Here is a 230,686-nt window from a genome sequence, read left to right as displayed (position 1 = left end):
TCGGCGACGGTGGTGGCGGAGTCGAGGGCGAACCACGGCACGGTGGGGGGCAGCCCGTCGCGGTGGGCGGTGACGGTGAGGCCGAGGGCGGCGCCGCTGTCGGCGAGCATGTATTCGACGCGGTCGCGGGGGTAGCTCGGGTCGACGGGCACGAAGGCGGCGCCGGTCTTGGTCACGGCCCACAGCGCGGTCACGGAGTCGAGGCTGCGGGGCAGGCCGAGGGCGACGACGGTCTCGGGGCCGACGCCGTAGTCGACGAGCATCCGGGCGAGGCGGCTCGAGTGGGCGTCGAGATCGCGGTAGGTGGCGCGGCGGGGCCCGTCGACGACGGCGAGGGCGTCGGGATCGACGGCGACGGCGTCGGCGAGGATCTGTGGCCACAGCCGGGTGCCGAGGGTGTGCGGGCCGTGCGCGGGGACCAGGGCGCGGGTCTCGTCGGCGGTGACGAGGTCGAGGTCGCCGACGGGGGTGTCGGGGGCGCCGGTGACGGCGTCGAGGAGGCGGACGAACCGGTCGGCGACGGCGGCGACGGTGTCGGCGTCGAACAGGTCGGTGGCGTAGACGAGGGCGGCGTCGAAGCCGGTGGGGGCGCCGGTGTCGTCGTGGTTCTCGCCGAGCAACAGTTCGAGGTCGAAGTTGGCCACCGTCGGATCCAGGGGCAGGCCGGTGACGGTCAGGTGCGGCAGTTCCAGGCGGGGGCGTTCGGTGTTCTGGAATTCGAGGGAGACCTGGAACAGCGGCGCGTGGGCGGTGGAGCGGGCGGGGTCGACGGCGTCGACGACCTGTTCGAAGGGGACGTCGGCGTGGGCGAAGGCGTCGAGGTCGGTGGTGGTGACGTCGGTGAGCAGGTCGGTGTAGGTGATCTGCCCGGGGACGCGGGTGCGCAGCACGAGGGTGTTGACGAACATGCCGACGACGTCGTCGAGGGCACGGTGCCCGCGGCCGGCGATGGGGGTGCCCACGGCGATGTCGTCGCTGCCGGAGAGCCGGGCCAGCAGCACCGCGAGGGCGGCGTGGACGGCCATGAACACGGTGGTGCCGTGGGCGTGGGCGAGGCGGGTCAGGCGGTCGTGCAGGGCGGCGTCGATCGGGAAGCGGACGACGTCGCCGCGGAAGGACCGTTGCGCGGGCCGCGGCCGGTCGGTGGGGAGGGTGAGGACCTCGGGCAGGCCGGCGAGGGTGGTGCGCCAGTAGTCGAGCTGGGTGGCGGCGAGGGAGCCGGGGGCGTCGGCGTCGCCGAGGCGGCCGAGCTGCCAGAGCGTGTAGTCGGCGTACTGCACCTCGAGCGGCGCCCAGGCGGGGGCGTCGCCGCGGGTGCGGGCTTGGTAGGCGGTCATCAGGTCGCGGGCCAGGGGGGCGGTGGAGAAGCCGTCGGCGGCGATGTGGTGGACGACGAGGACGGCGAGATGGTCGTCGCGGCCGAGGGTGTACACCCGCGCCCGTAGCGGCACATCGACGGTGACGTCGAATCCGGTGGCGGCGAACTCTCCGGCGGCGGTGACGACGGTGTCCTCGGTGGCGGGCACGACGTCGACGGTGAGGCCGACGTCGTCGGCGTCGAGGATCCGCTGCACGGGCCCGGTGGGGCCGGCCGGGTAGATGGTACGCAGGCTCTCGTGCCGGGCCAGGACGTCGCGGACGGCGGTGTCGAGCGCGGCGACGGACAGATGGCCGGTCAGCCGGATCGCGAGCGGGATGTTGTAGGCCGGGGAGCTGGTGTCGAACTGGTTGACGAACCACATGCGCTGCTGGGCCGGGGACAGCGGGATGCGGTCGGGACGCGGGCGCCGGGCCGGTCCGGTGCCGATGGCGGGTTCGGCGCCCGGGGTTTCGGCGAGGCGGGCGGCGAGGGCGCGGACGGTGGGGGCCTCGAACAGGGCCCGCACCCCGAGGTCGACCCCGAGGGCGGCGCCGAGGCGGGAGGCGGCGCGGGTCGCGACGAGGGAGTTGCCGCCGATGTCGAAGAAGCTGTCGGTGACCGAGACCCGGTCGACGCCGAGGACGTCGGCGAACACCCCGGCGACGGCGGTTTCGAGTGCGTCGGCGGGTGGGACGTAGTCGCCGCTGCCGCCGGACAGGTCCGGTGCGGGCAGGGCGCGGCGGTCGAGCTTGCCGACCGGGGTGAGGGGGATCTCGTCGAGGACGACGACCGCGGCGGGCACCATGTGCGCCGGCAGCCGGTCGCCGACGTGCGCGCGCAGGGCGTCGGCGTCGATGTCGTGTCCGGGGGTGGGCAGGACGTAGGCGACGAGCACGGTCTCCCCCGACGGGGCGGTGTGGCCGAGGGTCGCGGCGAATGCGACGCCCGGGTGGCTGCACAGCGCGGCGTCGATCTCGCCGAGTTCGATGCGGAAGCCGCGGACCTTGACCTGGAAGTCGGAGCGGCCGACGTATTCGAGTTCGAGGGCGTCGGTCCAGCGCACCACGTCGCCGGTGCGGTACAGCCGCTCCCCCGGCGCCCCGAACGGATCCGCGACGAACCGGCCGGCCGTCAGGTCGGGGCGGGCGTGGTAGCCGCGGGCCAGGCCGAGGCCGCCGAGGTACAGCTCGCCCGCGACGCCGGCGGGCACGGGGCGCAGGGCGGCGTCGAGGACGAGGGCGCGGACGCCGCGCAGCGGGCCGCCGAGCGTGATGGGGCCGGCGACGGTCATCGGGGCGCTGATGGCGGCCATGATCGTGGTTTCGGTGGGGCCGTAGGCGTTGACCAGGCGCCGGCCGGGCGCCCAGGTGTCGCGCAGTTCCGACGGCCATGCCTCGCCGCCGACGGCGAGCTCGGCGAAGGCGTCGAGGTTGTCGGGGGGCAGGGAGGCCAGGGCGGCGGGGGTGATGAAGCCGTGGGTGACGCCGTGCGCGCGTAGGACGCGGGCGAGTTCGTCGCCGCCGTACACGGTGGGCGGTACGACCGCCAGGGTGGCACCGGAACCGAACGCGAGCAGGTATTCGAAGATCGAGGCGTCGAAGCTCGGCGAGGAGAAGTGCATGACGGTCGCGCCGGGGCCGGCGCCGAACCGGCTGCGCTGGTCGAGGGCGAAGTTCTCGAGGCTGCGGTGGGTGGTCACCACGCCCTTCGGGCGGCCGGTGGAGCCGGAGGTGTAGATGAGGTAGGCGGGGTGGTCCAGGCGCAGCGGGCTGCGGCGGTCGGCGTCGCCGATCGGGTCGGTCGAGGCGTCGTCGAGCCGGGCGGCGAAGGCGTCGGTGTCGACGGTGAGCCAGCGGGCGGTGTCCGGCAGCGTGTCGCGGTGCGCGGCGGTGGTCACGCCGAGGGTGGCGCCGCTGTCGGCGAGCATGAAGGCGATGCGGTCGGTGGGATAGTTCGGGTCGACGGGCACGAATGCGGCGCCGGTCTTGGTGACCGCCCACATCGCGGCCACCGAGTGCAACGATCGCGAAATCCCCAGGGCCACGAAGGTTTCCGGACCCACGCCGAGGTCGAGCAGGACGCGGGCGGCGCGGGTGGACCATTCGTCGAGCCGGCGGTAGGTCCACCGGGCGGCGCCGTCGACGATCGCGACGGCGTCCGGATGGGCGGCGGCGGTCGCGGTGAACAGCTCCGGCAGGGTGCGGGTGGTGCCGCCGGCGGGACCGCGGACCGGGGCGAGGACGGCGCGTTCGTCGTCGAGGAGCACGTCGACGGCCGCGGCCGGGGCGTCGAGATCGGTGGCCAGGGTGGTCAGGGCCCGCTCGATGCGGCGGGCGACGGTCTCGACGGCCGGGCGGTCGAACACCTCGGGCAGGTACTTCAGCCGCAGGTGCAGGGTCGCGGTGTCGCCGGTGCCGGCCGGGTGCGCGACGATGCTCAGCGGGTAGTGCGCGGCGTCGTGGCCGCTGATGCCGGCCACCCGCATCCCGGCGATGTCGGTGTCCTCGGTCAGCCCGGCCCGGTCCACCGGGTAGGACTCGAACACGGTGAGGGTGTCGAAGCCGGCGGCGGCGCCGACGCGGCGTTCGATGGCGCTCAGACCGATGTGGTGGTGGTCGAGCATGGCCGCCTGCTCGGCCTGCACCCGGTCGAGCAGGGCGCCGAGGGTCTCGGCGGGCCGCACGGTGACCCGGACGGGGACGGTGTTGATGAACAGCCCGACCATCGACTCGATGCCGGCGACCTGTGGGGGCCGGCCGGAGACGGTGGCGCCGAAGACGACGTCGTGGCGGCCGGTCAGCGCGCCGAGCACGAGCGCCCACGCGGTCTGCACCACGGTGTTGACGGTCACGCCGCGGTCGGTGGCGACGGCGTCGAGGCGCGCGGCGAGACCGGACGGCAGGTCCAGGTCGAGGTCCTGCGAGACCGCGGCGGTGCGGCCGGGGCGGTGCGCGGGGGCGAGCAGGGTGGGCTCGTCGAGACCGGCGAGGGTGTGGGCCCAGGCGTCCGCGGCGGTGTCGGGGTCCTGCCCGGCCAGCCACTGCAGATAGTCGCCGTAGCTGCGGGGCCGGTCGAGGGCGGCGGTGTCGCCGTCGGTGGCGTACAGCAGCAGCAGGTCCTTGACCAGCAGCGGCGTGGACCAGCCGTCGAGCAGGATGTGGTGATTGGTCAGGGCCAGCCGGTACCGGTCGGCGGCGACCCGGACGAGGGTGGCGCGCAGCAGCGGGGCGACGGCGGTGTCGAATCGGGTGCGGCGGTCCTCGTCGAGCAGGCGCGCCGCCTGACGGTCCGGATCGTCGAGGCCGGTCAGGTCCAGCACCGTCCAGGGCAGTTCGACGCGGGCGGGGACGACCTGGACGAAGCCGCCGGAGCCGTCGTCGGCGAACGCGGCCCGCAGGTTGGGGTGCCGGTCGAGCAGCAGCTGCGCGGCGCGGCGCAGCCGGTCCGGGTCGACGGTGCCGTGCAGGTCGAGGACGAGTTGCACGACGTAGGCGTCGGCGGACTGCGCGGAAAGCAGGGCGTGGAACAGCAACCCGGCCTGCAGCGGGGCGACGGGCCACACGGTGGCCAGGCCGGTGTCGTGCCCGGCCGCCCGGTAGTGGCGTTCGAGGCGGTCGAGGGTGGGCTGGTCGAGGGCGACGAGGGGCACGTCGGACGGGGTCAGGCCGCCGGCGTGCGGGTCGCGGGCATGCCGGGCCAGGGCGGCGGCCGCGGCCGCCCACCGGTCGGTGAGGGCGGCGACGTCGGCGTCGGCGAGCAGGTGCTGCGGGTAGGAGAAGGTGGCGCGCAGCACCGGCCCGTCGGGGGTGGGCACGGTGACGGCGTTGATGTCGACGGCGGCGGCGGCCGGCATGTCCGGGCTCTGGGCGCCGCCGCGGTCGAAGGCGTCCACCGGCAGCCACGGGGTGTCCGCTTCGGTGAGGGCCGGGGTGAGGCGGCCGAGGTAGTTGAAGCTGATCTGCGGGGCGGGGCGGGTCCGCAGCCGGACGGCGGTGCCGGCGTTGAGGTAGCGCAGCAGGCCGAACCCGAGGCCGTGGTCGGGGACGGCGGCGAGCTGTTCCTTCACGGCCTTGATCGCGGCACCGGCGGCGTCGCCGCCGCGCAGCGCGTCCGGCAGGTCGACACCGCTCAGGTCGAGCCGGACCGGATGGATGGTGGTGAACCAGCCGACGGTGTGGGACAGGTCCGCGCCCGGGGCGACGGCGGTCTCCCGGCCGTGTCCCTCGAGGCCGACCAGCACGTCGTCCACGTCGGTGCCGTGGTCGCGGCGCCAGGCGGTGACCGCCAGTGCCAGGGCGGTGAGCAGGCCGTCGTTGACGGTGCCGTGGAAGGCGCCGGGCACCGCGGTCAGCAGCGCGGCGGTGACGTCGGCGGGCAGGTCGGTGGAGACGGTGCGGACCGTGGCGTTGGTGTCGACGACCGGGTCGAGGGGACGGTCCCCGAGCAGCGGGTCGTCACCGTCGAGGATCGCGGTCCAGCGGTCGAGTTCGGCGACGCGGTCGGACCGGTGCGCGGCCTCGACGAGGGCGTGCGCCCAGCGCCGCACGGAGGTGCCGGCGGGGGGCTCCTCGACCGCGGTGCCGTGGAGGGCGGCGGCCCACGCGGCCGCGAGGTCGGGAACGAGGATGCGCCAGGACACGCCGTCGACGGCGAGGTGGTGTACGACCAGCAGCAGACGCCCGGAGCCGGCGGCGGCGTCGAACCACACCGCCTGCAGCAGGATTCCGGCGGCGGTGTCGAGCCGGTCGGCGGCGGCGTCGAGTTCGGCGGCGGCGAGGGCGAAGAAGTCGTCGGTGTCGGCGGCGGTGGTGACGGGGACGCGGTGGATGAGCGTGTCGGCGGTGACCGCGCCGGGACCGCGGACCTGCAGGCCGACCCCGGCGGGGTCGTCCACGTCGGGGACGAGGCGGGCGCGGAGCATGTCGTGCCGGTCCAGCACCGTCTGCAGCGTGGCCGCGAGGGTGACGCGGTCCAGGCCGGCGGGCAGCCGCAGCAGCGCGGCCTGGGAGTAGCGGTCGATGCTGCCGCCGCGTTCGAGCATCCACCGCACGATCGGGGTCAGGGGCACGGGGCCGACGCCGCGGCCGGGCAGTTCGGCGAGGACGGCCGGGCCGCCGCCGAGGGTGGCGACGGCGGCGAGCGCGGCGGGGGTCTTGCGTTCGAACACATCCCGAGGGGTCAGCTCGATCCCGGCGGCCCGGGCGCGCGAGACCAGCTGGATGGACATGATGCTGTCGCCGCCGAGCGCGAAGAACGAGTCGTCCACTCCGACCGTCTCGAGGCCGAGGACCTGCGCGAACAGCTCGACGAGCTGCTTTTCGAGGTGGCCGGCGGGGGCACGGGTCTCGGTGGCCAGCGCCCCGAAGTCGGGGTCGGGCAGGGCCTTGCGGTCGAGCTTGCCGGTGGCCGTGACCGGCAGGGTGTCGAGGACGACGAGGGTGGCCGGGACCATGTAGGCGGCGAGGTCACCGGCGACCCGGTTCAGCGTGGCGGCCACATCCACGGTCGCGGCGGTCTCCGGAACCACGTACCCGACGAGGCGGTCGGCGGCGCGGTCGTCGCGGTGGAGCACCACGACGGCGCGGGCGACTCCGGGGCAGCGCAGCAGCGCCGCCTCCACCTCCCCCAGCTCGATGCGGAAACCGTGCAGCTGCACCTGGAAGTCGCTGCGGCCGACGTATTCGAGCCGGCCGTCGCGGCGCCGGCGGGCGAGGTCGCCGGTGCGGTACAGGCGGGCGCCGGGCCCGCCGAACGGGTCGGCGACGAAGCGCGCGGCGGTCAGGGCGGGGCGGCCGAGATAGCCGCGGGCGGCCTGCCCGCCGGAGACGTACATCTCGCCGATCACGCCGGCCGGCACCGGGTGCAGCCGCCGGTCGAGGACGTGCACCGTCAGGCCGGGAATGGCGTCGCCGATGACGCTGGCCGAGGCGGTCGCGGCGAACTGCCGGTCCAGCGGCTGCAAGGTCACGTGCACGGTGGTCTCGGTGATGCCGTACATGTTCACCAGCACCGGCGCGGTGTCCGGGTGGCGGCGGTACCAGCGTTCGAGCTGGGCGAGGTCGAGGGCTTCGCCGCCGAAGACGACGTAGCGCAGCGACAGGGTGTGCTCGCCGGCGGCGCGGTCGGCCTCGATCAGCTGGTAGAACGCGGTGGGTGTCTGGTTGAGCACGGTGACGTGCTCGCGGCGCAGCAGGTCGAGGAATGCCTCCGGGGAGCGGGCGGTGTGGTGGTCGACGACGACGAGGCGGCCGCCGTAGGCGAGTGCGCCCCACAGTTCCCACACCGAGAAGTCGAAGGCGTACGAGTGGAACATGGTCCACACGTCGTGCTCGTCGAATCCGAACCTGTCGTGGGTTTCGGCGAGGAGGGTGACGACGTTGCGGTGCGGGACGACGACGCCCTTGGGGCGGCCGGTCGAGCCGGAGGTGTAGATGACGTAGGCGGTGTGGTCGGGGTGCAGCACACCGAGCCGGTCGGCGTCGGTGAGCGGGCCGTCGGGCAGTTCCGCGAGCCGGGCGGCGGTGTCCTGGGTGTCGAGCAGCAGCACCGGGGCGTCCCCCGCGGGCAGGGTGGCGGCGTCGGCGCCGGTGGTGACGATGCAGACCGGCCGGGCGTCGGCGAAGAGGAACGCGAGCCGTTCCGGCGGGTAGGACACGTCGACGGGCAGGTATCCGGCGCCGGTCTCGAGGACGGCGAGCAGCGTGACGATCAGGTCGGTCGAGCGGGGCACGGCGACGGCGACGAGCCGGTCGGGTCCGGCGCCGTGCGTGATCAGGGCGCGGGCGAGGCGACGGGCCCGCGCGGCGAGTTCGCGGTAGGTCAGCGCCGGGGTGGCCGGGTCGGTGGGGGCGGTGATCGCGACGGTGTCGGGTGCTGCGGCGACGGACCGCGCGAAGAGGGCGGGGAGGGTCTCGGCGTGCCGGTCGGGGTCGGGGCGTCGCGCGGCGGCGGGCCGTTCGGCGGGGTCGAGCAGGTCGAGGTCGCCGACGGGTCGGGCGGGGTCGGCGGTGACGGCGGTGAGGACCCGCAGGAACCGGTCGGCGAACGCGGTGACGGTGTCGGCGTCGAACAGGTCGGTGGCGTAGGTGAAGGCCCCGGTCATGCCGGCGGGGTCGGTGCCGGCGGCCGGGTTCTCCCCCATGGTCAGCTGCAGGTCGAACTTGGCGACGGGGGCGTCGGCGTCGAGGGCGTCGACGGTCAGGTCGGGCAGGGCGAGGTGGGCGCGTTCGTTGTTCTGGAATTCGAGGACCACCTGCACGAGCGGGGCGTGGTCGGTGGCGCGGGTGGGGGCGAGGGCGTCGACGAGCTTCTCGAAGGGCAGGTCGGCGTGCCCGAAGGCGGCGAGGTCGACCTCGCGGGTACGTTCGAGGTGATCGGCGAACGGCAGGCCGGGGGCGACGGGGGTGCGCAGCACCAGGGTGTTGACGAACATGCCGACCAGATCGTCGAGGGCACGGTGCCCGCGGCCGGCGATGGGGGTGCCCACGGCGATGTCGTCGCTGCCCGAGAGCCGGGCCAGCAGCACCGCGAGGGCGGCGTGCACGGCCATGAACACGGTGGCGCCGTGGGCGGCTGCGAGGTCGGCGAGCCGGCGGTGCAGCTCGGGCTCGACGTCGAAGCGGACGGTGGCGCCGCGGAACGACTGGTGCGGCGGGCGGGGTCGGTCGGTGGGCAGGGGCAGGATCTCGGGCAGGTCGGCCAGGGCGGTGCGCCAGAACTCGAGCTGCCGGGCGGCGAGCGAATCCGGGTCGGCCGGATCGCCGAGGACCTGCCGCTGCCACAGCGCGTAGTCGGCGTACTGCACCGGCAGCGGCGCCCACGCCGGCTCCTGTCCCCGGGTGCGGGCGGCGTACGCGGTCATCAGATCCCGGGCCAGCGGCGCCATCGACGCCCCGTCCGCCGCGATGTGATGCACCACGAACACCAGCACGTGCTCCCCGTCGCCGAGCGCGAACAACCGCGCCCGCACCGGCACCTGCACCGCCACGTCGAACCCGGCCGTGACCTCGGCGGCCAGACGCTGCGGCAGCTCCTCGGCGGACACTGGGACCGGATCGAGGTCGGGGGTGGCCTGGGCGGGGTCGGTGACCAGCTGCACCGGGCCGGTGTTCTCGTTCGGGTACCAGGTGCGCAGGGTTTCGTGGCGGGTGATCAGGTCGTGCACGGCGGCGGTGAGCGCCGCCCGGTCGAGGCGGCCGGTCAGCCGGATCGCCATCGGGATGTTGTAGGCCGGCGAGGCGGTGTCGAACTGGTTGACGAACCACATCCGCTGCTGGGGTGGGGACAGCGGGATCCGGTCGGGGCGCGGGCCCGCGGTGAGGGGGACGCGGGTGCCACCGGCGTGGTCGTCGAGGATGCGGGCGGCGAGGGTCCGCACGGTCGGGGCCTCGAACAGCACCCGCACGCCGGCGTCGGTGCCGAGGGCGGCGTTGATGCGGGCGACGACACGGGTGGCGATCAGCGAGTTGCCGCCGAGGTCGAAGAAGCTGTCGTCGACGGAAACCTTCTCGTGGCCGAGGGCCTCGGCGACGATGTCGGCGAGGGTGGCCTCGGTGTCGGTGGCCGGGGCGCGGTATTCGCCGGTGGCCGACAGGTCGGGTACCGGCAGGGCGCGGCGGTCGAGCTTGCCGACCGGGGTGAGCGGGATCTCGTCGAGGACGACGATCGCGGCGGGCACCATGTGCGCCGGCAGCTGCCCGGCGACGTGCCCCCGCAGCGCGGCGGCATCGACGTGGTGGCCGGTCTCCGGCAGGACGTAGGCGACCAGGGCGGTGTCGCCGGACGGGGCGGTGTGCCCGATCGTCACCGCGAAGGCGACGTCCTCGTGGGCGGCGAGGGCGGTGTCGATCTCGCCGAGTTCGATGCGGAAGCCGCGGACCTTGACCTGGAAGTCGGAGCGGCCGAGGTATTCCACGGTGCCGTCGGTGCGCCAGCGCACCACGTCGCCGGTGCGGTACATCCGCTCCCCCGGCGCCCCGAACGGGTCGGCGACGAACCGGGCCGCGGTGAGGTCGGGTCGGCGGTGGTAGCCGCGGGCCAGGCCGGCGCCGGCGATGTAGAGCTCGCCGGCGACCCCGATGGGGACGGGCCGCAGCCGTTCGTCGAGGACGACCTCGTGGAAGCCGATGGCGGGGCCACCGACGGTGACGGTGGTGTCCGGGCGCATGTCGGGGCTGACGCTGGTCTCGATGGTGGCCTCGGACGGACCGTAGCCGTTGTACATGTGGCGGCCCGGCGCCCAGCGGTCGACCAGTTCCGGCGGGCAGGCCTCCCCGGCGACGACGAGCACGCGCAGCTCGTCGAGGCCCGCGGGATCGAGCGACGCGAGGGCGGTGGGGGTGACGAACGCGTGGGTGATGCGTTCCTCGCGCAGGATGCGGGCGAGTTCCTCGCCGCCGTACACGCTGGGCGGCACGATGACGAGGGTGGCGCCGGCGCAGAACGCCTTGGTCAGCTCGAAGAGGGACGCGTCGAAGCTCGGCGACGCCAGGTGCGAGACGCGGGCCCGATGGGTGATCGAGAAGTGTTCGCGCACTTCGGCGTTGAGGTTGGTCAGGCCGCGGTGGGTGACGACGACGCCCTTCGGGCGGCCGGTCGAGCCGGAGGTGTAGATCAGGTATGCCGGATGGTCGTACCGTAGCGGGGTGCGGCGGTCGTCGTCGGTGACCGGGGCGGGCGAGACGTCGTCGAGGCGGCGGCGCAGGCCGGGGTCGTCGAGCAGCAGCCACGACACCGCGTCCGCGGGCCACACGTCGCGGTGGGCGGTGGTGGTCAGGCCGAGGGTGGCCCGGCAGTCGTCGAGCATGTAGGCGATCCGCTCGGGCGGGTAGCCGGGGTCGACGGGGACGAACGCCGCCCCGGACTTGGTCACCGCCCACACCGCCGCGACCGACTCGATTGAACGCGAAATTCCCAGGGCCACGAAGGATTCCGGTCCGACCCCGTGGCTCGTGAGGACGCGGGCGAGCCGGTTGGACCAGGCGTCGAGCTCACCGTAGGTGACGGTGCGGCCTTCGAAGGACAGGGCGACCGCCTCCGGCACGATCGCCGCCACCGACGACAGCAGTTCGGGCCACAGCTGCGGGGAGACCGCGGGCCGGCCCCGCGCCGGGGCCAGGGTGGCGAGCTCACGCGGGGTGACGATCTCCACGTCCCCCACCGTCACGGACGCATCCGCGGTGACCGCGTCGAGGATCCGCACGAACCGGTCCGCGAACGAGGCGACCGTGTCCGCGTCGAACAGGTCGGTGGCGTAGGTGAACGCCGCCCGCACGCCGGATCCGCCGCCGGGCCGCTCGGCGATCGACAGCTGCAGGTCGAACGGCGACAGGCCGGGATCGAGGTCGAGTACCCGCGCCGTCGCCCCCGGCAGCGCGATCTCGGGGCGCTCGATGTCCTGGAACTCGAGCAGCACCTGGAACAGCGGGGGGTAGGACGTCGACCGGGGCGGGTCGAGGGCCTCGACGAGCCGCTCGAACGGGACGTCGGCCTGGCCGAACGCCGCCAGGTCCGCCGAACGGACCCGCCGCAACAGCGAGTCGAACCGTTCGCGTTCGTCCACCCGGGCCCGCAGCACCACGGTGTTGACGAACATGCCGACCAGATCGTCGAGGGCGCGGTCACCGCGCCCGGCGACGGGGGTCCCGACCACGATGTCGTCGCTGGTGGACAGCCGGGCCAGCAGCACCGCCAGCGCCGCATGCACGACCATGAACAACGACGCGTCGTGCTCGCGGGCCAGCGCGAGCATGCCGCGGTGGGTGTCGGCGTCGATCTCGAACGCCACGCGGGCACCGCGCCCGGACTGCTGCACCGGGCGGGGCCGGTCCCACGGCAGCTCGAGCAGTTCCGGCGCCCCGGCCAGCGCGTCGTGCCAGAACGCGAGCTGCCGGGCGGCGGTGGAGGCGGGATCGGACTCGTCGCCCAGCACGGTGTGCTGCCACAGCGTGTAGTCGGCGTACTGCACCGGCAGCGGCGACCGGTCGGGGGTGTGACCACCGGCGCGGGCGGCGTACGCGGTCATCAGATCCCGACCCAGCGGTCCCATCGAGAACCCGTCGGCGGCGATGTGGTGCACGACCAGGACCAGCACGTGGTCGGTGTCGGCGAGGGTGAGCAGCCGGATCCGCACCGGCACCTCGGTGGCGACGTCGAACCCGGCGCCGACGATCCGGTCGATGTGCGCGGGCACCGTGTCCTCGGTCTCGACGCGGGTGACGGTGAAGTCGGGCTGCGCCACCGCGACCGGCAGCACGACCTGGATCGGGCCGTCGTCGGTGAGCGGGTAGCGGGTGCGCAGCGTCTCGTGGCGCGCGGCGACGTCGGCGGCAGCGGCCCGCAGCGCCGCGAGGTCCAGCTCCCCGGTCAGACGCAGCGCGACGGCGATGTTGTAGGCCGGGGAGGTCGTGTCGAACTGGTTGATGAACCACATGCGCTGCTGGGCCGGCGACAGCGGGATCGTGGGGGGCCGGGTCGCGGCGGCGGTCAGCGCGGGCCGCGCCGCGGCATCGCGGTCGCGGAGCCGCTCGGCCAGGGCGGCGACGGTGGGCGCGTCGAACAGATCACGCACGCCCACGTCGGTGCCGGTCGCCGCGGCGATCCGCGCGGCCAGCCGCATGGCCAGCAGCGAGTTGCCGCCCAGATCCAGGAAGCTGTCGTGCACGCCGAGACGCTCCACCCCGAGCAGGCCGGCGAAGACCTCGGCCAGGACCTGCTCGACCGGGGTGCGCGGCGCGACGTGCTCCGCCGCCCGCACGGCCGTGAGGTCCGGGGCGGGCAGTGCCTTGCGGTCGAGCTTGCCGTTGGGGTTGAGCGGGAACCGGTCGAGGACGACGACGTGGGCGGGCACCATGTAGCCGGGCAGCCGGGCCGCGGCGGCCCCGAGCAGGGCCGCGGTATCGAATGCGCGGCTCGCCGCGGTATCGGATGCACGGCTCGCCGCGGTATCGCTGTTCCGGCCGGGTTCGGGCACGACGTACGCGACGAGCACCCCGTCGGAGCCGTCGGCGGCGCCGGCGGGGTGCCGGTGCACCACGACCGCGGCCTGCGCGACGGCCGGGTCGGCGCGCAACGCCTGCTCGATCTCACCGAGCTCGATCCGCAGCCCCCGGAGCTTGACTTGGAAATCGGTGCGGCCCAGGTAGATCAGATTGCCGTCGCGGCGCCAGGACACGAGGTCGCCGGTGCGGTACATGCGGGTGCCGGACGGACCGAACGGATCGGCGACGAACCGGTCGGCGGTCAGGTCGCCGCGCCCGACATAGCCGCGGGCGAGCTGGATACCGGACAGGTACAGCTCCCCCACGGCGCCGACGGGAACCGGGTGCAGCCGCGCATCGAGGACATGGACGCGGGTGTTCCACACCGGGGCGCCGATCGGCACGACGTCGACGTCGTCGTCGGTGCAGGCCCAGAACGTGACGTCGACGGCGGCCTCGGTGGGCCCGTACAGGTTGTGCAGGTCCGCCGTGGGGAACGCGGCGTGGGCGGCGGCGACCGTGGCCGGGGGCAGCGCCTCGCCGCTGCAGAACAGCAACCGCAGCGACGTGCAGCGGGCCGGGTCGGTGGCGGCGACGAACACCGCGAGCATGGACGGCACGAAGTGCGCCACGGTGACGTGCTGCTGCTCGACGACGGCGGTGAGGTAGGCGGGATCGCGGTGCCCGTCGGGTGCGGCGACGACGAGGCGCGCCCCGGTCTGCAGCGGCCAGAAGAACTCCCACACCGACACGTCGAACGTGAACGGTGTCTTCTGCAGGACGGTGTCCTCGGCGGTGAGCGGGTAGGCGTGCTGCATCCACCGCAACCGGTTGACGATCGCGGCGTGAGCGACCGCGACACCCTTGGGCCGGCCGGTGGAGCCGGAGGTGTACAGCACGTAGGCGAGGTGGTCCCCCGTCAGCGGGGCGGCGCGCTCCTCCGGGGCGACGGGGGCGTCGGAGGCGCCGGTCCGGTCGAGGCGATCGACCTCGAGAATCGGGGCCGGGGTGGGCAGCGCCGTCCGGTCGGCGGCGGTGGTGAGCACGCACACCGGACGGGCGTTGCCCAGAACGTATTCGAGCCGGTCGGTGGGGTGGTCGGGGTCGAGCGGCAGGTAGGCGCCGCCGGCCTTGATCACCGCGTACATCCCGACGAGCAGCTCGATCGAGCGGCGCATCGCGAGCCCGACGAGGCGGTCCGGGCCGACGCCCTCGGCGATCAGCCGCCGGGCGAGCCGGTTGGTGCGGGCATCGAACTCGGCGTAGGTCAGGGCCTCGTCGCCGAAGACGACGGCGACGGCGTCGGGGGTGCGGGCGGCCTGCCGGGCGAACAGGTCGGCGAGGGTGTGCGGGCCGCGGGGGGCGTCGGTGGCGTTCCAGCGCCGCAGGATCAGCTCGCGTTCGCCCGGCTCGAGCAGGTCGAGGTCGCCGACGGGCACATGCGGGGTGGTGGTCACGGCGGTGAGCAGCCGCACGAAGCGGTCGGCGAGGGCGGTGACGGTGCCGGCGTCGAACAGGTCGGTCGCGTAGGACAGGGCGCCGGTGAGGGCGGCGGGGGCGCCGTCGTCGCCGGGGACCTCGGCCAGCATCAGGTGCAGGTCGAATTTGGTGGTGCCGGTGTCGATTTCGGAGACGTCGACGGTCAGGTCGGGCAGCCGCAAGTGGGCGGACTCGGTGTTCTGGAAGGCCAGCATCACCTGGAACAGGGGCGCGTAGGCCTCGGATCGGTGGTCGGTGACGGCGTCGACGAGGGCGTCGAACGGCAGGTCGGCGTGGGCGAGGGCGTCGACGTCGCCGTCGCGGATGCGGGTCAGGTGCTCGGCGAAGGTGTGCTGTGCGGTGACGGGGGTGCGCAGGACGACGGTGTTGACGAACATGCCGACCAGATCGTCGAGGGCGCGGTCGCCGCGACCGGAGACCGGGGTGCCGACGGTGACGTCGTCGCTGCCCGAGAGCCGGGCCAGCAGCACCGCCAGGGCCGCGTGCACCGTGATGAACGGGGTGGCGCCGTGCGTGCGGGCCAGGTCGCCGACCGCCCGGTACAGTTCGGCGCCGACCTCGAAGCGGACGGTGGCGCCGCGGAACGACTGCTGCGGCGGGCGGGGCCGGTCGGTGGGCAACGCCAGCACTTCCGGTGCGCCGGAAAGGGTTTCGCGCCAGTACCGCAGCTGGGCGGCGGCGAGCGAATCCGGGTCGGCCGGATCGCCGAGGACCTGCCGCTGCCACAGCGCGTAGTCGGCGTACTGCACCTCCAGGGGCGTCCAGTCGGGGGCGCGGCCGCCGGTGCGGGCGGCGTACGCGGTCATCAGATCCCGGGCCAGCGGCGCCATCGACGCCCCGTCCGCCGCGATGTGATGCACCACGAACACCAGCACGTGCTCCCCGTCGCCGAGCGCGAACAACCGCGCCCGCACCGGCACCTGCACCGCCACGTCGAACCCCGCCGTGACCTCGGCGGCCAGACGCTGCGGCAGCTCCTCGGCGGCGACGGTCGTCGCGGTGAGATCGAGGCGCACCTGCTCGACCGGGCGGATCCGCTGGACGGGACCGTCGGCCGTGGCCGGGAACTCGGTGCGCAGCGCCTCGTGGCGGGCGAGCACATCGGTGACGGCGGTGGCGAGCGCGTCCCGGTCGAGCCGGCCGCGCAGCCGGATCGCCATCGGGATGTTGTAGGCCGGCGAGGCGGTGTCGAGCTGGTTGACGAACCACATCCGCTGCTGGGCCGCGGAGACCGGCAGCACCCCCGGACGGGGCCCGGCGACCAGCGGCACCCGGGTGCCCGTGCCGACGTCGGCGGTGAGGGCGGCGAGGGTCCGCACCGTGGGGGCCTCGAACAGTGCCCGGACCCCCAGGTCGGTGCCGAGGGCGGCGTTGATGCGGGCGACGACACGGGTGGCGATCAGCGAGTTTCCGCCGAGGTCGAAGAAGCTGTCGTCGAGACCGACGCGGTCGACGCCGAGGAGCTCGGCGAACACCTGCGCCACCGTCCTCTCGGCGTCGGTGGACGGCGCGACGTAGGTGGTGCCGTCCGCCGCGAACACGGGCACGGGCAGGGCGCGGCGGTCGAGCTTGCCGACCGGGGTGAGTGGGATCTCGTCGAGGACGACGATCGCCGTGGGCACCATGTGCGCCGGCAGGCTCCGCGACAGGTGCGCGGTGAGGGTGGCGGGTTCGGCGGTGCGCCCGGTCGCGGGCAGCACGTAGGACACCAGCACGGTGTCGCCGGACGGGGCGGTGTGCCCGATCGTCACCGCGAACGTGACGTCCTCGTGGGCGGTCAGAACCGCGTCGATCTCGCCGAGTTCGATGCGGAAGCCGCGGACCTTGACCTGGAAGTCGGACCGGCCGAGGTATTCGAGGGCGCCGTCGCGCCGCCAGCGCACCACGTCGCCGGTGCGGTACATCCGCTCCCCCGGCGCCCCGAACGGGTCGGCGACGAACCGGCCGGCGCTGAGCCCGGGCTTGCCGCGGTAGCCGCGGGTGATACCCGGGCCGGCAATGTACAGCTCGCCGGCGACGCCGATCGGCACCGGCCGCAGCCGGGAGTCCAGGACGACCTCGTGCGTGCCGCGCACGGGGGTGCCGATCGGGATCGTGGGGGCCGGCGCGAGCGGACCGCAGATGTTGACGACGATCGTGCACTCGGTCGGGCCGTACGCGTTGAACATCCGCCGGCCCCGGGACCAGCGGGCGACGAGTTCGGGCGGGCACGCGTCGCCGGCGACGGTGACCGACTCGGCGGCGACGCCCTCCGGATCGACGGAGGCCAGCGCCGCGGGGGTGGAGAAGGCGTGGGTGATGCGCTGCTCGCGGAAGAAGCGGGCCAGTTCCTCGCCGCCGTAGATCGTCGGGGGCACCACGACGAGGGTGGCGCCGATCGCGAACGCGGTCATGTACTCGTACACCGAGGCGTCGAAGCTCGGCGACGAGAAGTGCGAGACCCGCGAGTGCGGGGTGGGGCTGTGCCGGCCGTGCAGTTCGGCGCACAGGTTCGCCAGCCCGCGGTGCGGCACCACCACGCCCTTCGGGCGGCCGGTGGACCCGGAGGTGTAGATCAGGTAGGCAGGATGGTCGAAATGCAGCGCGCCGTGACGGTCGAGGTCCGACAGCGGCCCGTCGGAGACCGAGTCCAGCGCCGCGACGAACTCCGCGTCGTCGAGCACCAGCCACGGCACGTCGGCGGGCAAGCCGTCGCGGTGGGCGGTGGTGGTCACGCCGAGGACGGCCCCGGAGTCGGCGAGCATGTACTCGATCCGCTCGGCCGGGTAGGCGGGGTCGACCGGCATGTACGCGGCGCCGGACTTGGCCACTGCCCAGATCGCGGCCACGGATTCGAGGGACCGGGCGATGCCGAGGGCAACGAACGTCTCCGGGCCGGCGCCGGCGTCGATCAGCACCCGGGCGACCCGGTTGGACCAGGCGTCGAGCTCCCCATACGTCATCGTGCGGCCCTCGAATTCCAGGGCCGTCGCGTCGGGGACGTGTGCGGCCACGGAGGCGAGGATCTCGGGCCACAGCTGTGGGGACGAGCCGGGCAGTCCGCGGACCGGGCTCAGCTCCGCGGCTTCGTCGGGGAAGACGATGTCGACGTCCCCGATCGGTGCCGTCGGGTCGGCGGTGACGGCGTCGAGGATCCGCAGCAAACGTTCGCAGAACGATCGTGCCGTATCGGCGTCGAAGAGGTCGGCGGCGTACGTACACCTCAGGCGGGTGCCCTCGGGGCCGGTCGCGGTGTGCACCGCGACTTCGGCGTGTGCGAGCCCGCCGCCTTCGGCGGGCTCGCCGCTGTCGAGCAGCACCGGCAGGGTCGGCACGTGCTGCCCGTCGAAGGTCCGGGCGAGCCGGTCCGCCGGCACGTCGGCGTGGGCGGTCGCGGCGGCGTGTATCACCGTGACCCGGCCGAGGAGCGCGGCGAACGGCTCGCTCTCGTCGAGCTGCACCCGCAGCGGCAGCGCCCCGGCGGGGCCGGGGACGCCGACGAGAGTGTCGGTGCCGGCGGTGAGCCGGCCGACGAGCACCGCGACGGCGGCGTGCAGTAGTTCGGTGGAGGTGGCGCCGTGACGCCGGGCGAGCTCGGTGACCCGGTCCCCGAGCGCGGCGGGGACCGGCACCTCGAGGTGGGCGGCGGTGGGGGCGCGCGGGCCGGTGCGGCGGCGGTCGGCAGGCAGCTCGAGGTGCTCGGGCGCCCCGGCCAGGGCGGCACGCCAGAACCGCTCGACGTCGGCATCGCGCCGCAGGCGCTCGGCGACGGCGGCGGTCGCGCGGTGGATGCGGGCGACCGGCGTGTCCGGGTCGGCCCGCAGGAACTCGGCGAGCAGTTCGACGAAGCTGCCGTGGTGTGCGCGCAGCTCGTCCGGCTCGTACTGGTTGGGGTTGCCGCGGAAGTCGAGGAACGTCCGCGCGGGGGTGCCGCTCTGGTAGATGTTGACCAGCAGGTCGTCGACCGGACCCGAGGTCATGATGTGGAACTCGCCGCGGACCGGGCCTAGGGTGATCTCCTGCCGGAAGAGCATCACGTTGATCATCGGTCCGCCGTAGCTGTGGGCCCGGCCGGCGGTGCCGGTCTCGCGGCGGAGGTCCTCGAGGCTGAACCGCTGGTGGCGCAGCGCACCGGTCAGTTCCAGCTGGGCCCGCTGCACCAGGTCGGCGCGGGTGTCGTCGTCCTCGAGACGGATGTGCAGCGGTGCGGTGTTGACGAGCATGCCGCCGGAGCGTTTCGCCGCCGCGGTGGTGCGCGCGAACACCGGCAGATTGAGCATCACGTCGGCGCGGCCGGTCAGCCGGGAGAGATAGCACGCGGCCGCCGCGACCACCGTCGCGGCGGCCGAGGATCCGCTCGTGGCATCGGCGTCGGTCAACCGGGCGACCAGGTCGTCGGGCAGGGTGACACTCTCGAGGGTGCTGCGCGCGGCGGTCGGCACCGCCCGCCGCGCCAGGGTCGATCCGTCCTCGAGTCCGGCGACCCGCCCGATCCAGTAGTCCCGGTCGCTCGCGTACCGGTTCGAACCGCGGTAGTCGAGATCCGACTGGTAGAGGTCGCGCAGGTCGGCGGCGGTGGGTGGCTCGGGGACGCGGTCCTCGTGGGCCGCCGAGTACAGCGCGGCGATTCGGTTGACCATCGTCATGGCACCGAAGCCGTCGAGGGCGACGTGGTGGATCCGGCTGTACCACAGGTGCCGTCGCTCACCGATCCGCAGGATCGTCATGTTCACCAGCGAGTCGTCGGCCAGATCGACCGGGGTGGCGTAGTCGGTGTTCATCCACTGCTGCGCCGTGGCCATCGGATCGGGCGCATCGGAGAAGTCCAGCAGCGGGATGTCGCTGAGGTCGAGGTCGGGATCGACGTACTGGTACGGCTCACCGTCGACCTCGACGACCCGCAGGTACGGCGACTGGAACTCGCGAGCGGCCTCGTGCGCGGCCTCGCGCAGCAGATCCAGATCGAGGTCCCCGGGCAGGTCGACGTACTGGGCGATGCAGACGGGCACCTCGGGTGCCAGCTGTTGTGCGAACCAGATCGAGCGCTGGGCAGAGGACAACGGGAAGGCCCCGGGCGGAATGTGCAGCCGCTCTTGCAACGAACTCCCCTTCACGAAAGTGATTCCAGTGATGTCCTGGCACCCCCCGGCACCGTGCAGGAAAACCCCTCGGTCGGATCGACGTGGCTGTAGCTCTTTCCCCTTCGATCGTCCGCGCCCTCGAATATGTGACAGGAGCGCTCCCTCAAGCTAGACCACCGCGACGACGTCTCGGCCCGAAACCGGACCGAAAAATCGACCCCTCGGGCCGCATCGATCCCGAGTCGAGACCGGAGGGGGGACCTGTCGCGGCGCTCGCGGCGAATCGACGAGGATTTGTTACCGTTCGATCGCGATCCGGTCACCGGATGCGCTCGAATCACAGTTTCGGTAACCGCTTTTCGAACCGGACCCCGGAAACGCCCCGCGGCGGCCCCCGCCCCCCTATTGTCGAGCCGACCACGCCGTCGCCCGTGCCCGCCCCATCCTCGAGGAGCTCTGGATGCAGCAGCGTCGATGGACCGTTCGTTCGCTCACCGCCGCGGCAGCCGCGGCTGTCGCCGTGGCCGCGCCCGCCCACGCCGTCGCGGAGCCGGCACCCCCGGGATTGCCGCCGGATGCGCTGCGGGCGGCGGCCGCCGCGGATTCCCCCGAGGCGCTGCGGGCGGTGGAGTCCCTGCTCGACGCGGCCCGCACCCCGGCGTTGTTCGAGCCGCCGCCGCGCAACACGCCGCAGCCGTTCATGCAGCCCGCCCCCACGTTCGGGCTCGGCTGCGGCGGCGGCTTCACCCCGTACGCGATGACCACCGGCTGGGCCCAGCCCGGCCCCAACGCGGTGCCGCCCGTGCAGATCGGGCAGTTGAAGATCTTCGTCTCCCCCACGATCCCCACCCTGCCGGCGCGGGCCGACCTGAAGTTCGTGTGGCTGAACATGGAGAACTTCCGCGGCGGCGTGGCCACCCTCGACGACACCGTCGGCGGGGTGCCGCAGTTGTCGAAGACCCTCGACACCGGCACCGGGCCGGTGCTGTCGGCACTGTTCGGTTCCGTGCAGTACGTCGACGGCACCTTCTGCCAGGTGGTGTACACGATGGGGGCGTTCTTCGCCTGAGGCCGCCGCCGGCTCGGCGGAGCCCGGTTCAGCGGAGCCGCTCGGCGGCGCGAGCCAGGCGCACCAGGTCGGCGCACAGCGGCGCCAGCTCCTCCGGACCTGCGCCCTCGCCCACCGCGGTCGCGACGTCCTCGGCCGCGCACCGCACCTCGAAGGCGCGGTCGGCGACCGCGCTCGCCTCGTCGGCGGTCAGGACCACCGCGTCCTCCGGCAGGCCCGCCTCCCGGGCGAGGGTGCGGTGCTCGTAGGCCCGCTGGCGGCACGAGCGGCGGCAATAGCGGCGGCGGCGCCCGAGCGGGGCGTCGGCGACCGGCCGGCCGCACCAGAGGCAGTTCTCCGGTTTACGGGTACGTCCGGTCATGGCCGCAAACCTTACCGGCCCGCGGCGCCGGAGCGGCCGGGGCAGCCCGGTAGAATGACCCGCGCCCACGGCCCCGGGGCGGTCGGGAACCGATTCGACCGCGCGGGCGTTGACAAGAGTGGTCGGCATCCGCCGATGTCGACCGCACTGTGGACGCTCGCTTCCCTCGGAGGCGAGCGCACCGGGCGGAGCACACAAGAGAGGACACCACCATGGCAGATCGTGTACTGCGAGGCAGCCGGCTCGGGGCGGTGAGCTACGAGACCGACCGTGACCACGATCTGGCGCCGCGGCGGATCGCCCGCTACCGCTGTGACAACGGCGAGGAGTTCGACGTTCCGTTCGCCGACGACGCGGAGATCCCCGGCACCTGGATCTGCAAGAACGGCCTGGAAGGCTCCCTGGTCGAGGGCGCGGCACCGGAGACCAAGAAGGTCAAGCCGCCGCGCACCCACTGGGACATGCTGCTCGAGCGCCGCTCCATCGACGAGCTCGACGAACTGCTCAAGGAGCGCCTCGAACTGCTCAAGACCAAGCGGCGCGGCGCCTGACCCGCCCCCACCGGCACCTCACGATGCCGCCCCCGGGATCCGTCCCGGGGGCGGCATCGCGTATCACGGGCCCCAGGGGTCGGCCGTGTTGCGCGCACGGCACAAAAAGATCAAACGCCGACAGCGCCTTCGCGCGCGTGTCATCATGATCGAACACCGGCCGGATTCTCGGACCGGCGACCTCGGACGACGCGAAACGGAATGACCCACTGGGGTTTCGGGACGTGGTACAGGGGGCGAGAAGCAATGGACAACAGCAACGACCGCAGGGCCGGCGGCACCGCCGAATCCACGCCGGACCGCCTGCTCGACGGGCTGCGCACCGAACTCGACCGCGTCGATGCCCGGCTCCTCGACGACGTCCGGGACCGGCTGCGGATCTGCGCCCGCATCGCGCACCTGAAACAGCGGCACGCCATCCCGATGCTGCAGCCGGGGCGGATGCAGGTCGTGCACGACCGCGCGGAGACCTACGCGCACCGCAACGCCATGTCGCCCGAGTTCCTGCACTCGTTGTACGCGCTGCTCATCGCGGAGGCGTGCCGGGTCGAGGACCTCATCATCGACGGCACCGGCTCGGCGTCGGCCGAGCTGCGCGAGACCCGGACCTGAGGCCGGTCATGGCCGCGCCGCCGCCCGCCGGTTCGATCCGCACCCTGCTGATCGACAACTACGACTCGTTCACCTACAACCTCTACAGCCTGCTTGCGGAGGTCAACGGTGTTGCGCCCACGGTCGTCAGCAACGACACCCCGTGGGAGTGCCTGGACCTGGACCGGTTCGACAACGTCGTCGTCTCCCCCGGGCCGGGGCGGCCCGACCGGGCCCGCGACTTCGGGATCAGCTCCCACGCCCTGCTCGACTCCGGTCTGCCGGTGCTCGGGGTGTGCCTGGGCCACCAGGGCCTGTGCAACCTGTTCGGCAGCGACGTGGTGCGCGCCCCGCAACCGGTGCACGGACGGCTCTCGCGGATCCGGCACACCGGCACCGGGTTGTTCGCCGGCATTCCCTCGCCGTTCGCGGCGGTGAGATACCACTCGCTGGTCGTCGACCGGGTGCCCGACGAGCTCGAGGCCGTCGCCTGGACCGAGGACGGGCTGCTCATGGGGGTCGCCCACCGGACCCGTCCGCTGTGGGGGGTGCAGTTCCACCCCGAATCGATCTGCACCGAGTACGGCCGCGAACTGCTGGCGAACTTCCGCGACGCGACCCCGGCCCGGCCCCACCCACCGGAGCCGGCCCTACCGCCCGCGCCGACGGCCCCGCCCCCGGCGCTGGTGCTCGAGAGCCGCCGGATCGCACACAACCCGGACCCGCAGCGGGTGTTCGAAGCGTTGTTCGCCGAGGGCCCACACAGCTTCTGGCTGGACGGCAGTGCCGCCACCGAGCCGAACTCGCGGTTCTCCATCCTCGGGGACGGATCGGGACCACGCGCCGAGTTCGTCACCTACAGCGTCGCCGAGACCCTGGTGCGCGAACAGCGGGCCGGGGAACCGGTCGCCGAGTTCCACACCACCTTCTTCGACCACGTCGACCGTCGCCTCGCCGAGCGCACGGTCTCCCGGCGGGACGACCTGCCGTTCGCGTTCGCTCTCGGGTACGTGGGCTACCTGGGGTACGAGCTCAAGGCCGACACCGGCGGCCAGCTGGTGCACACGTCCCCCATCGCGGACGCGGCGATGGTGTTCGCCGACCGCGCGGTCGTGCTCGACCACGAGGCGCGCTGCTGCTATCTGCTGGCGCTGAGCGAGCGGACCGGTGAGCCGGCCACGACCGCGTGGTTCGACGAGACCGCCGCGGTGCTCGAGTCCCTGCCGGAGTCCGCCACGGCGCCGGCCACGGCGCCGCTGGTGCGGGCGGAGCAGGATCCGCAGGTGCGGTTGCGGCACGAGCCGCAGCGGTACCTCGAGCTGATCGCCCAGTCGATCGCCGAGATCCGCAGCGGCGAGACGTACGAGGTGTGCCTGACCAATGCGGCGACCGTGGAGCGCAGCGTGGATCCGCTGCGTACCTACGAGACGCTGCGGGAACTCAGCCCGACCCCGTACAGCGCCCTGCTGCGGTTCCCGGAGGTGTCGGTGCTCAGCGCCTCGCCGGAGAGGTTCCTGCGGATCGGCCCGGACCGGGTGGTCGAGTCGAAGCCGATCAAGGGAACCCGGCCGCGCGGCACCACCGAGGACGCGGACCGGGCGTTGCGGCAGAGCCTGCTCGACAGCGAGAAGGACCGGTCGGAGAACCTGATGATCGTCGACCTGGTGCGCAACGACCTCTCGCGGGTGTGCGTACCCGGCTCGGTGCACGTGCCGAAGCTGTTCGACGTCGAGACGTACGCGGCCGTGCACCAACTGGTCTCCACGGTCCGGGGCACGTTGCGCCCGGATGCGACCGCGGTGGACTGCGTGCGGGCCGCGTTCCCGGGCGGGTCGATGACCGGGGCTCCGAAGCTGCGCACCATGGAGATCATCGACAAGCTCGAGGACGGCCCCCGCGGCGTGTATTCGGGGGCGCTGGGATATCTGTCCCCGACGGGGGCGGCGGATCTGTCGATCGTCATCCGCACCATGGTCGCCACCGAGCACGAGGTGGGGTTCGGAATCGGCGGCGCCATCGTCGCGTTGTCGGATCCGGCGGACGAGCTCGAGGAGACGATGGTCAAGGCGGTGGCGATGCGCCGCACCCTGTCGGTGAACGAGCCGCCCGAGGACGGCCCCCGCGCGTGAACGCCGCGGCCGGTCCCGTGGTCGTCGCCGGCGGTGCCGGCGCGGTCGGCCGGATGCTGGTCGAGGCGTTCCGTCGCGACGGCACCGCCGTGGTGGTGATCGACCCGGCCGCCGGCGACGACCCGGCCGCGCTGCGCGGCGATGTCACCGCCCCCACGGCGGCGATGCGGGACGCGGTCCGGGTCGCTCCGGCAGTGGTGCTGGCCCTGCCCGAGACCACCGCACTCGCCGCCGCCGCCCCGCTCGGTGCGCTGCTGTCGCCGGCCGCGGTGCTCGTCGAGACGCTGTCGGTGAAGTCGGCGTGGGCGCGGGCCGTGCGCGAGCCGGGGTGGTCCGCGCAGTGCGTGGGGCTGAACCCGATGTTCGCGCCGGCGCTGGGCATGGCCGGCCGGCCGGTGGCGGTGGTCGAGCACCGGCCCGGCCCGGCGGTCGAGTCGCTGGTCGGGGCGCTGGGCCGGTGGGGTGCGCAGGTGGTGCGGCTGACGGCGGACGAGCACGACCGGGTCGCGGCGGCCACCCAGGCCGCCACCCACGCGGCCGTCCTGGCGTTCGGGCTGGCGCTGGGCCGGCTCGACGTGTCCCCGTCGGTGGCGGGGGCGACCGCACCGCCGCCGCACGTGCTGCTGCGGGCGCTGCTCGCGCGGATCACCGCCGGCGCGCCCGAGGTGTATCTCGACGTGCAGGCCGGCAATCCGCACGCGGCCGCCGCCCGGGCGGCGCTGCGCGCCTCCCTCGACGAACTCGACGCAGTGGTCGGCGCCGGTTCGGTGGCCGGGTTCGCGGACCTGCTGGCCCGGGCCGGAACGCCGCTGGGCGCGGACGCCGACCGGTATCGGGAGCTGTGTGCGGGACTGTTCGCGGAGCTGACGCACGAGGAAACGGAGAGCCGCCATGGCCGAGCCTGATCTGTCCGGGGCGCGGGGCCCGCTGCTCGCGCCCGCGCTGCCCGACCACGATCCGCACGACGTCGTCGAGAGCGCCGTCGTGCGGGGCCTGGCGCGGTCATGGGGGCGGCGCGCCACGGTCAAGAAGCGCGAACCCGATCTCGACGAGCTGTTCGATCCGACCCGGCTGGACTTCCCGGACGAACTCGTGCCGTTCCACACCCACCCCGCGTACCGTGCCCTGGACGAGGAGCGCCGGGCCCGGCTGCGGGGCTGGGGGTGGATCGCGTACAACAAGAACGTCATGGACATCGAGCAGTACGTGGTCAACCCCGGCTTCGCGCTGATCACGACGGACTTCTTCGAGGTCGGACCCTCGGACACCGTCACCGCGGGGGTGCTGCAGGCGATGGTCGACGAGCAGTACCACACCCTGATGCATCTCAACGCGAGCGCGGTGATCCGCCGGCGTCGCGGCTGGCGGATGCCCGAGTCGGCGCTGCCGCCGTGCCGGACCGTGCGCGAGCACCGCGCCGCCGTCGACGCGGCGCCGGATCCGCGGGCGCAGGCCCTGATCCGGCTGGCGTTCACCACCGTCGCGGAGACCTCCATCAGCGCGTTTCTCGGGTTGATGACCGAGGACGAGGATCTGCAGCCGGTCAACCGCACGACGGTGGCCCTGCACCGGCGCGACGAGCTCAGCCACGCCTCCCTCGCGGCCGAGCTGCTGAAGATGGTGTTCACCGATCTCGGGCCCGGCGACCGGGCGCAGCTGGTCGAGGCCCTGGCGGCGGGCATCGAGGCCTTCACCGGCAGCGATCTGGGAACCTGGGCGGCGATCGTGGAGGCGGAGCGCGTTCCGGGCGGGCGGGAGATGCTCGCGGACACCGCGGCGGCGCCGCATCCGCGGCGGGTGGTGCAGGACTGCAGCGCGATCCGCCGGTTGTGCGCCGACCTGGGTGTCGCCGACGATCTGTCCGTCACCTGGTAGAACGACCGAAACCGAACGAACGATTCGAACGTTCGCAAAGATGACCCATTCGTGACCTCCGAACGTTTGTTTCGAACGTTCGGAGGTGTTCGCCCTGGTAACCTGCGGTCGTGAGCGATGCAGCCTCGTCGGGCGGCACACCGATCGGGGAGACCCCGGCGTCGGGCGGCCGCCGCAAGCAGTACGCCAACAGCGCCGAACGTGCGCGCGCCTGGCGCGAGCGTCAACGCCGGACCTCCGCCCCCGCCGGTGCCGCCCCCTCCCCGGATCCGGCGCCGCCCCCGGCGGTACCGGATCCGGGGCCGCCCCCGGCGGTACCGGATCCGGGGCCACCGGAGGCCGCGGCGGCCCGGATCGGCGCCGTGCCGGCAGCCCCCCGGGCGGCGGGGACGGGGGCGGTGGACTTCGAGGCGGCACGGCTGCGCACCGAACGCGACGAGGCGCTGCGGGCCGCGGCCGAGGCCTGGCAGCGCGTCGCCGAACTCGAGGCGGATCTGGCGATGGTGCGCGCCGAACTGGCCGACGAGCGGGCCACCCAGCTGCGCGAGGCGCGCGCGCACATCGCCGAGCTGCAGGTGCAGGTCGCCGAGCTGCGGCGCGAACGCGATCGTCGCACCGCGGACCCGGCCTGACGAACGTTCGACGGTCCTGCTCGGTGCCGAACGATCGATTGCCCTAGTACCTCTTCTTCGAACGTTCGGCGCCGCCGGGTCCGGGACTTCCGGCCCTGTCGGGACCTCGTCGAGAGGAGTCGAATGGAGTCGGAACGACCTCCCCATCGATCCGACTCCCAGAGAGGAGCAGACATGTCCACTGTGCCAGCGCGCCGTCCCCGTTCGGTGTTCCCGGACCTGTCCGAGTTCTTCGACGCCTTCCCCTTCACCGGCCTGCGTCCCGCCCTCGGCGGCAACCTCATCCGCGTCGAGGACCGCGTCGAGAACGGCCGGTACGTCCTGCGGGCCGAACTGCCCGGGCTCGACCCCGAGAAGGACATCAACGTCTCGATCAACGCCGGGCAGCTCGAGATCACGGCCGAACGCACCGAGGAGAAGTCCGAGGGTGGACGCTCGGAGTTCCACTACGGCTCGTTCCGCCGTTCGGTGACCCTGCCCCCGGGTGCGAAGGACGACGACGTCGAGGCGTCCTACACCAAGGGCATCCTGACCGTGTCGATCGGTCTCGCCGAGCAGCAGGAGGCCGGGAAGAAGATCGAGGTCAAGAACGTCGAATGAGCCCCGGCACCCGGGAGGGGTGCACGCCCGTCGGCGTCCACCCCTCCCCCCGGCCGCTGCTCAGCGGCGCAGCAGACCGCGCAGCTTCGTCCACCGGTTGCGCACACCCCACACGGTGACCTTGATCAGGGCCTCCTGCACGATGCTGCCGCTCATCTTCGACTCGCCGATGATCCGCTCGGTGAAGGTGATCGGCACCTCGGCGACGGTGAACCCGGCCTGCACGGCCCGCCAGGCGAGGTCGACCTGGAAACAGTAGCCGTGCGAGGCGACCGCGGCGAGATCGAGCTTCTCGAGCACCTCGCGGCGGTAGGCGCGGTAGCCGCCGGTGATGTCGTGGATCCTCACCCCCAGCGCGAGCCGCGAGTAGATGTTGCCGCCGCGGGAGAGCACCTCCCGGTGCCACGGCCAGTTCACGACCGTGCCGCCGGGCACGTACCGTGAGCCCAGCACCAGGTCGGCGCCCGCGTCGATCCGCTCGAGCAGCAGGTGCAGTTGCTCGGGGGCGTGGCTGCCGTCGGCGTCCATCTCCACCAGCACGGTGTAGCCGCGCTCGAGTCCCCAACGGAACCCGGCGATGTACGCGGCGCCGAGACCGTTCTTCTCCGTGCGGTGCATCACGTGGATGCGGCCCTCGCTCGCGGTGGCGAGACGATCGGCCACGTCCCCGGTGCCGTCCGGGCTGCCGTCGTCGACGATCAGCACGTGCGTGTGCGGCAGCGCGGCGTGCAACCGGCCGACGATCAGGCCGATGTTGTCGCGTTCGTTGTACGTCGGAATGATCACCAGGGTCCGGGCGCTCGGCGCACTGTCGTTCCCGGCCGGCGTCGCCGCTGCCATCGAAGGTCCTTCCTGTCGAACCGGCCGTGGACCGGTCATCTCGCGGTGCCGGCTGCGGCCGGCACGGTGGTGCCCCGCCCGCGCGAGCGCACCAGCGCCACGCCGACGGCGGCGACGGCACCGACGCAGAGCACGAGCTCCGGAATCGGTCCGAGCCGAGTAGCCAGCGTAGCCGTCGTGCGCAGCGGCACCTGCGCCACCAGCACCTCGGGCACGAACAGGGCGCTGCGCTCGGTGACCGTACCGTCCGCCGCGACCATCGCGCTGACCCCGCTCGTGGCGGCCACCACCACGGCACGGCCGTGCTCGACGGCCCGCACCCGGGACATCGCCAGCTGCTGGTAGGTCATCTCCGTGTCGCCGAAGGTGGCGTTGTTGGTGGGCACGGCCAGCAGCTGCGCGCCGGCGCGCACCGAGTCCCGCAGCGCCCGGTCGAACGCCACCTCGTAGCAGGTGGCCACGCCGATCGGGATGCCGGCGGCGTGGACGGTGCCGTCGCCGTCGCCGGGTACGAAGTGCCCGGCCCGATCGGCGTAGTCGGAGAACAACCGGAAGAACGAGCGGTACGGCAGGTACTCGCCGAACGGCTGGATGATGCGTTTGTCGTGCCGCTCCCCCGGCCCGCCGGCCGCGTCCCACACGATCACCGAGTTGGTGGTGGTGCCGTCCCCGTTGACCAGCACGGCGCCCACCAGGATCGGGGCGCCGACCGCGGCCGCCGCGGCGCCGATGTCGGCGGCCGCGTCGCGGTTGCGCAGCGGGTCGATGTCGGAGGCGTTCTCCGGCCAGATCACCACGTCCGGGCGCGGCGCGGTGCCGGCCCGGACCCGGTCTGCCAGCTCCAGGGTGCGGGCCACGTGGTTGTTCAGCACGGCCTTGCGCTGGGCGTTGAAGTCCAGTCCCAGCCGCGGCACGCTGCCCTGGATCGCGGCGACGGTGACGATGCGTTCGCCCGACTCGGGGGCGGGCAGCGCCGGCCAGGTCGCCAGCGCGAGCAGCGGCGCGGCGACGGTCACCGCGGCGGCCCGCAGCAGCGGTGACCGCTCCCGGTGCCCGCGGGCGTAGCGCAGGCCGACGCGGCCGCACGCCCACAGGCCGGTGCCGGTCAGCGCCACGGCGAACGACACCAGCGGCGCCCCGCCGACCGCGGCGAGACCGACCAGCGGCCCGTCCGGCTGCCCGAACGCGAGCCGGCCCCAGGGGAAGCCGCCGAAGGGCACGCTCGCCCTCAGGTATTCGGTCAGGCTCCAGCCGGCCGCGATCCACACCGGGGCACCGGGCAGGGCACGCACTTGCACCGCGATCACCCCGAACAGGCCGACGAACACGGATTCGGCGGCCGCGAGCGCCAGCCACGGCAGCGGGCCGACGTACTCGCCGATCCACGGCAGCAGCGGCACGAAGAACCCCAGGCCGGCGAGGTAGCCGTAGCCGAAGCCGGCACGGCGGCGCCGCGTCGGCGCCGCCAGGATCGTGGTGAGCAGCGCGATGCCCAGCGGCGCGAGGAACCACAGCGGACGCGGCGGGAAACTCGTGAACAACAGCAACCCCGCCGCGACGGCGGCGACGCTGCGGGCCACCACCGGCCGGGCGGCGGCGCGCGGCCCGATCACCGTGCGTACACGACGCGGCCGCGGTGCACGCTGCGCAGCAGCACCGGGTCGGGCGTGCCCGGCTCGAGGTCCGGCAGCGGCGCCACCCGCGACCGCGGGTCGGTCGACCAGCGCTGCACGCTGTCCTTCGGGGCGCTGACCACGAGCTCGTCCGCCTCCCAGATCGCGTACGACGCGGGCGCGCCGGGGTCGAGGGTGCCGGCGACTCCGTCGCGCACCCCGCCGGCGCGCCACGCCCCGCGGGTCGCGGCGGCGAACGCGGCGCGGGGGGAGATTCCGCTGCCCGGGGTGCGGTGGTGCACGGCGGCGCGCAGCATCGGCCACGGCCGGGCCGCGGTGACCGGTGCATCGGAGCCGAAGGCGAGCGACATGCCGGTCGCGGCGAGCGGTGCGAACGGGTTGAGCCCGGCGGCGCGGTCGGCGCCGAGGCGGGTGGCGTACAGCCCGTCCGGCCCGCCCCACAGCGCGTCGAAGGCCGGTTGCATGCTGGCGATCACACCCCAGCCGCCGAGCCGGGCGGTCTGCTCGGCGGTGACCATCTCGAGGTGTTCGAGCCGGTGCCCGCGGGCCGCGACGGCCGGGCCGCCGAGCTCGGCGACGACGGCCGCGAACGCCTGCACCGCGGCGTCGACGGCGGCGTCGCCGATGACGTGGAAGCCGGCCTGGATGCCGGCTTCGGTGCAGGCCCGCAGGTGCGCGGCCATCTGCTCGACGGTGAGGTAGGCGGTGCCGCAGCAGTCGGGGCGGTCGGTGTAGGGCGCGGCGAGCCACGCGGTGTGCGACCCGAGGGCGCCGTCGACGAACAGGTCGCCGCCGAGGGCGTGGCCGCCGGTCGCGGCGAGGAGCGCGCGGGCCTGGTTGGCGGTGGTGACGGCCTCGCCCCAGTAGCCGCGGACCTGCACGGCGTGGTCGGTGGCGAGCAGTTCGGCGAAGTCGTCGCGGCCGGCGATGTCCGGGCCGCCGCACTCGTGGACGGCGACGATGCCGTGTGCCGCGTAGTCGTCGAGGGCGGCGGCGCGGGCGCGGGCCCGCTGGGCGGGGGTGAGCAGGGCGCGGGCGGCGGCGCGGACGGTGTGGTGCGCGGCCGCGGTGAGCGGACGCTGCGGGTGGTAGCCGTCGAGTCCGACGAGGTCGGTGGCGGCGCGCAGCGCGGTGGAGGCGGCCGCGGAGTGGGCGTCGACGCGGGTGAGGTAGACGGCGCGGCCCGGGGCGGCGGCGTCGAGGTCGTCGGTCGTCGGTGCGGTGGGGTCGGGCCAGCGGGTCTCGTCCCATCCGTGGCCCCAGACGACGGCGTCGGCGTGCCGGGCGGCGTGGTCGCGCAGCCGGTGCAGCGCGTCCTCGCGGGAGGGGGTGCCGGACAGGTCGAGGCCGGTCAGGGCCAGGCCGTGCGCGGTGACGTGGACGTGGGTGTCGACGAACGCGGGTGCGACGAACGCGCCGTCGAGGTCGACGGTCTCGGCGTCCGGGTGCAGGGCGCGGCCGGGCCGGTCCTCCCCCACCCACACGACCTGCCCGTCGGTGACGGCCATCGAGGTGGCGTCGGGGGCGCTGGCGCTGTAGATGCGGCCGCCGACGAGAAGCTGGGTGCGGGGGGCTGGGGAACTCACGGCTACCCAGTGTGCCCCGTCAGGGCAGGTGCGGGCGCTGCGGGGGGTCGACGATCTCCCCCTCGAGCACGGTGCCCGCGCCGGGTGTCGCGGCGCCGAGGCGCGGGGTGCCGACGACGGTGTGCTCGACGACCTCGCCGTCGACGACCACGAGCCGTTCGCCGCGGAATCCGCCGCCGCGGGCGGCGGCCGCGGCCACCTTGCGGGCGGCGACGGCCCGGACGGCGGGCCGCAGCAGGGCCCGGGTCGGGGGCAGCAGCAGCAGAATTCCGGCGGCGCTGGTGACCGGGCCGGGCACGAGGACGAGGGCGGCACCGACACCGATCAGGGCGCCGTCCGTGAGGGCACGGTCGGCGGCGCCGGCGAATCCGGCACGGTCGGCGGCGCCGGCGAATCCGGCACGGTCGGCGGCGGTGCTGCGGACGCGGCCCAGGTTCTGCAGGGCACGCCGGCCCTGCGCGCCGAGGACGAGGTAGCCGAGGACGCTCACCCCGAGGAACAGCAGGATCGTCGCGCCGATGCCCAGGGTGGAGCCGAGCCAGGCCAGCACCCCGATCTCGACGACGACGTAGGCCAGGAACAGCAGCGCGATCATGGGGTGATCCTCCCAGGCGCCGGGGGCGGCACGAATGCGGATGCGACGGTCACACCCGGTCAACGAACGGCGCGGCGGTTTTGCTCCCGGCCGCTGTGATCGAATGGCCGCGTGGGTGCGGGCGACTGGGCGGTTCTGATGGTGGCGGCGACCGCCGCGGGGTGGGTCGACGCCGTCGTCGGTGGGGGTGGGCTGATCCTGTTGCCGGCACTGTTCGTCGTCGCCCCGCAACTGACGCCGGCGGCCGCGCTGGCGACGAACAAGCTCACCGCCATCTGCGGCACCGGCGCGGCGGTGGTGACGTTCGCCCGTCGGATCCGGCTGCAGTGGCCGGTCCTGGCTCCGGCGGCGGCGCTGGCCGCAGTCGCGGCCGCGGCGGGTGCGGCGACGGTCTCGCGGATCGACAGGGACCTGTTCATTCCGATCGTGATGGTGGTGCTGGTGGCGGTCGCGGTGTTCGTGACGCTGCGACCGCAGGTCGGCACGACGCTGGCGCACGAACGCCCGACGCTGCGGCGCACGGTGCTGGTGGTGCTGCTGGCGGCCGCGGTGATCGGTTTCTACGACGGGTTGCTCGGCCCCGGCACCGGCACGTTCCTGATCATCGCGTTCGCGACGCTGCTCGGCACCGAGTTCGTGCGCTCGGCGGCGATGGCGAAGGTGATCAATCTCGGGTCGAACCTCGGGGCGTTGGTGTACTTCGCGGCGACCGGGCACGTGTGGTGGTCCCTGGGGCTGGCGCTGGCGGTGTGCAACATCGCGGGCGCGGTGGCCGGGTCGCGGACGGCGCTGCGGCGCGGCGCGGGGTTCGTGCGGGTGGTGCTGCTGACCGTGGTGCTGGTGATGGTGGTGCGGCTGGGATGGCAGCAGTTCGGTTGAGCCGGCGCACGGGCCGCTACGGTGTTGCGGGTGAGCACCGTCGACGCCGACTTCCTCGCCCTGCCGCTGCGGGCGCTCGCGGACGCCGCGCTGTCCGTCGCCCGCGCTGCGGGCGCCTCCCACGCGGACCTGCGGGTGCATCGCGTGCACAGCCAGTCGTTGAGCCTGCGGGACGGCGCCGTGCAGGCGGCCGTCGACAGTGTCGACACGGGGCTGGCCGTGCGGGTGGTGGTCGACGGCACGTGGGGGTTCGCCTCGCACGCCGAGCTGAGTCCCGCCGTCGCGGCGGCGACCGCGGGGCAGGCGATCGAGGTGGCCCGGGCGTTGCGGGCGCTGAACCGGGAACGGGTCGAGCTCGCCGACGAACCGGTCTACCCGGACGCGGTGTGGGTGTCACCGTACGAGGTCGATCCGTTCACGGTGCCCACCGCGCAGAAGGTGGCGCGGCTGACGTACTTCTCGCGGCGGCTGCTCGACACCGACGGGGTCGATCACGTGACGGCGAGCTGTCTGCAGATCAAGGAGCAGACGTTCTACGCGGACCTGGCCGGCTCGACGATCACCCAGCAGCGGGTGCGGGTGGCACCGCAGCTCGAGGCCACCGCCGTCGACCGGCGCACCGGCGAGTTCGAGACGATGCGCACCCTCGCCCCGCCGGTGGGGCGGGGTTGGGAGTATCTGGCCGGCGACGCGCACTGGAACTGGAACGAGGAGCTGGAGCGGATCCCCGGCTGGCTGGCGGAGAAGGCGGCGGCCCCCAGCGTGCAGGCCGGGCCGACGGACCTGGTGATCGACCCCACCAACCTGTGGCTGACCCTCCACGAATCGGTCGGGCACGCAACGGAATACGATCGGGCCATCGGGTACGAGGCGGCCTATGCGGGCACCTCGTTCGCCACCCCGGACGGGCTCGGCACGCTGCGCTACGGCACCGACGTCATGCACGTGACGGCGGACCGCACCGTCGCGCACGGGCTCGCCAGCGTCGGCTGGGACGACGACGGGGTCGCCGCCCAGTCCTGGGACCTGGTGCGGGACGGGATCCTGGTGGGCTATCAACTCGACCGGGTGTTCGCGCCGCGGCTGGGCCTGGGACGCTCGAACGGCTGCTCGTACGCCGACTCGGCACATCACGTACCGCTCCAGCGGATGGCGAACGTGTCGCTGCAGCCGGACCCGTCGGCCGACACGACCACCGCCGACCTCATCGCCCGGGTCGACGACGGAATCTACGTCGTCGGTGACAAGTCCTGGTCGATCGACATGCAGCGCTACAACTTCCAGTTCACCGGTCAGCGGTTCTACCGGATCCGCGGCGGCGAACTCGCCGGGCAGGTGCGCGACGTGGCGTACCAGGCCACCACGACGGACTTCTGGGGGTCGCTCGAGGCGGTCGGCGGGCCGTCGACCTGGCAGCTCGGCGGCGCCGTGAACTGCGGCAAGGCCCAGCCCGGTCAGGTCGCCCCGGTCAGCCACGGCTGCCCGTCGGCGCTGCTGCGGTCGGTGAACGTGCTCAACACACGCGCGGAGGGCGGGCGATGATCGAGGCGCAGGAACTGCTCGAGCGGGCGCTGCGCTGCTCGACCGCCGACGAGACCATCGTGCTGGTCACCGACACCGGCGAGGCGTCGCTGCGGTGGGCCGGAAATTCGATGACCACCAACGGGATCTCGCGCTCGCGCAGCTGGACGGTGATCGCGGTGCAGCGCGGCGACACCCCCCGCGTCGGGGTGGTGACGTCGAGCAGCGTCGACCCGGCCGACATCGCCCCGACCGTGCGGGCGGCGGGGGCGGCGGCCGTGGCGGCGTCCCCGGCCGAGGACGCGATGCCGCTCGTCGGCGGCGACGGCGTGCCCGGCGACTGGGCCGACGCCGCGGCCGGGACGGACATCTCGGTGTTCGGGCGGCTCGTCGACGATCTCGCCGCGGGGTTCGACGGCGCCGATCAGCTCTACGGCTTCGCCCACCACCGGGTGTCGACGACCTGGCTGGGCACCTCCAGCGGGGTGCGGCGCCGGTTCACCGAGCCGGAAGGATCGGTGGAGATCAACGGCAAGCGGGGCGGGCTGAACGGGGCCAGCGCGTGGGCCGGGGCCGGCACCCGCGACTTCACCGACGTCGACACACCGTCCCTGCTCGCGGAGCTGTCGCGGCGGCTGGACTGGGCGCGCCGCACGGTCGACCTCCCGGCCGGGCGCTACGAGACGCTGCTGCCGCCGTCGGCGGTGGCGGACCTGATGATCTACCTGATGTGGTCGATGGAGGGCCGCGGCGCCGAGGAGGGGCACACCGCGCTGTCGCGGCCCGGCGGCACCCGCGTCGGCGAACGGCTCACCGCGCTGCCGTTGACCCTGTTCTCCGATCCGGCCGCCCCCGGCCTGGAGTACGCGCCGTTCGTCGCGGCCACCGCCTCGTCGAACTCGGTGTCGGTGTTCGACAACGGGATGGACGCCGGGCGGGTCGACTGGGTGCGCTACGGCGCGGTGCACGCGCTGGCGTACCCGCGGGCCGCGGCCGCCGAGTTCGGGGCGCCGGTGGCGGCGCCCGGGGAGAACCTGGTGCTGACCGGCGGCGGCGCGGCCGACGTGGACGAGATGGTGGCCCGCACCGAGCGGGGACTGTTGCTGACAACGCTGTGGTACATCCGGGAGGTCGACCCGGCGACGTTGCTGCTGACCGGTCTGACCCGCGACGGCGTGTACCTGGTCGAGGACGGTGCGGTGACGGCGGAGGTGAACAACTTCCGGTTCAACGAGAGCCCGCTGGATCTGCTGCGGCGCACCACCGAGGCGGGCCGCACGGAGCGGACCCTGCCGCGGGAATGGAAGGACTGGTTCACCCGCACCGCGATGCCGCCGCTGCGGGTCCCCGACTTCCACATGTCGTCGGTCAGCCGCGCTCGCTGAGCCCGGCGCTCAGGGCAGGGGGCGGTGGAACCGGGCCGGGCTGCCGACCTACGGGCTCGACGTAGTGTCCCCCGAAAATCGGGCGGATTTGGGCGAGAAGGCTCGTTCGATGTGGTCACCGCCGGATCCGACAAGTTCTTCGATGGAGTGGCTGTGTCACGGCCCTATCGGTTGGTGCGCAGCCAGACTGCGGTGTCCGGTGGCAGAGAACGGGCATCGGTCAGGGCGGCGGAGGCGAGCAGGACGGTTGCGTCCGGGTCGATCGCAACCGGTTGACGGGACAGGTTCACGACGCACCGAAACGTCGGTCCGCGGTCGAAGACGAGGGCATCGGTGGCCGACGGCTGCCAGCCGAAAGAGTCATCGCGCAGGGCGGGCAGTGTGCGTCGGAGTCGTAGTGCGGTGCGGTAGAGGGTGAGCATCGAATCGGGGTCGTCGGATTCGGCGGCGACGGTCTTCGACTTCCAGTTGTCGGGTTGGGGTAGCCACGGCTGGACGTGGTCGGCGGCGAACCCGAAGGGTGGGTGGTCACCGCTCCAGGGCAGCGGGACCCGGCATCCGTCGCGGCCGCGGATGGTGTGCCCGGACCGTTCCCAGGTCGGGTCCTGCAGCAGTTCCGCAGGGAGGTCGGTGACTTCCTCGAGGCCGAGTTCTTCGCCCTGGTAGAGGTAGGCACCGCCGGGCAGGGCGAGCATGAGCAGGGCCGCCGCGCGGGCGCGGCGGGTGCCGAGGGTGAGATCGGAGTCGGTGGCGGCGGTCAGGGTCATCGGCAGTGTGCTGGTTTCGGCGCGCCCGAATCGGGTGAGGTGGCGGGTCTCGTCGTGGCTCGAGAGCACCCAGGTGGTCGGCGCACCGACCTCGCGGAGCGCCTCGCGGCTGCGGTCGATGGCCTCGCGCAGTGCTGCCGGGTCCCAGCCGGCTCTGGGGAAGTCGAAGTTGAAGGCGGTGTGCAACTCGCCGGGACGCACGTAGCGGGCCAGACGTTCGGGGCTGCGGACGATCGCCTCGGCGACGAACATGCGGTCGGGGCCGTATTCGTCGGCGATGGTGCGAAACTCGCGCAGGATGTCGTGAAGTTCGTCGACATCCCAGTGCGGATTGTCGACCCACGTGCTGGATTCGAACCGGGCTCCCGGTGCGTGGCCGGCATCCGGCAGTCCGGGAACCTTGGCCATCGCCGACACGGCGTCGATGCGTATGCCGTCGACGCCGCGGTCGAACCAGAAGCGCAGAACGTCAGCAAATTCGGTGCGGACCTCGGGGTTGGTCCAGTCGAGGTCGGGTTGTTCGGGTGCGAACAAGTGCAGATACCACTGGCCGGCTTGTCCGTCCTCTCGGGTGGTGCGGGTCCAGGCCGGTCCGCCGAATGCGCTGATCCAGTCGTTCGGCGGGAGTTCGCCCGTGTCGCCGCGGCCGGCGCGGAAGAAGTACCTGGCGCGCTCCCGCGAACCGGGGGCGCTGCGCAACGCCTCCCGAAACCAGGGGTGGGTGTCGGAGGTGTGGTTGGCGGGCAGGTCGATGATGATGCGGAGTCCGGCAGCGTGGGCGGCGGCCAGCAGGGTGTCCGCGTCGTCGAGAGTGCCGAAGAGCGGGTCGATGTCGCGGAAGTCGGCGACGTCGTAGCCGCCGTCCGCCATCGGTGACGGATACCAGGGGGTGATCCAGATTGCGTCGACGCCGAGGTCGACGAGGTACGGCAGGCGCTCGGCGAGCCCTGCGAGGTCGCCGATGCCGTCGCCGGTGCCGTCGGCGAAGCTGCGCAGATACACCTGGTAGATGACAGCGTCGTGCCACCACTGTCGTGATGTGGGCATGGTTTCCCCTGCGGGTGGTGTGGGCGTGGTGGTGGTGTGGGCGGGCACGGTCAGCCCTTGACGGCGCCGGCGATCATCGCCTTGACGAAGTGGCGCTGGAACAGCAGGAACACCACGATGGTCGGGGCCATGATCAGCAGGGATCCGGCGTTGAGAAGGACGACGTCGGTCGAGTATTGGCCGACGAAGTTCTGCAGTGCGCCCGCCATGGTCCGCCTACCGGGGTCGTCGATGAGGACGATGGCCTGCAGGAAGGTGTTCCAGGTCCACAGGAACAGCAGCAGACACAGCGAGGCCAGCGCCGGGACCGCGAGCGGGATCTGGATGTGACGGAAGGCCTGCCAGGGGCCCGCCCCGTCCAGGGCCGCAGCCTCGGTGAGCTCTTTCGGCATGGACAGGAAATGGGCTCGCATCCAGAAGACGGCGAAGGGCGTGAACGTGCCGATGAGAACCAGGATGAGTCCGAGGCGGGTGTTGAGCAGGTTCATCTCGCGCAGCTGGTAGTAGAGCGGCACGATCGTCGCCTCCTTCGGGAGAGTCAACCCCAGCAGCAGGAGCAGGAAGACGACGGTGCCTCCGGGCACGTGCAGCTGCCCGAGCCCGTAACCGGCCATCGCAGCGAACAGCGCTGCGACGGGGACGACGCCGGCGACGAGGATGATGCTCGAGACCATCAGCGGTGTCACCTCCGCGACGCGCCAGGCGTCGAGGAAGTTGTGCCAGTGCGGGTTCGACGGCCACGACAGCCCGAGCGGGACGGTGCCCTGCGGTTGCAGTGCCGCCGACAGCATGCTGAGCAACGGCAGGATCGAGAAGATCATGGTGCCGAGCAGCAGGACGAGTCCGGGAATCCGTTGGCGAGCGGAGGTTTTCATGATCATTTCTCTCTGAAGAAGCGCTGGATCGGCAGGATGACCATCAGGATCAGGCCGGTGAGGACGACAGCGAGGGCGCTGGCGAGACCGACTCGGGATTCGGTGAAGCCGAGTTGATAGATCAGGACGCCGGGCACGGTGGTCGCGTAGCCGGGTCCGCCCTGGGTGGACATGAACACGATGTCGAAGCTGGCGAGGGCGGCGATGATGGTGACGGTGACGCAGACCCCGATCTCGGCCCGCAGGGCTGGAACGGTGACGTATCGGAAGGTGCTGAGGAAGCTGGCGCCGTCGAGCCGGGCGGCCTCGTAGATCGAGATGTCGATCTTCCCGATGCCGGCCATCAGCAGGATGGTGCAGAATCCGAGGCCGAGCCAGGTGCCGATGACGCCGACGGCGGGCAGGGCCCAGTCGAAGTCGCCGAGCCAGGAGCGGGTGAGCCCGCCCAGGCCGACGGCCGAGAGCAGTTGGTTCACGGTGCCGTTGGTCGAGAACATCCACACCCACGCGACCGCCGCGGCCGCGCCGGGAATGATCTGCGGTAGGAACAGCAGGGTGCGGGTGAGGGTTCCGAGGCCGCGTATGCGGATCTCCTGGAGCAGGGCAGCGACGAGAAGGCCGCCGATCACCGGGAGGACGGTGAAGAACAGGATGAGGAAGAACGCGTGCCCGATCGAGGACAGCAGCTGCGGGTCGGTGAGCACGCGGCGGTAGTTGCCGAGCCCCACCCAGCTGCCGACGGAGATGCCGTCCCAGTTGTAGAGGGAGTACCAGAGGGTGCTCAGCAGCGGCCGGAGGACGAAGACGGTGTACACCGCCGCGGCGGGCAGGACGAACAGCCATCCGGTCAGGGCCCGTTTGGCGCGGTGGCCCCGCCCCGGCCGGGTTGCGACGCGATGCGGGAACGCCCGGGTGGGGGATGTCTGGGGGGCGTGTGCGGTGGAGGTCATCTCAGGAGGTCCTGCTCGTATGCGGATTGGACGGCGGCCATCATCTCGCCGGGCGTGGTTCGGCCGGCGACGAGCATCTGGACCTGCGGTAGCCAGGTGCCGGACATGCCGTTGGTGGCGTTCTGGACGAATTGGACCTGGCCGTCGGCGGCGACCAGTATGTCGAAGGCCGCCTGGATCTGGGCGCCCAGCGATCCGGGTGCGGTGGCCGGGACCGGGCCGGTACCGGACGGGGCGAAGCCGGCGTCGACCACGACCTGCCGGCCCGCGTCGGAGCGGAGGAAGTCCAGGAAGGCTGCGGCGGCGTTCTTGTCGTCCGACCCCGAGGGTATTGCGAAGTTCGACACCGGGTCGGACATGGCGAGCACGGGTGACCCGGCGGGCGCGGGTGGAAGGGTGAAGCCGACGTTCTCGCCCATCTTGGCCTGTAGGGTCGCGGCATCCCAGTTCCCGGAGACATAGAACAGGGCCTCGCCCGCAGCGAACCGTCCGGCGGCGGCGGTGGCGTCGGTGCCGTTGGTGTCCGCGGGGAAGTAGCCCTTCGCTGCCCAGCCGGCCACCACCGCGGCCGCGTCGACCGCGGCGGGGGTATCGAGGGTGGCGCCGGGCGCGTTGAAGACCCAGCCGTTGACCGCGTCCGGGCCGAGGGCGGTGTTCAGCATCATCTGGACCAGGAAGGTGACCTGCGCGCTCTTGTTGCCGACCATGATCGGGATCAGTCCGGCAGTTTTCGCCGACGCCAGGGCCTGCTCGAATTCCGCAACGGTGGTGGGCGGCTCGACCATCCCGATCCGGTTCGCAAGCTCCTTGTTGTAGTAGAGCCCGGTCACCGTGAACCCGCTGGCCATCGTGTACTGCGGGCCGGTGCCGCGGATTCCGTTCGCATCGACCCGGTACATGGCACTCTGCCCCGGCGGAAGCGTGTTCCAGCCGTAGGCGTCGGCCCACGGATCGAGGGCCGTGAGCTGGTGGTTGGCTACCGCGGCGGGCAGCGCGATGATCCGCGCGATGTCCGGCGGATTCTCCGACGCGAGCACTCGGGGGGCGTTGACGGCCTGCACCTCGTCCGGGTCGTAGCGCGGGGTGATGGTCACGTTCGGATGGCGCTCGGTGAACGCCGCGATCAGGGCCTCGTCGATCTTCTTCAACCCCGCACCGTCGTACAGGGTCAACTCGATCGGGTCGGTGCCGAGATCGATGTTCACCGGCACCGGGTCGGTCGGGACGGTCGCGGTGTTACCGCTGCCCGGCGGCGCGCACGCCACCACCGTCTGCAGGACCGCGGCGCCTGCGAGGGCGGCGAATCTGCGTGCCCGCCGGGCCGGGGTCGAGTGGTGTGAGTCCATAACTCCTCCGCGTTGAGATGCGCATCACATTTCGGAAGCGCTTCCGAAGCGTATGTCGGAAGCGCTTCCGAAATCAAGGTCGATCGGTCTACCATCGGGCTTGTGTCCAATCGACCTGCAGCGTTGAGCCTCAGCGACGTCGCCCGGGAAGCCGGGGTCTCACTGACGACGGCTTCACGCGCCCTCAACGACTCGTACGGTGTGTCCGCGGCGACGAAGGCGAAGGTCCTCGCCACCGCCCGCCGTCTCGACTACGTCGTCTCCCCGGATGCGGTCCGCCTCGCCGGCGGCCCGACACGACGGGTGGCGCTGGCCGTCCCCCACATCGAGCGCTGGTTCTTCGGCGAGATGGTGAGCGGCATCGAGACGGTGCTCTCCGCGGCCCACTTCGACCTGTTGCTGTACCAGGTCGGCGGCCCCGACGACCGCCACGACTTCTTCACCCGGCTGCCCGCCCGCCGGAAGGTCGACGCCGTCGTGGTGGTCGCATTCCCGGTCGACCAGCACGAGCAGGAACGGCTCGCCCTGATGGGCGTCAGCATCATCGCCGCCGGCGGGCAGAACGCCGACTACCCCTACGTCTGCATCGACGACTATCGTGCCGGCCGCCTGGCCGTCGACCACCTCCTGGAACTGGGCCACCGGCGCATCGCCATGATCGCCGCCCACGACCCGGACCAGCCGGGCTGGCCGGCCCGCCCGGGCCGCTCGGCGGCGTACGTCGACGCCCTGACCGAGGCCGGGATCGCGGTCGATCACGCTCTCATCCGCGACGTCGATTGGGGCGGCCTCAACGCCGCATCGGCGATGGCCGACATTCTCGACGCGGCCCCGGAGCGCGCCCCGACGGCTGTGTTCGCGCACAGCGACGAACTCGCCCTCGGCGCGATCAGAACCCTGCGCCGCCGGGGCCTGCGGATACCCGACGACGTCTCCGTGGTCGGGATCGACGATCACCCCCTCGCCGCACTCACCGACCTGACCACGGTGCACCAATCCGTCCGCGAGCAGGGCGAGATCGCCGCCCGCCTGGTCCTCGAAACGCTGAATCCCAGCCCCACCGCGGACGGCGGCGTACCCACCGCCGTCACGGCCCCGGTGACACTCACCGTCCGCGCCAGCACCGGACCGGCGCCGGACCGAAGGCGGCCGACAGCGGCGACCGCAGACGACTCTCCGCGCTGAGAGCACGACGGTCGCGCCCCGATTGCCGAACACCCCAGGAGACCTGATGCGCCTCGCCCTTCCCGACCACTGGGTCTGGGACAGTTGGATGACCGACGACGGCACCGACTACCACCTGTTCTTCCTCCGCGCCTCGCGCGCCCTGCAGGACCGCGAACGCCGCCACTACCGTGCGGCCATCGGACACGCGACCTCGCGGGACGGCGAGCAATGGACCCTGACCGCCGACGCAGTGGCGGCCTCCGACGCCCCGGCGTTCGACGACCTCGCGACCTGGACCGGCTCCGTCGTCCGCGACACCGGCGGACGCTGGAGCATGTTCTACACCGGCGTGAGCCGGGCCGAGAACGGCCTCGTACAACGCATCGGCCGCGCAACCTCCTCGGACCTGGTCACCTGGACCAAGGACCCCGACCTCGTCCTCGAGGCCGACGGCCGCTGGTACGAACGCCTCGGCGAGGGCACCTGGCCGGACGAAGCCTGGCGCGACCCCTACGTCTTCGAACACGCCGGTCGGTGGCACATGCTGATCACCGCCCGCGCCAACTCCGGCGATCCCGAGGGCCGCGCCGTCGTCGGCCACGCCACCAGCAAGGACCTGAGCCACTGGCACATCCACCCCCCACTCTCGACGCCCGCCGGATTCGGCGAGATGGAAGTCCTGCAGGCACACACCGTCAACGGGAAACCGGTCCTGGTGTTCTCCTGCGCGCCCAAGAACACCAGCGTTCACGCCGGGCACCGAGCGGGGACCTGGATCGCCGAAGGACAGTCCCCGCTCGGGCCGTGGAAGATCACCGAGGCGGCGAACATCGACACCGCCGACCTGTACGCGGTGCAGATGCGGCGGACACGGGACGGCAACTGGACGACGTGGGGCTTCGACAACGGCGACGGACCGCAATTCGGCACCATCTCCTCCTCGAGTTACGTGCCGTTCACCGGTACCGACAGTTCGACCACGACGCCCTGACAGCACCGATACCCACACCACTCACCTCACTCGGATCGTCCGGCACGTTCCTGCCGGTGGAGGGACTCTCTTTTCTCATGGCAACCATCACGTACGACCACGCGACCCGACTGTTCCCCGGTTCGGACTGCCCCGCGGTGGACCAACTCGACCTGCACATCGAGGACGGCGAATTCCTCGTCCTGGTCGGCCCGTCCGGCTGCGGTAAGTCGACGTCGCTGCGCATGCTCGCCGGCCTCGAGGACGTCGACGGCGGCCGCATCACCATCGGCGGCCGCGACGTCACGCACGCCGAACCCAAGGAACGCGACATCGCGATGGTGTTCCAGAACTACGCCCTCTACCCGCACATGAGCGTCGCGGAGAACATGGGCTTCGCGCTCAAACTCGCCGGTACCGACAAGTCCGAGATCCGCCGCCGCGTCGCCGAGGCCGCCGACATGCTCGACCTCGGCGCGTATCTGGACCGCAAGCCGAAGGCGTTGTCGGGGGGCCAGCGGCAGCGAGTTGCCATGGGCCGCGCCATCGTCCGCCAGCCTCAGGTGTTCCTCATGGACGAGCCGCTGTCGAATCTCGACGCGAAGCTGCGGGTGCAGACCCGGACGCAGATCGCCCAGTTGCAGCGCCACCTGGGCACGACCACCGTCTACGTCACGCACGACCAGGTCGAGGCGATGACGATGGGCGACCGGGTCGCCGTCCTCCAGGGCGGGGTGCTGCAGCAGTGCGCGTCACCGCGCGAGCTCTACCACCGGCCCGCGAACGTCTTCGTCGCCGGATTCATGGGTTCACCGTCGATGAACCTGTTCACCGTGCCCGTCACCGACGGCGGAATCCGCTTCGGCGGGCAGGTGATTCCGGTGCCGCGGGACACCCTGGCGGCCGCCGGCCGGGAGGTTGTCTTCGGGATCCGGCCTGAGCACGTCGAGATCGCCGACTCCGGCGGACTGAAACTCGAGGTCGACGTGGTCGAAGAACTCGGCTCGGAAGCGTTCATCTTCGGACGCACTCAGGTGGGCGGACGGCACGAGCCAATGGTGGCCAGGGTCCACTGGCGAAATCCACCGGAGAAAGGCCAGGTCGTGCACGTCCGCATCGACCCGTCGCACGCCCACGTCTTCGCCACCACCCCCGGCGGCGCCCGGCTACCGCACTAGCAGCACAGCTGTCGAAGGCTTCGTGCCTCGCACCCCGGACCGCCGGCATCGGATGTGCGCCGACGCGCTCTCAGCTGTGCGGCATCGCAGCGCTCCCGTCACCCGCCGTGCCCGGGGGCCGGGGTGCCCGTCTCCGGAGCGGTGGCGCCCGCGTCGACGGCGCAGGCGATGCCGACGGTGCCGGCGCGGCCGCGGCGCAGCACGCTGCCCTTGACCGTGAGCCACCCGAGGATCCCGTATCTGCGCGCGATCACGGCCCGCGCCCGCTCGGTGCCGGCGGCATCGAGCACGGTGGCGGTGCCGGGGACCGCGTCGCTGCGCGGGTTCCCGCGCACGTCGCACACCGCGAGGGTGATCCGCGGATCGCGGCGCAGCCGCTTGACCTTGTAGGAGTCGGTGACGGTCCACACCAGCAGCCGGTCGGCGTCGGCGGCCGCCCACACCGCGGTCGGCACCGGGGTGCCGTCCTTGCGGAACGTGGTCAGCAGCACGTACTTCGCGGCGGCGAGGTCGGCGAAGGTCGGGGTCATGGGGCACACCCTACGGAAAACCGCGCCGTCGGCGCGCCGACCGGCGCCGTCTAGCCTGGAGGGCATGCCGCATGACCATGATCCCGCCGTGGCCGACCTGGTCGAGGTGCCCCTCCCGGGGGGCCGGCTGACCGCGGCGCAGCTGCAGGTCCTCGCCGAACTCGCCCACGAGCACGCCGGGGGCACCCTCGTCCTCACCGCCGGCGGCCTCGGGATGCGCGGGGACCGCACCGAGCTCACCGCACGGCTGACCGGTCACGGCTTCGACCTGCCCGGCGAGCACCGGCACCGCCTGCTCGTCTCGCCGCTGTCCGGTCGCATCGGCGGGCACGTGGACGTGTGGGAGACGCTGGCCGGGGTGCAGGACCGCCTCGACGGGACCGTACCGGACCGCGAGATCGTCGTCGGGATCGACGACGGCACCGGCGACATCGCGGCCCTGGCCCCCGAGGTGGGGGCGTTGGCGTTGCCCGACGGGCGGTGGGCGCTGCTGCTCGACGGCACCGACTCGGGGGTGCGCCTGCCCCCCGGCGACGTCGTCGAGGCGCTGGTCGCGGCGGCGCAGCGGCCCCGCCGCGCCGGCGTCGCCGCGACCCTCGCGGCCCTGGGCCTGGAGCCGTCGGAGCCGGCGGCGCCGCACCCGCCGGCCCCGGCCCGGCCCGTGGGATGGCTCGACCAGCCCGACGGGGCGGTCACCCTCGGCGGCGGTCTGCCCGGGGCGGTGTTGCCGGCGCGGATGGCGGAGTTCCTCGCGGCCGTGGACCGCCCCCTGGTGGTGACGCCGTGGCCGGTGCTGTTGCTGTGCGACCTCGACGAGTGGGCCGCCGAACAGGTGGTGCGGGTGCTCGCCCCGATGGGGCTGATCTTCGACGCCGACTCCCCCGCCCTGCGCTGATCCGCGCCGCGGCCGCCGCATTCCGGGGTCGCCGCATTCCGGGGTCGCCGCATTCCGGGGTCGCCGCATTCCGGGGTCGCCGCATTCCGGGGTCGCGCGGTCCGGGCGCGGCCTACCGTGAGGTCATGACCATCGGTGCCGGTTCCGAGTCCGACGTGTTCGATGTCATCGTCCTCGGCGGCGGGCCCGCCGGGGAGAATGCCGCCGACTATGCGATCGCCGGCAGCGACCGCACCGCGGTGCTGGTCGAACACGAACTGGTCGGCGGCGAATGCTCCTACTGGGCGTGCATGCCGAGCAAGGCGCTGCTGCGACCGGGGCAGGTGCTCGGCGCGGCCCGGCACATGCCCGGCGTCGCCGCCAAGGTCGCCGCGCACGGCGTCGACGTCGCCGACGTCCTCGCCCGCCGCGACGCGTTCACCAGCGGCCGCGACGACGCCGCGCAGGTCGAGTGGGCCCGCGGCGCCGGGATCGACGTCGTGCGCGGGCACGGCCGGCTGAGCGGGCCGTGCGAGGTCACCGTGGACGGCCCGCAGCCGCGCCGGCTGCGGGCACGGCACGCGGTGGTGGTGGCCACCGGCACCACCGCCGTCGTCCCCGACCTGCCCGGGCTGCGCGCCGCCCGGCCGTGGACGTCGCGGGACGCGACGAACCTGCAGCAGGTGCCGCGGCGCGCCGCGATCGTCGGCGGCGGCGTCGTCGCCTGCGAGGTCGCCACGTGGCTGCGCGAGCTGGGCACCGAGGACCTGACGATGCTGGTGCGCGGGGAGCGGCTGCTCGCCCGCACCGAACCGTTCGCCGGCGACGCGGTCGCCGCGGCGCTGCGCGAGCACGGCGTGCGGCTGCGGTTCGGCACCACGGTGGCGGAGGTGTCCCGCCCGGACGTCGCGGACACCGGCGTGGGGCGCCTCCACGGCGGCCCGGTGCGGCTGCGTCTCGACGACGGCGGCGACCTCGAGGTCGACGAGCTGATCGTCGCGACCGGACGCCGGCCCGCCACCGCCGACCTCGGTCTCGACGCGGTCGGGGTGGCCGGGGACGGCCCGCTGCGCACCGACGACCACATGACCGTCGCCGGGACGGACGGACGCTGGCTCTACGCCGTCGGCGACGTCACCGGCCGGACGGCGCTGACGCACATGGGCAAGTACCAGGGCCGGGTGTGCGGCGACGTGATCGCCGCCCGCGCCGAGGGCCGCGACCTCGACGCGCCGCGCTACCGGGCGAACGCCGACCACGGGCAGGTGCCGCAGGTGGTGTTCACCGTCCCGGAGGTCGCGTCGGTGGGCCGCACCGCCGCCGGCGCCCGCGCCGACGGCCTCGACGTCGAGGTGCTCGAGGTCGACATCGCCGTGGCCGGATCCGCTTTGGCCCGGGACGATTTCACCGGCCGCGCCGCCCTCGTCGTCGACCGCGCGACCGACACCGCGGTGGGGGCGACGTTCGTGGGCACCGACGTGGCCGAGCTGCTGCATGCGGCCACCGTCGCGGTGGTCGGGGCGGTGCCGCTCGAGACGCTGTGGCATGCGGTACCGGCATATCCGACGGTCGGCGAGGTGTGGTTGCGGCTGCTCGAGTCGCGCCGCCGCTGACCGCGCCGGTCAGCGCGGCAGCCGCCGCCAGATCGGGCGCGGCAGCAGCCGCATCCCGAAGAACACCGGCCGCAGCACCGCCGGCACCCACACCTCGCCGCGGCCGCGGTGCAACGCCCGCACCGCCGCATCGGCGCATCGGTCCGGGGTGCTCGACAGCGGCGCGGGGCTCATACCCTCGGTCATCCGGCCGATCACGAACCCGGGCCGCACCAGCAGCAGGGACACGCCGCTGCCGTGCAGCGCGTCGGCCAGGCCGGCGGCGAATCCGTCGAGGCCGGCCTTCGCGGAGCCGTACACGTAGTTCGCCCGGCGCACCCGCACCCCCGCCACCGACGAGAACACCACGATCCGGCCCGAACCCTGGGCGCGCAGCTGCGCCGCGAGGTGCGTGAGCAGCGCCACGTGGGCGACGTAGTCGGTGTGCACGATCGCGACGGCGTGGGCGGCGTCGTGTTCGGCGCGGCGCTGGTCGCCGAGGATGCCGAACGCGAGGACCGCGACGTCGATCGGGCCGTACAGGGCCCGGATGTCGGCGAGAACCTGCTCGTGGGTGTCGAGCCGGTCGGCGTCGAACTCGACGGTGTGCACGGCGGCGGCCCCGGCGTCGAGCACGGCGCGGCGCTGCGGCTCGAGGTCCCCGGCGCGGCGCGCGGCCAGGACCACGGTGCGGCCGCGGGCCAGCCGCACGGCCACCGCCGCCCCGATCTCGCTGCGGCCCCCGAAGACGACGATCGAACCCTGCTCGTTGCTCACCGCACCAGTGTGCCCGGGCGGCGCCGGGGCCGTCCGGGGCGGGTCCGGCGGTGCCGGGTTCGGCTACCGTCGCAGGCATGGCCCGAACCCCCGCCGCGCTCGGCGACGCCGCGCTGCAGTTCCTCACCGAATACCATCTCGGCACCCTGACGACGCTGCGCACGGACGGCAGCCCGCACGTGGTGGCCGTCGGCTTCACCTGGGACCCGGACGCCGCGGTGGTGCGGGTGATCACCAACGCGACGTCGCAGAAGGCGCTCAACGCCGAGCGCGGCGGGTACGGCGCTGTCAGCCAAGTCGAGCGCGGCCGCTGGCTCACCCTCGAGGGTCCGGCCCGGGTGCGCACGGACCCGGAGGCCGTCGCCGAGGGGGTGCGCCGCTACACCGCGCGGTACCGGCCGCCGCGGCCCAACCCGACCCGCGTGGTGGTGGAGATCACCGTCGAACGGGTGATGGGTTCGGTGCTGGACCGGTAGGGCCGGTCATCCCGGCAGCTCGGTCAGGCCGTGCGGCCGGTGGTTGAGCGGCTCGCAGCCGTCCTCGGTGACCACCACGATGTCCTCGATGCGCGCACCCCATGCGCCGCGGAAGTAGATGCCCGGTTCGATGCTGAACGCCATCCCGGGCCGCAGCACATCGGTGTTGCCGTCGACGATGTACGGCTCCTCGTGCACGGACAGCCCGATGCCGTGCCCGGTGCGGTGCACGAACACCTCGGCGAGGCCGTGCGCGGCGAGCACGTCGCGGGCGGCGGCGTCGACCGAGGCAGCGCTGACCCCGGGCCGGACCGCGTCGACGGCCGCCTGCTGCGCGGCCTCGAGCAGCGCCACCTTCGCCGCGACGTCCGCGGCGGGCGCGCCGAGGCTGTAGGTGCGGGTGGAGTCGGAGTAGTAGCCGGGCTCGACCGGGCCGCCGATGTCGACGACCACGACGTCGCCGGGTTCGAGGACCCGGTCGGAGACCTCGTGGTGGGGGTCGGCGCCGTGCGGGCCGGAGCCGACGATGACGAACGCGGCCTCGGTGTGGCCCTCGGCGACGATCGCGGCGGTGATGTCGGCCGCGACCTGCGCCTCGGTGCGCCCGGGCCGCAGCCACCGTCCCATCTGCGCGTGCACCCGGTCGATGGCGGCGCCGGCGCGGCGCAGCGCCTCGACCTCCGCGTCGTCCTTGATCATGCGCAGCTGCCGCACCACCTCCGTCGCCAGCACGGGCGGCACCGCGAACCGGGTCGCGAGCGGCACCAGGTGCAGGGCGGGCATGGCGTCGGCGACCGCGGTGCGCGGGCGCTCCGGCAGCAGCGCCGCCACCTGCGCGTACGGGTCCTGCCCGTCGACCCAGTCGTGCACCGGCAGGTTCAGGTCCGCGGCGGCGGAGTCGGTGAGGGCGGCCAGCTCGAGCCGCGGCACGACGACGGAGGCGGGGGCGCCGTCGGTGGGCACCACCAGGCAGGTGAGCCGTTCGAACGATTCCGCCCGCGAACCGAGGAGGTAGCGCAGGTCCGGGCCGGGGGTGACGAGCAGCGCGTCGAGGCCGGCGTCGCGGCCGAGGGCGGCGGCCCGGGCGAGGCGGTCGGCGTATGCGGAGGCGGGGAAGCGGCGCGCGGGGGAATTCATGCGGACAGCGTAGTGGCGTTTGGCAGGATGATCGTCGTGACTGCGACGCCGGCGTCCGCCGCCCCCGTGCCCCCCACCGGCCCGTTGATGCTGCTCGACGGGGCGAGCCTGTGGTTCCGCGCGTTCCACGCGCTGCCCGAGTCGCTCACCGCCCCGGACGGCCGCCCGGTCAACGCGGTGCGCGGGTTCACCGACATGGTGGCGTCGCTGATCACCAAGCATCGGCCGGCGCGGCTGGTGGTGTGCCTGGATCTGGACTGGCGGCCGGCGTTCCGGGTGGCGGCGGTGCCGAGTTACAAAGCGCACCGGGTGGCCGCCGGTTCGGACGGCACCGTCGAGGAGGTGCCGGCGGCGTTGCCGTCGCAGGTGCCGATGATCACCGACGTGCTGGCCGCCGCCGGCCTCGCCACCGCCGGCGCGGCCGGGTTCGAGGCCGACGACGTGATCGGTACTCTCGCCGCCGGTGAGTCCCGGGATCCGGTGCTGGTGGTCAGCGGGGACCGGGACCTGCTGCAGGTGGTGCGCGACGGCTCGGTGCCGGTGCGGGTGCTGTACGTCGGGCGGGGCCTGGCCAAGGCCGAGCTGTTCGGGCCGCCCGAGGTGGCGGCGCGGTACGGGCTGCCACCCGAGCGGGCCGGCGCGGCCTACGCCGAGCTGGCGGCGCTGCGCGGGGACCCGTCGGACGGGTTGCCGGGGGTGAAGGGCGTCGGGGAGAAGACCGCGTCGACCCTGCTGCTGCAGTACGGGTCGCTGACGGCGCTGCGCGCGGCAGCGGTGGACCCGGAGTCGGGGCTGGCGAAGGGGGTGCGCGGCAAGCTGATCGACGCCGGCGCGTATCTCGACGCGGCGGTGCCGGTGGTGCGGGTCGCCACCGACGCCCCCGTCCGGGTGTCGCGGCCGGACACGGTGCCGTCCACCCCGGTCGATCCGCAGGCGCTGGAGCGGCTGGCGCAGGAGCTGGGGATCGGGCGGTCCGTCGCCCGGTTGACCGCGGCGTTGGCCGCGGGGTGAGGGCGACGGACCGGCGCGCTCAGTTGGGGCGGCTGACCTCGTAGGTGCCCTCGTCGTCGGTGAAGGTCACCGTCACCGACCGGAACTGGCCGTCCACCGTGAGGGTGCACTCGAAGCTGTTGCCCGCCTTGACTTCTTCACCGTCCGGGCACTGCACGTCGGAGACGTCGGTGGCGCCGTAGGACTCGGTGAGGACCTTCTCGACACCGGCCTGCGCGGCCTCGGGGTCGAGGGTGTCGTTGCCGCCGAGGAGCAGCACGGCGCCGATGATCGCGCCGATCACCACGAGCCCGGCGACGGCCAGGCCGACGATCAGCCCGGTCTTCGACTTCTGCTGCGGCGCACCGGCATTCCATTGGCTCGCACCGGTCGACCCCCACTGCTGACCCTGGCCGGGTTGCTGCCCCCACTGGGGCTGACCCTGCTGGGGTTGTCCCCACTGCTGGCCCTGGCCGGGCTGCTGCCCCCACTGGGGCTGGCCCTGTTGCGGCTGGCCGGGGGTCTGCTGACCCGGCTGGCCCCACTGCTGGCCCTGGCCGGGTTGCTGCCCCCACTGGGGCTGACCCTGCTGGGGCTGTCCCCACTGCTGGCCCTGGCCGGGCTGCTGGCCCCACTGCTGGCCGGGGGTTTGGCCCTGGCCGGGTTGCTGCCCCCACTGCGGCTGACCCTGCTGCGGCTGGCCGGGGGTCTGCTGACCCGGTGGGCCCCACTGCTGGCCGGCGGGCTGCCCCTGCTGCGGCGTGCCGAACGCCTGCGTCGGGGCCGGCCCCTGCTCGGCTCCGGAGGACGGCGGGGGCGACGGCGCCCACTGCTTGGTCGAATCGTCGGAATCCTGCGGGTCGTGCGGACCGCTCATTGTCGCCTCCACCTGCCTTCGCTGTGTCCAATTACCGTAGCCGTAGCGCCCCACCCACCACGAGAAAGCCGTGTGGCAGCGCGCGTATCAAACCACACGCGGTGTCGTCACGCCGCATCGACCGCGACGACACCGCGCCGGATCGCGCCGATCGCCCGGGCGGCGGTCTTCGCGATCTGAGGGTCGACCGCGCCGGTGCGGATCTGGTCGAGCAGATCGATCACCTGCCGGCACCAGCGCACGAAGTCGCCCGCCGAAAGGTCGCGTCCGGCGGCCCCGGCGGCGATCAGGGCCTCCGTCAACGACTGGGTGCTCACCCACGTGTAGATGGCATCGACGAACCCGGGATCCGGTTCGCGGGTGGGGGGCAGCTTGAAGCGAACCTCGTCGGCGCGCAGCTGCCCGCACAGGCGGACGGTGTCGGCGAGCGCGCGGCGCAGCGGCCCGGTGGGCCCGTACTCGGTGGCGCCCTCCTCGACGCGCGCCTCGTACACCACCGCCGAGACCACCGCGGCGAGCTCGGCGGGCGAGAGTCCCGCCCACACGCCGTGGCGCAGGCATTCGGCGACGAGCAGGTCGCTCTCGCTGTAGATGCGGGCGAGCCGCTCCCCCGCCTCGGTGGTCGACGGGTCGTCGCCGGCGGTGAGGTAGCCCCGCTCGGTCAGCAACGCGACGATCCGCTCGAAGGTGCGAGCGAGGGAGTTGGTGGTGGCCGCGGACTGGCGGCGCATCTGTGCGACCTCCCGGCCGAGCCGGTTGTAGCGTTCCCCGAGCCGGGCGAGTCGGTCGAGGTCGGGATGCTGGTGGGCCGGGTGCCGGCGCAGGCGCCGCCGCAGGTCGTCGATCTCGCGGGTGTCGCCGTTCTTGGCGTGCTTGGGGCGGCGCGGCGCGGAAATCCCGGTGCTGCGCAGCGCCGACGCGAGGTCACGGCGGGCCCGGGCGGTGCGGGCGTCGGCGTGCCGGGGCAGCCGGAGCTTGCCGAGCGCGGTGGCCGGTGCCGGGAAGTCCGCGGCCGACACCCGCCCGGACCAGGCGTCCGCGGTGACCACCAGGGGCCGGGGGTCGGTGACGTCGGTGTCGGTTTCGAGGACGACGGCCAGTCCGGTGCGCCGGCCGCCGGGGATGGCGACGATGTCGCCGCGGCGCAGCGCGAGCAGCGACGCGACCGCGGCCTGCCGGCGGTCCTGCCGGGCCTGGCGTTCGCGTCGGCGTTCGAGCTGGGTGAGTTCCTCACGCAGCTGCAGGTAGTCGATGATGTCGCCGTCCTCGCCGCCGAGCTGATCGCGGAGCTTGGCGAGGGCCTTCTCGTTGCGTTCGATGCCGCGGGTCAGGCCGACGACCGACTTGTCCGCCTGGAACTGGGCGAAGGACCGTTCGAGCAGCGCCCGGGAGTGCTCGGCGCCGACCGCGTCGATCAGGTTGACCGCCATGTTGTACGACGGGCGGAACGAGCTGCGCAGCGGGAAGGTGCGGGTGGAGGCGAGCCCGGCGACGTCGGCGGGCTCGAGGCCCGGCTGCCACAGCACCACCGCGTGGCCCTCGACGTCGATGCCGCGGCGCCCGGCCCGCCCGGTGAGCTGGGTGTACTCGCCGGGGGTGAGCTCGGCGTGGGTTTCGCCGTTGTACTTGACCAGCTTCTCGAGCACCACGGTGCGGGCCGGCATGTTGATGCCCAGGGCGAGGGTTTCGGTGGCGAACACCGCCCGCACCAGGCCGCGGACGAACAGGTCCTCGACGGTGTGCCGGAAGGCCGGGAGCATGCCGGCGTGGTGGGCGGCGATGCCGCGTTCGAGGGCGGCGCGCCACTCCCGGAAGCCGAGCACCTCGAGGTCGGCGCGCGGCAGGTCGCCGGTGTGTTCGTCGACGATGGCCCGGATCTGCGCGGTCTCGGCGTCGGAGGCCAGGTGCAGACCGGCGCGCAGGCACTGGCCGACGGCGGCGTCGCAGCCGGCACGGCTGAACACGAAGGTGATCGCCGGCAACAGCCCCTCCCGGTCGAGGCGGGCGACGACCTCCGGACGCGGCAGCGGCCGGAACCCGATGCGCCCGCGGGGACTGCCCCACCGGCCGGTCGAGTCGAGGGCGGCGCGGCGGCGCACCTGCTCGACGAGTTCGCGGTTGACCACGACGCCGCGGCGGCCGGTGCCGTCCGCGGCGGCCGGGTGCGCGGTGGATTCGAACAGGTCGAAGATGCGGGGGCCGACCATGACGTGCTGGTGCAGCGGGATGGGCCGCACCTCGTCGACGACGACGGTGGTGTCGCCGCGCACGGTCTCCATCCAGTCGCCGAACTCCTCGGCGTTGGAGACGGTGGCGGACAGGCTGACCAGGCGCACGTCCTCGGGCAGGTGCAGGATGACCTCCTCCCACACCGCGCCGCGGAACCGGTCGGCGAGGAAGTGCACCTCGTCCATCACCACGTGGGTCAGCCCGATCAGGGTGGTCGAGGAGGCGTAGAGCATGTTGCGCAGCACCTCGGTGGTCATCACCACCACCGGGGCATCCGGGTTGACGGACTGATCGCCGGTGAGCAGGCCGACCGAGGCCTTGCCGTAGCGGGCGACGAGATCGGCGTACTTCTGGTTGCTCAACGCCTTGATCGGGGTGGTGTAGAAGCACTTGCTGCCGGCGCGCAGCGCCAGGTGCACGGCGAACTCACCGACGACGGTCTTGCCGGCGCCGGTGGGGGCGCACACGAGCACGCCGTGCCCGCCCTCGAGGGCGCGGCAGGCCTGCACCTGGAACGGATCGAGCGGGAAGGACAGCTCGGCGGCGAATTCGGCGAGCCGGGGCGGCAGCGCGGTCGCGGTGGATCCGGTGTCGGTGGAGTCGGTCACAGGCGGCGGCTAGAGGGTGTCGGAGTAGTCGGGCGGCGCGGGCCGGGCCGTGGGGCCGGGCGGCACCGTCGAGGTGGGCGCGGGCACCGGGGTGGGTGCCGTGATCGGGGAGCTCTCGTCGTCGTCGAGGTCGCCCCAGCCCTGTTCCCGGTCGCGGCGGGCGCGGCGCCTGTCGTTGAGGCGGGCGAGCTGGATGGCGAGTTCGAGCAGCAGGGTCAGGGCCGCGGCCAGCGCCAGCATCGAGAACGGGTCCTGGCCGGGCGTGGCGATGGCGGCGAAGACGAACATCGCCATGATCAGCCCCCGCCGCCACGACTTGAGCTTGGCGTAGCTGAGCACCCCGACGGCGTTGAGCGCGACGATGACGAGGGGAATCTCGAAGGACACCCCGAAGATCACGAGCAGGTTGATGATGAACCCGAAGTACTCCGAGCCCGACAGCGCGGTGACCTGCACGTCGTTACCGACGGTGAGCAGGAACGACAACGCGTGCGAGACCACCAGGTAGGCCAGGACCGCGCCGGCGACGAACAGCACCGCGCCGGAGACGACGAAGCCGATCGCATAACGGCGTTCCTTGGCATACAGGCCGGGGGTGATGAACGCCCACAGCTCGTACAGCCAGATCGGGCAGGCCAGCACGATGCCCGCGGTCAGCGCCACCTTCAGCCGCAGCATGAACTGTTCGAACGGTCCCGTGGCGAGCAGCCGGCAGCTGTCGTCGGCGCTGATGTCGGCGCGCGCGGACGCCGGCAGATCACAGTAGGGGCCGCGCAGGATCTCGCCGAGGCTCGGGAGCCCGAACAGGCCGGCGCTGTACCAGACGAACCCGACGATCGTGGTGAGCACCACGGCGGCGAGGGCGATGAGCAGGCGGGTGCGCAGTTCGTAGAGGTGCTCGACCAGCGACATGGTGCCGTCGGGATTGGTCTTGCGCCGGCTTCGACGCGGATCGAACGGGATGCGCACGGTGCGGTTCTCAGCTCCTGTCACGGCCGCCGGGATCAGCGGAGGACCGGGACATCCGCACGGATGCCCCGGTCAGGGAAATACGGTCAGGCCGAACGTGATTCGGGCTGCGGCGTCTGCGGCTGCGGCTCCACGGGGGCCGGGGCCGGCTGGGCCGGCGGCAACGGGCTCGGAGCCTGCTGCTGCGCGGGGCGCGCGTCGTCGTTCTGCATCTCCTTGACCTCGCTCTTGAAGATGCGCAGCGACCGGCCGAGACCGCGGGCCGCGTCGGGCAGCTTCTTCGAACCGAACAGGATGATCACGACGATCGCGACGATGGCCCAGTGCCAGGGGCTCATTGCACCCATTATCAACCTCCACTGATCTGCTGGCGTCGATGCTACCGGACCGACCCTGCACCGGCGCGCCGCACAGGGGCGTTCACGACGAGTTCGGAGCAGGTTCACAGCCCGTTCCCGGCGGGAGCGTCGTACGCGGCCAGGGCGGCCTGCGCCCGGTCCCGCACCGCCGCGACCAGCTCCGGCGGACCCAGCACACTGACCCCCGCGCCGAGGCCGACGGTCAACCGCGCCATCCAGTCCAGCGACGCGTAGTGCATCACCGCGTCGATGACCCCGTCGTCGTGCACCCGCACGTCGGTCAGCGGGTAGTAGTCGAGCAGCCACCCGTAGCCGGGGTCGATCCGCAGCCGGGCCGCCGGCAGCGTCGGGTCGCCGGCGAACAGGTCGAGGTGGTCGTCCTCGCGCAGCGCCCGTTCGGGCGGGTCCGCCGGTTCGTCGAGTTCGGTGGCGGCGTCGATGCGGTCGAACCGGAACAGCCGCACCCCTTCGGCGGCCCGGCACCAGGCCTGCAGGTAGGTGTGTTCGCCGACCAGCACGATCCGGATCGGATCGACGTCGCGTTCGGACACCGCATCGCGGGAGGCCGAGTAGTAGGTCAGGTGCAGCACCCGGCGGTGCTGCACCGCCGAGCGCACGGTCGCCGCGACCGGATCCTCGGCGACGGGCTGCGCGGGGGCGGGCGTGCGGTCGGCGGCGGCCGCGGTGCCGGCGGCGGCCTCGATCTTCGCGATCGCCCCGAGCGCCGCGGTTGGGTCGACCACGCCGGGCATCTCCACCAGCGACCGCAACGCCACCAGCAGCGCCGTGGCCTCGGTGGACGTCAGCCGCAACGGCCGGTCGATCCCGGCGGTGAAGGTGACGACGATGCTGTCCTCGGAGAACGAGAGGTCGATTAGGTCGCCGGGACCGTAGCCGGGCAGCCCGCACACCCACAGCTGGTTCAGGTCGTCCATGATCTGTTTCGGGGTGACCCCGAGATCGCGGGCGGCCTCGGCGGCGCTGATCCCCGGATGGGCCGTGAAGTACGGCACCAGGTTCAGCAGCCGGGTCAACCGCCCGGACAGTCGTGTGCTCATCGGCTCTCCCCCCGGTCGGCACCGCCGCCGCTGTTCGAGACGGCACCGACGGTGGCCGTCGTGGTGGTGGCCAGCACCCGGGTGAGGATGCGGCGCACCTCCGCGCGCAGTTCCGGCGGGTCGAGCACCAGCGCGTCGGCGCCCTGCCCGGCGATCACCCGCCCGATCCACTCCCACGACCGCACCGGCACGTCGAGGACGGTGCCGGGACGGTCGCCGACCGCGCGGCGCTCGTGCTCGGTGCCGAGCCGGCGCAGTTCGAACGCGCGCCCGTCCGCGACCCATACGCGGGCGTGCCCGGTCACGTCGCCGGAGGTGGTGGCGGTCAGGGCGTGTGCCCGCAGGTCCACCCCGTCGGGGATCCGCACGGCCCCGGCGGGGCCGAACGCGGTGACGTCGTCGTCGATGCGGGAGAGCCGGAAGGTGCGCGGCGCCCCCCGGTCCCGGTCGAACCCCACCAGGTACCAGCGGCCGTGCACGGTGACCACGCCCCACGGTTCGACGGTGCGCTCGGTCCACGGGTCGGTCGGGGAACTGCGGTGCCGGAAGCGCACCGCGCGGCGCGTGTCGACGGCGGCGAGCACCTGCCCCAGCACCGGCTCGGAGCCGCGGCTGCGGGTCGGCATCGCGGTGATCGCGCCCGCCGGGTCGGCATCGACCTGCACCCCGGCGGCGCGCAGCTTGAGCAGCGCGCCCTGCGCCGCGGAGGTGAGCTCCGGCGACTCCCACAGCGCCGCCGCCACCGCGACGGCGGCCGCCTCGGCGCTGGTCAGCTCGATCTCGGGCAGTTCGTAGGCGTCGCGGTTGATGCGGTAGCCCTCGACGGTGGAGAACCGCGACGGCATGCCGGTCTCGAGTGGGATGCCCAGGTCGCGCAGCTCGTTCTTGTCGCGTTCGAACATGCGGCTGAACGCTTCGTCGCTGCCCGATTCGTCGTATCCGGCGACGGAGGCGCGGATCTTCTCGGCGGTGAGGAACTGGCGGGTGGACAGCAGGCAGATGACCAGGTTCACCAGCCGCTCGACTTTGGAATTCGCCACGCGGTGCAGCCTAATCCCCCGCCCGCCGGCCGACCCGGTTACCGGACGCGGACGACCCGCGGCACGCTACATCGAGGCGATGAGCCGTTCGACGCGCTCGTCGACGGAGCGGAACGGGTCCTTGCACAGCACCGTGCGCTGCGCCTGGTCGTTGAGCTTGAGGTGCACCCAGTCCACGGTGAAGTCCCGGCCGGCGTCCTGCGCGGCGGCGATGAAGTCGCCGCGCAGCTTCGCCCGGGTGGTCTGCGGCGGCGTGTGCACGGCCGCGTCGACGGACTCGTCGTCGGTCAGCCGCGCCGCCAGCCCCTTGCGCTGGAGCAGATCGAACACCCCGCGCCCGCGCTTGATGTCGTGGTACGCCAGATCCAGCTGGGCGATCTTCGGGTCGGACAGCTCCAGGTCGTAGCGGTCCTGGTAGCGCTGGAACAACTTGCGTTTGATCACCCAGTCGATCTCGGTGTCCACCTTCGCGAAGTCCTGCGACTCGACCGCGTCGAGCACCCGGCCCCACAGATCCACCACCTGCTCGACGTGCGGATCGGGTTCGCGGGTGCGCAGGTACTCCACCGCCCGGCCGTGGTACTCGCGCTGGATGTCGAGGGCGCTGGCCTGCCGGCCCCCGGCCAGGCGCACCGGCCGCCGCCCGGTCAGGTCGTGGCTGACCTCCCGGATGGCCCGGATCGGGTTGTCGAGGGCGAAGTCGCGGAACGCCACGCCGGCCTCGATCATCTCGAGCACCAGCGACGCGGAGCCGACCTTGAGCATCGTGGTGGGCTCGGACATGTTCGAGTCGCCGACGATCACGTGCAGCCGCCGGTACTTCTCGGCGTCGGCGTGCGGCTCGTCACGGGTGTTGATGATCGGCCGGGACCGGGTGGTCGCCGACGACACGCCCTCCCAGATGTGCTCGGCGCGCTGCGACAGGCAGTAGGTCGCGGCCTTGGGGGTCTGCAGCACCTTCCCGGCGCCGCAGATCAGCTGCCGCGTCACCAGGAACGGCAGCAGCACGTCCGAGATGCGGGAGAACTCCCCGGCCCGCACCACGAGGTAGTTCTCGTGGCAGCCGTAGGAGTTGCCGGCCGAGTCGGTGTTGTTCTTGAACAGGTAGATGTCGCCGCCGATGCCCTCCTCGGCGAGGCGCTGTTCGGCGTCGATCAGCAATTCCTCGAGCACCCGCTCCCCGGCGTGGTCGTGCTCGACGAGCTGGAGGAGGTCGTCGCATTCGGCGGTCGCGTACTCCGGGTGTGAACCCACGTCCAGGTACAGGCGCGCCCCGTTGCGGAGGAACACGTTCGAGCTGCGGCCCCAGGACACCACCCGACGGAACAGATACCGGGCGACCTCGTCGGGGCTCAGCCGCCGGTGCCCGTGGAAGGTGCACGTGACGCCGAACTCCGTCTCGATGCCCATGATTCGTCGCTGCACACTTCGACAGTACCGCGCGGAACCACCGAGCATGAGCCGCAAGGAGATTACGGTTGTACCCGTGATCTTCGCTCCCGCCCCGCTGGCGCGCCTGGACCGGTCCCTGTTCGCCGGCAGCGCCGCCCTGCGTCCCTCCCCCGCCGACCCCGTGCTGCGGGGCCTGAGCCGAGCCGCCGACCACGGTCGGCTGTGGATGAGCTGCGCGGCGGCGTGCGCCGCGATCGGCGGCCGGCCCCGCCGCGGCGCCGTCCGGGGCATGCTGGCGCTGGCCGGGGCCAGTGCCCTGGCCAACGGGGTGCTCAAGCCGCTGCTGCCACGCCGCCGGCCCCCGGCCCGGCAGGACGGCCCGCTGCGCCGCTCGCTGCCGACGCCGCGCTCGTCGTCGTTCCCGTCCGGGCATTCGGCGTCGGCGGCGGCGTTCACCACCGGGATGGCCCTCGAATCCCCGATGACGGGGGCGTTGCTCGCGCCGGTGGCCGCGGCGGTCGCCTACTCCCGGGTGCACACCGGGGTGCACTGGCCGGCCGACGTGGTCACCGGCGTCGCCGTCGGTGCGGCGGTGGCCCTGGCCACGCGCCGCTGGTGGGCGGTGCGCCCCGACGAGCCCGCCCGGCTGGGCCCGCCCGGCCCGGCCCCGGCCCTGCCGCAGGGCCGGGACCTGCTGGTGCTGGTCAACCCCGGCGCCGGCCGCGACGACGACGCGGGCGTGATCGCGGCGGCGCTGCCCCAGGCACGGGTGGTCACCCTCGACCCGGACGAGGAGTTCACCGCCCAGCTGGACCGGTTCGTCGCCGAGCACACCCCCGCAGCGCTCGGCGTCCACGGCGGGGACGGCACCGTGCGGGCCGCGGCGAGCGCGGCCGTCGCGCACGGGCTGCCGCTGGCGGTGTTCCCGGGCGGCACCCTGAACCACTTCGCCCGCGACGCCGGGCTGCTCGACCTGGAGCAGACCGTGCGCGCGGTCGAGCGGGGGCAGGCGCTGCGGGTCGACCTCGGCCGGGTGTGGGTGGACGGCACCGGCCCGGACGGTGCCGACCGGTCCGGCCCGGACGGTGCCGACCGGGGTGGACACGTGTTCGTCAACACCGCCAGCGTGGGCGGCTATCCGGACTCGGTGCGGCTGCGTGAGCGGTGGGAGCCGAGGATCGGCAAGTGGCCGGCCGCGGCGGCGGCGCTGGCCGCGGTCCTCGCGACCGCGAGCCCGCTGCGGGTGTCGCTGGACGGGGTGCCCACCGCGGTGTGGTTGCTGTTCGTCGGCAGCGGCCGGTACGCGCCGGACGACCGGGTGCCGATGTCACGGCCCCGCGTCGACACCGGCACCCTGGACGTGCGGTATCTGCGGGCCGACCTGCACTGGTCGCGGACCCGGCTGCTCGCGGCCGCGGTCACCGGCAGCCTCGCCGGATCCCCGATCCACGTGCGGCGCGAAGCGCCGGCGCTGTCGGTGCGGGTGCGCAGCGGCCGGGTCGCCCTGGCCACCGACGGTGAGGTGCTCGCCGAGGGCGCGCTGTTCGAGTTCCGCAGCGTCCCCGGCGAGCTCACCCTCTACCGGCCCCTCGATCAGGAACCCTGAACGGGCCCCGACCCGTCCGGCCCGGTGGTGCCGGTGTCGTCGCCGGACCGCTCGCCGGTGCCTGGCAGCAACTGGTCGAGCGCGGCGCCGGTGATGCGGCGGAACGCGCGACGCGGGCGCGGCTTCTCGAGCACCGCCACCTCGAGCTCGGCGCGGCCGAGCACCCGGGTGCCGATCTCGGCCCCGGCGGCGGGCACCTGCTGCAGCGCCTGCACCGCGACCTGCACCGCCTCGGCGAGGGACAGACCCGGCCGGTACGACTCGCGCAGGGCGGTGGCGATGGGTTCGGTGTGCCCGCCCATCACCACGAACTGCGGTTCGTCGACGATCGAGCCGTCGTAGGTGATGCGATACAGCTGCGCGGTGTCGGCGGAGTCGGCGCGGCCGACCTCGGCGACGCAGATCTCCACCTCGTACGGCTTGGGCTGCTCGGTGAAGATGGTGCCCAGGGTCTGCGCGTACGCGTTGGCCAGCGACCGCACGGTCACGTCGCGCCGGTCGTAGGAGTAGCCGCGCATGTCGGCGTGCACGATCCCGGCGCGCCGCAGGTTCTCGAACTCGTTGTACTTGCCGACCGCGGCGAACCCGATGCGGTCGTAGAGCTCGCTGACCTTGTGCAGCGCCTTCGACGGGTTCTCGGCAACGAACACCACCCCGTCGGCGTAGATCAGCACGACCACGCTGCGGCCCCGCGCGATGCCCTTGCGCGCCAGTTCCGAGCGATCGCGCATGATCTGCTCGGCGGACGCATAGTACGGCAGCGTCACTGCGCACCTCCCTGCCCGTGCTCGGCGACGGTGCGGTCCGCGACCACGGTGCGGGCCAGCGCCGACAAGGTCTGCTCCGGCACCTCGGTGGCGCCGTCGGCGGTGATGACCACCGCGGTGGGATAGATGCCGCGGGTGGTGTCCGGGCCGCCGGTGGCGGTGTCGTCGTCGGCCGCGTCGTAGAGCGCCTCGACGACGGTGCGCAGCGCGGCCGCCTCGTCGGCGTCGGCGCGGTAGAGCTTCTTCAGCGACGACTTGGCGAACAGCGATCCCGAGCCCACCGCGTGGTAGCCGGCGCGCTCCTCGTAGCGGCCCCCGACCACGTCGTAGGACACGATCCGGCCGGCGCGCTGCGGTTCCGGGGCCTCGAGGTCGTAGCCGACCAGCAGCGGCACCACCGCCAGGCCCTGCATCGCGGCCCCGAGGTTGCCGCGCACCATCGACGACAGCCGGTTGGCCTTGCCGTCGAAGGTCAGCGGCACACCCTCGATCTTCTCGTAGTGTTCGAGCTCGACCGCGAACAGGCGCACGAGTTCGATGGCCAGGCCGGCGGTGCCGGCGATACCGGCCGCGGAGTAGCTGTCGGTGACGAACACCTTCTCCACGTCGCGGCTGGCGACCATGTTGCCCATGGTGGCGCGCCGGTCACCGGCGATGAGCACGCCGCCGGCGAACGTCACGGCGACGATCGTGGTGCCGTGCGGGGCGATGTCCGCGTCGACGCCCCGCAGCCCGGGACGGTTCTCCGGCAGCAGTTCCGGCGCATGCATGCGCAGGTGGTCGGAGAACGAGGACAGCGGGGAACCGAACGGCATGCGCGGCGGGTGGACGGGGAACGGGATCGGCGAACGCTCCGCTGTCACTGGCCGCCCTTCTGCACGTACGCACGCACGAAGTCCTCGGCGTTCTCCTCGAGCACGTCGTCGATCTCGTCGAGCAGGTCGTCGGTCTCGGCCGCGAGCTTCTCGCGTCGTTCCTGACCGGCACCGCCGTCGCCGACGACCTCGTCGTCGTCGCCTCCGCCACCGCGTGTGGTCCGCTCCTGAGCCATAGCGGTCGACCTCCTCGTTCGTTCGTGGGGCCCGCTCCGGCCTCGGCCGGTGCGAGCTCCGACTGCTCGGACCTCCACCCTACCGAGCAGATGCGACACTCCGCGCGACTACGCGCGTGTCGCGCCCGCCCGGGACGGGTCAGCTGGTCAGTTCGTCGACCAGTTGGGCCGCCGAATCCACCGAGTCGAGCAGCTTGCCGACGTGCGCGCGGCTGCCCCGCAGCGGCTCGAGGGTGGGGATGCGCACCAGGGATTCGCCGCCGAGGTCGAAGATCACCGAGTCCCAGCTGGCGGCGGCGATGTCGGCGCCGAACCGGCGCAGGCACTCGCCGCGGAAGAAAGCGCGGGTGTCCGACGGCGGGGTGTGCACCGCGTCGAGCACATCCTGCTCGGCGACCAGGCGCTCCATCGAGCCGCGGGCGACGAGCCGGTTGTACAGGCCCTTGTCCAGCCGCACGTCGGAGTACTGCAGGTCCACCAGGTGCAGCCGCGGCGCCGACCACGCCAGGCCCTCCCGGTTCCGGAAGCCCTCGAGCAGGCGCAGCTTGGCCGGCCAGTCCAGCAGGTGCGCGCACTCCATGGGGTCGCGTTCGAGCAGGTCGAGGATCATCGCCCACTTGTCGAGGATGTCGCGCACCCGCTTGTCGTCGGTGCCGTCGTGGAACTTCGCGACGCGCTCGTGGTAGATCCGCTGCAACGCCAGGCCGGTCAGCTCACGGCCGTCGGTCAGGGCGACGGTCTTGCGCAGCGTGGGGTCGTGGCTGATGTGGTGCACGGCGGTGACCGGCCGGGCCAGCTGCAGGTCCGACAGGTCCACCCCGGCCTCGATCAGGTCCAGCACCAGCGCAGTGGTGCCGACCTTGAGGTAGGTCGACATCTCGGCGAGGTTGGCGTCGCCGATGATCACGTGCAGGCGCCGGTACTTGTCGGCGTCGGCGTGCGGCTCGTCGCGGGTGTTGATGATGCCGCGTTTGAGGGTGGTCTCGAGCCCGACCTCGACCTCGATGTAGTCGGCGCGCTGGGACAGCTGGAATCCGGCCTCGTCGCCGGACTGGCCGATGCCGACCCGGCCGGAACCGGTGATCACCTGCCGGGAGACGAAGAACGGGGTCAGCCCGGCCACCACCGCCGAGAACGGGGTGTCGCGGGCCATGAGGTAGTTCTCGTGGGTGCCGTACGAGGCACCCTTGCCGTCGACGTTGTTCTTGTACAGCTGCAGGCGCGGCGCGCCGGGCACGCTCGAGGCGTGCCGGGCGGCGGCCTCCATCACCCGTTCGCCGGCCTTGTCCCAGATCACCGCGTCGAGGGGGTCGGTGACCTCCGGCGCCGAGTATTCGGGGTGGGCGTGGTCGACGTACAGCCGGGCGCCGTTGGTGAGGATCATGTTGGCGGCGCCGACCTCGTCGGCGTCGATGACGGGGGCCGGACCGTTGAAGCGGCCCAGGTCGAATCCGCGGGCGTCGCGCAGTGGGGATTCGACCTCGTAGTCCCAGCGGGTGCGCTTGGCGCGCGGCACCCCCTCGGCGGCCGCGTACGCCAGGACCGCCTGGGTGGACGTGAGGATCGGGTTCGCTGTGGGCTCGTTGGGTGAGGAGATCCCGTACTCGACCTCGATGCCGATGATCCGCTGCATGACGTCGAGATTAGGTGATCGGTGCCGGTCCGGCCGGGCCGGGCGGGCCGGGGCGGGCGGCGGACGGGGCGACGGCGGCGTCGAGATACTCGACCGAGCCGGTCGCGCGCAGGACCGTGCGGACGCCGGGCGGCGCCCACCGCACGGCCGGGTCGCGGCCGAGCACGGGGTCGACGAGGTCGATGCGGCGGCCGCGGGTGTGCAGGGTGCAGCCGCCGGCGGCGAGGACGTTGCGCACCCAGTCGGTGCGGGGGCCGTAGGTCAGGGCGATGCGGTAGCCGCCGTCGCGACCGAACACCAGCACCGGGGTGCGGTAGCGGCGCCCGGTACGCCGGCCGCGGTGCTCGATCACCGCCGTCAGCGGTAGGTGTCCGGCCACCGGCCGGGCGAGCCGGTTGGTGACGACCCTGTTGAACCGGGTCAGAGCGCGAGGCAGCGGCACGGTCAGCCTCCTGCCGGTCGCGTCCCACGCCGGTGGGGCCGCCGCGGGACGCGGCGACCCCACCGGCGCGGCGTCACAGGTACTGGCCCGTGTTCGACTCGGTGTCGATCGCCCGGCTGGCGCTGGCGTTCTTGCCGGTGACCAGGGTGCGGATGTAGACGATGCGTTCGCCCTTCTTGCCGGAGATCCGGGCCCAGTCGTCCGGGTTGGTGGTGTTGGGCAGGTCCTCGTTCTCGGCGAACTCGTCGACGATGGAGTCGAGCAGGTGCTGCACCCGCAGACCGGGCGCGCCGGTCTCGAGTACCGACTTGATCGCGTACTTCTTGGCGCGGTCGACGATGTTCTGGATCATCGCGCCGGAGTTGAAGTCCTTGAAGTACAGGACCTCCTTGTCGCCGTTGGCGTACGTCACCTCGAGGAAGCGGTTCTCCTCGCTCTCGGCGTACATCCGGTCGACGACCCGTTCGATCATGGCGCGCACGCACGCCCCGCGGTGCCCGCCGAACTCGGCGAGGTCGTCGGCGTGCACCGGCAGTCCCTCGGTGAGGTACTTGGAGAAGATGTCCAGCGCCGCCTCGGCGTCGGGCCGCTCGATCTTGATCTTCACATCGAGTCGGCCGGGCCGCAGGATCGCCGGGTCGATCATGTCCTCGCGGTTGGACGCGCCGATCACGATGACGTTCTCGAGACCCTCGACGCCGTCGATCTCGGACAGCAGCTGCGGCACCACCGTGGTCTCGACATCCGACGACACACCGGAGCCGCGGGTGCGGAAGATCGAGTCCATCTCGTCGAAGAACACGATCACCGGCGTGCCTTCGGAGGCCTTCTCGCGGGCCCGCTGGAAGATCAGCCGAATGTGGCGTTCGGTCTCGCCGACGAACTTGTTGAGCAGCTCGGGGCCCTTGATGTTGAGGAAGTAGGACTTCGCTTCCTTCGAATCCTCGCCGCGGGCCTCGGCGATCTTCTTGGCCAGCGAGTTGGCGACGGCCTTGGCGATGAGGGTCTTGCCGCAGCCGGGCGGGCCGTACAGCAGCACGCCCTTGGGCGGGCGCAGCGCATACTCACGGAACAGGTCCTTGTGCAGGAACGGCAGTTCCACCGCGTCGCGGATCTGCTCGATCTGCCGGCCGAGGCCACCGATGTCGTTGTAGTCGACGTCGGGAACCTCCTCGAGGACGAGGTCCTCGACCTCGGCCTTGGGGATGCGCTCGAAGGCGTAGCCGGCCTTGCTGTCGACCAGCAGCGAATCACCCGGCCGCAGCTTGAACGACGGCTCGGCGTCCTCGCTCACCTCGATGGTGCCGGCCGCCGCGGCGGCCGCGGCGGCGAGCGGCGCGGCCAGCCACACGATGCGCTCCTCGTCGGCGTGTCCGACGACGAGAGCGCGGGTGCCGTCGTCGAGGACCTCGCGCAGGGTGGTGATCTCTCCGACCCGCTCGAATCCGCCGGCTTCGACGACGGTCAGCGCCTCGTTCAACCGGACCGTCTGGCCGGAGACGAAACCATCGGGTTCGAGGTTCGGGGACACCGTGACCCGCATCTTGCGGCCGGAGGTGAACACGTCCACGGTCTGATCGTCGTAGATGCCGAGCAGCACCCCGTAGCCGCTGGGGGGCTGACCGAGCCGGTCGACTTCCTCGCGCAGGGTGATCAGCTGCTGGCGCGCCTCCTTGAGCGTGTCCATCAGCTTGCCGTTGCGCACGGTCAGGGAGTCGATCCGGGCCTCGAGGTCACGGACCTGTTCGGACGGTTCGACGAGCCGCCGCCGCAGGGCGGTCGCCTCGGCGCGCAGCGCTTCGAGTTCTTGTGCCGCCGCAACCGAATCCGGGTTCTCTGTCGAGCTCATGTGCGACTCCCTCCACTATCGGTCTTTCCACGCTACCGGCAGACGGCCGACTGTGTGGTGCGACGCGAAATCGGCATGCTGCGAATGCGTGTCGGACTCCTCACGGCCGCGGGCCCGAATCCCCGATACCGATGTTAGCCTTGCCTTTCTCTCTGCCGGGTCGAAAGGATTCCCGTGACCACTCGCACCAGACGGGCCGCTGCCGCCGTCGCCGTCGCCGCACTGACCGCGCTGCCCGCCTGCGCCGCCGACGACTCCGCCGGTGGGTCGCCCACATCCTCCGCCGCGACGACGTCCGCGGCCGGCCCCGCCGCCGCGGCAACCGAGGGCGAGCTCGAAGCGGTACTGACGACGTTCTTCGACCCGGCGGTGCCGGCGGCGGACAAGGCCGTGGTGGTCGAGGACGGCGACGACCGGGGCGCGCTGCTCGAGCAGTTCAACGGGGTGCTCGCCGGCTACCCGCTCACCGCCGACGTCGAGTCCGTGAACGCCGTCGACGACGACACGGTCTCGGCAACCGTGCAGGTCACCGGTCCGCACGGCGGCGCCCCGATGCCGCTGACGTTCGAGCGGGAGGACGGCACCTGGCGGCTGGCGGACGAGAGCACCTGCCAGGTCCTGGCGATGGGGTCGCTGAACTGCTCGTGACCGGGGCGGCTCGGCCGCCGTGCGGATCAGGCGGCTCGGCCGCCGTGGAGATCAGGCGGCTCGGCCGCCGTGCGGACCGGAGCGGTCAGCCCTTGCTGGGCCGGCGCTGCGGCTTCGGTGTGACGGTGCCCTCGGCGAGGCGGCGGGCGCTGACCAGGAACGCGGTGTGCCCCTGCATCCGATGCTCCGGACGCACGGCCAGGCCGACCACGTGCCAGCCGCGCACCATCGACTCCCACGACCGCGGTTCGGTCCAGCAGGTCTGCTCACGCAGCGCCTCGACCACCTTCGACAGCTGAGTCACCGTCGCCACGTACACGATCAGCACCCCACCGGGTACCAGCGCCTTCGCCACCGTCGGCAGCGCGTCCCAGGGGGCCAGCATGTCCAGCACCACCCGGTCGACCGGACCGTGCCGGTCGAGGTCGTAGTCCGCGACGTCGCCCACCGTGAGATCCCAGTTCCCGGGACGCTCCCCGAAGAACGTCTCGACGTTGCGCACCGCGTGCTCGGCGTGGTCGTCGCGCACCTCGTAGGAGATCACCCGGCCGGTCGGCCCCACGGCCCGCAGCAGCGAACAGGTCAGCGCACCCGAACCGGCGCCCGCCTCGAGCACCCGGGCGCCGGGGAACACGTCGCCCTCGTGCACGATCTGCGCGGCGTCCTTGGGGTAGATCACCTGCGCCCCGCGCGGCATGGACAGCACGTAATCGGTCAGCAGCGGCCGCAGCGCCAGGTAGGGGGTGCCGTTGGTGGAGGTGACGACGCTGCCCTCGTCCGTGCCGATGAGCGCGTCGTGCAGGATGCCGCCGCGGTGGGTGTGGAACTCCTTGCCCGCCTCGAGCACCACCGTGTACTTGCGGCCCTTGGCGTCGGTGAGCTGCACCCGGTCACCGACCTCGAACGGTCCGCTGCGCCCGAGTCCACCTGTTGCCATCGCCGTATCCACCTTCGTCCGCTCCGCCGGTACCGACACCGTGTCGGTCCCGGGCCATACCCTGCCAGGTGTGAGCACAGCCGCGACGACGCCCCCCACCGACGACCGGCCCGCGGCCCCGCGGACGCCGGCGCTGTCGCCGTCGCGCGCCGCCGACTTCAAACGCTGTCCGCTGCTGTACCGGTTCCGGGCGATCGACCGGATCCCCGAGGTCCCGTCGCGGGCCCAGCTGCGCGGCAGCGTCGTCCACGCAGCCCTCGAGGCGTTGTTCGCGCTGCCGGCCGCCGAGCGGCGGCCCGGACCCGCCGGCGAGCTGGTGGCACCGGCGTGGCAGCGGCTGCTCGAGGAGGCACCCGACCTCGCCGACGTGATCGGCCCGGGCGAGCGCGACCGGTTCCTCACCGAGGCCCGCGCCCTCGTCGCCCGCTACTTCGCACTCGAGGATCCCACCGGGTTCACCCCGCAAGCGTGCGAGCTGCGCGTGGAAACCGAACTGGACGACGGGCTGCGGCTGCGGGGCTTCGTCGACCGGATCGACATCTCCCCCCAGGGGCTGGTGCGCGTGGTCGACTACAAGACCGGCCGGGCACCCCGCGAGACCGGCGAGGCGGCGGCGCTGTTCCAGCTGAAGTTCTACGCGCTGATGGTGCTGTGCACCCGCGGGGTGGTGCCGGCGCGGCTGCGGCTGCTGTACCTGGCGGACGGACAGGTACTCGACTACACCCCCGACGGGGACGAACTGCGCCGCTTCGAGGGCACCGTGCGCGCCCTCTGGGCGGCCGTGCGCACCGCGACCGACGCACGGGACTTCCGGCCCAACCCGGGGCCGCTGTGCCGGTGGTGCGATCATCGGGTGCGGTGCCCGGCATTCGGCGGCACCGCCCCGCCCTATCCGGGCCGGCCGGACGAGCCCGCCGGCGCGGCCCGTCCCGAGGAGGAAACGAGCGAGTGAGCGACGCGGCGTACTTCGTGCCGATCGACGGCGGCCCCGGCGACGGGGGCACTGCCGTCGAACGGTTTCGGCCCACCGCCCATACGGTCAGCACGTGGGCACCGACGATGCAGCACGGCGCCCCGCCGTCGGCGCTGCTGGCCCGCGCCCTCGAACGCTGCGGCCGCCGCCCCGACGCCCGACTGACCCGCATCTGCGTCGAACTGCTCGGCCCGGTGCCGCTGACCGAGATCGAGGTCCGCACCCGCATCGACCGCCCCGGCCGCAAGGTCGAACTCGTCGTCGCCGAGCTGTGGGCCGCCGGCCCGGACGGCACCCCCCGAGCGGTGGCCCGTGGCACCGCCTGGCGCATGCAGACCGCCGACCTGCCCGGGGTCGCCCACGCCGCGGACGCGCCGCTGCCGCCGCCGGCGCAGGGCGTCGTCGAACACCCCGGCTCGGCGTTCTGGCAGACCGGATTCGTGCGCACCCTGGACTGGCGCACGATCACCCCGATCGGGGCGCCGGGGCCGTCGGCGGCGTGGCTGCGCACCGACCTGGCGCTCGTCGAGGGCGAGGCCCCGACCCCGGTCGAGCGGCTGTTCACCGTCGCCGATGTCGCCAACGGTGTCGGTTCCAAACTCGACCCCGCCGTCTGGACCTTCCTCAACACCGACCTGACGGTGCACCTGTTCCGGGAACCGGTCGGCGAGTGGGTCGGCATCAGCGCCGAGACGTCCACCGGCCCGGACGGGGTGGGCATGACCGCCGGGGTGCTGTACGACGAGGACGGCGCCGTCGGAGGGATCGCGCAAACCGTGCAGGTCCGCCCCCGCTGACCCCGCCGCGGGCACCGATCACCGGGCGGGCGCCCGCGGACCGTGCCACACTCGACCGGACATTTCGGTCGGCACCAGGGGAGGACGACATGCCCGCGACCGGTCCCCACCGCAGAGCCCGCGCCGCCACCGCCGCGCTGCGCACGGCACCGTGGTGGACGTCCGTGCTCCTCGGACTCGTCTGCCTGCTGCTCGGCCTGCTGCTCACGACGAGACCGCTGACCTCACTGTCCGCGCTGGGCCTGCTCATCGGCCTGGCCGCGATCACCGCCGGCACCGCCGACCTGCTCGCCGCGTACCGCTCCCACGCCGGGGCGGCGGCGACCGCCACCGCCCTCGCCTGGATCGGGTTCGGCATCGCCGTCCTCGCCTGGCTCGGCCGGGCCCTGGATCTGCTCGCCCCCGCCGTCGCGCTCGCCCTCGTCGTCGGCGGCGCCCTGCGTCTGGTCCGCGCCGCCCGCGGCGACCTCGACGAGCGACTCACCACCGCAGTCCTCGGCCTCGCCGACATCGTGTTCGGTGTCCTCGCCTGGCGCTGGCCCGACGTCACGTTCCTCGTCGTCGCCTTCCTGTTCGGCATCCGCACCGTGTTCTTCGGCCTCGCCCGCATCGGCGACGGACTCGCCGCCCTCGACGACCGCACCCCCGGACCCACCCCGACGGCGCCCCGCACCCCGGCCCGGTACCGGCGACCGGCCGTGGCGGTTCTCGCGCTGCTCGTGGCCGTCGCCGCAGCCGGCGTGGCGGTCCGCCTGCGCGCCGGCTCCCCCGTCGTCGACGCGTTCTACACCGCACCGCACCGGATGCCCGATCATCCCGGCGCGCTGCTGCGCGCCGAACCGTTCACCCGCGCCGTCCCCGACGGCGCCGAGGCCTGGCGCATCCTCTACACCACCACCCGCGACGACGACCAGCCCGCCGTGGCCAGCGCCCTGGTCGTGGTCGCGAAGAACGCCCCGCCCGGACCTCGACCGGTGATCGCCTGGGCCCACGGGACCACCGGTTTCGCCGAACCCTGTGCGCCTACCCTCCTCGACGACCCGCTCGGCGCCGGCGCCCTGCCCGCCGAGTCCGCGCTCCTCGACCGCGGCTGGGCCCTGGTGGCCACCGACTACGTCGGCCTGGGCACCGCAGGCCCGCACCCGTACCTGATCGGGCAGGGCGAAGGACGCTCGGTGCTCGACGCTGTGCGTGCGGCCCACCACCTCGACCACCTCGACCTCGCCGACCGCACCGTCGTCTGGGGGCACTCCCAGGGCGGGCACGCGGCCCTGTGGGCGGGGCTGCTCGCCCCCACCTACGCCCCGGACACACCCGTCGCCGGGATCGCCGCGATGGCCCCCGCCAGCGACACCGTCGCGCTGACCACCGGGCTCGACACCGTTCCCGGCGGCAGCGTGTTCGCCTCGTACGTCCTCGCCGCCTACACCGCGGTCTACGACGACGTCGACGGCGACACTTACGTCGGGCCCGCCGCCCGCACCCTCGTGCGCGAGATGGCGACAAGGTGCCTGTCCGAACCCGCCGTCTACGTCTCGGTCCTGTCGGCACTCTCGCTCAGTCGCGACCGGTCCGTGCTGCGCACCGACCCCACCACCGGACCCCTCGGCCGCCGCCTCGCGGAGAACGTCCCCACCGGCACGACGGCCGTGCCCGTCCTGCTCGCGCAGGGCGCCACCGATTCCCTCGTCACCGCCGCCGTGCAGGACGGCTACGTGCGCGACCGCTGCGCCGAGAACTGGGCCCTGGACTACCGCAGCTATCCCGGCCGGGACCACCTCGGGCTCGTCGCGGAGGACTCCCCGCTCGTACCCGAACTACTCACCTGGACCGAACAGCGTCTCGCCGGCATCGCCGCCCCCGGCACCTGCCCCGGGCGCTGACGCGCCGGACGCTCGGCCGCGGCTACTCGGCGCCGCGCATCGCGCGGCACGACCGGATGTCCGTTGCCAGGATCGCCCGCGCCCCGATCTCGGCGAGCCGATCCATCACCGCGTTGTGGCCCTTGCGCGGCACCATCGCCCGCACCGCCACCGACGAGTCGTCGGCGAGCGGTGAGATCGTCGGCGACTCCAGACCCGGAGTGATCTGCACCGCCTCGTCGAGAACCGGCTTGGGGCAGTCGTAGTCGAGCATCACGTACTGCTGCGCGAACACCACGCCCTCGATGCGGGCGACGAGCTGGTTGCGCGCCGAATCGCCGCGGCTCGCGCCCTCCTGCTCGATCAGCACGCCCTCCGAGTCGCACAGCGACTCCCCGAACGCCACCAGATCGTGCTGGCGCAGCGTCCGGCCGGAGCCGACGACGTCGGCGATCGCGTCGGCCACCCCCAGCTGAATGGAGATCTCCACCGCGCCGTCGAGGCGGATGACCGTCGCCTCGATCCCCCGCGCCGTCAGATCACGGCGGACCAGGTTGGGGTACGACGTCGCGATCCGCAGGCCGGCGAGGTCCTCGATCTTCCAGTCCCGGCCCTTCGGCGCCGCGTAGCGGAAGGAGGAGTACCCGAACCCCAGAGCGAGCCGCTCGGTGACCGGCGCCGCCGAATCCAGCGCCAGGTCACGGCCGGTGATGCCCAGATCGAGCTCGCCGGAACCGACGTAGATGGCGATGTCCTTCGGGCGCAGGAAGAAGAACTCGACGTCGTTGACCGGGTCGATGACGGTCAGGTCGCGCGAGTCGGTGCGGCGCCGGTATCCGGCCTCGCGCAGGATTTCGGCGGCGGACTCGGACAGCGAGCCCTTGTTCGGAACTGCGACGCGCAGCATGGACGGTCCTTTCGGCAACGGTGCGAAGAGCAGGGAAGGAACATGCGGAAGGTCTCGAGGGCACGACGGCCGGCCCCGGGCGGCTGCCCGACGGCGAGCCGTCACACATGCCCGACGGCGAGCCGTCACAGATGCTTGTAGACGTCCTCTAGCTTCAGACCCCGCCCGACCATCAGCACCTGCACCCAGTACAGCAACTGCGAAATCTCCTCCGCCAGCTGCTCGTCGCTCTGGTACTCGGCGGCGATCCACACCTCGCCGGCCTCCTCGATCACCTTCTTGCCCTGCGCATGGACGCCGGCGTCCAGGGCGGCAACGGTGCCGGACCCCTCGGGACGGGTGACGGCACGCTCGGACAGCTCGGCGAACAGGGAATCGAAGGTCTTCACGGGGGTTCATTGTTTCATGACCGCAGCGTGCTCCCGCACCCAGTGCCGCGACCGTCCCGGGCGCCCGGCCCGGACCGTCAGAACTCGAGGGCGAGGCCGCTGTCGAACCGGCGGCGCCGCCCGGTGCGCGGATCGTCGAACTCGACGGTCCGCGCCAGCAACCGCAGCGGATCCGAGAAATCGTCCGGCGCGCGGCGCCGGAACCGCGGATAGAAGTTGTCCCCGACGATCGGCGTCCCCAGCGAGCTCAGGTGCAGCCGCAGCTGATGGGTGCGCCCGGTCCGCGGATGCAGCCGGTACCGGGCCAGGTCCCCGCGCCGCTCGAGCAGCTCGATCCGCGTCTCGGAGTTCGGCTCGCCGGGCTCCTCCACGGCCGTGAGCTCGCCGTGCCGCTTACGGATCCGGCTGCGCACCGTGCGGGGGAACTCGAGTCCCGGCCGGTACGGGGCGATCGCCTCGTACACCTTGCGCACCCGCTGCCGCTCGAACAGCTGCTGGTACGGCCCCCGCAATCCCGGATCGGTGGTGCACAGCAGCACGCCCGCCGTCATCCGGTCCAGACGGTGCACCGGAACCAGGTCCGGCAGCCCGAGTTCCCGGCGCAGCCGCACCACCACCGTCTCCCGGATGTGCGCGCCCCGCGGGATCGTCGCCAGGAAGTGCGGCTTGTCCACGACGAGGAGCCCCTCGTCGCGGTGCAGGACCGTCACCGGGAACGGCACCGGCACCTCCGGCGGCGGCTCCCGGTAGAAGTACACGAACCGGCCCGGCTGGTACCGGGTCTGCGCGGTCACCGGCCGGCCGTGCTCGTCGACGAGCTCACCGGCCGCGACGTGGCGGTGCCAGTCCTCGCCGGGCTCGGCGCCGCGCAGGAACCCGAGGATCGTGGGGGCGGGATCGGTGACGGGCAGCCGCAGCCGGTCCGGGCCGAGACCGTCGCGTACCGGCAGCGGCGACGCAGCCACCGTCAGGGCCCGACCGGGTCCGGCACGCACGCCTCGCACACCAGGCTCAGCTCCCGGCCGTTGACGTCCGGGTGGTTGCGGTAGCGCGAGGTCGGCGCCCGGCACAGCGTGCACCGGCCCAACACCGCCGCCGCGTCCGAGAACTCGACGTTCGTGCGGCCGTCGAAGACGTACAGCGAACCCTCCCACAGCCCGTCGTCGCCGAACGTCTCCCCGTACCGGACGATGCCGCCGTCGAGCTGATACACCTGCTCGAACCCGCGGTTGCGCATCAACGCGGACAGCACCTCGCAGCGCACCCCGCCCGTGCAATAGGTCACCACCGGACGTGACTTGAGGTGGTCGTAGCGGCCGCTGTCGAGCACCGACACGAACTCGCGCGTGGTCCCCACATCCGGCACGACCGCCCCGCGGAACCGGCCGATCTCCGCCTCGAACGCGTTGCGCCCGTCGAAGAACACCACCTCGTCGCCGCGCTCGCCGATCAGCTCGTGCAGCCCGTGCGGCGACAGGTGCACCCCACCGCCGACCACCCCGTGCTCGTCGACCTTCAGCTCGTGCGGCGCCCCGAAGGTCACGATCTCCGGCCGTACCCGCACCGACAGGCGCGGAAAGTCCCGCCCCGTGCCGTCCGACCACTTGATGTCGGCGTCGGCGAACGGCGCGTACGCGCGGGTGCCGCGCACGTACCGCTTGACGTCGGCGATGTCGCCCCCGACGGTGGCGTTGATGCCGTGCTCGGAGATCAGGATGCGACCGGTGAGATCGTTCGACGCCGCCAGGGTGTGCTGCCACAAGCGGATCGCCTCCGGATCGGCCAGCGGCGTGAACCGATAGAACAACACGATCTTCGGGATCGCCACCTCAGCACACCCCCGGCAGGTGCAGCGCGTGCAGGTCCGCGACGGTCAGCCCGTCCAGGGTCTCGCGGAACACCCGCCGCGGCGAGGTCGGCACCTCCGTCAGCGACGGCACCACCAGCACCGTGCAGCCCGCGGCCTCCGCCGCCGCCGCCCCGGTGGGCGAGTCCTCCACCGCCAGGCACTGCGCCGGCTCGAGCCCCAGCAGCTGCGCCGCCCGCAGGTACGGAGCCGGATCCGGCTTGCCGGCCGGCACCTCGTCGCCGCACACCGAATGGTCGAAGTGCTCGCGCCCGAGCGTGTCCAGGGCGAACTCGCACAACGTCCGGTCGGTGTTGGTCACCAGCGCCGACCCGAGCCCGGCGGCGCGCACGGCCCCCAGCGTCCGACGCGCCCCGGGCCGCCACGGCAGCCCCTGCGCGAACAGCTCCCCCATGCGCCCGTACAGCCACGCCTTCGCCGCGGCCAGGGCGTCGGGATCCGGTGCGAGATCCAGCGACGCGAACACCGTCCGCAATGCGAACGCGCTCGACGCCCCGATCGTCGCCCGCCGTGTCTCGTCCGTCATCGGCCCGCCCAGGCGCAGCGACAGCTCCCGGATCCCGATGTCCCACAGCGTTTCCGATTCGAGCAGGGTGCCGTCCATGTCCCACAGGACGGCCCGCAGCGTCGACGTGGTCACCGCACTAGACATTGAAGTACTTCGCCTCCGGGTGATGCAGGACGAACGCGTCGGTGGACTGCTCCGGATGCAGCTGCAGCTCCTCCGACAGCTCCACCCCGATCCGGCCCGGTTCGAGCAGCTCGACCAGCTTGACGCGGTCCTCGAGATTCGGGCACGCCCCGTACCCGAACGCGAACCGCGCCCCGCGGTAGCCGAGCTTGAAGAACTCGGCCACGTCCGCCGGATCCTCCTCGGCCAGGGTGTGGCCGCCGGCGAGCACCAGCTCCTCCCGGACCCGCCGGTGCCAGTACTCGGCCAGCGCCTCGGTCAGCTGCACACCGATGCCGTGCACCTCGAGATAGTCCCGGTAGGAGTTCGACGCGAACAACTCGTTCGCGAAGTCCGCGATCGGCTGCCCCATCGTCACCAGCTGGAACGGCAGCACGTCCACCTGCCCCTCGGCCCGCGCATCCGCCCGCGACCGCACGAAGTCGGCGATGCACAGGAACCGGCCGCGCTGCTGCCGCGGATACGTGAACCGGTAGCGCTCGGCGGCATCCGGATGCGGCTCCGCCAGCACCACCACGTCGTCGCCCTCCGACACCGCCGGGAAGTACCCGTACACCACCGCAGCGTGCGCCAGGATCCCCTCGGTGGACAGCCGGTCCAGCCAGTACCGCAGCCGCGGCCGGCCCTCGGTCTCCACCAGCTCCTCGTACGTGGGACCGTCCCCGGTGCGCTGCCCGCGCAGCCCCCACTGCCCCAGGAACAGCGCCCGCTCGTCGATCAGGCCGGCGTAGTCGGCCAGCGCCACCCCCTTGACCACCCGGGTGCCCCAGAACGGCGGGGTGGGCACCTCGAGGTCGGCGGCCACATCGGAGCGCTCCGGGACCTCGACCGGCGTCTCGGCGGCCTTGCGCTTCTCCGCGATCCGCCGCGACCGCTCGTGCCGGGCCTTACGCTCGGCGGCCTTCTCCCGCGCCGCGATCGCCTCCGGGCTGTCCGCCGCCGGGCCCTCGCCGCGCTTGACGGCCATGACCCGGTCCATCAGATGCAGGCCCTCGAACGCATCACGCGCGTAGGACACCTGCCCCTCGTAGATCTCGGCCAGGTCGTTCTCCACGTAGGAGCGGGTCAGCGCGGCACCCCCGAGCAGCACCGGGAACCGCTCCGCCACCCCGCGATGGTTGAGCTCCTCGAGGTTCTCCTTCATCACCACGGTCGACTTCACCAACAGCCCGGACATGCCGATCACGTCGGCGTTCTTGTCCACCGCCGCGTCCAGGATCGTCGCGATCGGCTGCTTGATGCCGAGGTTGACCACCTCGTAGCCGTTGTTGCTCAAGATGATGTCGACGAGGTTCTTGCCGATGTCGTGCACGTCGCCCTTGACGGTGGCCAGCACGATCCGGCCCTTGCCCTCGTCGCCGGTGGACTCCATGTGCGGCTCGAGATGCGCGACCGCCGCCTTCATCACCTCGGCGGACTGCAACACGAACGGCAGCTGCATCTGCCCCGAGCCGAACAGCTCCCCGACCGTCTTCATCCCCGACAGCAGCGTGTCGTTGATGATCGCCAACGGTGGGGTCGTCTGCATCGCCTCGTCCAGATCCTCCTCGAGCCCGTTGCGCTCGCCGTCGACGATCCGCCGCTCGAGCCGCTCGAACAGCGGCAGCGCGGCCAGCTCCTGCGCGCGGGACTCCCGCGACGACGCCGCCGACACCCCCTCGAACAGCGCCATCAGCTTCTGCAGCGGGTCGTAGCCCTCGCGCCGCCGGTCGTACACCAGATCCAGCGCCGTCTCGCGCTGCTCGTCCGGGATCCGCGCCATCGGCAGGATCTTCGACGCGTGCACGATCGCCGTGTCCAGCCCCGCCTGCACACACTCGTGCAGGAACACCGAGTTCAGCACCTGCCGCGCCGCGGGGTTCAGGCCGAAGGACACATTCGAGATGCCCAGGGTGAAGTGCACCCGCGGATGCCGCCGCTTGATCTCGCGGATCGCCTCGATCGTCTCGATGGCGTCCCGGCGGACCTCCTCCTGACCGGTGGAGATCGGGAACGTCAGGGCGTCGACGATGATGTCCTCCTCGCCGAGCCCCCACCTGCCGGTCAGATCCGCGATCAGCCGCTCGGCGATGCGCACCTTGTGCTCGGCGGTGCGGGCCTGGCCCTCCTCGTCGATGGTCAACGCCACCACCGCGGCGCCGTGCTCGACGACGTGCTCCATGATCCGCTCGAACCGCGAACCGGGGCCGTCGCCGTCCTCGTAGTTCACCGAGTTCACCGCGCACCGGCCCCCGAGATGCTCGAGGCCGGCCCGGATCACGTCCGGCTCCGTCGAGTCGATCATGATCGGCAACGTCGACGCCGTCGCCAGCCGGCCCGCCAGGTCCGCCATGTCGACGGCGCCGTCGCGGCCCACATAGTCCACGTTCAGATCCAGCAGGTGCGCGCCGTCGCGGATCTGGTCCTTCGCGATGTCCAGGCACTTCTGGTGGTCCCCGGCGAGCATCGCCTCCCGGAACGCCTTCGACCCGTTCGAATTGGTGCGCTCCCCGATCATCAGGATCGACGAGTCCTGCTCGAACGGCACCGCCGAGTACAGCGACGACACGCCCGGCTCCGGCCGGGGGCCGCGCTCGGCGCGCTCGGTCGCGTGCACCGCCTCGGCGACCTGCCGGATGTGCTCGGGGGTGGTGCCGCAGCAGCCGCCGACCAGCGCCAGACCGAACTCGGCGACGAATCCGCTCAGCGCCTCCGCCAGCTCTTCCGGCGTCAACGGGTACTCGGCGCCGTTCGCTCCCAGCACCGGCAGGCCCGCGTTCGGCATCACCGACACCGGCAACCGGGCGTGCTTGGACAGATGCCGCAGGTGCTCGCTCATCTCCTCCGGGCCGGTCGCACAGTTCAGCCCGATCAGATCGATGCCCAGGGGTTCGAGCGCCGTCAGGGCCGCCCCGATCTCGCTGCCGAGCAGCATCGTGCCGGTCGTCTCCATCGTCACGTGGGTGACGATCGGGATGCGCCGGCCCGCCCGCTCCATCGCGCGGCGGCTGCCGACGATCGCGGCCTTCGCCTGCAGCAGGTCCTGACAGGTTTCGACGAGGATGGCGTCGGCGCCGCCGTCGAGCATGCCCAACGCCGACTCGGTGTAGGCGTCGCGCAGCGTGGCGAACGGGGCGTGACCGAGGGTGGGCAGCTTCGTGCCCGGACCCATCGAGCCGAGCACGAACCGGCCCATGCCGTCCGGGCCGGGACCCATCTCGTCGGCCACCTCCCGGGCCAGGCGGGCGCCGCGTTCGGACAGGTCACGGATGCGATCGGCGATGTCGTAGTCGGCGAGATTGGGCAGGTTGCAGCCGAAGGTGTTGGTGGAGACGGCATCCGCCCCGGCCTCGAAGTACGCCCGGTGGATCCCCCGGATGACGTCGGGCCGGGAGTCGTTGAGAATCTCGTTGCACCCCTCGAGGCCGCGGAAGTCGTCCAGACTCAGATCCGCGGCCTGCAACATCGTGCCCATCGCCCCGTCTCCCACGACAACGCGCTGCGAAAGCGCATCGAGCAAGGCAGAGTGCAATGGGGTGGACATGCGCTCCAGACTAGTGGGCGGCCCGTCCGGCTCTCGCCGTAGGCTGGACAGGTGAGTGCAAGCGAGTTCGCCGAGACCCCGGAACCGGACGTGCCGACCCTGCGTGACCCGGTGCTGGTCGCCGCGTTCGAAGGGTGGAACGACGCCGGGGACGCGGCCAGCGGCGCCGTCGAACACCTCGAGCTCATCTGGGACGCCGAACCGTTCGCCGAACTGGACTCCGAGGACTACTACGACTACCAGGTCAACCGCCCCATGGTGCGTCTCGTCGACGGCGTCACCCGCGAGATCGAATGGCCCGCCACCCGCCTGTCGGTGTGCTCACCCCCCGGCAGCGACCGCGACGTGGTGCTGCTGCGCGGCATCGAACCCAACATGCGCTGGCGCAGCTTCTGCGACGCCATCATCGAGCTCGCCGACGAGATCGGCGTGCACACCGTCGTCATCCTCGGCGCCCTGCTCGCCGACACCCCGCACACCCGGCCCGTCCCCGTCACCGGCACCGCCTACAGCACCGACGCCGCCAAACGCTTCAACCTGGAAGGCTCCCGGTACGAGGGCCCCACCGGCATCGCCGGGGTCCTGCAGGATGCGTGTGTCCGCGCCGGCGTGCCCGCCGTGTCGTTCTGGGCCGCCGTCCCCCACTACGTGTCGCAACCCCCCAACCCCAAGGCCACCGTCGCGCTGCTGCGCCGTGTCGAGGACGTCCTCGACCTCGAGGTGCCTCTCGGCGAACTGCCGATCCTCGCCGAGGAGTGGGAACAGACCGTCACCGCGATGACGGAGGACGATGAGGAGATCGCCGAATACGTGCGGGCCCTCGAGGAACGCGGCGACGCCGAATCCGACATCTCCGAGGTCATCGCCAAGATCGACGGCGACGCCCTCGCCGCCGAATTCGAACGCTACCTGCGGCGACGGGGCCCCGGCGGCTTCACCCAGTGAGCGCGGCACGCGCCTCGCTGCAGCGTGCCGCCCTCTACGCCGGAGGATTCCTCGGACCCTTCGGCGGTGGAGTCGTGGCGTCCGTGCTGCCGGAGATCGGCGCGGCCACCGGCGTGAGCGCCGGCGCGGCCGCGAGCACGCTCACCGCGTACCTCGGGCCGTTCGCGCTGACGATGCTCGTCTCCGGCACCCTCGGGGCACGGTGGGGACGGGTCCGCACCGTCCGCACGGCGTACATCGCCTACACCTGCGCGTCGCTGGCGTCCGCGCTCGCCCCCACCCTCGGGCTGCTGCTCGCGTCCCGCGCGTTGCAGGGCATCGCCAACGCCTTCACCACCCCGCTGCTGCTCGCCGCGCTCGCCGCGATCGTGCCGCGGGCACGGCTGGGCCGCGCCCTGGGCCTGTTCGGGGCGATGCAGGCCGCCGGGCAGACCTCGGCCCCGCTCGTCGGGGGCCTGGCCGCCGAGGTCGACTGGCGGTGGGCGTTCGTCGTGATCGCCGCCGCCGCCGCCGTCCTCGCCGTGATCGGGCTGCCCGAACAGCTGACCGCCCCCACCGGAGAGCCACCGCCGCGGCTGCGCGACGCGCTGCGCCCCGACGTGTTGCGCATCGGCGTCGTCGCACTGCTCGGCTGGGGCGCCCTCGGCGGCCTGAATTTCCTGCTCGCCTTCCGCGCCGAGGACGTCTTCGGCCTGACCCCCACCCAGCGGGGCCTGCTCCTGACCGGATTCGGCGTCGCCGGCATCCTCACTGCCCGCCGTGTCGGCACCCTCATCGACCGCATCGGCGCCCGCCGCACCGTGCTGCTCGGCGCCCTCGCCGGCGCCGCCCTCGTCGTCGTCGCCGGCACCGCCGGACTGCTGTGGCTGGTCGCGGCCGCCTGGTTCGTCGCCGGCATCGCCTCGCAGTGCGTGCTCGTCGGTGTCAACGCCGCGGTCCTCGGCTCCCGGGGCCGCAACCGCGGCGGCGCCGTCTCCGTGGTGCAGGCCTTCCGGTTCTCCGGCGGCGCCGTCGCCCCGCTGGCGCTGACGCCGCTCTATGCCGCGGCGCCGGTCGCGAGCTTCGTCGTGCCCGCCCTCGTGCTCGCCGTCGTCGCCCCGCTGGCGATGCCACGCCGCGACACCACCCCCGGCTGACACCCCCTCCCCGGCGGCGGTGAGCACTTCCTGACCGCCGCGTAACCCCGGTGCCGCCGATCCGTCACCGCCCCCGGCAACCCTGGACGCATGACCCCAACCGCGTCGCACCCCCACGGCCCGCGCCGACGGCTGCTCGTCGTCGGCAACGGCATGGCCGGCGCCCGCACCGTCGAGGAGATCCTCGCGCGCGGCGGCCGGGACCAGTTCGAGATCACGATGATCGGCGACGAGCCGTACGGCAACTACAACCGGATCATGCTCTCCCACGTGCTGGCCGGCCAGGCCGACGTCGACGACGCCGAACTCGTCCTCAACCCCAGGAGCTGGTACCGGGAGAACGGAGTCACCCTCCACGCCGGCGACCGCGCGACCCACCTCGACCGGTTCGGCAAGGTCGTCACGTGCGAATCCGGCCGGCAGGTCCCCTACGACCTGCTCGTCGTCGCGACCGGGTCGAACACCTTCTTCCCCAACATGGACGGCCTGCGCGAACCCGACGGCCGGCTCGGCCGCGGCGTCTTCGGCTTCCGCACCCTCGCCGACACCAACGGCATGCTGCAGATGGCCGACGCCCACGACGACGTCCGCGCCGTCGTCGTCGGCGGCGGCCTGCTCGGCCTCGAAGCCGCCTACGGGCTGCGCACCCAGGGCCTGACCGTCACCGTGGTGCACTCGCCCACCCACCTGATGAACCAGCAACTCGACGAACGCGGCGGCCGGGTGCTGCGCACCGAGATCGAGAAGCTCGGCATCACCGTCCACACCGCTACCCGCACCACTGCCGTCCTGCGCGACGACCACAGCCGGGTCACCGGCGTGCAGTTCGCCGACGGCACCGTCGTCGACACCGACATGGTCGTGGTCACCGCCGGCATCCGCCCCAACACCGAATTCGCCCGTGCCGGCGGCATCGTCGTCGAACGCGGCATCGTCGTCGACGACCAGATGCGCTGCGAAGAGGAGTCGAGCATCTACGCCGTCGGCGAGTGCGCCCAGCACCGCGGCGAGGTGTACGGCCTCGTCGCCCCGGTATGGGAGCAGGCGGTCGTCCTCGCCGAGCACCTCACCGGTGCGAATGCGCACGCCGCCTACCAGGGATCCCGCACCAGCACCAAGCTCAAGGTCGCCGGCATCGACGTCGCCTCTATGGGGGTCAAGGAACCCGAGCACGAGGACGACGAGTTCGTCCAGTTCTACGATCCGCGCAGCGGCATCTACAAGAGCATCGTCGTGCGCGACGGCCGGCTCGTCGGCGCGATGCTGCTCGGCGACGTGAGCAAGGCCGCCACCCTCGCCCAGGCCTTCGACGGCAAGCTCGAGATCCCGGCGGACCGCGCGGCGCTGCTGTTCGACCTCGGCGACCCGCAGGGCGCCGACGTCGCCGCCGCCCTGCCGGACGAGACCCAGGTGTGCAACTGCAACGGCGTCAGCAAGGGCGACATCGTCGCGTGCGTCCACGACGGCGCCGACACCCTCGTGCAGGTGTGCGCCCGCACCCGCGCCGGGAAGGGCTGCGGCTCGTGCAAGGGCCTGGTTGCCGACATCGTCGCCTGCGCCGCCGGCGGCGCCCTCGCCGAGGACCCCGCCGCGAACTGGTACGTGCCGTGCATCCCGCTCGCCAAACCGGACTTGATCGCCGAGATCCGCCGCCGCGACCTGCGCGCGGTCTCCCAGGTCTTCGCCGAACTCGCCACCGGCGGTCGCGAGGATGCCGCTGCCAAGATGCCGCTCGCGTCGCTGCTGCGTACCGTGTGGGGCCCCGACTGGGTCGACGAACGGGGTGCGCTGTTCATCAACGACCGTGTCCATGCCAACATCCAGCGCGACGGCACCTTCTCCGTGGTGCCGCAGATGAAGGGCGGGGTCACCACCCCGGACCAGCTGCGCCGCATCGCCGACGTCGCCGACAAGTACGGCGTGCCCATGGTCAAGGTCACCGGCGGCCAACGCATCGACCTGCTGGGCATCCGCAAGGAGGACCTGCCCAAGGTGTGGGCCGACCTGGACATGCCCTCCGGATACGCATACGGCAAGAGCTTCCGCACCGTCAAGACCTGTGTCGGCAGCGACTTCTGCCGGTTCGGTCTCGGCGACTCGACCGCCCTCGGCATCGCGCTCGAGGAGCGCTTCCAGGGGCTCGAGACACCCGCCAAGCTGAAACTCGCCGTGGCCGGATGCCCCCGCAACTGCTCGGAGGCGCTGTGCAAGGACTTCGGCGTCGTCGCGGTCGGCGACGGCCGCTGGGAGATCTACGTCGGCGGCGCCGCCGGCGCCCACGTCCGCAAGGGCGATCTGCTCGCCACCGTCGGCTCCGGCGAAGAAGTCCTCGCCCTCGCCGGCCGGTTCATCCAGCACTACCGCGAGAACGCCAAGTGGCTCGAACGGACCTACGACTTCGTGCCCCGCATCGGCATCGACCGGCTCCAGGCACTGCTGGTCCGAGACGAGGAGGACATCGTGACCGGACTCGACGAACGCATCGGCACGGCCGTGGCGGGATACCGGGACCCCTGGCTCGAACGGACCACCCCGAAGTCGCCGGCGCAGTTCAGCCCCGCGCTGCCGTTGCTCCCGCTGCCGCAGGTGCCGGTCGGATGACCACGACCGAAAGCCGGACCACCGCAATGGAGTACGCGGTCGGCGCGTTGACCGACCTGACCCCGGGCGAAGGCCGCACGTACACGGTGGGCGGACGGCAGATCGCCGTGTTCCTGCTCGGCGACGGCGCCGTCCGAGCCCTGGACGCCGTGTGCCCGCATCGGGGCGGACCGCTCGCCGACGGACAGATCGACGACGACCTCGTCGTATGCCCCCTGCACCAGTACGCGTTCGTGTTCGACACCGGCCGATGCACCGCGCCCGGCATCGACCCGGTCCGCACCTACCCGGCGCGCGTGCACGACGGGCGGATCGTCGTCACCGTCGGGTGAGCGAGGGGTGGCTGTCGCGCCACCAGCAGAACACGTACAGCGTCAGAGCCGCGACGAGGGCGGTGACCACCCACATGGTCACCGCCACGTCGACCCACGACCCGATCGGTGGTGAGCCCGGTAGGATGCCCCGCAGCGGCACCACCGCGAACAGCATCGCCGCCATCCACGCCAGCATGTCGGTCTCCACCGCGCGGCGCCGCCGGAACGTCTGCACCGCGACGAACGCGGCCAGGACCGCGAGGACAACCATCATCAGCAGCAGGATCGCCGCATACACGAGAGTGCCTCCGGTGCGCGTGAACACCACCTCTGTGCCGTCGACACCGTCGGGAAAGCCGAGTTCCGGAGCGGCGACGACGGGCCCCTGGTCGATCGCCCACCCGTCGATGCGGCCGTCGATCAGCACGTCCGACGGTACCGGTTCTCGCTCCGACTTCTCCCCCACATCGGCCTCCACGACGACCGGCGTGACATCGAAGGTGTCGAACGGCCAGCGGATCGCCTGCCCGCGAGCAAGCAGTTCCACCGGGTAGCCGACGGGCACGGAATGGGCCGGGAAGAACAACTCCGACTGGGAGACGGCCGGCACGAGCAGCACACTCAGCGGCACGGCGAGCGTGGCCCCGTTCGCATCGAGGAACGAGTCCCCGGGATAGATGGTGACCTCCGCATGCACCCGGTCGACTGTCGGCTGCAGCGACTTCATCGTCACCACCACGAGCACCGAGTCGGCATCGACGTCCACCGGCCGCCATTCCCGCGACTCGTGCGTGCTCACCCCGAACAGGACGAGTACACCCAGGTATGCGGCCGTCACCGCCGCCCCGAGCGACACCAGCAGAGTCCGGCGAGACGGGCGATTCGGACGTGGCGCAGGCATTCCCGGACTGTAGCCCGCTGGGCCGCTGCCGACTTGTTTGTTCTTGGCGTATTTGGGTGCGGTTTTGTCGTGAAGTGAGGGTGGTTTCGGTATTTTTCTTATTTCCGTCAGACTCAGAATATGGATACTACAAAGCGTCAGTCGAGAGCAGGACCCCTCGACTCACCCCCAGCCGGCGGCCCGACCCCTCCTCACGCGTCCGTTCCGCCGTTCCGTCTCCGCGATCGAATCGGGTTGCCCTCCGGATCAAGATGTCGTGGTGGGGTGCGTGTCGCGGTCTCCTCCCCTGGCCGGGTCGGCCGGATGGCGGTGTATTCGTGAATTGAAGAGCTTCCGTGTCGTACCGATTACCTATTGTGAAGACATGACAGCATCCGCCCAGCCCACAGAACCGGTCGACAGCGCGCTGGGGCCCCGCCCGGAGCGCCCCATCGACATCTACCGTCGCTCGATCGCCGTGGTGGAAGCGTGTCTGCCCCTGGGCTGGACTGCCACGTCCGACCGCCCCCGCTCCCCTGCCGCCCCCGAGCGCATCCTCGTGACCGCACCCGACGGCGAGTCGGTGTCGTACGCCGTCATCGCGTCCCGCGGAGTGCTCAGCGGGGACGTCGCCCGCATCGCCGCCGAACTGTCCGAGTCCGACCGGGGATTCGTGTGCGCGCACTACCTTTCCGATCCGGTGCGGCGCCAGCTCGACCAGCACGGCATCTCGTACTCCGACGCGACCGGGAATCTCACGCTCGTCGCGTCCCGGCCGGCGATCTGGGTGCGCAACCGGGGCGCCGACGCCGACCCGTGGCGCGGGCCCGGCCGGCCGTCGGGCGTGCTCACCGGTGAACCGTCCGAGCGAGTCGTCCGGGCGCTTGCCGACTTCACCGGCGAGATGTCCGTGCCGGAGCTGATCCGCCTGTCGGGCGCCTCCACCGGCGCCACCTACCGCGTCGTCGAGGTACTCGGAGAGCGGGAACTGATCCGCCGCATCCCGCGCGGCCCGATCACCATGGTGCACTGGGAGAAGATGCTGCGAGCCTGGGCAGCGGACCGCAAACCCTGCACCACAAGGGGGTTCGGCGCGCCGGACGGCGTCGGCACCGTACGGGCCGATCTCTCCGAACCGCTCGACCTGAGCTATGCGATCACCGGCCTCGGCGCCACCGACTACGCGGCCGCCGAGGTTCTCGAGGTGTACGCCGACGACCCGGACGCGTTCGCCCAGGCACTCGGTCTGCGCCCCGTCGATCGCGGAGCCGACGTCGTGGTGGCCACGCCGTGGTCGTCGGTGGTGTTCGAGCGGATGCGGCGGCGCGACGGCCTGCGCTTCGCGGCACCGTCCCAGGTCTATGCGGACCTGCTGGCCGGACCGTTCCGCAACCTGAACGCCGCCGAGCACCTACTGGCGGCGCTCACTGCCGACCAGAGCGCCTGGCGCCGACCCGTCGGTCGCACCTGACCGCGGTCAGAGGCCCAGCGCGGTGACGGCATTGCCGACGAGTCCGGCGTGCTGGCGGCTGTAGAGCGCCACCATCCGCTCGTCGGAATGCCCCGTCTGCGTCATGATCGTCTGAGTCGTGGCTCCGTTGCGGACGGCCTGGGTGACGAACCCGGCGCGCAGGCTGTGCCCGCCGAGCGTGGCGACCACCTCGGCGGCGAACCCGGCCTGCCGCGCCCGCCGCTGGATCATCGAGTGCACCGACTGCCCGCTCAGGGCGCCGCTCCCGACGGCACCGGTGCGGTGGATCGTGCGGAACAGGGGCCTCTCCGCACTCCCTTCCCCCGGCGCCACACCGCGGCAGCAATGCTCGTCGCCGGCGGCACGATCGGCGGTCAACAGCTCCCGGACCGCCACCCCACCGTCCGCGTCCCACACGTCGAGCACCTCGCGCCAGCGCCGGTAGGCGCACACCGGACAGGTCCGGGGATCGCAGCCGTACGGAAGCGTGACGGTGCGTCCGCGCGCGTCGCGGTCCGCCTTCGATCGGCGGATCGTCACGTACAGCCCGTCGGACCGATGGGCGACGACGTCGGAGGTGGTGAGGGCGGACAGCTCCGACCGCCGCATCGCGCCGGCCAGTCCGAGCAGCAGCAGGGCGGAATCGCGGCGCTCGGCTACGCGGTCCGGCCACTCAGTGGCGGCGGCGCGCATCGCTCCGACGATCGCACGGATGTCGTCGGTGAGCAGTGGGGTGCGGCGTGCCGGGGGCGTCGCACGGGTCCGCCGGATGCCGCGCACCACGTCGCGCACCGCCTCGTGGTGTCCCGGCTTCGGCAGGCCCGCCAGGGCGTGCACCTTGTTGATCGTCGCGACCCATCGCGCGAGGGTCGACGGGGCGTAGGCCCAGCGCCCGTCGGGTCGAAGCTCGCCCGCCTTCTCGGTGAGGTACCAGCCCACGAGTTCGGGTGGCGCCGGTAGCGGCACGTGGCCCACGGCGTCACACCACCGGGCGAACTTGCTCCAGTCGCTGGTCAAGGCAGCTCGGGTGTTGTCCGATGCGGCCTTGGCTCGGAGTCGGCGCATCGCCTCCTCCACACCGGCGGGAAGTACCGGCGTGGAGATCGACGCCTCGAGGGACTCGTTGCCCGACAACTGATTCGTCACGGTGACACCACTCCTCATGCCGAGTCGACCGCCTTCGCGAAACGGACGATACGCGCCTCGGCCGGAACCCCCGCCTCGGCGACGCCGATCAGCGCGGCGCGCCCGGCTCGGGCGCGCCGCGCGAGGGACCGGTCCGTCGCGGTTCACACGCCGCAGCGGGGGCCACCCTTTGCCGGTTCGCGCACGAGCGCTTCCGACCGGGCCGGGAACCGATCCCGGTAGGCGTCGACCGCCCGGCGGGTCTCCTCGGCGACCACGTCGGCGTTGATCTGGGCAGCGGCGGCCGGATCGGTGACGCTTCCCGCGACCCACACTCCGGGGACGTCGGTGCGGCCGGACGCATCCGCGGGAATGTACTCTCCGACCCCGGCCGGGTGCTCCACGGCCCGCAGTCCGAGCGCCGCGAGGAAACCGGCACGCGCCACCATCCGCGGCGCGACCACCAGTGCCTCGCGGGCGATCGTCCTGCCGTTGCTCAGCCGTACCCCGGTGAGGCGGTCGTCGACGATCTCCACGGCGGCCACCTCGCCGTCGACCACCCGGACGCCACGGGCGACCAGCTGCTCCGCCTGCTCGGCGGCAGGCGCCGGCGCGGTGTGGGTGAAGTACGTGACGTCGGCGCTCCACTGCCGGAACAGCAGGGCCTGGTGCACCGACATGGGTCCGCTTGCCAGCACGCCGATGGCCCCGTCGCGGACCTCCCAGCCGTGGCAGTACGGGCAATGCAGCACGTCTCTCCCCCAACGCGCCCGCAGCCCGGGCACGTCGGGAAGCTCGTCGACCAGCCCGATGGTCACCAGCAGCCGGCGGGCGCGGGGCACCCGACCGTCGGACAGGGTCACCTCGAACCCGCCCTCGCGGCGGGTCACGGCGGTCACGTCCGCGTGCAGCACGTCACCGCCGTAGCCGCGCACCTCGTCTCGGCCGCGGTCGAGCAGTTCGGCCGGCGGGACCCCGTCCCGGGCCAGCAATCCGTGCACGCCGGCAGCCGGAGCGTTGCGTGGGGCGCCCGCATCGAGGACGACCACCGACCGCCGCGCCCGGGCGAGCATCAGCCCCGCATTCAGTCCGGCAGCCCCGCCGCCGATCACCACCACGTCGTAATTCGTTTTCGAGCAGATCGCTCATCTCGATCACCTCCACGACGACTATGAGATCCGACGGGAAAAACCCGCAACGTTGTTTGCCGATATGGCAAAGCGTGGGGCATGGACGACCTCGACCGAGCGCTCGAGACGGTCGGGCCCCGGCTTCGCGCCCTGCGGCGGAAGCGCGAGACCACGTTGGCCGATCTCTCGGCGACGACGGGCATTTCGGTGAGTACCCTGTCCCAACTCGAGTCCGGCGCCCCACCGACCGGCGACCCGCGCATTCATCTGCGTCCGATCACTCGTCACGGCAGAACCATGGTGCCGCTCACCCGGCGCGCCGGCGGCATCCAGACGTACAAGCTGGTGATCCCCGCCGACAGCAGCCGTGGGGAACCGGATCCCCAGACCCATGAGGGCTACGAGTGGCTCTACGTCCGCAACGGACGGCTGCGACTCGTCCTGGGTGAGCACGACCTGGTTCTCGTGCCCGGGGAGGCGACCGAGTTCGACACTCGCGTGCCGCATTGGTTCGGCGCCGCCGATGCCGCACCGGTCGAGTTCCACAGCCTGTTCGGCAAGCAGGGCGAACGGGCGCACCTTCGTGCCCGACCGGCCTCGAAAATCGTTCCGCACCAGACTGATCCGTAGCCGGGCACCCGGTGCGCCCCGCCCCGGCGGTGGGCCAGGAAGGGCCCGACGGGCCACCGCCGAGTCCGTCGCGGCACCCTCCCCACTTTTCGAAACCCCCGCACCCCTGACTCACCATAAGGGGGAGTTATGACGATCAAGCCAACTCATGCATATATGCGTACCTATGCGTTTCCCGAGCAGCGACTGGACCGTTTGTTCGTAACGTTTCAAGTTTCGCGTCGCCTCACTACCTCTTGAACTGGAATTACTATATTTAATTCATTTCATTTCATAATTATTTTCATTTTTCGATACGTACGGATAACCCGGATGCACACTCCGGAGTCCGATATCGGGCCCGCGAAGGCCCGGGCGGAAGGCCCCCTCTCCTCGTGGGTGTGGCGGATGGTTTCGTTCGAGAAGCGACCGGAATGGAGTATTCGGTAAATTAATGTATTCCGTATGAATCCGATTCCGTAACCGTGTTTCGGCCCCTTCCCCCACCTGATAGATATGGCTGCAACCACTGCCCGAGACGAGGACTCCGTGAGCGAAGCGAGCACCGGCGAATCCCTACCCGACGAGCGCCCGAAGCCGGGACGACCGCGGAAGTACGCGTCCGCCGCCGACCGGGTCAGGGCCTACCGGGAACGGGAACGACAGAAGAGGGAGGCGGCCTCGCTGGCCGAGCCGACCACTCCCCCGGGCCCGGCCGAAGCAGCCACCAACCTGGCGTCCGCCGTCGCCGCACTCCGCACCCTGAGCGCGACGACGCTCGAGCAGTACAGCGCCGTCGCCGCGCAGATCACCGCCGCCGTCGACAAGCTCACCGACCCGGACGCGCTCGAGGCGCAGATGAACCGGGCCACCACGGAACTGGCGAAGGTGAAGGCGGACGCGGACGCGAGGATCGCCCGCCTGCGCGAGCAACTCGCCCAGGCGACCGAGGACCGCGACAACGCGGAGGCCGCCGTCGAGGCCGTCGACCGGGAGCTGGCGGACGCCCGCGCGGCGCACGACACCCGGATCCGGGAACTGGAGACCGCACATCGCGACGAGTCGACGCGAGCGGCCCAGGAGCACGCGGACACCCTGCGCACCTGGCAGGAACGCATCGATGCCACCGCGGCCGCGCACGCCGCGGAGCTCGCCGAGTACCGGTCGACCGTCACCACCCAGCAACAGCAGCTCGCCCGGCTCGAATCGGAACTCGCGACCCTGCGTGACGATCTGGTGCACACCCGCGCCGCCGCGGAGAAAGAGGCAGCCACGGCCGCCGCGGCCACCGTCCGGCTCGACACCGATCTCACCGCGGAACGCGCCCGCGTCGAGAAGCTGCGCGGCGCCCTGGAAGAGGCCCGCATCGCGGCGGCGGCCGCCCAGGCCGCCGAGACCGCGGCCCGCGACCGGGGCGACGAACTTCGGGCCGAGATCGTCGACCTGCGCGGCGAGCGGGATCGGCTACGGGTCGACCTCACCGCGGCGCGCGCCGCAGCGGCCGAGTCCCGCCACGAGGCGGACACGACGCAGACGGCGCCGGCCGAGAGCTGACCGGGCGGCGGGATCCCCGACCCCGGCGACGGCCGGACGCCAATGAGGGGCACGGGCTGCACCTCCGCCCGGGTGTGGCGCGCACGGCACCGGGGGTTGCGCGGCACGAGGGCCGCCCCCGCCTACCCTGTCACGGTGAACGAAACGCAGCCGCCCGCCGGGCCCACCGATCCGGGGGCCGGGGTGCAGCACGACCGGCTCCGGTTGTTCTCGTTCGCGACGGCCGAGAAGCGGGCCGAATACCTCTGGGTGCTGCGTGCTTTCGACCTCGCCCGCGCCAACTACGTGGTGCTGCTGCACGCCGCCGAGGTCGCGGCGATCCTCGAGCGGACCGGCTCGGCGGATCCGGCGGCGGCGCTGTCGGCCCAGGACGTCGCACCGCTGCTCGAGCAGCTGCACGCCTGGGGTGTGCTCGAGCGCAGCTACGACGGCACCCGGGCGGCGTCGCTGGCCGAGTACCGCAACCGGCACTACGTGTATCAGTTCGGCCGGGCCGGTTATCACGCCTTCCGGGCCGTGGAGGATGTGCTGCGGGCGCGCGGCGAGGACGCGTCGCTGTCGCGTCTCGCGCTGGCGGATCTGCTGGCCGACCTGACCGAGCTGGCGGCCGCGAACGCGGCCGGGGACGGAGAGCTCATCTATCGCAAGCTGTCGCGGCTGGACACGACGTTGTCGGACATGGCCGAGCGGGCCGCGGGGTTCTATCTGATGCTCGGCGACCTGGTGCGCACCACCGAGGTCACGCCCGAGTCGTTCCTGGCGCACAAGGATGCGGTGCTGGCGCACATGCGCGAGTTCAGCACGGACCTGGCCCGCTACGCACCGAAGCTGGCGGCCGCGCTGGCACGGGTGCAGGAGACGGGGATCGACCGCATGCTGGGGTTCGCCGCCGCGCACGACGAGCGGGTGCTGCTGCCCGCACCCGAACGGCAGGCGGACTGGCGAGCCCGATGGCGCGGCCTCGAGCGGTGGTTCGTCGGCGCCGGGGACGTACCGAGCGAGTCGGAGCGGTTGCGGGAGGGCACGATGAGCGCGATCGCGGCGGTGCTGGCGCTGCTGCGCCGGGTGACGGAGACCCGGCGCGGCGGGGTGAGCCGCGAGTCGCAGCTGCGGCACCTGGCCGGCTGGTTCGCGGCCGCGCCGAGCGAGGAGTCGGCGCACGCGCTGTTCGGAGCGGTGTTCGACCTGGGCCGCCCGCGTCACTTCTCCGCCGTGCATCCCGACCCGGAGACGATCCCGGTGACGACGTCGTGGTGGGAAGCGGCACCCGTGCCGATCGCCCGGACGCTAGCCGAGACCGGGCGCACCCCGTCGGCGGGGGCGCCGGCGCGGGTACAGCGCAACGAATCCGGGATCCGGCGGTTGCGGGAGCGGCAGCTGGCGGCGCAGCGGGCGCGGGCCGAGGCGGCGCGATCCCTGGCGGCGGGCGGCGTGGACGAGCGGGAGTTGTCCGAGCCGGAGACCGAGGTGCTGTTGAGCCTGCTCGACGCGGCGCTGTCGGCGCGGGTTCCGGTCAGCGGCACCGTGCCGGGGGCGACGGGCACGCAGAACGGGGTGCGGCTGACGTTGAGCCCGGCCGCGGAGGGCACGGTGGTACGCACGGCGCGGGGCCGGCTGCATCTGGACGGGCTGCGGGTGAGCGTGCAGTGAGGGCCCGGCGGATCTCGCCGCTCGACCGGGATTCGTACCAGCGGGCGGCGCGCCTGATCCTGTCGCACCATCTGGTGACCGCGCAGTACCCGGACCGGGCCGCGCTGCCGCTGCTGCGCCGGTGGGCGACGGAGCTGCGGGAGGACCTGCTCGAGTTGTTCGGATACCGGCTGGAGGTGACCGAGACGACCGCGCGGTTGTTCACCGTCGCGGACCGGCTCGATCCCGGGGGCAGCGCGCGCACGGTCACCGACCGGCCCTTCGACCGTCGCCGGTACGCCTACCTGGCGCTGGCGCTGGCGGCGCTGGGACGCGCCGGCGGGCAGATCACGCTGTCGGAACTGGCCGAGCAGGTCGCGTCCGAGGCCGGCCAGGTGCCCGGGGTGGAGCTGGCCACCGAGCGTGCGACCGACCGGGACGCGTTCGTCGACGCGGTGGCGTGGCTCGCCGCGCGGGGGGCGATCACGCTGGCGGACGGCGACGCCGGCGGCTGGGTGTCGGATCCGGACCGGGGTGAGGCGCTCTACGACATCGACCGGCCCGTGGTGGCGGCGCTGTTCCGGCCGCCGCGCGCGCTACAGCACCTGCGCTCGGTGCGGGGCCTGCTCGCCGCCGGTGACGGCCGCGACGGGGACCGGATCGTGGACACCGCCGAGGTGGCACGGCGGGTACGGCGGGCGCTGGTGCAGCGACCGGTGGTGTATGCCGAGGAACTCGACGACGACGCGCGGCTGCAGCTGGCGCTGCCACGGACGACCGCGGGGATCGAGCTGCTGACGGGGCTGGTGGCCGAGCGGCGCGCGGAGGGCGTCGCGCTGGTCGATTCGTCGGGGCGGATGTCGGATCTGCGGTTCCCGGGGGTGGGAACGGTTCCGCAGGTGGCGTTGTTGCTGGCCGGGGAGATCTGTGCGCGGGTGTCGGATCCGGAGTCGGTGCCGGTGCGGTTGCCGAGGCCGGCGGATGCGGAGGCGGAACTCGAGGCGGGACTGGACGCGGCGATTCCGGCGGCCGGGGTGTTCGCGTCGCTGGCCGGTGATGCCGGCGCCGGGCCGGCGGACACGACACCGGCGCAGCGGCCGGCGCCGACGCATCCGCTGGTCGAGGACAGCTGGCTGGCGGAGACGGCGGCGAAGCTGGTCGACGAGTTCGGCCGTACCTTCGCCGCGCAGTGGCAGGCCGACCCGGCGGGCCTGCTGGAGGCGGCGGTGACGTTGTTGCAGCGGCAACGGTTGGTGGCACGGGTGCCGGGCGGCGTGCTGGCGTTGCCGGCGCTGGCCCGGTTCCGGGGAGTGGTGGTGACGGTGCGCGAACGCGACCCGCGCCTCGCGCCGGCCGGTGAGGATTCGAACGAAGCGGAGATGTCGTGAGCAGTGCCCGTTTCCGGCCGACACGTGCCGGGATCATCAATCTGTGGGACTACCGGGACCAGGAGTTCTCGTTCGCGGACGGCCGGCTGGTGCTGCGCGGGCCCAACGGGTCGGGCAAGACCAAGGCGCTCGAGGTGCTGTTCCCGTTCGTGTTCGACGGGCGTATCGAGCCGCGGCGACTGAACCCGTTCGCCGGCGAGGAGCGCACGATGCGGTCCAACCTGCTGTACCAGGGGCAGGACAGCGCGTATTCGTACGTGTGGATGGAGTTCTGCCGCGGCCGCCGGGACGATCCGGAGGCGGTGACCGTGGGGGTCGGGATGCGGGCGGCGCGCGGCAACGACAAGGTCACGCGGTGGTATTTCGTCGTCGACGGCCGGGTCGGTGTGGACTTCTCGCTGCTGGATGCCGCCGATCGCCCGCTGACGCGGCGGCAGCTGATCGAGGAGGTCGGGGCCGACGCGGTCACGGACCGGCCGGTGGACTACCGGGCGGCGATCGATGCGCGGTTGTTCGGGCTCGGGATCGAGCGGTACGACCAGCTGATCAACCTGATCCTGACGCTGCGCCGGCCGCAGCTGGCCAAGAACCTGGACCCGAAGGGGTTGTCGCAGGCGCTGACCGACGGGTTGCGGCCGCTGGACGAGCAGCTGGTGCTCGAGGCGGCGCGGTCGTTCGCCGACATGGAGGAGGTCTCGCGCGCGCTGGAGTCGCTGGCGGCGGCGGACCAGGCGGCGCAGCGGTTCGTCGCGGTGTATGCGACCTACCTGGGTCAGCAGGCCCGCGCCGACGTCGACCGGCTCGGGGCGCGGTTGGCGGCGGTCGAGGGCGGGAGTGCGGAGTGGACGGCGTCGGTGACGACGTTCGACCGGGCCGGCGTGGAGCGGGCGCAGGCCCACGAGCGACTCGAGCTCGCGGAGCGGGACCTCGAGCAGGCCCGGGCGACTCTCGAGGCGCTGCAGCGGTCGAGCGCGTACGAGGGCAAGCAGCAGCTCGACGATCTGGCGCAGGTGGTGGCGGACCTCGAGCGCACCACGGCCGGGCAGGCGGAGCAGGCGCAGCGCGCGAGGGCGGAGCTGGCGCAGCGCGACGAGGAGGCGCGGCGGGCCGCGGCCGCGGCGACGGACGCAGCGGCCGCGGTGGGCCGCGCCGAGGACGCACTCGCCGCGGCGGCGCGGGATGCGGGTGTGGAGTGGGCGCCGCCGGCCGAGGACGCGCCGGGCGAGCAGATCGCGGCGACGGTGGCGGCGTGTGCGGAGGAGCGGGCCGCGGATGTGCGGGCGGTGCGGGCGGCGGTGGCGGCCGCGGAGGGCGCGGCGGCGGCGCGGGTGCGGGCCGAGACGACCGCCGAGCGGGGCCGGGCGCAGCTCGAGTCGGCCCGGGCGGCGGTGGCCACGGCGGACGCGGTGGTGGAGCTGGCCCGCGCGGAGGCGTCGAACCTGTTGCGGGAGTGGTGGGTCGGTCACCGGGACACGTGGTCGGTGCTCGGCCTGCCGGAGGAGCTGGTCGAGGCGCTGACCGCGGCGATCGCGGCGGCCGGCGACGACGAGGCGGCGACGCCGGCGGCGGCGCTGGCCGAGCGCACGGCCCCGGTGGTCGAGGAGTTGCGGTTCCGCGGCCGCGGCCTGGAGGCGGAGATCACGCACGCGCGGGAGCGGATCGCGGTGTTGCGGGCCGAACGGGACCTGGTCGAGGCCGAGCGCGACGACGCTCCCCCGTCGTTCCCGATGCGGCCGACCGGGTCGTCGGACCCGTCGGGAGCGCCGCTGTGGCGGCTGGTGCGGTTCGCGGACGACGTGAGCGCGGAGGCGGCCGCGGGACTCGAGGCCGCGCTGGAGGCGGCGAACCTGCTGACGGGCTGGGTGTGCGGCGGTGCGGGGGACGTGCCCGCGGGGGCGGTCGCGCTGATGCCGGTGCCGCCGGCGCAGCGCCCCACCGGCCGGACGTTGGCCGACGTGCTGGTGGTGGAGCCGGACACCGGGGTGCCGGCCGAGCGGGTGCGGGCGGTGCTGGCGTCCGTCGCGGTGCGGGATGCGGTGACGGACGAGACCGGCCCGGCCGTCGACGAGCGGGGCGGCTACCGCCAGGGGGTGCAGCTGGGCAGACATACGAAGGCGGAGGTCGAGTACATCGGGGCCACCGCGCGGGCCCGTCGCCGTCGCCTGCGGGTGACCGAGCTCGACGCGGAGATCACCGCGGCGCAGAACCGGATGGCGGACGCGGAGGCAGAGCGGGCGGAGCTCGACGGACGGCTCGCGCAGCTGGAGCGGGCCGCGGCGGCGGTGCCGCGCACCGGCGCGGTGCTGGCGGCGCTGCGGAAGGTCAGCGAGTGCGCGGGTGCGCTGCGCACTGCCGGGGAGGCGGCGGCCGCGGCGGACCGGGACCTCGATCAGGTGATCGCCGAGTGCGCCGTGAAGGAGCAGCGGGTGCGCTCGGTCGCGGCCCGGCACCGGGCGCCGCACACGGCCCGCGAGCTCGAGCATCTGACGGCGGCGATCCGGTTCTTCGAGTCGCAGGGCCAGGCGGTGCTGCGGGCCCGGCGTGAGCACGTCGCCGCGGCCGAGCGGGCGCGAGAGGCGCAGGTGCGGCGCGACGACGCCCGGCTCGCGGCGGAGGAGTCCGCCGAACGGGCGGTGACGGCCGAGGAGTCGCTGGGGCAGCAACAGCAGCGGCTGGGGACGCTGCGCGAGGCGTTGGGTGCCGACGCGCAGCAGATCGACGCGCAGCTCGCGCAGGCGCGCGAGCGGATCGAGGCGGCGCGGGTGGAGCAGCGCGCCGCGCGCCGCGCGCACGACGACGCGGTCGAGCGGCTCGGGAAGGCGGAGGCGGCGCACGTCGCGGCGGAGCAGGCGCTGCGGTCGGCGCTGACCGAGACGCGGGCCGACGCCGCACAGCTGGCGCCGTATGCGCGGCCGGATGTGCTGTCGCTGCTGGGAATCTCGGGGGAGCTGCGGTGGCCGTCGGCGGCGGCGTGGCCGGCGCCGGAGCAGGTGGTGGACCGGCTCGCCCGGGCGGGCGGGGACGTGCCTGCGGTGCCCGCGGAGGTGGGGGCGCTGTACGCGGCGCTGGCGGCGGCGACGGCGCCGATCAAGGGCGAGGACGGTGCCCGCAAGGCGGCCCGGTCGGCGTTGACGTCGGCGTTACAGGAGTTCGACGGGCAGCTCGCGGCGGCCGGTCAGGACTATCGGCTGCAGTGGGACGCGCCGGACGGGTTGACGGTGGTGCGGGTGCAGGACGAGCAGGGGTTTTCGTCGGTGGCGGAGTTCGCGGTGCGGATCTCGGCGGCGCGGCGGGATCAGGAGCTGCTGCTGACCGACGCGGAGCGGCGCATCCTCGAGGATGCGCTGCTGGCGGGGCTGGCGCAGCAGATCCACGAGCGCACCCAGGACGCGCGGGATCTCATTGCCCGGATGGGGGCGGAGATGCGGCAGCGGCGCATGTCGTCGGGTACGACGGTGGGGGTGCGGTGGGTGCTGGCCGATCATCTCGACGATCAGGCGCGGGCGGTGTGCCGGCTGCTGGACCGGGAGGTCTCGGCGCTGGGGCCGGTGGAGCTGGCGAGCGTCCGGGCGCATTTCGCGGCGCGGATCCGGGCGGAGCGGGCGGCGCATCCGGAGCGGTCGTATCCGGAGATCCTGGCGGCGACGCTGGATTACCGGCGGTGGCGGGTGTTCGCGTTCGGGTTGATCGGGGCGGACGGCGCGGAGGATCGGCTGACGGTGGCGCGGCATTCGGCGTTGTCGGGGGGTGAGCAGTCGGTGTCGCTGCATCTGCCGTTGTTCGCGGCGGCGCATGTGATGCTGGATTCGGCGGATCCGCAGGCGCCGCGGCTGCTGGCGCTGGACGAGGCGTTCGCCGGGGTGGACGACAACGGCCGGGCGGAGCTGCTCGGGTTGAGCGTGCAGTTCGACCTGGATCTGTTCATGACGGGCTACGACCTGTGGATCACGTATGCCGGGGTGCCGGCGTGTGCGCACTACGATCTGGCGCATTCGGTGGCCGAGCACACGGTCGGGGCGACGCTGCTGGTGTGGTCGGAGGGCGGGTTGCTCGCCGAGCACGACGGGTCGGATCTGGCGGCGGCGCTGGGGTCGCCGGGCACGCGGCGGGTGCCGGCGCCGGTGGAGGGGGCGCTCGAGTTCGCGTAGGCGTGCGGGGCGCTCCCCTACCCGAGCTGCGCGGGATTCGGCGTCCTTGAGCAGCGACGAGAAGTATTGGGCCTTCTTGCGGGTGAGCAGTAGCGGCGAGTCCTCGGACCGGTAGCCGCCGCGGCTCCACACGTGGTCGTTGCCGCGCAGCGTGCCGCTGTAGTACTTGAGTTCGATCAGGTAGAGGGTGTCGCGGGACAGGACGAGCAGATCCACCTCGTGCCAGCGACCGCGGTTGTCGCGGAACTCGAAGTTCGACCAGGCACGGAACCGCGGGGCGTCCGGCAGCAAATCCTTGACGAAGTCGAGGCCGAGCTTTTCATGCTCGAACTGCGAGGGGCTGATCTCGCCCCAACGGTCACTTTGCACCTGTTCCCGCACCTCTCGATCTCATCCGTCACCCATGTCGAGAGAGTCGAGTGTGCACATCTCGTCGTTACGCCTCGGCGTGTCGCGACGAGATGTGCACACTCGAAATGCGCTCTATCGCAGCGGGATGCCGAGCAGAGCGTCGACGGCGTTCGCGAACGCGACGGGCGCGGAGGTGTCGTCGCCGCCGCGGTCGACGGCGAAGCGGGCCCAGGCGTCGAGGGTGTCGAGGGCCTTGGGGGTGTCGAGGTCGTCGGCGAGGTGCTGACGCAGCCGCGCGATGGTGTCGTCGGCGGACTGGGCCGAGCCCAGGGCCGCGGCGTCGCGCCACAGGGCGAGGCGGGCCTGGGCGTCGGCGAGGACCTGGTCGGTCCAGGCCCGGTCGGTGCGGTAGTGCCCGGCGAGCAGGCCCAGGCGGAGGGCGGCGGGGTCGACGCCCTGGCCGCGGAGCTTGGAGACGAACACGAGGTTGCCGCGGGACTTGGACATCTTCTCGCCGTCGAGGCCGATCATCCCGGTGTGCACGTAGTGCCGGGCAAAGCGGCGCTCGCCGGTGACTGCCTCGGCGTGGGCAGCGGAGAATTCGTGGTGGGGGAAGATCAGGTCGCTGCCGCCGCCCTGGACGTCGAAGCCGCTGCCGATGCGGTTGAGGGCGATGGCGGCGCATTCGATGTGCCAGCCGGGGCGGCCGTCGCCGAACGGGGACGGCCAGGCCGGTTCGCCGGGCCGCTGCGCGCGCCAGAGCAGGGCGTCGAGCGGGTCGCGCTTGCCGGGCCGGTCGGGGTCGCCGCCGCGTTCGGCGAAGAAGTGCTCCATGGTGGCGCGGTCGTAGCCGGATTCGTAGCCGAACTGCTCGGTGGCGTCGGCGCGGAAGTACACGTCGGGGTATTCGGCGTCGTCGACGATGTACGCGGCGCCGGAGGCGACGAGTTTCTCGACCAGTTCGACGACCTCGCCGACGGATTCGACGGCGCCGATGTAGTCGCGGGGCGGCAGGACGCGCAGCGCCTCCATGTCCTCGCGGAACAGGGCGGTCTCGCGCATGCCGAGGACGATCCAGTCTTCGCCGTCGCGGGCGGCCCGTTCGAACAGCGGGTCGTCGACGTCGGTGACGTTCTGGACGTAGTGCACGTCGTGGCCGGCGTCGCGCCACACGCGGTGGACCAGGTCGAAGGCGAGGTAGGTGGCGGCGTGACCGAGGTGGGTGGCGTCGTAGGGGGTGATGCCGCAGACGTACATCGTGGCCGTGTGACCCGGGGTGACAGGACGGACCGCGCGGTCCGCGGTGTCGTAGAGCCGCAGCGGGGGGCCCTGGCCGGGGACGGACGGGAGCGCGATGTCGGACCATGACAGCATGCGCACGAGCCTAGTAGAGGGCGCGGGCGGCTCCGGACGGAGGCCGGGTCCTCAGAACGCCGGCCAGGGGATGCGCCGCTCTCCGACCGGGCGGGGCATGACGGGGCGGCGGAGCAGGGCGCCGACGCGGCCCCGCAGGGCGGCGACCTCGCCGGCGGTGATGTGGGTGCCCAGCCGCTGCCCGAGTTCGCCGTCGAGTTCGCGGGCGAGTTTGTCCAGGTCGACGAGCAGCGACGGGTCGACCTGGCTGCCGGCCCAGCCCCACAGCACGGTGCGCAGCTTGTTCTCCCGGTGCAGGCAGATGCCGTGGTCGACGCCGTACACGCCGCCGTCGACGCCCTCGAGGGCGTGCCCGCCCTTGCGGTCGGCGTTGTTGAGGATCACGTCGAGCACGGCCATGCGCTGCAGTCGCGGGTCGTCGGCGTGGACGAGGACCACGTCGGTGCCGTCGAGGTCGCGGGCGCGCAGGACGGGCAGCCAGCCGGGCGGGACGGCGTCGATCGGGCACAGGTCGACCAGGTCGAGGCGGCCGGGCGGGTCGGCGGGGTCGGGGGTGTCGATCCACCGCTGCACCATGCCGGTCCCGAAGGGTCCCTCGCGCAGCACGGTGGTGGGGATGACGCCCCAGCCGAGGGCCTCGGAGACGAGGTAGGAGGCCACCTCCCGGCCGGCGAGGGTGCCGTCGGGGAAGTCCCACAGGGGCCGTTCGCCGCGGACGGGCTTGTACACGCAGCGCACGGTGGTCGCGTCGAGGGTGGCGTCGCACACCAGGGTGGCGTTGCTGGCGTGCACGACGCGGCCGATCACGGTGAGTTCGCCGTCGGTGAGCACGGTGCGGACGTCGGGGCTGCCCACCGGCTCAGGTCTCCTCGCCGAGCCAGGCGGCGGGATCGAAGCCCTCGGTGCGCAGGTACCCGTTGGTGCGTACGCAGATGTGGCCGCCGCCGACCGGTTCGCCGCACAGCGGGCACGGGGTGCGGCCGGCGGCGACGACGAGTTCGGACCGGGCGGCGAATTCGCGGGCCTGCTGGGGGGTGAGGAAGACGCGGACCGCGTCCGGGCCCTCCTCGGCGTCGTCGAGGACGACGGACTCGTCGACTTCGGTCTCGGTGACGGCGAGCAGCTCGACGACGACGTTGCCGCTGTCGGCGTCCCAGCCCAGGCCCATGGTCCCGACGCGGAACTCCGCGTCGATGGGGGTGACGAGCGGACTGATGTCGACGTCCGCGTCCTCGGGCAGGTCCGTGCCGAAGCGGCGGTGCACCTCCTCGAGCAGCAGGCCCATGCGGTCGGCGAGGATCTGCACCTGCTGCTTCTCGAGCATCACGCTCACCACCCGGGAGGCGTGCACGGCCTGCAGATAGAACACCCGGTCGCCGGGTTCACCGACGGTGCCGGCGACGAACCGGTCCGGGGTCCGGAAGACATGTATCGCGCGGGCCATCGCACCTCCTCGTTGTCGAATCCATCCGGTGTCGCTCTCCCATTATCCGCCGCGGGGACCGACCTCCCCGCCCGGCACGGGCGCCGGTTGCGCCGGCGGCGCGAGCCCGGACAGGTCCGAGCCGGTGTCGTTGACGCGCAGCACGAACGGGCGGGTCTCGGTGTAGCGGACGACGCTGAGGGAGGCGGGCTCGGCGACGATGCGCTGATAGCCGTCGAGGTGCGTGCCGAGCGCGTCGGCGAGGACGGCCTTGATGACGTCGCCGTGGGTGCAGGCGATCCAGACGACGTCGCCGCCGTGGGCGGCGGCGAGGCGGCCGTCGTGTTCGCGGACGGCGGTGACGGCGCGGGCCTGGACCTGTGCGAGGCCTTCGCCGTCGGGGAACACCGCGGCGGAGGCGTGCTGCTGGACCACCTTCCACAGCGGTTCCTTCAGCAGGTCACCGAGTTCGCGGCCGGTCCACCGCCCGTAGTCCACCTCGACGAGGCGGTCGTCGACGAGGGGGGTCAGGCCGCGGTCGGCGGCGAGGGGGGTCACCGTCTGGCGGCAGCGCAGCAGCGGCGAGTGCACGATCTCGGCGATGGTGAGGCCGGCGAGCCGGTCGACGAGGCCCTTGGCCTGGATGTGGCCCATCTCGTCGAGTTCGACGCCGGGGGTGCGGCCGGCGAGGACCCGGGAGGTGTTCGCCGTCGAGCGCCCGTGCCGCAGCAGGATGACCGTCATGAAGCCAGCCTAATGGGCCGGGCGCCCGGCGAGCGGGCCCGGCGTGGGTCGCGACCTCAGGTGGCCGAGATGGTGCCGGTGGCGAGCAGGGCCAGGACGACGGCGCCGAGGGCGATGCGGTAGCCGACGAACCAGTACATCGAGTGGTTGACGACGAACCTGAGCAACCAGGCGATCGAGGCGTAGCCGACGGCGAATGCGACGGCGGTGGCGACGAACAGCTGGGCGCCGGAGGCGTTGAGGCCCTCCCCGGCGGGTTCGAACGCGTCCGGGAGGCTGAACAGGCCGGAGGCGACGACGGCGGGGATGGCGAGCAGGAACGAGTACCGGGCGGCGGCCTCGCGGGTCAGACCGAGGAACAGGCCGGCGCTGATGGTGCCGCCGGAGCGGGACACCCCGGGGATCAGGGCCAGCGCCTGCGCGCTGCCCATGAGGATGCCGTCGCGGAGAGTGAGTTCGTCGAGCTTGCGGGTCTTGCGGCCGTAGCGTTCGGCGGCGGCGATGACGAGGGCGAACACGATGAGCATGGTGGCGATGAGCCACAGGTTGCGGGCGCCGGTGCGGATCTGGTCCTTGAACAGGAATCCGAGGACGCCGACGGGGATGGTGCCGACGATCACGTACCAGCCCATGCGGTAGTCGAGGTCGCTGCGGTGTTCGCGGTGGGCGAGGCCACGGAACCACGCGGCGACGATGCGGACGATGTCCTTGCCGAAGAAGACCAGGACGGCCGCCTCGGTGCCGAGCTGGGTGACGGCGGTGAAGGACGCGCCGGCGTCGGTGCCGAAGAAGATCTCCGAGACGATCCGCAGGTGGCCGGAGGACGAGATCGGGAGGAACTCGGTCAGACCCTGCACGAGGCCGAGGACGAGGGTCTGGAGCCAGGTCATGGATTCGCCGATCACGCGGCGACCTCCGGGTGATCGTGGGGACGGTCGCCGGGGGTGGGGTCGATTTTCACCTGGGCGAGGGTACGCGGCGCGGCGGAACGGTTTTCGCGGCCTCGCGGCACTAGGGTGCTGGGTCAGGGGCGGCGGTCGCGGCTGCGGCGGATCGGCCCCGTCGGTCGGATGGTCACGAGGCGCGGGCGGATATGGAACACAGAACGGTGGGTGCGAGCGGGCTGCGGGTCTCGCGGCTCGGTCTGGGCACCCTGAGCTGGGGACGCGGCACGGACGGGGACGAGGCGGCGGCGCAGCTGTCGGCGTTCGTCGACGCCGGCGGCACCCTGGTCGACACGTCCCCCGCCTACGGCGACGGGGTGGCACAGCGGATCCTGGCGGAGCTGCTCGACGACGTGGTGCCGCGGGATCAGCTGGTGGTGTCCGGCAGCTCGGGCATCGATACCTCGAAGGTCGGGGCGGGCCGGGTGGACTGTTCCCGTGCGGGCCTGCTCACGCAGCTGGACCGCACGTTGCGGGAGCTGGGCACCGACCACCTGGACCTGTGGCAGGTGGCGACGTGGGATCCGCGGACGCCGGTCGACGAGGTCGCGGCGGCGCTGGAGTTCGCGGTGACCAGCGGCCGGGCCCGGTACGTGGGGGTGCGTGGGTACCTGGGCTGGCAGCTGGCGACGGCCGCGGCGGTGGCGACGCGCCACGCGCCGCTGGTGGCGACGCAGGTGGAGTACTCGCTGCTCGCGCGCGGGGTCGAGGAGGAGCTGATCCCGGCGGCGCTGCACCACGGGGTGGGGGTGTTCGCGGCGGTGCCGCTGGCGGGCGGGGTGTTGACCGGCAAGTACCGCGACGGCATCCCGGCGGACTCGCGCGGCGCCGACGACGTGCACACCGAGGAGGTGCGCAGCTATCTGACCGAGCCGGCGGCGCGGGTGGTCGAGGCGGTGGCGACGGCCGCGGACGGGCTCGGGACGTCGCCGCTGGCGGTGGCGCTGGCGTGGGTGCGGGACCGGCCGGCGGTGGCGTCCACGGTGGTCGGCGCGCGGGATCTGGCGCAGCTGACCGGGGTGCTGGTGGCCGAGGAGCTGGAGTTGCCGGCCGCGATCGCGGCCGCGCTCGACGACGTCAGTGCGTGACCTCGGACACGTCGCCCCCCGGATCCGCCGCCGGGTCAGGTTAGCCTGTCTTCTAGGTCGGCATGGGTGCGCCGACGGTGGACGTCGGGCACGAGGAGGAACCGGTCGATGACCGCGATCGAGGTCACGGGGTTCGCGGAACGGCTCCGGCGCGAGACGGCGCAGGCGCACAGCGACACCGAGAACGCGCAGTTCGTCACCGAACTGCTGGCCGGCCGGCTCACCCGGGAGGGCTACGCGGCGCTGCTCGCCCAGTCGTGGTTCGTCTACGAGGCGCTCGAGCGGGTGGGCCGGGGCCACGCCGGCGACCCGATCGCCGGGCCCTTCCTGGACGACGCGTTGCTGCGCACCCCGGCGCTCGAGGCGGATCTGACGTTCCTGCTCGGCCCGCGGTGGCGGGAGACGCTCGCGCCGCTGCCCGCGGCCGAGCGGTACGTCGCGCGGCTCGAGCGGGTGGCCGCGGCGCGGCCGGAGGTGTTCCTGGCCCACCACTACCTGCGGTATCTGGGGGACCTGTCCGGCGGCCAGATCATCCGGCGCATGCTCGAGCGGGCCTACGGGTTCGACCGGGACGGGCTGCGGTTCTACATCTTCGACGACATTCCCAAGCCCAAACCGTTCAAGGACGCCTACCGGGCGAAGCTGGACGCGGCGCCGCTCGACGAGGTGCAGCAGCGCACGGTGATCGACGAGGCGAACCTCGTGTTCGGGCTCAACGGCGACCTGTTCGCCGACCTGGCTGCCGACCTCGATCGGTACCGCACGACCCCTCCCCTGCCATGACGCGGCGCGGCCTCTTCGCGTTCCTCGCCGCGGCGCTCGCGCTCGTCGCGCTCGTCGCCGGCTGTTCGGCCGCCCCGACCGGGGGTGCCGGGACCGGGGCGCGCACCGCGGTGGTGGACGACCCGAACCCGCGGCCGATCACCGAGGCTCCCGCCCCGGCGCTGCCGGTGACGGTCCGCAGCGTCGACGGCGCCGAGGTCACCGTCACCGACGTCGCCCGCATCGTCACCGCCGACCGGTCGGGCACCCTCGCGCAGACCGTGTTCGCCCTCGGTCTCGGGGACCGGCTGGTGGGGCGGTCGACGGCGGGTTTCCCCGCCGTCGAGCAGGTGCCCAATGTCACCCCCGGTGGGCACGGGCTCTCGGCCGAGGCGATCCTGGCCCTGGCCCCGACGGTGGTGCTGACCGACACGTCGGTCGGCCCGCTGGCGGTGCAGGAGCAGCTTCGGGCCGCGGGCGTGCCGGTGGTGTTCGTCGACCCGCGCCGCACTCTCGCGACGGTCGGCGAGCAGATCCGTTTCGTGGCCCGGGCCCTCGGCGTGCCCGCGGCGGGTGAGGCCCTGGCCCAGCGCACCGACGACGAGATCGCCGCGGCCCGCGCGGCCGTGCCGGACGACGGCGACCGCCCGACCGTGGCGTTCCTGTACCTGCGCGGGTCGGCGATCAAGATGCTCGGCGGTCCCGGGTCGGGCGCCGACGCGCTCGTCGAGGCCCTCGGTGGCCGCGACGCAGGCACCGTCGCCGGCTTGACCTCCGAGTTCACCCCGATCACCAGCGAGGCGATGATCGCGTCCGCCCCCGATGTGATCTTGATCATGACCGAGAGCCTCGCCTCCGTCGGCGGACCCGCGGGGCTCGCCCAGCTGCCCGGCGTCGCGCAGACCCCCGCCGGCCGCGACGGCAACGTCGTCGACATGGCCGACTCGGTGCTGCTGAGCTTCGGCCCGGACACCGGGCGGGTGCTCGCCGCGCTCGCCGCTGCGCTCTACCCCGCCGCGCCGGCATGAGCGCCGTCGACACCGCCGCGCCCGCCCGGCTGCCCGCCGCGCACCGCGGCCGGACCGCCGCGGTGGTCGCGGGCCTGACGGTCGCGCTGCTGGTGCTGGCGGTGCTCTCGGCGTGCCTCGGGCAGGTGCCTACGTCGCCGGCCGAGGTGATCGGCAGCGTGCTGCACCGCGCCGGGCTCGACCTGGGGCCGCTGCCCGCCCACCCGGCCGGGGAGGTCACGCTGTGGGAGGTGCGGTTCCCGCGGGTGGTGCTGGCCGTCCTGGTCGGCGCGTCGCTGGGCTGCGCGGGGGCCCTGTTGCAGGGGGTGTTCGCCAACCCGCTGGCCGAGCCCGGCGTGATCGGCGTGTCCGCGGGCGCCGCCGTCGGCGCGTGCGCCGCGATCGTGCTCGGCGGCGCGTTCACCGCCGGATGGGCCCTGGCCGGCGCCGCGTTCGCCACCGGTCTGCTGACCACGAGCCTGGTGTACGTGCTCTCGCGTTCCGAGGGCCGCACCGAGGTGGTGACGGTCATCCTCACCGGCGTGGCGGTCAACGCGTTCGCCGGCGGCCTGATCGCCCTGTTCACCTTCGTCGCCACCCCCGCCGCCCGCGACCAGATCGTCTTCTGGCAGCTCGGCAGCCTGGGCGGGGCCACGTGGGACGTCGTGGCGGTGGTCGCGCCGCTGGCGCTGGGCGGGATCGCGGCGGCCGTCGTGCTCGCCCCGAAGCTGGACCTGCTCGCCCTCGGCGAGCACGTCGCGCGGCATCTCGGTGTCGACGTCGAACGGGTGCGGCAGGCCGCCATCGTGATCGTCGCCGTGCTGGTGTGCTCCGGGGTCGCGTTCACCGGCATCATCCTGTTCGTCGGCCTCGTGGTGCCGCACCTGATGCGGATCGCGCTCGGGCCCGCGCACCGCGTGCTGATCCCCGCCGCCGCGCTGTGCGGCGCGGTGGTGCTGCTGGCCGCGGACCTCGGCGCCCGCACCCTGGTGGAGAACGCGGACCTGCCGCTGGGCATGCTGACCTCGCTGGTCGGTGGCCCGGTGTTCTTCTGGATGCTGCGCCGCACCCGGGCGCGCCAGGGAGGCTGGGCGTGAGCCCGCGCCTGCCGTGGCCGGACCGGCACGTGCCGGCCCGTGCCGGCCGCGGCGCGGTGACGCTGCGCGCCGCCGGGGTGCGGGTCCGCCGCGGGGACCGCGTCGTCCTCGACGGCGTCGACCTCGAGGTGCGGGTCGGGGAGGTGCTCGCGCTCGTCGGCCCCAACGGCGCCGGCAAGTCCACCCTGCTGGCCGCGCTCGCCGGCGACCATCCCGTCGCCGCGGGCCGCGTGGCGGTCGGCGACCGCCCGCTGGCGGAGTTCTCGGCCGCCGCCCTGGCACGTCGACGGGCGGTGCTGCCGCAGCAGCACGCCGTCGGCTTCGCGTTCACCGCACTGGAGGTGGTGCGGATGGGCCGCGCGGCGTGGGCGCGCACCGGGCGCAGCCGGGACGACGACGCCCTGGTGGCAGCCGCGCTGACCGAGGCCGACGTCACGCACCTGGCGCACCGGCCGTTCCCCGCGCTCTCCGGCGGCGAACGGGCCCGGGTGGCGCTGGCGCGGGTACTGGCCCAGGACACCGAGACGCTGCTGCTCGACGAGCCCACCGCCGCGCTCGATCTGGGCCATCAGGAGACGGTGATGCAGGTGGTGCGGGCCCGCGCCGACGCGGGCACCGCCGTCGTGGTGGTGCTGCACGACCTGGACCTGGCCGCGGCGTACGCCGACCGGATCTGCGTGCTCGAACGGGGCCGCGTCGCCGCCGACGGCCCGCCCGCGCAGGTGCTGACCGGCGAGCTGCTCACCCGCGTGTACGACTACCCGGTGCGGGTCCACGCCCATCCCGAGACCGGCGCACCGCTGGTGCTGCCGCACCGGCCGCCGCGGCACCGCGAGGCGGGTGCGGCGGGGTCAGCGGCCCGGCAGCAGCCCGAGCACGCGGTCGAGCAGCGTCGGTGACCGGCACGGCCGGGCGCGCGCGACGGTGTCTCGCACCGCCGCCACTACGCTGCGTTCGTCGGCGAGGTCGATCTCCGCGACCGACGCCCGGGCCCGGGCGATCACGTCCGCCGCGGTGGGGACGGCGACACGGCCCGCGGGCCGGTACACCTCCACCCGCAGCGTCTTGCGGCGCACCCGGAACGAGAACGGCTGTCCCTCGTCGGTGCGACCGAACCCGTGCGCGTGGACGCCCGGGCTGACGTATTCGACGGCGAAGCCGTCGGCGGGCACGTCGGCCGAGCCGGTGGGCCAGGTCACATCGGTCTCCTCGCGGGGTGGAGGGCGGGCGAGGCGCCTGCGGCGGCGCCGCGGCGATCAGGAACACTGGGGGTCGGGTGCGGGGCCGGCGACGGTGCCGCCCCGGACCGACCGTGGACGAGTACGAGGAGCGAGACGATGGGCAGACCGGCAGCACGTGGCGCCGCCGCGGCGGTGGGGTTCGCGTTGGCGCTGGTCACCGGGTGTTCCTCCTCGAACAGCGGCGACAACCTGCCCACCATCGACGCGGCCACGCCGGCCGTGGCTCCGGCGCCGGCCGTCCCGCCGGCGGGAACGGTGCAGGCGCTGGGCCGTGCCGTCGACGCCCTCACCGTCGATCCTGGCACGAGTACGGTCGCCGCGCTCACCGACGACGGGTCGCGGCTACTGCTGCTCGGGGCCGCCGATCCGGCCGCGACGCCCCGCGAGGTCGCGCTGCCGGCCGCGGCCGTGACCGTGGTTCCCGGGGCCGACGGCGAGGTCCTGGCCCCCGGTCCCGGAGTCGTCGCGCGGGTGGATGTGCGGGCGGGCACCGTCGCCGAGGTGCCGGTCGACGGCGACGCCCGCGCCGCGGCCGTGCTGGCGGACGGCCGCCTCGCCGTGGGCACCGCCGACGGTGTCACCCACGTCGTCGACCCGGCGTCGGGTGCGACGCAGACCGTCCCCGGCCTGGCCTCGGTCGACGCGCTCGCCGCCGTGGGCACGTCGCTCGCCGCCCTGGACCGTCGCCAGACCTCGCTGACCGAGGTCGACGTCGCCGACGGTGATCTGGGGCTGGCGTTGCGCGCCGGGGAGGGCGCCACGCAGCTGACCACCGATCCGTTCGGCCGGGTGCTGGTGACCGACACCCGCGGCGGGGAACTGCACGTGTACACCCTCGACCCGCTGGTGCTGCGCCAGCGTTACCCGGTGCCGAACGCCCCGTACGGCGTCGCCTACGACACCGCGAACGATCTCGTGTGGGTCACCTCGACCGGCAGCAACGAGGTCATCGGCTACGATCTGTCGACCGGGATTCCGCAGGAGCGGGGCCGGTACGCGACGGTGCGGCAACCGAACTCGGTGGCGGTCGACGCCACCGACGCGGTCCTGGTGATCGGGTCCGCGACCGGGGACGGACTGCAGCGGATCCCGATCGGGGGTGTGTGATGGCAGGGGCACGCGAGGTGGGCGGCCGGTGGACCCGGCTGCCGGTGGGCTGGGACACCAGCAACGACGAGTACGAGTACGTGCCGCTGCGGCTGCCGCGCGACGTGTCCCGGGTCAGCGCGTCGCTGCGGCTCGCCATCCAGGCCGAGTTCCACGGCTGGGAGCTGACGCGGGTGCGGCTGTATCCCGACGGCAGCCGCCGGGTGCTGCTGCGCCGCCGCAAGACCGGCCACCACGTTCCCGAACCCACCGTTCGTTGACGCCGACCCCGGGCACCGCCCGGGCCTGCAGGGAGTGTTACGTGTATCGCTTGTTCCTTCGACTGCTGTTCCTGCTGCCGCCGGAGCGGATCCACCACATCGCGTTCACGGCGATGCGGCTCGCGACCCGGGTCCCGCCGCTGCGGGCGCTGATCGCGAAGGTCCTCGTCGTCGACGATCCGGTGCTGCGCAACACGGTGTTCGGGGTGACGTTCCCGGCCCCGCTCGGTCTTGCGGCCGGCTTCGACAAGGACGCCGCCGGGGTGAACGCCTGGGGCCCCCTCGGCTTCGGGTTCGCCGAGATCGGCACCGTCACCGCCCAGGCGCAGCCCGGCAACCCGGCGCCCCGGCTGTTCCGCCTGCCCGCGGACCGGGCGCTGATCAACCGGATGGGCTTCAACAACCACGGGGCCGGGGAGGCCGCGAACCGCCTGCGCACCCGCGTGCACACGGTCCCCGTCGGCGCGAACATCGGCAAGACCAAGATCGTCGCGCCCGGGGACGCCGCCGACGACTACACCGCCAGCGCGCGGCTGCTCGGCCCGCTCGCCGACTTCCTCGTCGTCAACGTCTCCTCCCCCAACACGCCCGGGCTGCGGGACCTGCAGGCGGTCGAGTCGCTGCGGCCGCTGCTCGCGGCGGTGCTGGACACCGTGCACGTGCCGGTCCTGGTGAAGATCGCCCCCGACCTGTCCGACGCCGACATCGACGCGGTGGCCGACCTCGCCGTCGAGCTCGGGCTGGCGGGCATCGTCGCCACCAACACCACCATCCGGCGGGACGGGCTGCGCACCGACCCGGCCCGGATCGCGGAGATCGGCGCCGGCGGCCTGTCCGGTCCGCCGGTCGCGGAGCGCTCGCTCGAGGTGCTGCGCCGGCTGCACGCGCGGGTCGGTGACCGGCTGGTGCTGATCTCGGTCGGCGGCGTCGAGACCGCCGAGCAGGCGTGGGAGCGGATCCTCGCCGGCGCGTCGCTGGTGCAGGGCTACACCGGTTTCATCTACGGCGGCCCGTTCTGGGCGCGCCGCATCCACAAGGGCCTCGCCCGCAAGGTGCGGGCCGCGGGCTTCGGTTCGGTCGCCGAGGCGGTCGGCGCGGACGCCCGCGTCTGATCCGCCGAGCCCGGCTCGGCGGGCCGGGACACGCCCGTCCGGACAGGCACACCCGTCCGGACGGGTGTGCCTGTCCGATTCCGGTGCGGAGGCGATCCGCGGAACGCGGTCTACTGCTCGAACGTGCCGTGCAGCGTCGCGCGCGCGATCGCGTGCGAGAACACGTTGAAGCCGAGGAACGCGGGCGTCGAGCCGGTGCCCACCCCGTCGAGCTTGTCCACGTCGAGGGCGTGCACGGCCACGATGTAGCGGTGCGGGCCGTGCCCGGCCGGCGGGGCCGCGCCGAGGAAGCGGTGCAGGCCGCCGTCGTTCTTCAGGGTGACCGCGCCCTCGGGCAGGCCGGAGCCGGTGTCGTCGCCGGCGCCGGCGGGCAGCGATGTCACCGAGGCCGGGATGTTCGCCACCGCCCAGTGCCAGAACCCGGACGCGGTCGGCGCGTCGGGGTCGAACACGGTGACGACGAAGCTCTTGGTCTCGGGGGGAAAGCCCGACCACGACAGCTGCGGGGAGATGTCCTGCCCGCCGGGAACCCCGAAGATCCCGCTGGCCTGTGCCGGCTTCAGCGGCCGACCGTCGGTGATGTCCTCGCTGGTGAGCTCGAACGTGGGCAGGTCGGGCAGCGGCGCGTACGGGTCGTGGGCCATACCGGTCCTTTCTCTGGGTGCTGGTGTGCTCAGGCGTGCAGCAGGAAGTGTTCCATGACGCGGGTGCCGAAACGCAGCGCGTCGACCGGGACACGCTCGTCCACCCCGTGGAACAGCGCGGCGAAATCCAGCTCCGGGGGCAACTGCAGCGGGGCGAACCCGAAGCAGCGGATGCCGAGCTTGGCGAAGGCCTTCGCGTCGGTGCCGCCGGAGAGCATGTAGGGCACGGTCCGGCCGAGGGGATCGTGGGCGAGGATCGCCGCGTTCATCGCCTCGACGAGGTCGCCGTCGAAGGTGGTCTCGTACGAGTCGAGGTCGGTGATCCACTCGCGGGTGACGTCCGGGCCGATCAGTTCGTCGACGGTGCGTTCGAACTCGGCGCGCCGGCCCGGCAGGATGCGGCAGTCGACGACGGCCTGCGCCGTCTGGGGAATGACGTTCGCCTTGTACCCGGCGTCGAGCATGGTGGGGTTGGCGGTGTCGCGCAGGGTGGCGCCGACGATGCGGGCGATGGACCCGAGTTTGGCGAGGGTGCCGTCGAGGTCGGGCGAGGCTGGATCGAAGTCGAGTTCGGTCTCCTCGGCGACGGCGGCGAGGAACTCGGCGACGGAGTCGGTCAGCACGAGCGGGAAGGTGTGGGTGCCGAGCCGGGCGACGGCCCGGGCGAGGGCGGTGACGGCGTTGTCCTCGTGCAGGAACGAGCCGTGGCCGGCGCGGCCCTTGGCGGTCAGCCGCATCCAGCCGAGGCCCTTCTCGGCGGTCTCGACGAGGTAGAGGCGGCGCTCCCCGCCGTCCCGGCGCGGCACGGTCAGGGAGAATCCGCCGACCTCGCCGACGGCCTCGGTGATGCCGTCGAACAGGTCGGGGCGGTGCCGCACGAGCCAGTGGCTGCCGTAGGTGCCGCCGGCCTCCTCGTCGGCGAGGAACGCGAAGACCAGGTCGCGCGGCGGCACGATGTTCTCGGCCTTGAATCGGCGGGCGACGGCCAGCATCATCCCGACCATGTCCTTCATGTCGACCGCGCCGCGACCCCAGACGTAGCCGTTCTCGACGGCGCCGGAGAAGGGGTGCACGCTCCAGTCGGCCGGTTCGGCGGGGACCACGTCGAGGTGCCCGTGCAGCAGCAGTGCGCCCCGGGACGGGTCGGCACCCGGCAGGCGGGCGAACACGTTGCCCCGGCCGGGAGCCCCGGATTCGACGTATTCGGTGGTGTAGCCGACCTCCTCGAGCCGCGCCGCCACCCACATCGCGCAGTCCCGTTCGCCGCGGGTGGTGGCGAGGTCTCCGGTGTTGGAGGTGTCGAAGCGGATCAGCTGCGACACCAGGTCGACGACTTCGGCCTCGGCGCGGGATCCGCCGGCCGGCTGGGCGGGATTCGATGTTGTGGACACGGTCCCCTGTCTACCATCGATCTCGGCAAACACGCAGGTGGGCGGGGCGATTTGGGCGCCGCGACGCGGTGGGTTACTCTTTCACAGCGCCCGCGGAAGTGGGAGCGGAGCAGGTCCGAGTGGCGGAATGGCAGACGCGCTAGCTTGAGGTGCTAGTGTCCTATTAACGGACGTGGGGGTTCAAGTCCCCCCTCGGACACTCTGAGTTGAGACAGACGGCGAAGGCCCCGAACCGATCAGGTTCGGGGCCTTCGCCGTTGCGGCGCCGCGCGGCCGTCCGTCGGGCCCGGCGGCGCGCACCGCCGGAGCGTTCCCCCCGGACGCCGGGGGCGGCCGGACGCGGGCCGCTGACCAGCGGATTGGGACCGCGCGCCCGGGTGGGTTACGCTGAAACGGCACCCGCGGGAGCGGGGAGCATCAGCATGTCCGAGTGGCGGAATGGCAGACGCGCTAGCTTGAGGTGCTAGTGTCCTATTAACGGACGTGGGGGTTCAAGTCCCCCCTCGGACACTCCGAGTCGAGACAGACGGCGAAGGCCCCGAACCGATCAGGTTCGGGGCCTTCGCCGTTGCGGCGCCGGAGCCGCTCAGCCGATCCGGCCGCGGCGGAAGTACGCGATCGGACCGATCCAGTTCACGGCGATCATCGCAGCCCACTTCGCCTTGCTGCCCGCGACCTTGTCCGCCGGGCGCCGCGCCAGATCGATCCATGCCGTCGCCGCGAGCGAGAGCTGCACGCAGGCGAGCGTGAGAACGAGCGTCTGCTGCCACGGGGACAGGTCGCGGAACTTCGGGCGGCGCCGTGCGGTCATCGTCGTCTCCTGGGGTCGGGGATCCTTCCGGCCCGAGCCTGCCAGGTTTCGGGCGCCGTGGGCAGGGCCACAGGTCCCGCGGGGTCGGCCCCGCGCGCACCGCCGGATACCATCGGTCGGTACCGCACCACACGACGAACAGGCCCATGACTTCGCACACCGACGCGTCGGGCATCGACCCGGCCGACCTCGCCACCTGTCTCCGCGTCCTGTCCCTCGTGGACGAGCTCGACGCCGACCATCCGGATTCGGTGACGGTGCAGCGCGCCGTCGGGAGCATGTTCAAAAAGCTCAAGCAGTTGCGCCGCAACGAGACCCGCCGGGCCAAGGTCGCCGCGGACCGGCAGGTGCTCGCGGCGACGGCGACCGGATCGCCCACCCGCATCGACGACGAGACGGCCGGGATCGCGCTGAGCTCGAACGCACCGGGGGCGAGCGCGGGCACCCTGATCCGGCCGCGGGGCTGCTACGTGTGCAAGGACAAGTACACCCGGGTCGATGCGTTCTACCACCAGCTGTGTCCGCGCTGCGCCGCGGAGAACCACGCGAAACGGGACGCCCGTACCGATCTGACGGGACGGCGGGCGCTGCTCACCGGCGGCCGCGCCAAGATCGGCATGTACATCGCGTTGCGGCTGCTGCGGGACGGCGCCCACCTGACGATCACGACCCGCTTCCCGAACGACGCGATCCGCCGCTTCGCCGCCATGGACGACAGCCCCAACTGGCTGCACCGGCTGCGGATCGTCGGCATCGACCTCCGCGACCCCGCCCAGGTGGTGGCGCTCGCGGACGACGTGGCCGCGCAGGGCCCGCTGGACATCCTCGTCAACAACGCCGCGCAGACCGTGCGCCGCTCCCCCGGCGCGTACTCCGCCCTCGCCGAGTCCGAGTCCGGCCCGTTGCCGGCGGGTCCGTTGCCGGAGGTGCTCACCTTCGGCAAGCCCTCGGACGCCCATCCGGCCGCGCTGGCCGGGTCGCTGCCGTCCGAGCTGACCGCCGAGTCGCTCACCTCGCTCGCGCTGGTCGCCGGGTCGGCGACTCCCGCACGGATCGCTGCCGGGGTCGCGGTCGACGCCGGCGGCCTGCTGCCCGACCTGGTGCACACCAACAGCTGGGTGCAGACGGTCGGCGAGGTCGAGCCGCTCGAACTGCTCGAGGTGCAGTTGTGCAACTCCGTGGCCCCGTTCATCCTGGTCAATCGCCTGCGACCGGCCCTGGCGGCGTCCCCGGCCCGCCGCACGTACGTGGTGAACGTCTCGGCGATGGAGGGGCAGTTCGGCGGGCGCCGGTACAAGGGCGCCGGGCACCCGCACACCAACATGGCCAAGGCCGCGCTGAACATGCTCACCCGCACCAGCGCCGAGGACCTGCGCGCCGACGGGATCCTCATGACCGCCGTCGACACCGGCTGGATCACCGACGAACGGCCCCACCACACGAAGCTGCGCCTGGCCGACGAGGGCTTCCACGCCCCGCTCGACCTCGTCGACGGGGCGGCCCGCGTGTACGACCCGATCGTGCAGGGCGAGGCCGGGGTGGACCTGTACGGCTGCTTCCTCAAGGACTACCGCCCGGCCCCGTGGTGAGCGCGCCGGCACCCGGCAGCTGAGATCCATCCGACACGTCCCCGCAGGTGGAGACCAGTTCCACACCGCCGGGAGCGGCCAGGGAGACCCCCGGACGGGGATACTGGAAGGCACACGTCACCGCCGCCCCCGGAGGACCCCATGCCCGTTGCCGTAGTCCACGCCGCGACCCCGGAAGGACATGCCGCGCTCACCACGGCCGCCCGCGAGGCCGCACACAGCGACGGCACGACCCTCGTGCTCGTCGCGGTCGACGACGACGGCCCGTCCGGGCAGCGGGAACTCGAGTCGGTCCGCACGGACGTCACCGCCGCCCTCGGCGCCGACGGGTGGGAGCTGCGGACGGCGGTGCACGACGGGGACCCGGTCGGCGCCCTCGTCGACCTGGTGGAGCGGTCCGGCGCGGAACGTCTCGTGGTGGGCACCCGCGACCGCAACGCGCTCGGCAAGTTCCTGCTGGAACGACGCCTGCAGCGGCTGCTGCTCGAGGTGCCGGTGCCCGTCCTCGTCGTCAAGGGCACCGACGCGGACGCAGGATAGAAGCCCGGAACTGCCGCTCCCCCGCCCGATCCGGATAGGCTGGCGGCATGGCGTACCGGCTGTTGGCCGACGTCACCGTGGTCGTGCACCTGGCCTTCCTGCTGTATGTGACGTTCGGCGGTTTCCTGGCGTGGCGGTGGCCCCGCACGCTGGTGCTGCACGTCGTGGCGGTGGTGTGGGGGTTCGCCACCGTCCTCGTCGGGTTCGACTGCCCGCTGACCGATCTGGAGAACTGGGCGCGGCGCCGCGCCGGGATCGCCGGCCTGCCGCCGAGCGGGTTCATCGACCACTACCTGACCGGGGTGATCTACCCGGAATCGGCGGTGGGGCTCGTGCGGGCCGCGGTGGCGGTGACGATCGTGGTGTCCTGGCTCGGCTGGTGGCTGCGGCGCCGTCGTGTGAGCCGCGTCGCATCCCGACTTACCCGGCAGTAGGGTGTGGCGCATGACTGCCTCCCGCGATCTCGACATCGTCGTCTACGGCGCCACCGGCTTCGTCGGCCGGCTCACCGCCGCCTACCTCGCCGAGCACGCCCCCGAAGGGGTGCGCATCGCGCTCGCCGGCCGCTCCGCCGAGCGCCTCGAACGGATCCGCACCGGGCTGGGCGCCGCCGCGGCGGCCTGGCCGGTGCTCGCGGCGGACGCCGGCGACCCGCAGTCGCTCGCCGCCCTCGCCGCCCGGACCCGCGTGGTGGTCACGACGGTCGGGCCCTACGCCAAGTACGGGCTGCCGCTGGTGCAGGCCTGTGCCGAGGCGGGCACCGACTACGTCGATCTCACCGGCGAGGTGCTGTTCCACCGCGAGAGCATCGACCGGTTCGACGACGTGGCCCGCCGCACCGGCGCCCGCATCGTCCATTCCTGCGGATTCGACTCGATCCCCTCCGACCTCGGCGTGCACGCGCTGCACCGGGCCGTGCAGGCCGACGGCGCCGGCGACCTGACCGACACGACCCTGGTGGTGCGTGCGATGCGGGGCGGCGTCAGCGGCGGCACGATCGACTCGATGCGCACCCAGGTGGACGTGGTGCGCCGGGACGCCGAGGCCCGCAAGGTCGCCCTCGCCCCGTACTCGCTGTCGCCGGACCGGTCCCGCGAGCCGGACCTCGGGCGGCAGAACGACCTGGCGACCGTCGACGGGAAGTCCGTCGCCCCCGAGCTGTCCGGCCGGCTCGCACCGTTCTTCATGGGCCCCTACAACACGCGGGTGGTGCGCCGCAGCAACGCGCTCACCGGCTGGGCGTACGGGCCGCGGTTCCGCTACCGGGAGGTGATGAACGTCGGCTCGTCGCGGTTGTCGCCCCTCGTGGCGACCGGTGTCGCGGCCGGCTTCGGGGCGCTGGTGGCGGGCCTGGCGTTCCCCCCGACCCGGTTCCTGCTCGACAAGGTGCTGCCCGCGCCCGGGCAGGGCCCGTCCGAGTCGGCGCGCGAACGCGGCTTCTTCACCATCGACCTGTACACCACGACGAGCACCGGCGCCCGCTACACCGCACGCGTCGCCGCCCAGGGCGATCCCGGGTACAAGGCGACCGCGGTGATGCTCGGCGAGTCGGCGCTGTCGCTGATCCTCGGCGGCGACCGTCTCCACGCGGGCGGCGGGGTGCTCACCCCCGCGACGGCCTTCGGGAACGTGCTCACCGACCGGTTGCGCGCCGCCGGATTCGAGATCACGGCCCGGCGCCTGCCGTGACCGGCCGCGGCGGCATCCCCGGGCGCGACACGCCGCCCGAAGATGCCGCCGCCGCGCACGACCGGCTATGCTCGGACGGATCGTCGCGAGCGCGGCGAACAGCAGACCGGCGAAGGGACACGAACGTGCAGGCGACGAGCATCGCGGCGGCTCCGGCCACCCTGCTCGCGTTGATGGCGTTCTGGCCCACCCGACGGGGCGCGTGCTTCGACCAGGAGTGTTGCTGAGCGGCGTCCGCCGCCCACCCTCCCCCGGTTCGCTCCTTCGTGGTCGGAGTCTTCTGCATGTTCGCTCTCCTGGTGTTCACGCTCGTCGGTATCGGCGCACAGCTCGTCGACGGTGCCCTCGGCATGGCCTTCGGTGTCACCGCCACCACCCTCCTGATCTTCAGCGGGATCGGCCCCGCACACGCCAGCGCCGCCGTGCACCTCGCGGAGGTCGGCACCACCCTCGTCTCCGGCGCCTCGCACTGGCGGTTCCGGAACGTGGACTGGGGGGTGGTCGCGAAGCTGGGTGTGCCCGGCGCGGTCGGCGCATTCCTCGGCGCCACCGTGCTCTCCAGCCTGTCCACCGAGGCCGCGATTCCGGTGACATCGACGATCCTGCTCGCCATCGGTGTCTATGTGGCGCTGCGGTTCTCCGTCCGGCCGCCCGCCGTCGCGCACGCCCGCACCTCGCCGCACTCGGCGAGGTTCCTGTCTCCGCTGGGCCTGTTCGGCGGGTTCATCGACGCCAGCGGCGGCGGTGGATGGGGGCCGATCACCACGAGCACCCTGCTCTCCCGCGGCAAGACGGCCCCGCGGACGGTGATCGGCTCGGTCAGCGCCTCCGAGTTCCTCGTCGCGCTCGCCGCCAGCATCGGCTTCCTCGTCGGTCTCGGCCGGGAATCGCTCGGCAACCTCCTCGTCGTGGCCGGTCTCGCCCTGGGCGGGGCGATCGCCGCGCCGATCGCGGCATGGCTGGTCAGCCGGGTGCCGGCCACCCTGCTCGGCACCGCCGTCGGCGGCGTCATCGTGCTGACCAACGCGCAGAAGCTGTTCACGGCGTTCGAGATCTCCGGCACGGCCTCCACCCTGCTGTACCTGCTGATCGTGGCCGGATGGCTCGCGCTGCTCACGGTCTCGTGGCGCCGCTCCCGGCTCACCCGCGCCGAATCCGCCGGTGCGCTCGAACGCCTCGAGCCGGCCCGCCCCGAACTGCGCGAGCCGGCCGCGGACCGCACGAGCTGAACCTCGCTCTAGGCTCGGCGCATGACGCGCCCCCTCGCCCTGCTCGACGACTACAGCGCCGCCCTCGCCGACGCCGGCCTCGACGTCCCGGCCGACCCGGCCACCGGCATCCGCTGCGCCCCGGCCGGGCACTTCCTCGCCGCCCGGCTGCCGGTGGGCGACCTCGCCACGGGGGCCGTGGCGGCCTTCGCGTCGGCCGCCGACCGATACCGCCACACCCGCGGACTCGAGCCGCAGGGGGCGCGGCTCGACCCGGAGCGCATCGCCGCCTCGTTCGCCGGGGACCGGATGCTGCGCCTGGCCGGCCGGCCCGTTCACGGGTTCGCGGCACTGTCCGGGTTCTTCGCCGCCGCCGACGGGTGGGTGCGCACCCACGCCAACTACCCGCACCACCGCGTGCGTCTGCTCCGCGCACTCGACCTGCCGGACGGTGCGGGCCGGGACGACTGCGCCGCCCGGATCCGGCAGCTGCCCGCCGCGGCGGTCGAGGACGCGGCCGCCGTGCACGACGCTATCGCGGTGCGGGTGCGCACCGAGCACGAGTGGGCCACGAGCGCGCAGGGCCGGGGCGCGGCGGCGGGCCCGCTGGTACGGATCCTCGCCCGGTCCGACAGTGCCGGCGAGACCCGGCCGGGCGGCGATCCGGCGCGGCCACTGACCGGGATCCGGGTGCTGGATCTGACCCGGGTGATCGCCGGCCCCGTTACCGCCCGGGCGCTGGCCCTGCTGGGGGCGGACGTGCTGCGGGTGGATCCGCCCGCGCTGCCCGAGATCGCCTGGCAGCACGCCGAGAACGGGCAGGGCAAGCGCACCGCGCTGCTGGACCTGCGCACCGCCCGCGGCCGGGAGACGTGCCGCCGCCTGCTCGCCGACGCCGACGTGCTGCTCACCGGCTACCGGCCCGGGACGCTCGACGCGCTGATCGGCGCACCCGTGCACCAGGCCCGGCCGGGCCTGGTGCACGGCCGGGTGTGCGCGTGGGGATGGTCCGGGCCGTGGGCGCCCCGTCGCGGCTTCGACTCGATCGTGCAGGCCGCTTCCGGGATCGCCGTCGTCGAGGGCCGCCCGGACGCGCCGGGAGTGCTCCCGGTGCAGGCTCTCGACCACGCGAGCGGCTACCTGCTCGCGGCCGGGGTGCTCGACGCGCTCACCGCGCGGCTCCGGGACGGGCGGGGCCGCGACGCAGCGGTCGCGCTGGCCCACACCGGGGCGTGGCTGCTGCAGGCGCCCGGCCGCAACCCGCACCCGGCGACGCCGGCGAGCCCCGGCGCGGGCACCGTGGCCACGCACGCGGCGGTGACCGCGGCCCGGCCCGCGCTCGCCGAGTATCCGGACTATCCGTTCCCGGCCCGCGCGTGGGGCGCCGATCCGGCGGCCTGGGCCCCGGCTCCGGCAGTCTAGGGTGCGGCGTCGAACGCGTCGAGGATCTGCTGGGCGGCCAGGGCTGCCGTGAGGGAGCCGTCGCGCACGGCGCGTTCGACGTCGCCGCGGAGCGCACGCACCCGCGGGTTGGTCTCGAGCCGGCGCAGCAGCTGGTCGTGCACCATGGTCCAGGTCCAGTCCACCAGCTGGCGGCGCCGGTTCTCCTCGAACAGGCCCGCCTCGGTGAGCACCCGGCGGTGTTCGAGGACGGTGTCCCAGAACGTGTCCAGGCCGGCGCCCTCCAGGCCGCTCATGGTGATCACCGGGGGTTTCCACACCGCGTCGTGCGGGTGCACGAGCCGCAGCGCGCCGGCGAGTTCCCGGGCCGCGACCCGCGCGTCGCGTTCGAACGGCCCGTCGGCCTTGTTCACCGCGACGAGGTCGGCGAGTTCGAGGACGCCCTTCTTGATGCCCTGCAGCTGGTCGCCGGTGCGGGCGAGGGTCAGGAAGGTGAAGCAGTCCACCATGTTCGCGACGGTGACCTCGGACTGCCCGACGCCGACGGTCTCGACGAGGATCACGTCGAATCCGGCGGCCTCGAGCAGCACCATCGTCTCGCGGGTGGCCTTGGCGACGCCGCCGAGGGTGCCGGCCGTGGGGGACGGCCGGATGTAGGCGTCGCGCTGCACCGACAACCGGGCCATGCGCGTTTTGTCGCCGAGGATGGAGCCGCCGGTGCGGGTCGACGACGGGTCCACCGCGAGCACCGCCACCCGGTGGCCCTTGCCGAGCAGGTACATGCCCAACGCGTCGATGAAGGTGGACTTGCCGACGCCGGGGACACCGGTGATGCCCACGCGCATCGCTCCGCCCGCCTCCGGGAGCAGGCGCAGCAGCAGCTGTTGCGCCTGCTCCCGGTGGTCGTCCCGGGTGGATTCGACCAGGGTGATCGCCTTCGCCAGGCCGGCCCGCCGGTTGGCGAGCACGGCCTCGGCGAGGGCGTCGACGTCGACCGCGGGCCGACGGGTGGGACTGCCGACCGGGGTGCTGCCCATGCCGGGTCAGGCTCCCAGGTCGTGACCGAGCTGGTCGGCGAGCTTGTGCAGCAGGCCCACCGCGGCGTCCGCGATGACGGTGCCGGGCGGGAAGATCGCCGCGGCCCCGGCCTGGTACAGCTCGTCGAAGTCGCCGGGCGGGATGACGCCGCCGACGACGATCATGATGTCCGGGCGGCCCACCTCGGCGAGGGCCTCCCGCAGCGCGGGCACCAGGGTCAGGTGTCCCGCGGCCAACGACGACACGCCGATGACGTGCACGTCGTTGTCGGCCGCCTGGTTCGCGACCTCTTCGGGGGTCTGGAAGAGCGGTCCCACGTCGACGTCGAAGCCGAGGTCGGCGAAGGCGGTGGCGATCACCTTCTGCCCGCGGTCGTGACCGTCCTGCCCCATCTTCGCGACGAGGATGCGCGGCCGGCGGCCCTCCTCCTCGGCGAACTTCTCGACGAGTTCGGTTGCGGTGCTGATGTTTCCTGCCTTTCCGGCCTCGTCCCGGTAGACCCCGCTGATGGTGCGGATCTCGGCCTGGTGCCGTCCGTACACCTTCTCGAGGGCGTCGGAGATCTCGCCGACGGTGGCCTTGGCGCGGGCCGCGTCGATGGCCAGGGCCAGCAGGTTGTGGTCCGGGCCGCCGTCGGCCGAGCCGGCGGCGCGGGTCAGCGCGTCCAGCGCGACCTGCACGGCCTCGGGATCACGGTCGGCGCGCAGCTGCTCGAGCTTGGCGATCTGCTCGGCCCGCACGCGGGAGTTCTCGACCTTGAGGACCTCGATCTCGTGGTCCTCGGTGACCTGATACTTGTTGACACCGATCACCGGCTGGCGGCCGGAGTCGATCCGCGCCTGGGTGCGGGCCGCGGCCTCCTCGATGCGCAGCTTCGGGATGCCCTCGGAGATGGCCTGGGCCATGCCGCCGGCCTCCTCGACCTCCGCGATGTGCTGGCGGGCGCGGTTGGCGAGCTCGTGGGTGAGCCATTCGAGGTAGTACGAGCCGCCCCACGGGTCGATCGGCCGGGTGGTGCCCGATTCCTGCTGCAGCAGCAGCTGGGTGTTGCGGGCGATGCGGGCGGAGAAGTCGGTCGGCAGGGCCAGCGCCTCGTCGAGGGCGTTGGTGTGCAGCGACTGGGTGTGGCCCTGGGTCGCGGCCATCGCCTCGATGCAGGTGCGGGCGACGTTGTTGAACACGTCCTGCGCGGTGAGCGACCAGCCGGAGGTCTGCGAGTGGGTGCGCAGCGACTTGGACTTGGCCGACTTCGGGTGGAACTTCTCGACGAGCTCGGCCCACAGCAGACGGCCGGCCCGCATCTTGGCGATCTCCATGTAGAAGTTCATCCCGATGGCCCAGAAGAAGGACAGGCGCGGGGCGAACTTGTCGATCTCCATGCCCGCGTCGAGGCCGGCGCGGAGGTACTCGACGCCGTCGGCGAGGGTGTAGGCCAGCTCGAGGTCGGCGGTCGCACCGGCCTCCTGGATGTGGTAGCCGGAGATCGAGATGGAGTTGAAGCGCGGCATGTTCGCGCTGGTGTAGGCGAAGATGTCGGAGATGATCCGCATCGACGGCTTAGGCGGATAGATGTAGGTGTTGCGGACCATGAACTCCTTCAGAATGTCGTTCTGAATGGTTCCGGCCAGCTGCTCGGGCTTGACGCCCTGCTCCTCGGCGGCGACGACGTACAGCGCCAGGATCGGCAGGACGGCGCCGTTCATGGTCATCGACACCGACACCTGCGACAGGTCGATGCCGTCGAACAGCTGCCGCATGTCGAGGATCGAGTCGATCGCGACGCCGGCCATGCCGACGTCGCCCTGCACGCGGGGATGATCCGAGTCGTAGCCGCGGTGGGTGGCCAGGTCGAACGCCACCGACAGGCCCTTCTGCCCGGCCGCGAGGTTGCGCCGGTAGAAGGCGTTGGACTCGGCGGCGGTGGAGAAGCCCGCGTACTGGCGGATGGTCCACGGCTGGTTGACGTACATCGTCGGGTACGGGCCGCGCACGAACGGCTCGAGGCCCGGGTAGCTGCCCAGCGGGTAGCCCTCGGCGACGATCCGGTCGCGGTCGGCCTTGGTGTAGACGGGCTTGACGTCGATGCCCTCGGGCGTGGACCACACCACCTGATCGGTCGTGTAGTGGTTGGCGGCGGCGACCGATGCGACGAGCGCCGTGGCCTGCTCCTCGGTGGGGGCGGCGGGAGCCGGCGCCGCCGGATCCGTCAGCGGGACGTCGGCGAAGCTGCCGATCTCGTGTTCGATGCTCACTTACGCTCCCAGGGTGGTCAGCAGGTCGGTCAGCGCGGCGATCGCGTCGATCTTGGCGGTGAGGAACCCGTCCGGGCGCTCGGCGCCGGTGGTCTCGCTCACGGCCCTCTCCGGCCCGGCCAGCAGGACGGTACCGATCCCGGCGCCGCGGAGCGCGGTGACCGCGGCGGCGGCCTGTTCGCCGTAGCGCTTGTCGGTGCCGCACACGACGGCGACGGTGGCGCCCGAGTCGCGGACGGCGGCGGCGATGCTGTCGTCGTCGACGGACAGCGGGCCGGGGTTGACCGTCTCGATGCCGCCGGAGGCGAGCAGGTTCGCGGCGAACGTCGTGCGAATGTTGTGCTCGGCGATCGGGCCGAGCGGGGCGAGCAGCGCCCTGGGCCGGGTGCCGTGCGCGGCGAGATGGACGTCGGAGCGGTTGCGCAGCGCCTCGAATGCCGCGGCGTACCGGGCGACATCGGCGCCGGCGTCGGCGGTCTCCGCGGGCAGCGGGGCCTCGGCGAGGTTCGGGAACTCGTTGACGCCGGTCACCGCGGTCCGGCGGTGGGCGATGTCGGAGTCCCGGCGGGCGCGGGTGGCGGCGATGCGCTCGCCGATCAGGCCGTCGTCGAGGGCGGTGCGGTAGCCGCCGGCCGCCTCGATCTGCTGGAAGAACTCCCACGCCTTGGCCGCGATCTGCGCCGTGAGTTCCTCGACGTACCAGGACCCGGCGGCCGGGTCGAGGACGCGGCCGAGGTTGGATTCCTCGAGCAGCAGCAGCTGGGTGTTGCGGGCGATGCGCGCGGAGAAGGCCTCCGACACGCCGAGCGCACCGGTCGGCAGGGCGGTGTCGAACGGGAGCACGGTGACCGCGTCCGCCCCGCCGATGCCGGCGCCGAACGCGGCGAGGGTGGTGCGCAGCATGTTCACCCAGGGGTCGCGCTGGGTCATCATCGCGGCGGAGGTGACGGCGTGCTGGGGGGCGTGGCCGGCCTCGGCGGCGCCCACGACCTGCGCGATGCGGGCCCACAGCTGCCGGCCGGCGCGGAACTTGGCGATGGTCTGGAACTGGTCGTCGGTGGCGGCGAGCCGGAACTCGATCTGGCCGAGCGCACGGGCCGCGGACTGGCGGCTGCCGGTCAGCTCGCGCAGGTACTCAAGGCCGGCGGCGACGGCGGCCCCGAGTTCCTCGGCGTCGGCGGCCCCGGCGTTGTGGAACGCGGTGCCGTCGACGGTGAGGGCCCGCACGGTCTCGGCGCGGTCCGCGGCGGCGTGGGCGAGTTCGACGGCCTGGGCGACGGTGACGTCGGCCCGACCCGAGAACGCGCTGGTCAGCGGCGCGGCACCGAGGTGCAGGCGCACGGCGCCGCGGTCGGCGACGTCGGTGCGCGCATCGAGCAGGGCGTAGAGGGCGGCCGCGGCGGCGGCGGTGTCGGCGCCGGCGTCGAGGGTGACCGGCGCGAGGTCGAACAGGACCTTGTCGAGCGCGGCGGGCAGGTCGGCGATCGCGATGCCGTCCGCGCCGACGCGCAGCCACACGGCGCTGACGCCGTTCTCGAGGGCGTCGAGGATGCGCTCGTTCACGTCACCGGCGGTGTCGCCGAAGCGGGCGCTGACGAGCCAGCCGGTGTTGACGTCGCGGGTCGCGGAACCGCCGCGGACGAACGGGAAGGAGCCGGGCAACGGCGCCTCGGGACGCTCGTCGCGCACGCCGTAGAGGGGGGCGACGGCGACGTCGTCGTAGGTGGTGGTCGCGAGCAGCCGCTGCGGTTCCGGTCCGAGCTCCGCGGGGTCGACACGGCGGGACTTGGCCAGCACCCCCGCCACCGCCTCCTGCCACTGCGCATAGGCGCGCGCAGCGTCCTCGGCTTCTGAAGCTAATGACACGTGAGGGTCCTCTCGTACGCAGCGGGCGGGCTCGCCGAACACGGCCGTGGGAAACCTTAAACCGATTCCGATGTGATGCTAGCCGCATACACGCCGGCCCTATTGTGGGGATCACCACAGTTTCCCTAGCGATCGATAATGTCGTCGCCTAAGGAATCTACCGCGTGCCGAGGCAACCGCTCGTCCGGCCCCCGGCCCCGGTATCGTGACCGTTCGTGACGAGGATGCTGCGGGACCGCCGGATCCTCGGTGCCCTCGCCGTACTGGCCGCGCTCGCGGTCGTCGCGGTGCTGCTCCCCCACCCGTCCGTCGCCGAGGTGCGTGCGTGGGCCGAGTCGGCCGGGCCGCTCTTCCCGCTGCTGTTCTTCCTGATCCACGCGGTGGTGACCGTGGCCCCGTTCCCGCGGACGGTGTTCACCCTCAGCGCCGGGGTGCTGTTCGGGTCGGCCACCGGGATCGCGGTGACCGTCGCCGCCACGACCGTCAGCGCCGTGCTGGCGCTGCTGCTGGTGCGCGCGATCGGCCGCGGCGTGGTCGAGGCCCACCTGAATCATCCGACGGCGCAGGCGGTCGACGAGCGGCTGGCCCGCCGGGGCTGGCTCGCGGTGGGGTCGCTGCGGCTGATCGCGCCGCTGCCGTTCGCGGTGGTCAACTACTGCTGCGGGGTCTCGTCGGTGCGGCTGGTCCCGTACACGCTGGGCACGGTCGCCGGCATCCTGCCGGGCACGGTGGGCGTGGTGCTGCTCGGCGACGCCCTGACGGGACGGACCGATCCCGCATTGCTGGCGGTCTCGGCGGTGTGCATCGCCCTCGGCGCGTCGGGACTGTGGCTCGAGTCGCGCCTCCCGGCGCCCCGCCCCGCGCCCGACCGGTCAAGTCTGAAACCTTGATTTTCCACATTCAAGTCTGCATCCTTGAATCATGTTCGTGTTGACCGTCGACCAGCGCGGCAGCCGTCGCGACGTCGACCGGGTCGCGGACCTGCTCACCGAGCTGCGCGACGCCGAGCTGCTGCGCCCGTTCGAACGCACCGCCGGCGACGAGGTCCAGGCCGTCGCCGACGACCCGGCCGTCGTCGTCGATCTCGCACTCGACCTCGTCCGCCGCGGCTGCTGGAGCGTCGGCATCGGCGCCGGCGCCGTCGAGCAGCCCCTGCCGGCGCAGACCCGCGCCGGCCGGGGACCGGCGTTCGAGCATGCCCGCCGCGCCGTCGACCGCGCCAAGAACGCCCCCGCGCGGGTCGCCGTGGAGGGCTCGGACGCCGCCGCGGCCGCCGACGCGGACGCCGCCCTCACCCTGGTGGCGCTGCTGGTGACCCGCCGGTCCGACGCCGGGCACGAGGCCGTCGACCTCGTCCGGGGCGGGCTGACGCAGGCCGAGGCCGCCGCGCGGCTCGGCATCAGCACCCAGGCGGTGTCGCAGCGCCTGGCCGCCGCCGGCTGGCAGGCCGAACCGGCCGGCCGCGACCTCGCCCGCCGCCTCCTGGAAAGGGCCGACCGTTGACCGTCGTCACCCTGGTTCTGCTCGCCGTCGCCGCGCTGGCTCCGGCCCTGAGCCTGCGCCGCGGCGCACCGGTGTGGCTCGTCGCCGGGCTCGCTACGGCGGCGCTCGCCGGCGCCGCCCTCACCGCGACGGCCACGCCCGCCGTGCACGGCGTCGCCCTCGCCGCGACCCTGGTGCTCACGACCCTGGCGGCGGTCACCGGGGGCGCCCCCGCCGTGCTGGCCTCGTTCCGCATCGCCCGCCGCCAGCCCGACGCGGGACCGGCCCCCTCCCCGTCGCCGTCGCCGGCCGGCCCCGAACCGCCGCCCGGGCCGCTGCGCGGCGGTCGGGTGATCGGCCTGCTCGAGCGGGCGGCGGTCGCCGCCGCGATCCTGTCCGGCTGGCCGGAGGGCATCGCCGTCGTGCTGGCCGTCAAGGGCCTGGCCCGCTACCCCGAACTGCGCGAACCCCAGGCCTCCGAGCAGTTCATCATCGGCACCTTCACCAGCGTGCTGTGGGCGATCGCGGTGTGCGGGGTCGGGCGGGGCCTGCTCACCTGAACGGCCCTCCGGTCACCGGGGTTCGCCGTGCCGCTGCCCCGGCTGCGGCTGCACCCATCCGCCCGTGATCGGCTCCGACGGCGGCAACGCCGTCGCGGGGGACGCGGCCGGCTCCCCGCCCCGGCGTTCGGCGCCGGTCGGGTTGTGCAGCGCCGGATCGACCGGCTTGCGGGCGACGGCCTCGGCGGCGGCGACCGCCTGCGCGACCTCCGGGTCGCGCGCGGTGGAGAACCAGTCGGCCACCTCGTCGGTGTCGTCCTCCGGCCGCGGGAGCCTCTCGTCGACCGGGCTCGGCTCGAACCGGAACACCCCGTCCTCGCCCGGCGCACCGAGGTGCCGGGCGAAGCCCTTGAGGGCGTCCCCGAAATCGCTCGGCACCATCCACACCTTGTTCGCGTCGCCCTGCGCCATCTGCGGCAGCGTCTGCAGGTACTGGTACGCGAGCAACTCGGGCGTCGGCCGACCGGACTTGATCGCCGCGAACACCTTCTCGATGGCCTTCGCCTGGCCCTGCGCCTCGAGGTACTTCGCGGCGCGGTCACCCTGGGCGCGCAGGATCCGCGACTGGCGATCGGCCTCCGCCTCGAGGATGGCCGCCTGCTTGGCGCCCTCGGCCGACAGGATCCGGGACTGCTTGTCGCCCTCGGCGGTCTTGATCGCCGACTCCCGGTGCCCCTCGGCGGTGAGGATCATCGCCCGCTTCTCCCGGTCCGCCTTCATCTGCTTCTCCATCGACTCCTGGATCGACGGGGGCGGATCGATGCTCTTGAGCTCCACCCGGGCCACGCGCAGTCCCCAGCGGCCGGTCGCCTCGTCGAGCACGCCGCGCAGCTGCCCGTTGATCGAATCGCGGGACGTCAGCGTCTCCTCCAGGGTCATGCCGCCGACCACGTTGCGCAGCGTGGTCACCGTCAGCTGCTCCACCGCCGCGATGTAGTTGCTGATCTCGTACACGGCGGCCTGCGGATTCGTCACCTGGAAGTACACGACCGTGTCGATGCTCAGGGTGAGGTTGTCCTGGGTGATCACCGGCTGCGGCGGGAACGAGACCACCCGCTCGCGCAGGTCCACCTTGGCGCGGATCCGGTCGACGAACGGCACCAGGAACGTCAGCTGTCCCGACACGGTCCGGTAGTAGCGGCCGAGCCGCTCGATCACCGCGGCCTCGGCCTGCGGCACCAGCGCCACCGATTTGACGACCACCAGCGCCACGAACGCCACGACGACAGCGAGCACGATCAGCGCTTCCATCTACGGCCCCTTCCACACGACGGCCGTCGCGCCGTCGATCTGCATCACGGTCACGGTCGTGCCGGGCGGATACACCTCGGTGACGTCCAGCGGACGCGCGGTCCACACCTCACCGTCCAGCTTCACCTGCCCGGAGTGCGCGGCCACCTCCTCGAGCACCAGCGCCTGCTTGCCCGGCAGGGCGTCCACGTTCGTCGCCTTCGCCGGCGGCAGCGCGTAGCGCCGGCGCAGCACCGGCCGCACCCCGCCCAGCAGCACCAACGACGACACCGCGAACACCACCGCGTCGGCCCACACCGGCAGATCCGTCGCGGCGGACACCCCGGCGGTGGCCAGGGCCGCGCCGCCGAGCATCAGCAGGACGAAATCACCCGTCAGCGCCTCCGCGGCGGCGAGCACCAGCCCAGCGATCAGCCATATCAATGCCGACACGACGCCATCCAACCACAAATCGGACATCCCGGGTGGCTCCGCAGGTCACGGCCCCGGCGCGGTCAGTCCCCGGTGGGCTCGGTGACGAAATCGACGAGCCGCTCGACCGCCCCGATCAGCGGCGCCTCGAGATCCCGGAAGCTCGACACCGCCGAGTAGACGCGGCGCCACCCGTCCTGCGGGCTGCCCCACCCCAGCGCCCGGCACACCCCGGTCTTCCAGTCCTGCCCACGCGGAATCGTCGGCCACGCCTCGATTCCCAGCGCCTTGGGCCGCACCGCCTGCCACACGTCGACGAACGGATGCCCGGTGACGAGCACGTGCGGCCCGAGATTCGCGGTCAGCCGCTCCTCCTTGGATCCGGCGACGAGATGGTCGGCGAGTACCCCCACGCGGCGGCCGGGACCGGGCGCGAACCCGGCGAGCCGCTCCCCGAGATTGTCCAGGCCCTCGAGCTGCTCGACCACGACCCCCTCGACGCGCAGGTCGTGCCCCCACACGCGTTCGACGAGGGCCGCGTCGTGCACGCCCTCCACCCAGATACGGCTGCCGCGCGCGACCCGCGCCCGCAACCCCTCGACCTTCGTGGACCCGGACGCGGACCGGGTGGGGCCGCCCGCCGCCGGCCGCGGCGCGGGCCGCACCAGCGTCACCGGCCGGCCGTCGAGGAGGAACGCGGCGGGGCGCAGCGCGAACAGCCGGGTGCACCGCGACGCGTCCTCGAGCCGGACGAAGTCGCCGTCGTAGGTGCGTTCGATGCCGACGATCGCACCGCACCAACCGGACGCGGCGTCCTCGACCACCAGGTCCTTCTCGGCGGGCACCTCGGGGATCGTGGGCTTACGGGCGCGCGGATGGCCGGCGAAGATGTCGCCGCCGTACATGTCGGGACTCACGCCCGCCACGTTAGGGCCGCCGCGGTCACAGCGGCGGGAGGGCACGCCGACCGGCCGTGGCCCCGTTGCCGGGACGGCGCCTATGCTCGGAAACCGTGAGTTCACCCGGTCAGACCCTGACGGTGTGGGCCGGTTCCTGGTTGGCCGGGCACGCCGCACCGGACGACGTCATCGACGCCCTGCACGCCTGGGCGCCGATGCATCTGGTGGTCTCCCGCGACGAGCCCACCGCCGACTTCTCCGCCGTGCCCGAGCATTCGCCCGTGGACGGCGCCGCCGTGCTGCTGTCCGCGCTGCGCCGGGCCGATCCGGCCGGCGTGGACGGGATCCGGCTGGTGCTGCCCGTGCCCGGCGACGTGCGGGGCCTGCCGCCGGGCACCGAGCTGGCGCGCGCCGCGGTCGCGGCCGGCGAGGCGGTGCTCGCCGGCGCACCCGGGACCCCCGGTCTCGGCTTCGTCCCCTCGGTGGAGGGGCCCGACGTGCTGCGCTGGACGCTGTTCGCGGTCCCGGCGGTGCCCGAGCCGCCCGCCGAGCCCGGCCTCGGGGAGGCCGAGTTCGCCATGCGCGAGGCGGTGCGGGACGCCGCGGCGAGGGTGGGCCGGGTGCTGACCGTCGGCGCGGACGGCCGCACCGCCGACCCCCGGGAGCAGATCGCGGCCGAGGTCGCCGAACATGCGCGGCACCGGTATCCGGAGTCGATGCCGGGGCGCGCGGCCCGCATCCTCGACTCGGCCGATCAAGTGGCGGCCATCCTCACGGTCGCCGGCCGCGGTGTGGAACCGAGGGCCGCCTCGGCCAGCGGGCAGGCCGCGCGGGAGGAGGCGCTGCGTCCGCTGTGGGCCGCGGTGCGGGCCGCCCGGCTCGGGGCGGTGGCGGCCGCGGTCCGGGCGGGGCATCACGCCTGACCCGATGCCGCGGACACGCCTCGGAGAGGCCCGGCGTCCTCGTTCTCTTACCCCGAGCCCGGGGTGGTGGGCTGAGCCCGCCCGGTCAGCGGCGGGGCCGGGCCGGTGGCCGGCAGCATTCCGGTGCGCACAGCACGCCGTTGCAGCCGACGCCCAGCAGCGGCTGGGTGCCGCGCCGCGCGGGCGCGGCGCCGTCGACGTGTTCGCGCACCAGCTCGCGCACCATCTGCACGAACCGCGGGTCGGGGCCGGCGGTGGCGGCGCGGGCGAACGCCATGCCGAGTTCCGCGGCCCGGTCGCGGGCTTCGGTGTCGAGGTCCCAGACGACTTCGAGGTGGTCGGAGACGAACCCGACGGGCACGACGACGACCGCGTCGACGCCGCGCGCGTGCAGCGCCTCGAGGTGGTCGACGATGTCCGGCTCGAGCCACGGCACCTGCGGCGGCCCGGATCGGGACTGCCACACCAGGTCGTGGTCGGCGCTGCCGGCGGCGGTGGCCACCAGGCGGGCCGCCTCGGCGACCTGCCGGCTGTACAGGTGCCCGCCCAGCCCGGGTGGGCCGCCGGTGGCGTCGGCGGCGGTGGGCACCGAGTGGGCGGTGAACACCAGGCGCGCCGCGTCCCGGCGGTCGGCGGGCAGCTGTGCCCGCGCCGCGGCGACCGCGTCGGCGACGGCGTCGAGGAACAGCGGGTGATCGTAGAAGTGCCGCAGCTTGGTCAGCACGGGTGCGTCGTCGCCGACGGCGGCGCGGGCGCGGGCGATGTCCTCGTGGTACTGCCGGCACCCCGAATAGCCACCCCACGCCGAGGTGGGGAACACCAGCGCGCTGCGCACCCCGTCGTCGCGCATGGCCGCGACGGTGTCCTCGATCATCGGGTGCCAGTTGCGGTTGCCGAAGTAGATCGGCAGATCCAGCCCGGCGGCGGCGAAGTCCGCCTCGAGGCGCGCGATGAGGTCTCGGTTGAGGGCGTTGATCGGCGAGACACCCCCGAAGTGCAGGTAGTGCTCGGCGACCTCGTCGAGGCGTTCGGGCGGCACGCCGCGGCCCCGGGTGACATTCTCGAGGAACGGGCGCACGTCGTCCGGCCCTTCCGGACCGCCGAACGAGAGCACCAGCAGTGCGTCGTACGGCTCGGAGGTACGGGTCATGGCTCGACCCTAGGCGCCGGCACCGAAGCCGACCTGGGAATGGAATCCCCCGTCGACGTAGACGATCGACCCGGTGGTGCCGGGCAGCCAGTCGGACAGCACCGTGCACACGGTCTTCGCGACGGGCGTGGGGTCATCGACGTCCCAGCCGATCGGGGCCGCCGCGGACCAGCCCTCGTTGAGCCGGTTCATCTCGGCGCCGGGTCCGGTGGCGTCGCCGGCGATGGCCTTGGCCGCGAGGGTCTTGATCGGGCCGGCGGCGACGAGGTTGGAGCGGATACCGCGGCCGCCGACCTCCTTGGCGACGTACCGGTTGACGGACTCGAGGGTGGCCTTGGACACGCCCATCCAGTTGTAGAACGGGACGGCGCGGGCGGGGTCGAAGTCCATGCCGACCAGGGAGGCACCGTCGTTGAGGACGGGCAGCAGGGCCTTGGCGAGCGCGGCGTAGGAGTAGGCGGAGACCTCGAGGGCGACGGCGACGTCGGTCCACGGCGCGTCGAGGAACGGACTGCCCAGGCAGGAGCGGGGGGCGAAGCCGATGGAGTGCACGACGCCGTCGAGGCCCTCGGGGGCGAGCTCGCGCACCCGGCCGGCGAGGGTGTCGAGGTGGTCGGTGTTCTGCACGTCGAGTTCGAGGGCCGGGGGCACCGGCTGCGGCAGCCGCTGCGCGATGCGATCGATCAGGCGCAGCCGGTCGAAGCCGGTGACGACGACCTTCGCGCCCTGTTCCTGCGCGACCTTCGCGGTGTGGAAGGCGATGGAGGCGTCGGTGATGATGCCGGTGACGAGAATGGTCTTGCCCTCGAGCAGTCCGCCCATGAGTGTGTCGGTCCTCCAGTGAGTTTCGGATGTGGTGGCGTGCGTGCCGACGTCAGTGCCCCATGCCGAGGCCGCCGTCGACGGGGATGACCGCGCCGGAGACGTAGGCGGAGTCGTCGGACGCGAGGAAGCTCACGACCGCGGCGACGTCCTCGGGCTTGCCGAGACGCTGCAGCGGGATGAACTTCTTCGCGGTGTCGCGGACGTCGTCGGAGAGCTCGGCGGTCATGTCCGTCTCGATGAATCCGGGCGCGACGACATTCGCCGTGATCGAACGCGAGCCGAGTTCGCGGGTCACCGAGCGGGCCAGGCCGATGACGCCGGCCTTCGAGGACGCGTAGTTGATCTGCCCCGCCTGACCGGCCATGCCGACGACCGAGCCGAGGAAGATCATCCGACCCCAGCGCCCCCGCAGCATCGCGCGGTTGGCGCGCTTCGCGCACCGGAACGCACCGGTGAGGTTGGCGTCGATGACCTTCGCGAACTGGTCCTCGGTCATCCGCATCAGCAGCGTGTCGTCGGTGATGCCGGCGTTCGCGACCAGGACCTCGACGGGACCCTGGTGCTCTTCGACTTCCTTGAACGCGGCGTCGACGGACGCGCTGTCGGTGACATCGCACCGGACGCCGAACAGTCCGTCCGGGGCGCCGGAGCCGCGGTGGGTGACGGCGACCTTGTGGCCGTCCGCCTGCAGGCGGCGGGCGACGGCGAGGCCGATGCCGCGGTTGCCGCCGGTGACGAGAACCGAGCGGGGGGTGGCCGCGGGGCGCGGCGATCCGGCGGGGCTGCTTGCGTCAGTCATGGGGTCAAACCCTATCTGGTGGCGGTACGGGTCGGTAACAAGGCGCCCGCGGCGGCGGGCACGCGGTCCGCGGCGCAGGTCAGGGCAGGCGTTGGCGCAGCAGCAGGGCGGCGGCGACACCCCCGGTGACGGCGAGGACACCGAGGATCAGCCACGGGCGGCTGGCGTCGCCGCGGGTGGTCTCGTACCCGATCTGTTCCTCGAGGGTGTTGTAGGCGTCCTCGAGTTCCTGCAGGTTCGATGCGGTGAAGAAGGTGCCGCCGGAGAGGTTGGCGATCTCCTTCAGGGACGGGTCGTCCACCGGCACCGGGATGCGCTCGTCCTCGATCGTGACGGTGCCGTACTCGGTGCCGAAGGAGATGGTCGAGACGGGCACGTCCTTGTCCGCGGCCTGCCGGGCGGCGGTGAAGCCGCCGCGCGGGTCGTCGGGGCTCTCCGGGACGGTCTGCTTGCCGTCCGAGAGCAGCACGATCCGCGCCGGGGGTGCCTGGTCGCCGCCGCCGAGCACCGCGGCGAGGGTGTCGACGGACTGCAGGGCCGTGAAGATCGCCTCGCCGGTGGCGGTGCGCTCGCTCAGCTGCAGGTTGTCGATCGCGGTCTTGGTGGCCTCCCGGTTGGTGGTCGGCGAGACGAGCACCGACGCGGTGCCGGAGAACGCCACCAGGCCGAGGTTGATGCCGGGAGTCAGGTCGTCGGCGAACGACTTGGCGGCGGCCTGCGCGGCGGCGAGGCGAGTGGGCTCGACGTCGGTGGCCTGCATCGACAGCGACACGTCGATCACCAGGACGACGGTGGCGCGGTTGCGCGGGACCCGCTGCTCGGCGGTGGGCCCGGCAGCGGCGACGGTGAGCAGCGCCAGCCCGGCCAGCAGCAACGCGACCGGGACGTGCCGGCTGCGGCCGGGCTGCTGGGGGGCGACCTTCTCGAGCAGCTCGAGGTTGGTGAACCGCAGCGTGTGCCGCATCCGGCGGCGTTGCACCGCCACGTATCCGGCGGCGAGGGCCCCGACGACGAACAGGAACAGCAACCACCACGGCGCGGTGAAGTCGGAGATGCTCACCGGCCCCCCTTCACCGGGGCGCCGAAGCTGTGGCGGCGGGCGGCGACGAACCGGACCACGTCGTCGATCCAGTTGCGGTCGGTGCGCAGGCTCAGCAGCGGGGCGCCGCAGCCGCGGACGGCCTTGCGCACGGCGGCGCGGTGCTCGGCGGCGGCCCGGGCGTAGTCGGCGCGCAACTGCTCGCTGGTGGTGAACTCGCGGGTGTGCCCGGTCTCGGGGTCGTGCAGCACGACGTCGCCGAGGTCGGGCAGTTCGAGGTCGCGGCGGTCGAGGACTTCCACCGCGAGCAGGTCGTGCCGGCCGGACAGAGCGCGCAGCGAGCGTTCCCAGTCGATGGGGCCGAGGAAGTCGCTGACGACGACGGCCAGGCCGCGGCGACGCTGCGGGCGGCGCAGCGCCTCGATCAGCCCGCGCAGGTCCCCGCGGGTGCCGTCGGGGGCGTGCGGGGTCGTCGCGATCGAGCGGAGCATCGCCTGCGTGTGCAACTGGCCGCCGCGGGCGGGCACGCGGTGGGTGCGCGCCCCGGTGCTCACGACGGCACCGATCCGGTTGCCGCCGCCGCCGGCGAGGTAGCCGACCGCGGCCGCGGCGGCCACGGCGAGGTCCCGCTTCTCGCAGACCCCGGTGCCGAAGTCGAGGCTGGGCGAGAGGTCGATCGCCAACCAGGTCTCGAGTTCGCGGTCGGCGACGGTCTGCCGCACGTGCGGGTGGGTGGTGCGGGCGGTGACGGACCAGTCCATCTGCCGCACGTCGTCGCCGGGCTGATACTCGCGGGCGTCGCCGGGCTCCGAGCCGGGCCCCGGGATGAGCCCGAGGTGGTCGCCGTGCAGCACCCCGTCGAGGCGGCGCCGCACGGTCAGCTCGAGGGTCCGCAGCGCCGCCGTGAGGGCGGGGTCACGCAGCTCGCCGGAACGGAAGGTCGGCGGGGTCACCGGGCGGCGTCGGCTCACCGCTGCCCCGCACCCGCCTCCGGCCCGGTCACGCCAGCCGCCGGCGCGGCCGCGGCCCCGACCGGGACCGGGGCGGGCGGGTTGGCCTGCGGAGCGACCTGCGGCATGCCGACGGTCTGCAGGATGCGGGCGATGATCTGGTCGGGCGTGACGTCGTCGGCGAGGGCGTCGTAGGACAGCACCAGCCGGTGCCGCAGCACGTCCGGGATGATGTCGACGACGTCCTGCGGCACGACGTAGTCGCGACCGCGCAGCAGCGCCAGGGCGCGCGCGGCGGAGATGATGCCGAGGGTCGCCCGCGGGGAGGCCCCGTAGGCGATCCACCCGTCGACCTCGGCCAGGCCGATCTCGCCGGGGGCGCGGGTGGCGAAGATGACGCGCACCACGTAGTCGACGAGGGCGTGGTGGACGAACACGCGGTTGGCGACCTGCTGCAGGCGGATCAGCTCGTCGCTGTCGAGGACCTGCTTGGGTTCGGGTGCGGCCACCCCCATGCGGTAGACGATCTCGCGTTCCTCCTCGACCGTGGGGTAGTCGACGAGGACCTTGAACAGGAACCGGTCGCGCTGGGCCTCCGGCAGCGGATACACGCCCTCGTTCTCGATCGGGTTCTGGGTGGCCATCACCAGGAACGGGTCGGGCATGGGGAAGGTCCTGCCACCGATCGTGACGTGCCGTTCGGCCATCACCTCGAGCAGCGCGGACTGTACCTTCGCCGGGGCCCGGTTGATCTCGTCGGCGAGCACGAAGTTCGCCACGACGGGCCCGAGTTCGGTGTCGAACGCCTCGCGGCCCTGCCGGTAGATGCGGGTGCCGACGAGGTCGGTCGGCACCAGGTCCGGGGTGAACTGCACGCGGGAGAACGAGCCGCCGACGACCTTCGCGAACGTCTCGACCGCGAGGGTCTTGGCCACGCCGGGAACACCTTCGAGCAACACGTGGCCGCGGGCGAGGACGCCGACGAGCATCCGCTCGACGAGCCGGTCCTGACCGACGATCACCCGTTTGACCTCGTAGATCGCCTGCTCGAGCAGGCGCACATCGTGTGCCTGGTCCGACGTGCGTGCCGCATCCCCGGCCGGGGCGGCCGCGGCCGCCGTGGCGGTCTTCGCGTCCGACGTTGCCGTGCCCGACGTGCCACCCTCGCGTGAGGTCACCAAGAATCCACCGCTTTCGCCTAGGTCGTTCCTGCTCGAAGTCACCTACCCACACCACTATTCCAGGTGCCGGACGCCCCCGCCGTCGCCGAGCCGACGCCCGCGGTCACCGGTGTCGAGCGAGCCCGCCTCCGGCCGGGCCGAAGCGGTGCCTCAGGACACCATCCGTACCACGTACGGGGTCATGCCGTCCCAGCGTACCGGTGAGATCTTCACGTGCGAACCCGACTGCGGCGCCTCGATCATCTGCCCGTCGCCCAGGTAGAGGCCCACGTGCTGGCTGGCGTTCGGGCCGTAGAAGATCATGTCGCCGCGGCGCATCTCGGCCGACGGCACCTGCTCGCCCGCGGTGTACTGGTAGCCGGTGTAGTGCGGCAGCGAGATCCCGATCCCGGCGAATGCGTAGATCATCAGCCCGGAGCAGTCGAAGCCGACCTTGTTGTAGTCCCCGTAGCTGTCGGCGACGCCGCCGTCGCGGATGCCGAGGGTCGGACCGTTCTCGTCGCCACCACCCCAGGCGTAGGGCACCCCGATCTGCGACATCGCCCGGTCGATCACCGTTTCGACGGCGGCGGTGCCGCCGAGGGTCGAGCCCGGCTTGGGAGTGGTCCTGGGCCGGCTGCGGGTCGGCGGAGACGTGGTGGTGCCCTCCTCCTCGACCGGGTCGGCGCGGTCGGGGATCGTCGAGTCCTCGGAGTCGGACTCGTCGCTGCCGTCGGTCGTCGGCTCGCCCGATCCGTCGGCGCCGTCCCCCGATCCGCCGGTGCCCGACCCGTCGGTGCCGTCCCCGGATCCGTCGGTGCCCGATCCGTCGGTGCCGTCCTCGGATCCGTCGGTGCCCGACCCGTCGGTACCCGACTCGTCCTGCTCGGGCGTGGTGCGGCCCGGCCGGGTGGTGGTCGCGTCGGAGGTGGGTGGCAGCGGCGACTCGAATCCGACCTCGGACTCGCCGGATTCGGCGGCCGCCGGCCGGGGGCGCACGTAGTCGTCGATCTGGGTGTGGGGCCGCTGCCCGTTGGCCAGTTCGGCCGCGCGGGCGCGGGCGTCGGCGTCGGCGGCGACGCGCCGGGCGGCGTCGGCCGCCGCCTGCCGGGCGGCGGTCTCGGCCGCGGCCGCCGCGGCCTCCTCGGCCTGCCGCTGCCGATCCCACTCCGCGTACTGTGCGCGCTGGCCCTCGAGCCCGGTGACGGTGCCGCGGGCCCGGTCGAGTTCGGCCTGCGCCTGCGCGCGGTCCTGTTCGATGCGTTGCTTCTCGGCCGTCTGCGCGGCCAGCGCGGTGCGCGCCTCGGCGATGGCCGCCTCGGCGGCGGCCCGGCGTTCCTCCGCCGCGGCGGCGGCGGCGTCCGCCTCCTGCTTGCTGGCGCGCGCCCGCGAGTCCCGGTTGGCCTGCTCGGTGCGGGCGCGTTCGAGGGCGTCGAGGACGACGGTGCGGCCCGCGGAGAGCAGGCGCATGATCTGGGCGCGGTCGAGCAGGTCGTCGGGACCGGTGGAGCCGATGAACGAGGCGAGGGAGGCGACATTGGTGCCCTGGACGTAGCTGTCGCGGGCGAACGCGTCGAAGTCCTGCTGCGCCTGCCGGATCCGGGTGCCCGCGTCCTTCAGCGCCTGCTGCGACAGGGCGACCGCGTGGGCGGCGGCGTCGGCGGCGTCGCGGGCGGACTGCAGGTCCACGAGGGCACGGTTGACGTTCTCCCGCTTGACCGCGACCTGATTCTCGAGTTCGGCGAGTTGCTGGTCGGCGGTGGCGATCCGGAGGATGAGGCTGCCCACCTGGTCCACCCCGGCGGCGACGGCCACCCCGGCGGCCGCGAGATCGGCATCGCTGGGATTCGGCGGCGGGGACGGTACCGCGCCGGCGGACGCGGCGGTACCCGCGATCAGGGAGGCGGCCAGGCCGAGACCGAGAACCAGCCGGGTCGTGCGGGACAGTCGGCGTCTTCGGGGCGTCCGCGACGGCTGTCGGGACATCGCCTGCCGTATACCGCTACGCCTCACATCGCCCTCCCTCGGTCGCGCCGGCGGGACGCACCCGAGCGCAACCTGGAAAGGGGTCGCCGCAGCAGCGATCCACCGCGGACGAGGCCGCGGTTGCACCGCTCGGCAGCCCGGCGTCGCCTCACGGTTCGCACCGCGACCCGACTCCGGGTATGTGTGACACCCCTTCCCCAAGAGCGCCAAGTGCACCGTACGACACTTTGCACCCCGAGGAAACTCCAGTCACAAATAACAGAAGGGCAATTCGACCTGTGTCAACGCCCTGAACTGTGACGACGGCCACAGTGGTGGCCGGGAAAATTCTCGGTGCGGTCCGGTCAGCGGGCGGGCCGGTCGGCAGCGACCGTCTCCGCCCCGCCGGTGTCGCCGCGGCGACGGACCGCCTTGGCGAGGTACGTGGCCCCCGCCGCGCCCGCGACCGCGAGCAGCAGCAGCACCGTCAGCAGCGTCCAGGGCGGCGCGGGCTCGGTGAGTGCGTCGACGAAGTTGGACGCCGAGGCGACCGGATCGCCGGTGTAGGTGCGGTCCTGCGCGGACTCGAGGAGCACCCGGTCGATGCTGTCGCTGTGGGCGCCGGCCCAGCCGGGGCTCAGCACGAGCACGGTGCCGCCGTCCTCGCCGGCGACGTCGGTCGCGAGGTCGCGCAGTTGCGAGTCGAGCCGGGGATCGCGGTCGAGCACGACGATGCTCAGGTCGATGCCGTGCTGTTGCGCGCGTTCGACGACGGCGACCAGGTCGTCGACGCGGTCCGGGGGTGCCGAGACCTGGTCGTCGGCGAGATCGGCGAGGACCTGCTCGAGCGAGACACCCGGGGGGAGGTCGGTGGCCGACGGTGTCAGGACACGTGACAGGGGCGCAGACATCTCTCTCCGTGGGGCTCGACGGCCGCCGCTCGTGCGGCGCCGTTCGTACCCTACGCGACGGCGCCGGGGCGGCGGCCGGACGCCGGATCGGCGGTTGTGTCCCATCGGTTCACAGGACAAGCGTACTGTTAGACTTGCCGCGAGACGCCTCCGACGCCGTCCGGCCCTGTTCTGCGGCCCGGCTCGGCTCCGGGGCCTCGCTTCGGCCGTCGACACAGCCCCGTCGGCGGCGAGCCTCATCGACGAGTGGAGCTGACGTGAGCACCAGTATTGATTCGTTCGGCGCCAAGGGGACGCTGGAGGTCGGAGAGAACTCCTACGAGATCTTCCGCCTCTCGGCCGTTCCGGGCACCGAGAAACTCCCTTACGCACTGAAGGTTCTCGCCGAGAACCTGCTGCGCACCGAAGACGGTGCGAACATCACCGCCGATCACATCCGCGCCATCGCGAGCTGGGATCCGTCGGCCGAGCCGAGCGTCGAGATCCAGTTCACGCCCGCCCGCGTGATCATGCAGGACTTCACCGGCGTGCCCTGCATCGTCGACCTCGCCACGATGCGCGAGGCCGTCGAGACCCTCGGCGGCGACCCGAACAAGGTCAACCCGCTGGCCCCCGCCGAGATGGTCATCGACCACTCCGTGATCATCGACGTCGCCGGCCGCGCCGACGCCTTCGAGCGCAACGTCGACATCGAGTACCAGCGCAACGGGGAGCGCTACCAGTTCCTGCGCTGGGGCCAGGGCGCCTTCGACGACTTCAAAGTCGTCCCGCCCGGCACCGGCATCGTGCACCAGGTCAACATCGAGCACCTCGCGCGCACCGTCATGGTCCGGAACGGCCAGGCCTACCCCGACACCTGCGTCGGCACCGACTCGCACACCACCATGGTCAACGGCCTGGGCGTGCTCGGCTGGGGCGTCGGCGGCATCGAGGCCGAGGCCGCGATGCTCGGCCAGCCGGTCTCCATGCTCATCCCGCGCGTGGTCGGGTTCAAGCTCACCGGTGAGATCAAGCCGGGCGTGACCGCCACCGACGTGGTCCTCACCGTCACCGAGATGCTGCGCAAGCACGGTGTCGTCGGCAAGTTCGTCGAGTTCTACGGCAAGGGCGTCGCGGAAGTGCCGCTGGCCAACCGCGCCACCCTGGGCAACATGAGCCCCGAGTTCGGCTCCACCGCGGCGATCTTCCCGATCGACGAGGAGACCGTGAACTACCTGCGCCTGACCGGCCGCAGCGACGAGCAGCTCGCCCTCGTCGAGGCCTACGCCAAGGAGCAGGGCCTGTGGCACGACGCGGATGTCGAGCCGCAGTACTCCGAGTACCTCGAGCTCGACCTCGGTGACGTGGTTCCGTCCATCGCCGGCCCGAAGCGCCCGCAGGACCGGATCCTGCTGTCGGAGTCGAAGAGCGCCTTCCGCAAGGACATCCACAACTACGTGGAGGAGCACCACCCGGCCGACCACACCCAGCTCGACGAGGCCGTCGAGGAGTCCTTCCCGGCGTCCGACCCGGTCGCCCTGTCCTTCGCCGACGACGGTGCCGTGAATGTCCAGTCGGCCGCGAACGGCTCCGAGGGCCGGCCGACCAAGCCGGTCAAGGTCGTCTCCGAGGAGAAGGGCGAGTTCGTCCTCGACCACGGTGCCGTCGTGATCGCCTCCATCACCTCCTGCACCAACACCTCGAACCCGTCCGTGATGCTCGGCGCCGCGCTGCTCGCCCGCAACGCCGTCGAGAAGGGCCTGTCGGCCAAGCCGTGGGTCAAGACCTCCATGGCCCCCGGCTCGCAGGTCGTCACCGACTACTACGAGAAGGCCGGCCTGTGGCCGTACCTCGAGAAGCTCGGCTTCTACCTCGTCGGCTACGGCTGCGCCACCTGCATCGGCAACTCCGGCCCGCTGGACGAGGCGATCAGCAAGGCCATCAACGACAACGACCTGACGGCCACCGCGGTGCTCTCCGGCAACCGCAACTTCGAGGGTCGCATCTCCCCCGACGTGAAGATGAACTACCTGGCGTCCCCGCCGCTGGTCATCGCCTACGCCCTCGCCGGCACGATGGACTTCGACTTCGAGCACGACGCCCTCGGCCAGGATGCCGACGGCAACGACGTGTTCCTGAAGGACATCTGGCCCTCCGCCCAGGAGATCCAGGACACCATCGGCTCCGCGATCAGCCAGGAGATGTACGTCAAGGGCTACGCGGACGTGTTCAAGGGCGACGAGCGCTGGCGTGGCCTGCCCACCCCGGAGGGCAAGACCTTCGAGTGGGATCCCCAGTCCACCTACGTGCGTAAGCCCCCGTACTTCGAGGGCATGCCCAAGACCCCGGCTCCGGTCACGGACATCAAGGGGGCGCGGGTGCTCGCGCTGCTCGGCGATTCGGTCACCACCGACCACATCTCCCCCGCCGGCAACATCAAGGCGGGCACCCCGGCCGCGCAGTACCTCGAGGCCAACGGTGTCGAGCGCAAGGACTTCAACTCCTACGGCTCGCGGCGCGGCAACCACGAGGTGATGATCCGCGGCACGTTCGCGAACATCCGGCTGCGCAACCAGCTCCTCGACGACGTCTCGGGCGGCTACACCCGCGACTTCACGCAGGACGGCGGCCCGCAGGCGTTCATCTACGATGCGTCGCAGAACTACCAGAAGGCCGGCATCCCGCTGGTCGTGCTGGGCGGCAAGGAGTACGGCTCCGGTTCCTCGCGGGACTGGGCCGCCAAGGGCACCAGCCTGCTCGGCGTCAAGGCCGTCATCACCGAGTCGTTCGAGCGGATCCACCGCTCCAACCTCATCGGCATGGGTGTCGTCCCGCTGCAGTTCCCCGCCGGCGAGTCGGCGGCCTCGCTGAAGCTGAACGGCACCGAGGTCTACGACATCGAGGGCATCGAGAAGCTGAACGAGGGCGTCACCCCGAAGACCGTCAAGGTCACCGCGACCCGGGAGAACGGCGAGAAGGTCGTCTTCGACGCGGTCGTGCGGATCGACACCCCCGGTGAGGCGGACTACTACCGCAACGGCGGCATCCTGCAGTACGTGCTGCGCAACATGATCAAGGGCTGACGTCCGAGATCGGTTCACCGCACACGCAGTGCACCGGCGGCGGGCTCGGGACGTCTCGTCTCGGGCCCGCCGTCTCTTCCCCGAAAGGACGTTCGCGGTGCCCAAGGTCAGTGAGGACCACCTCGCCGCACGCCGGAGTCAGATCCTCGCCGGCGCGCGACGGTGCTTCGCCGAGTTCGGCTACGACGGCGCCACGGTGCGCCGCCTGGAGGACGCCACGGGACTGTCCCGCGGCGCGATCTTCCATCACTTCAAGGACAAGGACGGGCTGTTCCTGGCGCTGGCCCAGGAGGATGCGGCGCGGATGGCCGACGTCGCCGCCGAGCAGGGCCTCGTGCAGGTAATGCGGGACATGCTCGCCTCACCGGAGCAGTTCGACTGGCTCGGCACCCGGCTGGAGATCACCCGGCGCCTGCGCACCGACCCGGACTTCGCGAAGGCGTGGACACAGCACTCCGCCGAGCTGACCAAGGCGACCGTGGGCCGGCTCGAGCGGCAACGCGAAGCCGGCCGGCTGCGCGACGACGTGCCGACCGAGGTGGTGCTCAGCTACCTGGACCTGGTCCTCGACGGCCTCATCGCGCGGCTCGCCTCGGGCACCGCCGACAGCGAACTGTCGGCGGTACTGGACCTGGTCGAGGAGTCCGTGCGACGGACCGCCGCCGGCTGACCCGCTCAGGTCGAGGCGCGCGCCGCGCTCCGCCGGTTCGGTCCGCCCCGGCCACGCAGCGCTACATGGGACTCCACGAGCACGTTGTGCACGAACCCGTAGGAACGGCCCGTCTCCTGCGCCAGCGTCCGGATGCTCGCCCCGGCCTCGTAGCGGCGTTTCAGTTCTGCCTGGAGACGGTCACGCGATTCCCCCGTGACCCGTGTGCCCTTGGTCAGTACATTCCCGGCGTGCCCGGATTTGCGTGCCATCGGATCCTCCCGTCGGCTCGGCAAGGCCCCGCTTCCAGGCTAGTGGACGGGGCGGGGTGCCGGGAGGAATCGCGCAGGTCCGGGCCGCGGCCGCACCCCGCGCCGGCACGATCGGCTCCGGGTACTCCCGCGCACGGTCACGCAGGGCCGGACCTCACGCCAGCTGGATCAGCTCCAGGTACTCCTGCGACCAGTGGTCCTCGGAACCGTCCGGCAGCAGGATCACCCGCTCCGGATCGAGCGCCTCGGCCGCGCCGGGATCGTGGGTGACGAGCACGACCGCACCGGCGTAGCTGCGCAGCGCGTCGAGCACCTGCTCCCGCGAGACCGGATCGAGGTTGTTGGTCGGCTCGTCGAGCAGCAGCACGTTCGCCGCGGACGACACCAGTCCGGCCAGGGCCAGCCGGGTCTTCTCACCGCCGGACAGCGTCCCGGCCGGCTGGTCGAGCTGCGGGCCGGTGAACATGAACGCCCCGAGCAGCCCCCGCAGGTCCTGCTCCCCCGCGTCCGGCGCCGCGTGCCGGATGTTCTCCCACACCGTCGCGTCGTCGTCGAGGGTGTCGTGCTCCTGGGCGAAGTAGCCGATCTTCAGGCCGTGGCCGGGCGCCAGCCGGCCCGCGTCCGGGGTCTCCACCCCCGCGAGCAGGCGCAGCAGCGTGGTCTTGCCGGCACCGTTGAGACCGAGCACGACGACGCGGCTGCCCCGGTCGATCGCCAGGTCCACACCGGTGAAGATCTCCAGCGAGCCGTACACCTTCGTCAGGCTCTCGGCCATGAGCGGGGTCTTGCCACACGGCGCCGGCTCCGGGAACCGGATCTTGGCCACCTTGTCGGCCACCCGCACCTCGTCGAGCTCGGCGAGCAGCTTGTCGGCGCGCTTGGCCATGTTCTGCGCCGCGACGGCCTTGGTGGCTTTCGCGCCGAGCTTGGCCGCCTGCTGCCGCAGCGCGGACGCCTTCTTCTCGGCGTTGGCGCGTTCGCGGCGACGGCGCGCCTCGTCGGTGGCCCGCGCGTCGAGGTACTTCTTCCAGCCCATGTTGTAGATGTCGGCCTCGCCGCGCACCGCGTCGAGGAACCACACCTTGTTCACGACGTCGGCGAGCAGGTCCACGTCGTGGCTGATGACGACCAGGCCGCCGTCGTGGTTCTGCAGGAATCCGCGCAGCCAGGTGATCGAGTCGGCGTCGAGGTGGTTGGTGGGCTCGTCGAGCAGCAGGGTGGTGGTGGACTTGCCGGAGCCGTCGGAGGCGGCGAACAGGATGCGGGCGAGTTCGACGCGGCGGCGCTGACCACCGGACAGGGTGCGCAGGGGCTGGCCCAGGACCCGGTCCGGCAGTCCGAGGCTGGTGCAGATCCGGGCGGCCTCGGACTCGGCCTCGTACCCGCCGAGCGCCGAGAAGCGTTCCTCGAGCGACCCGTACTTGCGTACCGCCCGGTCACGGACGTTCTCGTCGACGGCCTCGGCCATGACGGCCTGCTGCTTCTCCATCGCGCGCAGGATCTCGTCGAGGCCGCGGGCGGAGAGCACACGGTCCTTGGCCAGGACGTCCAGGTTGCCCTCGCGGGGATCCTGCGGCAGGTAGCCGAGGTCGCCGGAGCGGACGACGGCGCCCGCGTACGGCTCGCCCTCCCCCGCGAGGATGCGCAGGGTGGTGGTCTTGCCGGCACCGTTGCGCCCGACCAGCCCGATCCGGTCGCCGGGCTGCACCCGCAGCGCCGGGCCCGGCGCCGAGAGCAGCGTCCGCACGCCGGCGCGGACTTCCAGATCGGTGGCGGTGATCACGCGTGAGGCTCCTCGGGGACGACTCGGATTGGCTGCCAATGATGCCGCAGGGGCAGGCGCACGAACCATTCATTTTACCGTGTCCACCCCGGGATGCCGGGGTGAGATGCGCTACGTTCGCCGGCATGACCACTTCCCCCGACACCTCCCCCGGCTCCGACCTCACGGGCCGCGCGGCGCTGGTCACCGGAGCGAGCCGCGGGATCGGCAAGGCGATCGCCGCGGCGCTGCTCGCCCGCGGCGCGAGCGTGGCCCTCACGGCCCGCCACGCCGAGCCGCTCGCCGAGGCCGCCGGCGAGCTGCGCGCCCTCGGACACGGCGGGCAGGTGCTCGAGCTGCCCGGAAACGCCGGGGACGCCGACACCCGCGCCGAGGCGGTGCGCCGCACCGTCGCCGAGCTCGGCGGGCTCGACATCCTGATCAACAACACCGGCATCAACCCCGTCTACGGGGCGTTGATGGACGCCGACCTGGACGCCGTCCGCAAGATCTTCGACGTCAACGTCGTCGCCGCGCTGGGATTCGTGCAGCAGGCCTACCGCGCGTGGATGGCCGAGCACGGCGGTTCCGTGATCAACGTCGCGAGCGTGGCGGGCCTGCGCTCGACCGGCGTGATCGCCGCGTACGGGGCGTCGAAGGCGGCGCTGATCCGGCTGACCGAGGAGCTGGCCTGGCAGCTGGGGCCGGGCGTGCGCGTCAACGCGGTCGCGCCCGGGGTGGTGAAGACGAGGTTCGCGGCCGCGCTCGTCGCCGGCGGTGAGGACACCGCCGCCGCCCGATACCCGATGGGCCGCCTCGGCACGCCCGAGGACGTCGCCGAGCTGGTCGCGTTCCTGGTCTCCGATGCGGCCGGCTGGATCACCGGGGAGACTGTGCGGGTGGACGGTGGACTGCTGGCGACGGGAGCGATGTAGCGGGTGATAGACGCGGAGGTGCTGGTCGTCGGGCTCGGGCCGGCGGGGCGTGCGGTGGCACACCGGGCGGTCGCCGCGGGTCTCGACGTGCTGGCCGTGGACCCGCAGCCGGATCGGCCGTGGACTGCGACGTATGCGGCGTGGCTCGACGAGCTGCCGTCGTGGCTGCCCCCCTCGGTGCTCGCGGCGCGGGTGGATGAGCCGGCGGCGTGGACGGTGCGGCCACACCGGATCGAGCGCCCCTACGGTGTGTTCGATGCGTCGGCACTGCAGCGAAGCCTGGCGCTGGAGCCGGCGCGGGTACGGGCCGGCCGGGTGGACGCCGTCGCCCCGGATCGCGTCACCCTCGCGGACGGAAGCGTGCTGCGGGCCCGGAGCGTGATCGACGCGCGCGGGGTGCCCGCCGACCGCTCCCGCGCCCAGCAGACCGCCTTCGGGGTCACGGTCGACACCGCCACTGCCGCACCCGTGCTGGAGGGCCGCGCCGCCTGGTTCATGGACTGGCGGCGCGACAACCGCACCCGCTCCGGGGATGCGCCGTCGTTCCTGTACGCGGTGCCGCTCGGCGGCGGCCGGGTGCTGCTGGAGGAGACCTGCCTGGTGGGGCGGCCCGCCATTCCGCTCGCCGAGTTGCGGCGCCGCCTCGAGGCCCGGCTCGCCGCGCGCGGGGTCACGCTGAGCGGGACGGAGCCGGTGGAGCGGGTGCGGTTCGCCGTGCAACCCCCGCCGGGGTCGGCGCGCGGGGTGGCCCGGTTCGGCGCCCGCGGCGGGCTGATGCACCCGGGCACCGGCTACGCGGTGGCGGCGTCGCTGGCGGCGGCCGATCCGGTGGCGCACGCGCTCGCCGGGGGCCGCAGCGCCACGGCGGCGTTGTGGTCCCCGTCCGCGCGTGCGGTCGCGCAGCTGCGCGCCTCGGGGCTGCGGGTGCTGCTGGGACTACGCCCGGAACAGACCCCGGCGTTCTTCGCGGGGTTCTTCACGCTGCCACCGGAACGCCAGCGCTCCTACCTGTCGGGCCGCACCGACCTCGGCGGGACGGTGGCGGCGATGACCCGGATGTTCGCGACGGGTTCGCCGGCGTTGCGCGGGGCGATGCTGCGCGCCCTGTGGTGAGGAGTTCGCCCGGTTCCGCGCGGCGGGCGCCGATCTCGATCATGATGGAACCATGCGTTCGATCTGGAAGGGTTCCATCGCGTTCGGGCTGGTGAACGTGCCGGTGAAGGTGTATTCGGCCACGGAGAGCCACGACATCCGGTTCCACCAGGTGCATGCGAAGGACGGCGGGCGGATCAAGTACGACCGGATCTGCACCGAGTGCGGCGAGTCGGTGCCCTACGCCGAGATCGACAAGGCCTACGACTCCGACGAGGGCGTGCGGGTGGTGCTCGCCGACGAGGACTTCGACAAGCTGCCCGTCGCGGAGAAACACGAGATCCCGGTGCTGCAGTTCGTCCCGACCGAGCAGATCGACCCGATCCTGTTCGAGAAGTCGTACTACCTCGAGCCGGACTCGTCGTCGCCGAAGGCGTACACGCTGCTGGCCGAGACGCTCACGCAGACCGATCGCACCGCACTGGTGCACTTCACGCTGCGGCAGCGCACCCGGCTGGCGGCGCTGCGCAACCGCGACGGCGTGCTCGTGCTGCAGACCCTGCTGTGGCCGGACGAGGTGCGGTCGGTGGCGTTCCCGGTGCTCGACGACGCGGAGCCGCCGAAGCAGAAGGAACTGGCGATGGCGGAGATGCTCGTCGAGTCGATGGCCGACGACTTCCGTCCGGACGAGTTCACCGACGAGTACCAGGTCGAGCTGCGGTCGCTGATCGACGACATCATCGCCCGGGGCGGCGAGAAGGTGCTGCCGGTGACCCCGGCGGGGGAACCCGCCGCCGAGGACGCCGAGGTGCTGGACCTGGTGGCTGCGCTGCAGCGCAGCGTGGACGCCGCCGCGGCCGGCGACGAGCCGGGCGCGGCCGCGCCCGCCCGGGGCGCGGCGGCGAAGAAGACGCCCGCCAGGAAGAGCGCCGCGAAGAAGACGCCGGCGAAGAAGACCACGGCCGAGAAGCCCACCGCGAAGAAGACGGCGGCGAAGAAGACCACCGAGAAGGCCCCCGCGAAGAAGTCCACCGCGCGCAAGCGGGCCTGAGGCCCCGGCACCGGCCGGGGCCTCAGGTGTCGGATGGGTGCCGGCCGCGGCCGGCACCACATCTCAGTCCAGTCCGTCGCCGAGGCGGCGCAGGAGCGCCGTGAGCTGCTCCACGTCGGCCGTGTCCCATGCGGACAGCCGGCGACGCCAGCGCGCCGTCTGCTCGCGCTGCAGCGCGGTCAGCCGCTCCCGGCCTTCCGGGGTGAGCGCCACGAGCCGCGCCCGCGCGTCCTGCGGGTCCGTCGTCCGCTCGACCAGGCCGAGCCGGGCGGCGGCGTCGATGCGCCGCGTCAACGTCGACTTCTCGATGGCGAGATCCGCGAGCAGCTCCGACATCGCCACCGCGTCGGCGCGGCCGAGCAGCACCAGCAGCGGGTAGCACGCCGGATCCAGCCGGGGGTGGACGGCGCGGGCCCGCTCCCCCATCTGTGCCCGGCCGCGGCGCATCAGCGCCATGAACTCGTGTTCGAGGGCGGTGATCGGATCCGGGGAGCTGCCGGCCCCCGGATCCGGGGGCGCCTGGGAGCTGGGCCGGGTCACCGGCCGCGTCAGACGGTGAAGCCGAGCGCGCGCAGCTGCTCGCGACCGTCCTCGGTGATCTTGTCCGGCCCCCACGGCGGCATCCACACCCAGTTGATGCGCAGCTCGTCGCACAGGCCGCTGCGGACGAGAGCGTTGCGGGACTGGTCCTCGATCACATCGGTGAGCGGGCAGGCCGCCGACGTGAGCGTCATGTCGATGGTGACGGCCTCGTCGTCCTCGGTGATGCCGTAGACCAGGCCCAGGTCGACGACGTTGATTCCGAGCTCGGGATCGACGACGTCGCGCATCGCCTCCTCGAGCTCCTCGAACCGCTCGGGGTCGAGGGTGGGAGCCGCGTCCGGGGCTGCGGCGGTGGTCTCGTCCGCCGGGGTCACGGGTTCGGTCATCAGTTCTGTCCTCCGCTGGCTACGGGTGCGGTGCTGTGAGTGCTGTGGGTGCTGTCTCCGACAGCGGTGCTGTGGGTGCTTTCCCCGACAGCGGTGCTGTGGATGCTGTCTCCGACAGCGGTGCTGTGGATGCTGTCTCCGACAGCGGTGCTGTGGATGCTGTCGGCGATCTGCACGACGGCGTCCTTGAAGGCCATCCAGCCCAGCAGCGCACACTTCACGCGCGCCGGGTATTTCGAGACGCCGGCGAAGGCGATGCCGTCGCCGAGTACGTCCTCGTCGCCCTCGACGGTCCCGCGGCTGCCGACCATCTCCGCGAACGCGTCGACGGTGGCCAGGGCCCGGTCCAGCGGCTCCCCGATCACCTGGTCGGTGAGCACCGAGGTGGACGCCTGGCTGATCGAGCAGCCCTGCCCGTCGTAGGAGACGTCCGCGACGGTGCCGTCGTCGGCGAGATGCACCCGCAGCGTCACCTCGTCGCCGCAGGTGGGGTTCACGTGGTGCACCTCCGCGCCGTAGGGCTCGCGCAGACCCCGGTGGTGCGGGTGCTTGTAGTGGTCCAGGATGACCTCCTGGTACATCTGCTCCATCCGCATCAGCGCGCTCCGAAGAAGGCCTGGGCCCGGCGGATCGCCGCGCCGAGCGCGGCCACCTCGTCGAGCGTGTTGTACACGGCGAAGGAGGCGCGGGCGGTCGCCGCGACCCCGAATCGACGGTGCAGCGGCCACGCGCAGTGGTGCCCGACGCGGATCTCGACGCCCTCGTCGTCGAGGATCTGCCCGAGATCGTGGGCGTGGATGCCGTCGACGACGAACGACACCGCCCCGCCGCGCTGCTCGGCCGTGGTGGGGCCGACGATCCGCACGCCGTCGATGCCGGCGAGTTCGGCGAGGGCCGCCGCGGTGAGCTCGTGCTCGTGCGCGGCGACGGCGTCCATGCCGATCTGCTGCAGATACCGCACCGCGGCGCCGAGACCGACGGCCTGCGACGACATCGGTGAGCCGGCCTCGAAGCGCTGCGGCGGCGGCGCGAACGTCGACGCCTCCATGGTGACGGTTTCGATCATCGAGCCGCCGGTGATGAACGGCGGCACGTCGGCGAGCAGCTCACGGCGGCCGTAGAGGACGCCGACGCCGGAGGGGCCGAACATCTTGTGGCCGGAGAACGCGGCGAAGTCGACGCCGAGCGCGTGGAAGTCCACGCTCATGTGCGGCACGGACTGGCAGGCGTCGAGGACGACGATCGCGTCGACGGCCTTCGCGCGCCGTACCAGCTCCTCGACCGGCGCCACGGCCCCGGTGACGTTGGACTGGTGGGTGAAGGCGACGACCTTGACCCGGTCGGTGAGTTCGAGGGAGTCGACGTCGATGCGGCCGTCGTCGGTCACGCCGAACCAGCGCAGCGTCGCGCCGGTGCGCCGGGCGAGTTCCTGCCAGGGCACCAGGTTGGCGTGGTGTTCGAGTTCGGTGACGACGATCTCGTCGCCGGGCCCGAGGCGCCGCGGGAACCGGGCGTCGGCGAAGGCGTAGGCGACGAGGTTGAGCGATTCGGTGGCGTTCTTGGTGAACACCACCTCGTCGGGATCCGCGCCGACGAAGTCGGCGATCACGGCGCGGGCGCCCTCGTAGGCGTCGGTGGCCTCCTCGGACAGCTCGTGCGCTCCCCGGTGCACGGCCGCGTTGCAGGTGGTCAGGAACGCGCGTTCGGCGTCGAGGACCTGCGTCGGGCGCTGCGAGGTGGCCCCGGAGTCGAGGTAGACCAGGGGCTTTCCGTCGCGCACCGTGCGCCCGAGGATCGGGAAGTCGGCCCGGATCCGGGCGACCTCCACCGTGGGCACCTGCACCGTCATCGGCTCACTGCTCCTTACTTGTCGGCACCCGCGGCCGCGGCGGCGGCCTGGGTGAAGCGCACGTAACCGTTGGTCTCGAGTTCCTCGGCCAGCTCCGCGCCGCCGGACTCGACGACGCGGCCGCCGACGAACACGTGCACGAACTGCGGCTTGATGTAGCGCAGGATGCGGGTGTAGTGGGTGATCAGCAGCACGCCGCCGTGCTCGCGTTCCTGGTAGCGGTTGACGCCCTCGGACACCACGCGCAGCGCGTCGACGTCGAGGCCGGAGTCGGTCTCGTCGAGGATGGCGATCTTCGGCGCGAGCAGGCCCAGCTGCAGGATCTCGTGGCGCTTCTTCTCGCCACCGGAGAAGCCCTCGTTGACGGAGCGGTCACCGAACGCCGGGTCGATGTCGAGTTCGGTCATCGCCGACTTGACCTCCTTGACCCAGTGCCGCAGCTTCGGTGCCTCGCCGCGGACCGCGGTCGCGGCGGTGCGCAGGAAGTTCGACATGGACACGCCCGGAACCTCGACGGGGTACTGCATGGCCAGGAACAGGCCGGCGCGGGCCCGCTCGTCCACGCTCATCGCGAGCACGTCCTCGCCGTTGAGGGTGATCGACCCGGAGGTCACCTCGTACTTGGGGTGGCCGGCGATGGCGTACGACAGGGTGGACTTGCCCGACCCGTTGGGGCCCATGATGGCGTGCGTCTCCCCGGACCGGACGGTGAGGTTCACGCCCTTGAGGATGTTGATCGGCTCGGCGTTGTCGTCGGTCTGGGCGACGCGGACGTGCAGGTCCTTGATCTCGAGGACGTTCTGCTCGGGGGACATGTCGGTAACGGTTCCTTCGCGAAGATGGGGAGAACGGGTGGGGGTCAGGCGCCGACGGCGGCGAGCTCGGCCTCGATGGCGGCCTCGAGCCGCTCCCGGACGGCGGGCACGGTGATCTTCTCGACGAGTTCGTGGAAGAATCCGCGGACCACCAGGCGGCGCGCCTGCTCCTCGGAGATGCCGCGGGCACGCAGGTAGAACAGCTGCTCGTCGTCGAACCGGCCGGTGGCGCTGGCGTGACCGGCGCCGACGATCTCGCCGGTCTCGATCTCGAGGTTGGGCACCGAGTCGGCGCGGGCACCGTCGGTGAGCACCAGGTTGCGGTTCAGCTCGAAGGTGTCGGTGCCCTCGGCCTCGGCGCGGATGAGCACGTCCCCGATCCACACGGTGTGCGCGTCCGGCTTGCCGGAGCCCGGATCGCCCTGCAGGGCACCCTTGTACACCACGTTGGACTTGCAGTGCGGCTGCGCGTGGTCCACGAGCAGGCGCTGCTCGAGGTGCTGGCCGGCGTCGGCGAAGTACAGACCGAGCATTTCGGCGTCGCCACCGGGCGCGTCGTACCTGACGGTCGGCGACACGCGCACGAGGTCACCGCCGAGGCCGACGGTGAAGTGCCGCAGCACGGCGTCGCGGCCGAGGCGGGCGTGGTGGGCCGTCACGTGTACCGCATCGTCGGCCCAGTCCTGGATGGCGACGATGTTCAGGCGCGAGCTGTCGCCGAGGACGAACTCGACGTTCTCCGCGTAGGTGCCGGAACCGCGCTGGTCGAGGACGACGGTGACCGACGCGAACGGCTCGAGCCGCACCTGCAGGTGTCCGAACGCGACCTTCCCCTCCCCGGGGCCGGTGACGGTGATCGTGACCGGCTCGGTGACCTCGACCTCGCGGCCGACGGTGACGACGGTGGCGGTGGTGAAGCCCGAGTAGGCCTGGGCGGCGACACGGTCGGCCGGCACGCCGCCTTGGCCGAGGCGGGCATCGTCGCGGCCGACGGTCTCGACCTGCACCCCCTCGACGGGGGTGACCTCGACGGTGGTGGCGCCGTCGGCGACCGCGGTGCCGTCGTGCAGGCCCCGCAGCCGGCGCAGCGGGGTGAACCGCCAGGCCTCGTCGCGTCCGGAGGGGATCTCGAAGGCGTTCACGTCGAACGACGTGAAGACCTCCCCCTTGTTGACGGCCGGCCCGCGGGCGGTCTTGATCGCGGGCCCGGCGGTGTTCTCCGAGCGCACGGCTCCCTGCACCCCGGTGGCGGTGGGGGTGTTCTTCGCTTCCGCAGTCATTTAGCCGACTGCCCCTTCCATCTGCAGTTCGATCAGGCGGTTGAGCTCGAGCGCGTACTCCATCGGCAGTTCCTTGGCGATGGGCTCGACGAAGCCGCGCACCACCATCGCCATCGCCTCGTCCTCGGTCAGTCCGCGGCTCATCAGGTAGAACAGCTGGTCGTCGGAGACCTTGGAGACGGTCGCCTCGTGGCCCATCGTCACGTCGTCCTCACGGATGTCGACGTACGGGTAGGTGTCCGAGCGGGAGATCTGGTCGACGAGCAGTGCATCGCACTTGACGGTCGACTTCGACCCGTGGGCGCCCTTGTTGACCTGGACCAGGCCGCGGTAGGAGGCGCGACCGCCGCCGCGGGCCACCGACTTCGACACGATGGTCGAGGAGGTGTGCGGCGCCAGGTGCAGCATCTTCGCGCCGGTGTCCTGGTGCTGGCCCTCGCCGGCGAACGCCACGGACAGCACCTCGCCGCGGGCGTGCTCACCCATCATCCATACGGCCGGGTACTTCATGGTGACCTTGGAACCGATGTTGCCGTCGATCCACTCCATCGAGCCGCCGGCCTCGACCTTGGTGCGCTTGGTGACGAGGTTGTAGACGTTGTTCGACCAGTTCTGGATGGTCGTGTAGCGGCAGTGCCCGCCCTTCTTGACGATGATCTCCACCACCGCCGAGTGCAGCGAGTCCGACTTGTAGATCGGGGCGGTGCAGCCCTCGACGTAGTGCACGGAGGCGCCCTCGTCGACGATGATCAGGGTCCGCTCGAACTGGCCCATGTTCTCGGTGTTGATCCGGAAGTAGGCCTGCAGCGGGATGTCGACGTGCACGCCGGGCGGGACGTAGATGAACGAGCCGCCCGACCACACGGCGGTGTTCAGCGCGGAGAACTTGTTGTCGCCGGCCGGGATGACCGACCCGAAGTACTCCTTGAAGATCTCCGGGTGCTCGCGCAGGCCGGTGTCGGTGTCGAGGAAGATCACACCCTGGGACTCGAGGTCCTCACGGATCTGGTGGTAGACCACCTCCGACTCGTACTGCGCGGCGACACCGGCGACGAGGCGCTGCTTCTCCGCCTCGGGGATGCCGAGCCGGTCGTAGGTGTTCTTGATGTCCTCGGGCAGCTCTTCCCAGCTCGCGGCCTGCTTCTCGGTGGAGCGCACGAAGTACTTGATGTTGTCGAAGTCGATGCCCTCCAGGTTCGAGCCCCACACCGGCATCGGCTTCTTCTCGAAGGTGCGCAGCGCCTTGAGGCGGATGTCGAGCATCCACTCGGGCTCGTCCTTCTTCGCGGAGATGTCGCGCACGACCGCCTCGGACAGGCCTCGCTGGGCCGTGGCGCCGGCGGCGTCGGAATCCGACCAGCCGTAGCCGTAGTGACCGAGGGACGCGATGGTCTCCTCCTGTGTCAGCGGCGCGCCGGCCGACGCCTGATCCGATGTGACGGTCATGTGAGCTCCTTCCGGAGTCTTGTTCGGTGCCGGCGAGGGCTGATCGCCGGCGGACAACGTGTTGCTCTGTCGGGGGAAGCGGGTCGTGCTCAGGTCTTGCCGATGTCCGGCGGCAGCACCGGGACGTGGGTGGTGCAGAAACTGTCGCCGTTGGCGATGGTCGCCAGCCGCTGCACATGGGTGCCCAGGATCTCGGTGAACGCCTCCCGTTCGGCCTCGCACAGCTCCGGGAACTGCTCGGCCACGTGCGAGACCGGGCAGTGGTGCTGGCAGATCTGCACGCCGGTGCCCACCCGCCGGGTCGACGCCGCGAACCCGGCGTCGGTGAACGCCGCCGCGATGTCCTCGGCGGTGGCCTCGATCTCGGTGGCGCTCCCGGACTCCGCGGGCGGGACCCCGCCGAGGATGGACTGCACGCGCCGCCGGGCGAAGTCCTCGACGGCGGCCTCGCCGCCGACCTCCCGCAGGTGCCGCATCGCAGCACTGGCGAGGTCGTCGTAGGAGTGTCCCAGCCGGGCCCGGCCCACCGCGGTGAGCTGGAATCGGCGCGCCGGCCGTCCCCGTCCCCGGCCCTCCCGCCGCGGCGGCGGAGCAGCCTGGGCCTCGCCGGTGTCGATGAGGGCGTCGAGGTGGCGGCGCACCCCGGCCGCGCTCAGGCCGAGCCGGGCACCGATCTCGGTGGCCGTGATCGGACCCTCCTCGAGCAGCAGCTGCACCACCGCCGCCCGGGTCTGGCCCTCGTGCGTGCCCGGCGCCTGGGTGACCGGGAACGCGGCGACAGGCGTGTGACCTGCGCGTTCCTCGTGCACCCGGGCAGCGGACGTCGTTTTCACAACACCAGTGTGACGGAATTCCCCGGGCCGGTCCACAAAGGGTGCCCTACCTAACTGCGGCGGGGCCCGGTTCCCGGCCCCGCTACGCTGCTCGGGTGCCGTCGCCCACCGTGGAACCCGACCCGACCGGCCCGGCGCCGAGCCGCCGCGCCGCGGACCTCGGAGCCCGTGCCGTGGAACTCGGCCGCCGTGCCCTCGGACTCGACGGCCGCGGCGGCGACCCGGCCGTGGCCGCGATCCTGCACGGCGACGAACTCGAGGGCCGCGGCCTCGACGCCACCGAGACCACCCAGTTGCACCGGATCCGGTTGTTCGGCGCGACGGGCACCGTGCTCATGGCGGTCGGCGCGCTCGGCGCCGGCGCGCAGCCGGTGCTGCAGAATCCCGTCCAGGGTCTGCGCCTGCTCGGGCTGCCCGCGCGCATGCCCAGCGCCGCGCTGACCCTCACCATGACCGGCACCGTGCTGGTGGTCCTCGCGTGGCTGTTGCTCGGCCGCTTCGCGATCGGCCGCCGCGACCCGGACGGGGTGCCCCGCCGGCTCACCCGCTCCCAGCTCGACCGCACGCTGCTGCTGTGGATCCTGCCGTTGATCGTGGCACCCCCGATGTTCAGCAAGGATGTGTACTCGTATCTCGCGCAGAGCGAGATCGCCGCCCGCGGACTCGACCCGTACGGGATCGGCCCGGCCGGTGCCCTGGGCGTCGACCACGTCCTGACCCGTACCGTGCCCAACATCTGGCGCGACACCCCCGCCCCCTACGGACCGGCGATCCTGTGGCTGGGGCAGCGCATCACCGACCTGACCGGCGAGAACATCGTCGCCGGGGTCTTCCTGCACCGCGTCTCCGCGCTCGCCGGGGTCGCGCTGATCGTGTGGGCGCTGCCGCGGCTCGCGCGCCGCTGCGGCGTCGCCTCCGTCAGCGCCCTGTGGCTCGGCGCGGCCAACCCGCTGCTGCTGTTCCACCTCGTCGCCGGCATCCACAACGAGGCCCTGATGCTCGGCCTCATGCTCGCCGGTCTCGAGCTCGCGCTGCGCGGCATCCACACCCCCGATCCGGCGGGGCCGCTGCGCGGCCGGGCACTCGCCTGGCTGCTGGCCGGTTCCGCCGTGATCGCGTTGTCGTCGATGGTGAAGGTCCCCTCGCTGCTCGCCCTCGGCTTCGTCGGGATGGCGCTCGCGCACCGCTGGGGCGGCACCCTGCGCGCCGTGGCCGCCGCCGCCGCACTGCTCGCCGTGGTCGCCGCCGTCGTCGTGGGCGCGGTCAGCTGGGGCAGCGGCCTCGGCTTCGGCTGGACCCAGACGCTCGGCACCGCAACCGAGGTGCGCAGCTGGATGTCCATCCCGACGCTGCTCGGCCTGGGCACCGGCCTGGCCGGGGTGCTGCTCGGGCTCGGCGACCACACCACCGCGATCCTGTCGCTCACCCGGCCCGTCGCCGCGCTGATCGCGGCGCTGGTGACGGTGCGGATGATGTTGGCGGTGCTCACCGGCCGGCTGCATCCCGTCGGCGCGCTCGGCGTGTCCCTCGGCGCTATCGTGCTGCTGTTCCCGGTGGTGCAGCCGTGGTACCTGCTGTGGGCGGTGATCCCCCTGGCCGCGTGGGCCACCCGGCCGATCTTCCGGCTCCCCACGGTGGCGTTCTCGTCGCTGGTGAGCGTGATCCTCATGCCCAACGGCGGCGAGTACCAGCCGTTCATCATCGTCCAGGCGGCCATCGCGACGGTCGTCGTCGTGGGCCTGGCCATCTTCGCCACCCGCAACCGGCTGCCCTGGCGCGACGAGGAGGACGCACCACCGCGTCCCGCCGATTCGCCCGGCGCCTACGCTGGAACCTCGTGACCTCGAGATCCCCCGTCGCTGCGCCACCCGCCGTACGCCTGGAGGGCGTCGTCAAGCGATTCGGCGACCTCACCGCGGTCGACGGTCTCGACCTGACCGTCGAACGCGCCCAGGTACTCGCGCTGCTCGGCCCCAACGGTGCCGGCAAGACCACCACCGTGGAGATGTGCGAGGGCTTCGTCGCACCCGATTCCGGCACCGTGCGCGTCCTCGGGCTCGACCCGATCGCCGACTCCGAGGCCCTGCGCCCGCGGATCGGGGTCATGCTCCAGGGCGGCGGCGCCTACCCGGGGTCCAAGGCCGGGGAGATGCTCGACCTGGTGGCTGCCTATTCCGCGGATCCGCTGGATCCGGCCTGGCTGCTGCGCAGCCTCGGGCTCGAGGAGGCCCGCCGCACCCCGTACCGGCGGCTGTCCGGCGGGCAGCAGCAGCGGCTCGCGCTGGCGTGCGCGCTCGTCGGCCGGCCGGAACTCGTCTTCCTCGACGAGCCGACCGCAGGTCTGGACGCGCAGGCGCGGTTGCTGGTCTGGGAACTGATCGACGCCCTGCGGCGCGACGGAGTCGCGGTGCTGCTCACCACGCACCTGATGGACGAGGCGGAGGAGCTCGCCGACGAGGTCGTCATCATCGATCACGGCCGGATCGTGGCCGCCGGTACCCCCGCCGAGGTCGCCCGCACCGGCGCGGAGGGCCAGTTGTGGCTCACCGCCGCCGCGGGTCTGGACCTCGCTCCCCTGCGCGCCGCCCTGCCGGACACGTTCCGGGTGCGCGAGGCCGGTCCCGGCCGGTACCTGGTGGAGGGCCCCATCGATCCGCAGGTCGTCGCGGTGGCCGCGTCGTGGTGCGCGGACCAGGGCGTCCTGGCCAGCGAGATCCGGGTGGACCAGCGCAGCCTCGAGGACGTGTTCCTGGACCTGACCGGACGGGAGATCCGAGGATGAGCATGTCGCACGAGCGGCTGCCGGCCAACCGGTTCGCCCCCGGCACCTTCAGCCCGCGGCCCCGGCCGAACGCCCCGGCGGCGATGCTCGCCGCGCAGACCCGCATGGAACTGCTGCTGCTGCTGCGCAACGGCGAGCAGCTGCTGCTGACGATGTTCATCCCGATCACCCTGCTGATCGGGCTCACCCTGCTCCCGATCGGCGACCTCGGCGCCACCCGGGTCGACCGGGTCCTGCCGGCCGTGATGACGGTCGCGGTGATGTCCACGGCGTTCACCGGGCAGGCCATCGCGGTCGGATTCGACCGCAGATACGGTGCATTGAAAAGACTCGGCGCCACCGCGCTGCCGAAGTGGGGCATCATCGCAGGCAAGAGCGGCGCGGTCGCGCTCGTCGTCGCGCTGCAATCGATTCTGCTGGGCGGCATCGGCCTCGCCCTCGGCTGGCGCCCCGAGCCGGTCGGGCTGCTCCTCGGGGCCGTCGTCATCGCGCTGGGCACCGTGACGTTCGCGACGCTGGGCCTGCTGCTCGGCGGCACGCTGCGCGCCGAGATCGTGCTGGCCCTGGCCAACATCATCTGGTTCGTGCTGCTCGGCATCGGCAGCGTCGTCCTCGCCGGCGACGGCCTGCACGAGGCGGTGGTGCACGTGGCCCGCCTGGTTCCGTCGGGGGCGCTCGCCCTCGCCCTCGACGACGCGCTGCGCGGCAGCATCGACTGGCTGGCCGTCGCGATCCTCGGCGCGTGGGCGGCCGTCGGCGGCTTCCTGGCGAGCCGGCTGTTCCGCTTCGTCTGATCCGGCACCCCACCCCACTACAGCCTGTAGTGGACCGGCCCGTACCATCGTCATGTGCTGTATCGCGGCTTTCTGAGCCTTGTCGACCGTCTGCCCCTGCCGTCCCTGCGGACCCAGCGGCTGCTCGCGCTGATCGCGATCCTGACCCAGGGCGGTATCGCCGTGACCGGGTCGATCGTCCGCGTGACCGCGTCCGGCCTGGGGTGCCCCACCTGGCCGCAGTGCTTCCCGGGCAGCTTCGTGCCCGTCGGCGTGTCCGAGGAGGTCGCCACCCTGCACCAGGTCGTCGAGTTCGGCAACCGGCTGCTGACCTTCGTCGTCGTCGCCTCCGCCGCGGCGGTCGTGCTGGCCGTGACCCGCGCCCGGCGCCGCCGCGAGGTCCTCACCTATGCCTGGCTGATGCCCGCCGGCACCGTCCTGCAGGCCGTCATCGGCGGCATCACCGTGCTCGCCGGCCTGGCCTGGTGGACCGTGGCGGTGCACCTGCTGGCGTCGATGCTGATGGTGTGGCTCGCGGTGCTGCTGTACGCGAAGGTCGGCGAGCCCGACGACGGGGTGGTCGTGGAGACGATCCCCCGCCCGCTGCGGACCCTCACCGCCCTGTCCGCTGCGCTGCTCGCCGGGGTGCTCGTCGCGGGCACGATGGTCACCGGCGCCGGCCCGCACGCCGGCGACAAGAGCGCCGACAGGCCGGTGCCGCGCCTCGAGATGGACATCGAGTCGCTGGTGCACCTGCACGCCGAGCTGCTCGTCGGATACCTCGGCCTGCTCGTCGGCCTGGCCTTCGCGCTGTACGCCGTCGCCGCCCCCCATCCGGTGAAGAAGCGCCTGCACGTGCTGCTCGCCCTCGTCGTCGCCCAGGCCCTGGTCGGGGTCGTGCAGTACTTCACCGACGTGCCCGCCGCACTCGTCGCCGTGCACGTCGCCGGTGCCGGGCTGTGCACGGCCGCCACGGCGGCGGTGTGGGCGGCCGGGCGGGTCCGCACCACCGAACCGGTCCGCGAACCGGTCACCGTCTGACGCCGGCGCACGCGATACGGCGAAACGGCTCCGGGGGCCGCCCGTGACGGGCGGCCCCCGGAGCCGTTTCGAGGATCGGTCAGCGCTCGTTGCGCGCCCGCGGGAACCGGGTCTGGTTGGCCACCCAGCCGGCCATCTTCTTCCAGTGGCCCTGCTGCGGGGTCGCGATGCTGGTCACCTCCCGGTCCCACTCCGAGACGGTGACGTCCGGCAACGCCTCGACCACGGCGTGCGCGGTGGCGAGATCCCGCACCACCCGGTCGCCGAGCACCCCGTCCTCGGCGACGAGGGTGATGCGCACCGCGCCCCGCGCGACCGGCTGCAGCACCGCCTTGGCGGAGCCGCCATGCGCGGCGACGAAGCTGCGGAAGGACTTCACGATGTCGGCCGGTGCGGCCACGACCTGAGTATCGGCGCTCATGCCTGCAGAATACTGTGAACGCATGCGCGCAATCGAAGTGGCACGGTTCGGCGGCCCCGAGGTGCTCACCCTCGTCGACCTCCCGGCTCCCGAGCCCGGCCCAGGTCAGCTGCTGGTACGGACCGACGCCGTGGGCATCAACTTCATCGACACCTACTTCCGCACCGGGCTGTACCCGCGGGAGCTGCCGTACGTCCCCGGGACCGAGGGCACCGGCCGCGTCGTCGCGGTGGGTGAGGGCGTGGCCGACGTGGGGGTCGGCGACCGGGTGAGCTGGGCGTCGGCCGACGGTTCCTACGCCGAGCAGGTGCTCGTGCCGGCGGCGGTGGCCGTACCGGTGCCCGACCCCGTTCCCGCCGAGCAGGCCGCGTCGGCGCTGCTCCAGGGCATGACCGCGCACTACCTGCTGAATTCGACGTATCCGGCGCAGCCCGGCGAGACGGTGCTGGTGCACGCGGGCGCCGGCGGCGTGGGCCTGCTGCTCACCCAGCTCGCCGCCGCGAAGGACGTGCGGGTGATCACGACCGTCTCCACCGACGAGAAGGAGACCCTGTCGCGGGAGGCGGGCGCGGCCGACGTGCTGCGCTACACCGACGACCTCGCCGAGCGGGTCCGTGACCTCACCGGCGGGGAGGGCGTCGCGGCCGTCTACGACGGGGTCGGCGCCGCCACGTTCGAGTCGTCGCTCGCATCGCTGCGCATCCGCGGCACGCTGGCGCTGTTCGGCGCCGCCAGCGGCCCGGTGCCGCCGTTCGACCTGCAGCGACTCAACCCGGCCGGCTCGCTGTACGTCACCCGCCCCACCCTCGCGCACCACGTGCGAACGCGCGAGGAGCTGATGTGGCGGGCGGGCGACGTGTTCGCCGCCGTCGCCGACGGCACCCTGACCGTCCGTGTCGGCGCCCGGTACCCGCTGGCGCAGGCGGAGCAGGCACACCGGGACCTCGAGGCCCGCCGCACGACCGGCTCGATTGTGCTGGTCCCCTGAGGCCCGCCCCGAGCGAATGTATCGTTCCGTCGCTCAGCGGCAGCGGACGATACATTCGCTCGGCCCCGGCGCGGACGCGGACGCGGATCAGAAGAACGAGGCGATGGTGCGCAGGTCGAGCACCGAGTCCACGGCCAGGCCCAGGCACACCAGGGCGAGGTAGTTGTTGGACTGCAGGAACAGCTTGAGCGGCTTGACCGCCGCTCCGCCCCGGACGCTGCGGTACAGCTGGTGCGCGACGAGCAGGAACCACGCGCCCGCGGCGACGGTCACCACCGCGTACACCAGGCCGGCGGCCGGCACGAGCACCAGCGTCGCCAGGACGGTCGCCCACGTGTAGAGCAGGATCTGCTTGGTGACGTGCTGCTCGCTCGCGATCACGGGCAGCATGGGCACGCCGGCGGCCTTGTAGTCCTCCTTGTAGCGCATCGCCAGGGCCCACGTGTGCGGCGGCGTCCAGAAGAAGATCACCAGGAACAGCACGATCGGTTCCCAGCTCAGCGAGCCGGTGACCGCGGCCCAGCCGACCATCACCGGCATGCACCCGGCGGCCCCGCCCCACACCACGTTCTGCCAGGTCCTGCGCTTGAGGACCATCGTGTAGACCAGCACGTAGAAGGCGATCGTGGCAACGACGAGCAGGCCGGCGAGCAGGTTCGCCCGCCACCACAGCCACAGGAACGACACGACGCCGAGCACCATGCCGAACACGAACGCGTGCCGGGTCGGGACGGCCTGCCGGGCCAGCGGCCGCAGCGCCGTCCGTTTCATCACCTTGTCGATGTCGGCGTCGACGACACAGTTCAGCGCATTCGCGCTGGCCGCGCCCATCCACCCGCCGAACAGGGTGCTCAGGATGAGCACCAGGTCGACCTCGCCGCGGTCGGCGAAGAGCATCGCCGGGATGGTCGCCACCAGCAGCAGCTCGATCACACGCGGCTTGGTCAGCGCGATATAGGCGAGCACCGTGCCCGAAACGCGTCCCCACACCGTGTCGGGGCGAGGCGCCCGGGGTGTCTCGGGGGCGCCGAAGCCGTGTCCTCCCGGCCGTTGCCCTGTCCGCACCCTGTCTCCTTGCACCACGCGATTACGCACCTTCGCTCGCCGTCGCCCTACTACGAACGATGGTAGACGTCGCGCAGGCCCGGACCGAATCGACCCGCAAAGCGCAGCACATTACTCTGGAGGGGCGCTCGAGGCTTTCGCGCCCGCACGCTCCCCGTATACCCATGTCAGGAGACTTCTGCTCGTGTCGATCACAGACGAGATCCGCTCTCTCACCCAGGCAGTGCACCCCGCCGACTGGACCGACCTCGACACCAAGGCCGTCGACACCGCCCGCGTGCTCGCCGCCGACGCGGTCCAGAAGGTGGGTAACGGACACCCCGGCACGGCGATGAGCCTGGCCCCGGTGGCCTACACGCTGTTCCAGAGTGTGATGCGGCACGACCCGACCGACCCGCACTGGGTGGGGCGGGACCGGTTCGTGCTCTCGTGCGGGCACTCGAGCCTGACCCTCTACATCCAGCTGTACCTGTCGGGCTACGGGCTCGAGCTCGCCGACCTCGAGGCGCTGCGCACGTGGGGTTCGAGGACCCCCGGCCACCCCGAGTTCGGGCACACCGCGGGGGTGGAGATGACCACCGGCCCGCTCGGGCAGGGCCTGGCCTCCGCCGTGGGCATGGCGATGGCGGCGCGCCGCGAACGCGGCCTGTTCGACCCGGACGCGGCGACCGGCGCGAGCCCGTTCGACCACCACGTCTACGTCCTCGCCTCCGACGGCGACATCGAGGAGGGCGTGACGTCGGAGGCCTCGTCCCTCGCGGGCGTGCAGCAGCTCGGCAACCTGATCGTCTTCTACGACGACAACAAGATCTCCATCGAGCACGACACGGCGATCGCGCTCGGTGAGGACGTCGCCAAGCGCTACGAGGCGTACGGCTGGCACGTGCAGACCGTCGAGGGCGGCGAGAACGTCACCGCGATCCTCGACGCCGTCGAGGCCGCCAAGGCCGTCACCGACAAGCCGTCGCTCGTCGTGCTGCGCACCATCATCGGCTACCCGGCGCCGACCAAGATGAACACCGGCGACGTGCACGGCGCCGCCCTCGGCGCCGACGAGGTCGCCGCCGTCAAGACCGCCCTCGGCTTCGACCCCGCCAAGCACTTCGACGTCGACCCGGCCGTGATCGAGCACACCCGCGCCGTCGTCGAGCGCGGCGCGGCGGCCCGCACCGCATGGCAGGCCGAGTTCGACGCGTGGGCGGGCCGGGAGCCGCAGCGCAAGGAGCTGTTCGACCGGTTGCAGTCCGGGGAGTTCCCGGCCGGCTGGACCGAGGTGCTGCCCACCTACGAGCCGGCCGCCAAGGGCCCGGCCACCCGCAAGGCGTCCGGCAGCGCCCTCGCCGCGCTCGGTCCGGTGCTGCCCGAGCTGTGGGGCGGTTCGGCGGACCTGGCGGGCTCGAACAACACCACGATCCCCGGCTCGGATTCGTTCGGCCCGGTGTCGATCTCCACGAAGGACTGGAACGCCCAGCCGTACGGGCGGACGCTGCACTTCGGCGTGCGCGAGCACGCGATGGGTTCGATCCTCAACGGCATCGCCCTGCACGGCCCGACCCGCCCCTACGGCGGCACCTTCCTGGTGTTCAGCGACTACATGCGTCCCGCGGTGCGGCTCGCCGCGCTCATGCAGACCCCGGCGATCTACGTGTGGACCCACGACTCGATCGGCCTCGGCGAGGACGGCCCGACGCACCAGCCGGTCGAGCACCTCACGGCGCTGCGCGCCATCCCCAACCTGGCCGTGATCCGCCCCGGCGACGCGAACGAGACCTCGTTCGCGTGGGCCGCCGCGCTGGAGAACAAGACCGGCCCGACCGCCCTGGCCCTGACCCGCCAGGACGTGCCGGTGCTGGAGGGCACCCGCGAGAAGGCCGCCGAGGGCCTGGCCCGCGGCGCGTACGTGCTGGCCGAGGCGTCGAGCGGCACCCCGGAGGTGGTGCTGCTCGGCACCGGCTCGGAGTTGCAGCTCGCCGTCGCGGCCCGCGAGGTCCTCGAGGCCGACGGCGTCCCCACCCGCGTGGTGTCGGTGCCGGTCCTCGACTGGTTCCTCGAGCAGGACCAGGCGTACCGCGACGCGGTGCTGCCGCCGGCGGTGCGTGCCCGCGTCTCCGTCGAGGCCGGCCTGGCGATGCCGTGGTACCGCCTGCTCGGCGACGCCGGTGAGGCCGTTTCGCTCGAGCACTTCGGCGCCTCCGCCGACCACAAGACCCTGTTCCGCGAGTTCGGCATCACCGCCGAGGCCGTCGTCGACGCCGCCCGCCGCTCGCTGACCCGAGTGAAGGGATGATCCCGATGACCCAGCAGGTAACCCAGAACGAGAACCTCGCCCAGCTCTCGGCCGCCGGTGTGTCCGTGTGGCTCGACGACCTCTCCCGGGACCGCATCGAGTCCGGCAACCTTGCCGAGCTGATCGCCACCCGCAGCGTGGTGGGCGTGACCACCAACCCGTCGATCTTCCAGGCCGCGCTCAGCAAGGGTCACGTCTACGACGCCCAGGTCCGTGAGCTCGCCCTGGCCGGCGCCGACGTGGACACCACCATCCGCACCGTCACCACCGACGACGTGCGCGCCGCGTGCGACGTCCTGGCCCCGGTGTTCGAGGCCACCGGCGGCGTCGACGGCCGCGTCTCCATCGAGGTCGACCCGCGGCTGGCGCATTCCACCGACGCGACCGTGCAGCAGGCGATCGAGCTGTGGCGCATCGTGGACCGCCCCAACCTGCTCATCAAGATCCCCGCGACGGTGGCCGGCCTGCCCGCCATCGCCCGCGTGATCGGCGAGGGCATCAGCGTGAACGTGACGCTGATCTTCTCGGTCGAGCGCTACGAGCGGGTCATCGAGGCCTACCTCGACGGCCTGACCGCCGCCAAGTCGGCCGGCCACGACCTGTCGACGATCCACTCGGTGGCCTCGTTCTTCGTCTCCCGCGTCGACACCGAGATCGACGCGCGGCTCGAGGCCATCGGCACCCCCGAGGCCCTCGCGCTGCGCGGTAAGGCCGGCGTCGCCAACGCCCGCCTGGCGTACGCGGCGTACCGCCGGGCGTTCGAGTCGGGTGCCCGGTTCGAGCAGCTCGCCGCCGCCGGGGCGCGGCCGCAGCGCGCTCTGTGGGCGTCGACCGGGGTGAAGAACCCGGAGTACTCGGACACCCTGTACGTCACCGAGCTGGTCGCCCCGCACACGGTCAACACCATGCCGGAGAAGACCCTCGAGGCCGTCGCCGACCACGGCGAGGTCACCGGCGACACGGTCACCGGCACCGAGAAGGCCGCCGCGAACGTGTTCTCCGCGCTGTCGACGATCGGGGTGAACCTGCCCGAGGTGTTCCGCAAGCTCGAGGACGAGGGCGTCGAGAAGTTCGAGGTGTCCTGGAACGAGCTGCTCGCCGCCACCTCCGACCAGCTGATCGCGCACGGCGCGAAGAGCTGACGCGGTGCGCGAACCCGAGACGGCGGCGTGGGTCAACCCACTCCGGGACGAGCGCGATCGGCGGCTGCCCCGGATCGCCGGGCCGTGCGCCCTGGTGATCTTCGGGGTCACCGGTGACCTGGCCCGCCGCAAGCTGATGCCGGCGGTGTACGACCTGGCCAACCGCGGCCTGCTGCCGCCCGGGTTCGCGCTCGTCGGCTTCGCCCGGCGGGACTGGGCGGACGAGGACTTCGGCCGGGTCGTCCACGACGCGGTGAAGGCCAACTCGCGCACCAAATTCCGCGAGGAGGTGTGGAACCGCCTGGCCGAGGGCATTCGCTTCGTGCAGGGCAGCTTCGACGACGACGCCGCGTTCGCCGAACTCGCGTCGACGCTCGCCGAACTGGACAAGGCCCGCGGCACGGGCGGCAACCACGCCTTCTACCTCTCCATCCCGCCGAATGCGTTCCCGGTGGTGTCGGCGCAGCTGAAGCAGTCCGGGCTCGCGATCGCGCGGGAGGGCACGTGGAGCCGCGTGATCATCGAGAAGCCGTTCGGCCACGACCTGACGAGCGCCCGGGAGCTGAACCGGCTGGTCGCCGAGGTATTCCCCGAGGAGGCGGTGTTCCGCATCGACCACTACCTCGGCAAGGAGACGGTGCAGAACATCCTGGCGTTGCGGTTCGCGAACCAACTGTTCGACCCGCTGTGGAACGCGCACTACGTCGACCATGTCCAGATCACGATGGCCGAGGACATCGGCCTCGGCGGCCGCGCCGGCTATTACGACGGCATCGGCGCCGCCCGGGACGTGATCCAGAACCACCTGTTGCAGCTGCTCGCGTTCATCGCCATGGAGGAACCGATCAGCTTCGACCCGGCGGAGTTGCGGGCGGAGAAGATCAAGGTGCTCTCCGCGACCAGGCTCGCCGAGCCCCTCGACGAGACCACCGCCCGCGGCCAGTACATCGCGGGCTGGCAGAACGGCGGTCAGGTCGTCGGCCTGCACGAGGAGCAGGGCTTCGCGGCCGACTCGACCACCGAGACGTACGCGGCGATCACGTGCGAGATCGACACCCGCCGCTGGGCCGGAGTGCCGTTCTACCTGCGCACCGGCAAGCGCCTGGGCCGGCGCGTCACCGAGATCGCGATCGTGTTCAAGCGGGCCCCGCACCTGCCGTTCGATCAGACGATGACCACCGAGCTCGGCCAGAACGCACTCGTGATCCGGGTGCAGCCGGACGAGGGGGTCACCCTCCGCTTCGGCTCCAAGGTGCCCGGGTCGGGCATGGAGGTCCGCGACGTCAACATGGACTTCAGCTACGGTCAGGCGTTCACCGAGTCCTCCCCCGAGGCGTACGAGCGGCTCATCCTCGATGTGCTGCTCGGCGTGCCGTCCCTCTTCCCCGTCGACGACGAGGTCGAGCTGTCGTGGAAGATCCTCGACCCCGTGCTCGAGCACTGGGCGGCACACGGTAAGCCCGAACCGTACGAGGCCGGCACCTGGGGACCGTCGGCGGCCGACGAGATGCTCCGTCGCTCGGGCCGCGAATGGAGACGCCCGTGAGAATGCAGTTGCGCAACGCGACCGCGATCGACATCAGCAAGCAGCTGGTCCAGCTGCGGCAGACCGGGGGCATCGTCACGCAGGGGCGCGTGCTCACGCTGGTGGTGTGCACCGACGGTCCGCGCGGACTCGAGGCCGCGATCACCGCGGCCATCGGGGCGTCGCGGGAGCATCCGTGCCGTGTGATCGTCGTCGGCCGCGGCCGCGCGGGCGGCGAACCGCGCATGGATGCGGAGATCCGCATCGGCGGCGACGCCGGCGCCTCGGAGGTGCTGATCCTCGCGTTGCACGGCCCGCTCGCCGACCACCAGGAATCGGTGATCGTGCCGTTCCTGCTGCCGGACACCCCGGTGGTGGTGTGGTGGCCGAACACGCCCCCGGAGGTGCCCGCGGCGGATCCGGTGGGCCGGCTCGCCGTGCGTCGCCTGACGGACGCGACGAACTCGTCGCGCCCCATGGCCGAGATCGTCTCCCGGCTGCCCGGCTACACCCCCGGCGACACCGACCTCGCGTGGGGCCGGATCACCTACTGGCGGGCGTTGCTCGTCTCCGCGCTCGACCAGCCGCCGTTCGAGCCGATCGAGTCGGCGCTGGTGTCGGGGCTCGGCAGCGAACCCGCGGTGGATCTGCTCGCGGGCTGGCTCGCGAGCCGGATCGACGGCCCGGTCCAGCGCGCGGTGGGCGATCTGCGGGTCGAACTGCGCACCCGCACCCAGACGATCTCGCTCGAGCGGCCCCAGGACGGGCGTGTCGCGACGTTGCGGCGCACCGGTAAACCCGATTCGCTGATCACGCTCGCACGCCGCGACTCCTCGGAATGCCTCGCCGAGGAACTGCGACGGCTCGACCCCGACGAGGTGTACCACTCGGCCCTGACCGCACTGTCCAAGGTGGAGTATGTCTGACGTGCACGACACTTCCCAGAACGTCCGCGTGCGGCGCTGCGAGACGGGCGACGACGTCGCGCGAGCGGCCGCCGCAGCCTTCGTCGAGGCCGTGGTCGCCGCGCAGCACGCCCGCGGCCGCGCGTCGGTGGTGCTCACCGGGGGCGGCACCGGCATCGCCGTGCTCGATGCGGTCCTGCGTGCCCCCGGTGGGATCGACTGGTCCGCGGTCGACGTGTACTTCGGCGACGAGCGATATCTGCCGCCGGGCGACCCGGAGCGCAACGAGGTCCAGGCGCGCGCGGCGCTGCTCGACCACGTGCCGCTCGATCCGGCGCGGGTGCACGCGATGCCCACCCTCGACGAGGCCGGGGCCGGTTCCCCCGACTCGGCGGCGCGCACGTACGAGGAGGTGCTCGCCGCGAACTCCCCCGACGGCACGACCCCCGAGTTCGACGTGCACCTGCTGGGCATGGGCGGCGAGGGCCACATCAACTCCCTGTTCCCGCACACCGACGCGGTGCGCGAGCAGGACCGCTTCGTCGTCGGCGTCGAGGACTCCCCCAAGCCGCCCGCCGCGCGGGTCACGCTCACCCTTCCCGCGATCCGTCGCGCCCGGCAGGTGTGGCTGCTCGTCACCGGTGCGGCCAAGGCCGAGGCCGTCGCGGCCGCGGTGGGCGGCGCCGCCCCGGTGGACGTCCCGGCGGCCGGGGCGCGGGGCCGCGAGCAGACCGTGTGGTTCCTCGATGCGGAGGCCGCCGCGGCACTGCCCGCCGACTGACCGTCACCGCCACGGTCCGTCCCGGTCGGGCTCGCCCGCCCGTGGATCCGGGGGCCGGCAGCCGTCGGTCACGCCGCAGCGCAGGCGCGCGGTCCAGCTCGGGTTGCGGGTCGTGTGCAGCCCGGTGAGGCGGGCACGGCTGCAGCGCACCGTCCTACGGTCCATGGTGGGGCTCCTCCCCTGTGGTGTTCCCTGCCTCGTTCGACGCCGCGGCCGCCCCGGCGGTTCCCCGCCGAGTCGGTCCGACCCCGAACCCGGCAGGGTGACACCCGGCGGATCACAATGGGGACAGCACTGCGTGGAAAGGAGCGTTCGATGAGCACCCCGACCACCGTCCTCGGCGAGATCCGTCCCGAGCACGGCTGTCCGGACGGGTCCTCGCTCGTGACCCTGCACTACGTGCGCAGTTTCGCGCTGCCGGTGGGCGAGGTGTGGGCGGCGTTGACCGAGTCGGACCGGCTCGAACGCTGGTACGGACGGTGGACGGGCGACCCCACCTCCGGACGGGTGCGGCTGACGATGACCGACGAGCACGACACGGCGACGACGGACGTGCGGATCCTGCGCTGCGATCCACCCCACGAGCTCGGCGTCGACCAGGACGGGTGGCATCTCGAGGTCACCTTGAAGCAGGTCGGTGTCGTCACCACGCTCGAGTTCTCCCACCGGCACGTACCGCGGTCGGAGACCTCGGAGGTCGGTCCTGGCTGGCAGTACTATCTCGACCGGCTCGACGCCGTGCTCGCCGGCCGCGCCCTGCCCCGCTGGGACGGCTACCTCGACCTCGCCGACGAGTACCGCTGAACACCGCACAGGTGCTGGGCCGGCTCGCCGACGCCCTCGGCCACCGCGGAATCCGTCTGTACCCGGCCCGCGACAGCGGGGTGGTCCGCGACGTGCTCGTCGCCGCCGGGGACGAGGCCTTGCTCGCGCACGCGCATCCGACCGTGGAGGCGGCGGGCACCGCTGCCCGCGTCGAACTGGACGAGGCCGACGGTCCGGATCGGTGACTGCGCCCGCGCACGCCGGAGCCGCACGCTCCGTCTGCACGGGTCCGGCCGCCTCGCCGGCGGCGGATTCCCCGATTCCGTGCACCCGCCGCGACGGGCCGACCGTACCCTCGACACAGCCGAGATTCCGAGGAGGGCGGCGTCATGAGCGCAGGCGGTGCCAGCGAGACGACCCGGCGGAACCTGCAGGCCGCGGCGGCCGCGCTGCCCGCGGACGACGGGCAGGATTCCGAGGACGTGACGCGCGGGTTCGTCGGCCGCAGCGAGCAGCGGCGGATCACCGGCGCGGACGGGCGGGTGGTGTGGGACCTCGACGCCTACGCGTTCCTGGACGGGTCCGCGCCGGAGACGGCGCATCCGAGCCTGTGGCGGCAGGGACGGCTGCTCGCCGAGGACGGCCTGTTCGAGGTGGTGCCGGGGATCTACCAGCTGCGTGGATTCGACCTGTCGGTGATGACCGTCGTCGAGGGTGAGGCCGGGGTGATCGTGATCGACCCCCTGATCAGCGCGGAGACCGCCGCGGCTGCCCTGGCCCTGTACCGCGGGTACCGCGGGGACCGACCCGTCTCCGGGATGATCTACACCCACTCCCACGTCGACCACTTCGGCGGTGTCAAGGGTGTGCTCGACCCGGGGCTCGTCGAGGCCGGGACGGTCCCCGTCGTCGCCCCGGCCGGGTTCCTCGAACACGCGGTGGCGGAGAACCTCTTCGCCGGCACGGCGATGTCGCGCCGCTCGGGCTACATGTACGGCGCGGCGCTCGAGAAGGGTCCGGCCGGTCAGATCGGGGCCGGGCTGGGCCAGACCACCTCGGCCGGCACCGTCACGCTCATCGCGCCGACCGTCGACATCACCGCGACCGGGCAGGAACTCACCGTCGACGGGGTGCGGATGGTCTTCCAGCTCACCCCCGGCACCGAGGCCCCGGCCGAGATGAACATCTGGTTCCCCGATCGGCGAGCCCTGTGCGCGGCGGAGAACGCCACCCACACCATGCACAACATCCTCACGCTGCGCGGCGCGGTGGTGCGCGACGCGCACGCCTGGGGCCACTACCTCAACGAGACGATCGGCCTGTGGGGCGACGCGCTCGACGTCGTGTTCGCCTCGCACCACTGGCCGACGTGGGGCCGCGAACGTGCGCTCGAATTCCTGTCCGTGCAGCGCGACATGTACCTGTACCTGCACGATCAGACGCTGCGGATGATGAACCAGGGGCTCGTGGGCGCGGAGATCGCCGAGCGGTTCGAGATGCCCCCGGCCCTGGCGGCCGCGTGGCACACCCACGGCTACTACGGCTCGGTGAGCCACAACGTCAAGGCGATCTACCAGCGGTACATGGGGTGGTACGACGGCAATCCCGCCAATCTGTGGGCCCATCCCCCGGTCGAGGCAGCCCGCCGGTACGTCGACGCCATGGGCGGCGCCGACGCCGCCCTCGCCGTCGCGCGGGACGCCTTCGAGGAGGGCGACTACCGCTGGGTGCTCGAGGTCTGCAAGCATCTGCTGTTCACCGACGACACCGACCAGGCCGCCCGGGCCCTGCAGGCCGACGCGATGGAGCAACTCGCGTACGGCTCCGAGAATGGCACCTGGCGCTGCATCTACCTGGCCGGCGCGAAGGAGCTCCGCGACGGGATCTTCGGCTCGCCCGTGCAGTCCTCGGGCGACTTCCTCGATGCGCTGACCGTCCCGCAGCTCTTCGACAGCCTGGCCGTGCGGGTGGACGGGCCGCGTGCGTGGGACCTGCGGCTCGTGATCTCGTGGATCCTCACCGACCTCGGGATCACGTATCTCACGGAGCTGCGGCACGGCGTGCTCAACCACCGGACCGTCGACGCGCCGCTGCCGGGCAGCACGGTGTTCACCCTCACCCGCCGCACGCTGATCGGTGCGCTCACCGGGCAGCTGGATCCGGCGACGGCCCTCGCGGACGGGACGATCGCGGTGACGGGCGACCCGACGGTGGCGGGCCGGCTCTTCGAGGTGCTCGCACCGGTGGATCCGGACTTCGCGATCGTCACGCCCTGACTCCCGCCGCTGCCGGGACCGCGGCGCGGTCCGGAGGTCAGCCGGGCCTGAGCACGGCGGCGTCGCCGAGGTCGTGGGACACGGTGAAGGTGCGGGAGGTCAGGCGCCAGCCGTCCCGGGTGCGGGTCCACCGATCGTCGTATTCGCCGAAACACTCGTAACTCGCTCCGGCGGCCGGACCCGCGCCCTGATGGTGGACGCGGGCATACGTCAGTGACCGGGCCCGGTCGCCGTCGACCTCGACACGGTGGTTGCCCAGCAGATGCTGCGACGGTCCGCAGCCACCGAGGTGCGCGCGGACCACGGCGACGATGCCGTCGCGGCCCGCGGCACCGTAGCCGGTGGCAGAGTCGGTGAAGGCGGCCCCGAGGGCCTCCCAGTCGCGGCGGTCGAGGGCGGCGGCGAGCTCGGCGAGCCGTTCGATGATCTGTTCGCGGTCGTGTGTCACCTGTCCCGTTGTAGCGGGCTCACGGCCGTGCGGGGCGCCGTCTTCCCGCTGAGCGGGCACGGGGCCCCGGCGTTCGGCCGCTGTCACCCCGCCGCTAGCCGCTGTTGCGCAGCGCGGTCGCGAGCCCGTTCATCGTCAGCTGGATGCCGCGGCGGACCCGGTCGGTGTCCTCGCCCGCGCGGAATCGGCGCAACAGTTCGACCTGCAGGTGGTTCAGCGGCTCGAGGTACGGGAAGCGGTTGTGCACCGATCGGGCCAGCGCCGGGTTGTCCGCGGTCAGGTCGGGGTGACCGGTGATCGCCAGGTAGGTGCGCACGGTGCGGTCGTGTTCGGCGGTGATCTTGTCGAACACCCGGTGCCGCAGATCGGGATCGGGCACCAGCTCGGCGTAGCGCGCCGCGAGACCGAGGTCGGACTTGGCCAGCACCATCGCCATGTTGGACAGCACGGTGCGGAAGAACGGCCAGCGGCGGTACAGGCCGGTGAGGGTGGCCAGACGCTCGTCGTCGCCGCCGATCCAGGTCTCGACGGCGGTGCCGGTGCCGTACCAGCCGGGCAGCATGACCCGGGACTGGGTCCACGCCAGCACCCAGGGGATCGCCCGCAGGTCGGCGATCGACGACGTCGGCTTGCGGGAGGTGGGCCGGCTGCCGATGTTCAGGGCCCCGATCTCCGCGACCGGCGTGGCGGTCCGGAAGTACTCGACGAAGCCGGGGGTCTCGTGTACCAGGTCGCTGTAGGCGGTGCGGGCGAGTTCGGCGAGCTCGTCGAGCACCGCGTACGCCGGGGCGGCGTCGCTGCCGAGTCCCTCGACGTCGAGGAGGGTGGACTCGAGGGTCGCGGCGACGAGTGATTCGAGGTTGCGGCGCGCCAGCTTCGGCTCGGCGTACTTCGCGGCGATCACCTCGCCCTGCTCGGTCAGCCGCAGCGAGCCGGCGACGGCCCCGGGCGGCTGCGCGAGGATCGCGTCGTAGCTCGGGCCACCGCCGCGGCCGACGGTGCCGCCGCGGCCGTGGAACAGGCGCAGCCGGATCCCGGCGGTGCGCGCGGCCTCCACCAGGTCGAGTTCGGCCCGGTACAGCGCCCAGTTCGCGGCGAGGTACCCGCCGTCCTTGTTCGAATCCGAGTAGCCCAGCATGACCTCCTGCACGCCGCCGGCGGCGTCGACGAGGTTGCGGAACTCGGGGACGGCAAGGGCGGCGGTGAGGATCTCGGCGCCGTGCCTCAAATCGTCGATGGTCTCGAACAGCGGGATCACCGCGACCGGGCAGCGCGGTCCCGCGACGTCGTGCTCGACGAGACCGACCTCGTCGAGCAGGATCACGGCCTCGAGCAGATCGGACACCGACCCGCACATGCTGACGATGTAGTGCGGCACCGCCTGGGGTCCAAGGCGCGCGACGGCGTCGGCGGCGGCGCGCAGCACGCCGAGTTCGCGGGTGGTGTCGGCGCCGAGCCGCGCGCCGGGCGCGCTGAGGGGCCGGCGGGTGCGCAACTCCGCGGCGAGCAGGGCGACCTTCTCGTCCTCGGGCAGGGTTGGATAGTCGTCGGTGACGCCCGCCCAGGCGAGCAGTTCGGCGATCACCCGGCCGTGCACCTCGGAGTTCTGCCGCAGGTCGAGGGAGGCGAGGTGGAAGCCGAAGGCCTCGACGGCGCCGCGGACGTGCGCGAGCCGGTCGTCGGCGAGGGCGGCGCCGCCGCCGGCGCGCAGGGCGACGTCGAGGATGTCGAGGTCGGCGAGCAGGTCGGCGGGCGTGTCGTAGCCGGCCAGTGGGCTCGGCAGCGCGTGCGGGGGCGGTTCGTCCAGCAGTCGCGCCGCGGTGGCGGTCAGGCGGCCGCGGATGCCGCGCAGCGCGCGGCGGTACGGTTCGTCGGCGCGCGACGGGGCGTCGTCACCGGAGGCGTCGGCGAGCCGGCCGAGGTCGTCGGTGATGCGGACCAGGCGCGCGGACATCGACAGTTCCCGCTCGAGCTGTTCGAGCTCGGCGAGGTGGTGGCCGAGGGCGGTCGCGGCGGCCCGGTCGGTGGCGCGGTGGACGACCTCGGCGGTCACGTTGGGGTTGCCGTCGCGGTCGCCGCCGATCCAGGTTCCGGTGCGCACCAACGGGTCCGGCAGCAGGGGGACGCCGGGCCAGCGTTCGCGCAGGGCGCGCCGGACCTCGGCGTTGAGGGCCGGGACGACGCGGAACAGGGAGGCGTCGTAGTACCGCAGGCCGACCTCGATCTCGTCCTGGATGCGGAGGCGGGCGAGCCGGATGAGGGCGGTCTGCCACAGGGTGAGGATCTGCCGCCACAGCTGCAGGTCGATGTCGGAATGCTCGTCGGGCTCGGCGCGTTCGCGGCGGCGCATGAGGTCGGTGATGCGGCTCTGCACGTCGAAGACGGTGCGGCGGCGGGTCTCGGTGGGGTGGGCGGTGATCACCGGGGAGACGAGGGCGCCGTCGAGCGCGGCGGCGACCTCGGCGGGGTCGAGTTCGGCGGCATCGAGTTTGCGGTAGGTGGCGGCCAGCGAACTGTCCTGTGCCGGTTCCCCGGCGCGCACGTGCACGGCGCGGCGGCGTTCGCGGTGCAGGTCCTCGGCGAGGTTCGCCAGCAGCGCGAAGTGGCTGAAGGCGCGGATGACGGGGAGGGTGTCGTCGGTGGGGACGTCGGCGAACATCGCCGCGACCTCGGCCCGGTCGATCTCGGAGCGGCGCACCCGGAAGCTCTCGACGCGGGCGCGTTCGACGAGGGCGAAGAGGTGCTCGCCGGCCTGTTCCCGGACGATGCGGCCCAGCATCCCGCCGAGCAGCCGGATGTCCTGGCGCAGGGGCTCGGTGGCGGAGCGGGACCCGGAGGGGTCGGCCGGGCGGGCGGTATCCGTCATCCGGTCAGTATCGCGGCCGACGCACGACGGCGCGACCCGGAATTCCGGGTCGCGCCGTCGTGCGGAGCGATCAGCTGAACTTGATCTGCAGGCCGATGCCGAGGATGGCGATCAGCCAGACGATGCCGGTGAAGACGGTCAGCCGGTCGAGGTTCTTCTCGGCGACACTGGAGCCGGACAGGCTGGACTGGACACCGCCACCGAACAGGGTGGACAGACCGCCGCCCTTACCGCGATGCAGCAGCACGAGCAGGATCAGCAGCAGGCTGGTGGTGATCAGCAGGATGTCGAGGAACAGTGCCATGGCGCCAGACTACAGGGCGCCGTCGCGGCGTCCTTCCGGGCCTCGGGGGATCCGGAAGGGCGCCGCGGGTGCTTACAGCGGGCCGCCCGCGGCGATCGCGGAGAGCTGTGCGAACTCGTCGGCCTTGAGCGAGGCGCCGCCGACGAGACCGCCGTCGATGTCGGGCTGGGCGACGAGCTCGCCCACGTTCTTGGCGTTGACCGAGCCGCCGTAGAGCACGCGGACGGCGTCGGCGACCTCCGGGGAGGCGAGCTCGGCGAGGGTGGCGCGCACCGCGGCGCACACCTCCTGGGCGTCGGCGGCCGAGGCCACCTTGCCGGTGCCGATGGCCCACACCGGCTCGTACGCGACGACGATCTTCGCGATCTCGTCGGACGAGAGCCCGGCGAGGGACCCGCGCAGCTGGGCGACGTTGTGGGACACGTGCCGGCCGGCCTCGCGGACGTCGAGGCCCTCGCCGATGCAGACGATCGGGGTCAGCCCGTGCCGCAGGGCCGCCTTGGTCTTGGCGAGCACGATCTGGTCGGTCTCGCCGTGCAGCGTGCGCCGCTCGGAGTGGCCGACGACGACGTAGGCGCAGCCCAGCTTGGCCAGCATCGCACCGCTGATCTCGCCGGTGTAGGCGCCGGAGTCGTGGGCGGAGACGTCCTGGGCACCGTAGGTGAGCAGCAGCTTGTCGCCCTCGATCAGCGTCTGGACGCTGCGGATGTCCGTGAACGGCGGCAGCACCGTCACGTCCACCTTCTCGAGGTACTTCTCCGGCAGCGCGAAGGCGATCTTCTGCACCAGGGCGATGGCCTCGAGGTGGTTGAGGTTCATCTTCCAGTTGCCGGCGATGAGCGGCTTACGGGTCATCTCAGGCCTCCAGTGCAGCGATGCCGGGCAGTTCCTTGCCCTCGAGGTACTCGAGGGAGGCGCCGCCGCCGGTGGAGATGTGCGAGAACCCGTCCTCGGGCAGGCCGAGCAGGCGCACCGCCGCGGCCGAGTCGCCGCCGCCGACGACGCTGAACGCGCCGGCGCGGGTGGCCTCGACGATCGCCTCGGCGACCCCCTTGGTGCCGGCCGCGAACTTCTCGAACTCGAACACGCCCATCGGGCCGTTCCAGAACACGGTCTTGGCGCCGGTGAGGTACTGGGCGAACCGGGCCACCGACTCGGGTCCGATGTCCAGGCCCATCCAGCCGTCCGGGATCTCGGTGACGGGCACCGTCTCGGCCTCGGCGTCGGCGGCGAACGCGTCGGCGACGACCACGTCCTGCGGGATGTGGATGACGTCGCCGAACCGCTCGAGCAGGCCCTTGCAGGTCTCGGTCATCGACTCCTCGAGCAGCGAGTTGCCCACCGAGATACCTTGCGCCGCAAGGAAGGTGAAGCACATGCCGCCGCCGATGACGAGGGTGTCGACCTTGGGGGCGAGGGCCTCGATCACGGCGAGCTTGTCGGAGACCTTCGAGCCGCCGAGCACCACCGCGTAGGGCCGCTCCGGATCGGCCGTGAGCTTGGCCAGCACCTCGACCTCGGCGGCCACGAGGTTGCCCGCGTAGTGCGGCAGCAGGTTCGCCACGTCGTACACCGACGCCTGCTTGCGGTGCACCACACCGAATCCGTCGGAGACGAACGCGCCGTCCTCGCCGACGAGTTCGACGAGCTCGCGCGCCAGCGCCTGCCGCTCCGCCTCGTCCTTGCTGGTCTCGCGCGGATCGAAACGGATGTTCTCGAGCAGGAGGATGTCGCCGTCGGTCAGGCCCTCCGAGCGGGCCAGCGCGTCCTGTCCGACGACGTCGCCGGCGAGCTGGACGTTGCGGCCGAGCACCTCACCGAGCTTCGCCGCGACCGGGGCGAGGGAGAACTTCGGATCGGGCTCGCCCTTGGGCCGGCCCAGGTGGGCGGTGACGACGACCTTCGCGCCCGCCTCGGCGAGCGCGGCGATCGTCGGGGCGGACGCGACGATGCGGCCGGGGTCGGTGATCGTCGCGCCGTCCAACGGGACGTTGAGGTCCGAGCGCACCAGCACGCCACGACCCTCGACGCCGGCGTCGAGCAGATCCTTCAGGGTCTGAACTGCCACTGTTCGACTGTCCTGTTCGGTCAGAGGGACTTCGAGACCAGGCCGATGAGGTCGACCAGGCGGTTGGAGTAGCCCCACTCGTTGTCGTACCAGGAGACGATCTTGACCTGGTCGTCGATGACCTTGGTCAGGCCGGCGTCGTAGATCGACGAGTGCGGGTCGGTGACGATGTCGGAGGAGACGATCTCGTCCTCGGTGTACTTGAGGATGCCCTTGAGCGGGCCCTCGGCGGCCGCCTTCATCGCCGCGTTGATCTCCTCGATGGAGGCGGGGGTGGCGAGGTTGGCGGTCAGGTCGGTGACCGAGCCGGTCGGGATCGGCACGCGCAGGGCGTAGCCGTCGAGCTTGCCGACCAGCTGCGGCAGGACGAGGCCGATGGCCTTGGCGGCGCCGGTGCCGGTGGGCACGACGTTCAGGGCGGCGGCGCGGGCGCGGCGCAGGTCCTTGTGCGGGCCGTCCTGCAGGTTCTGGTCCTGGGTGTAGGCGTGGACCGTGGTCATCAGGCCCTTGACGATGCCGAAGCTGTCGTCGAGGACCTTGGCGATCGGGCCGAGGCAGTTGGTGGTGCACGAGGCGTTGGAGATGATGTTCTGGCTGCCGTCGTACTTGTCGTCGTTGACGCCCATCACCACGGTGAGGTCCTCACCCTTGGCGGGCGCCGAGATGATCACCTTCTTGGCGCCGGCGTCGAGGTGGCCCTTGGCCTTCGACGCGTCGGTGAAGATGCCCGTCGACTCGACGACGACGTCCACGCCCAGGTCGCCCCACGGCAGCGCGGCCGGGCCTTCCTTGACCTCGAGCGCCTTGATGCGGTGGTCACCGACGACGATGGTGTCCTCACCGTCGAGGCTGACGTCCTGCGGCAGGCGGCCGAGGATCGAGTCGTACTTGAGCAGGTGGGCCAGAGTCGCGTTGTCGGTGAGGTCGTTGACCGCGACGATCTCGATGTCGGTGGTGCCGAGCGCCCTCTGCGCCTCGACAGCCCGGAAGAAGTTACGTCCGATACGACCGAAGCCGTTCACGCCTACCCGGACAGTCACAATTACGCTCCTTTGCCCATCTCTGCTGGTTGTGCCAGTGGTGCCCACCGCGGTGCCGGAGACATCGGCGCCGGTCGGCAGGACTCATCGGTCGATGTGACCCCTACCCTATCTGCGGGGCCGGCGGGGCGCGGCAGGAGGCCCGGGGCGGCGCGGCCGCCGCCCGGGGCCGGCCGGCTAGGCCTCGTCGAGCAGCTCCGGGGTCACCGCGGATTCGGTGTCCGGGATGCCGAGATCCTTGGCCCGGCGGTCCGCCATGGACAGCAGCCGGCGGATGCGTCCGGCGACGGCGTCCTTCGTCATCGGCGGGTCGGCGAGCTGGCCCAGTTCCTCGAGCGACGCCTGCCGGTGCTGCACGCGCAGGGCACCGGCCGCGGCGAGGTGGTCGGGCACGTCGTCGCCGAGGATCGCCAGGGCCCGCTCGACGCGGGCGGCCGCGGCCACCGCGGCGCGCGCGGAGCGGCGCAGGTTGGCGTCGTCGAAGTTGGCGAGCCGGTTGGCGGTGGCGCGGACCTCCCGCCGCATCCGGCGCTCCTCCCAGGTCAGCCGGGTGTCCTGGGCACCCATGTGGGTGAGCAGCGCGCCGATGGCGTCGCCGTCGCGGACGACGACCCGGTCGGCGCCGCGCACCTCGCGGGCCTTGGCGGCGATGCCGAGGCGCCGGGCGGCGCCGACGAGCGCGAGCGCGGCCTCCGGGCCCGGGCAGCTGATCTCGAGGGCGGACGAGCGGCCCGGCTCGGTGAGCGAGCCGTGGGCGAGGAATGCGCCGCGCCACGCCGCCTCGGCGTCGGCGATGCTGCCGCCGACGACCTGCGCGGGCAGGCCGCGGACCGGGCGGCCGCGCACGTCGAGCAGACCGGTCTGGCGGGCCAGGGCCTCGCCCTCCTTGGCGACGCGCACCACGTAGCGCGAGCTCTTGCGCAACCCGCCGGCGCCGAGGACGTGCACCTCCGCGGAGTAGCCGTAGAGCTCGAAGATCTCGCGGCGCAACCGGCGGGCGATCGACCCGAGGTCCACCTCGGCCTCCACGACGACACGGCCCCCGACGATGTGCAGCCCGCCGGCGAAGCGCAGGAGGGCGGACACCTCGGCCTTGCGGCTGCTGGTGCGGGTGACCGCCAGCCGGCTCAGCTCGTCCTTGACCTCCGCTGTCATTGCCACGTGGGGATCTCCCTTCCGTCCCGCTGCGCGAGGTCCCGGGGGCGGGCCGCGTCGGGCAGGTGTTGAGCCAGGACCGCCGCCAGCTTGGCGGGGTCGTGTCGGTGGGTGCCGGTCTCCGCCACGTCGGCGTAGACCACCTGGGCGCCGAATCCGGCGGCGGCCCGGCACAGGTGTTCGCGTTCCCGGCCCTCGGGCACCGATGCGGAGTCGACCACCACGTGGTCGACCCGGAACTCCGGGGCGTGCTGGGCCAGCACGTGCAGGTGCCGCTCGGAGGAGAACCCGGCGGTCTCCCCCGGTTCGGCGGCCAGATTGAGCACCAGCACCTTGCGGGCCGGCGCCGTCACCAGCACCTCGAGCAGGTCGGGGACGAGCACGTGCGGGATGACGCTCGAGAACCACGAGCCGGGCCCGAGCACGACGAGGTCGGCGGCGCCCACCGCGTCGAGCGCGTCGGGACACGCCGGGGGGTCGGCCGGGATCAGCCGCACGCGCCGGACCTTGCCGGGGGTGGTGGCGACGGCGACCTGCCCCCGGATGATGCGGCTGGCCCGCGGATCCGATTCGAGGCCGGACACGTCCGCCTCGATGTCGAGGGCGATCGGCGACATCGGCAGTACCCGGCCGCGCACCTCGAGCAGTTCGGCGACGCGGTCGAGGGCGGCCACGGGATCGCCGAGGACCTCGGTCAGCCCGGCCAGGATGAGATTGCCCACCGAGTGGCCCGCGAGCGCGCCGGTGCCGCCGAACCGGTGCTGCACCGTCTCGGTCCAGGTGTGCACCCCGGGGGTGTCCGCGGCCAGCGCGGCCAGCGCCATGCGCAGGTCGCCGGGCGGGATGACGCCGAGTTCGGCGCGCAGCCGGCCGGAGGAACCGCCGTCGTCGGCGACGGTGACGACGGCGGTGACGCGGTCGCTGAGCCGGCGGACGGCGCTGAGCGTGGCGTAGAGGCCGTGGCCGCCGCCCAGGGCCACGATCGACGGATTCGGCGCGGTGCCCTGCCCGCCGGCCGGGCCGCCGGTCCCGGGCGCCGGGGCCGCGGAACCGGGCCCCGTCATTCGCGCCCCAGATCCCGGTGCGCGACGTGCACCGACAGCGTCGGGTCGGCGTCGAGCCGCGCGGCGAGCGCCTCGCTCATCGCCACGCTGCGGTGCTTGCCACCGGTACAGCCCACCGCGATCGTCATGTAACGCTTCCCCTCCCGGCGGTAACCGGCCGTGGTCAGTTCGAGCAGCCGATGATAGGTCTGCAGGTATTCCTGCGCCCCGTCCCGGCTCAGCACGTAGTCGCGGACGTCGACGTCCTGGCCGGTGTGCGGACGCAGCTCGGGCACCCAGTGCGGGTTGGGCAGGAACCGCACGTCGCACACCACGTCCGCGTCCATCGGCAGACCGTACTTGAATCCGAACGATTCCACGGTGACCCGGATCGAGTCGGCGTCGCCGTCGCCGAACGCGGACTCGATCTTGCGGCGCAGTTCCGGACCGGACAGCGACGACGTGTCGACCACCAGATCGGCGGCGGCCTTGACCGCGGCGAGCTGGGCGCGTTCGGTGGCGATGCCGTCGGTGAGGGTGCGGTCGGCGGCGTCGGCCTGCAGCGGGTGGCTGCGGCGGACCTGCTCGAAACGACGCACGAGGACCTCGTCGGTGGCCTCGAGGAACAGCACGCGGGTGCGCACGGGCCGGGCGGCCAGTTCGGTGACGACCCAGCCGAGGTCGCCGGTGAACAGGCGGCTGCGTACGTCCATGACCACGGCGAGGCGCTGCAGCGGCGGGTCGGCCCGCACCGCGAGATCGACCATCGAGGTGACCAGCTGCGGGGGCAGGTTCTCGGCGACGAACCAGCCGAGATCCTCGAGGGCCGTCGCGGCGGTGCTCAGACCGGCTCCGGACAGGCCCGTGACCAGGGCGACCTCCGCCCGCGGGCGGTGGTCGTCCCGGGGCCGGGGCCGAGGCTGCGCCGTCTCCGCCTCGTGTGTCACAGTTCCGACTCCGTTCGTCCGCCCGACACGCCGACGGTGCCATCATCACCCACCGGCGTGTCCGCCGCAGCCTCACCCGCCGGGGCCGGCGCGGTGTCCGGGACGTCGCCGCGCACGGCGTCGAGCACGGCGCGGGCGGTGGCGACGCCGATGCCGGGGACCGCGGTGATCTCCTCCACGGTCGCCTCCCGCAGCCGGGCCACCGACCCGAAGTGCGCGACGAGCGCGTTGCGGCGGGCCTGCCCGAGCCCGCGCACCCCGTCGAGCGCGGAAGCGGTCATGCGCCGGGACCGCTTGCTGCGGTGGTAGGTGATGGCGAAGCGGTGCGCCTCGTCCCGGACCCGCTGCAGCAGGTACAACGATTCGCTGGTGCGGGGCAGGATGACCGGGTCCTCCTCCCCCGGCACCCAGACCTCCTCGAGCCGCTTGGCCAGTCCGATCACCGCGACGTCGGTGATGCCGAGTTCGTCGAGCACCTCCGCCGCGGCGGCGACCTGCGGGGCACCGCCGTCGACGACGTACAGATTCGGCGGGTACGCGAAGCGGCGGGGCCGCCCGGTGGCCGGATCGAGCGCGGCCTCCGGGGCGAGGTCGCCGCCGTCACCGTCGCGGGCCGCGACCGGGTCACCGTCGCGGGCCGCGGCCGGGTCACCGTCGCGGGCCGCGGCCGGGTCACCGCCGGCCGCGGCGAGGTCCCGGTTGTGCCGCAGGAACCGGCGCCGGGTCACCTCGGCGATGGAGGCGACGTCGTCGGAGCGGCCGTCGCCGGCGGCCTCGCGGATGGCGTAGTGCCGGTAGTCCGCCTTGCGGGGCAGGCCGTCCTCGAACACCACCAGCGACGCGACGACGTCGGTGCCCTGCACGTGGCTGATGTCGACACACTCGATGCGCAGCGGCGCCGAGTCCAGGTCGAGGGCCTCCTGGATGCCCTGCAGGGCGGCCGAGCGGGCGGTGAAGTCGCCGGCGCGGCGCAGCTTGTGCTGGGTCAGGGCCTCGTGCGCGTTGCGCTGCACGGTCTCGGCGAGGGCTTTCTTGTCGCCGCGCTGCGGCACCCGCAGCCGCACCGGGCCGCCGCGCAGGGTGCCGAGCCAGCGGCTCATCTCCTCCGGCTCGGGCGGCAGGGCGGGCACGAGCACCTCGCGGGGCACGGCGCTGCCCGCCGGTTCGGCGCCGGCCGCCGACAGGGCGGCCTCCTCGCCGTAGAACTGGGTGAGGAACTGCTCGACCAGCAGCGACAGTTCCGTCTCGGCGGTGCCGGAGGCACCCGCCGCGTCCTCGGGCCGGTCCACCACGTCGCCGGACTTCTCCACCACCCAGCCCCGCTGGCCGCGCACGCGGCCGCCGCGCACGTGGAACACCTGCACGGCCACCTCGAGGTCGTCGCCGGCGAAGGCGACGAGGTCGGCGTCGGTGCCATCGCCGAGCACCACCGCCTGCTTCTCCAGGGCGCGGCGCAGCGCACCGAGGTCGTCGCGCAGCCGCGCGGCGGTCTCGAAGTCGAGGTCCTCGGCGGCGGCCTGCATGCGCTGTTCGAGGTCGCGGACCAGCTTGTCGGTGCGGCCGGCGAGGAAGTCGCAGAAGTCCTCGACGATGCGCCGGTGCCCGGCCGCGTCGACACGGCCCACGCACGGTGCCGAGCACTTGTCGATGTAGCCGAGCAGGCACGGGCGGCCGATCTGCGCGTGCCGCTTGAACACTCCGGCCGAGCAGGTGCGGGCCGGGAACACCCGCAGCAGCAGATCGAGGGTCTCGCGGATCGCCCAGGCGTGGGAGTAGGGACCGAAGTACCGCACGCCCCTGCGGCGCGGCCCGCGGTAGACGAACAGCCGTGGGTACTCCTCGTTCAACGTCACCGCGAGCATGGGGTAGGTCTTGTCGTCGCGGTAGCGGACGTTGAACCGGGGATCGAACTCCTTGATCCAGTTGTACTCGAGCTGCAGCGCCTCGACCTCGGTGCCCACGACCGTCCACTCGACGGACCCGGCGGTGGTCACCATCTGCCGGGTCCGCGGGTGCAGCGACGCGACGTCGGCGAAATACGAGTTCAGCCGCGACCGCAGGCTCTTGGCCTTGCCGACGTAGACGACGCGGCCGTGCGGATCGCGGAACTTGTACACCCCCGGCTCCACCGGGACGGTGCCGGGGGCAGGGCGGTAGGTCGAGGGGTCGGGCACGGGTCCAGGCTAGTCGGCCGAGCCGACACCCCCGCCGTACCGCTGTTCGAGCTCGCGGAACGCGGCCAGCGCCGCGACGGCGTGCTCCCCGTCGCGGGCCTGCACAGCGACGACGGGCACGTACTCGTCCTGCGGCAGCTCGAGCCGGGGCCACGGCTTGCCCTGGGGGAAGGTCATGCCCCGCACCTGGTCCCAGCCGAACGCCTTCTCACCGAGGACGTTGCGCACCACCACGCCGGACGCCCCGGCACGCAACCGGGGCCGGGTCAGCAGCAGCACACTGCCGGAGACGACGACGCCGACACAGACGATGGCGATCTGGTCGGCGACGCGCAGGTTCACGCCGGTGTCGCCGCCGGCGCGCAGCACGAGCGCGGCCCCGATGTGGCCGAGCATGAGCACGATCGCCGCGACGATCGCCCACCGGGACATCTTGCGGCTGCGGACCTCGAGGTCCCAGCGGGTGTCGGCGGCGGAGGTCACCGCGCGGCCCCGCGCAGCCGCCGCAGGGTCACGGCGGTGTCGAGGGCGGCAGCGCACGCCTGCCCGCCCTTGTCCTCGACGGAGCCGGGCAGTCCGGCCCGGTCGATCGCCTGCTGCTCGTCGTTCGTGGTGAGGACCCCGTTGCCAACGGGGGTGCCCTCGTCCAGCGCGATGCGGGTGAGCCCGTAGGTGACGGCGTCGCACACGTACTCGAAATGGGGGGTCCCGCCGCGGATCACGACGCCGAGGGCGACGACCGCGTCGTGGGTGCGGGCCAGCTGCTGGGCGACGACCGGCAGCTCGATCGCGCCGGCGACACGTTCGAGGGTGACGTCGGTGACGCCGGCCTGCTCGGCGACGCGCTGCGCCCCGGCGACGAGCGCCTCGGAGATCTCGGCGTGCCAGCGGCCGGCGACGATGGCCAGCCGCAGCCCGGCCGCCTCGGACAGCTGCAGCTCGGGCAGTCCTTCGCCGCTCATCTACGCGTCCCCCGCCTCGTAGTCGTCCAGGCCGATCAGGTCGTGACCCATGCGGTCCCGCTTGGTGCGCAGGTAGGTGATGTTCTCGGAGTTCGCGCGCAGCGGCATCGCCACCCGCTCGGTGATCTGCAGCCCGTAGCCGTCGAGGCCGACCCGCTTGGCGGGGTTGTTGGTCAGCAACCGCATCGACGAGATGCCCAGGTCCACGAGAATCTGCGCGCCGATGCCGTAGTCGCGGGCGTCGGCGGGCAGGCCGAGCTGCAGGTTCGCGTCCACGGTGTCCGAGCCGGAGTCCTGCAGCTGGTAGGCCTGCAGCTTGTGCATCAGGCCGATGCCGCGGCCCTCGTGCCCGCGCATGTACAGCACCACACCGCGGCCCTCCATGGCCACCATCTCGAGTGCGGCGTCGAGCTGCGGGCCGCAGTCGCACCGCAGCGAGCCGAACACGTCGCCGGTCAGGCACTCCGAGTGCACCCGCACGAGCACGTCGGCACCCTCACCGTCCGGGCCGGGGATGTCGCCGAGCACCAGCGCGACGTGCTCGACCTCGTCGTAGACGCTCTGGTAGCCGACGGCGGTGAAGTCGCCGTGCCGGGTGGGGATGCGGGCCTCGGCGATGCGCACGACGTGCTTTTCGTGCTTGCGGCGCCAGGCGATCAGGTCGGCGATGGAGATCAGGGCGAGCTTGTGCTCGTCGGCGAAGACCCGCAGTTCCTCGGTCTGAGCCATGTGGCCCTCGTCCTTCTGCGAGACGATCTCGCAGATCACGCCGGCCGGGCGCAGGTCGGCCATGCGGGCGAGGTCGACGGCGGCCTCGGTGTGGCCGGGCCGGCGCAGCACGCCGCCCTCCTTGGCGCGCAGCGGCACCACGTGCCCGGGGCGGGTGAAGTCCTGTGCGGTGCTGTTCGGATCGGCGAGCAGCCGCATCGTGGTGGCCCGGTCCGAGGCGGAGATGCCGGTGCCGATCCCTTCCCGCGCGTCGACGGTCACGGTGTAGGCGGTGCCGTGCTTGTCCTGGTTGGTCGAGTACATGGGGGGCAGGCCGAGGCGGTCGCAGTCCTCCCCGGCCAGCGGCACGCACAGGTACCCGGAGGTGTAGCGCACCATGAACGCCACCAGTTCGGGAGTGGCCTTCTCGGCTGCGAAGATGAGGTCGCCCTCGTTCTCGCGGTCCTCGTCGTCGACCACGACGACCGCCTTGCCGGCTGCGATATCGGCGATCGCGCGCTCGATGGTGTCGAACCTCGTCACTTGCGTGGGCTCCAAAATCTCGTGTACGGACAAACTGATTGCCGAGTTCAACAGTACGACTCAGCGGCCGGCGGCCTGCAGCCGCTCCACATACTTCGCGATGACGTCGACCTCGAGGTTGACGAGCGTGCCGGGGGCGGCGCTGCCCAGGGTGGTCAGCGACAGCGTGGTCGGGATCAGGGAGATCTCGAACCACTCGTCGCCGGGCTCGCCGCCGAGCGCGGAGACGGTCAGCGAGACCCCGTCCACCGTGATCGAGCCCTTGTGCACCACGTACCGGGACACGTCGGCAGGCAACGAGATCCGCACCACGGTCCAGTTCTCCGACGGGGTGCGCGAGAGCACGGTGCCGGTGCCGTCGACGTGGCCCTGGACCAGGTGCCCGCCGAGGCGGCTGTTCAGCGCGGCGGCCCGCTCGAGGTTGACGCGGCTGCCGGGACCGAGCTGCGACAGGCTCGAACGGTCGAGGGTCTCCTTCATCACATCGGCGGTGAAGGAGTCGCCGCCCGGGACGTCGACGACGGTCAGGCACACACCGTTGACGGCGATGGAGTCGCCGTGGCCGGCGTCGGAGGTCACGACGGGTCCGCGGACGGTGAACCGCGCCGCGTCGGCCAGGTCCTCCCGCGCGACGATCTCGCCCAGTTCCTCCACGATCCCGGTGAACACAGCTCGCTCCTTCACTCCCGGTCGGGGACCAGGGTCAGCAACACGTCGGCGCCGACGGTTTCGACGCGCTCCCGACGAAACCGTAGCGCCTCGGCGATCGTGCGCACGCCGGCGTCCCGCACTGCGGACGGTCCGGACCCGAGCAGCACCGGCGCGAGATAGGCCTGGATGCGGTCGACCCGGCCCGCGGCGAGGAACGCACCGGCCAGGCGCGGGCCGCCCTCGAGCAGCACGTCCACCCGGTCCGCGAGCGCGCCGAGCACCTCGTCCGGATCGTGGGTGCGCAGCACCAGGGTGGGCGCGGCATCATCGAGAACTCTTGCGGTCTTCGGGATCTCGCTCCTGCCGACGACCACGCGCAGGGGCTGGTGCGGGGCCAGCGAGCCGTCCGGCAGCCGGGCGGTCAACCACGGGTCGTCGGCGAGGACGGTGCCGGTGCCGACGACGATCGCGTCGAGCCGCGAGCGCTCGGCGTGCACGCGGGCGCGTGACTGCGGGCCGGAGATCCAGCGGCTGGTGCCGTCGGCGGCGGCGCTGCGCCCGTCCAGGCTCGCGGCGTACTTCCACGTCACGTGGGGCCGTCCCGTTTGCTGCCGGTGCAGCCAGGCACGCAGGGCTCCCGCCTCGGCGGGCTCGGCGCCGAACCCGCCGTGCACCCGCACGCCGCCGTCCCGCAGCGTCCGCGCACCCCCGGCCGCCGCCGGGTGGGGATCGGCCACCGCGTAGTAGACGGCGGCGACGCCGGCGCGCAGCAGGGCCTGCGCGCACGGACCGGTACGGCCGGTGTGATTGCACGGCTCCAGGGTCACGACGGCGGTGCCGCCGCGGGCCCGCTCCCCGGCCGCCTCGAGTGCGACGACCTCGGCGTGGGGGCCGCCCGGCGGCCGGGTCGCCCCGACCCCGGCGACCTGTCCCGCCGCGTCGAGGATCACCGCGCCGACGGGCGGGTTGGGGCTGGTGGTGCCGCGCACCGACTCCCCGGCGTCGAGCGCGAGGCGCAGTGCCGCCTCGAGCGGGGCACCGCTCACGGCCGCCTCGAGCGGTGCATCGGTCACGTGGCCAGGGTCAGGTGCGGGGAGGCGTGGGCGGCCCGCTCGCGCAGCTTGCGCACCGCCTCGCCCGGGTCGTCTGCCCCGTACACGGCCGACCCGGCGACGAAGCAGTCCACCCCGGCCTCGGCGGCCGCCTCGATGGTGTCGGCGTTGATGCCGCCGTCGATCTCGACGAGCAGGGTCAGCTCCCCGGCGTCGACGAGACGGCGGATCGCGCGGACCTTGTCGAGCACGTCGGGGATGAACGACTGGCCGCCGAAGCCGGGCTCGACGCTCATCACCAGCAGCGTGTCGAACTCCTTCAGGATCTCGAGATAGGGCTCGAGCGGGGTGCCGGGCTTGACGCTCAGGCCGGCCTTGGCGCCGGCGGCCCGGATGTCGCGGGCGACGGCGACGGGATTCTCGGTGGCCTCGACGTGGAAGGTGACATTGTGCGCGCCCGCCTCGGCGTAGGGCGGCGCCCAGCGGCCCGGGTCCTCGATCATCAGATGACAGTCGAGCGGGATGTCGGTTGCCTTCAGCAGCGACTGCACCACCGGCAGGCCGAGGGTCAGGTTCGGCACGAAGTGCGCGTCCATGACGTCGACGTGCAGCCAGTGCGCGTCGGCGACGGCGGCGGCCTCGTCGGCCAGGCGCGCGAAATCCGCGGAGAGGATGGAGGGGGCGATCATCGGGTGGGCCACGTCCACCGAGTTTAACGGTCCCGCCGGCGGGGCCCGCCGCGCGTCGCGGCGCCCGCCCGCCCGGAGACAGGTTTTCATGACTTTCGACCCCTGGTTCGACCCTCTGGGCGATGCTTGAGTGGACGGTGGCGGGCCCGGATCCGCTGGGCCCGAAGCGGCAGTGGGGAGCGACGATGGCCACGCACACGGTGTGGGTTCGACCGATCGGCGAGGTGGGTGCGGAGGATGCGCCGACCGTGGGGGGCAAGTCCGCCAACCTCGGGGAGATGACCCGGGCCGGGTTCCCCGTGCCGCCCGCCTTCGCGATCACCACCGCCGCCTATCTCGATTCGATGGCCGCCGCGGGGGTGCGCGACCGGCTGCGCGCCGAGGCCGTCCCGGCCTCCGACATCGACGACGCGACGCTGATCCGCACCTCCGCGGAACTGGCCGCGCTGGTGACCGGGGCCGCGGTGCCCGACGAGATCCGCGCCGACATCGTCGCCGCCTACGAGAAGCTGGGTGTGGACGTGCCGGTGGCGGTGCGGTCCTCCGCGCCCGCCGAGGACGCCGCGGACACCTCGTTCGCCGGGATCCACGAGTCGTACACCAACATCGCCGGCGCCGACGCGGTGGTGCGCGCCGTGCAGGCGTGCTGGGCGTCGTTGTGGTCGGAGCGGGCCCGGACCTACCGGGGCCTGCGCGGGGTGACCGACGAACCGTCCATCGCCGTCGTGGTGCAGGTGATGGTGCGCTCGGAGGCCTCGGGGGTGGCATTCACGGCCGACCCCCGCACCGGCGAGCTCGACCGCATCGTCGTCGAGGCCGCCCTCGGCCTCGGCGAGGTCGTCGTGGGCGGCCAGGTCGAGCCGGACACCTACGTCGTCGCCAAGGACGGCTTCGCCGTGCTCGACGTGCATCTCGGGCATCAGGAGTTCCAGATCGCCTCCACCGACACCGGCGACAGCCGCGTCGCGGTCGATTCGTCGCGGCAGACGCGGGTGCTCGACGAGGAGCAGCTCGAGAAGGTCGCGCGGCTCGCCGCGGGCGTCGAGCAGCACTACGGCCGGCCGCAGGACCTCGAGTTCGCGTTCGCCGAGGGCGAGCTGTGGATCGTGCAGACCCGCCCGATCACCACCCTGGGCATGCCCGGGGCCGCCGCGGCGTCCGGCAACGGGCAGGCGACACCGCTGCTGACCGGGCTCGGCGCCGGCCCCGGCCGGGCGACCGGACGGGTCCGGGTGCTGCAGGAACTGGTCGACGGCAAGCGCCTGACCGAGGGGGAGATTCTCGTGGCCCCGATGACGCGGCCCGACTGGCTGCCGATCCTGCGCCGCGCCGGGGGGATCGTCACCGACGGTGGCGGCATCACCTGTCACGCCGCGATCGTCGGCCGCGAACTCGGCAAGCCCGTCGTCGTCGGCGCCCGCACCGCGACGCAGGACCTGCGGGACGGCCAGGTGATCACGGTGGACGGCGATGCCGGCGTCGTGTTCGACGGGGAGGTCCGCGCCGACCGGCCGACCGCGGCGCAGACCGCCGCCCCGGCGGCCGCGGCCCCCTCCCCGACCGTCACCGCGACGGCCGTGTACGTCAATCTCGCCACCCCCGACGCCGCGCAGGCCGTCGCCGCCACCGACGTCGACGGGGTGGGGCTGCTGCGGGCGGAGTTCATGATCACCGAGGCGCTCGCCGGGGAGCATCCCGCCTACATGATCGCGCAGGGCCGGCGCGAGGAGTACGTGTCGAAGATGGCCGAGGGCGTCGCGCGGATCGCGGCGGCCTTCGCCCCGCGGCCGGTGGTGTACCGCGCAATCGACCTGCGCAGCAACGAGTTCGCGAACCTGAAGGGGGGCGAGGTGGAGCCGGACGAGGAGAACCCGATGATCGGGTACCGCGGCTGCTTCCGCTACGTGCGCGATCCCGAGCTGTTCTCGCTCGACCTCGACGTCCTGCACCGCGTGCGCGCGCAGCACCCCAACGTGCACCTGATGATCCCGTTCGTGCGCACCCGGTGGGAGCTGAGGGAGTGCCTGGCCCAGCTCGACGCGCATCCGCTCGGCACGGATCGCCGGATGCTGCGCTGGATCATGGCCGAGGTGCCGTCGGTGGTGTACTGGCTGCCCGAGTACGCGAAGCTCGGCATCCACGGCGTGTCGATCGGCAGCAACGACCTGACCCAGCTCGTGCTCGGCGTCGACCGCGACTCCGAGGTGTGCAAGGACCTGTTCGACACGCTCGACCCGGCGGTGCTGGACGCGATCGACCACATCATCGAGCGGGCGTCGGCGGCCGGCCTGACCACGTCGCTGTGCGGGCAGGCCGTCTCCACCAGCACGGAACTGGCCGAGCATCTCGTGCGCCGGGGCATCACGTCGGTGTCGGTGACGCCGGACGCGGCGGCGCAGACCCGGCGCACGGTGGCGCAGGCCGAGCAACGGATCGTCCTGGACCGTGCACGGCACGAGCACTGACCGCGTCGTGCGCTCCGAGCGAGCGGACCATGCCGTCGGCCGCTCGGGACCGCCCTGACGGGGGGAACGATCCGGTCGCTCGGGGCGTCACCGCTGCCGCGCGAGGACGTCGAACCGCTCGACGTCGTCGCGGCGGCAGACCTGGCTGCCCGGGGTGAGCAGGGCCGCCGAGCCCGCCGCGATGCCGAGCGCCAGGGCGTCGCGCAGCGAGCGGCCCCGCAGCAGGCCCACGACCAGCCCGGCGACCATGCTGTCGCCGGCGCCCACGGCGCTGCGCACGGGCACGTCCAGGGCCTTCAGCCGGGCGGTGGTGTCGGCGGAGACGAGCAGCGCCCCCTCCGGCCCGAGGGACACCACCACGACCTCGGCGACGCCGGCGTCGACGAGTTCGTGGGCGGCCGCGGCCTGTTCGTGCGGGGTGCGCAGTTCCCGCCCCACCCATTCGCGCAGCTCCCGCAGGCTCGGCTTGACCAGGTGCACGCCCGACTTGATGCGGCGCAGTGCGTCCCCCGACGAGTCGAGGACGAAGCGCGCACCGGCGTCGGTGGCGGCGTCGGCCACGCGCTGGACGAACTCGCCCGGCACGCCCGGCGGAAGGCTGCCGCTGGCGACGACGTACCGTGCGCCGGTGGCGGTCTCGACGAGCAGGTCCAGGCACCGTTCCTGGTCCTCCACGCTCAGCTCCGGGCCGGGCAGCACGAACCGGTACTCGTGGCCGGTGCTGCGTTCGATCGCCGTGAACGACTCGCGGGTCATGCCGTCGATGTCGATGCGCCGGCTGTCGACACCCCCGGCGGCCAGCAGCGCCGAGAGCGTATCCCCGGTCGGACCGCCGGCCGGATACACCGCCCCGGCCGACACGCCGAGCACCCCGGCGACCTTCGCGACGTTGATCCCGCCTCCCCCGGCCTCGAGCCGCGGCGCCTCGCAGCGCAGTTTGCTGGTGGGCCGCACCTCGGCGGTGTAGGTGGTCACGTCGAGCGCCGGGTTCATGGTCAGGGTGACGATGTCGGGCACGACGTGCCTCCTGCAGGGAGCGGCCGGGTTGCGTCCGACCGTATCCGAGCGCGGACCGATTCTTCCGGCGTTCGCGCCACAGGCTCGCGGATCAGCCCGCCGGTGTACGCAGCGCGGCCATGAACATCGCGTCGGTGCCGTGCCGGTGCGGCCACAGTTGCACGGACGGGCCGTCGCCGAGACGCGGCACGCCGGGCACGAGCTCGCGCGTGTCGAGCTGCTCGACCTGGTGCCGACGGACGGCGTCGGCGACGACGGCGAGGGTCTCGGAGGTGTGTGGGGAGCACGTCGCGTACACCACCACGCCGCCGGGCCGCAGCAGGCCGATCGCCGAGGCGAGGAGCTGTTTCTGCAGCCGCACCAGCTCGGCGACGTCGCCGGGGCTGCGACGCCACCGCGATTCGGGCCGGCGCCGCAGGGCGCCCAGCCCGGTGCACGGCGCGTCGACGAGGATGCGGTCGTAGCCGGACCCGAGGCCGGGATCGCGACCGTCGGCGACGTGCACCGTGACCGGGAGGCCGCGGGTGGCCTTGCGGATCAGCTCGGCGCGGTGCTCGACCGGCTCGACTGCGTCGACGGTGAAGCCGTCGATGTCCGCGAGCGCGCCGAGCAGGGCGGCCTTGCCGCCGGGACCGGCGCACAGGTCCAGCCACCGGCCGTGGTCGGGTCCGTCGAGCGGGGCGAGCGTGAGCGCCCGCGCCACCAGCTGGCTGCCCTCGTCCTGCACGCCGGCCATGCCCTCGCGCACGGGGTCGAGCTTGCCGGGGTCGCCGCCGCCGTCGAGATGCACGGCGTAGGGCGACCAGGGGCCGATCTCCCCGCCGGTGGCCAGCGCGAGCTCCTCCGCGGTGATCACCCCCGGACGAGCCACCAGGTGCACCACCGGCCGGGCATCGTCCGCCGCGAGCACCTCCTCGAGCTCCCCGGCGTCGGGACCGAGCGCGACCGCGAAGGCCTTCGCGATCCACTCCGGATGCGCATACCGGAATGCCAGGTGTCCCACGGGGTCACGAGCCGGGTCGGGGGCGAGCTCGACGATCCACTGTTCCTCGGGCTTCTCCGCGACGCGCCGCAGCACCGCATTGACGAATCCGGACTTGCCGTGGCCGAATTCGCTGCGGACGATGTCGACGCTCGTCGCGACGGCCGCGTGCGGGGCGATGCGGGTGCGCAGCAGCTGGTACGTGCCCAGCCGCAGGGTGTCCAGCAGCGCCCCGTCGATCTCGGTGACGGGCCGGTTGGCGCACGCGGCGATCACGGCGTCGAGCAGACCCTGGGCGCGGGCGGCGCCGTACGTCAGCTCGGTGGCCAGGGCGGCGTCGCGACCGTCGAGACGCCGCTCCCGCAGCAGCGCCGGCAGCACCAGGTTGGCGTAGGCGTCGCGCTCCCGGACCGCGCGCAGCACGTCGCGGGCGGCGAGACGGGCCTGGTCGAGGCCGGCCTCCGCGGGGGACGGCCGGCGGGCCTGCCGAGGCTTGTTGTTGCGGTCGCCGGGTCCGCGGCGCGAGCGGCGGGCGGGGCGTCGGGACTCGGTCACTGGGCGCGTACCTCCGGGTCGAGCCGGGCGCCGCGAACCCAGTCCGCGGCCGCCATCGTCTTCTTGCCGGGCGGCTGGACCTGCCCGAGCCGCACGGCAGTGCTGCCGGTGCCGACGAGGACACCGTCCTTGCGGGCCAGGATCTGCCCGGGCGCGAGGGTCTCCTCGGTGCCGGTCACGGGCCCGAGCTTGACGCGCAGGTCGCCGATCATCGTCCAGGCACCGGGTGCGGGCGTGACCGAACGGATGTGGCGGTCCACGAGGTGTGCGGGCCGGTCCCAGCTCACGCGGGCCGACTCGACCGTGACCTTGGGGGCGTGCGAGACGCCGTCCGTGGGCTGCGGCACGGCCGTGAGCACCCCGTCCTCGAGACCGTCGAGAGTCGATTCGAGGAGCGCGGCACCGGAATCGGCGAGCCGGGCGAGCAGATCCCCCGCCGTGTCGGCGGGCCGGATCGTCTCGGTGACCACCCCGTAGACCGGGCCGGTGTCCAGGCCCTCCTCGAGCCGGAACGTGCTCGCGCCGGTCACCTCGTCCCCCGCGGCGAGCGCGGCCTGCACGGGCGCGGCGCCGCGCCACGCGGGCAGCAGCGAGAAGTGCAGATTCACCCAGCCGAACTTCGGGATGTCGAGCACCGGTTGCGGGATGAGCGCGCCGTAGGCGACGACCGGGCAGCAGTCGGGGGCGAGTTCGGTCAGCCGGGCCACGAAGTCGGGGTCGCGCGGCCGCTCCGGGGTGAGGACCTCGATGCCGTGGTCGTCGGCGAGCCGCCCCACGGCCGAGCGGACGACACGCCGCCCGCGGCCGGCGGTGGTGTCGGGCCGGGTCACCACCGCGACCACCTCGTGGCGCGGCGAGTCGAGCAGGCGGCGCAGCGACGGTACGGCCGGTTCGGGGGTCCCGGCGAACACCAGCCGCACGTCAGCGGCCCGTCCGCGCGCGAGGAGCGAGGCCCCGGCCCCGGGAGGCGGACTGCGCTGGGCCGACCGAACTGTTCACGAATGCTGCTCCCGGATCTCGACGACGAATGGTGCCCTCAGTCTAGGGACCGGGCCTGCGGGCGGTGACAGCCGTCCGCGAACCCGAGGGGTCGGGCCGGACGTGACGAATCCCGGCAACCGCCGTGCAGCGTCGATAGGCTGAGCCGATGGCAGAGACGCGAGAACGGATGGCACGGTCCCCCCGTGTGCGCTCGGCGGACCCCGCGGGCGTGCCCTGGCCGGCGGCGCAGGAGCAGGACGTGGTCCTGGTGGACACCACGTGGGGCGAGCTGCAGCCGCTGCAGTGCGCGCCCGGGGTGGTGACCGTCGGTGAGCTGGAACTGACGGAGCTGGTCGCGAACGGAGCCGTGCTCGTCGACACCCGTGTCCCGGACTCGCGCAAGGGCAGGTCCATTCCCGGCGCGGTCAACCTGCCGCACGGCCGGATCACGGAGCTGCGGGACCGGCTCGATCCGTCCCGGGTGTCGATCCTGTTCTGCAACGGCCCGCAGTGCCCGCAGTCCCCGATGGCGATCCGGGAGCTGCTCGAGGCGGGATATCCGGCGTCCTCGCTGGCGTACTACCGCGGTGGCCTGCACGACTGGGTGACGTTGGCGATGCCGCTCGAGCAGGTGGACTGATCTGCGGGGCGAGCCGCGCTCCGCGGCGCGCCTCCCAGGCCCGGGCGGCCAGCGCGGCGAAACCGACGTAGCCCCAGCCGAGCAGCACATCGACCACGTAGTGTTCGCCTCCGTAGACGAGCGTGAAGGCCATGGCGAGCGGGAACGCCACCAGCAGCGCCCGCATCCAGCCGCGCCGCGCGATCGGCCACAGGGCGACCGCCACGAGCAGCGCGAACGCCGAGTGCAGCGACGGCAGCGCGGCGACCGGGTTGCCCTGCGCCTCCAGCCATCGGGTGCCGACGTCGATCGGCACCACCCCGAAACCGAAGCCGGTGACCCGCCCGACGCCGTCCGGCAGCACGCCCACCTCGGAGGCGTACCACGGTGGGGCCGCCGGCACGAGGATGTAGGTGATCAGTCCGAAGTACGACAGGAGCAGCACCCGTCGCATGTACCCGGCCCAGCGTGACCGCGAGTACAGGTACAGCAGGGCCGCGAGCAACCACGGCACGAGAAAATGGCTGGTGTAGACGACGGCGGTGATCATGGTCCAGCCGGGCCGCTCCCCGTCCGCGCCGAGCAGGCGTTCCTGCAGCCACACCGTCGGGACCGTGCCGCCGAACAGCCAGCTCTCCACGGCGACCGGTTCGTGTACCCGCACGGGCAGGCCGAGTTCGTCGGCGATGCCGCGGGTGTGGTCGTAGACCACGAGCGCCGCGACCAGGGGCAGCCAGTCGACGACGACGCGCACGTGCCCGCGCCACGGCCGGTCGATCGCGAAGGCGATCAGCCCGGCGACGATCCAGGCCGCCTGGTACACCCGGTCGGCGGGGATGCCCATCGTGACGACGGTGCCGATCAGCGCAGCGAGGTACACGCACCGCGCGGCCACCCGGAGGTACTGGCGCGGCGACACCAGCTGCGGCGCCCGCATCACCGCGAGAGCGCGTCCCGGAAGCGAGGGGGGGTTCACCGCTACCTCCCTTCGGCGCGCTGTCCCGGGCGCCGGTGACCGTCGTCCGCAGGGGCTCGTGCCGCCCGCATACCCATGATCGGGGCACCGGGCACGCCCCGGGGGCGGATCGGGTCAGGAGTTGCTCTCGATGATCAGTTCGGGGATGCCCGTGCCGAGCGGCACCGGGACGCACTCGCCGAGGGCGTACCGCTCGGGGGCGAGCGCGTGCCGGATCACGGTGAGCGAGAACGGGTCGTACACCATGTTGAAGTGCCCGGTCTGATCCGGTGGGCACAGGTCCTGGATCATCAGGTTGACCGCCCCGGGTCCGCGCAGCGCCACGTTGGTGGACGGCTGGATGACCTCGTCGACGCGGGATCCGATGGTGGTGTAGCGGACGCCGGGAACGGTGTCGACCGGGGTGTTGAGTTCGGTGAGCAGTTCCGAACCCTGCAGTTGCTGCGCGAGGGCCACCGAGAAGAAGTCCTCGACCGCGTCGGTGGCGCCGGGAGCGGCCACTGCCGCGGTGCCGAGCCCGTAGAAGGTGCCACCGTAGCTCGGCGAGGCCACGCCCACCCAGCGGTCCACGACGGCCGATCCGCCGAGGCGGTTGACGTAGTACCGCGCGACGGTGGCGCCCTGCGAGTAGCCGAGGAGATCGACCTTGTCGGCGCCGGTGTCGGCGCGCACACGCTCGACGAACCCGCCGAGCTGCGCGGCGCTGACCCGGATGTCCCCGGTGCCGTAGTCGTCGGCACCGTCGGCCTTTCCGTAGTCGAGAGCGAAGACGCACCAGCCGGCGTCGGCGAGCATCGGGGCGACCGCGGCCCAGTCCGAGTAGGAGTTGGAGTCGGTGCCGTGGGCGAGGACCACCGGCCGCGGATGGTCCGGTGCGGGCACGCACCCGAAGTCGTTCGACCGCGCCGGCGCCGCCCCGGGGTGGTCTTCGGCGTAGCCGGCGGCCTGGGCATGCGTGGTGGCGACGGGGCCCGGGGTGACGGGCACGAACGCTGTCGATCCCGAGGGCGCGGCGCCCGCGCCGGTGACGGACACGGCGGCCACGGCCGCCGCACCGGCCAGCGCTGCAACGATCCTGCGTGTGCCGTTCACGGCCCCTCCCTTCCGGTCCGCCCGTGCCGGTCCGCACCGTCCGCCACTGGTTCGGTTCACCAGGATCGACCCTGCCCCTGTGATTTATCGTGACACAGTCACCCTCTCGCGGCATGCCGTCTTTCTGCAGGTGGCGGGCGGTTCTGCCGTCCTGTCGCACGGCAGGGTCCTCGCCCTCTCGGGGCACCCGGCCGGGCGGGACACAGCCGGCGCGCACCGTCCCGGCCGGGAGAGACGACGGCCGTCACCCGATGCGCAGCGGATCGATCTGCACCCGCAGCGCGCCCTCACCACGGCGGGCACTGCGGGCGGCCTGCGCCTCGCGCAACGCCCGGCCGAGGGCGAGGCCCCGACCGCGCGGCACTCGGATCACCATGCGCTGCACCTCGTCCGGCTCGGGATCGTCGGCCCCGAACGGTAACCGCTCCCCCGGCGGCAACGGCACCGGACCGAGCACCTCCGCCTCCGGCGGCAGCGTCGCGGCGGCCAGCAGGTCGGCGACCGCGGCCGCGGTGCCGTCGACCGCGGCCATGTGCACCGCGGGCGGGAAACCGACCTCGGCGCGCTCGGCGAGCTGGGACTGCGCGTGCCCGATCGGGTCCCACCGCACCAGCGCCTGCACGGTGGGAATGCCGGAGTCGGCCACGACGACGACCTGGCCGCCGTCGGCGAAGGGCCGCACCAGCGACGACGCGGTGAGCCAGCGGCGCATCGTCTCCTCGGCGGCCCGCAGGTCCGCGCGGCCGAGCAGCGCCCACCCGTCGAGCAGCAGCGCCGCGCCGTACCCGCCGGCGGTGACGGGCTCGGCACCCACGGTGGCGACGACGAGCGCAGGCCCCTCCGGGGCGGTGGCCTTGACCTCCGCCCCGCCGGAGGTGACCACCGGGACACCGGGAAAGGCCCGGCCGAGTTCCTCCGCGGTGCGCCCGGCGCCGACCACGACGGCGCGCAGCGCGCGGGCGCCGCACGCGTGGCAACGATGGGTGGCGTCGGTGATGCCGCACCACCGGCAGGCGGGCGTCGCGGCGCCGTCCGGGCCGGCCGCCTGCGGCAACGCGAGCGGGCCGTTGCAGTGCCGGCAGCGGGCCGGGGTCCGGCACTTGGCGCACGCCAGCGCGGGCACGTAGCCGCGGCGTGGCACCTGCACCAGCACCCCCCGGTCGGCCTTCAGGGCGGCGCGGGCGGCGGCGAACGCGATGGCCGGCAGGCGGGCGGCGCGGGCGGCGGGATCGCGTGCGAGCGCCTGGTCGCTGTCGGCGAGCGCAGTGATCTTCGGAGCGCAGGCCCGGACGACGTCGCGGGGCGCGGAGAGGTCGTGAGCCCACCCTGCGTCGACGAGGGCCTGGGTCTCGGCGGTGCGGGCGTGCCCGGCCAGGACGACGGCGGCGCCGGCGGCGTGGGCCCGCAGCAGCGCCACCTCCCGCGCGTGCGGGTACGGCGCGCGCGGCTCGGAGTGCAGGTCGTCGCCGTCGTCCCACACCACGATCAGCCCGAGGGCCGGGGTGGGGGCGAACACCGCGGCCCGGGTCCCGACGACGATGCGGGCGGTGCCGCGCAACGCGGCGAGCCAGCGCCGGTAGCGCACGGCCGGACCGAGCCCTGCGGCGAGCCCGACGACGCAGTCGGCGCCGGCGAGGTCGGTGCAGGTCGCCACGACCCGGTCGAGGTCGCGCTGATCGGGTACCACGAGCACCGCGGCGTGCCCGGTGGCGGCGACCGACGCGGCGAGTTCGGCCAGGCGGCGGGGCCAGTCCTCCCCCGGCAGCGCCTGCCAGGCCGCGCGGGGGGTGCGGCCGGCGGCGAGGGCGTCGAGGAAGTTCTCGCCGTGCCGGTACCGGGCCCAGGCGGCCCGGTCGACCTCCGGCGCGGCGGGCGGTGCAGCGGGCGGCGGGTCCTCCGCCTCGACCCGCGCGTGCCGCGGCGGCACCGCCAGCCGCAGCACGTCGGCGCGGGTGCCGGCGTAGCGGGCGGCGACCGCGTCGGCGAGGGCGGCGATCTCCGGGGTCAGCACGACTTCCGGGGAGACGATCCGGTCGAGCCAGCCGAGCCGGCCGGTGTGCTCGCTGCTCGGGGCCCGGGCCAGCAGGAAGCCGTCGACGAGCCGGCCGGCGAACCGGACGCGCACCCGCACGCCCACCCGCGCCTCGGCATCGAGCTCACGCGGGATCAGATAGTCGAACTCGCGGTCGAGATGCGGCAGCGGCAGCAGCGGCAGGATCCGCGCCACCGGATCCGTCTCGGCGGCGGTCCTGTCGGTGGCCACCCGGACCCCTGACGGGGCGGGTTACAGACCGGCGGCGGCGCGCAGCTTCTCGGCCCGGTCGGTGTTCTCCCACGGCAGGTCGATGTCGGTGCGGCCGAAGTGCCCGTACGCGGCGGTCTGCGCGTAGATCGGACGCAGCAGGTCCAGGTCCCGGATGATCGCGCCGGGCCGCAGATCGAACACCTCGGTGATCGCCTGCTGGATCCGCGCCGGGTCGGTCTTCTCGGTGCCGAAGGTCTCGACGAACAGCCCCACCGGGGCGGCCTTGCCGATCGCGTACGCCACCTGCACCTCGAGCCGGCCGGCCAGGCCCGCTGCCACGGCGGTCTTGGCCACCCAGCGCATCGCGTAGGCCGCCGAGCGGTCCACCTTCGACGGGTCCTTGCCCGAGAACGCGCCGCCACCGTGACGGGCCATGCCGCCGTAGGTGTCGACGATGATCTTGCGGCCGGTCAGGCCCGCATCGCCCATCGGGCCGCCGAGCACGAACGACCCGGACGGGTTCACCAGCAGCCGCACCTCGGCGGTGTCGAGCCCGGCCAGGCTCGGATCCGCCAGCACCGCCTCGACGACGTGGGTGCGCAGATCCGGGGTGAGCAGGTTGTTCAGGTCGATGTCCGCCGCGTGCTGGGTGGAGATCACCACCGTGTCCAGCCGCACCGGCCGGTCACCGTCGTACTCGATGGTGACCTGGGTCTTGCCGTCCGGCCGCAGGTACGGCAGCACCCCGGTCTTGCGGACCTCGGTGAGCCGGCGCGAGAGCCGGTGGGCCAGCGCGATGGGCAGCGGCATCAGTTCCGGGGTGTCCGAGCAGGCGTAGCCGAACATCAGGCCCTGGTCGCCGGCGCCCTGCAGCGCCACCTCGTCGTCGGTGAGCACCCCGGAACGCGCCTCGTGCGAGACGTCGACGCCGCCGGCGATCTCCGGGGACTGCGCGCCGATAGCGATGTTCACCCCGCAGGAGTTGCCGTCGAAACCCTTCGAGGACGAGTCGTACCCGATCTCGAGGACCCGGTCGCGCACGATCTTCGGGATGTCCGCGTACGCCGAGGTGGTGACCTCGCCGACCACGTGCACCTGCCCCGTGGTCACGAGGGTCTCGACCGCGACACGGGCGCGAGGGTCTTCGGTGAGCAGCGCGTCGAGGACGGAGTCGCTGATCGCGTCACAGATCTTGTCCGGGTGCCCCTCCGTCACGGACTCACTGGTGAAAAGCCGACCGCCGGTCTTGCTCACGGAACTCCCTCTCGACTGGTTGTGTCTAGCTCGAACGAACGAACTGATGTCAACGATATGGGCGACGCTACTGTTCCGGTCGCGCCGGCGCGAGACTTTCGCTCACGGGCGCGCCGCCCCGGGGGTCACGGGCGCGCCGCCCCGGGGGTCACGGGCGCGCCGCCCCGGGGGTCACGGGCGCGCCGCCCCGGGGGTCACGGACGTTCCGGCGCCAGCAGCGGCCGCAGTGCGTCGAGGACACGACTGGCCATCAGCGCCTTGGAGCCGTGCGCGAGGGCGGTCTCGGAACCGTCCGCGGCCAGCAACCAGCCGTCGTTGTGGTCGACCTCGAACGCCTTCCCGTCGCCGACGGCGTTCACGACCAGCAGGTCGCAGCCCTTGCGGGCCAGCTTGGCGCGGGCGTGGGTGAGGACGTCGCCCTCGGCGTCGCCCGTTTCGGCGGCGAAGCCGACGATGACGGTGCTGGCCGGCAGCGTGCCCTCGGTGCGGGCGGTCACCAGCCCGGCGAGGATGTCCTCGTTCTTGGTCAGCGCGATCGCGTCCGGCTCACCCCGGCCCTTCTTGATCTTGCTGGTGGCGAAGGTGGTGGGCCGGAAGTCGGCGACGGCCGCGGACATGACGACCGCATCGGCGCCGGCGGCGTGCTTGGTGACCGCGGCCTGCATCTGGGCGGCGGTCTGCACCCGCACCACGTCCACCGCGGCGGGGTCGGCCAGGCCGGCCACGGCCCCGGCGACGAGGGTGACGTCGGCGCCGCGCTGGGCGGCCAGCCGGGCGAGGGCGTAGCCCTGCTTGCCGGAGCTGCGGTTGCCGAGGAACCGGACCGGGTCCAGCGGTTCGCGGGTGCCGCCGGCGGAGACGACGATGCGCCGGCCGGTCAGGTCCCGCGGCAACGCGTCGGGCCGTTCGAGCAGCAGCGACGCCAGGCCGAAGATCTCGTCGGGCTCGGGCAGCCGGCCGGCGCCGGTGTCGTGCCCGGTGAGCCGGCCGGAGGCGGGCTCGACGACGACGACGCCGCGACGGCGCAGGGTGGCGACGTTGTCCACCGTCGCGGGGTGTTCCCACATCTCGGTGTGCATCGCCGGCGCGAACACGACCGGGCACCGCGCGGTGAGCAGCGTGGCGGTGAGCAGGTCGTCGGCGCGGCCGTGGGCGGCGCGGGCCATCAGGTCGGCGGTGGCGGGGGCGACGACGACGAGGTCGGCCTCCTGCCCGAGCCGCACGTGCGGCACCTGCGGCACGTCGGCGAACACGCCGGTGTGCACGGGGTTGCCGGACAGGGCCTCGAAGGTGGCGCGGCCGACGAACTCGAGCGCCGAGTCGGTCGGGATGACCCGTACGTGGTGTCCGCTCTCGGTGAAGGCGCGGATCAGCGCACAGGCCTTGTACGCGGCGATGCCGCCGCCGACGCCGATGACGACGCGGCGGCGCTGCCCGAATTCCGAGTGGTCCGCGGTGCCCGCGGCGCGCTGGCTCACTCGCCTTCGGCGTGCTCGAGCAGGTCTGCGTGGATCTCCCGCAGCGCGATCGACAGCGGCTTCTCCTGCAGGCCCGGCTCGACGAGCGGGCCGACGTACTCGAGAATGCCGTCGCCGAGCTGGTTGTAGTAGTCGTTGATCTGCCGGGCGCGCTTGGCCGCGTAGATCACCAGCGCGTACTTCGAGGAGGTGCGCTCGAGCAGCTCGTCGATGGGCGGGTTGGTGATGCCCAGCGGGGTGTCGTAGGCCGGCAGGTCGTGCCCGGCGGTGTCGGACACGGCTGCTTGGGTGCTGCTCACTCGGTATTCTCCTGTGTCGTTCCGGAGCTCTGGCGGGGTCCGGGGTTCGGGGTCGAGGCCGGGGATGTGGTGATCGGCCGCGGACGGTCGGCGGGATCGTCGCGGGGACCGACCAACAAGGATACCAATTCGTCGCAGGCGCGGTCGACGTCCTCGTTCACGATCACCGTGTCGAACTCGTCGCGCGCGTCGAGTTCGGTCCGGGCGGTCTCGAGCCGGCGGCGGACGACCTCGTCCGATTCGGTGCCACGGCCGGTGAGTCGGGCGACCAGCACATCCCAGCTCGGCGGCGCCAGGAAGGCCAGCACGGCCTCCGGCATGGCGGCGCGCACGGACCGGGCGCCGGTGAGGTCCACCTCGACGAGCACGGGGCGTCCCGAGGCGAGCGCGTCCCGCACGGGCCCCGCGGGAGTGCCCGAGCGTTGCAGACCGCCGTGGATCTCGGCCCACTCGAGCAGGTCCCCGGACTCGATCATCCGATCGAAGTCGTCGCGGCTGACGAAGTGATAGTCCACCCCGTTCACCTCGCCGGGCCGGGGATCGCGGGTGGTGGCCGACACGCTGAACAGCAGGTCGGGCACCCGGCTGCGGAGCCGGCGGACAACGGTCGACTTCCCGACGGCGGAGGGGCCGGCCAGCACCACCAGCCGGCCCCTCCGCGTCGTGGAACCGCTGTCCGACACGGTGTGTGCGTCAGCTACCACCGGTCGCTCAGGCGTCGAAGTCGAACCTGGCGAGCAGCGCCTTGCGCTGACGGTCGCCCAGGCCGCGCAGGCGACGCGTCGGGGCGATCTCGAGCTCGGTCATGATTTCCTGCGCCTTGACCTTGCCCACCTTCGGCAGGGCCTCGAGCAGGGCGGACACCTTCATCTTGCCGAGGATCTCGTCGTTCTCGGCATCGGCCAGGACCTGCTTGAGGTCGGTGCCGCCGCGCTTCAGGCGGTCCTTGAGCTCAGCCCGGGCGCGACGGGCAGCAGCCGCCTTCTCCAGAGCAGCGGCGCGCTGCTCGTCGGTCAGCTGGGGAAGGGCCACGGTTCCTCCGTCTCATCGTTGGCAAACAGTCTCATCCGCCGGTTAACCAGCGGCGATAGCGACCGTACTCACGCCGGACGACGATTGCGAACCCACCCCCCGCCGTTTCGGCTCGAAAACACGTGCGGTAGTGCGCCCTGATCGCCGTCCCCGGCCCGGTCCGGCGGGGCCCCGCGGGCACCGTCCACCACCTCGGCGAACACGGCATCACCGCAGGTAGAGGCGCTGCGCATGGCGTGGCGGGCCGGTGCGGGCGTCCGCCTGCGAGGCGACGCCGACGCCGGCTCGTCCCGGCCGGAAACGGATCGGAAAAATTTCCGCGCGCGAGCGTGTCGGGGCGCTCCCACCTGCATCGGAACGGACATTCGGCCCGGATCCGGGAATCGGATCCGGGCCGAGCCGGAGGTGGCGGTGCGGGGCCGGTCAGGCCCGCAGGAAGGCGAACGAGTCCACGGTGCGGGCCACGGCGCCGCGCAGCGCCGCGACCGTCGGGCCCGCCCGCAGCACCTCGCGGGAGACGTTCGGCACGACGGCGTCGAGGTGCTCGCCCGCCAGACGGCGCACGTCGTCGGCGGTGCCGCCCTGGGCGCCCACGCCGGGCATCAGGATCGGCCCGTGCAGCGCGCTCAGGTCCGGCGCCCGGGTGAGGGTCGCCCCGACGACGACACCCACCGAGCCGAGGGTGTCGGCGCCGGCGTTGCGGGCCGCGGCCTCGTCGACCATCACCTGCGCGACGCTGCGCCCGTCGGCGACGCGCGCGTGCTGCACCTGCGCCCCCTCCGGGTTGGAGGTGGCCGCGAGGACGAACACCCCGCGCCCGTCGGCGGTGCGGCGCAGCGCCGGCTCGAGCGACCCGAACCCCAGGTACGGCGAGACGGTGACCGCGTCGGACCCGAGCGGGGACGCGTCGGTCAGCCACGTGCGGGCGTAGGCGTCCATCGTCGAACCGATGTCGCCGCGCTTGGCGTCCGCGAGGACGAGGGTGCCGGTGCCCCGCAGCGCCGCGACGGTGCGTTCGAGCACCGCGATGCCCGCGGAACCGAACGCCTCGAAGAACGCGACCTGCGGCTTGACCACGGCCACCTGCCCGGCGAAGGCGTCGACGCACGCCTCCGCGAACCGCTCGAGACCCGCGACGTCGACCGTCAGCCCCCAGTCGGTGAGCAGTTCCGGGTGCGGGTCGATGCCGACGCACAGCGGCCCGCGCTCGGCGAGGGCCGCGTGCAGGCGCTGCCCGAACGTCGTCACGACGCCGGGCCCGTGGTGCCGTCGGGCAGGCCGCCGACGCCGGCGGACTCCGCCGCCGCGTCCTCGCGGAGCCCGGCGTGCATCTCCTGCAGCGAGCGGACCCCGATGTCGCCACGGATGGCGGCCTCGATGCCCTGGACGGCCGCGGAGGCACCCTGCACGGTGGTGATGCACGGGATGTTCGCGGCGACGGCGGCGGTGCGGATCTCGTAGCCGTCGATGCGCGGCCCGGAATTGCCCCACGGGGTGTTGATCACCATGTCGACCTCGCCGGCGCGGATCTTCTCGACGATGGTGTGTGCCCCCTCGGGCCGCTCCTCCTCCGACACCTTGTACACGTGCTCGCACGGGATGCCGTTGCGGCGCAGCACCTCCGCGGTGCCGATCGTGGCGAGCACCCGGAAGCCGAGGTCGGCGAGCCGCTTGACGGGGAAGATCAGCGACCGCTTGTCCTTGTTGGCGACCGAGACGAACACCGAGCCGGAGGTGGGCAGCGACCCGTAGGCGGCGGTCTGGCTCTTGGCGAACGCGGTGCCGAAGTCGTCGTCGATGCCCATGACCTCGCCGGTGGACTTCATCTCCGGGCTGAGCAGCGAGTCGATGCCGGTGCCGTCGGCGCGGCGGAACCGGTTGAACGGCAGCACCGCCTCCTTCACCGCGACGGGAGCGTCGGCCGGGGCGTGCCCGCCGTCGCCGTGGGCGGGCAGAATGCCCTCGGCGCGCAGGTCGGCGATGGTTTCGCCCATCATGACCCGGGCGCAGGCCTTGGCGAGCTGTACTGCGGTGGCCTTCGAGACGAACGGCACGGTGCGGGAGGCGCGCGGGTTGGCCTCGAGCACGTAGAGGATGTCGTCCTTGAGGGCGTATTGCACGTTGAGCAGGCCCTTGACGCCGATGCCGCGCGCGAGGGCCTCGGTGGAGCGGCGCACGTTCTCGAGATCGGAGCGGCCGAGGGTGATCGGCGGCAGCGCACACGACGAGTCGCCGGAGTGGATGCCGGCCTCCTCGATGTGCTCCATGATGCCGCCGATGTAGACGTCGGTGCCGTCGCACAGAGCGTCGACGTCGATCTCGACCGCGTCGTCGAGGAAGCGGTCGACCAGCACCGGGCGGTCCTCGGAGATCTCGGTGGCGCGGGAGATGTAGTTCTCGAGCGCCGTCTCGTCGTAGACGATCTCCATGCCGCGCCCGCCGAGCACGTAGGACGGGCGGACCAGCACCGGGTAGCCGATGCCGGCGGCGATCTCACGGGCGCCCTCGAAGGTGGTGGCGGTGCCGAACTTCGGCGCCGGCAGGCCCGCCTCGGTGAGCACCCGGCCGAACTCGCCACGGTCCTCGGCCAGATCGATGGCCTCCGGGCTGGTGCCGACGATCGGCACCCCGGCAGCCTTCAGCCGCCGCGCGAGCCCGAGCGGGGTCTGGCCGCCGAGCTGGACGATGACGCCGGCGACGGTGCCGGACTGCGACTCGGCCCGGTACACCTCGAGGACGTCCTCGAAGGTGAGCGGCTCGAAGTAGAGGCGGTCGGCGGTGTCGTAGTCGGTCGAGACCGTTTCGGGGTTGCAGTTGACCATGACGGTCTCGTAGCCGGCCTGCGACAGGGTCAGGGCGGCGTGCACGCACGAGTAGTCGAACTCGATGCCCTGGCCGATGCGGTTGGGGCCCGAGCCGAGGATGAGCACCTTCGGCCGCTCGTGCTGCTCGGCGACCTCGGTCTCGGCGTCCGGGTCGAGCTCGTACGTCGAGTAGTGGTACGGGGTCCTGGCCTCGAACTCGGCGGCGCAGGTGTCGACGGTCTTGTACACCGGGTGCACGCCGAGCTGCTCGCGCAGGGCACGCACCGCGTCCTCGTCGCCGAGTTCGGGGCGCAGCGCCGCGAGCTGCCGGTCGGAGAAACCGTGGTGCTTGGCGAAGCGCAGTTCCCGCGCACCGAACGTCCCGGCGGCGCGCACCTTCTCCCCCAGCTCGACGATCTGCTGGATCTGGTCGAGGAACCACGGGTCGATCTTGGTGGCGTCGAACAGCTGCTCGACGGTGGCGCCGAGCTCGAAGGCCTTGGCGATGCCGTAGAAGCGGCCGTCGTGCGGGACCTTCAGCTCCTCGAGCAGGCTGCCGAGATCTTCCGTCTCGACCTCGGGGCCGGTCCAGAACCCGGACCGCTTGGTCTCGAGCGACCGCAGGACCTTGCCGAACGCCTCGGTGAAGTTGCGGCCGATGGACATGGCCTCACCCACCGACTTCATGGTGGTGGTCAGGGTGCCGTCGGCGCCGGGGAACTTCTCGAACGCGAACCGCGGGGCCTTGACGACGACGTAGTCGAGCGTCGGCTCGAAGCAGGCCGGCGTCTCCCTGGTGATGTCGTTGACGATCTCGTCGAGGGTGTAGCCGATGGCGAGCTTGGCGGCCATCTTCGCGATCGGGTAGCCGGTGGCCTTCGACGCCAGCGCGGACGAGCGCGACACGCGCGGGTTCATCTCGATCACCACGAGGCGACCGTCGCGCGGATCCATCGCGAACTGGATGTTGCAACCGCCGGTGTCGACGCCGACCTCGCGCAGGATCGCGATCGACAGGTCGCGCATCTCCTGGTACTCGCGGTCGGTCAGGGTCATCGCCGGCGCGACGGTGACCGAGTCGCCGGTGTGGACGCCGACCGGGTCGACGTTCTCGATCGAGCAGACGATCACGACGTTGTCGCGGCCGTCGCGCATGAGCTCGAGCTCGTACTCCTTCCAGCCGAGGATGGACTCCTCGATGAGCACGTTCGCGGTCGGCGAGGCGGCGAGGCCGCCGCCGGCGATGCGCTCGAGATCGGCCTCGTCGTAGGCCATGCCGGAGCCGAGGCCGCCCATGGTGAACGACGGGCGCACCACGACGGGGTAGCCGAGTTCGGCGACGGTGTCGCGCACCTCGTCCATCGTGTAGCAGACCCGCGAGCGCGCGGACTCGCCCCCGCACTTGGCGACGATGTCCTTGAACTTCTGCCGGTCCTCGCCGCGCTGGATGGCGTCGAAGTCGGCGCCGATGAGCTCGACGTCGTACTTGGCGAGGATGCCCTGCTCGTGCAGGGCGACTGCGGTGTTGAGCGCGGTCTGCCCGCCCAGGGTGGCCAGCACCGCGTCGATCGGGGTGCCCTTGGCCTGCTCGGCGGCGATGACCTTCTCGACGAACTCGGCGGTGATCGGCTCGACGTAGGTGGAGTCGGCGAACTCCGGATCGGTCATGATCGTCGCCGGGTTGGAGTTGACGAGGGAGACCCGCAGGCCCTCCTCGCGCAGCACCCGGCACGCCTGCGTGCCGGAGTAGTCGAACTCGCAGGCCTGGCCGATGACGATCGGGCCGGAGCCGATGACGAGGATGTGGGAGAGATCGGTACGGCGTGGCATTTAGTTCTTCTCTCCCTCGAGTATGCTGGTGAACCGGTCGAACAGGTAGGAGGCGTCGTGCGGGCCGGCCGCCGCCTCGGGGTGGTACTGCACGGAGAAGGCGGACCCGTCGAGCAGGCGCACGCCCTCGACGGCGCCGTCGTTGGCGCAGGTGTGGCTGATCACGGCCCGGCCGTAGGGCGTGTCGAACTCCTGCCCCGCTTCGCCCTCGAGAGCGAAGCCGTGGTTCTGGGCGGTGATGGCGATGCGGCCGGTCTCGTGCTCGATCACGGGGATGTTGATGCCGCGGTGGCCGAACTTCATCTTGTAGGTGCCCAGGCCGAGGGCGCGGCCGAGGATCTGGTTGCCGAAACAGATGCCGAACAGCGGCAGCCCCTGCCCGAGCACCTCCTTGGTCAGGTGCACCGCGCCGTCCGCGGTGGCCGGGTCGCCGGGGCCGTTCGAGAGGAAGACCCCGTCGGCCTTCAGGTCCAGGATGTCGTGCAGCGTCGCGGTGGACGGCAGCACGTGCACGCGCATGCCGCGCTGGGCGAACATCCGCGGGGTGTTGGTCTTGATCCCGAGGTCGATCGCGGCGACGGTGAAGCGGGCCTCGCCGTCGGGCTCGACGACGTAGCCGCTCGTGGTGGTGACCTCGCCGGCCAGGTCGGCGCCGAGCATCGACGGCTGGCTCCGCACCCGATCCAGCAGGGTCTGCTCGTCGGCGAGGGCATCACCGGAGAAGACGCCCGCCCGCATCGAGCCGCGGGTGCGCAGGTGCCGCACCAGGGCGCGGGTGTCGATCCCGGCGATGCCGACGATGTGCTGCCGCTCGAGCTCGTCCTGCAGGGAGCCGGACGCGCGCCAGCTCGAGGTGCGGCGCGACGGGTCGCGCACGACGTAGCCGGCGACCCAGATCTTCGCGCCGGCGGGGTCACCGGTGGGCCCGACGGACTCGTTGTCCTCGGTGTTCCACCCGGTGTTGCCGATCTGCGGGGCCGTGGAGACCACGATCTGCCGGTGGTAGCTCGGGTCGGTGAGGGTCTCCTGGTAGCCGGTCATGCCGGTGCTGAACACGGCCTCGCCGAGGGTCTGCCCCACCGCACCGAAGACGGTGCCGCGGAACGTGCGCCCGTCCTCGAGCACCAGGATCGCGGTGTCCGTGTCGAAGTTGTTGCCGCTCATGCGTTCTCTCCGTTCTGCTCGACCTCACCGGAGCTCGCCGCATCAGCCGAAATCTCGCGTACCGTCGTCGCTGTACCAGCCGTCCAGGCTGTCGTCCTAGCTTTCACTGTCCCGGTAATTCTCGTTCGTCTCCTGCACCCACAGGGGGTAGATGGTCTTGTCGTCGCCGCGGAATCCCGTGTCGATCTCGGTGCCGGAGGGCAGCTGCCAGCGGATCACCAGCACACCGTCCTTGGACATCACCTTCCCCGCGAGGCCCCGTTCGGTGCGGATCGCCCGGATCGAGTCCTGCGGGATCCAGATCGGCGAGGCGCCGTCGCGTTCGAGCAGCACTCCGGCGCGGTAGCGGCTGAGCTCGCCCGCCGCGCGGTGGCCGAGGTCGCCGACGGCGATCCGGTCCTGCCAGCTCGGCGCGAGGGTGCTGCCCACGTACAGGCCTGTGCTCGGGGCCACCAGCCGCTCCCCCAGCTCGGCCGGCACCGGCGGGAGGGCACCGACGGCATCGGCCTGGCGTCGGCCGCGGCCGCGCCAGCCCTTCCACATCAGCAGGGCCAGCACCACCCACAGGGCGACGAAGCCGAGCGTGAGCAACACGCGGTCCATCACCGCACCCCGCTTCCGGTGGCCGGCCGGACCGTGCCGTCGAGCGCGGTGATCCGACCGCGCAGCACGGTCGCGACGACCTTGCCGGGCAGGGTCATCGCCTCGTACGGCGTGTTGTGCGCGACCGAGGCCAGCTCCGGTCCGCGCACCGTCCACTCGGCGTCGGGGTCGACGAGCACCACGTTGGCCGGCTCCCCCACCTCGAGGGGCCGCCCCTGGTCGTCGAGGCCGACGATCTCGGCGGGCCGTTCGCTCATCACCTTCGCGACGCCGCGCCAGTCCAGCAGCCCGGGGCGGACCATCGTCTCGACGACGATCGACAGGGCCGTCTCGAGGCCGAGCATGCCGGGACGGGCCTGGGAGAACTCGCAGCACTTGTCCTGCTCGGCATGCGGGGCATGGTCGGTGGCGACGCAGTCGAGCACGCCCTCGGCCAGGCCGCGGCGCAGCGCCTCGACGTCGGAGCGCTCACGCAGCGGCGGGTTGACGCGGTTGACGCCGTCGTACGTCTCGAGCCGCGAATCGTCCAGCAGGAGGTGGTGCGGGGTGACCTCGGCGGTGATCGGGATCCCTTGCGCCTTGGCCCATTTCACCAGCTCGACGGTGCCGGCGGTGGAGGCGTGACAGATGTGCACGCGGGCTCCGGCGTCCCGGGCGAGCAGGGCGTCGCGCGCGACGATGGACTCCTCGGCCGCGCGCGGCCAGCCGGCCAGGCCGAGGCGCGCCGCGGTGGGGCCCTCGTGGGCGACGGCTCCGGCGGTCAGCCGCGGTTCCTCGGCGTGCTGGGCGATGAGCACCCCGAGCGAACTCGAGTACTCGAGCGCCCGGCGCATGATGAGCGGGTCGTACACGCAGTGCCCGTCGTCGGAGAACATCCGGACGCGGCCGACGCCGGCGGCCATGGTGCCCATCTCCGCGAGTTGCTTGCCCGCGAGGCCGACGGTGACGGCGCCGACGGGGTGCACATCGACGAGGCCGACCTCCTGCCCGCGCCGCCACACGTGGTCGGTGACGACGACGGAGTCCGCGACGGGGTCGGTGTTGGCCATCGCGAACACCGCGGTGTAGCCGCCGAGCGCCGCCGCGGCGGATCCGGTGTCGATGGTCTCGGTGTCCTCGCGGCCGGGCTCGCGCAGGTGCGTGTGCAGGTCGACGAAGCCGGGCAGCAGGACCCGTCCGGCGCCGTCGATCACCTCGGCGTCGGAGCCGGCATCGAGGTCGGTCCCGATCCCGAGGATCTGCTCGTCGCCGAGCAGCACGTCGGTCGGCGCGCCCTCCCCGTAGACGAGCACATTGCGGATGAGCACCTGCGGCGACACCGAATCTTCTCCTGTCCCAGTGTTCTTCGTATCCTGCGCGGCTGCGCGATCCGCGTGCGAGCCGGTCATGCGATCGCGCTCTCCGTGCCGACGAGCAGACGGAACAGCACGGCCATGCGCACGTGCACGCCGTTGCTCACCTGCTGCAGCACCGCGGTCTGCGGGGCGTCGGCGACCGCGGAGGCGATCTCCATGCCGCGCAGCATCGGACCGGGGTGCAGCACCACGGCGTGCTCGCCGAGCATCGCCAGCCGCTTCTCCGACAACCCGTATCCGATCGAGTACTCGCGCGCCGACGGGAAGAACCCGCCGTTCATGCGTTCGGCCTGCACCCGCAGCATGAGCACCGCGTCGAGGCCGGGCAGTTCGGCGTCGAGCGAGTGCGACACGGTCACCGGCCAGGTCTCCACGCCCACCGGCAGCAGCGTGCGGGGCGCGACCAGCACCACCTCGGCGCCGAGCGTGGACAGCAGCAGCGCGTTGGAGCGGGCGACACGGCTGTGCAGGATGTCGCCGACGATCCCGATGCGCCGGCCGGCGATCGACCCGAGCCGCTGCCGGAGGGTCAGCGCGTCGAGCAGGGCCTGCGTGGGGTGTTCGTGGGTGCCGTCGCCGGCGTTGATCACCGCCGGCCCGCCGCCGTTGCCGTCGCCGGTCCAGTCGGCGATGCGGTGCGCGGCGCCCGAGGCGGGGTGCCGCACGATCAACGCGTCCGCGCCGGCGGCGTGCAGGGTCAGCGCGGTGTCGCGCAGCGATTCGCCCTTGGCGACCGACGAGCTCGAGGCGCTGACGTTGATCACGTCCGCGCTCATCCACTTGCCGGCGACCTCGAACGAGACCCGGGTGCGAGTGGAGTTCTCGAAGAACACCGTCATCACGGTGCGGCCCCGCAGGGTCGGCAGCTTGCGCACCTCACGGCCGAGCAGCGCCTGTTCGAACCGTTCGGCCTCGTCGAGAAGCTCGGTCGCGGACGCCTCGGTCAGGTCCGCGATGGAGAGCAGGTGCTTCACGAAATCTTGCCTCCGGAGATCACCACGGCGTCGCGGTCGTCCTGCTCGGTGAGCAGGACCCGCACGTCCTCGGCGCGGGCGGTGGGGACATTCTTGCCGACGTAGTCGGCGCGCAGCGGCAGTTCGCGGTGGCCGCGGTCGACCAGGACGGCGAGCTGCACGGCGCGGGGCCGGCCGAGGTCGCGCAGGGCGTCGAGCGCGGCGCGCACCGAGCGGCCGGAGAACAGGACGTCGTCGACGAGGACGACGAGGGCGTCCTCGACGCCGCCTTCGGGCACCGACGTGCGCTCGAGCGGCCGGTGCGGCTTGGTGCGCAGGTCGTCGCGGTAGAGGGTGATGTCGAGGGAGCCGACGGGCACGGTCACCCCGGAGAACTCGGCGATGCGTTCGGCGAGCCGGTGCGCGAGGGTGGTGCCGCGGGTGGGGATACCGACGAGGACGACGCGGGGTGCCTCGCCCTCGGGGGCGTCGAGCGCGGTCTTCTCGATGATCTGGTGCGCGATGCGGGCGACGGTGCGGCCGACGTCGGCTGCGGAGAGCAATTCGCGGGCCGGACCGGGCGTGGATACCGGCGACCCGTCTTCGGACATGGCCATACTGCGACCTCCTTCTCCGCCTCGCTGGACGGATCGTTAAAGGATGCCTGACGGTGCATCAGCCTAGCAGCGGCCGGTGACCCCCAGACACGGGTGCGGGGTGAGGCGTGCCACAGGCCGCCGTCGCGGGTAGCGACGAGCGGGCCCGGCCGGCGACTTCCGCCCCCGGCCGGGCCCGCTCACGTTGCGATGTCAGGGCCGCTCGGACTCCCGCTGCTCGGCCGGCTCGGCGGCGCGCGACGAGGTGGCCGCCGCGGCGGCACGGACCTGGTCGGCGAGCGCCACGATCTGGCCGAGGATGCCGTTGACGAAGGCGGGCGAGTCGTCGGTGGACAGCTGCTTGGCCAGTTCGACGGCCTCGTCGACGGCCACCACCGGCGGCACGTCGGAGGCGTGGAACAGCTCCCACACCGAGATGCGCAGGATCGCCCGGTCCACGGCGGGCAGCCGCTCGAGCGTCCAGTCGTGCAGGTGCTCGGCGATCACCTGGTCGAGCTCGTCGAGATGCTCCGCCACGCCGCGCACGACGGTCTGCGTGTACGGCGGCACCTGGGCGACCTGGTCGTCGGTGACGGCGAGCGCGATGCGGTCGGCCGCGAGACCGACCGGGTCGATGTCGCGGGCTTCGGCCTCGAACAGCAGGTCGACGGCACGCTTACGCGCCTTGTGCCGGGCTCCGAGTTTCTTCTGCGTACCGGACACTCAGGAATTCACTCGCCCGAGGTAGCTGCCGTCACGCGAATCGACCTTGAGCTTGTCGCCGGTGTTGATGAACAGCGGGACCTGGATCTCGGCGCCGGTCTCGAGGGTCGCCGGCTTGGTGCCCCCGGTGGAGCGGTCGCCCTGCAGGCCGGGATCGGTGTGGGTGACCTCGAGTTCGACGGTGACCGGCAGTTCGACGAACAGCGGGGTGCCCTCGTGGGTGGCCACCTGCACCTGCATGTTCTCGAGCAGAAACTTCGCGCCGTCGCCCAGGGTCTCCTCGTTGATGGAGATCTGGTCGTAGGTCTCGCCGTCCATGAACACGTAGTCGGTGCCGTCGTGGTACAGGTACGTCATGTCGCGGCGGTCGACGGTGGCGGTCTCGACCTTCACCCCGGCGTTCCAGGTCTTGTCGACGGTCTTGCCGGAGAGCACGTTCTTGATCTTCGTACGGACGAACGCCGGCCCCTTGCCGGGCTTGACGTGCTGGAACTCGATGATCTGCCACAGCTGACCATCGATCTTCAGCACGAGCCCGTTCTTGAAATCGCTGGTATCGGCCACTTGGTTTCGCGTCTCCTAGAGTCGAGGTACCGCCCTCATACGACGGTCAATGTCTTGTCGGTGAGTGTGAGCAGCTCCGGTCCCTGCTCACGCACCACGAGCGTGTCCTCGATCCGCACGCCTCCGCGCCCGGAGAAGTACACGCCCGGTTCGACGGTCACCGCCGCACCGCAGGCAAGTGTACCGGTCGCCGCCTGGCCGATTCCGGGTGCTTCGTGGATCTCCAGACCGACCCCGTGGCCGAGTCCGTGCAGGAACAGATCACCGTGCCCGGCGTCGGCGATGACGCCGCGGGCCGCGGCGTCCACGGCGGCCAGGTCGACGCCCGGCACGAGCGCCGCCCGCCCGGCCGCCTGGGCGCGCGCGACGAGGTCGTACACCTCCCGCTGCCAGTCGGCGGCCCGCGCGAGGACGTAGGTGCGGGTCATGTCGGAGTGGTATCCCCCGACCTGCGCGCCGAAGTCGAGCTTGACGAAGTCCCCGGCGGCGAGCACCGCGTCGGTGGGCCGGTGGTGCGGCACAGCCGAGTTCGCCCCGGTCGCGACGATCGTCTCGAAGGAGATGCCGTCGGCGCCGTGGTCGAGCATGCGGGCCTCGAGATCGCGGCCGACCTGCCGTTCGGTGCGGCCCGGGCGCAGCCCGCCGGCGGCGACGAGGTCGGCCAGCGCCCGGTCCGCGGCGGCGCACGCCGCCTTCAGCAGCCCGACCTCGTGTTCGTCCTTGACCATGCGCAACTGCTCGACCAGCCGGGGCGCGGGCGTGAGGGTGAGCGGGCTGCCCAGCCCCGCCCAGCGCACGTGCTGTTCGACGGTGACGATGTGGCTCTCGAAGCCCCACCGGGCCGGCGTGGCCGCGGAACCGACCAGGTGATCGGCGCTGGCGCGGGCGATCCGGGCCCGCAGGTCGGGCACCTGCGCGGCGATCTGGGTGAGGTAGCGGCCGTCGGTGCACACGACGGTGCGGGACTCGTCGGCGTCGTCGTCGGCGGTGACGAGCAGCGCGGCGTTCGAACCGGTGAAGCCGGTGAGGTAGCGGATGTTGAGCAGGTCCGTCACCAGGAGCGCATCGAGGTCCCGGTCGGCGAGCAGCCGGCGCAGCGCGGCGCGGCGGGAGGCGTGATCGGCGGGCATGGGCTCAACGTACTCCCGCGGCGGCGGCCGGAACGGCCGCCGCCCGGGCGGTGACGACGAAGGGCAGGACGACGAAGGGCAGGACGACGAGGAGCGGAGACCATGTGGGGCGGAACACACTTCCGCCGATCCAGACGTTACTCTGAGGTACATGAAACCCTGGTTGCTTCGCGGGCTCGGCCTGACCCTCGTGCACGTGCTCGTGCGGGTCCTGCTGGGGGCCGCCCTGGTGCAATGGCCGCTGCAAGGCTCGGTGCTGCGGATGGTCGCGCTGGCCGTCGTCGTGCTCGCCGCGATCGTGTGGGCCGGGCTCGACGGGATCCGCGACCAGCGGGCGCACCCGCAGTCGGAGGACGGTGCGGACCTGACGATGCTGTGGCTGAAGGCGGCGGCGGTCACCGGCCTCGTCGCCGGCCTGCTCACCTGGCTGATCGACACGCTCAGCCCGATCCAGGTCGGGGTCAAGTCGCTGTTCTTCGAACTGACCTCGGGTGCGGCGTTCACCGTGCTGCTGGTGTACGTCCCCGCGACGGCCGCGGTGATGCTCGGGCGGTTCCTGGTGCGCCGGGAGCAGCGCAAATCCGCGCCGGCGGCGAAGCCCGACGCCGGGCCGGCGCCGGTCGGGGCGGCCGCGGCGCCGGATCAGGGGTGGCGCGACGACGACGCCCCGACCGAGGTGTTCGAGCGGATCGATCCGGACCGCCGCCCCTAGCGTCTCCCGATCGGACCGGGCCGGTTGCGGAATCGGGTCCGTGGCCGGAGGCCGGCAGGTACCGTTCCGCCCATGGCCGGACGCGGGGCGCGCGGTACCCACGGACGCCGGCGGACGGCGCTGGTCGTCGCCGGCGCGGGCGCGCGCGGTGCCTATCAGGCCGGGGCGATCACCTCCCTGCTTCCCCGGATGACGCGGCACGGCGCAGCGCCCGCGATCCTCGTCGGGACCAGCGCGGGCGCGATCAACGTGCTCGGGCTCGCCGCGTTTGCCGACGAGGGACTGCCCACGGCCGCGGAACGGGTCGTGGACCTGTGGACCGGGGTGGTCTCGTCCGACGTGTACTCGTCGGTGCACAGCCTTCTCGGCACCGGCGCGGCCTTCCTGGGCCAGGCGATCGGCTTTCCCCGCACGCGTCTCGTCAGCCTGCTCGATACGACCCCGATCCGGGGAACCCTGCAGCGCCTCGTCCCGTGGACCCGGCTGCACGAGAACATCCGGGCCGGGTTGGTGGACGCGGTCGCCGTCGCGACGACGTCCGTGGCCACCGGCGGGACGGTGGTGTTCGTGGAGAAGAACGATTCGGTGCGCCTGCCCGAGTACGACATCCGCCGCAACATCAGCTACGTCGAGACGACGCTGACCGTCGACCACCTGCTGGCCTCCTCGGCGGTCCCGATCCTGTTCCGGCCCATCCACGTCACCGACCGATGCGCCCCGCAGCGCTCCGGCTGGTACATCGACGGCGGACTGCTGCTCAACACCCCGATCAAACCCGCGCTGCTGCTGGGCGCGAACGACGTCGGCGTCGTGGCGACGCAGCCGCGGGTGTGGCCCCCGCCGGTCGCGGCGCGCACCGGGAGGCACCGGCCGGCGCCTCCCGACGTGGCCGGCGTCGCGGCCCTGGCACTGCGCGCGATGCTCGGCTACCGGATGATCGAGGATCTGCACACGCTCGAATTCCGCAACGCACGGATCGCGCAGACCCGCGCGGTGTCCCCGACCGACCGTCCCATCGGGATCGACTTCGCCGGCCCACCACCGGGCCAGGCCGGCCGGATCGCCGAGATCGCGGAGGACGTGGTGCGTCGCCGACCCGCCGTGCGCCGGTTCCTGCGCAACCCCGCGCCGTCCGTCGTCGCGCGGCTGGTCGGCGGCGATGACGAGGATCGCGGAGACCTGCTCAGCTTCCTGCTGTTCGACCCGGAGTTCACCTCCGCGATCGCCGACCTGGGCCGGGAACACGGCGCCGAACCGAGCTCCGCGCCGGCCGTGGAGGGCATCCGGGCGTGATCCGCGCCCGGGCCGGAATCGGACGGGACGGGCGGAACGGACCGATTATGCGAGGAGTCGTGTCACACGACGTGCCGGTGGTGTAATTGTGAAGCATCGGGATCGAGAATCGGGAGCAGGCGAGGGAAAGCCGCTCGCCCGATCGGACGCACCGAGGGGGATTGCGATGGCCGACTTCGATCGATGGCCGACCGACCTGCTCGCCGAGTTCGTGGCCGACCTCGAACTGGGCCGCACCCCTGCCCTCCCGGTCGGCGTCGAGACCGCCGCGCGCGAGGAACTGGCCCACCGGAGCCTCGACGGCGGATGAGACCGATCCTCGGCAGAGTCCCCACGCGCAGCGACCGCCCCAGCACCGCCCCGTCCGCGACCCGGATGCCGGGCAGGCGGAGCCGCCCGGTCGGATCCCCCTGCCGCGATGCGATCACCGAAAATCAATCCGACTGGCGCCCAATACATTTAGAGTAGGGAACCATGGGAGAGCGCGCTCCGGTATGCCCCGACGGGAAGACGGCCCCGAACGGCTCGGACGAGGGTGGGCCTTGGTGCTCCCGGACCGGTGGTGAACCGCAGCTGGGACGACTGCTCGGGGCGATCCTGCCGCTGACGCACCCCGCCGGCCTGTGGTCCACGACGTGGGGCCTCGCGAAGGGCTCGTGCAGCGCCGCCGCCGCGGTGGTGCGCGGACGAGTGCTCGGTCGCCGCCACCCGGGCACCCCCGAGGCGGCCGACCCCGTCCTGCCCGCGAGCTGGTGGCCCGACGACCTCGACATCGAGGCGGCGGCCAGGAAGTGCCCGGGGGTGGATCTGTACGCGGTGACCGTCGACTTCGTCGACCGCCACCACGGGTTCGCGCTGTCGATGCTGGGCGGCATCCCGTCCTGGACCGCCGCCTGGTATTCCCGCGTGGGCGTCGCTTACCTGCACGCCCACCGGCTCTCCCATCCCGTCCGGGAGAACCGGGGCCGCCGCGGAACGCCCGTGCCGGCGCGTGCAGGCCGTCCCGGCCTGCAGGTCGTGCGCGGCGCCGAGTAGTCGCAGCGTTACATCGCCTGAAACCGCTATCATCGCCGTATGACGATTAATCGCCACGGTGGTGCGGTCCCGACGTCGACCCGGCCGGTGCCGGACCTCGACGCCGCGGTGGCGCTGTTCCACAGCCTCTCGGACGGCACCCGATTGGCGATCGTGCGACGGCTCGCCGAGGGTGAGGCGCGGGTGGCGGACCTCGTCGGTGAGCTGCGGTTGGCGCAGTCGACGGTCTCTGCGCACATGGCGTGCCTCCGGGACTGCAACCTCGTCGAGGGCCGCCCCCAGGGCCGGCAGGTGTTCTACTCGCTGACCCGACCCGAGTTGATGGACCTGCTCGCCTCGGCCGAGACGTTGCTGGCCGCGACCGGGAACGCGGTCGCGTTGTGCCCGAACTACGGCACCGGCACCGGGAGCGCGTCGTGAGCGACGCCTGCGGTTGCGGCCACGCCGAACCCCGCCTCCCCGGCGAGGACGAGCACGCGCCCGAGAAGTTGTGGCAGATCACGGAGATCCGGGCGGCCGCCGCCGCGGGCGTCCTGCTGGTGGCGGCCCTGATCGTCCGTGTCGGCGGCGGACCCGACGCTCTCGGTGTGGGACTCGAGGCGGTGGCCTTGATCGTCGCCGGCTACACCTTCGTCCCCGCCACGCTCGAACGCCTGGCCAAGGGCGGGATCGGCGTCGGGACCCTGATGACGATCGCGGCCCTCGGCGCGGTGCTGCTCGGTGAGGTCGGCGAGGCCGCGATGCTCGCGTTCCTGTTCGCGATCAGCGAGGGACTCGAGGAGTACGCCGTCACCCGCACCCGCCGCGGCCTGCGCGCACTGCTGTCCCTGGTCCCGGACACCGCCACGGTGCTGCGCGACGGGCGCGAGCAGACCGTTCCGCCTGCCGACCTCGCGCTCGGCGAGGTCATGATCGTCAAACCCGGGGAGCGGATCGCCACCGACGGCACCATCCGCACCGGCCGCACCGCCCTGGACACCTCCGCCGTCACCGGGGAATCGATGCCCGTCGAGGCCGGTCCGGGCGACGAGGTGTTCGCCGGGTCGATCAACGGCACCGGTGTCCTCGAGGTCGAGGTCACCGCCGGCGCGCAGGACAACTCGCTGGCCAGGATCGTGCGGATCGTCGAGGCCGAGCAGTCCCGCAAGGGCGACGCGCAACGCCTGGCCGACAGGATCGCCACCCCACTCGTCCCGGCCGTGATGGTCGCGGCCGCAGCCATCGCCGTCGTCGGCAGCCTGGCCGGGGATCCGCGCGTGTGGATCGAACGCGCCCTGGTGGTGCTGGTCGCCGCGTCGCCGTGCGCGCTGGCGATCGCGATCCCGGTCACGGTCGTCGCCGCGGTCGGCGCCGCATCCAGGTTCGGCGTCCTGGTCAAGGGCGGCGCCGCCCTCGAGGCTCTCGGCCGTATCCGCGGCATCGCGTTGGACAAGACCGGCACCCTCACCCGGAACCGGCCCGCCGTGCTCGACGTCGCCACCGCGGAGGGAACGACCCCCCACGACGTTCTCGCCGTGGCCGCCGCTCTGGAGGCCCGCAGCGAACACCCCCTCGCCCCGGCGATTCTCGCCGCCGTCGACGACTACGTGCCGGCCGAACAGGTGGACGCGGTCCCCGGTGCCGGCCTGACCGGCCGCATCGCCGGCGCTCCCGTCCGGCTGGGCCGGCCCGGCTGGATCGACGCCGGTCCGCTGGCCGCGGACATCGAGCGGATGCAGCATGCCGGGGCCACCGCGGTCCTCGTCGAACGCGAAGGTGCCGCGATCGGGGCGGTCGCCGTCCGCGACGAGCTCCGCGCGGAAGCGCGCGAGGTGGTCGCCGGGCTGCGCCGTGACGGCTACACCGTCGCGATGCTCACCGGCGACCACGACCGCACCGCCCGAGCCCTGGCCGCCGACGCCGGTATCGACGAGGTGCACGCCGACCTGCGCCCCGAGGACAAGGCCCGTCTCGTCGAGACCCTGCGCGCCACACGGCCGACCGCGATGGTCGGCGACGGGGTCAACGACGCCCCTGCGCTCGCGGCCGCCGACCTCGGCATCGCGATGGGCGCGATGGGCTCCGACGTCGCCATCGACACCGCCGACGTCGCCCTGATGGGCGAGGACCTGCGGCACCTGCCCCGAGCGCTCCGCCACGCTCGACGGTCGCGGACGATCATGCTGCAGAACGTCGGACTGTCCCTGGCGATCATCACCGTTCTGATGCCACTCGCCCTGTTCGGAGTCCTCGGCCTGGCCGCGGTCGTCCTTGTCCACGAGGTCGCCGAGATCGTCGTGATCGCCAACGGAGTCCGGGCCGGGCGCGCGCGGAGCCCGACTGCGACGGCACGACCAGCGCCGACGGCGGCCGAGCCGATCGCCGGAACCCGGTCATGACCCGAGACGCCGGCTCCCCCCTCGGCCGGCGTCCACGAGGGGGGCGTTCACGGCAGCGCGGACGGACGCAGGACCCGGCCCCGGACGTCGGCCCGCACCCGTTGCACGAACTGCTCGCGCCCGAGGCACGCCCGCTGCCCCGACTGCGGCACCAGTGCGCTGACGGTCTCGTCCGCGAGTTCCTCGTCGCCGACGATCGCGATGTACGGGTCGCGGTGCAGGCGCGCGGCCCGGATACGGCTGCCCAACGAACCCCCGGCGAGCACGTCGACGCGAATCCCCTCGGCCACCAACCTGTCCCGCAGCCTGCCGGCCCCGTCGCCGTGGCCGTCCCCGACGGGCAGGACCGCCACCTGGCGGGGCGACAGCCAGGGCGGCATGCGCCCTTCGAAGCGTTCGACGAGCATCGCGATCAGCCGCTCCATCGACCCGAGCACACCCCGGTGGATCATCGCGGGCCGATGCCTGCGCCCGTCCTCGCCGGTGTATTCGAGGCCGAAGCGCTCGGGCTGAGTGAAGTCGAGCTGGACGGTGGACACGGTCTCCTCGCGCCCGTGCGCGCCGGCGACCTGGATGTCGATCTTCGGACCGTAGAACGCGGCCTCCCCTTCGGCTTCGAAGAAGTCCAGCCCGCGCCGTTCGAGCGCTCCGCGCAGTTGATCCTGGGCGTGCGCCCACTGCTCGCCGGTGCCGAGATACCGCCCGCCGGCGTCACCCAGGGACAGGCGGTAACGCCGGTCGTCGAGCCCGAGGACCCCGTAGCAGCGCTCGATCGCACTCAGCGCGAGTTCCACCTCCGCGCCGACCTGTTCGGGCGCGCAGAACACGTGCGCGTCGTCGAGACTGATCTGCCGGACCCGGCTCAGGCCGGCGAGCACGCCGGACAGTTCGCTGCGGAACATCGATCCCAGCTCCGACAGGCGGATCGGCAGGTCGCGGTAGCTGCGGCCCCGCGAGGCGAAGATCTGGGCGTGGTGGGGGCAATTGGCGGGCCGGAGAACGAAACTCTCGCCTCCGACCCGCATCTCGGGGAACATGTCGTCGGCGAATTTGGACCAGTGGCCGGACCGGACGAACAATTCCTTCTTGGCGAGCACCGGGGTGTAGACGCGGCGACAGCCGGTTCCGGCCGCCACCTCGGCGGCGAAGGCCTCGAGTTCGGCACGGATCACCGCACCGTCCGGCAGCCACAGCGGAAGGCCCGCACCCACTATCGGTGCGGTGGCGAACATTTCGAGTTCGCGACCGAGCACTCGGTGATCTGCACCGTTCATGATCCGTTCCTCGACTCTCGTGTCGGCGAGAGGAAGCGACGTGCCCGAACACGACGAAAGCCCCGGGACGTCGACTCCCGGGGCTCGCGTGGTGGGTCAGCAGTGAGCGACGCGGCGCCGGAAGGCATCCGGCGTCGTCGTGACCTGCTGAGCGTTCATCATGACGGGAATCGTACGGCCGGTACCACCCGGAAATCAACGAAGAGCCGAGGGCGAATCCGAACACGTTGCGGCGAAAAGTCTTTCATTTCCGTGGCCGCGGTCGGCCGTCCGGTGGGGCCGCGACTTTTGATTCGGAAAATTCTTTGATTCCGTCCAGTTCGAATTACCTCGGGGCCGAGTAAGCCGAGGGATCCCGGAAAAATGGAACGGGCCGGCGCACCCTTCAGTGCGCCGGCCCGTCGAGGGGGCTCAGCGGATCACAGGAGCACGGTGCCCGGGTCGGCGGTCCCCTCCCGCGCGACGGCCGAGTACGCCGCCGCGAGCAGCGACGGATCCGGTCCCTCGAGCCTGCCGGGCTTGGCGAGGCCGTCGAGGACGACGAACCGGAGCATGCCCGCGCGGTTCTTCTTGTCGGACTGCATGCCCTCGAGCAGCTGCGGGAAGGCGTCGGCGTCGTAGGTCGTGGGCAGCCCGACGAGCTCGAGGATGCTGCGGTGCCGGTCGGCGGTGGCGTCGTCCAGGCGCCCCGCGAGGCGGCCCAGCTCGGCGGCAAAGACCAGGCCGACGGCGACAGCGGCGCCGTGACGCCACCGGTAGCGTTCGCGCCGTTCGATGGCGTGCCCGAGGGTGTGCCCGTAGTTGAGGATCTCGCGCAGGCTCGACTCCTTGAGGTCCGCGGCGACGACCTTCGCCTTGACCTCGATCGAGCGTCGGATCAGTTCGGGCAGCACCGTTCCCGCCGGGTCGAGCGCGGCCTCCGGGTCGGCCTCGATCAGCTCGAGGATCTTCGGGTCGGCGATGAAGCCGGTCTTGACGACCTCGGCGAGGCCGGCGACGATCTCGTTGCGCGGCACCGTCTCGAGGGTCGCGAGATCGACGAGCACCGCGGACGGCTCGTGGAAGGCGCCGACGAGGTTCTTGCCTGCGTCGGTGTTGATGCCGGTCTTGCCGCCGACCGCGGCATCGACCATCGCGAGCAGCGTGGTGGGCACGTGCACGATCCGCACCCCGCGCATCCACGTCGCGGCGACGAACCCGGCCAGGTCGGTGGCCGCTCCCCCGCCGAGGCTGACGATCGCGTCGCTGCGGGTCAACCCGATGCGCCCGAGCACCTCCCAGCAGAATCCCGCGACGGCGAGGTCCTTGCCGTCTTCGGCGTCGGGGATCTCGACCCGGTGGGCGTCGATCCCCTTCTCCGCCAACGCGGTGCGCACCGCCTCGGCGGTCTCCGCGAGCGGCGGCTGGTGCAGGATCGCGACGGTGCGGGTGCCGGTGAGTTCGCCGACGAGCTCACCGAGCAGGCCTCGGCCGATGATCACCGGGTAGGGCTGGGCCGTCTGGACGTCGACGCGTACCGGTTCGGTCACGGTTGATTGCTCCGATTCTCTGTACTGGTCCCGCTGGCAGCGGACGGGTGGGCACCGGTGGCGGCCAGATCCGTCTGCGCCTCCAGTTTGGCAAGGACCTGCTGCACCACGCGGCCGGGGCTGCGCCCGTCGGTGCGAACCCGGATGGTGGCCGCCTGCCGGTACAGCGGGCGGCGCCGACGCATCAGCTCCCGGTACTTCGCCGCGGGATCCGCCCCGGCGAGCAACGGCCGCGTGGTGTTGGTCCCGGTGCGGCGCAGGCCCTCGGCGACGCTGATCTCGAGGTAGATCACCGTCCTCCCCTCGAGCAGGGCGCGGGTGCGCTCGGACAGGATCGCGCCGCCGCCGAGCGAGACGATCCCGTCGTGACGGGCGAGCGCGTCGGCCACCACCTCTTCCTCGATCCGCCGGAACGCCGGTTCGCCGTCGGTGCCGAAGATGTCCGGGATCGTGCGCCCGGTGGTGCGCTCGATCTCGGCGTCGGTATCGAGCAACGGCAGGTCGAGGGCTTGGGCGAGCCGGCGGCCGATGGTCGACTTGCCGGCCCCGGGCGGCCCGATCAGAACTGCTCGTGGCGTCATGTCGTCACCGTGGCACCCGGGCCGCGACGGCCTCGAGGTAGTTGCGGACGTTGGTGCGGGTCTCGTCGATCGAGTCGCCCCCGAACTTCTCGAGCGCGGCCTGCGCCACGACGAGCGCCACCATCGCCTCGGCCACGACGCCGGCCGCGGGCACGGCGCACACGTCGGAGCGCTGGTGGATCGCGACGGCCTCCTCGCCGGACGACATGTCGACGGTGGCGAGGGCGCGCGGCACCGTGGAGATGGGCTTCATCGCGGCCCGCACCCGCAGCGCCTCGCCGTTGGTCATGCCGCCCTCGAGGCCGCCGGCCCGGTTGGTCGAGCGGAGCACGCCGTCGGGGCCGGGCCGCATCTCGTCGTGGGCGACGCTGCCGCGGCGGCGGGCGGTCTCGAAGCCGTCGCCGACCTCGACGCCCTTGATGGCCTGGATGCCCATGAGGGCCGCGGCGAGCCGGGCGTCGAGCCGGTCGGCACCGCTGATGAACGAGCCGAGACCGACGGGCAAGCCGTGCACCACGACCTCGACGACACCGCCGAGGGTGTCACCGTCGCGCTTGGCGGCCTCGATCTCGGCGATCATCGACTCCTCGGCCGACTTGTCGAAGGCCCGCACCGGGCTGGCGTCGATGGCGGCGAGGTCGGCGCCGGTCGGCTCCACCCCCACGTAGGGTTCGGACGCGCCGATGGAGATCACATGCGAGACGACCTCGGCGCCGAACACCTGGCGCAGGAAGTTGCGGGCCACGGTGCCGGCGGCGACGCGGGCCGCAGTCTCCCGGGCGCTGGCGCGCTCGAGAACGGGCCGGGCGTCGTCGAAGCCGTACTTGAGCATGCCGGAGTAGTCGGCGTGGCCGGGTCGCGGACGGGTCAGCGGCGCGTTGCGGGCCTGCCCGGCGAGCAGTTCGGCGTCCACCGGGTCGGCGGACATGATGGTCTCCCACTTGGGCCACTCGGTGTTGCCGATCTCGATGGCCACCGGGCCGCCGAGGGTGTGGCCGTGCCGGACGCCGCCGAGGATGGTGACCTTGTCGGCCTCGAATTTCATGCGCGCGCCGCGGCCGTAGCCGAGGCGGCGCCGCGCCAGCTGCTCCGAGATGTCGCTCGACGTCACCTCGACGCCGGCGACCATCCCCTCGAGCATCGCGACGAGGGCGGGACCATGGGACTCTCCAGCAGTTATCCAGCGCAGCACAATCCCATCCTTCCACGTGCACCGCCACCGGCAGGACGCCGCCCCGGTCAACCCGCCGCCAGGACCGCGGCGACGGCCGCCGCGCACATCGACGGCCCGTGCGGCAGCACCACACCGCGCGGGCGGCGATGTGCCCGTACCCAACCCGCGCCGACGACGACGGCGCCCGCCGCGGCGGTGAGCAGCGGTGGCAGCAGGGCCGCCGTCGTCCACGCGGCCGCGCCGTTCGCGCCCGCGGCCGCCCCCAGCCCGGCGGCGAGCTTCACATCGCCCGCGCCGAGACTCCGCGGGGCGGCCAGGTGAGCGAGCAGGTACGGCCCGGCCAGCAGGACCGCCCCGGCGAGCGCAGGGGCCGCGTGTCCCGCTCCTGCGGCGACCGCGAGGACGACGGCGGCGCCCGGCACCGTCAGGACGTTCGGCAGCCGCCGCGCCGACAGGTCGGCCGCGCTCAGGCACACACACCACCAGATCAGCGCCGCGACGGCGGCCGCACCCGGTGCCGTGGCGGTGGCGAGCACGGCCACGGCGCCGCCGGCCGCGGCGGCGGCCTCACACACCCCGCGCGGTGGGTGGCGCCCGGCGAGGCGGGCGACGAGGCGGTGCGCGCCGGCACCGGCCGCGGCGCCGAGCATGGCGAACAGCAATACGGTCATGGCGGCAGCGTGCCGCGCGCGCGGCGCCGGCACGGCGATCTCGCCGCCCGCAGGCAGAATCTGTGGATAACCGGTCCGGGTGTGGACAACCGGTTGCCGGGACGGATCGAGCCGGACCTGCGAACATGACCGAATCGTCCCGTCCGCACCCCGGAGGTTCGCATGGAGCTGTCCCGCGTGCTCGAGACCGTCGGCGGCGCCGTCGACGTGGTCGGGGTGGCGGTGATCGTCGTCGGTGCGGCGGTGGCGAGCTGGGTCGCCGTGCAGTCCTGGCGCCGCTCCGCCGCCGCATTGATCTACGAACGCTATCGGCGCGATCTCGGGCGGTCGATCCTGCTCGGTCTCGAATTCCTGGTGGCCGCGGACATCATCAAGACGGTCGCCGTCACCCCCACCTTCACCTCGGTAGGGGTACTGGCGGTCATCGTCCTCATCCGGACCTTCTTGAGCTGGTCCCTGCAGCTCGAGATCTCCGGCCGGTGGCCGTGGCAGAACGGCAGGACCGGGCCGCCGGCGGAGGAGTCGCCGGTCAGCTGAGCTCGGCGCGACGGCGCTGCAGGAAGCCGCGCTCGGCGGCGTTGGCGGTCCGCGCGAGCGCCGCGTCGTACGCCGCGGCGGCCTCCGGGATGCGGCCGAGCCGGCGGAGCAGGTCGGCGCGCACCGCGTGGAACAGGTGGTAGCGGTCCAGGTCGAGGGCGTCGACGAGGGCGAGACCCGCGGCGGGGCCGTCGACCTCGGCCACCGCGACTGCCCGGTGCAGGGCGGCGACCGGGGTGGGTGCGACGACGAGCAGCTGATCGTAGAGCGCGACGACCTGCCGCCAGTCGGTCGTCTCGACCGTGGCGGCATCGCCGTGGACGGCGGCTATCGCGGCCTGGATCTGGTACGGGCCGGGCCGCCCGAGCCGCAGGCAGCGCCGGACGAGGGCCTGTCCCTCGGCGATCCGGTCGCGGTCCCACAGCCCGCGGTCCTGCTCGGCGAGGGGCACCAGATTCCCGGCGGCGTTCGTGCGGGCCGGTCGTCGCGCGTCGGCGAGCAGCAGCAACGCGAGCAGGCCCAGCACCTCGGGTTCGTCGGGCATGAGCTCGGCCAGCAGGCGGGCGAGCCGGATCGCCTCGGTGCACAGGTCGTCGCGGACCAGCCGGTCCCCACCGGCCGCGGTGTGCCCCTCGGTGAAGACGAGATAGACGACGGCGAGCACGGAGCCGAGGCGGGCGGGTAGCTCACCGGGGTCCGGAACGCGGTACGGGATCCGGGCGTCGCGGATCTTGCCCTTGGCGCGCACCAGCCGCTGCGCCATGGTCGTCTCCGGGACGAGGAAGGCCCGGGCGATCTCGGCCGTGGTCAGGCCGCCGAGCAACCGCAGCGTGAGGGCGACGCGGGCGGCGGGCGCCAGCGCGGGATGGCAACACGTGAAGATCAGGCGCAGCCGGTCGTCGGGCACGACGGTCTCCTCGCCGTCGCCGGCGGTGTCCCCGGATTCGTGCAGCCGGGCGGCCTCGGCGTGCTTGCCGGCGCGGGCCTTCTCCCGGCGGATCCGGTCGATCGCGCGGCGCCGGGCGGTGGTGACGATCCACCCGGCCGGGCTCGGCGGCAGCCCGTCGACCGGCCACCGGGCGACGGCGACGGCGAACGCGTCCTGCACGGATTCCTCGGCCAGGTCGATGTCCCCGAAAGCGCGGACGAGCGCGGCGACCGCACGGCCGTGTTCGGCGCGGAACACGCGCGCGATCTCCGCGTCCGTCACCTCGGGCACGGGGGTGTCACCCGCAGTGCCCGCCCTGCAGCGGCCGCACCTCGATCGGCAGCGTGATCGCGCGGGCGAGCTTGCGGCCCCACTCCAGGGCGGCGTCGAGGTCGGGCGCCTCGATCACGGTGAACCCGCCGATGTGTTCCTTGCCCTCGAGGTACGGGCCGTCGGTGGTGAGGATGCCGTCGCCCTCGAGCCGGAGCACGGTGGCGGTGCTCGGGGGGTGCAGTCCCCCGGCGAACACCCAGACGCCGGCGGCACGCATCTCGGCATCGACGGCCTCGACGTCGCGCATGATCGGGTCGAGGAACTCCGGCGGCGGCGGGTCACCGTCGGGCTGGTAGATGCTCAGCAGGTACTGGGTCATGGCCGATCCTCCTCGCGGTGGCGGTCCCCGGCCCGGTGCCGGTGATCCAACCTGTACACGAACGGCCGGCGGGTGGATCGACATCCGGCGCGGAATTTTCTTCCTCCGCCGGTCAGCGGGAGGGCCGGCCCTCTTCGGCGGCGCGTTTCACCGCCCCGAGACGGCGGTCCCAGGCGTCGGCCAGCTCGGCGAGCCACCGGGCCGAGCCGTCCAGGGTCTCGGGGCGCGGGGTGTAGAGCACCTCCCGGCCGGCGCGGGCGGCGTCGACCAGGCCCGCGGTCTCGAGGATCTGGAGTTGCTTGACCACCGCCTGGCGCGAGACCGGGACCCGCCCGGCGAGCGTGGTGGCGCTGGCCCTCCCCAGTTCGGCGAGCGTGCCGAGGATGAGCCGGCGGGTCGGGTCGGCCAGCGCCGCGAGCACCGCGCCGACGGCGGAATCGGCGGGGTCAGGCACTCTCGACGTCCCGTTTGGCGATGTCGAGCTGCTGCCGCCAGCCGTCGGTGTTGCCCTCGAACGCCTCGCGGCGCTGTGCCGGGGTCCCGTCCAGGGCGCCGAACCCGCTCTCGACGACGCGCAGGACGGTGCCGCCGCCCACCTCGGTGAGGAAGAACTCGACGAGGGTGGCGGCGCCGTCACGGGGCGGCTCGTCGATCACCGCCGAGCAGCGGTACGCGAGGTATCGGGGCTCATCGGACACCACCCGGTACATCGGGAACTTCCCGTACCGCGGGTCGTGGACGACGATCAGGTCGCCGTCGGTGGTCACGGTGTGCCCGGAACGGTCGCCGTCGCCGATCCACCAGCCGGGCCGGGCGACGAGCTGCCACACCCGAGCGGCGGGCGCCTCGATGCGGATCTCCCGTTCGATGCGGTCCTGCGTGTCCATGGGAACCTCCTCGTCCGATGACATGCAACTTCATGGTTGCACCTACCCGGACGATGTGCAACCGGACGGTAGCACCTACCGGTGGTTCAGCCGGCGACGGCCGCCGCCATCGCCTCCCGCGGGGCCGGCCGGCCGGTGAACTGCTCGACCTGGCCGAACGCCTGGTGCAGCAGCATCTGCAGGCCACCCACGACGACCGAGCCGTGCGCCGCGGCGGCCTCGGCGAGCGGCGTGGGCCACGGGTCGTAGATCGCGTCGAGGACGAACGGCGCGCGGCCGAGCTGCTGCGCGTAGGGCGCGGCCGCCGCCGCCGGCACGGTGCTCACCAGCGCGCCCGCGGACGCGCACACCTCCCCGAGTTCCGGGGCGTCGAACGGCAGCCAGCGCGGCTTCATGCCCACCGCCTCGGCACAGTCGAACGTCTCGGCGGCCCGGAGCTCGCTGCGGGCGACGACGGTCACCGACGTGACCCCGAGCTCGGCGAGCCCCACGAGGGCCGGGCGCGCCGTCCCCCCGGCCCCGACCACCACCGCCGAGGCGCCGGTCAGATCCCCGACGCCGGCGGCGCGCAGCGCGCCGGTGACGCCGTCGACGTCGGTACAGTCGGCCCGCCAGCCGTCCGCGGTCCGCACCAGGGTGTTCGCCGAGCCGATCAGCACCGCCCGGTCGGTACGCTCGGTGGCGAACTCGAGCGCCGCGAACTTGCCGGGCATCGTCACCGACACCCCGACCCACTCGGGGCCGAGCCCGGCCACCAGCGCCGGCAGCTGCTCGCCGGTGCATTCGATGCGCTCGTACGTCCAGTCCGTCAGCCCCAGCGCCCGGTAGGCCGCCAGGTGCAACAGCGGGGACTTCGAATGCGCGATGGGGCTGCCGAGGACCGCGGCCTTGCGGCCGCCGGTCACGATGTCATCTGCCACTGTCGAGGATTCCGCTTTCCAGAGCCTGCTGCGTATTCGTCAGGTGTTCGTCGTAGCTGTTGGTGAACAGGGTCGTGCCCTGGGCGTCGATGGTCACGAAGTACGTCCAGTCCCCCGCCTCCGGGTTCTCCACGGCCTGCAGCGCCTCGATGCTCGGCGACGAGATCGGCGTGGCGGGCAGTCCGGGGCTCGCGTACGTGTTCCAGGGGGTGACCTGCGCCCGGTCGGCGTCGGTGGTCGCCAGCTCGGTTTCGTCGAGGGCATAGTTGACCGTCGAGTCGAACTGCAGCGGCTGCCCGATCTTCAGGCGGTTGAGGATCACCCGGGCGACCTTCGCGAAGTCGTCCGGCAGCGCCTCGCGTTCCACGAGGGACGCGGCGACGAGCATCTCGTACGGGGTCAGCCCGACCTTCGCCGCGGCCTGGGTGATGCCGGTCTCGTCGTAGCGCTGCGCGCTGGTGGAGACGAGGTACCGCAGGATCTCGGCGGCCCCGGCACTGGGGTCGAAGTCCCAGCGGCCCGCCGCGATGAG

Annotated in this window: 195 protein-coding genes, 2 tRNA genes and 4 pseudogenes (2 of these 201 cut by a window edge); 80 read left to right on the top strand and 121 right to left on the bottom strand. The window is 72.8% G+C overall.

Translation table 11 applies throughout. The annotated features are described in order from the left end of the window. Positions 1-19,916, bottom strand: the 5' portion of a protein-coding gene (locus tag ISO16_RS03640) for a non-ribosomal peptide synthetase (protein WP_230304472.1). Its footprint begins 2,155 nt before the window's first position; only the first 19,916 of its 22,071 coding nucleotides appear in the window; its start codon is at positions 19,914-19,916; its stop codon lies beyond the left edge, outside the window. A gap of 442 nt (positions 19,917-20,358) precedes the next feature. Between ISO16_RS03640 and ISO16_RS03635 the strand changes: the two genes are divergently transcribed. After that, entirely contained in the window at positions 20,359-20,967 is a 609-nt protein-coding gene (locus ISO16_RS03635; protein WP_072635292.1) for a hypothetical protein, read from the top strand. Between the two features lie 28 nt (positions 20,968-20,995). Here ISO16_RS03635 and ISO16_RS03630 read toward each other — a convergent pair whose 3' ends face one another. Continuing rightward, positions 20,996-21,328, bottom strand: a complete 333-nt coding sequence (locus tag ISO16_RS03630; RefSeq protein WP_006931067.1) for a hypothetical protein — start codon at positions 21,326-21,328, stop codon at positions 20,996-20,998. Positions 21,329-21,540: 212 nt separating this feature from the next. Here ISO16_RS03630 and ISO16_RS03625 point away from each other — a divergent pair, with 212 nt between their 5' ends. From ISO16_RS03625 to ISO16_RS03595, 7 genes are all read left to right on the top strand, one after another. After that, positions 21,541-21,879 (top strand): RNA polymerase-binding protein RbpA, encoded by a 339-nt coding sequence (locus tag ISO16_RS03625; RefSeq protein WP_006931066.1) that lies wholly within the window; start codon positions 21,541-21,543, stop codon positions 21,877-21,879. Positions 21,880-22,125: 246 nt separating this feature from the next. Next, on the top strand, positions 22,126-22,491 hold the full coding sequence (locus tag ISO16_RS03620; protein ID WP_006931064.1) for a chorismate mutase: 366 nt from the start codon (positions 22,126-22,128) through the stop codon (positions 22,489-22,491). An 8-nt stretch (positions 22,492-22,499) separates the two neighbouring features. Further along, on the top strand, positions 22,500-24,599 hold the full coding sequence (pabB, locus tag ISO16_RS03615) for an aminodeoxychorismate synthase component I (RefSeq protein WP_072635291.1): 2,100 nt from the start codon (positions 22,500-22,502) through the stop codon (positions 24,597-24,599). Positions 24,600-24,652: 53 nt separating this feature from the next. Continuing rightward, entirely contained in the window at positions 24,653-25,504 is an 852-nt protein-coding gene (locus tag ISO16_RS03610; RefSeq protein ID WP_206531384.1) for a prephenate dehydrogenase/arogenate dehydrogenase family protein, read from the top strand. After that, entirely contained in the window at positions 25,491-26,474 is a 984-nt protein-coding gene (locus ISO16_RS03605) for an AurF N-oxygenase family protein (protein ID WP_006931060.1), read from the top strand. Before ISO16_RS03610 ends, ISO16_RS03605 begins: the two co-directional genes overlap by 14 nt. 110 nt (positions 26,475-26,584) lie before the next feature. Then, on the top strand, positions 26,585-27,106 hold the full coding sequence (locus ISO16_RS03600; protein WP_072635290.1) for a hypothetical protein: 522 nt from the start codon (positions 26,585-26,587) through the stop codon (positions 27,104-27,106). Positions 27,107-27,280: 174 nt separating this feature from the next. Beyond that, positions 27,281-27,706: an Hsp20/alpha crystallin family protein gene (locus ISO16_RS03595; RefSeq protein WP_006942502.1), complete on the top strand. Its 426-nt coding sequence runs from the start codon at positions 27,281-27,283 to the stop codon at positions 27,704-27,706. 60 nt (positions 27,707-27,766) lie between these two features. Here ISO16_RS03595 and ISO16_RS03590 read toward each other — a convergent pair whose 3' ends face one another. From ISO16_RS03590 to ISO16_RS03575, 4 genes are read right to left on the bottom strand one after another with little or no spacing between them, the layout of a single operon-like run. After that, entirely contained in the window at positions 27,767-28,546 is a 780-nt protein-coding gene (locus ISO16_RS03590; protein WP_006942500.1) for a polyprenol monophosphomannose synthase, read from the bottom strand. Between the two features lie 35 nt (positions 28,547-28,581). After that, positions 28,582-30,159, bottom strand: coding sequence for an apolipoprotein N-acyltransferase (lnt, locus tag ISO16_RS03585; RefSeq protein ID WP_072635289.1), 1,578 nt, complete (start codon positions 30,157-30,159; stop codon positions 28,582-28,584). Continuing rightward, complete coding sequence (locus tag ISO16_RS03580) at positions 30,156-31,766, bottom strand: amidohydrolase (protein WP_072635288.1); 1,611 nt, start codon at positions 31,764-31,766, stop codon at positions 30,156-30,158. The genes lnt and ISO16_RS03580 overlap by 4 nt, the downstream gene beginning before the upstream one ends. A gap of 19 nt (positions 31,767-31,785) precedes the next feature. Then, a complete protein-coding gene (locus ISO16_RS03575) occupies positions 31,786-32,361 on the bottom strand; it encodes an FxsA family protein (protein ID WP_072635287.1) in 576 nt (191 codons plus the stop codon). 111 nt (positions 32,362-32,472) lie between these two features. Here ISO16_RS03575 and ISO16_RS03570 point away from each other — a divergent pair, with 111 nt between their 5' ends. Genes ISO16_RS03570 through ISO16_RS03560 form a run of 3 tightly spaced genes read left to right on the top strand, consistent with a single transcriptional unit; the run spans position 32,473 to position 36,146 of the window. Next, positions 32,473-33,240, top strand: coding sequence for a TSUP family transporter (locus ISO16_RS03570; protein ID WP_072635286.1), 768 nt, complete (start codon positions 32,473-32,475; stop codon positions 33,238-33,240). Positions 33,241-33,270: 30 nt separating this feature from the next. Beyond that, positions 33,271-34,782: a TldD/PmbA family protein gene (locus tag ISO16_RS03565; RefSeq protein WP_072635285.1), complete on the top strand. Its 1,512-nt coding sequence runs from the start codon at positions 33,271-33,273 to the stop codon at positions 34,780-34,782. Next, positions 34,779-36,146, top strand: a complete 1,368-nt coding sequence (locus tag ISO16_RS03560; RefSeq protein ID WP_072635284.1) for a metallopeptidase TldD-related protein — start codon at positions 34,779-34,781, stop codon at positions 36,144-36,146. The genes ISO16_RS03565 and ISO16_RS03560 overlap by 4 nt, the downstream gene beginning before the upstream one ends. Positions 36,147-36,310: 164 nt before the next feature. On the opposite strand, the gene ISO16_RS03555 is transcribed toward ISO16_RS03560, so the two are convergent. Genes ISO16_RS03555 through ISO16_RS03540 form a run of 4 tightly spaced genes read right to left on the bottom strand, consistent with a single transcriptional unit; the run spans position 36,311 to position 41,131 of the window. Continuing rightward, positions 36,311-37,960: a glycoside hydrolase family 13 protein gene (locus ISO16_RS03555; RefSeq protein WP_006945752.1), complete on the bottom strand. Its 1,650-nt coding sequence runs from the start codon at positions 37,958-37,960 to the stop codon at positions 36,311-36,313. A 50-nt stretch (positions 37,961-38,010) separates the two neighbouring features. After that, positions 38,011-38,835, bottom strand: a complete 825-nt coding sequence (locus ISO16_RS03550) for a carbohydrate ABC transporter permease (protein ID WP_072635329.1) — start codon at positions 38,833-38,835, stop codon at positions 38,011-38,013. A gap of 2 nt (positions 38,836-38,837) precedes the next feature. Further along, the gene (locus tag ISO16_RS03545) at positions 38,838-39,785 is read right to left on the bottom strand and encodes a carbohydrate ABC transporter permease (RefSeq protein WP_050035269.1); all 948 of its coding nucleotides are present in this window, start codon (positions 39,783-39,785) and stop codon (positions 38,838-38,840) included. Then, the gene (locus ISO16_RS03540) at positions 39,782-41,131 is read right to left on the bottom strand and encodes an ABC transporter substrate-binding protein (RefSeq protein ID WP_072635283.1); all 1,350 of its coding nucleotides are present in this window, start codon (positions 41,129-41,131) and stop codon (positions 39,782-39,784) included. The genes ISO16_RS03545 and ISO16_RS03540 overlap by 4 nt, the downstream gene beginning before the upstream one ends. A gap of 102 nt (positions 41,132-41,233) precedes the next feature. Between ISO16_RS03540 and ISO16_RS03535 the strand changes: the two genes are divergently transcribed. From ISO16_RS03535 to ISO16_RS03525, 3 genes and pseudogenes are all read left to right on the top strand, one after another. After that, positions 41,234-42,316: a LacI family DNA-binding transcriptional regulator gene (locus ISO16_RS03535; protein ID WP_230304471.1), complete on the top strand. Its 1,083-nt coding sequence runs from the start codon at positions 41,234-41,236 to the stop codon at positions 42,314-42,316. Positions 42,317-42,332: 16 nt separating this feature from the next. Then, positions 42,333-43,289 (top strand): annotated as a pseudogene (locus ISO16_RS03530) (glycoside hydrolase family 68 protein); the annotation flags it as partial. Positions 43,290-43,366: 77 nt separating this feature from the next. Then, the gene (locus ISO16_RS03525; RefSeq protein WP_029543775.1) at positions 43,367-44,446 is read left to right on the top strand and encodes an ABC transporter ATP-binding protein; all 1,080 of its coding nucleotides are present in this window, start codon (positions 43,367-43,369) and stop codon (positions 44,444-44,446) included. Positions 44,447-44,544: 98 nt separating this feature from the next. Here ISO16_RS03525 and ISO16_RS03520 read toward each other — a convergent pair whose 3' ends face one another. After that, positions 44,545-44,976 carry a PPOX class F420-dependent oxidoreductase gene (locus ISO16_RS03520; RefSeq protein WP_006945761.1) on the bottom strand — a complete coding sequence of 144 codons (432 nt, stop codon included), beginning with the start codon at positions 44,974-44,976 and terminating at the stop codon, positions 44,545-44,547. 64 nt (positions 44,977-45,040) lie between these two features. Here ISO16_RS03520 and ISO16_RS03515 point away from each other — a divergent pair, with 64 nt between their 5' ends. Both ISO16_RS03515 and ISO16_RS03510 read left to right on the top strand, forming a co-directional pair. Beyond that, positions 45,041-45,871 carry a precorrin-3B synthase gene (locus tag ISO16_RS03515; RefSeq protein WP_083662513.1) on the top strand — a complete coding sequence of 277 codons (831 nt, stop codon included), beginning with the start codon at positions 45,041-45,043 and terminating at the stop codon, positions 45,869-45,871. A 125-nt stretch (positions 45,872-45,996) separates the two neighbouring features. Next, positions 45,997-47,463 (top strand): dihydrolipoyl dehydrogenase family protein, encoded by a 1,467-nt coding sequence (locus ISO16_RS03510; RefSeq protein ID WP_072635281.1) that lies wholly within the window; start codon positions 45,997-45,999, stop codon positions 47,461-47,463. A 9-nt stretch (positions 47,464-47,472) separates the two neighbouring features. On the opposite strand, the gene ISO16_RS03505 is transcribed toward ISO16_RS03510, so the two are convergent. Continuing rightward, positions 47,473-48,219 (bottom strand): SDR family NAD(P)-dependent oxidoreductase, encoded by a 747-nt coding sequence (locus ISO16_RS03505; protein WP_072635280.1) that lies wholly within the window; start codon positions 48,217-48,219, stop codon positions 47,473-47,475. A gap of 77 nt (positions 48,220-48,296) precedes the next feature. On the opposite strand from ISO16_RS03505, the gene ISO16_RS03500 reads away from it, so the two are divergent. After that, the gene (locus ISO16_RS03500) at positions 48,297-48,695 is read left to right on the top strand and encodes a pyridoxamine 5'-phosphate oxidase family protein (protein ID WP_006945766.1); all 399 of its coding nucleotides are present in this window, start codon (positions 48,297-48,299) and stop codon (positions 48,693-48,695) included. 6 nt (positions 48,696-48,701) lie between these two features. Here ISO16_RS03500 and ISO16_RS03495 read toward each other — a convergent pair whose 3' ends face one another. Then, complete coding sequence (locus ISO16_RS03495; protein WP_006945767.1) at positions 48,702-49,832, bottom strand: M24 family metallopeptidase; 1,131 nt, start codon at positions 49,830-49,832, stop codon at positions 48,702-48,704. Positions 49,833-49,859: 27 nt separating this feature from the next. Here ISO16_RS03495 and ISO16_RS03490 point away from each other — a divergent pair, with 27 nt between their 5' ends. After that, positions 49,860-50,843: a 5'-3' exonuclease gene (locus ISO16_RS03490; RefSeq protein WP_044476482.1), complete on the top strand. Its 984-nt coding sequence runs from the start codon at positions 49,860-49,862 to the stop codon at positions 50,841-50,843. A gap of 19 nt (positions 50,844-50,862) precedes the next feature. Here ISO16_RS03490 and ISO16_RS03485 read toward each other — a convergent pair whose 3' ends face one another. From ISO16_RS03485 to pafA, 7 genes are all read right to left on the bottom strand, one after another. Next, positions 50,863-51,699 carry a DUF4333 domain-containing protein gene (locus ISO16_RS03485; RefSeq protein WP_072635327.1) on the bottom strand — a complete coding sequence of 279 codons (837 nt, stop codon included), beginning with the start codon at positions 51,697-51,699 and terminating at the stop codon, positions 50,863-50,865. Between the two features lie 107 nt (positions 51,700-51,806). Then, complete coding sequence (locus tag ISO16_RS03480) at positions 51,807-54,536, bottom strand: DEAD/DEAH box helicase (protein ID WP_072635279.1); 2,730 nt, start codon at positions 54,534-54,536, stop codon at positions 51,807-51,809. 9 nt (positions 54,537-54,545) lie between these two features. Then, positions 54,546-55,505: a twin-arginine translocase subunit TatC gene (gene tatC, locus ISO16_RS03475; RefSeq protein ID WP_029543765.1), complete on the bottom strand. Its 960-nt coding sequence runs from the start codon at positions 55,503-55,505 to the stop codon at positions 54,546-54,548. Between the two features lie 86 nt (positions 55,506-55,591). Then, positions 55,592-55,852: a Sec-independent protein translocase subunit TatA gene (gene tatA, locus ISO16_RS03470; protein ID WP_006945773.1), complete on the bottom strand. Its 261-nt coding sequence runs from the start codon at positions 55,850-55,852 to the stop codon at positions 55,592-55,594. Positions 55,853-55,947: 95 nt separating this feature from the next. Beyond that, on the bottom strand, positions 55,948-56,922 hold the full coding sequence (locus tag ISO16_RS03465; protein ID WP_050035262.1) for a helix-turn-helix transcriptional regulator: 975 nt from the start codon (positions 56,920-56,922) through the stop codon (positions 55,948-55,950). Further along, the gene (locus ISO16_RS03460; RefSeq protein WP_072635278.1) at positions 56,919-57,962 is read right to left on the bottom strand and encodes a helix-turn-helix transcriptional regulator; all 1,044 of its coding nucleotides are present in this window, start codon (positions 57,960-57,962) and stop codon (positions 56,919-56,921) included. The genes ISO16_RS03465 and ISO16_RS03460 overlap by 4 nt, the downstream gene beginning before the upstream one ends. Positions 57,963-58,028: 66 nt before the next feature. Beyond that, a complete protein-coding gene (pafA, locus tag ISO16_RS03455) occupies positions 58,029-59,387 on the bottom strand; it encodes a Pup--protein ligase (protein ID WP_006931187.1) in 1,359 nt (452 codons plus the stop codon). 31 nt (positions 59,388-59,418) lie between these two features. On the opposite strand from pafA, the gene ISO16_RS03450 reads away from it, so the two are divergent. Further along, entirely contained in the window at positions 59,419-60,960 is a 1,542-nt protein-coding gene (locus tag ISO16_RS03450; RefSeq protein ID WP_072635277.1) for a phosphatase PAP2 family protein, read from the top strand. On the opposite strand, the gene prcA is transcribed toward ISO16_RS03450, so the two are convergent. The 6 genes from prcA to arc all read right to left on the bottom strand — a co-directional run bounded on the left by prcA (position 60,948) and on the right by arc (position 66,702). Further along, a complete protein-coding gene (gene prcA / locus ISO16_RS03445; protein WP_006931185.1) occupies positions 60,948-61,727 on the bottom strand; it encodes a proteasome subunit alpha in 780 nt (259 codons plus the stop codon). The genes ISO16_RS03450 and prcA overlap by 13 nt on opposite strands. Continuing rightward, positions 61,724-62,590, bottom strand: a complete 867-nt coding sequence (prcB, locus tag ISO16_RS03440) for a proteasome subunit beta (protein WP_072635276.1) — start codon at positions 62,588-62,590, stop codon at positions 61,724-61,726. The genes prcA and prcB overlap by 4 nt, the downstream gene beginning before the upstream one ends. Beyond that, complete coding sequence (locus ISO16_RS03435) at positions 62,587-62,778, bottom strand: ubiquitin-like protein Pup (RefSeq protein ID WP_003937722.1); 192 nt, start codon at positions 62,776-62,778, stop codon at positions 62,587-62,589. Before ISO16_RS03435 ends, prcB begins: the two co-directional genes overlap by 4 nt. 139 nt (positions 62,779-62,917) lie before the next feature. Then, positions 62,918-64,411 carry a depupylase/deamidase Dop gene (gene dop / locus ISO16_RS03430; RefSeq protein WP_006931182.1) on the bottom strand — a complete coding sequence of 498 codons (1,494 nt, stop codon included), beginning with the start codon at positions 64,409-64,411 and terminating at the stop codon, positions 62,918-62,920. A gap of 10 nt (positions 64,412-64,421) precedes the next feature. Next, on the bottom strand, positions 64,422-64,853 hold the full coding sequence (locus ISO16_RS03425) for a nitroreductase family deazaflavin-dependent oxidoreductase (protein ID WP_072635275.1): 432 nt from the start codon (positions 64,851-64,853) through the stop codon (positions 64,422-64,424). Positions 64,854-64,926: 73 nt separating this feature from the next. Further along, entirely contained in the window at positions 64,927-66,702 is a 1,776-nt protein-coding gene (arc, locus tag ISO16_RS03420; RefSeq protein WP_072635274.1) for a proteasome ATPase, read from the bottom strand. Positions 66,703-66,876: 174 nt separating this feature from the next. Here arc and ISO16_RS03415 point away from each other — a divergent pair, with 174 nt between their 5' ends. Beyond that, entirely contained in the window at positions 66,877-67,350 is a 474-nt protein-coding gene (locus ISO16_RS03415; RefSeq protein WP_072635273.1) for a hypothetical protein, read from the top strand. 85 nt (positions 67,351-67,435) lie between these two features. Here the strand turns inward: ISO16_RS03415 and ISO16_RS03410 are convergent, their stop codons facing one another. Next, entirely contained in the window at positions 67,436-68,287 is an 852-nt protein-coding gene (locus tag ISO16_RS03410; RefSeq protein WP_072635326.1) for a tRNA (adenine-N1)-methyltransferase, read from the bottom strand. Between the two features lie 70 nt (positions 68,288-68,357). On the opposite strand from ISO16_RS03410, the gene ISO16_RS03405 reads away from it, so the two are divergent. From ISO16_RS03405 to ISO16_RS03395, 3 genes are all read left to right on the top strand, one after another. After that, positions 68,358-69,239 carry a RecB family exonuclease gene (locus tag ISO16_RS03405; protein ID WP_072635272.1) on the top strand — a complete coding sequence of 294 codons (882 nt, stop codon included), beginning with the start codon at positions 68,358-68,360 and terminating at the stop codon, positions 69,237-69,239. Continuing rightward, positions 69,236-70,057 (top strand): thioesterase family protein, encoded by an 822-nt coding sequence (locus ISO16_RS03400; protein ID WP_072635271.1) that lies wholly within the window; start codon positions 69,236-69,238, stop codon positions 70,055-70,057. The genes ISO16_RS03405 and ISO16_RS03400 overlap by 4 nt, the downstream gene beginning before the upstream one ends. 89 nt (positions 70,058-70,146) lie before the next feature. Next, the gene (locus ISO16_RS03395) at positions 70,147-71,940 is read left to right on the top strand and encodes an alpha/beta fold hydrolase (protein WP_072635270.1); all 1,794 of its coding nucleotides are present in this window, start codon (positions 70,147-70,149) and stop codon (positions 71,938-71,940) included. A 22-nt stretch (positions 71,941-71,962) separates the two neighbouring features. Here ISO16_RS03395 and hisG read toward each other — a convergent pair whose 3' ends face one another. The 6 genes from hisG to metH form a co-directional block, all read right to left on the bottom strand. Then, entirely contained in the window at positions 71,963-72,826 is an 864-nt protein-coding gene (gene hisG / locus ISO16_RS03390; RefSeq protein ID WP_006931171.1) for an ATP phosphoribosyltransferase, read from the bottom strand. 125 nt (positions 72,827-72,951) lie between these two features. Further along, complete coding sequence (locus tag ISO16_RS03385) at positions 72,952-73,215, bottom strand: phosphoribosyl-ATP diphosphatase (protein ID WP_003937712.1); 264 nt, start codon at positions 73,213-73,215, stop codon at positions 72,952-72,954. Between the two features lie 77 nt (positions 73,216-73,292). Then, positions 73,293-74,180 carry a pseudouridine synthase gene (locus ISO16_RS03380; protein WP_072635325.1) on the bottom strand — a complete coding sequence of 296 codons (888 nt, stop codon included), beginning with the start codon at positions 74,178-74,180 and terminating at the stop codon, positions 73,293-73,295. A gap of 2 nt (positions 74,181-74,182) precedes the next feature. Next, positions 74,183-75,043, bottom strand: a complete 861-nt coding sequence (trhO, locus tag ISO16_RS03375; protein ID WP_006931162.1) for an oxygen-dependent tRNA uridine(34) hydroxylase TrhO — start codon at positions 75,041-75,043, stop codon at positions 74,183-74,185. A 1-nt stretch (position 75,044) separates the two neighbouring features. After that, on the bottom strand, positions 75,045-75,734 hold the full coding sequence (locus ISO16_RS03370) for an HAD family hydrolase (RefSeq protein ID WP_072635269.1): 690 nt from the start codon (positions 75,732-75,734) through the stop codon (positions 75,045-75,047). Then, on the bottom strand, positions 75,727-79,296 hold the full coding sequence (metH, locus tag ISO16_RS03365) for a methionine synthase (protein ID WP_072635268.1): 3,570 nt from the start codon (positions 79,294-79,296) through the stop codon (positions 75,727-75,729). Before metH ends, ISO16_RS03370 begins: the two co-directional genes overlap by 8 nt. Before the next feature lie 51 nt (positions 79,297-79,347). On the opposite strand from metH, the gene ISO16_RS03360 reads away from it, so the two are divergent. From ISO16_RS03360 to ISO16_RS03345, 4 genes are all read left to right on the top strand, one after another. Continuing rightward, positions 79,348-80,241: a PAC2 family protein gene (locus ISO16_RS03360; RefSeq protein WP_072635267.1), complete on the top strand. Its 894-nt coding sequence runs from the start codon at positions 79,348-79,350 to the stop codon at positions 80,239-80,241. After that, positions 80,238-81,377: an MFS transporter gene (locus tag ISO16_RS03355; RefSeq protein WP_072635266.1), complete on the top strand. Its 1,140-nt coding sequence runs from the start codon at positions 80,238-80,240 to the stop codon at positions 81,375-81,377. The genes ISO16_RS03360 and ISO16_RS03355 overlap by 4 nt, the downstream gene beginning before the upstream one ends. A 90-nt stretch (positions 81,378-81,467) precedes the next feature. After that, a complete protein-coding gene (gene nirB / locus ISO16_RS03350; RefSeq protein ID WP_072635265.1) occupies positions 81,468-83,978 on the top strand; it encodes a nitrite reductase large subunit NirB in 2,511 nt (836 codons plus the stop codon). Next, positions 83,975-84,310 carry a Rieske (2Fe-2S) protein gene (locus ISO16_RS03345; RefSeq protein ID WP_006931155.1) on the top strand — a complete coding sequence of 112 codons (336 nt, stop codon included), beginning with the start codon at positions 83,975-83,977 and terminating at the stop codon, positions 84,308-84,310. Before nirB ends, ISO16_RS03345 begins: the two co-directional genes overlap by 4 nt. Here ISO16_RS03345 and ISO16_RS03340 read toward each other — a convergent pair. Further along, the gene (locus ISO16_RS03340; RefSeq protein ID WP_230304470.1) at positions 84,297-85,193 is read right to left on the bottom strand and encodes a DUF4436 family protein; all 897 of its coding nucleotides are present in this window, start codon (positions 85,191-85,193) and stop codon (positions 84,297-84,299) included. The two genes, ISO16_RS03345 and ISO16_RS03340, sit on opposite strands and share 14 nt — an antisense overlap. A gap of 364 nt (positions 85,194-85,557) precedes the next feature. Here ISO16_RS03340 and ISO16_RS03335 point away from each other — a divergent pair, with 364 nt between their 5' ends. Continuing rightward, positions 85,558-86,643 (top strand): hypothetical protein, encoded by a 1,086-nt coding sequence (locus ISO16_RS03335; RefSeq protein ID WP_072635264.1) that lies wholly within the window; start codon positions 85,558-85,560, stop codon positions 86,641-86,643. Positions 86,644-86,649: 6 nt separating this feature from the next. On the opposite strand, the gene ISO16_RS03330 is transcribed toward ISO16_RS03335, so the two are convergent. Then, positions 86,650-87,708 (bottom strand): tyrosine-type recombinase/integrase, encoded by a 1,059-nt coding sequence (locus ISO16_RS03330; protein WP_230304557.1) that lies wholly within the window; start codon positions 87,706-87,708, stop codon positions 86,650-86,652. 224 nt (positions 87,709-87,932) lie between these two features. Next, entirely contained in the window at positions 87,933-88,841 is a 909-nt protein-coding gene (locus tag ISO16_RS03325) for an NAD(P)/FAD-dependent oxidoreductase (protein WP_230304556.1), read from the bottom strand. Between the two features lie 156 nt (positions 88,842-88,997). On the opposite strand from ISO16_RS03325, the gene ISO16_RS03320 reads away from it, so the two are divergent. From ISO16_RS03320 to ISO16_RS03300, 5 genes are all read left to right on the top strand, one after another. Beyond that, positions 88,998-89,528 carry a helix-turn-helix domain-containing protein gene (locus ISO16_RS03320; protein ID WP_072635263.1) on the top strand — a complete coding sequence of 177 codons (531 nt, stop codon included), beginning with the start codon at positions 88,998-89,000 and terminating at the stop codon, positions 89,526-89,528. Positions 89,529-90,056: 528 nt separating this feature from the next. After that, positions 90,057-91,061, top strand: a complete 1,005-nt coding sequence (locus ISO16_RS03315) for a hypothetical protein (protein WP_072635262.1) — start codon at positions 90,057-90,059, stop codon at positions 91,059-91,061. A 183-nt stretch (positions 91,062-91,244) separates the two neighbouring features. Then, positions 91,245-92,711, top strand: coding sequence for a TIGR02677 family protein (locus tag ISO16_RS03310; protein ID WP_006939368.1), 1,467 nt, complete (start codon positions 91,245-91,247; stop codon positions 92,709-92,711). After that, positions 92,708-94,078: a DUF2398 family protein gene (locus ISO16_RS03305; protein WP_072635261.1), complete on the top strand. Its 1,371-nt coding sequence runs from the start codon at positions 92,708-92,710 to the stop codon at positions 94,076-94,078. The genes ISO16_RS03310 and ISO16_RS03305 overlap by 4 nt, the downstream gene beginning before the upstream one ends. Continuing rightward, the gene (locus ISO16_RS03300) at positions 94,075-98,226 is read left to right on the top strand and encodes a TIGR02680 family protein (protein ID WP_072635260.1); all 4,152 of its coding nucleotides are present in this window, start codon (positions 94,075-94,077) and stop codon (positions 98,224-98,226) included. Before ISO16_RS03305 ends, ISO16_RS03300 begins: the two co-directional genes overlap by 4 nt. A 57-nt stretch (positions 98,227-98,283) precedes the next feature. Here the strand turns inward: ISO16_RS03300 and ISO16_RS03295 are convergent. The 6 genes and pseudogenes from ISO16_RS03295 to ISO16_RS03270 form a co-directional block, all read right to left on the bottom strand. Further along, positions 98,284-98,595 (bottom strand): annotated as a pseudogene (locus tag ISO16_RS03295) (NERD domain-containing protein); the annotation flags it as partial. A 114-nt stretch (positions 98,596-98,709) separates the two neighbouring features. Then, a complete protein-coding gene (mshC, locus tag ISO16_RS03290) occupies positions 98,710-99,951 on the bottom strand; it encodes a cysteine--1-D-myo-inosityl 2-amino-2-deoxy-alpha-D-glucopyranoside ligase (RefSeq protein WP_072635259.1) in 1,242 nt (413 codons plus the stop codon). A 51-nt stretch (positions 99,952-100,002) separates the two neighbouring features. After that, positions 100,003-100,806 carry an SCO1664 family protein gene (locus ISO16_RS03285; protein ID WP_072635258.1) on the bottom strand — a complete coding sequence of 268 codons (804 nt, stop codon included), beginning with the start codon at positions 100,804-100,806 and terminating at the stop codon, positions 100,003-100,005. A gap of 4 nt (positions 100,807-100,810) precedes the next feature. Further along, a complete protein-coding gene (locus ISO16_RS03280) occupies positions 100,811-101,395 on the bottom strand; it encodes a DUF3090 domain-containing protein (RefSeq protein WP_006939363.1) in 585 nt (194 codons plus the stop codon). A gap of 42 nt (positions 101,396-101,437) precedes the next feature. Continuing rightward, entirely contained in the window at positions 101,438-102,118 is a 681-nt protein-coding gene (locus tag ISO16_RS03275; protein WP_072635257.1) for a histidine phosphatase family protein, read from the bottom strand. A gap of 56 nt (positions 102,119-102,174) precedes the next feature. Continuing rightward, complete coding sequence (locus ISO16_RS03270; protein ID WP_170914091.1) at positions 102,175-103,020, bottom strand: undecaprenyl-diphosphate phosphatase; 846 nt, start codon at positions 103,018-103,020, stop codon at positions 102,175-102,177. A 191-nt stretch (positions 103,021-103,211) separates the two neighbouring features. Between ISO16_RS03270 and ISO16_RS03265 the strand changes: the two genes are divergently transcribed. The 5 genes from ISO16_RS03265 (at position 103,212) to ISO16_RS03245 (ending at position 107,915) form a co-directional block, all read left to right on the top strand. Beyond that, positions 103,212-104,150: an aldo/keto reductase gene (locus ISO16_RS03265; protein ID WP_029543698.1), complete on the top strand. Its 939-nt coding sequence runs from the start codon at positions 103,212-103,214 to the stop codon at positions 104,148-104,150. A 108-nt stretch (positions 104,151-104,258) separates the two neighbouring features. Then, positions 104,259-104,933 (top strand): biliverdin-producing heme oxygenase, encoded by a 675-nt coding sequence (locus ISO16_RS03260; protein ID WP_072635256.1) that lies wholly within the window; start codon positions 104,259-104,261, stop codon positions 104,931-104,933. Then, positions 104,930-105,940, top strand: coding sequence for a heme/hemin ABC transporter substrate-binding protein (locus ISO16_RS03255; protein ID WP_006939356.1), 1,011 nt, complete (start codon positions 104,930-104,932; stop codon positions 105,938-105,940). The genes ISO16_RS03260 and ISO16_RS03255 overlap by 4 nt, the downstream gene beginning before the upstream one ends. Beyond that, positions 105,937-107,016 (top strand): FecCD family ABC transporter permease, encoded by a 1,080-nt coding sequence (locus tag ISO16_RS03250; RefSeq protein WP_006939355.1) that lies wholly within the window; start codon positions 105,937-105,939, stop codon positions 107,014-107,016. Before ISO16_RS03255 ends, ISO16_RS03250 begins: the two co-directional genes overlap by 4 nt. Next, the gene (locus ISO16_RS03245; protein WP_072635255.1) at positions 107,013-107,915 is read left to right on the top strand and encodes a heme ABC transporter ATP-binding protein; all 903 of its coding nucleotides are present in this window, start codon (positions 107,013-107,015) and stop codon (positions 107,913-107,915) included. The genes ISO16_RS03250 and ISO16_RS03245 overlap by 4 nt, the downstream gene beginning before the upstream one ends. On the opposite strand, the gene ISO16_RS03240 is transcribed toward ISO16_RS03245, so the two are convergent. Further along, a complete protein-coding gene (locus tag ISO16_RS03240; RefSeq protein WP_006939351.1) occupies positions 107,868-108,215 on the bottom strand; it encodes a hypothetical protein in 348 nt (115 codons plus the stop codon). The genes ISO16_RS03245 and ISO16_RS03240 overlap by 48 nt on opposite strands. Positions 108,216-108,353: 138 nt before the next feature. Here ISO16_RS03240 and ISO16_RS03235 point away from each other — a divergent pair, with 138 nt between their 5' ends. The 3 genes from ISO16_RS03235 to ISO16_RS03225 are packed head-to-tail and all read left to right on the top strand — an operon-like array spanning position 108,354 to position 110,736. Continuing rightward, entirely contained in the window at positions 108,354-109,364 is a 1,011-nt protein-coding gene (locus tag ISO16_RS03235; RefSeq protein ID WP_043798797.1) for a lipoprotein, read from the top strand. Then, positions 109,364-109,624 carry a DUF5703 family protein gene (locus ISO16_RS03230; RefSeq protein WP_006939347.1) on the top strand — a complete coding sequence of 87 codons (261 nt, stop codon included), beginning with the start codon at positions 109,364-109,366 and terminating at the stop codon, positions 109,622-109,624. Before ISO16_RS03235 ends, ISO16_RS03230 begins: the two co-directional genes overlap by 1 nt. Before the next feature lie 41 nt (positions 109,625-109,665). After that, a complete protein-coding gene (locus ISO16_RS03225) occupies positions 109,666-110,736 on the top strand; it encodes a quinone-dependent dihydroorotate dehydrogenase (RefSeq protein WP_072635254.1) in 1,071 nt (356 codons plus the stop codon). Between the two features lie 110 nt (positions 110,737-110,846). Here the strand turns inward: ISO16_RS03225 and ISO16_RS03220 are convergent, their stop codons facing one another. Next, positions 110,847-111,380, bottom strand: coding sequence for a YbhB/YbcL family Raf kinase inhibitor-like protein (locus ISO16_RS03220; protein WP_006939343.1), 534 nt, complete (start codon positions 111,378-111,380; stop codon positions 110,847-110,849). 29 nt (positions 111,381-111,409) lie between these two features. After that, entirely contained in the window at positions 111,410-112,771 is a 1,362-nt protein-coding gene (locus ISO16_RS03215) for a M20/M25/M40 family metallo-hydrolase (RefSeq protein WP_072635253.1), read from the bottom strand. 113 nt (positions 112,772-112,884) lie between these two features. Here ISO16_RS03215 and ISO16_RS03210 point away from each other — a divergent pair. Together ISO16_RS03210 and ISO16_RS03205 are read left to right on the top strand one after the other, a co-directional pair. Next, positions 112,885-112,970, top strand: a tRNA-Leu gene (locus ISO16_RS03210). Positions 112,971-113,195: 225 nt separating this feature from the next. Further along, a tRNA-Leu gene (locus tag ISO16_RS03205) sits at positions 113,196-113,281 on the top strand. A gap of 76 nt (positions 113,282-113,357) precedes the next feature. Here the strand turns inward: ISO16_RS03205 and ISO16_RS03200 are convergent. Further along, a complete protein-coding gene (locus ISO16_RS03200) occupies positions 113,358-113,582 on the bottom strand; it encodes a PLDc N-terminal domain-containing protein (RefSeq protein WP_006939339.1) in 225 nt (74 codons plus the stop codon). Between the two features lie 146 nt (positions 113,583-113,728). On the opposite strand from ISO16_RS03200, the gene ISO16_RS03195 reads away from it, so the two are divergent. From ISO16_RS03195 to ISO16_RS03170, 6 genes are all read left to right on the top strand, one after another. Continuing rightward, complete coding sequence (locus ISO16_RS03195) at positions 113,729-115,171, top strand: SDR family oxidoreductase (RefSeq protein WP_072635252.1); 1,443 nt, start codon at positions 113,729-113,731, stop codon at positions 115,169-115,171. A 141-nt stretch (positions 115,172-115,312) separates the two neighbouring features. After that, a complete protein-coding gene (locus ISO16_RS03190; protein WP_006939335.1) occupies positions 115,313-115,711 on the top strand; it encodes a universal stress protein in 399 nt (132 codons plus the stop codon). Between the two features lie 47 nt (positions 115,712-115,758). Continuing rightward, positions 115,759-116,145 carry a DUF2784 domain-containing protein gene (locus ISO16_RS03185; protein WP_006939334.1) on the top strand — a complete coding sequence of 129 codons (387 nt, stop codon included), beginning with the start codon at positions 115,759-115,761 and terminating at the stop codon, positions 116,143-116,145. 10 nt (positions 116,146-116,155) lie between these two features. Continuing rightward, positions 116,156-117,400: a saccharopine dehydrogenase family protein gene (locus ISO16_RS03180; protein WP_072635322.1), complete on the top strand. Its 1,245-nt coding sequence runs from the start codon at positions 116,156-116,158 to the stop codon at positions 117,398-117,400. A gap of 284 nt (positions 117,401-117,684) precedes the next feature. Continuing rightward, on the top strand, positions 117,685-118,629 hold the full coding sequence (locus tag ISO16_RS03175) for a sulfite exporter TauE/SafE family protein (RefSeq protein WP_072635251.1): 945 nt from the start codon (positions 117,685-117,687) through the stop codon (positions 118,627-118,629). Between the two features lie 21 nt (positions 118,630-118,650). Next, entirely contained in the window at positions 118,651-120,030 is a 1,380-nt protein-coding gene (locus ISO16_RS03170) for a CoA transferase (RefSeq protein WP_083662510.1), read from the top strand. On the opposite strand, the gene meaB is transcribed toward ISO16_RS03170, so the two are convergent. The 3 genes from meaB to mutA are packed head-to-tail and all read right to left on the bottom strand — an operon-like array spanning position 120,027 to position 125,165. Further along, positions 120,027-121,046, bottom strand: a complete 1,020-nt coding sequence (meaB, locus tag ISO16_RS03165) for a methylmalonyl Co-A mutase-associated GTPase MeaB (RefSeq protein WP_006939329.1) — start codon at positions 121,044-121,046, stop codon at positions 120,027-120,029. The two genes, ISO16_RS03170 and meaB, sit on opposite strands and share 4 nt — an antisense overlap. A gap of 6 nt (positions 121,047-121,052) precedes the next feature. Further along, positions 121,053-123,299, bottom strand: a complete 2,247-nt coding sequence (gene scpA / locus ISO16_RS03160) for a methylmalonyl-CoA mutase (RefSeq protein WP_072635250.1) — start codon at positions 123,297-123,299, stop codon at positions 121,053-121,055. Next, a complete protein-coding gene (gene mutA / locus ISO16_RS03155; RefSeq protein ID WP_072635249.1) occupies positions 123,300-125,165 on the bottom strand; it encodes a methylmalonyl-CoA mutase small subunit in 1,866 nt (621 codons plus the stop codon). A gap of 224 nt (positions 125,166-125,389) precedes the next feature. Between mutA and ISO16_RS03150 the strand changes: the two genes are divergently transcribed. The 3 genes from ISO16_RS03150 to ISO16_RS03140 are packed head-to-tail and all read left to right on the top strand — an operon-like array spanning position 125,390 to position 127,207. Continuing rightward, positions 125,390-126,055 carry a TVP38/TMEM64 family protein gene (locus ISO16_RS03150; RefSeq protein WP_170914090.1) on the top strand — a complete coding sequence of 222 codons (666 nt, stop codon included), beginning with the start codon at positions 125,390-125,392 and terminating at the stop codon, positions 126,053-126,055. Positions 126,056-126,086: 31 nt separating this feature from the next. Further along, complete coding sequence (locus ISO16_RS03145) at positions 126,087-126,668, top strand: hypothetical protein (RefSeq protein ID WP_006939314.1); 582 nt, start codon at positions 126,087-126,089, stop codon at positions 126,666-126,668. Continuing rightward, positions 126,665-127,207 carry a hypothetical protein gene (locus ISO16_RS03140; protein WP_006939313.1) on the top strand — a complete coding sequence of 181 codons (543 nt, stop codon included), beginning with the start codon at positions 126,665-126,667 and terminating at the stop codon, positions 127,205-127,207. The genes ISO16_RS03145 and ISO16_RS03140 overlap by 4 nt, the downstream gene beginning before the upstream one ends. Before the next feature lie 12 nt (positions 127,208-127,219). On the opposite strand, the gene ISO16_RS03135 is transcribed toward ISO16_RS03140, so the two are convergent. From ISO16_RS03135 to ISO16_RS03125, 3 genes are all read right to left on the bottom strand, one after another. Next, positions 127,220-128,458: an SPFH domain-containing protein gene (locus ISO16_RS03135; protein WP_006939305.1), complete on the bottom strand. Its 1,239-nt coding sequence runs from the start codon at positions 128,456-128,458 to the stop codon at positions 127,220-127,222. Continuing rightward, a complete protein-coding gene (locus ISO16_RS03130) occupies positions 128,459-128,890 on the bottom strand; it encodes an NfeD family protein (protein WP_029543671.1) in 432 nt (143 codons plus the stop codon). 62 nt (positions 128,891-128,952) lie between these two features. Beyond that, the gene (locus tag ISO16_RS03125) at positions 128,953-129,774 is read right to left on the bottom strand and encodes a DUF3097 domain-containing protein (RefSeq protein ID WP_072635248.1); all 822 of its coding nucleotides are present in this window, start codon (positions 129,772-129,774) and stop codon (positions 128,953-128,955) included. A gap of 107 nt (positions 129,775-129,881) precedes the next feature. On the opposite strand from ISO16_RS03125, the gene ISO16_RS03120 reads away from it, so the two are divergent. Next, positions 129,882-130,691, top strand: coding sequence for a hypothetical protein (locus ISO16_RS03120; RefSeq protein ID WP_072635247.1), 810 nt, complete (start codon positions 129,882-129,884; stop codon positions 130,689-130,691). Between the two features lie 85 nt (positions 130,692-130,776). Here ISO16_RS03120 and ISO16_RS03115 read toward each other — a convergent pair whose 3' ends face one another. From ISO16_RS03115 to ISO16_RS03080, 8 genes are all read right to left on the bottom strand, one after another. After that, positions 130,777-131,841 carry a ferrochelatase gene (locus ISO16_RS03115; RefSeq protein ID WP_072635246.1) on the bottom strand — a complete coding sequence of 355 codons (1,065 nt, stop codon included), beginning with the start codon at positions 131,839-131,841 and terminating at the stop codon, positions 130,777-130,779. A gap of 9 nt (positions 131,842-131,850) precedes the next feature. Next, the gene (gene inhA, locus ISO16_RS03110) at positions 131,851-132,663 is read right to left on the bottom strand and encodes an NADH-dependent enoyl-ACP reductase InhA (RefSeq protein WP_006939295.1); all 813 of its coding nucleotides are present in this window, start codon (positions 132,661-132,663) and stop codon (positions 131,851-131,853) included. A gap of 52 nt (positions 132,664-132,715) precedes the next feature. Continuing rightward, complete coding sequence (gene fabG1 / locus ISO16_RS03105) at positions 132,716-133,465, bottom strand: 3-oxoacyl-ACP reductase FabG1 (protein WP_029543667.1); 750 nt, start codon at positions 133,463-133,465, stop codon at positions 132,716-132,718. A gap of 79 nt (positions 133,466-133,544) precedes the next feature. Next, positions 133,545-134,525, bottom strand: coding sequence for a VWA domain-containing protein (locus tag ISO16_RS03100; RefSeq protein WP_072635245.1), 981 nt, complete (start codon positions 134,523-134,525; stop codon positions 133,545-133,547). Next, a complete protein-coding gene (locus ISO16_RS03095; RefSeq protein WP_072635244.1) occupies positions 134,522-135,475 on the bottom strand; it encodes a DUF58 domain-containing protein in 954 nt (317 codons plus the stop codon). The genes ISO16_RS03100 and ISO16_RS03095 overlap by 4 nt, the downstream gene beginning before the upstream one ends. After that, positions 135,472-136,632, bottom strand: a complete 1,161-nt coding sequence (locus tag ISO16_RS03090) for an AAA family ATPase (RefSeq protein WP_072635243.1) — start codon at positions 136,630-136,632, stop codon at positions 135,472-135,474. Before ISO16_RS03090 ends, ISO16_RS03095 begins: the two co-directional genes overlap by 4 nt. A 153-nt stretch (positions 136,633-136,785) precedes the next feature. Then, positions 136,786-138,600 (bottom strand): NlpC/P60 family protein, encoded by a 1,815-nt coding sequence (locus ISO16_RS03085; protein WP_072635242.1) that lies wholly within the window; start codon positions 138,598-138,600, stop codon positions 136,786-136,788. Positions 138,601-138,944: 344 nt separating this feature from the next. Continuing rightward, entirely contained in the window at positions 138,945-139,490 is a 546-nt protein-coding gene (locus tag ISO16_RS03080) for an Rv1476 family membrane protein (protein ID WP_072635241.1), read from the bottom strand. Between the two features lie 257 nt (positions 139,491-139,747). Between ISO16_RS03080 and acnA the strand changes: the two genes are divergently transcribed. Both acnA and ISO16_RS03070 read left to right on the top strand, forming a co-directional pair. Continuing rightward, on the top strand, positions 139,748-142,552 hold the full coding sequence (gene acnA, locus ISO16_RS03075) for an aconitate hydratase AcnA (protein WP_006939284.1): 2,805 nt from the start codon (positions 139,748-139,750) through the stop codon (positions 142,550-142,552). Between the two features lie 97 nt (positions 142,553-142,649). Beyond that, positions 142,650-143,222 carry a TetR/AcrR family transcriptional regulator gene (locus ISO16_RS03070; RefSeq protein ID WP_006939281.1) on the top strand — a complete coding sequence of 191 codons (573 nt, stop codon included), beginning with the start codon at positions 142,650-142,652 and terminating at the stop codon, positions 143,220-143,222. 5 nt (positions 143,223-143,227) lie between these two features. Here ISO16_RS03070 and ISO16_RS03065 read toward each other — a convergent pair whose 3' ends face one another. Then, positions 143,228-143,473, bottom strand: a complete 246-nt coding sequence (locus ISO16_RS03065) for a helix-turn-helix domain-containing protein (protein ID WP_006939279.1) — start codon at positions 143,471-143,473, stop codon at positions 143,228-143,230. Positions 143,474-143,627: 154 nt separating this feature from the next. Further along, entirely contained in the window at positions 143,628-145,256 is a 1,629-nt protein-coding gene (locus ISO16_RS03060) for an ABC-F family ATP-binding cassette domain-containing protein (protein ID WP_006939277.1), read from the bottom strand. A gap of 125 nt (positions 145,257-145,381) precedes the next feature. On the opposite strand from ISO16_RS03060, the gene ISO16_RS03055 reads away from it, so the two are divergent. From ISO16_RS03055 to ku, 3 genes are read left to right on the top strand one after another with little or no spacing between them, the layout of a single operon-like run. Then, positions 145,382-146,170: an SDR family oxidoreductase gene (locus ISO16_RS03055; RefSeq protein ID WP_043798805.1), complete on the top strand. Its 789-nt coding sequence runs from the start codon at positions 145,382-145,384 to the stop codon at positions 146,168-146,170. A 3-nt stretch (positions 146,171-146,173) separates the two neighbouring features. Beyond that, positions 146,174-147,283 carry a lycopene cyclase family protein gene (locus ISO16_RS03050; protein WP_006939274.1) on the top strand — a complete coding sequence of 370 codons (1,110 nt, stop codon included), beginning with the start codon at positions 146,174-146,176 and terminating at the stop codon, positions 147,281-147,283. Between the two features lie 52 nt (positions 147,284-147,335). Then, positions 147,336-148,313, top strand: coding sequence for a non-homologous end joining protein Ku (ku, locus tag ISO16_RS03045; RefSeq protein WP_072635240.1), 978 nt, complete (start codon positions 147,336-147,338; stop codon positions 148,311-148,313). Positions 148,314-148,376: 63 nt separating this feature from the next. Here the strand turns inward: ku and ISO16_RS03040 are convergent, their stop codons facing one another. From ISO16_RS03040 to ISO16_RS03005, 8 genes and pseudogenes are all read right to left on the bottom strand, one after another. Further along, positions 148,377-148,853 carry a MarR family winged helix-turn-helix transcriptional regulator gene (locus tag ISO16_RS03040; RefSeq protein ID WP_029543656.1) on the bottom strand — a complete coding sequence of 159 codons (477 nt, stop codon included), beginning with the start codon at positions 148,851-148,853 and terminating at the stop codon, positions 148,377-148,379. An 8-nt stretch (positions 148,854-148,861) separates the two neighbouring features. Beyond that, complete coding sequence (locus tag ISO16_RS03035) at positions 148,862-149,242, bottom strand: metal-sulfur cluster assembly factor (RefSeq protein ID WP_006939268.1); 381 nt, start codon at positions 149,240-149,242, stop codon at positions 148,862-148,864. Positions 149,243-149,403: 161 nt separating this feature from the next. After that, positions 149,404-149,838: pseudogene (gene sufU, locus ISO16_RS03030) on the bottom strand (Fe-S cluster assembly sulfur transfer protein SufU); the annotation flags it as partial. Next, positions 149,838-151,091, bottom strand: coding sequence for a cysteine desulfurase (locus tag ISO16_RS03025; protein WP_072635239.1), 1,254 nt, complete (start codon positions 151,089-151,091; stop codon positions 149,838-149,840). The gene ISO16_RS03025 and the pseudogene sufU, both read right to left, overlap by 1 nt. Positions 151,092-151,105: 14 nt before the next feature. Beyond that, positions 151,106-151,906, bottom strand: coding sequence for a Fe-S cluster assembly ATPase SufC (gene sufC / locus ISO16_RS03020; RefSeq protein ID WP_006939265.1), 801 nt, complete (start codon positions 151,904-151,906; stop codon positions 151,106-151,108). A gap of 44 nt (positions 151,907-151,950) precedes the next feature. Continuing rightward, entirely contained in the window at positions 151,951-153,186 is a 1,236-nt protein-coding gene (gene sufD / locus ISO16_RS03015; RefSeq protein ID WP_072635238.1) for a Fe-S cluster assembly protein SufD, read from the bottom strand. Continuing rightward, positions 153,187-154,632 carry a Fe-S cluster assembly protein SufB gene (gene sufB / locus ISO16_RS03010; RefSeq protein ID WP_006939262.1) on the bottom strand — a complete coding sequence of 482 codons (1,446 nt, stop codon included), beginning with the start codon at positions 154,630-154,632 and terminating at the stop codon, positions 153,187-153,189. 89 nt (positions 154,633-154,721) lie between these two features. Then, entirely contained in the window at positions 154,722-155,501 is a 780-nt protein-coding gene (locus ISO16_RS03005; protein ID WP_065922574.1) for a helix-turn-helix transcriptional regulator, read from the bottom strand. A 59-nt stretch (positions 155,502-155,560) separates the two neighbouring features. On the opposite strand from ISO16_RS03005, the gene mptB reads away from it, so the two are divergent. Genes mptB through ISO16_RS02985 form a run of 4 tightly spaced genes read left to right on the top strand, consistent with a single transcriptional unit; the run spans position 155,561 to position 160,061 of the window. After that, positions 155,561-157,306, top strand: coding sequence for a polyprenol phosphomannose-dependent alpha 1,6 mannosyltransferase MptB (gene mptB, locus ISO16_RS03000; protein WP_029543646.1), 1,746 nt, complete (start codon positions 155,561-155,563; stop codon positions 157,304-157,306). Beyond that, positions 157,303-158,247 carry an ABC transporter ATP-binding protein gene (locus ISO16_RS02995; RefSeq protein WP_006939255.1) on the top strand — a complete coding sequence of 315 codons (945 nt, stop codon included), beginning with the start codon at positions 157,303-157,305 and terminating at the stop codon, positions 158,245-158,247. Before mptB ends, ISO16_RS02995 begins: the two co-directional genes overlap by 4 nt. After that, positions 158,244-159,041 (top strand): ABC transporter permease, encoded by a 798-nt coding sequence (locus ISO16_RS02990; protein WP_072635237.1) that lies wholly within the window; start codon positions 158,244-158,246, stop codon positions 159,039-159,041. Before ISO16_RS02995 ends, ISO16_RS02990 begins: the two co-directional genes overlap by 4 nt. 54 nt (positions 159,042-159,095) lie before the next feature. After that, positions 159,096-160,061, top strand: a complete 966-nt coding sequence (locus ISO16_RS02985; protein WP_006939252.1) for a COX15/CtaA family protein — start codon at positions 159,096-159,098, stop codon at positions 160,059-160,061. 79 nt (positions 160,062-160,140) lie between these two features. On the opposite strand, the gene ISO16_RS02980 is transcribed toward ISO16_RS02985, so the two are convergent. Then, positions 160,141-160,482, bottom strand: a complete 342-nt coding sequence (locus ISO16_RS02980) for a hypothetical protein (RefSeq protein WP_029543642.1) — start codon at positions 160,480-160,482, stop codon at positions 160,141-160,143. Positions 160,483-160,504: 22 nt separating this feature from the next. Here ISO16_RS02980 and ISO16_RS02975 point away from each other — a divergent pair, with 22 nt between their 5' ends. Beyond that, the gene (locus ISO16_RS02975; RefSeq protein ID WP_072635236.1) at positions 160,505-161,470 is read left to right on the top strand and encodes a quinone oxidoreductase family protein; all 966 of its coding nucleotides are present in this window, start codon (positions 160,505-160,507) and stop codon (positions 161,468-161,470) included. Positions 161,471-161,557: 87 nt separating this feature from the next. Here ISO16_RS02975 and ISO16_RS02970 read toward each other — a convergent pair whose 3' ends face one another. Further along, positions 161,558-162,535 (bottom strand): heme o synthase, encoded by a 978-nt coding sequence (locus ISO16_RS02970; RefSeq protein ID WP_072635235.1) that lies wholly within the window; start codon positions 162,533-162,535, stop codon positions 161,558-161,560. Positions 162,536-162,719: 184 nt separating this feature from the next. On the opposite strand from ISO16_RS02970, the gene tkt reads away from it, so the two are divergent. The 5 genes from tkt to pgl are packed head-to-tail and all read left to right on the top strand — an operon-like array spanning position 162,720 to position 169,175. Beyond that, a complete protein-coding gene (gene tkt, locus ISO16_RS02965) occupies positions 162,720-164,822 on the top strand; it encodes a transketolase (protein WP_072635234.1) in 2,103 nt (700 codons plus the stop codon). Positions 164,823-164,827: 5 nt separating this feature from the next. Continuing rightward, positions 164,828-165,964, top strand: coding sequence for a transaldolase (gene tal, locus ISO16_RS02960; protein WP_072635320.1), 1,137 nt, complete (start codon positions 164,828-164,830; stop codon positions 165,962-165,964). A gap of 4 nt (positions 165,965-165,968) precedes the next feature. Beyond that, positions 165,969-167,510: a glucose-6-phosphate dehydrogenase gene (gene zwf, locus ISO16_RS02955; RefSeq protein WP_072635233.1), complete on the top strand. Its 1,542-nt coding sequence runs from the start codon at positions 165,969-165,971 to the stop codon at positions 167,508-167,510. Continuing rightward, the gene (gene opcA, locus ISO16_RS02950; protein ID WP_373566476.1) at positions 167,507-168,415 is read left to right on the top strand and encodes a glucose-6-phosphate dehydrogenase assembly protein OpcA; all 909 of its coding nucleotides are present in this window, start codon (positions 167,507-167,509) and stop codon (positions 168,413-168,415) included. The genes zwf and opcA overlap by 4 nt, the downstream gene beginning before the upstream one ends. Next, complete coding sequence (gene pgl / locus ISO16_RS02945) at positions 168,408-169,175, top strand: 6-phosphogluconolactonase (RefSeq protein ID WP_029543632.1); 768 nt, start codon at positions 168,408-168,410, stop codon at positions 169,173-169,175. Before opcA ends, pgl begins: the two co-directional genes overlap by 8 nt. 3 nt (positions 169,176-169,178) lie before the next feature. Here the strand turns inward: pgl and ISO16_RS02940 are convergent, their stop codons facing one another. Further along, a complete protein-coding gene (locus ISO16_RS02940) occupies positions 169,179-169,340 on the bottom strand; it encodes a hypothetical protein (protein WP_155951779.1) in 162 nt (53 codons plus the stop codon). Positions 169,341-169,490: 150 nt separating this feature from the next. Here ISO16_RS02940 and ISO16_RS02935 point away from each other — a divergent pair, with 150 nt between their 5' ends. The 3 genes from ISO16_RS02935 to ISO16_RS02925 all read left to right on the top strand — a co-directional run bounded on the left by ISO16_RS02935 (position 169,491) and on the right by ISO16_RS02925 (position 172,216). Continuing rightward, complete coding sequence (locus ISO16_RS02935) at positions 169,491-169,979, top strand: SRPBCC domain-containing protein (RefSeq protein WP_050035217.1); 489 nt, start codon at positions 169,491-169,493, stop codon at positions 169,977-169,979. An 11-nt stretch (positions 169,980-169,990) separates the two neighbouring features. Further along, positions 169,991-170,185 carry a hypothetical protein gene (locus tag ISO16_RS02930; protein WP_006936588.1) on the top strand — a complete coding sequence of 65 codons (195 nt, stop codon included), beginning with the start codon at positions 169,991-169,993 and terminating at the stop codon, positions 170,183-170,185. Between the two features lie 144 nt (positions 170,186-170,329). Further along, positions 170,330-172,216 carry an alkyl/aryl-sulfatase gene (locus tag ISO16_RS02925; RefSeq protein WP_072635232.1) on the top strand — a complete coding sequence of 629 codons (1,887 nt, stop codon included), beginning with the start codon at positions 170,330-170,332 and terminating at the stop codon, positions 172,214-172,216. 37 nt (positions 172,217-172,253) lie between these two features. Here ISO16_RS02925 and ISO16_RS02920 read toward each other — a convergent pair whose 3' ends face one another. The 16 genes from ISO16_RS02920 to rpe all read right to left on the bottom strand — a co-directional run bounded on the left by ISO16_RS02920 (position 172,254) and on the right by rpe (position 188,878). Beyond that, entirely contained in the window at positions 172,254-172,664 is a 411-nt protein-coding gene (locus tag ISO16_RS02920; protein WP_006936582.1) for a nuclear transport factor 2 family protein, read from the bottom strand. A gap of 94 nt (positions 172,665-172,758) precedes the next feature. Beyond that, positions 172,759-175,530, bottom strand: a complete 2,772-nt coding sequence (ppc, locus tag ISO16_RS02915; protein WP_050035215.1) for a phosphoenolpyruvate carboxylase — start codon at positions 175,528-175,530, stop codon at positions 172,759-172,761. Between the two features lie 70 nt (positions 175,531-175,600). After that, on the bottom strand, positions 175,601-175,834 hold the full coding sequence (gene secG / locus ISO16_RS02910) for a preprotein translocase subunit SecG (protein WP_003939471.1): 234 nt from the start codon (positions 175,832-175,834) through the stop codon (positions 175,601-175,603). A gap of 72 nt (positions 175,835-175,906) precedes the next feature. Further along, positions 175,907-176,689, bottom strand: a complete 783-nt coding sequence (tpiA, locus tag ISO16_RS02905; protein ID WP_006937696.1) for a triose-phosphate isomerase — start codon at positions 176,687-176,689, stop codon at positions 175,907-175,909. A 1-nt stretch (position 176,690) separates the two neighbouring features. Then, positions 176,691-177,902: a phosphoglycerate kinase gene (locus tag ISO16_RS02900; RefSeq protein WP_006937693.1), complete on the bottom strand. Its 1,212-nt coding sequence runs from the start codon at positions 177,900-177,902 to the stop codon at positions 176,691-176,693. Between the two features lie 20 nt (positions 177,903-177,922). Continuing rightward, on the bottom strand, positions 177,923-178,942 hold the full coding sequence (gene gap, locus ISO16_RS02895) for a type I glyceraldehyde-3-phosphate dehydrogenase (protein ID WP_006937692.1): 1,020 nt from the start codon (positions 178,940-178,942) through the stop codon (positions 177,923-177,925). A 177-nt stretch (positions 178,943-179,119) separates the two neighbouring features. Further along, positions 179,120-180,097, bottom strand: a complete 978-nt coding sequence (whiA, locus tag ISO16_RS02890) for a DNA-binding protein WhiA (RefSeq protein ID WP_170914087.1) — start codon at positions 180,095-180,097, stop codon at positions 179,120-179,122. Beyond that, entirely contained in the window at positions 180,094-181,161 is a 1,068-nt protein-coding gene (locus tag ISO16_RS02885) for a gluconeogenesis factor YvcK family protein (protein WP_072635231.1), read from the bottom strand. Before ISO16_RS02885 ends, whiA begins: the two co-directional genes overlap by 4 nt. Continuing rightward, a complete protein-coding gene (gene rapZ / locus ISO16_RS02880; protein ID WP_170914089.1) occupies positions 181,158-182,012 on the bottom strand; it encodes an RNase adapter RapZ in 855 nt (284 codons plus the stop codon). The genes ISO16_RS02885 and rapZ overlap by 4 nt, the downstream gene beginning before the upstream one ends. A gap of 71 nt (positions 182,013-182,083) precedes the next feature. Next, positions 182,084-184,261: an excinuclease ABC subunit UvrC gene (gene uvrC / locus ISO16_RS02875; RefSeq protein ID WP_072635230.1), complete on the bottom strand. Its 2,178-nt coding sequence runs from the start codon at positions 184,259-184,261 to the stop codon at positions 182,084-182,086. Between the two features lie 9 nt (positions 184,262-184,270). Continuing rightward, on the bottom strand, positions 184,271-184,744 hold the full coding sequence (locus ISO16_RS02870; RefSeq protein WP_083662509.1) for a PH domain-containing protein: 474 nt from the start codon (positions 184,742-184,744) through the stop codon (positions 184,271-184,273). Then, positions 184,741-185,223: a 6,7-dimethyl-8-ribityllumazine synthase gene (gene ribH, locus ISO16_RS02865; RefSeq protein WP_006937682.1), complete on the bottom strand. Its 483-nt coding sequence runs from the start codon at positions 185,221-185,223 to the stop codon at positions 184,741-184,743. Before ribH ends, ISO16_RS02870 begins: the two co-directional genes overlap by 4 nt. After that, positions 185,224-186,474, bottom strand: a complete 1,251-nt coding sequence (locus tag ISO16_RS02860; RefSeq protein WP_006937680.1) for a bifunctional 3,4-dihydroxy-2-butanone-4-phosphate synthase/GTP cyclohydrolase II — start codon at positions 186,472-186,474, stop codon at positions 185,224-185,226. It abuts the gene before it with no gap. 60 nt (positions 186,475-186,534) lie between these two features. Next, positions 186,535-187,143, bottom strand: a complete 609-nt coding sequence (locus ISO16_RS02855) for a riboflavin synthase (RefSeq protein ID WP_006937678.1) — start codon at positions 187,141-187,143, stop codon at positions 186,535-186,537. 11 nt (positions 187,144-187,154) lie between these two features. Then, positions 187,155-188,171, bottom strand: a complete 1,017-nt coding sequence (ribD, locus tag ISO16_RS02850; RefSeq protein ID WP_072635319.1) for a bifunctional diaminohydroxyphosphoribosylaminopyrimidine deaminase/5-amino-6-(5-phosphoribosylamino)uracil reductase RibD — start codon at positions 188,169-188,171, stop codon at positions 187,155-187,157. Positions 188,172-188,194: 23 nt separating this feature from the next. Continuing rightward, entirely contained in the window at positions 188,195-188,878 is a 684-nt protein-coding gene (gene rpe, locus ISO16_RS02845; RefSeq protein WP_029543611.1) for a ribulose-phosphate 3-epimerase, read from the bottom strand. A gap of 173 nt (positions 188,879-189,051) precedes the next feature. Here rpe and ppsA point away from each other — a divergent pair, with 173 nt between their 5' ends. After that, complete coding sequence (gene ppsA / locus ISO16_RS02840) at positions 189,052-191,331, top strand: phosphoenolpyruvate synthase (RefSeq protein ID WP_072635229.1); 2,280 nt, start codon at positions 189,052-189,054, stop codon at positions 191,329-191,331. A gap of 87 nt (positions 191,332-191,418) precedes the next feature. Here ppsA and ISO16_RS02835 read toward each other — a convergent pair whose 3' ends face one another. The 3 genes from ISO16_RS02835 to fmt all read right to left on the bottom strand — a co-directional run bounded on the left by ISO16_RS02835 (position 191,419) and on the right by fmt (position 194,805). Continuing rightward, entirely contained in the window at positions 191,419-192,348 is a 930-nt protein-coding gene (locus ISO16_RS02835; RefSeq protein ID WP_006937670.1) for a 1-phosphofructokinase family hexose kinase, read from the bottom strand. 91 nt (positions 192,349-192,439) lie between these two features. Further along, positions 192,440-193,885: an RsmB/NOP family class I SAM-dependent RNA methyltransferase gene (locus ISO16_RS02830; RefSeq protein ID WP_072635228.1), complete on the bottom strand. Its 1,446-nt coding sequence runs from the start codon at positions 193,883-193,885 to the stop codon at positions 192,440-192,442. Continuing rightward, positions 193,882-194,805: a methionyl-tRNA formyltransferase gene (gene fmt, locus ISO16_RS02825; RefSeq protein ID WP_006937666.1), complete on the bottom strand. Its 924-nt coding sequence runs from the start codon at positions 194,803-194,805 to the stop codon at positions 193,882-193,884. The genes ISO16_RS02830 and fmt overlap by 4 nt, the downstream gene beginning before the upstream one ends. 227 nt (positions 194,806-195,032) lie before the next feature. Here fmt and ISO16_RS28575 point away from each other — a divergent pair. Continuing rightward, positions 195,033-195,413 (top strand): annotated as a pseudogene (locus tag ISO16_RS28575) (rhodanese-like domain-containing protein); the annotation flags it as partial. On the opposite strand, the gene ISO16_RS28880 reads toward ISO16_RS28575, so the two are convergent. From ISO16_RS28880 to ISO16_RS02735, 18 genes are all read right to left on the bottom strand, one after another. Continuing rightward, positions 195,313-196,461, bottom strand: a complete 1,149-nt coding sequence (locus tag ISO16_RS28880; protein ID WP_029543608.1) for a phosphatase PAP2 family protein — start codon at positions 196,459-196,461, stop codon at positions 195,313-195,315. The pseudogene ISO16_RS28575 and the gene ISO16_RS28880 sit on opposite strands and share 101 nt — an antisense overlap. 114 nt (positions 196,462-196,575) lie before the next feature. Continuing rightward, complete coding sequence (locus ISO16_RS02815) at positions 196,576-197,553, bottom strand: esterase/lipase family protein (protein WP_006937662.1); 978 nt, start codon at positions 197,551-197,553, stop codon at positions 196,576-196,578. 244 nt (positions 197,554-197,797) lie between these two features. Then, positions 197,798-199,816, bottom strand: a complete 2,019-nt coding sequence (locus ISO16_RS02810; protein ID WP_072635226.1) for a primosomal protein N' — start codon at positions 199,814-199,816, stop codon at positions 197,798-197,800. Positions 199,817-199,837: 21 nt separating this feature from the next. Next, positions 199,838-201,052 (bottom strand): methionine adenosyltransferase, encoded by a 1,215-nt coding sequence (metK, locus tag ISO16_RS02805; protein WP_006937654.1) that lies wholly within the window; start codon positions 201,050-201,052, stop codon positions 199,838-199,840. A 194-nt stretch (positions 201,053-201,246) separates the two neighbouring features. Continuing rightward, positions 201,247-202,530, bottom strand: a complete 1,284-nt coding sequence (coaBC, locus tag ISO16_RS02800; RefSeq protein WP_006937650.1) for a bifunctional phosphopantothenoylcysteine decarboxylase/phosphopantothenate--cysteine ligase CoaBC — start codon at positions 202,528-202,530, stop codon at positions 201,247-201,249. After that, positions 202,527-202,829 carry a DNA-directed RNA polymerase subunit omega gene (gene rpoZ / locus ISO16_RS02795; RefSeq protein WP_003935406.1) on the bottom strand — a complete coding sequence of 101 codons (303 nt, stop codon included), beginning with the start codon at positions 202,827-202,829 and terminating at the stop codon, positions 202,527-202,529. The genes coaBC and rpoZ overlap by 4 nt, the downstream gene beginning before the upstream one ends. Beyond that, positions 202,826-203,473, bottom strand: coding sequence for a guanylate kinase (gene gmk / locus ISO16_RS02790; protein ID WP_006937649.1), 648 nt, complete (start codon positions 203,471-203,473; stop codon positions 202,826-202,828). The genes rpoZ and gmk overlap by 4 nt, the downstream gene beginning before the upstream one ends. Positions 203,474-203,540: 67 nt before the next feature. Continuing rightward, the gene (mihF, locus tag ISO16_RS02785) at positions 203,541-203,861 is read right to left on the bottom strand and encodes an integration host factor, actinobacterial type (protein WP_003935409.1); all 321 of its coding nucleotides are present in this window, start codon (positions 203,859-203,861) and stop codon (positions 203,541-203,543) included. 423 nt (positions 203,862-204,284) lie between these two features. Next, positions 204,285-205,109, bottom strand: a complete 825-nt coding sequence (gene pyrF, locus ISO16_RS02780; protein ID WP_006937640.1) for an orotidine-5'-phosphate decarboxylase — start codon at positions 205,107-205,109, stop codon at positions 204,285-204,287. Then, on the bottom strand, positions 205,106-208,495 hold the full coding sequence (carB, locus tag ISO16_RS02775; protein ID WP_006937639.1) for a carbamoyl-phosphate synthase large subunit: 3,390 nt from the start codon (positions 208,493-208,495) through the stop codon (positions 205,106-205,108). Before carB ends, pyrF begins: the two co-directional genes overlap by 4 nt. Beyond that, positions 208,496-209,659: a glutamine-hydrolyzing carbamoyl-phosphate synthase small subunit gene (carA, locus tag ISO16_RS02770; RefSeq protein ID WP_072635224.1), complete on the bottom strand. Its 1,164-nt coding sequence runs from the start codon at positions 209,657-209,659 to the stop codon at positions 208,496-208,498. A 96-nt stretch (positions 209,660-209,755) separates the two neighbouring features. Beyond that, positions 209,756-210,262, bottom strand: coding sequence for a PH-like domain-containing protein (locus ISO16_RS02765; protein ID WP_072635223.1), 507 nt, complete (start codon positions 210,260-210,262; stop codon positions 209,756-209,758). Next, positions 210,262-211,581: a dihydroorotase gene (locus ISO16_RS02760; RefSeq protein ID WP_006937633.1), complete on the bottom strand. Its 1,320-nt coding sequence runs from the start codon at positions 211,579-211,581 to the stop codon at positions 210,262-210,264. The genes ISO16_RS02765 and ISO16_RS02760 overlap by 1 nt, the downstream gene beginning before the upstream one ends. 65 nt (positions 211,582-211,646) lie before the next feature. Next, the gene (locus ISO16_RS02755) at positions 211,647-212,591 is read right to left on the bottom strand and encodes an aspartate carbamoyltransferase catalytic subunit (RefSeq protein WP_006937625.1); all 945 of its coding nucleotides are present in this window, start codon (positions 212,589-212,591) and stop codon (positions 211,647-211,649) included. Further along, complete coding sequence (gene pyrR / locus ISO16_RS02750; protein WP_006937623.1) at positions 212,588-213,187, bottom strand: bifunctional pyr operon transcriptional regulator/uracil phosphoribosyltransferase PyrR; 600 nt, start codon at positions 213,185-213,187, stop codon at positions 212,588-212,590. Before pyrR ends, ISO16_RS02755 begins: the two co-directional genes overlap by 4 nt. 192 nt (positions 213,188-213,379) lie before the next feature. Further along, positions 213,380-213,889, bottom strand: coding sequence for a transcription antitermination factor NusB (gene nusB / locus ISO16_RS02745; protein WP_006937621.1), 510 nt, complete (start codon positions 213,887-213,889; stop codon positions 213,380-213,382). Beyond that, a complete protein-coding gene (efp, locus tag ISO16_RS02740) occupies positions 213,890-214,453 on the bottom strand; it encodes an elongation factor P (RefSeq protein ID WP_006937620.1) in 564 nt (187 codons plus the stop codon). A 35-nt stretch (positions 214,454-214,488) separates the two neighbouring features. Beyond that, on the bottom strand, positions 214,489-215,583 hold the full coding sequence (locus ISO16_RS02735; protein ID WP_072635222.1) for an aminopeptidase P family protein: 1,095 nt from the start codon (positions 215,581-215,583) through the stop codon (positions 214,489-214,491). A 151-nt stretch (positions 215,584-215,734) separates the two neighbouring features. Between ISO16_RS02735 and ISO16_RS02730 the strand changes: the two genes are divergently transcribed. From ISO16_RS02730 to ISO16_RS02705, 6 genes are all read left to right on the top strand, one after another. Beyond that, a complete protein-coding gene (locus tag ISO16_RS02730) occupies positions 215,735-216,295 on the top strand; it encodes a B-4DMT family transporter (protein WP_072635221.1) in 561 nt (186 codons plus the stop codon). Between the two features lie 72 nt (positions 216,296-216,367). Next, positions 216,368-217,588 carry a patatin-like phospholipase family protein gene (locus tag ISO16_RS02725; RefSeq protein ID WP_006937615.1) on the top strand — a complete coding sequence of 407 codons (1,221 nt, stop codon included), beginning with the start codon at positions 216,368-216,370 and terminating at the stop codon, positions 217,586-217,588. A gap of 166 nt (positions 217,589-217,754) precedes the next feature. Further along, positions 217,755-217,898 carry a hypothetical protein gene (locus ISO16_RS02720; protein ID WP_006937614.1) on the top strand — a complete coding sequence of 48 codons (144 nt, stop codon included), beginning with the start codon at positions 217,755-217,757 and terminating at the stop codon, positions 217,896-217,898. A gap of 164 nt (positions 217,899-218,062) precedes the next feature. Continuing rightward, positions 218,063-218,623: a hypothetical protein gene (locus ISO16_RS02715; RefSeq protein WP_072635220.1), complete on the top strand. Its 561-nt coding sequence runs from the start codon at positions 218,063-218,065 to the stop codon at positions 218,621-218,623. 39 nt (positions 218,624-218,662) lie between these two features. Continuing rightward, positions 218,663-219,043, top strand: a complete 381-nt coding sequence (locus tag ISO16_RS02710) for an ArsR/SmtB family transcription factor (RefSeq protein WP_072635219.1) — start codon at positions 218,663-218,665, stop codon at positions 219,041-219,043. Further along, positions 219,040-221,001: a heavy metal translocating P-type ATPase gene (locus ISO16_RS02705; RefSeq protein ID WP_195886183.1), complete on the top strand. Its 1,962-nt coding sequence runs from the start codon at positions 219,040-219,042 to the stop codon at positions 220,999-221,001. Before ISO16_RS02710 ends, ISO16_RS02705 begins: the two co-directional genes overlap by 4 nt. 47 nt (positions 221,002-221,048) lie before the next feature. Here ISO16_RS02705 and thrS read toward each other — a convergent pair whose 3' ends face one another. The 5 genes from thrS to ISO16_RS02680 form a co-directional block, all read right to left on the bottom strand. After that, positions 221,049-222,278, bottom strand: coding sequence for a threonine--tRNA ligase (gene thrS / locus ISO16_RS02700; protein WP_268256896.1), 1,230 nt, complete (start codon positions 222,276-222,278; stop codon positions 221,049-221,051). A gap of 416 nt (positions 222,279-222,694) precedes the next feature. Continuing rightward, positions 222,695-223,804 (bottom strand): 3-dehydroquinate synthase, encoded by a 1,110-nt coding sequence (gene aroB, locus ISO16_RS02695; protein ID WP_072635217.1) that lies wholly within the window; start codon positions 223,802-223,804, stop codon positions 222,695-222,697. Then, entirely contained in the window at positions 223,801-224,385 is a 585-nt protein-coding gene (locus ISO16_RS02690; protein ID WP_006947003.1) for a shikimate kinase, read from the bottom strand. The genes aroB and ISO16_RS02690 overlap by 4 nt, the downstream gene beginning before the upstream one ends. Before the next feature lie 4 nt (positions 224,386-224,389). After that, positions 224,390-225,577, bottom strand: a complete 1,188-nt coding sequence (aroC, locus tag ISO16_RS02685; RefSeq protein ID WP_006947004.1) for a chorismate synthase — start codon at positions 225,575-225,577, stop codon at positions 224,390-224,392. Positions 225,578-225,624: 47 nt separating this feature from the next. After that, positions 225,625-226,230 (bottom strand): prepilin peptidase, encoded by a 606-nt coding sequence (locus ISO16_RS02680; protein ID WP_072635216.1) that lies wholly within the window; start codon positions 226,228-226,230, stop codon positions 225,625-225,627. A gap of 162 nt (positions 226,231-226,392) precedes the next feature. On the opposite strand from ISO16_RS02680, the gene ISO16_RS02675 reads away from it, so the two are divergent. Beyond that, the gene (locus tag ISO16_RS02675; RefSeq protein WP_072635215.1) at positions 226,393-226,767 is read left to right on the top strand and encodes a DUF1622 domain-containing protein; all 375 of its coding nucleotides are present in this window, start codon (positions 226,393-226,395) and stop codon (positions 226,765-226,767) included. Here ISO16_RS02675 and ISO16_RS02670 read toward each other — a convergent pair. The 6 genes from ISO16_RS02670 to mltG form a co-directional block, all read right to left on the bottom strand. Continuing rightward, positions 226,760-227,986, bottom strand: a complete 1,227-nt coding sequence (locus ISO16_RS02670) for an RNA polymerase sigma factor (RefSeq protein WP_072635214.1) — start codon at positions 227,984-227,986, stop codon at positions 226,760-226,762. The genes ISO16_RS02675 and ISO16_RS02670 overlap by 8 nt on opposite strands. 7 nt (positions 227,987-227,993) lie before the next feature. Continuing rightward, a complete protein-coding gene (locus tag ISO16_RS02665) occupies positions 227,994-228,347 on the bottom strand; it encodes a YciI family protein (protein ID WP_072635213.1) in 354 nt (117 codons plus the stop codon). Positions 228,348-228,459: 112 nt separating this feature from the next. Further along, a complete protein-coding gene (locus ISO16_RS02660; RefSeq protein ID WP_006947009.1) occupies positions 228,460-228,801 on the bottom strand; it encodes an ArsR/SmtB family transcription factor in 342 nt (113 codons plus the stop codon). Then, entirely contained in the window at positions 228,794-229,234 is a 441-nt protein-coding gene (locus ISO16_RS02655) for an SRPBCC domain-containing protein (RefSeq protein ID WP_083662508.1), read from the bottom strand. The genes ISO16_RS02660 and ISO16_RS02655 overlap by 8 nt, the downstream gene beginning before the upstream one ends. An 86-nt stretch (positions 229,235-229,320) precedes the next feature. After that, positions 229,321-230,154 (bottom strand): shikimate dehydrogenase, encoded by an 834-nt coding sequence (locus tag ISO16_RS02650; protein ID WP_050035200.1) that lies wholly within the window; start codon positions 230,152-230,154, stop codon positions 229,321-229,323. Continuing rightward, positions 230,144-230,686, bottom strand: the end of a protein-coding gene (gene mltG, locus ISO16_RS02645) for an endolytic transglycosylase MltG (protein WP_072635211.1). 1,281 nt of this gene lie beyond the right edge of the window; only the last 543 of its 1,824 coding nucleotides appear in the window; its start codon lies beyond the right edge, outside the window; it ends in the stop codon at positions 230,144-230,146. Before mltG ends, ISO16_RS02650 begins: the two co-directional genes overlap by 11 nt.

The sequence above is a fragment of the Rhodococcus sp. M8 genome, assembly GCF_015654185.1.
Lineage (GTDB): Bacteria > Actinomycetota > Actinomycetes > Mycobacteriales > Mycobacteriaceae > Rhodococcus > Rhodococcus aetherivorans.
Note: the sequence above shows the minus strand (reverse complement) of the source record. Positions and strands in the feature narration are given on the sequence as shown.

Coding starts and splice junctions, on each gene's coding strand:
- ISO16_RS03545 (WP_050035269.1), bottom strand. CDS start 39,785: ATGACCTCCACCGCACACGCCCCCCAGACATCCCCCACCCGGGCGTTC.
- sufB (WP_006939262.1), bottom strand. CDS start 154,632: ATGACCGTCACATCGGATCAGGCGTCGGCCGGCGCGCCGCTGACACAG.
- ISO16_RS03035 (WP_006939268.1), bottom strand. CDS start 149,242: ATGACCGAACCCGTGACCCCGGCGGACGAGACCACCGCCGCAGCCCCG.
- ISO16_RS02680 (WP_072635216.1), bottom strand. CDS start 226,230: ATGACCGTATTGCTGTTCGCCATGCTCGGCGCCGCGGCCGGTGCCGGC.
- ISO16_RS03595 (WP_006942502.1), top strand. CDS start 27,281: ATGTCCACTGTGCCAGCGCGCCGTCCCCGTTCGGTGTTCCCGGACCTG.
- ISO16_RS02690 (WP_006947003.1), bottom strand. CDS start 224,385: ATGACGCCACGAGCAGTTCTGATCGGGCCGCCCGGGGCCGGCAAGTCG.
- pgl (WP_029543632.1), top strand. CDS start 168,408: ATGTCTGACGTGCACGACACTTCCCAGAACGTCCGCGTGCGGCGCTGC.
- secG (WP_003939471.1), bottom strand. CDS start 175,834: ATGGCACTGTTCCTCGACATCCTGCTGATCACCACCAGCCTGCTGCTG.
- sufD (WP_072635238.1), bottom strand. CDS start 153,186: ATGACTGCGGAAGCGAAGAACACCCCCACCGCCACCGGGGTGCAGGGA.
- ISO16_RS02665 (WP_072635213.1), bottom strand. CDS start 228,347: ATGACCCAGTACCTGCTGAGCATCTACCAGCCCGACGGTGACCCGCCG.
- ISO16_RS03510 (WP_072635281.1), top strand. CDS start 45,997: ATGACCATCGGTGCCGGTTCCGAGTCCGACGTGTTCGATGTCATCGTC.
- ISO16_RS03340 (WP_230304470.1), bottom strand. CDS start 85,193: ATGCCTGCGCCACGTCCGAATCGCCCGTCTCGCCGGACTCTGCTGGTG.
- ISO16_RS02980 (WP_029543642.1), bottom strand. CDS start 160,482: ATGAGCGCCGATACTCAGGTCGTGGCCGCACCGGCCGACATCGTGAAG.
- ppsA (WP_072635229.1), top strand. CDS start 189,052: ATGGCCACGCACACGGTGTGGGTTCGACCGATCGGCGAGGTGGGTGCG.
- fabG1 (WP_029543667.1), bottom strand. CDS start 133,465: ATGACTGACGCAAGCAGCCCCGCCGGATCGCCGCGCCCCGCGGCCACC.
- mshC (WP_072635259.1), bottom strand. CDS start 99,951: ATGCTGTCATGGTCCGACATCGCGCTCCCGTCCGTCCCCGGCCAGGGC.
- ISO16_RS02940 (WP_155951779.1), bottom strand. CDS start 169,340: ATGGACCGTAGGACGGTGCGCTGCAGCCGTGCCCGCCTCACCGGGCTG.
- hisG (WP_006931171.1), bottom strand. CDS start 72,826: ATGCTGCGCGTCGCAGTTCCGAACAAGGGCTCGCTGTCCGAGTCCGCC.
- ISO16_RS03195 (WP_072635252.1), top strand. CDS start 113,729: ATGACTTCGCACACCGACGCGTCGGGCATCGACCCGGCCGACCTCGCC.
- ISO16_RS02990 (WP_072635237.1), top strand. CDS start 158,244: ATGAGCATGTCGCACGAGCGGCTGCCGGCCAACCGGTTCGCCCCCGGC.
- ISO16_RS03260 (WP_072635256.1), top strand. CDS start 104,259: ATGACCGCGATCGAGGTCACGGGGTTCGCGGAACGGCTCCGGCGCGAG.
- carB (WP_006937639.1), bottom strand. CDS start 208,495: ATGCCACGCCGTACCGATCTCTCCCACATCCTCGTCATCGGCTCCGGC.
- ISO16_RS03175 (WP_072635251.1), top strand. CDS start 117,685: ATGTTCGCTCTCCTGGTGTTCACGCTCGTCGGTATCGGCGCACAGCTC.
- ISO16_RS03025 (WP_072635239.1), bottom strand. CDS start 151,091: ATGACGGTGCAGGTGCCCACGGTGGAGGTCGCCCGGATCCGGGCCGAC.
- ISO16_RS03635 (WP_072635292.1), top strand. CDS start 20,359: ATGCAGCAGCGTCGATGGACCGTTCGTTCGCTCACCGCCGCGGCAGCC.
- tatA (WP_006945773.1), bottom strand. CDS start 55,852: ATGGGTGCAATGAGCCCCTGGCACTGGGCCATCGTCGCGATCGTCGTG.
- ISO16_RS03450 (WP_072635277.1), top strand. CDS start 59,419: ATGAGCCGCAAGGAGATTACGGTTGTACCCGTGATCTTCGCTCCCGCC.
- ISO16_RS03515 (WP_083662513.1), top strand. CDS start 45,041: ATGCCGCATGACCATGATCCCGCCGTGGCCGACCTGGTCGAGGTGCCC.
- ISO16_RS03605 (WP_006931060.1), top strand. CDS start 25,491: ATGGCCGAGCCTGATCTGTCCGGGGCGCGGGGCCCGCTGCTCGCGCCC.
- ISO16_RS03250 (WP_006939355.1), top strand. CDS start 105,937: ATGAGCGCCGTCGACACCGCCGCGCCCGCCCGGCTGCCCGCCGCGCAC.
- tal (WP_072635320.1), top strand. CDS start 164,828: ATGACCCAGCAGGTAACCCAGAACGAGAACCTCGCCCAGCTCTCGGCC.
- ISO16_RS02765 (WP_072635223.1), bottom strand. CDS start 210,262: ATGGACCGCGTGTTGCTCACGCTCGGCTTCGTCGCCCTGTGGGTGGTG.
- ku (WP_072635240.1), top strand. CDS start 147,336: ATGCGTTCGATCTGGAAGGGTTCCATCGCGTTCGGGCTGGTGAACGTG.
- ISO16_RS03485 (WP_072635327.1), bottom strand. CDS start 51,699: ATGAGCGGTCCGCACGACCCGCAGGATTCCGACGATTCGACCAAGCAG.
- ISO16_RS03230 (WP_006939347.1), top strand. CDS start 109,364: ATGGCAGGGGCACGCGAGGTGGGCGGCCGGTGGACCCGGCTGCCGGTG.
- ISO16_RS03625 (WP_006931066.1), top strand. CDS start 21,541: ATGGCAGATCGTGTACTGCGAGGCAGCCGGCTCGGGGCGGTGAGCTAC.
- ISO16_RS03540 (WP_072635283.1), bottom strand. CDS start 41,131: ATGGACTCACACCACTCGACCCCGGCCCGGCGGGCACGCAGATTCGCC.
- ISO16_RS03610 (WP_206531384.1), top strand. CDS start 24,653: ATGCTGGTCGAGGCGTTCCGTCGCGACGGCACCGCCGTGGTGGTGATC.
- ISO16_RS02725 (WP_006937615.1), top strand. CDS start 216,368: ATGGCCGGACGCGGGGCGCGCGGTACCCACGGACGCCGGCGGACGGCG.
- ISO16_RS02730 (WP_072635221.1), top strand. CDS start 215,735: ATGAAACCCTGGTTGCTTCGCGGGCTCGGCCTGACCCTCGTGCACGTG.
- ISO16_RS03370 (WP_072635269.1), bottom strand. CDS start 75,734: ATGTCTAGTGCGGTGACCACGTCGACGCTGCGGGCCGTCCTGTGGGAC.
- ISO16_RS03575 (WP_072635287.1), bottom strand. CDS start 32,361: ATGATCGCGCTGCTGTTCCTGGCCTACGTCGTCGTCGAGATCGGGGTG.
- ISO16_RS02675 (WP_072635215.1), top strand. CDS start 226,393: ATGGAGCTGTCCCGCGTGCTCGAGACCGTCGGCGGCGCCGTCGACGTG.
- ISO16_RS02935 (WP_050035217.1), top strand. CDS start 169,491: ATGAGCACCCCGACCACCGTCCTCGGCGAGATCCGTCCCGAGCACGGC.
- ISO16_RS03185 (WP_006939334.1), top strand. CDS start 115,759: ATGGCGTACCGGCTGTTGGCCGACGTCACCGTGGTCGTGCACCTGGCC.
- ISO16_RS02720 (WP_006937614.1), top strand. CDS start 217,755: ATGGCCGACTTCGATCGATGGCCGACCGACCTGCTCGCCGAGTTCGTG.
- ISO16_RS03495 (WP_006945767.1), bottom strand. CDS start 49,832: ATGAATTCCCCCGCGCGCCGCTTCCCCGCCTCCGCATACGCCGACCGC.
- ISO16_RS03465 (WP_050035262.1), bottom strand. CDS start 56,922: ATGAGCACACGACTGTCCGGGCGGTTGACCCGGCTGCTGAACCTGGTG.
- ISO16_RS03320 (WP_072635263.1), top strand. CDS start 88,998: ATGGACGACCTCGACCGAGCGCTCGAGACGGTCGGGCCCCGGCTTCGC.
- ISO16_RS03280 (WP_006939363.1), bottom strand. CDS start 101,395: ATGGCCCGCGCGATACATGTCTTCCGGACCCCGGACCGGTTCGTCGCC.
- ISO16_RS03235 (WP_043798797.1), top strand. CDS start 108,354: ATGGGCAGACCGGCAGCACGTGGCGCCGCCGCGGCGGTGGGGTTCGCG.
- ISO16_RS03265 (WP_029543698.1), top strand. CDS start 103,212: ATGGAACACAGAACGGTGGGTGCGAGCGGGCTGCGGGTCTCGCGGCTC.
- ISO16_RS03200 (WP_006939339.1), bottom strand. CDS start 113,582: ATGACCGCACGGCGCCGCCCGAAGTTCCGCGACCTGTCCCCGTGGCAG.
- sufC (WP_006939265.1), bottom strand. CDS start 151,906: ATGTCCCCCGAGCAGAACGTCCTCGAGATCAAGGACCTGCACGTCCGC.
- ISO16_RS03275 (WP_072635257.1), bottom strand. CDS start 102,118: ATGACGGTCATCCTGCTGCGGCACGGGCGCTCGACGGCGAACACCTCC.
- ppc (WP_050035215.1), bottom strand. CDS start 175,530: ATGACGGATACCGCCCGCCCGGCCGACCCCTCCGGGTCCCGCTCCGCC.
- tpiA (WP_006937696.1), bottom strand. CDS start 176,689: ATGACCCGTAAGCCGCTCATCGCCGGCAACTGGAAGATGAACCTCAAC.
- ISO16_RS03085 (WP_072635242.1), bottom strand. CDS start 138,600: ATGTCCCGACAGCCGTCGCGGACGCCCCGAAGACGCCGACTGTCCCGC.
- arc (WP_072635274.1), bottom strand. CDS start 66,702: ATGAGCTCGACAGAGAACCCGGATTCGGTTGCGGCGGCACAAGAACTC.
- inhA (WP_006939295.1), bottom strand. CDS start 132,663: ATGGGCGGACTGCTCGAGGGCAAGACCATTCTCGTCACCGGCATCATC.
- ISO16_RS02885 (WP_072635231.1), bottom strand. CDS start 181,161: ATGACGGGGCCCGGTTCCGCGGCCCCGGCGCCCGGGACCGGCGGCCCG.
- ISO16_RS03065 (WP_006939279.1), bottom strand. CDS start 143,473: ATGGCACGCAAATCCGGGCACGCCGGGAATGTACTGACCAAGGGCACA.
- ISO16_RS03550 (WP_072635329.1), bottom strand. CDS start 38,835: ATGAAAACCTCCGCTCGCCAACGGATTCCCGGACTCGTCCTGCTGCTC.
- dop (WP_006931182.1), bottom strand. CDS start 64,411: ATGCAGCGGATCATCGGCATCGAGGTCGAGTACGGGATCTCCTCACCC.
- ISO16_RS03490 (WP_044476482.1), top strand. CDS start 49,860: ATGATCGTCGTGACTGCGACGCCGGCGTCCGCCGCCCCCGTGCCCCCC.
- ISO16_RS03345 (WP_006931155.1), top strand. CDS start 83,975: ATGACCACGACCGAAAGCCGGACCACCGCAATGGAGTACGCGGTCGGC.
- ISO16_RS03220 (WP_006939343.1), bottom strand. CDS start 111,380: ATGGCCCACGACCCGTACGCGCCGCTGCCCGACCTGCCCACGTTCGAG.
- ISO16_RS03590 (WP_006942500.1), bottom strand. CDS start 28,546: ATGGCAGCGGCGACGCCGGCCGGGAACGACAGTGCGCCGAGCGCCCGG.
- ISO16_RS02655 (WP_083662508.1), bottom strand. CDS start 229,234: ATGGACACGCAGGACCGCATCGAACGGGAGATCCGCATCGAGGCGCCC.
- pabB (WP_072635291.1), top strand. CDS start 22,500: ATGGCCGCGCCGCCGCCCGCCGGTTCGATCCGCACCCTGCTGATCGAC.
- ISO16_RS03055 (WP_043798805.1), top strand. CDS start 145,382: ATGACCACTTCCCCCGACACCTCCCCCGGCTCCGACCTCACGGGCCGC.
- ISO16_RS03080 (WP_072635241.1), bottom strand. CDS start 139,490: ATGTCTGCGCCCCTGTCACGTGTCCTGACACCGTCGGCCACCGACCTC.
- ISO16_RS03125 (WP_072635248.1), bottom strand. CDS start 129,774: ATGTACGGCGGCGACATCTTCGCCGGCCATCCGCGCGCCCGTAAGCCC.
- ISO16_RS02710 (WP_072635219.1), top strand. CDS start 218,663: ATGACGATTAATCGCCACGGTGGTGCGGTCCCGACGTCGACCCGGCCG.
- ISO16_RS03620 (WP_006931064.1), top strand. CDS start 22,126: ATGGACAACAGCAACGACCGCAGGGCCGGCGGCACCGCCGAATCCACG.
- ISO16_RS03325 (WP_230304556.1), bottom strand. CDS start 88,841: ATGCTCGCCCGGGCGCGGCGGTCGGTGGTCGTCCTCGATGCGGGCGCC.
- ISO16_RS03135 (WP_006939305.1), bottom strand. CDS start 128,458: ATGGAAGCGCTGATCGTGCTCGCTGTCGTCGTGGCGTTCGTGGCGCTG.
- ISO16_RS03555 (WP_006945752.1), bottom strand. CDS start 37,960: ATGCCCACATCACGACAGTGGTGGCACGACGCTGTCATCTACCAGGTG.
- ISO16_RS02975 (WP_072635236.1), top strand. CDS start 160,505: ATGCGCGCAATCGAAGTGGCACGGTTCGGCGGCCCCGAGGTGCTCACC.
- ISO16_RS03170 (WP_083662510.1), top strand. CDS start 118,651: ATGACGCGCCCCCTCGCCCTGCTCGACGACTACAGCGCCGCCCTCGCC.
- ISO16_RS02925 (WP_072635232.1), top strand. CDS start 170,330: ATGAGCGCAGGCGGTGCCAGCGAGACGACCCGGCGGAACCTGCAGGCC.
- ISO16_RS03520 (WP_006945761.1), bottom strand. CDS start 44,976: ATGACCCCGACCTTCGCCGACCTCGCCGCCGCGAAGTACGTGCTGCTG.
- pyrR (WP_006937623.1), bottom strand. CDS start 213,187: ATGGCCATGTCCGAAGACGGGTCGCCGGTATCCACGCCCGGTCCGGCC.
- ISO16_RS03395 (WP_072635270.1), top strand. CDS start 70,147: ATGCCCGCGACCGGTCCCCACCGCAGAGCCCGCGCCGCCACCGCCGCG.
- ISO16_RS03255 (WP_006939356.1), top strand. CDS start 104,930: ATGACGCGGCGCGGCCTCTTCGCGTTCCTCGCCGCGGCGCTCGCGCTC.
- ISO16_RS03630 (WP_006931067.1), bottom strand. CDS start 21,328: ATGACCGGACGTACCCGTAAACCGGAGAACTGCCTCTGGTGCGGCCGG.
- carA (WP_072635224.1), bottom strand. CDS start 209,659: ATGAGCGGCAACAACTTCGACACGGACACCGCGATCCTGGTGCTCGAG.
- ribH (WP_006937682.1), bottom strand. CDS start 185,223: ATGAGCGGCGAAGGACTGCCCGAGCTGCAGCTGTCCGAGGCGGCCGGG.
- ISO16_RS02715 (WP_072635220.1), top strand. CDS start 218,063: ATGGGAGAGCGCGCTCCGGTATGCCCCGACGGGAAGACGGCCCCGAAC.
- whiA (WP_170914087.1), bottom strand. CDS start 180,097: ATGACAGCGGAGGTCAAGGACGAGCTGAGCCGGCTGGCGGTCACCCGC.
- ISO16_RS03115 (WP_072635246.1), bottom strand. CDS start 131,841: ATGACCCGTACCTCCGAGCCGTACGACGCACTGCTGGTGCTCTCGTTC.
- ISO16_RS03435 (WP_003937722.1), bottom strand. CDS start 62,778: ATGGCTCAGGAGCGGACCACACGCGGTGGCGGAGGCGACGACGACGAG.
- ISO16_RS03150 (WP_170914090.1), top strand. CDS start 125,390: ATGCTGCGGGACCGCCGGATCCTCGGTGCCCTCGCCGTACTGGCCGCG.
- ISO16_RS03500 (WP_006945766.1), top strand. CDS start 48,297: ATGGCCCGAACCCCCGCCGCGCTCGGCGACGCCGCGCTGCAGTTCCTC.
- ISO16_RS03190 (WP_006939335.1), top strand. CDS start 115,313: ATGCCCGTTGCCGTAGTCCACGCCGCGACCCCGGAAGGACATGCCGCG.
- ISO16_RS03560 (WP_072635284.1), top strand. CDS start 34,779: ATGATCGAGGCGCAGGAACTGCTCGAGCGGGCGCTGCGCTGCTCGACC.
- ISO16_RS03410 (WP_072635326.1), bottom strand. CDS start 68,287: ATGGCAACAGGTGGACTCGGGCGCAGCGGACCGTTCGAGGTCGGTGAC.
- ISO16_RS03330 (WP_230304557.1), bottom strand. CDS start 87,708: ATGCGCCGACTCCGAGCCAAGGCCGCATCGGACAACACCCGAGCTGCC.
- ISO16_RS03525 (WP_029543775.1), top strand. CDS start 43,367: ATGGCAACCATCACGTACGACCACGCGACCCGACTGTTCCCCGGTTCG.
- metH (WP_072635268.1), bottom strand. CDS start 79,296: ATGTCCACCCCATTGCACTCTGCCTTGCTCGATGCGCTTTCGCAGCGC.
- ISO16_RS03180 (WP_072635322.1), top strand. CDS start 116,156: ATGACTGCCTCCCGCGATCTCGACATCGTCGTCTACGGCGCCACCGGC.
- ISO16_RS03335 (WP_072635264.1), top strand. CDS start 85,558: ATGACAGCATCCGCCCAGCCCACAGAACCGGTCGACAGCGCGCTGGGG.
- ISO16_RS03145 (WP_006939314.1), top strand. CDS start 126,087: ATGTTCGTGTTGACCGTCGACCAGCGCGGCAGCCGTCGCGACGTCGAC.
- meaB (WP_006939329.1), bottom strand. CDS start 121,046: ATGGGCAGCACCCCGGTCGGCAGTCCCACCCGTCGGCCCGCGGTCGAC.
- nirB (WP_072635265.1), top strand. CDS start 81,468: ATGACCCCAACCGCGTCGCACCCCCACGGCCCGCGCCGACGGCTGCTC.
- ISO16_RS02735 (WP_072635222.1), bottom strand. CDS start 215,583: ATGCCCGCCGATCACGCCTCCCGCCGCGCCGCGCTGCGCCGGCTGCTC.